Source organism: Nocardia alba NBRC 108234, assembly GCF_001612665.1.
In the GTDB taxonomy this organism is placed as follows: Bacteria; Actinomycetota; Actinomycetes; order Mycobacteriales; family Mycobacteriaceae; genus Nocardia; species Nocardia alba.
On record NZ_BDAX01000018.1, the window covers coordinates 57672 to 286734 of the forward strand.

The 229063-nt window shown below is 67.8% G+C and carries 221 protein-coding genes, 1 tRNA gene and 1 pseudogene (1 of these 223 running past the window's edge); 117 read left to right on the forward strand and 106 right to left on the reverse strand.

Features of this window, described 5'->3' with window-relative positions; all coding sequences use genetic code 11:
- Positions 1-145: the end of a YybH family protein gene (locus NA12_RS19330; RefSeq protein WP_243655012.1), read on the forward strand. The gene continues 230 nt to the left of window position 1, outside the view; only the last 145 of its 375 coding nucleotides appear in the window; its start codon lies off the left edge, out of view; the stop codon is at positions 143-145.
- Positions 146-848: 703 nt separating this feature from the next.
- Entirely contained in the window at positions 849-1436 is a 588-nt protein-coding gene (locus tag NA12_RS19335) for a CPBP family intramembrane glutamic endopeptidase (RefSeq protein WP_165914845.1), read from the forward strand.
- Between the two features lie 524 nt (positions 1437-1960).
- Here the strand turns inward: NA12_RS19335 and NA12_RS19340 are convergent.
- Positions 1961-2482 (reverse strand): annotated as a pseudogene (locus tag NA12_RS19340) (hypothetical protein); the annotation flags it as partial.
- A gap of 210 nt (positions 2483-2692) precedes the next feature.
- Here NA12_RS19340 and NA12_RS19345 point away from each other — a divergent pair.
- Together NA12_RS19345 and NA12_RS19350 are read left to right on the forward strand one after the other, a co-directional pair.
- Positions 2693-3121 carry a DUF6892 domain-containing protein gene (locus tag NA12_RS19345; protein ID WP_132370057.1) on the forward strand — a complete coding sequence of 143 codons (429 nt, stop codon included), beginning with the start codon at positions 2693-2695 and terminating at the stop codon, positions 3119-3121.
- Between the two features lie 154 nt (positions 3122-3275).
- The gene (locus tag NA12_RS19350; protein ID WP_132370055.1) at positions 3276-3686 is read left to right on the forward strand and encodes a hypothetical protein; all 411 of its coding nucleotides are present in this window, start codon (positions 3276-3278) and stop codon (positions 3684-3686) included.
- A gap of 293 nt (positions 3687-3979) precedes the next feature.
- Here the strand turns inward: NA12_RS19350 and NA12_RS19355 are convergent.
- Positions 3980-4064 (reverse strand) — tRNA-Leu (locus NA12_RS19355).
- A 273-nt stretch (positions 4065-4337) separates the two neighbouring features.
- On the opposite strand from NA12_RS19355, the gene NA12_RS19360 reads away from it, so the two are divergent.
- Positions 4338-5459 carry a DUF6670 family protein gene (locus NA12_RS19360; RefSeq protein WP_067452957.1) on the forward strand — a complete coding sequence of 374 codons (1122 nt, stop codon included), beginning with the start codon at positions 4338-4340 and terminating at the stop codon, positions 5457-5459.
- 88 nt (positions 5460-5547) lie between these two features.
- Here NA12_RS19360 and NA12_RS19365 read toward each other — a convergent pair whose 3' ends face one another.
- Positions 5548-5940 carry an Rv0313 family protein gene (locus NA12_RS19365; protein WP_067452960.1) on the reverse strand — a complete coding sequence of 131 codons (393 nt, stop codon included), beginning with the start codon at positions 5938-5940 and terminating at the stop codon, positions 5548-5550.
- 182 nt (positions 5941-6122) lie between these two features.
- Between NA12_RS19365 and NA12_RS19370 the strand changes: the two genes are divergently transcribed.
- Positions 6123-6527 carry a PPOX class F420-dependent oxidoreductase gene (locus tag NA12_RS19370; RefSeq protein ID WP_067452964.1) on the forward strand — a complete coding sequence of 135 codons (405 nt, stop codon included), beginning with the start codon at positions 6123-6125 and terminating at the stop codon, positions 6525-6527.
- A gap of 95 nt (positions 6528-6622) precedes the next feature.
- A complete protein-coding gene (locus NA12_RS19375; RefSeq protein ID WP_067452967.1) occupies positions 6623-6958 on the forward strand; it encodes a YnfA family protein in 336 nt (111 codons plus the stop codon).
- A 66-nt stretch (positions 6959-7024) separates the two neighbouring features.
- On the opposite strand, the gene NA12_RS19380 is transcribed toward NA12_RS19375, so the two are convergent.
- A complete protein-coding gene (locus tag NA12_RS19380) occupies positions 7025-7264 on the reverse strand; it encodes a hypothetical protein (protein ID WP_067452970.1) in 240 nt (79 codons plus the stop codon).
- A gap of 231 nt (positions 7265-7495) precedes the next feature.
- On the opposite strand from NA12_RS19380, the gene NA12_RS19385 reads away from it, so the two are divergent.
- Positions 7496-8041: a DUF3592 domain-containing protein gene (locus tag NA12_RS19385; protein ID WP_165914844.1), complete on the forward strand. Its 546-nt coding sequence runs from the start codon at positions 7496-7498 to the stop codon at positions 8039-8041.
- A 134-nt stretch (positions 8042-8175) separates the two neighbouring features.
- Here the strand turns inward: NA12_RS19385 and NA12_RS19390 are convergent, their stop codons facing one another.
- The gene (locus NA12_RS19390) at positions 8176-8502 is read right to left on the reverse strand and encodes a DUF732 domain-containing protein (protein WP_165914843.1); all 327 of its coding nucleotides are present in this window, start codon (positions 8500-8502) and stop codon (positions 8176-8178) included.
- A 302-nt stretch (positions 8503-8804) separates the two neighbouring features.
- Here NA12_RS19390 and NA12_RS19395 point away from each other — a divergent pair, with 302 nt between their 5' ends.
- The 3 genes from NA12_RS19395 (at position 8805) to NA12_RS19405 (ending at position 11910) form a co-directional block, all read left to right on the forward strand.
- Complete coding sequence (locus NA12_RS19395; protein ID WP_067452978.1) at positions 8805-9245, forward strand: hypothetical protein; 441 nt, start codon at positions 8805-8807, stop codon at positions 9243-9245.
- A 302-nt stretch (positions 9246-9547) separates the two neighbouring features.
- Positions 9548-10402: a haloalkane dehalogenase gene (locus NA12_RS19400; RefSeq protein ID WP_067452981.1), complete on the forward strand. Its 855-nt coding sequence runs from the start codon at positions 9548-9550 to the stop codon at positions 10400-10402.
- A 1043-nt stretch (positions 10403-11445) separates the two neighbouring features.
- Complete coding sequence (locus tag NA12_RS19405) at positions 11446-11910, forward strand: DUF3995 domain-containing protein (protein ID WP_165914842.1); 465 nt, start codon at positions 11446-11448, stop codon at positions 11908-11910.
- 36 nt (positions 11911-11946) lie between these two features.
- Here NA12_RS19405 and NA12_RS19410 read toward each other — a convergent pair whose 3' ends face one another.
- On the reverse strand, positions 11947-13164 hold the full coding sequence (locus NA12_RS19410) for a lipase family protein (protein ID WP_132370129.1): 1218 nt from the start codon (positions 13162-13164) through the stop codon (positions 11947-11949).
- A 312-nt stretch (positions 13165-13476) separates the two neighbouring features.
- Positions 13477-14847 carry a YncE family protein gene (locus NA12_RS19415; RefSeq protein ID WP_243655011.1) on the reverse strand — a complete coding sequence of 457 codons (1371 nt, stop codon included), beginning with the start codon at positions 14845-14847 and terminating at the stop codon, positions 13477-13479.
- 174 nt (positions 14848-15021) lie between these two features.
- On the opposite strand from NA12_RS19415, the gene NA12_RS19420 reads away from it, so the two are divergent.
- Entirely contained in the window at positions 15022-15813 is a 792-nt protein-coding gene (locus NA12_RS19420) for a class I SAM-dependent methyltransferase (RefSeq protein WP_067452987.1), read from the forward strand.
- Between the two features lie 30 nt (positions 15814-15843).
- Here the strand turns inward: NA12_RS19420 and NA12_RS19425 are convergent, their stop codons facing one another.
- Complete coding sequence (locus NA12_RS19425) at positions 15844-17628, reverse strand: MFS transporter (RefSeq protein WP_084472921.1); 1785 nt, start codon at positions 17626-17628, stop codon at positions 15844-15846.
- Here NA12_RS19425 and NA12_RS33725 point away from each other — a divergent pair.
- The 3 genes from NA12_RS33725 (at position 17613) to NA12_RS19440 (ending at position 20379) form a co-directional block, all read left to right on the forward strand.
- A complete protein-coding gene (locus NA12_RS33725; protein WP_165914841.1) occupies positions 17613-18674 on the forward strand; it encodes an AraC family transcriptional regulator in 1062 nt (353 codons plus the stop codon). The two genes, NA12_RS19425 and NA12_RS33725, sit on opposite strands and share 16 nt — an antisense overlap.
- A 143-nt stretch (positions 18675-18817) precedes the next feature.
- Complete coding sequence (locus NA12_RS19435) at positions 18818-19285, forward strand: SRPBCC family protein (protein WP_067453738.1); 468 nt, start codon at positions 18818-18820, stop codon at positions 19283-19285.
- A gap of 245 nt (positions 19286-19530) precedes the next feature.
- The gene (locus tag NA12_RS19440; RefSeq protein ID WP_067452996.1) at positions 19531-20379 is read left to right on the forward strand and encodes a prolyl oligopeptidase family serine peptidase; all 849 of its coding nucleotides are present in this window, start codon (positions 19531-19533) and stop codon (positions 20377-20379) included.
- Between the two features lie 47 nt (positions 20380-20426).
- Here NA12_RS19440 and NA12_RS19445 read toward each other — a convergent pair whose 3' ends face one another.
- Together NA12_RS19445 and NA12_RS19450 are read right to left on the reverse strand one after the other, a co-directional pair.
- Positions 20427-21038: a TetR/AcrR family transcriptional regulator gene (locus NA12_RS19445; RefSeq protein ID WP_067453000.1), complete on the reverse strand. Its 612-nt coding sequence runs from the start codon at positions 21036-21038 to the stop codon at positions 20427-20429.
- On the reverse strand, positions 21035-22120 hold the full coding sequence (locus tag NA12_RS19450; protein ID WP_067453003.1) for a saccharopine dehydrogenase family protein: 1086 nt from the start codon (positions 22118-22120) through the stop codon (positions 21035-21037). The genes NA12_RS19445 and NA12_RS19450 overlap by 4 nt, the downstream gene beginning before the upstream one ends.
- Before the next feature lie 154 nt (positions 22121-22274).
- Between NA12_RS19450 and NA12_RS19455 the strand changes: the two genes are divergently transcribed.
- Genes NA12_RS19455 through NA12_RS19495 form a run of 9 tightly spaced genes read left to right on the forward strand, consistent with a single transcriptional unit; the run spans position 22275 to position 31415 of the window.
- Positions 22275-23540 (forward strand): ATP-grasp domain-containing protein, encoded by a 1266-nt coding sequence (locus NA12_RS19455; protein WP_174551108.1) that lies wholly within the window; start codon positions 22275-22277, stop codon positions 23538-23540.
- Positions 23537-24361 (forward strand): hypothetical protein, encoded by an 825-nt coding sequence (locus NA12_RS19460; protein WP_067453006.1) that lies wholly within the window; start codon positions 23537-23539, stop codon positions 24359-24361. Before NA12_RS19455 ends, NA12_RS19460 begins: the two co-directional genes overlap by 4 nt.
- Positions 24358-25449 carry a PLP-dependent cysteine synthase family protein gene (locus NA12_RS19465; protein WP_067453009.1) on the forward strand — a complete coding sequence of 364 codons (1092 nt, stop codon included), beginning with the start codon at positions 24358-24360 and terminating at the stop codon, positions 25447-25449. The genes NA12_RS19460 and NA12_RS19465 overlap by 4 nt, the downstream gene beginning before the upstream one ends.
- Entirely contained in the window at positions 25446-26840 is a 1395-nt protein-coding gene (locus tag NA12_RS19470; RefSeq protein ID WP_067453013.1) for an MFS transporter, read from the forward strand. Before NA12_RS19465 ends, NA12_RS19470 begins: the two co-directional genes overlap by 4 nt.
- Positions 26830-27786: a GHMP family kinase ATP-binding protein gene (locus NA12_RS19475; protein WP_067453017.1), complete on the forward strand. Its 957-nt coding sequence runs from the start codon at positions 26830-26832 to the stop codon at positions 27784-27786. The genes NA12_RS19470 and NA12_RS19475 overlap by 11 nt, the downstream gene beginning before the upstream one ends.
- Entirely contained in the window at positions 27783-28769 is a 987-nt protein-coding gene (locus NA12_RS19480) for an ABC transporter ATP-binding protein (RefSeq protein ID WP_084472922.1), read from the forward strand. The genes NA12_RS19475 and NA12_RS19480 overlap by 4 nt, the downstream gene beginning before the upstream one ends.
- The gene (locus NA12_RS19485) at positions 28766-29854 is read left to right on the forward strand and encodes a FecCD family ABC transporter permease (protein ID WP_067453020.1); all 1089 of its coding nucleotides are present in this window, start codon (positions 28766-28768) and stop codon (positions 29852-29854) included. The genes NA12_RS19480 and NA12_RS19485 overlap by 4 nt, the downstream gene beginning before the upstream one ends.
- 32 nt (positions 29855-29886) lie before the next feature.
- Positions 29887-30864, forward strand: coding sequence for an ABC transporter substrate-binding protein (locus tag NA12_RS19490; protein WP_132370049.1), 978 nt, complete (start codon positions 29887-29889; stop codon positions 30862-30864).
- The gene (locus NA12_RS19495; protein ID WP_067453031.1) at positions 30861-31415 is read left to right on the forward strand and encodes a GNAT family N-acetyltransferase; all 555 of its coding nucleotides are present in this window, start codon (positions 30861-30863) and stop codon (positions 31413-31415) included. Before NA12_RS19490 ends, NA12_RS19495 begins: the two co-directional genes overlap by 4 nt.
- A gap of 95 nt (positions 31416-31510) precedes the next feature.
- On the opposite strand, the gene NA12_RS19500 is transcribed toward NA12_RS19495, so the two are convergent.
- Positions 31511-31978: an Rv1443c family protein gene (locus NA12_RS19500; protein WP_067453033.1), complete on the reverse strand. Its 468-nt coding sequence runs from the start codon at positions 31976-31978 to the stop codon at positions 31511-31513.
- Positions 31979-32179: 201 nt separating this feature from the next.
- On the opposite strand from NA12_RS19500, the gene NA12_RS19505 reads away from it, so the two are divergent.
- Both NA12_RS19505 and NA12_RS19510 read left to right on the forward strand, forming a co-directional pair.
- The gene (locus NA12_RS19505; RefSeq protein ID WP_084472923.1) at positions 32180-32965 is read left to right on the forward strand and encodes a helix-turn-helix domain-containing protein; all 786 of its coding nucleotides are present in this window, start codon (positions 32180-32182) and stop codon (positions 32963-32965) included.
- Positions 32966-33151: 186 nt separating this feature from the next.
- Positions 33152-33610 (forward strand): nitroreductase/quinone reductase family protein, encoded by a 459-nt coding sequence (locus NA12_RS19510; RefSeq protein ID WP_067453036.1) that lies wholly within the window; start codon positions 33152-33154, stop codon positions 33608-33610.
- 56 nt (positions 33611-33666) lie between these two features.
- Here the strand turns inward: NA12_RS19510 and NA12_RS19515 are convergent, their stop codons facing one another.
- Positions 33667-35070, reverse strand: coding sequence for an MFS transporter (locus NA12_RS19515; RefSeq protein ID WP_157106402.1), 1404 nt, complete (start codon positions 35068-35070; stop codon positions 33667-33669).
- Positions 35071-35174: 104 nt separating this feature from the next.
- On the opposite strand from NA12_RS19515, the gene NA12_RS19520 reads away from it, so the two are divergent.
- The 3 genes from NA12_RS19520 to NA12_RS19530 all read left to right on the forward strand — a co-directional run bounded on the left by NA12_RS19520 (position 35175) and on the right by NA12_RS19530 (position 38497).
- Positions 35175-35879, forward strand: a complete 705-nt coding sequence (locus NA12_RS19520; protein WP_243655010.1) for a TetR/AcrR family transcriptional regulator — start codon at positions 35175-35177, stop codon at positions 35877-35879.
- 161 nt (positions 35880-36040) lie between these two features.
- Positions 36041-36763 (forward strand): hypothetical protein, encoded by a 723-nt coding sequence (locus tag NA12_RS19525; protein ID WP_132370045.1) that lies wholly within the window; start codon positions 36041-36043, stop codon positions 36761-36763.
- Between the two features lie 201 nt (positions 36764-36964).
- Positions 36965-38497, forward strand: a complete 1533-nt coding sequence (locus tag NA12_RS19530; protein ID WP_067453048.1) for an acyl-CoA synthetase — start codon at positions 36965-36967, stop codon at positions 38495-38497.
- Positions 38498-38542: 45 nt separating this feature from the next.
- Here the strand turns inward: NA12_RS19530 and NA12_RS19535 are convergent, their stop codons facing one another.
- A complete protein-coding gene (locus NA12_RS19535; RefSeq protein ID WP_067453051.1) occupies positions 38543-39031 on the reverse strand; it encodes a cupin domain-containing protein in 489 nt (162 codons plus the stop codon).
- A gap of 191 nt (positions 39032-39222) precedes the next feature.
- Here NA12_RS19535 and NA12_RS19540 point away from each other — a divergent pair, with 191 nt between their 5' ends.
- Positions 39223-40218: a sigma-70 family RNA polymerase sigma factor gene (locus tag NA12_RS19540; protein WP_067453054.1), complete on the forward strand. Its 996-nt coding sequence runs from the start codon at positions 39223-39225 to the stop codon at positions 40216-40218.
- Positions 40219-40419: 201 nt separating this feature from the next.
- Positions 40420-41700: a lipase family protein gene (locus NA12_RS19545; protein WP_067453743.1), complete on the forward strand. Its 1281-nt coding sequence runs from the start codon at positions 40420-40422 to the stop codon at positions 41698-41700.
- Positions 41701-41868: 168 nt separating this feature from the next.
- On the opposite strand, the gene NA12_RS19550 is transcribed toward NA12_RS19545, so the two are convergent.
- Together NA12_RS19550 and NA12_RS19555 are read right to left on the reverse strand one after the other, a co-directional pair.
- Positions 41869-43044 carry an alkane 1-monooxygenase gene (locus NA12_RS19550; RefSeq protein ID WP_067453056.1) on the reverse strand — a complete coding sequence of 392 codons (1176 nt, stop codon included), beginning with the start codon at positions 43042-43044 and terminating at the stop codon, positions 41869-41871.
- A 484-nt stretch (positions 43045-43528) separates the two neighbouring features.
- Positions 43529-44068, reverse strand: a complete 540-nt coding sequence (locus NA12_RS19555; protein ID WP_067453059.1) for a hypothetical protein — start codon at positions 44066-44068, stop codon at positions 43529-43531.
- A 141-nt stretch (positions 44069-44209) separates the two neighbouring features.
- On the opposite strand from NA12_RS19555, the gene NA12_RS19560 reads away from it, so the two are divergent.
- Positions 44210-45490, forward strand: coding sequence for a cytochrome P450 (locus NA12_RS19560; protein WP_067453062.1), 1281 nt, complete (start codon positions 44210-44212; stop codon positions 45488-45490).
- 31 nt (positions 45491-45521) lie between these two features.
- On the opposite strand, the gene NA12_RS19565 is transcribed toward NA12_RS19560, so the two are convergent.
- On the reverse strand, positions 45522-46163 hold the full coding sequence (locus NA12_RS19565) for a TetR/AcrR family transcriptional regulator (RefSeq protein ID WP_174551109.1): 642 nt from the start codon (positions 46161-46163) through the stop codon (positions 45522-45524).
- 83 nt (positions 46164-46246) lie between these two features.
- Between NA12_RS19565 and NA12_RS19570 the strand changes: the two genes are divergently transcribed.
- On the forward strand, positions 46247-47218 hold the full coding sequence (locus NA12_RS19570; protein WP_067453072.1) for a zinc-binding dehydrogenase: 972 nt from the start codon (positions 46247-46249) through the stop codon (positions 47216-47218).
- 38 nt (positions 47219-47256) lie between these two features.
- On the opposite strand, the gene NA12_RS19575 is transcribed toward NA12_RS19570, so the two are convergent.
- The 5 genes from NA12_RS19575 to lanKC all read right to left on the reverse strand — a co-directional run bounded on the left by NA12_RS19575 (position 47257) and on the right by lanKC (position 53921).
- The gene (locus NA12_RS19575; RefSeq protein ID WP_067453075.1) at positions 47257-47907 is read right to left on the reverse strand and encodes a response regulator transcription factor; all 651 of its coding nucleotides are present in this window, start codon (positions 47905-47907) and stop codon (positions 47257-47259) included.
- On the reverse strand, positions 47904-49094 hold the full coding sequence (locus NA12_RS19580; protein ID WP_067453078.1) for a sensor histidine kinase: 1191 nt from the start codon (positions 49092-49094) through the stop codon (positions 47904-47906). The genes NA12_RS19575 and NA12_RS19580 overlap by 4 nt, the downstream gene beginning before the upstream one ends.
- Positions 49087-49539 carry a hypothetical protein gene (locus NA12_RS19585; RefSeq protein ID WP_132370043.1) on the reverse strand — a complete coding sequence of 151 codons (453 nt, stop codon included), beginning with the start codon at positions 49537-49539 and terminating at the stop codon, positions 49087-49089. The genes NA12_RS19580 and NA12_RS19585 overlap by 8 nt, the downstream gene beginning before the upstream one ends.
- A 33-nt stretch (positions 49540-49572) precedes the next feature.
- Entirely contained in the window at positions 49573-50829 is a 1257-nt protein-coding gene (locus tag NA12_RS19590) for an MFS transporter (RefSeq protein ID WP_067453085.1), read from the reverse strand.
- A 530-nt stretch (positions 50830-51359) separates the two neighbouring features.
- Positions 51360-53921: a class III lanthionine synthetase LanKC gene (lanKC, locus tag NA12_RS19595; protein WP_067453088.1), complete on the reverse strand. Its 2562-nt coding sequence runs from the start codon at positions 53919-53921 to the stop codon at positions 51360-51362.
- Between the two features lie 315 nt (positions 53922-54236).
- Here lanKC and NA12_RS19600 point away from each other — a divergent pair, with 315 nt between their 5' ends.
- Both NA12_RS19600 and NA12_RS19605 read left to right on the forward strand, forming a co-directional pair.
- Complete coding sequence (locus NA12_RS19600) at positions 54237-55349, forward strand: saccharopine dehydrogenase family protein (RefSeq protein ID WP_067453091.1); 1113 nt, start codon at positions 54237-54239, stop codon at positions 55347-55349.
- A 55-nt stretch (positions 55350-55404) separates the two neighbouring features.
- Positions 55405-56235, forward strand: coding sequence for a DUF1206 domain-containing protein (locus NA12_RS19605; protein ID WP_067453094.1), 831 nt, complete (start codon positions 55405-55407; stop codon positions 56233-56235).
- A gap of 18 nt (positions 56236-56253) precedes the next feature.
- Here NA12_RS19605 and NA12_RS19610 read toward each other — a convergent pair whose 3' ends face one another.
- From NA12_RS19610 to NA12_RS19640, 7 genes are all read right to left on the reverse strand, one after another.
- Entirely contained in the window at positions 56254-56901 is a 648-nt protein-coding gene (locus tag NA12_RS19610; protein ID WP_067453747.1) for a LuxR C-terminal-related transcriptional regulator, read from the reverse strand.
- Between the two features lie 75 nt (positions 56902-56976).
- Complete coding sequence (locus tag NA12_RS19615; protein ID WP_132370041.1) at positions 56977-59148, reverse strand: sensor histidine kinase; 2172 nt, start codon at positions 59146-59148, stop codon at positions 56977-56979.
- 178 nt (positions 59149-59326) lie between these two features.
- Positions 59327-59737, reverse strand: coding sequence for a hypothetical protein (locus tag NA12_RS19620; protein ID WP_132370039.1), 411 nt, complete (start codon positions 59735-59737; stop codon positions 59327-59329).
- A gap of 119 nt (positions 59738-59856) precedes the next feature.
- Positions 59857-60267 (reverse strand): DUF6924 domain-containing protein, encoded by a 411-nt coding sequence (locus tag NA12_RS19625; protein ID WP_067453101.1) that lies wholly within the window; start codon positions 60265-60267, stop codon positions 59857-59859.
- 121 nt (positions 60268-60388) lie between these two features.
- Positions 60389-61339, reverse strand: coding sequence for an SDR family NAD(P)-dependent oxidoreductase (locus NA12_RS19630; RefSeq protein WP_067453105.1), 951 nt, complete (start codon positions 61337-61339; stop codon positions 60389-60391).
- Complete coding sequence (locus NA12_RS19635) at positions 61336-61785, reverse strand: MerR family transcriptional regulator (protein ID WP_067453108.1); 450 nt, start codon at positions 61783-61785, stop codon at positions 61336-61338. The genes NA12_RS19630 and NA12_RS19635 overlap by 4 nt, the downstream gene beginning before the upstream one ends.
- 70 nt (positions 61786-61855) lie before the next feature.
- Positions 61856-62560: an SDR family NAD(P)-dependent oxidoreductase gene (locus tag NA12_RS19640; RefSeq protein ID WP_067453111.1), complete on the reverse strand. Its 705-nt coding sequence runs from the start codon at positions 62558-62560 to the stop codon at positions 61856-61858.
- A gap of 121 nt (positions 62561-62681) precedes the next feature.
- Between NA12_RS19640 and NA12_RS19645 the strand changes: the two genes are divergently transcribed.
- Complete coding sequence (locus NA12_RS19645; RefSeq protein ID WP_067453750.1) at positions 62682-63047, forward strand: winged helix-turn-helix transcriptional regulator; 366 nt, start codon at positions 62682-62684, stop codon at positions 63045-63047.
- 146 nt (positions 63048-63193) lie between these two features.
- Positions 63194-64042, forward strand: a complete 849-nt coding sequence (locus NA12_RS19650) for a sulfurtransferase (protein WP_067453752.1) — start codon at positions 63194-63196, stop codon at positions 64040-64042.
- A 64-nt stretch (positions 64043-64106) separates the two neighbouring features.
- On the opposite strand, the gene NA12_RS19655 is transcribed toward NA12_RS19650, so the two are convergent.
- From NA12_RS19655 to NA12_RS19685, 7 genes are read right to left on the reverse strand one after another with little or no spacing between them, the layout of a single operon-like run.
- Positions 64107-65120 carry an aldo/keto reductase gene (locus NA12_RS19655; protein WP_067453113.1) on the reverse strand — a complete coding sequence of 338 codons (1014 nt, stop codon included), beginning with the start codon at positions 65118-65120 and terminating at the stop codon, positions 64107-64109.
- Entirely contained in the window at positions 65120-66493 is a 1374-nt protein-coding gene (locus NA12_RS19660) for an NtaA/DmoA family FMN-dependent monooxygenase (RefSeq protein ID WP_067453116.1), read from the reverse strand. Before NA12_RS19660 ends, NA12_RS19655 begins: the two co-directional genes overlap by 1 nt.
- A gap of 18 nt (positions 66494-66511) precedes the next feature.
- Entirely contained in the window at positions 66512-67960 is a 1449-nt protein-coding gene (locus tag NA12_RS19665; protein WP_084472927.1) for an NtaA/DmoA family FMN-dependent monooxygenase, read from the reverse strand.
- Between the two features lie 20 nt (positions 67961-67980).
- On the reverse strand, positions 67981-69651 hold the full coding sequence (locus NA12_RS19670; RefSeq protein ID WP_243655009.1) for a dipeptide ABC transporter ATP-binding protein: 1671 nt from the start codon (positions 69649-69651) through the stop codon (positions 67981-67983).
- Positions 69638-70543: an ABC transporter permease gene (locus NA12_RS19675; RefSeq protein ID WP_067453119.1), complete on the reverse strand. Its 906-nt coding sequence runs from the start codon at positions 70541-70543 to the stop codon at positions 69638-69640. Before NA12_RS19675 ends, NA12_RS19670 begins: the two co-directional genes overlap by 14 nt.
- Complete coding sequence (locus tag NA12_RS19680) at positions 70543-71481, reverse strand: ABC transporter permease (protein WP_084472928.1); 939 nt, start codon at positions 71479-71481, stop codon at positions 70543-70545. Before NA12_RS19680 ends, NA12_RS19675 begins: the two co-directional genes overlap by 1 nt.
- Positions 71482-71483: 2 nt before the next feature.
- Positions 71484-73079 (reverse strand): ABC transporter substrate-binding protein, encoded by a 1596-nt coding sequence (locus NA12_RS19685; RefSeq protein WP_165914840.1) that lies wholly within the window; start codon positions 73077-73079, stop codon positions 71484-71486.
- Positions 73080-73573: 494 nt separating this feature from the next.
- Here NA12_RS19685 and NA12_RS19690 point away from each other — a divergent pair, with 494 nt between their 5' ends.
- The gene (locus tag NA12_RS19690; protein ID WP_067453126.1) at positions 73574-74329 is read left to right on the forward strand and encodes a dienelactone hydrolase family protein; all 756 of its coding nucleotides are present in this window, start codon (positions 73574-73576) and stop codon (positions 74327-74329) included.
- An 87-nt stretch (positions 74330-74416) separates the two neighbouring features.
- Here the strand turns inward: NA12_RS19690 and NA12_RS19695 are convergent, their stop codons facing one another.
- From NA12_RS19695 to NA12_RS19725, 7 genes are all read right to left on the reverse strand, one after another.
- The gene (locus NA12_RS19695; protein ID WP_084472930.1) at positions 74417-75658 is read right to left on the reverse strand and encodes a phosphoribosylaminoimidazolecarboxamide formyltransferase; all 1242 of its coding nucleotides are present in this window, start codon (positions 75656-75658) and stop codon (positions 74417-74419) included.
- 103 nt (positions 75659-75761) lie between these two features.
- Positions 75762-77150, reverse strand: coding sequence for an NtaA/DmoA family FMN-dependent monooxygenase (locus NA12_RS19700; protein WP_067453132.1), 1389 nt, complete (start codon positions 77148-77150; stop codon positions 75762-75764).
- Positions 77151-77174: 24 nt separating this feature from the next.
- Positions 77175-78413 (reverse strand): NtaA/DmoA family FMN-dependent monooxygenase, encoded by a 1239-nt coding sequence (locus tag NA12_RS19705; RefSeq protein WP_067453136.1) that lies wholly within the window; start codon positions 78411-78413, stop codon positions 77175-77177.
- A complete protein-coding gene (locus tag NA12_RS19710) occupies positions 78410-80068 on the reverse strand; it encodes a dipeptide ABC transporter ATP-binding protein (protein WP_067453138.1) in 1659 nt (552 codons plus the stop codon). The genes NA12_RS19705 and NA12_RS19710 overlap by 4 nt, the downstream gene beginning before the upstream one ends.
- A gap of 14 nt (positions 80069-80082) precedes the next feature.
- Positions 80083-80952: an ABC transporter permease gene (locus NA12_RS19715; protein WP_207905635.1), complete on the reverse strand. Its 870-nt coding sequence runs from the start codon at positions 80950-80952 to the stop codon at positions 80083-80085.
- Positions 80949-82019: an ABC transporter permease gene (locus tag NA12_RS19720; RefSeq protein WP_243655008.1), complete on the reverse strand. Its 1071-nt coding sequence runs from the start codon at positions 82017-82019 to the stop codon at positions 80949-80951. The genes NA12_RS19715 and NA12_RS19720 overlap by 4 nt, the downstream gene beginning before the upstream one ends.
- Complete coding sequence (locus NA12_RS19725) at positions 81995-83578, reverse strand: ABC transporter substrate-binding protein (RefSeq protein WP_165914839.1); 1584 nt, start codon at positions 83576-83578, stop codon at positions 81995-81997. The genes NA12_RS19720 and NA12_RS19725 overlap by 25 nt, the downstream gene beginning before the upstream one ends.
- Before the next feature lie 513 nt (positions 83579-84091).
- On the opposite strand from NA12_RS19725, the gene NA12_RS19730 reads away from it, so the two are divergent.
- Positions 84092-84913: a sulfurtransferase gene (locus NA12_RS19730; protein ID WP_067453145.1), complete on the forward strand. Its 822-nt coding sequence runs from the start codon at positions 84092-84094 to the stop codon at positions 84911-84913.
- 317 nt (positions 84914-85230) lie between these two features.
- Here NA12_RS19730 and NA12_RS19735 read toward each other — a convergent pair whose 3' ends face one another.
- The gene (locus NA12_RS19735; protein ID WP_243655007.1) at positions 85231-86190 is read right to left on the reverse strand and encodes a LysR family transcriptional regulator; all 960 of its coding nucleotides are present in this window, start codon (positions 86188-86190) and stop codon (positions 85231-85233) included.
- A 171-nt stretch (positions 86191-86361) separates the two neighbouring features.
- The gene (locus NA12_RS19740; RefSeq protein WP_084472958.1) at positions 86362-87675 is read right to left on the reverse strand and encodes an NtaA/DmoA family FMN-dependent monooxygenase; all 1314 of its coding nucleotides are present in this window, start codon (positions 87673-87675) and stop codon (positions 86362-86364) included.
- Positions 87676-87953: 278 nt separating this feature from the next.
- On the opposite strand from NA12_RS19740, the gene NA12_RS19745 reads away from it, so the two are divergent.
- Entirely contained in the window at positions 87954-88895 is a 942-nt protein-coding gene (locus NA12_RS19745; protein ID WP_067453772.1) for a TauD/TfdA dioxygenase family protein, read from the forward strand.
- Positions 88896-88956: 61 nt separating this feature from the next.
- Here NA12_RS19745 and NA12_RS19750 read toward each other — a convergent pair whose 3' ends face one another.
- On the reverse strand, positions 88957-90165 hold the full coding sequence (locus tag NA12_RS19750; protein WP_067453150.1) for an acyl-CoA dehydrogenase family protein: 1209 nt from the start codon (positions 90163-90165) through the stop codon (positions 88957-88959).
- Between the two features lie 265 nt (positions 90166-90430).
- On the opposite strand from NA12_RS19750, the gene NA12_RS19755 reads away from it, so the two are divergent.
- From NA12_RS19755 to NA12_RS19765, 3 genes are all read left to right on the forward strand, one after another.
- The gene (locus NA12_RS19755; protein ID WP_084472934.1) at positions 90431-91375 is read left to right on the forward strand and encodes an LLM class oxidoreductase; all 945 of its coding nucleotides are present in this window, start codon (positions 90431-90433) and stop codon (positions 91373-91375) included.
- 14 nt (positions 91376-91389) lie between these two features.
- Positions 91390-92688, forward strand: a complete 1299-nt coding sequence (locus NA12_RS19760; RefSeq protein ID WP_067453153.1) for an LLM class flavin-dependent oxidoreductase — start codon at positions 91390-91392, stop codon at positions 92686-92688.
- A 217-nt stretch (positions 92689-92905) separates the two neighbouring features.
- Positions 92906-93604 (forward strand): MspA family porin, encoded by a 699-nt coding sequence (locus NA12_RS19765; RefSeq protein ID WP_165914838.1) that lies wholly within the window; start codon positions 92906-92908, stop codon positions 93602-93604.
- Positions 93605-93623: 19 nt separating this feature from the next.
- On the opposite strand, the gene NA12_RS19770 is transcribed toward NA12_RS19765, so the two are convergent.
- From NA12_RS19770 to NA12_RS19785, 4 genes are all read right to left on the reverse strand, one after another.
- Positions 93624-94346, reverse strand: a complete 723-nt coding sequence (locus tag NA12_RS19770; RefSeq protein WP_067453159.1) for a DJ-1/PfpI family protein — start codon at positions 94344-94346, stop codon at positions 93624-93626.
- Between the two features lie 16 nt (positions 94347-94362).
- A complete protein-coding gene (locus NA12_RS19775; protein ID WP_067453161.1) occupies positions 94363-95346 on the reverse strand; it encodes a GlxA family transcriptional regulator in 984 nt (327 codons plus the stop codon).
- A 188-nt stretch (positions 95347-95534) separates the two neighbouring features.
- Positions 95535-95936, reverse strand: coding sequence for a hypothetical protein (locus NA12_RS19780; protein ID WP_132370035.1), 402 nt, complete (start codon positions 95934-95936; stop codon positions 95535-95537).
- Positions 95937-96077: 141 nt separating this feature from the next.
- Entirely contained in the window at positions 96078-96761 is a 684-nt protein-coding gene (locus NA12_RS19785) for a TetR/AcrR family transcriptional regulator (protein ID WP_067453167.1), read from the reverse strand.
- A 99-nt stretch (positions 96762-96860) separates the two neighbouring features.
- On the opposite strand from NA12_RS19785, the gene NA12_RS19790 reads away from it, so the two are divergent.
- Entirely contained in the window at positions 96861-97775 is a 915-nt protein-coding gene (locus NA12_RS19790) for an SDR family oxidoreductase (protein ID WP_067453171.1), read from the forward strand.
- Between the two features lie 71 nt (positions 97776-97846).
- Positions 97847-98524 carry a Rossmann-fold NAD(P)-binding domain-containing protein gene (locus NA12_RS19795; protein WP_067453174.1) on the forward strand — a complete coding sequence of 226 codons (678 nt, stop codon included), beginning with the start codon at positions 97847-97849 and terminating at the stop codon, positions 98522-98524.
- A gap of 46 nt (positions 98525-98570) precedes the next feature.
- Here NA12_RS19795 and NA12_RS19800 read toward each other — a convergent pair whose 3' ends face one another.
- Positions 98571-99254: a DUF8020 domain-containing protein gene (locus NA12_RS19800; RefSeq protein ID WP_503826294.1), complete on the reverse strand. Its 684-nt coding sequence runs from the start codon at positions 99252-99254 to the stop codon at positions 98571-98573.
- A gap of 314 nt (positions 99255-99568) precedes the next feature.
- Entirely contained in the window at positions 99569-100183 is a 615-nt protein-coding gene (locus NA12_RS19805) for a TetR/AcrR family transcriptional regulator (RefSeq protein WP_067453179.1), read from the reverse strand.
- 135 nt (positions 100184-100318) lie between these two features.
- On the opposite strand from NA12_RS19805, the gene NA12_RS19810 reads away from it, so the two are divergent.
- Positions 100319-102088 (forward strand): acyl-CoA dehydrogenase, encoded by a 1770-nt coding sequence (locus NA12_RS19810; RefSeq protein WP_067453183.1) that lies wholly within the window; start codon positions 100319-100321, stop codon positions 102086-102088.
- A gap of 52 nt (positions 102089-102140) precedes the next feature.
- A complete protein-coding gene (locus NA12_RS19815) occupies positions 102141-102902 on the forward strand; it encodes an SDR family NAD(P)-dependent oxidoreductase (protein ID WP_067453186.1) in 762 nt (253 codons plus the stop codon).
- An 87-nt stretch (positions 102903-102989) separates the two neighbouring features.
- Here NA12_RS19815 and NA12_RS19820 read toward each other — a convergent pair whose 3' ends face one another.
- Positions 102990-103601 carry a hypothetical protein gene (locus tag NA12_RS19820; RefSeq protein WP_255284092.1) on the reverse strand — a complete coding sequence of 204 codons (612 nt, stop codon included), beginning with the start codon at positions 103599-103601 and terminating at the stop codon, positions 102990-102992.
- Between the two features lie 319 nt (positions 103602-103920).
- Positions 103921-104793 (reverse strand): acyl-CoA thioesterase, encoded by an 873-nt coding sequence (locus tag NA12_RS19825; protein WP_067453189.1) that lies wholly within the window; start codon positions 104791-104793, stop codon positions 103921-103923.
- 140 nt (positions 104794-104933) lie between these two features.
- Between NA12_RS19825 and NA12_RS19830 the strand changes: the two genes are divergently transcribed.
- Together NA12_RS19830 and NA12_RS19835 are read left to right on the forward strand one after the other, a co-directional pair.
- On the forward strand, positions 104934-105758 hold the full coding sequence (locus NA12_RS19830) for a DUF1684 domain-containing protein (RefSeq protein ID WP_067453192.1): 825 nt from the start codon (positions 104934-104936) through the stop codon (positions 105756-105758).
- Positions 105755-106789 (forward strand): LLM class flavin-dependent oxidoreductase, encoded by a 1035-nt coding sequence (locus NA12_RS19835; protein WP_067453195.1) that lies wholly within the window; start codon positions 105755-105757, stop codon positions 106787-106789. The genes NA12_RS19830 and NA12_RS19835 overlap by 4 nt, the downstream gene beginning before the upstream one ends.
- 64 nt (positions 106790-106853) lie before the next feature.
- Here NA12_RS19835 and NA12_RS19840 read toward each other — a convergent pair whose 3' ends face one another.
- The 10 genes from NA12_RS19840 to NA12_RS19885 form a co-directional block, all read right to left on the reverse strand.
- Positions 106854-107891: an aldo/keto reductase gene (locus NA12_RS19840; RefSeq protein ID WP_067453198.1), complete on the reverse strand. Its 1038-nt coding sequence runs from the start codon at positions 107889-107891 to the stop codon at positions 106854-106856.
- Positions 107888-108928 (reverse strand): aldo/keto reductase, encoded by a 1041-nt coding sequence (locus NA12_RS19845; RefSeq protein ID WP_067453201.1) that lies wholly within the window; start codon positions 108926-108928, stop codon positions 107888-107890. The genes NA12_RS19840 and NA12_RS19845 overlap by 4 nt, the downstream gene beginning before the upstream one ends.
- Before the next feature lie 11 nt (positions 108929-108939).
- Positions 108940-110283, reverse strand: a complete 1344-nt coding sequence (locus NA12_RS19850) for an NtaA/DmoA family FMN-dependent monooxygenase (protein ID WP_067453204.1) — start codon at positions 110281-110283, stop codon at positions 108940-108942.
- Entirely contained in the window at positions 110283-111626 is a 1344-nt protein-coding gene (locus NA12_RS19855) for an LLM class flavin-dependent oxidoreductase (RefSeq protein ID WP_067453207.1), read from the reverse strand. The genes NA12_RS19850 and NA12_RS19855 overlap by 1 nt, the downstream gene beginning before the upstream one ends.
- Positions 111623-112813 carry an acyl-CoA dehydrogenase family protein gene (locus NA12_RS19860; RefSeq protein ID WP_067453780.1) on the reverse strand — a complete coding sequence of 397 codons (1191 nt, stop codon included), beginning with the start codon at positions 112811-112813 and terminating at the stop codon, positions 111623-111625. Before NA12_RS19860 ends, NA12_RS19855 begins: the two co-directional genes overlap by 4 nt.
- Before the next feature lie 293 nt (positions 112814-113106).
- Positions 113107-114012, reverse strand: coding sequence for a LysR family transcriptional regulator (locus NA12_RS19865; RefSeq protein ID WP_067453210.1), 906 nt, complete (start codon positions 114010-114012; stop codon positions 113107-113109).
- 111 nt (positions 114013-114123) lie between these two features.
- On the reverse strand, positions 114124-115899 hold the full coding sequence (locus NA12_RS19870) for a dipeptide ABC transporter ATP-binding protein (protein WP_067453214.1): 1776 nt from the start codon (positions 115897-115899) through the stop codon (positions 114124-114126).
- Positions 115896-116774 (reverse strand): ABC transporter permease, encoded by an 879-nt coding sequence (locus NA12_RS19875; protein WP_084472936.1) that lies wholly within the window; start codon positions 116772-116774, stop codon positions 115896-115898. Before NA12_RS19875 ends, NA12_RS19870 begins: the two co-directional genes overlap by 4 nt.
- On the reverse strand, positions 116771-117724 hold the full coding sequence (locus NA12_RS19880) for an ABC transporter permease (protein WP_067453217.1): 954 nt from the start codon (positions 117722-117724) through the stop codon (positions 116771-116773). Before NA12_RS19880 ends, NA12_RS19875 begins: the two co-directional genes overlap by 4 nt.
- 3 nt (positions 117725-117727) lie before the next feature.
- Positions 117728-119383, reverse strand: coding sequence for an ABC transporter substrate-binding protein (locus NA12_RS19885; RefSeq protein ID WP_067453220.1), 1656 nt, complete (start codon positions 119381-119383; stop codon positions 117728-117730).
- A 219-nt stretch (positions 119384-119602) separates the two neighbouring features.
- Between NA12_RS19885 and NA12_RS19890 the strand changes: the two genes are divergently transcribed.
- The 8 genes from NA12_RS19890 to NA12_RS19925 all read left to right on the forward strand — a co-directional run bounded on the left by NA12_RS19890 (position 119603) and on the right by NA12_RS19925 (position 129865).
- Positions 119603-121237 (forward strand): ABC transporter substrate-binding protein, encoded by a 1635-nt coding sequence (locus NA12_RS19890; RefSeq protein WP_067453222.1) that lies wholly within the window; start codon positions 119603-119605, stop codon positions 121235-121237.
- A gap of 10 nt (positions 121238-121247) precedes the next feature.
- The gene (locus NA12_RS19895) at positions 121248-122291 is read left to right on the forward strand and encodes an ABC transporter permease (protein ID WP_067453225.1); all 1044 of its coding nucleotides are present in this window, start codon (positions 121248-121250) and stop codon (positions 122289-122291) included.
- Positions 122288-123172, forward strand: a complete 885-nt coding sequence (locus NA12_RS19900; protein WP_084472937.1) for an ABC transporter permease — start codon at positions 122288-122290, stop codon at positions 123170-123172. The genes NA12_RS19895 and NA12_RS19900 overlap by 4 nt, the downstream gene beginning before the upstream one ends.
- On the forward strand, positions 123169-124821 hold the full coding sequence (locus NA12_RS19905; protein ID WP_067453228.1) for a dipeptide ABC transporter ATP-binding protein: 1653 nt from the start codon (positions 123169-123171) through the stop codon (positions 124819-124821). The genes NA12_RS19900 and NA12_RS19905 overlap by 4 nt, the downstream gene beginning before the upstream one ends.
- Positions 124818-126104, forward strand: a complete 1287-nt coding sequence (locus NA12_RS19910; RefSeq protein WP_084472938.1) for an acyl-CoA dehydrogenase family protein — start codon at positions 124818-124820, stop codon at positions 126102-126104. The genes NA12_RS19905 and NA12_RS19910 overlap by 4 nt, the downstream gene beginning before the upstream one ends.
- Positions 126101-127381, forward strand: coding sequence for an acyl-CoA dehydrogenase family protein (locus NA12_RS19915; RefSeq protein WP_084472939.1), 1281 nt, complete (start codon positions 126101-126103; stop codon positions 127379-127381). The genes NA12_RS19910 and NA12_RS19915 overlap by 4 nt, the downstream gene beginning before the upstream one ends.
- A gap of 25 nt (positions 127382-127406) precedes the next feature.
- Complete coding sequence (locus tag NA12_RS19920; protein WP_067453232.1) at positions 127407-128438, forward strand: aldo/keto reductase; 1032 nt, start codon at positions 127407-127409, stop codon at positions 128436-128438.
- A gap of 92 nt (positions 128439-128530) precedes the next feature.
- Entirely contained in the window at positions 128531-129865 is a 1335-nt protein-coding gene (locus tag NA12_RS19925; RefSeq protein ID WP_067453235.1) for an NtaA/DmoA family FMN-dependent monooxygenase, read from the forward strand.
- Positions 129866-129930: 65 nt separating this feature from the next.
- On the opposite strand, the gene NA12_RS19930 is transcribed toward NA12_RS19925, so the two are convergent.
- Genes NA12_RS19930 through NA12_RS19940 form a run of 3 tightly spaced genes read right to left on the reverse strand, consistent with a single transcriptional unit; the run spans position 129931 to position 133341 of the window.
- Entirely contained in the window at positions 129931-131187 is a 1257-nt protein-coding gene (locus NA12_RS19930) for an MFS transporter (RefSeq protein WP_067453239.1), read from the reverse strand.
- Positions 131184-132245, reverse strand: coding sequence for an LLM class flavin-dependent oxidoreductase (locus NA12_RS19935; protein ID WP_067453792.1), 1062 nt, complete (start codon positions 132243-132245; stop codon positions 131184-131186). The genes NA12_RS19930 and NA12_RS19935 overlap by 4 nt, the downstream gene beginning before the upstream one ends.
- Positions 132246-132270: 25 nt before the next feature.
- Positions 132271-133341: an acyl-CoA dehydrogenase family protein gene (locus tag NA12_RS19940; RefSeq protein ID WP_067453242.1), complete on the reverse strand. Its 1071-nt coding sequence runs from the start codon at positions 133339-133341 to the stop codon at positions 132271-132273.
- Between the two features lie 208 nt (positions 133342-133549).
- Here NA12_RS19940 and NA12_RS19945 point away from each other — a divergent pair, with 208 nt between their 5' ends.
- From NA12_RS19945 to NA12_RS19970, 6 genes are all read left to right on the forward strand, one after another.
- Positions 133550-134500, forward strand: coding sequence for a daunorubicin/doxorubicin resistance ABC transporter ATP-binding protein DrrA (locus NA12_RS19945; RefSeq protein ID WP_067453245.1), 951 nt, complete (start codon positions 133550-133552; stop codon positions 134498-134500).
- Positions 134497-135312 (forward strand): ABC transporter permease, encoded by an 816-nt coding sequence (locus tag NA12_RS19950; RefSeq protein ID WP_067453247.1) that lies wholly within the window; start codon positions 134497-134499, stop codon positions 135310-135312. Before NA12_RS19945 ends, NA12_RS19950 begins: the two co-directional genes overlap by 4 nt.
- The gene (locus tag NA12_RS19955; RefSeq protein WP_067453250.1) at positions 135309-136100 is read left to right on the forward strand and encodes an ABC transporter permease; all 792 of its coding nucleotides are present in this window, start codon (positions 135309-135311) and stop codon (positions 136098-136100) included. Before NA12_RS19950 ends, NA12_RS19955 begins: the two co-directional genes overlap by 4 nt.
- Positions 136101-136310: 210 nt before the next feature.
- Entirely contained in the window at positions 136311-137684 is a 1374-nt protein-coding gene (locus tag NA12_RS19960) for a cutinase family protein (RefSeq protein ID WP_067453253.1), read from the forward strand.
- 109 nt (positions 137685-137793) lie between these two features.
- Positions 137794-138300, forward strand: coding sequence for a pyridoxamine 5'-phosphate oxidase family protein (locus NA12_RS19965; protein WP_067453797.1), 507 nt, complete (start codon positions 137794-137796; stop codon positions 138298-138300).
- 187 nt (positions 138301-138487) lie between these two features.
- On the forward strand, positions 138488-138979 hold the full coding sequence (locus NA12_RS19970) for a beta-class carbonic anhydrase (protein ID WP_067453255.1): 492 nt from the start codon (positions 138488-138490) through the stop codon (positions 138977-138979).
- A 230-nt stretch (positions 138980-139209) separates the two neighbouring features.
- Here the strand turns inward: NA12_RS19970 and NA12_RS19975 are convergent, their stop codons facing one another.
- Both NA12_RS19975 and NA12_RS19980 read right to left on the reverse strand, forming a co-directional pair.
- A complete protein-coding gene (locus NA12_RS19975) occupies positions 139210-139908 on the reverse strand; it encodes an HAD family hydrolase (protein WP_067453258.1) in 699 nt (232 codons plus the stop codon).
- 184 nt (positions 139909-140092) lie between these two features.
- Positions 140093-140854 carry a 3-hydroxyacyl-CoA dehydrogenase gene (locus tag NA12_RS19980; protein WP_067453261.1) on the reverse strand — a complete coding sequence of 254 codons (762 nt, stop codon included), beginning with the start codon at positions 140852-140854 and terminating at the stop codon, positions 140093-140095.
- A 72-nt stretch (positions 140855-140926) separates the two neighbouring features.
- On the opposite strand from NA12_RS19980, the gene NA12_RS19985 reads away from it, so the two are divergent.
- Positions 140927-141520, forward strand: a complete 594-nt coding sequence (locus tag NA12_RS19985) for a TetR/AcrR family transcriptional regulator (RefSeq protein ID WP_067453264.1) — start codon at positions 140927-140929, stop codon at positions 141518-141520.
- Between the two features lie 17 nt (positions 141521-141537).
- On the opposite strand, the gene NA12_RS19990 is transcribed toward NA12_RS19985, so the two are convergent.
- Positions 141538-142500 (reverse strand): oxygenase MpaB family protein, encoded by a 963-nt coding sequence (locus NA12_RS19990; RefSeq protein WP_067453267.1) that lies wholly within the window; start codon positions 142498-142500, stop codon positions 141538-141540.
- A gap of 142 nt (positions 142501-142642) precedes the next feature.
- On the opposite strand from NA12_RS19990, the gene NA12_RS19995 reads away from it, so the two are divergent.
- Positions 142643-143302 carry a TetR/AcrR family transcriptional regulator gene (locus NA12_RS19995; protein WP_067453270.1) on the forward strand — a complete coding sequence of 220 codons (660 nt, stop codon included), beginning with the start codon at positions 142643-142645 and terminating at the stop codon, positions 143300-143302.
- Positions 143303-143376: 74 nt separating this feature from the next.
- On the opposite strand, the gene NA12_RS34340 is transcribed toward NA12_RS19995, so the two are convergent.
- Positions 143377-143976: a hotdog family protein gene (locus NA12_RS34340; RefSeq protein WP_067453275.1), complete on the reverse strand. Its 600-nt coding sequence runs from the start codon at positions 143974-143976 to the stop codon at positions 143377-143379.
- 203 nt (positions 143977-144179) lie between these two features.
- On the opposite strand from NA12_RS34340, the gene NA12_RS20005 reads away from it, so the two are divergent.
- The 5 genes from NA12_RS20005 to NA12_RS20025 all read left to right on the forward strand — a co-directional run bounded on the left by NA12_RS20005 (position 144180) and on the right by NA12_RS20025 (position 149498).
- On the forward strand, positions 144180-145355 hold the full coding sequence (locus NA12_RS20005; protein ID WP_067453802.1) for a 3-ketosteroid-9-alpha-monooxygenase, oxygenase component: 1176 nt from the start codon (positions 144180-144182) through the stop codon (positions 145353-145355).
- A gap of 37 nt (positions 145356-145392) precedes the next feature.
- Positions 145393-146571, forward strand: coding sequence for an acyl-CoA dehydrogenase family protein (locus tag NA12_RS20010; protein WP_067453278.1), 1179 nt, complete (start codon positions 145393-145395; stop codon positions 146569-146571).
- Between the two features lie 26 nt (positions 146572-146597).
- Positions 146598-147503 (forward strand): biphenyl-2,3-diol 1,2-dioxygenase, encoded by a 906-nt coding sequence (gene bphC, locus NA12_RS20015; protein ID WP_067453282.1) that lies wholly within the window; start codon positions 146598-146600, stop codon positions 147501-147503.
- A 175-nt stretch (positions 147504-147678) separates the two neighbouring features.
- Positions 147679-148527, forward strand: a complete 849-nt coding sequence (locus NA12_RS20020; RefSeq protein ID WP_067453283.1) for an IclR family transcriptional regulator — start codon at positions 147679-147681, stop codon at positions 148525-148527.
- The gene (locus NA12_RS20025; RefSeq protein WP_067453286.1) at positions 148524-149498 is read left to right on the forward strand and encodes an alpha/beta hydrolase; all 975 of its coding nucleotides are present in this window, start codon (positions 148524-148526) and stop codon (positions 149496-149498) included. Before NA12_RS20020 ends, NA12_RS20025 begins: the two co-directional genes overlap by 4 nt.
- Before the next feature lie 84 nt (positions 149499-149582).
- Here the strand turns inward: NA12_RS20025 and NA12_RS20030 are convergent, their stop codons facing one another.
- Positions 149583-149870 carry a putative quinol monooxygenase gene (locus NA12_RS20030; RefSeq protein WP_067453290.1) on the reverse strand — a complete coding sequence of 96 codons (288 nt, stop codon included), beginning with the start codon at positions 149868-149870 and terminating at the stop codon, positions 149583-149585.
- A 37-nt stretch (positions 149871-149907) separates the two neighbouring features.
- Complete coding sequence (locus tag NA12_RS20035) at positions 149908-150462, reverse strand: TetR/AcrR family transcriptional regulator (protein WP_371856009.1); 555 nt, start codon at positions 150460-150462, stop codon at positions 149908-149910.
- Positions 150463-150687: 225 nt separating this feature from the next.
- Here NA12_RS20035 and NA12_RS20040 point away from each other — a divergent pair, with 225 nt between their 5' ends.
- Positions 150688-151716, forward strand: a complete 1029-nt coding sequence (locus NA12_RS20040; RefSeq protein WP_067453296.1) for a Rieske 2Fe-2S domain-containing protein — start codon at positions 150688-150690, stop codon at positions 151714-151716.
- On the forward strand, positions 151713-152798 hold the full coding sequence (locus NA12_RS20045) for an NAD(P)H-dependent amine dehydrogenase family protein (RefSeq protein WP_067453301.1): 1086 nt from the start codon (positions 151713-151715) through the stop codon (positions 152796-152798). Before NA12_RS20040 ends, NA12_RS20045 begins: the two co-directional genes overlap by 4 nt.
- 11 nt (positions 152799-152809) lie before the next feature.
- Here the strand turns inward: NA12_RS20045 and NA12_RS20050 are convergent, their stop codons facing one another.
- The gene (locus NA12_RS20050; protein WP_067453304.1) at positions 152810-153490 is read right to left on the reverse strand and encodes a PadR family transcriptional regulator; all 681 of its coding nucleotides are present in this window, start codon (positions 153488-153490) and stop codon (positions 152810-152812) included.
- A 129-nt stretch (positions 153491-153619) separates the two neighbouring features.
- Between NA12_RS20050 and NA12_RS20055 the strand changes: the two genes are divergently transcribed.
- On the forward strand, positions 153620-154126 hold the full coding sequence (locus tag NA12_RS20055; protein WP_067453307.1) for a flavin reductase family protein: 507 nt from the start codon (positions 153620-153622) through the stop codon (positions 154124-154126).
- A 45-nt stretch (positions 154127-154171) separates the two neighbouring features.
- On the opposite strand, the gene NA12_RS20060 is transcribed toward NA12_RS20055, so the two are convergent.
- Positions 154172-155803, reverse strand: coding sequence for a flavin-containing monooxygenase (locus NA12_RS20060; RefSeq protein ID WP_067453310.1), 1632 nt, complete (start codon positions 155801-155803; stop codon positions 154172-154174).
- Between the two features lie 195 nt (positions 155804-155998).
- Between NA12_RS20060 and NA12_RS20065 the strand changes: the two genes are divergently transcribed.
- The 6 genes from NA12_RS20065 (at position 155999) to NA12_RS20090 (ending at position 161637) form a co-directional block, all read left to right on the forward strand.
- The gene (locus NA12_RS20065) at positions 155999-157534 is read left to right on the forward strand and encodes an FAD-binding protein (RefSeq protein ID WP_067453313.1); all 1536 of its coding nucleotides are present in this window, start codon (positions 155999-156001) and stop codon (positions 157532-157534) included.
- A 107-nt stretch (positions 157535-157641) separates the two neighbouring features.
- Entirely contained in the window at positions 157642-158013 is a 372-nt protein-coding gene (locus NA12_RS20070; RefSeq protein ID WP_067453316.1) for a nuclear transport factor 2 family protein, read from the forward strand.
- 11 nt (positions 158014-158024) lie between these two features.
- The gene (locus NA12_RS20075) at positions 158025-159686 is read left to right on the forward strand and encodes an FAD-dependent oxidoreductase (protein ID WP_067453319.1); all 1662 of its coding nucleotides are present in this window, start codon (positions 158025-158027) and stop codon (positions 159684-159686) included.
- Between the two features lie 11 nt (positions 159687-159697).
- Positions 159698-159955, forward strand: a complete 258-nt coding sequence (locus tag NA12_RS20080) for a hypothetical protein (protein ID WP_067453322.1) — start codon at positions 159698-159700, stop codon at positions 159953-159955.
- 24 nt (positions 159956-159979) lie between these two features.
- Positions 159980-160771, forward strand: coding sequence for an SDR family NAD(P)-dependent oxidoreductase (locus NA12_RS20085; protein ID WP_067453325.1), 792 nt, complete (start codon positions 159980-159982; stop codon positions 160769-160771).
- Positions 160768-161637, forward strand: a complete 870-nt coding sequence (locus tag NA12_RS20090; protein ID WP_067453328.1) for an alpha/beta fold hydrolase — start codon at positions 160768-160770, stop codon at positions 161635-161637. Before NA12_RS20085 ends, NA12_RS20090 begins: the two co-directional genes overlap by 4 nt.
- A gap of 58 nt (positions 161638-161695) precedes the next feature.
- Here NA12_RS20090 and NA12_RS20095 read toward each other — a convergent pair whose 3' ends face one another.
- From NA12_RS20095 to NA12_RS20105, 3 genes are read right to left on the reverse strand one after another with little or no spacing between them, the layout of a single operon-like run.
- Positions 161696-162523, reverse strand: a complete 828-nt coding sequence (locus NA12_RS20095; protein WP_067453331.1) for a mycofactocin-coupled SDR family oxidoreductase — start codon at positions 162521-162523, stop codon at positions 161696-161698.
- Position 162524: 1 nt separating this feature from the next.
- Positions 162525-163322: a mycofactocin-coupled SDR family oxidoreductase gene (locus NA12_RS20100; protein WP_067453333.1), complete on the reverse strand. Its 798-nt coding sequence runs from the start codon at positions 163320-163322 to the stop codon at positions 162525-162527.
- Positions 163319-163486, reverse strand: coding sequence for a hypothetical protein (locus NA12_RS20105; RefSeq protein WP_157106403.1), 168 nt, complete (start codon positions 163484-163486; stop codon positions 163319-163321). The genes NA12_RS20100 and NA12_RS20105 overlap by 4 nt, the downstream gene beginning before the upstream one ends.
- Before the next feature lie 29 nt (positions 163487-163515).
- On the opposite strand from NA12_RS20105, the gene NA12_RS20110 reads away from it, so the two are divergent.
- The 5 genes from NA12_RS20110 to NA12_RS20130 all read left to right on the forward strand — a co-directional run bounded on the left by NA12_RS20110 (position 163516) and on the right by NA12_RS20130 (position 168369).
- Complete coding sequence (locus NA12_RS20110; protein WP_067453339.1) at positions 163516-164571, forward strand: ferredoxin--NADP reductase; 1056 nt, start codon at positions 163516-163518, stop codon at positions 164569-164571.
- A 148-nt stretch (positions 164572-164719) separates the two neighbouring features.
- A complete protein-coding gene (locus NA12_RS20115; RefSeq protein ID WP_067453342.1) occupies positions 164720-165505 on the forward strand; it encodes a 2-keto-4-pentenoate hydratase in 786 nt (261 codons plus the stop codon).
- An 87-nt stretch (positions 165506-165592) separates the two neighbouring features.
- Positions 165593-166501: an acetaldehyde dehydrogenase (acetylating) gene (locus NA12_RS20120; protein ID WP_067453344.1), complete on the forward strand. Its 909-nt coding sequence runs from the start codon at positions 165593-165595 to the stop codon at positions 166499-166501.
- 86 nt (positions 166502-166587) lie between these two features.
- Positions 166588-167622 (forward strand): 4-hydroxy-2-oxovalerate aldolase, encoded by a 1035-nt coding sequence (gene dmpG / locus NA12_RS20125; protein ID WP_067453347.1) that lies wholly within the window; start codon positions 166588-166590, stop codon positions 167620-167622.
- A 276-nt stretch (positions 167623-167898) separates the two neighbouring features.
- The gene (locus NA12_RS20130; protein WP_165914836.1) at positions 167899-168369 is read left to right on the forward strand and encodes an SRPBCC family protein; all 471 of its coding nucleotides are present in this window, start codon (positions 167899-167901) and stop codon (positions 168367-168369) included.
- An 11-nt stretch (positions 168370-168380) separates the two neighbouring features.
- Here the strand turns inward: NA12_RS20130 and NA12_RS20135 are convergent, their stop codons facing one another.
- Together NA12_RS20135 and NA12_RS20140 are read right to left on the reverse strand one after the other, a co-directional pair.
- A complete protein-coding gene (locus tag NA12_RS20135) occupies positions 168381-169652 on the reverse strand; it encodes a glycosyltransferase family 87 protein (protein WP_165914835.1) in 1272 nt (423 codons plus the stop codon).
- Between the two features lie 9 nt (positions 169653-169661).
- The gene (locus NA12_RS20140; protein ID WP_067453356.1) at positions 169662-169919 is read right to left on the reverse strand and encodes a hypothetical protein; all 258 of its coding nucleotides are present in this window, start codon (positions 169917-169919) and stop codon (positions 169662-169664) included.
- Positions 169920-170123: 204 nt separating this feature from the next.
- On the opposite strand from NA12_RS20140, the gene NA12_RS20145 reads away from it, so the two are divergent.
- Positions 170124-171308 carry an SEL1-like repeat protein gene (locus NA12_RS20145; RefSeq protein ID WP_067453358.1) on the forward strand — a complete coding sequence of 395 codons (1185 nt, stop codon included), beginning with the start codon at positions 170124-170126 and terminating at the stop codon, positions 171306-171308.
- Between the two features lie 55 nt (positions 171309-171363).
- Here the strand turns inward: NA12_RS20145 and thpD are convergent, their stop codons facing one another.
- The 5 genes from thpD to NA12_RS20170 form a co-directional block, all read right to left on the reverse strand.
- Positions 171364-172281 (reverse strand): ectoine hydroxylase, encoded by a 918-nt coding sequence (gene thpD / locus NA12_RS20150; RefSeq protein ID WP_067453361.1) that lies wholly within the window; start codon positions 172279-172281, stop codon positions 171364-171366.
- Positions 172265-172669: an ectoine synthase gene (locus NA12_RS20155; RefSeq protein WP_067453365.1), complete on the reverse strand. Its 405-nt coding sequence runs from the start codon at positions 172667-172669 to the stop codon at positions 172265-172267. Before NA12_RS20155 ends, thpD begins: the two co-directional genes overlap by 17 nt.
- Entirely contained in the window at positions 172666-173934 is a 1269-nt protein-coding gene (gene ectB, locus NA12_RS20160; RefSeq protein ID WP_067453807.1) for a diaminobutyrate--2-oxoglutarate transaminase, read from the reverse strand. Before ectB ends, NA12_RS20155 begins: the two co-directional genes overlap by 4 nt.
- Positions 173934-174485 carry a diaminobutyrate acetyltransferase gene (gene ectA / locus NA12_RS20165; RefSeq protein WP_084472941.1) on the reverse strand — a complete coding sequence of 184 codons (552 nt, stop codon included), beginning with the start codon at positions 174483-174485 and terminating at the stop codon, positions 173934-173936. The genes ectB and ectA overlap by 1 nt, the downstream gene beginning before the upstream one ends.
- 68 nt (positions 174486-174553) lie before the next feature.
- Positions 174554-175267 (reverse strand): response regulator transcription factor, encoded by a 714-nt coding sequence (locus NA12_RS20170; RefSeq protein ID WP_067453810.1) that lies wholly within the window; start codon positions 175265-175267, stop codon positions 174554-174556.
- Positions 175268-175470: 203 nt separating this feature from the next.
- Here NA12_RS20170 and NA12_RS20175 point away from each other — a divergent pair, with 203 nt between their 5' ends.
- Positions 175471-176433 carry a threonine/serine dehydratase gene (locus NA12_RS20175; RefSeq protein WP_067453813.1) on the forward strand — a complete coding sequence of 321 codons (963 nt, stop codon included), beginning with the start codon at positions 175471-175473 and terminating at the stop codon, positions 176431-176433.
- 25 nt (positions 176434-176458) lie between these two features.
- Here the strand turns inward: NA12_RS20175 and NA12_RS20180 are convergent, their stop codons facing one another.
- From NA12_RS20180 to NA12_RS20220, 9 genes are all read right to left on the reverse strand, one after another.
- Complete coding sequence (locus NA12_RS20180) at positions 176459-177313, reverse strand: SDR family oxidoreductase (RefSeq protein WP_067453368.1); 855 nt, start codon at positions 177311-177313, stop codon at positions 176459-176461.
- Positions 177314-177346: 33 nt separating this feature from the next.
- The gene (locus NA12_RS20185; protein WP_067453371.1) at positions 177347-178090 is read right to left on the reverse strand and encodes a double zinc ribbon and FHA domain-containing protein; all 744 of its coding nucleotides are present in this window, start codon (positions 178088-178090) and stop codon (positions 177347-177349) included.
- Between the two features lies 1 nt (position 178091).
- Positions 178092-179381 carry a VWA domain-containing protein gene (locus NA12_RS20190; RefSeq protein WP_067453374.1) on the reverse strand — a complete coding sequence of 430 codons (1290 nt, stop codon included), beginning with the start codon at positions 179379-179381 and terminating at the stop codon, positions 178092-178094.
- Positions 179378-180388, reverse strand: coding sequence for a PP2C family protein-serine/threonine phosphatase (locus NA12_RS20195; protein WP_067453376.1), 1011 nt, complete (start codon positions 180386-180388; stop codon positions 179378-179380). Before NA12_RS20195 ends, NA12_RS20190 begins: the two co-directional genes overlap by 4 nt.
- Positions 180385-182832 (reverse strand): serine/threonine-protein kinase, encoded by a 2448-nt coding sequence (locus NA12_RS20200; protein WP_243655006.1) that lies wholly within the window; start codon positions 182830-182832, stop codon positions 180385-180387. The genes NA12_RS20195 and NA12_RS20200 overlap by 4 nt, the downstream gene beginning before the upstream one ends.
- Complete coding sequence (locus NA12_RS20205; protein WP_067453379.1) at positions 182829-184001, reverse strand: hypothetical protein; 1173 nt, start codon at positions 183999-184001, stop codon at positions 182829-182831. Before NA12_RS20205 ends, NA12_RS20200 begins: the two co-directional genes overlap by 4 nt.
- Positions 183998-184963: a glutamate ABC transporter substrate-binding protein gene (locus tag NA12_RS20210; protein ID WP_067453382.1), complete on the reverse strand. Its 966-nt coding sequence runs from the start codon at positions 184961-184963 to the stop codon at positions 183998-184000. The genes NA12_RS20205 and NA12_RS20210 overlap by 4 nt, the downstream gene beginning before the upstream one ends.
- Entirely contained in the window at positions 184960-186231 is a 1272-nt protein-coding gene (locus NA12_RS20215; RefSeq protein WP_243655005.1) for a GlnX family signal transduction membrane protein, read from the reverse strand. The genes NA12_RS20210 and NA12_RS20215 overlap by 4 nt, the downstream gene beginning before the upstream one ends.
- A 153-nt stretch (positions 186232-186384) precedes the next feature.
- Positions 186385-187884, reverse strand: a complete 1500-nt coding sequence (locus NA12_RS20220) for a flavin-containing monooxygenase (RefSeq protein WP_067453389.1) — start codon at positions 187882-187884, stop codon at positions 186385-186387.
- Positions 187885-188062: 178 nt separating this feature from the next.
- Between NA12_RS20220 and NA12_RS20225 the strand changes: the two genes are divergently transcribed.
- The 6 genes from NA12_RS20225 to NA12_RS20250 all read left to right on the forward strand — a co-directional run bounded on the left by NA12_RS20225 (position 188063) and on the right by NA12_RS20250 (position 193500).
- Positions 188063-189217: an LLM class flavin-dependent oxidoreductase gene (locus tag NA12_RS20225; protein ID WP_067453392.1), complete on the forward strand. Its 1155-nt coding sequence runs from the start codon at positions 188063-188065 to the stop codon at positions 189215-189217.
- A 317-nt stretch (positions 189218-189534) separates the two neighbouring features.
- Positions 189535-190143, forward strand: coding sequence for an HAD family hydrolase (locus NA12_RS20230; RefSeq protein WP_174551111.1), 609 nt, complete (start codon positions 189535-189537; stop codon positions 190141-190143).
- A 70-nt stretch (positions 190144-190213) separates the two neighbouring features.
- Positions 190214-190795: a class I SAM-dependent methyltransferase gene (locus tag NA12_RS20235; protein WP_067453395.1), complete on the forward strand. Its 582-nt coding sequence runs from the start codon at positions 190214-190216 to the stop codon at positions 190793-190795.
- A 271-nt stretch (positions 190796-191066) separates the two neighbouring features.
- Positions 191067-191504: a DUF4247 domain-containing protein gene (locus NA12_RS20240; protein WP_067453398.1), complete on the forward strand. Its 438-nt coding sequence runs from the start codon at positions 191067-191069 to the stop codon at positions 191502-191504.
- 41 nt (positions 191505-191545) lie between these two features.
- Positions 191546-191971 (forward strand): DUF350 domain-containing protein, encoded by a 426-nt coding sequence (locus tag NA12_RS20245; RefSeq protein ID WP_067453401.1) that lies wholly within the window; start codon positions 191546-191548, stop codon positions 191969-191971.
- Positions 191971-193500 (forward strand): polyamine aminopropyltransferase, encoded by a 1530-nt coding sequence (locus NA12_RS20250; RefSeq protein ID WP_067453404.1) that lies wholly within the window; start codon positions 191971-191973, stop codon positions 193498-193500. The genes NA12_RS20245 and NA12_RS20250 overlap by 1 nt, the downstream gene beginning before the upstream one ends.
- Before the next feature lie 2 nt (positions 193501-193502).
- On the opposite strand, the gene NA12_RS20255 is transcribed toward NA12_RS20250, so the two are convergent.
- Both NA12_RS20255 and NA12_RS20260 read right to left on the reverse strand, forming a co-directional pair.
- Entirely contained in the window at positions 193503-193745 is a 243-nt protein-coding gene (locus NA12_RS20255; protein WP_067453406.1) for a hypothetical protein, read from the reverse strand.
- Positions 193746-193761: 16 nt separating this feature from the next.
- Complete coding sequence (locus tag NA12_RS20260) at positions 193762-194829, reverse strand: NAD-dependent epimerase/dehydratase family protein (protein WP_067453822.1); 1068 nt, start codon at positions 194827-194829, stop codon at positions 193762-193764.
- A 123-nt stretch (positions 194830-194952) separates the two neighbouring features.
- Between NA12_RS20260 and NA12_RS20265 the strand changes: the two genes are divergently transcribed.
- The 11 genes from NA12_RS20265 (at position 194953) to NA12_RS20315 (ending at position 204897) form a co-directional block, all read left to right on the forward strand.
- Positions 194953-195576: a TetR/AcrR family transcriptional regulator gene (locus tag NA12_RS20265; protein WP_067453409.1), complete on the forward strand. Its 624-nt coding sequence runs from the start codon at positions 194953-194955 to the stop codon at positions 195574-195576.
- A gap of 95 nt (positions 195577-195671) precedes the next feature.
- Entirely contained in the window at positions 195672-195992 is a 321-nt protein-coding gene (locus NA12_RS20270) for a nuclear transport factor 2-like protein (protein WP_067453414.1), read from the forward strand.
- A complete protein-coding gene (locus tag NA12_RS20275; RefSeq protein ID WP_174551112.1) occupies positions 195989-197137 on the forward strand; it encodes an alkaline phosphatase family protein in 1149 nt (382 codons plus the stop codon). The genes NA12_RS20270 and NA12_RS20275 overlap by 4 nt, the downstream gene beginning before the upstream one ends.
- Positions 197138-197200: 63 nt before the next feature.
- Positions 197201-197521 carry a hypothetical protein gene (locus NA12_RS20280; RefSeq protein ID WP_067453417.1) on the forward strand — a complete coding sequence of 107 codons (321 nt, stop codon included), beginning with the start codon at positions 197201-197203 and terminating at the stop codon, positions 197519-197521.
- 154 nt (positions 197522-197675) lie between these two features.
- Positions 197676-198947, forward strand: a complete 1272-nt coding sequence (locus NA12_RS20285) for a transcriptional regulator (RefSeq protein WP_243655004.1) — start codon at positions 197676-197678, stop codon at positions 198945-198947.
- Between the two features lie 87 nt (positions 198948-199034).
- A complete protein-coding gene (exaC, locus tag NA12_RS20290; protein WP_067453420.1) occupies positions 199035-200552 on the forward strand; it encodes an acetaldehyde dehydrogenase ExaC in 1518 nt (505 codons plus the stop codon).
- The gene (locus NA12_RS20295; protein WP_067453422.1) at positions 200552-200959 is read left to right on the forward strand and encodes a DUF779 domain-containing protein; all 408 of its coding nucleotides are present in this window, start codon (positions 200552-200554) and stop codon (positions 200957-200959) included. The genes exaC and NA12_RS20295 overlap by 1 nt, the downstream gene beginning before the upstream one ends.
- 216 nt (positions 200960-201175) lie before the next feature.
- Positions 201176-203518: a sensor histidine kinase gene (locus NA12_RS20300; RefSeq protein WP_067453834.1), complete on the forward strand. Its 2343-nt coding sequence runs from the start codon at positions 201176-201178 to the stop codon at positions 203516-203518.
- Between the two features lies 1 nt (position 203519).
- A complete protein-coding gene (locus tag NA12_RS20305) occupies positions 203520-203924 on the forward strand; it encodes a roadblock/LC7 domain-containing protein (RefSeq protein ID WP_067453425.1) in 405 nt (134 codons plus the stop codon).
- A 12-nt stretch (positions 203925-203936) separates the two neighbouring features.
- Positions 203937-204311 carry a DUF742 domain-containing protein gene (locus tag NA12_RS20310; RefSeq protein ID WP_067453428.1) on the forward strand — a complete coding sequence of 125 codons (375 nt, stop codon included), beginning with the start codon at positions 203937-203939 and terminating at the stop codon, positions 204309-204311.
- On the forward strand, positions 204292-204897 hold the full coding sequence (locus NA12_RS20315) for a GTP-binding protein (protein WP_067453431.1): 606 nt from the start codon (positions 204292-204294) through the stop codon (positions 204895-204897). Before NA12_RS20310 ends, NA12_RS20315 begins: the two co-directional genes overlap by 20 nt.
- 73 nt (positions 204898-204970) lie before the next feature.
- Here NA12_RS20315 and NA12_RS20320 read toward each other — a convergent pair whose 3' ends face one another.
- Positions 204971-205831 (reverse strand): SDR family NAD(P)-dependent oxidoreductase, encoded by an 861-nt coding sequence (locus tag NA12_RS20320; RefSeq protein ID WP_067453434.1) that lies wholly within the window; start codon positions 205829-205831, stop codon positions 204971-204973.
- Between the two features lie 117 nt (positions 205832-205948).
- Between NA12_RS20320 and NA12_RS20325 the strand changes: the two genes are divergently transcribed.
- On the forward strand, positions 205949-206566 hold the full coding sequence (locus NA12_RS20325) for a TetR/AcrR family transcriptional regulator (RefSeq protein ID WP_067453436.1): 618 nt from the start codon (positions 205949-205951) through the stop codon (positions 206564-206566).
- 101 nt (positions 206567-206667) lie between these two features.
- Here the strand turns inward: NA12_RS20325 and NA12_RS20330 are convergent, their stop codons facing one another.
- Positions 206668-207150 carry a winged helix-turn-helix transcriptional regulator gene (locus NA12_RS20330; protein ID WP_067453439.1) on the reverse strand — a complete coding sequence of 161 codons (483 nt, stop codon included), beginning with the start codon at positions 207148-207150 and terminating at the stop codon, positions 206668-206670.
- A 53-nt stretch (positions 207151-207203) separates the two neighbouring features.
- Here NA12_RS20330 and NA12_RS20335 point away from each other — a divergent pair, with 53 nt between their 5' ends.
- The 3 genes from NA12_RS20335 (at position 207204) to NA12_RS20345 (ending at position 211850) form a co-directional block, all read left to right on the forward strand.
- Positions 207204-208007: an acyl-CoA thioesterase gene (locus NA12_RS20335; RefSeq protein ID WP_067453440.1), complete on the forward strand. Its 804-nt coding sequence runs from the start codon at positions 207204-207206 to the stop codon at positions 208005-208007.
- 14 nt (positions 208008-208021) lie between these two features.
- Complete coding sequence (locus tag NA12_RS20340) at positions 208022-209473, forward strand: MFS transporter (RefSeq protein WP_067453443.1); 1452 nt, start codon at positions 208022-208024, stop codon at positions 209471-209473.
- Positions 209474-209654: 181 nt separating this feature from the next.
- A complete protein-coding gene (locus tag NA12_RS20345; protein ID WP_067453447.1) occupies positions 209655-211850 on the forward strand; it encodes a molybdopterin oxidoreductase family protein in 2196 nt (731 codons plus the stop codon).
- Positions 211851-211884: 34 nt separating this feature from the next.
- Here NA12_RS20345 and NA12_RS20350 read toward each other — a convergent pair whose 3' ends face one another.
- A complete protein-coding gene (locus NA12_RS20350) occupies positions 211885-212931 on the reverse strand; it encodes a fused (3R)-hydroxyacyl-ACP dehydratase subunits HadA/HadB (RefSeq protein WP_067453448.1) in 1047 nt (348 codons plus the stop codon).
- A 267-nt stretch (positions 212932-213198) separates the two neighbouring features.
- Here NA12_RS20350 and NA12_RS20355 point away from each other — a divergent pair, with 267 nt between their 5' ends.
- Positions 213199-213606, forward strand: coding sequence for a Fur family transcriptional regulator (locus NA12_RS20355; protein WP_067453451.1), 408 nt, complete (start codon positions 213199-213201; stop codon positions 213604-213606).
- 11 nt (positions 213607-213617) lie between these two features.
- Positions 213618-215846, forward strand: coding sequence for a catalase/peroxidase HPI (gene katG / locus NA12_RS20360; protein ID WP_067453454.1), 2229 nt, complete (start codon positions 213618-213620; stop codon positions 215844-215846).
- A gap of 57 nt (positions 215847-215903) precedes the next feature.
- Here the strand turns inward: katG and NA12_RS20365 are convergent, their stop codons facing one another.
- Positions 215904-216359: an SRPBCC family protein gene (locus NA12_RS20365; RefSeq protein ID WP_067453837.1), complete on the reverse strand. Its 456-nt coding sequence runs from the start codon at positions 216357-216359 to the stop codon at positions 215904-215906.
- Positions 216360-216525: 166 nt separating this feature from the next.
- Here NA12_RS20365 and NA12_RS20370 point away from each other — a divergent pair, with 166 nt between their 5' ends.
- From NA12_RS20370 to NA12_RS20380, 3 genes are all read left to right on the forward strand, one after another.
- Entirely contained in the window at positions 216526-217242 is a 717-nt protein-coding gene (locus tag NA12_RS20370; protein ID WP_067453457.1) for a metal-dependent hydrolase, read from the forward strand.
- Positions 217243-217454: 212 nt separating this feature from the next.
- Positions 217455-218711 carry a lipase family alpha/beta hydrolase gene (locus NA12_RS20375; protein ID WP_067453461.1) on the forward strand — a complete coding sequence of 419 codons (1257 nt, stop codon included), beginning with the start codon at positions 217455-217457 and terminating at the stop codon, positions 218709-218711.
- A complete protein-coding gene (locus tag NA12_RS20380) occupies positions 218708-219508 on the forward strand; it encodes a HugZ family pyridoxamine 5'-phosphate oxidase (RefSeq protein ID WP_067453464.1) in 801 nt (266 codons plus the stop codon). Before NA12_RS20375 ends, NA12_RS20380 begins: the two co-directional genes overlap by 4 nt.
- Here the strand turns inward: NA12_RS20380 and gloA2 are convergent, their stop codons facing one another.
- The 3 genes from gloA2 to NA12_RS20395 all read right to left on the reverse strand — a co-directional run bounded on the left by gloA2 (position 219509) and on the right by NA12_RS20395 (position 220918).
- A complete protein-coding gene (gene gloA2 / locus NA12_RS20385) occupies positions 219509-219910 on the reverse strand; it encodes an SMU1112c/YaeR family gloxylase I-like metalloprotein (RefSeq protein WP_243655002.1) in 402 nt (133 codons plus the stop codon). It lies immediately after the preceding gene.
- On the reverse strand, positions 219901-220251 hold the full coding sequence (locus NA12_RS20390; protein ID WP_067453468.1) for a hypothetical protein: 351 nt from the start codon (positions 220249-220251) through the stop codon (positions 219901-219903). Before NA12_RS20390 ends, gloA2 begins: the two co-directional genes overlap by 10 nt.
- 82 nt (positions 220252-220333) lie before the next feature.
- On the reverse strand, positions 220334-220918 hold the full coding sequence (locus NA12_RS20395; protein WP_067453470.1) for an HdeD family acid-resistance protein: 585 nt from the start codon (positions 220916-220918) through the stop codon (positions 220334-220336).
- A 152-nt stretch (positions 220919-221070) separates the two neighbouring features.
- Between NA12_RS20395 and NA12_RS20400 the strand changes: the two genes are divergently transcribed.
- Positions 221071-222054: a glycosyltransferase family 9 protein gene (locus NA12_RS20400; protein ID WP_084472945.1), complete on the forward strand. Its 984-nt coding sequence runs from the start codon at positions 221071-221073 to the stop codon at positions 222052-222054.
- Here the strand turns inward: NA12_RS20400 and NA12_RS20405 are convergent.
- Positions 222036-222374 (reverse strand): ArsR/SmtB family transcription factor, encoded by a 339-nt coding sequence (locus NA12_RS20405; RefSeq protein WP_067453841.1) that lies wholly within the window; start codon positions 222372-222374, stop codon positions 222036-222038. The two genes, NA12_RS20400 and NA12_RS20405, sit on opposite strands and share 19 nt — an antisense overlap.
- Positions 222375-222654: 280 nt before the next feature.
- On the opposite strand from NA12_RS20405, the gene NA12_RS20410 reads away from it, so the two are divergent.
- Entirely contained in the window at positions 222655-223317 is a 663-nt protein-coding gene (locus NA12_RS20410) for a M23 family metallopeptidase (protein ID WP_307188356.1), read from the forward strand.
- Between the two features lie 6 nt (positions 223318-223323).
- Here the strand turns inward: NA12_RS20410 and NA12_RS20415 are convergent, their stop codons facing one another.
- Positions 223324-224226, reverse strand: a complete 903-nt coding sequence (locus NA12_RS20415; protein WP_067453474.1) for a LysR family transcriptional regulator — start codon at positions 224224-224226, stop codon at positions 223324-223326.
- A 90-nt stretch (positions 224227-224316) separates the two neighbouring features.
- Here NA12_RS20415 and mqo point away from each other — a divergent pair, with 90 nt between their 5' ends.
- Complete coding sequence (gene mqo / locus NA12_RS20420) at positions 224317-225759, forward strand: malate dehydrogenase (quinone) (protein WP_067453477.1); 1443 nt, start codon at positions 224317-224319, stop codon at positions 225757-225759.
- Positions 225760-225807: 48 nt separating this feature from the next.
- On the opposite strand, the gene NA12_RS20425 is transcribed toward mqo, so the two are convergent.
- On the reverse strand, positions 225808-226410 hold the full coding sequence (locus NA12_RS20425) for a TetR/AcrR family transcriptional regulator (protein ID WP_067453847.1): 603 nt from the start codon (positions 226408-226410) through the stop codon (positions 225808-225810).
- Between the two features lie 106 nt (positions 226411-226516).
- Here NA12_RS20425 and NA12_RS20430 point away from each other — a divergent pair, with 106 nt between their 5' ends.
- Together NA12_RS20430 and NA12_RS20435 are read left to right on the forward strand one after the other, a co-directional pair.
- On the forward strand, positions 226517-227368 hold the full coding sequence (locus tag NA12_RS20430) for an SDR family oxidoreductase (protein WP_084472946.1): 852 nt from the start codon (positions 226517-226519) through the stop codon (positions 227366-227368).
- A gap of 104 nt (positions 227369-227472) precedes the next feature.
- Complete coding sequence (locus tag NA12_RS20435; RefSeq protein ID WP_067453480.1) at positions 227473-228483, forward strand: hypothetical protein; 1011 nt, start codon at positions 227473-227475, stop codon at positions 228481-228483.
- A 67-nt stretch (positions 228484-228550) separates the two neighbouring features.
- On the opposite strand, the gene NA12_RS20440 is transcribed toward NA12_RS20435, so the two are convergent.
- Complete coding sequence (locus tag NA12_RS20440) at positions 228551-228877, reverse strand: hypothetical protein (RefSeq protein WP_067453483.1); 327 nt, start codon at positions 228875-228877, stop codon at positions 228551-228553.
- Positions 228878-229063: the final 186 nt, after the last annotated feature.

The window sequence follows — 229063 nt, forward strand, 5'->3', positions numbered from 1 at the left end:
GTTGCTCATCGTCGACTGGGAAATCGACGGCACAAGCCCGAACGGCGAGCCGATTCACCTATCGGGAACCGCCACTGATGTCGCCCGTCGCGACGCCGACGGTTACTGGCGCTATGTCATAGACAATCCGTTCGGCATCGCCTGACGGACCTGCCCGAGAACCACACACTCCGCTTTCAAACAGCGCAGAGGGCCGGGAACCCCTCCCGGCCCTCCCTTGTTCACCACGCTGGCCGGTCGGGCTCCACGCTGTTGTACCCCTCGCTGGCGGCGGCCCGAGAATCTTCATCGCAGATCACACGCCGAGCGGCTCTTTGTCGTGAGGTCGACGATTGTCACGCCGACGGCGTTGGTCGCTCCCGTCGATTGGGCAGTGAAATCACTGTGTCAGTTGATATTTCACCAACTCGAGTTTTTACCCTGGCGGCGTGGTCGCGGCCCGCCCGGGGTTGGTGCGCGAATGTTGAGAGGGAGTCTGCGCGCCTCGAGACGGCGTCGAGACAGGGGCATTCGATGTCGATGTCAGGGTCGACATCCGGGCGTACCTGGATGCCCAACCCATATGGATACGCGAAACTGCTCGCGACGCAGTCAGAAGGGAGAAAGTTATAATGACGGATGGGCTGTCCGACGACCGTCTTGCCGCGATCTTCATAGCAGCGGTCTTGGTAACGTCGCTCGCCACTGCGAATGTCGCCGACGGTCTCGTTTTGGCGCTGTCTCCGCTCCTGGTAACCCTGGCGATGATGCTGCTCGTCACTCGGGAGGGATGGAGTAGGAGCGGATGGGAACGGCTGGGAATACTGCGTGCGGGAAAGTCTTGGTGGGCGGTGGCGGTGGGATCGAGCATGCTCGTTTCTCTAGCTGCCACTGTCGCCGTGGTCGTGCTCGGGTATGCGAGCTTCATCGAACCCGATTCCGAATTCGTCTCCGCCGCTGTCGTGATGGCGATCACGGGTCCGATTCTCGCGTTCACCGAGGAGATCGGATGGCGAGGCTACTTGCAGCCACGAGTGCAGCGATGGGGTGTGCGCGCATCGATGCTGATCGTCGGTGTCGTGTGGGCCGCATGGCATCTGCCCTACATACTGCTCACGCCGTACTACCACTCCGAGGGCAACCGCGTAATCACGCTGCTGCTGTTCACGGCCAGCGCGGTGGCGTTCTCGTTCCTGTTCGGATATCTGCGGATCGCGTCGGCGAGTATGTGGCCCGCGGTATTGGCTCACTGGGCGCACAACTGGACCTTCGCTCTGCTGACGGGCTACCTCGTGCAGACCCAGCATCCTGTCGTCGTGACCGAGTATCTATCCGGCGATACCGGACTGTTCGTGCTGATCGGAACCATTATCGCTGCCCTGATAGTTCGCCGAAAATGCCGCGCCGCAATCGAGCCGGTACAGCATGCCGAGACATCTGTGCCGCCCACGCCATGACCTGACCTGACCTGACCCTATGAGATCGGTCCGGTGACTGCGAGAGCCTCGCGGCCCACGTAGTAGGCAGGAAGGCTCGATGACCATGACGGCACGAGAGAGGCACACACCTGAATAGGTCGTACGCAAGCTGAGCGAGGCTGACCGGCTGCTGAGCGGGGGTAAAGACGTTGCTGACGTGTGCGGGACTCGACATCCCTACCGGCGCAGCGCTGCGACAACACCTCGACCCGACCGACAACAAGTAGGCCCGAACCACGGTTGCACACGGTCGGCAGCGGTGCTCACTTGAACGTCCGATAGTCGGCGATTGCGGACGTTCCACCGACGCAGGTTTCGAGATCATCTCGCGCCGTTGATCTTTCGTCACGACCTCGGTCCGCGGGTCGAGGCATCAGAAGGCATCCGGTCGCGAGTCGATCGCGGCACACTCATCGCTTGACCGAACCGCTGGTTCAGTCAAGCGTTACCAGTACGCATTCGTCCAGGTCGGCGGCAAGTCGATACAACTCGGCATACTGGGCCAGCCGGTCGAGAAGGTAGTCGCGATCCCACGGTCCTTTGTATACACCGGATGCTTCCATCGCTTCAGCGCCGAACAGATGTGAAGCAGTCTCCAAACTGTTCTCCACATAGTCAGCTATGGTCCGCGCAGTAGACGGGCGAACAAACCGAAGCGGACTCCCTTGCCCCGCAGTCGCACCCGAAGCAAGGGACTCCGCCCCGAAGACTGCGATCTCGGCCAACCCGGCTGGATTGCGTTCTTCCTGCGTCCGACGGTTGGGCGCAAGCAACCAGTACACCGCGTCCCACGCCCGCGTGGAGAACGTCCGGTCAAGAATGCCGGGCCGCTGCCTCACGATCTGACGAGCGACCGAGGCCAACTCCACCCAGATCGGGTCATCCCAGTGCTGCGAATCGGCGCCATCGCTGATAGCCAAGCTGCTGAAGAACTGGATGGCGTTTTCGGCGGCCTCGCGATCGCGCATCGCGCGTTCGAGTAGCGGTTCGTAAGGAACTGCCTGGTATCGAGCATCGAGGGCCATCCCGAGACCATAGGACTCAGCTCGAGCGGGCCCTACCCAACATCACATAATCGGCAGATGTGGCCGTTCGTGACCGCGCGCCCAGCGGCAATATCGTGCGTTCGCTCGCCCGCGATCGAGGCAGGCACCTGCCGACAGTGATGGCCCGAGGTCGAAGGGTTCGAGGATCGTCACGACGCGGTTGTCGTAGGCGGACACTAGTTTGGGTGTGTGACTAAGTTCGTGGACTTCAATCTCAAACTGGCAGTTGTCGAAGAACTCATGTACCGCGAGTCCCCCAAGCTCGAGCCGTGGTCCCTCGAGAAAACGATGGAAGCCCAGGGCTTCGATGGTGATCTCTGGGAGTACTCCGCCGACAACTACTACGACCAGGTGATGCCGCAAGCTCAGGCCTACTTCGAAAGCCTCGAGCTTTCTGCCGAACTGCTCGCAGGGATTGAACAGCTCATCTTCGACGGAGGCTGCCAGGTTTACGCCGAATGCTGCCCGCACTGGGACGGCGAGGGCGAGCAGTTCGACGTCGTTAGTCTCGACGACCTCCGACTGCTCCCTAATCTGAAGCGCGTTCTGGGTGCGGAATTGCTCGCACCCCACCTCAGGACGGTCTTGCGGTCCCGAGACATCGAGTTGATCCACTAACCTCATCGCAGTCGGCGCGACCGAACCTGCTGAGCCACAACGCTCCTGAGAGCAAGCCATCTCCGCGTGGCTGCTCGGCTCAGCGCGATCCGCGGCATTTGCGGACGTGCTCGCCCGGTGCGGTGGTGCGGTAGTGCCGTGGTTCAATCGCTCGATGCGTGGTGACGAGATCATCGGTCAGTGGAGTGTGGAGGCCGGGTATCACAGCTCGATGGAGGATGAGCAGTTCGTCTTCTGGGGTGATGGTGTGGGGTTGGTGGAGTACGTGCGGCCGGGGGCGAGTGAGTGCGTGCTGTTCGGATGGGCGCGGACGGCGATTCGGACGGTGCGGCTCGAACCGCATCGGTGTGTCCGGCGCGACGGCGGTGCGGTTGTGGATGGTGATGTGCCCGAGGTGGTCGAGATCGGTTATCGGATCACGCGGGAGAAGCGGCCGTTGATCGGCGAAGTGCTGCCGATACTGTATCTGCCCGCTCCGTTCGCGGCGACTCCCGACGGCGGGTACGGGCTGATCACGCGGGAACCGGCGGCGTATTTCACGAACATGCGGCGCGCGAGTTCGTGAATCGAGGCATCATCTCACTGTCGCAGGTTGGACCAGACAGACACAGGCCGAGCGACAGGTCGCGGCGAACAGGCTCGCGACCTTGGAGCAAACTGTCGGTCGGCATCCGCGGCTGACCCATCGAGACATTAGGGAGCTGGTCGAGGGACTCGGCGGGATGCGCGCGACCCTGCGTCGAGCTGAGCCCGACGATAAGAATGTGGTCTACCGCCAGCTCGGGCTCAAACTTACCTACAGAGACAAAACACGGGTGGTGATCGCTGAAGCGACCCCACCCGTGGGCGTACTGGTTGTGTCCGGAGGGGGACTTGAACCCCCACGCCCTAATACGGGCACTAGCACCTCAAGCTAGCGCGTCTGCCATTCCGCCACCCGGACTTGCTGGTGTGCCAAAAGATTATCCGACGCACCGTCGGAAACCAAATCGCCTAGCTGACCTGCCGTTTGTGCAGGTTTGCACCTGGGGTGACCTGCAGTGGCGGTAGCCCCCGAGCGGGTGGTCGACGGACCGCATTCGATCGCCCTTGACGGGCCGGAACCCCCGCGCAATTTACCAATCGGTCAAATCTTTCCGTTACCATCGGTAACATGCACATACGGTTCGCACCGTAGGCGCGAGCCCAGCCGTCCAGCAGAGGAGCACTGGCGCTCATGGAACACCCCACGGCACTGTCTCCGGCTCTCGTCCCCGACCGTCGATCACGAATACTCGATCGCCTCACGCGCCCGATCCTGGACACGGTCCTGCCTCGAATCGACTCACGCGTTCTCGCCTCGACCAGGCCGTTCACGACACCGGAGGTGATGCGCCCGCACGCCGAGTCCCGGCGATGGGCATGGACGCACTACGGAGTGTTCCTCCCCGAGCTTCCCAGCCCCCACCGATACCTGAATACGATGACCTTCATCGGCGCGACAGGTGCGCTGGCTTTCGACAACGACTACCTCGCCGCCGATGACGCTCGCGACACGGCCACTGTGCTGTCGTCCACCGCCGCCGAGGGACAGCATCACTACCGCGCCTACGACGCCGGACGGGACTGCTCTTTCGCCGCCGACGGCTCTCGCCTCGACTGGGGTCGCGACCTCAGCATCACCGGGGCGTATCCCTATTTCCACGTCCGCGGTCACTACGACGAGTTCGACGTGAGCCTCGATATCCGGGCAACGGACCAGGTCTCATGGTTCGTCCGCACACCCTTGTACGACCATCTCAGTCTGTTCGCGACCGCCACCGGAACTCTGACCGACAAAACCGGCACCGTTGCCATCGAACAGACGTTGTGCACGTTCGAATACGCCCGCTGCATGTCACCGCAATCGTTGACGGCACAGGTACTCCCGACACAGCGCAAGCTCCCCGTCGACTTCTTCACCTACCAGATCATCAACCTCGACAGCTCGACACAGGTGTTGCTGACCGAGGTTCGTGCCGCCGGCGCGGTCGCGTGCCGACTCGCGCATGTGCGGAGCCTCGACGGGACAACGCGCGTGTACGACGATGTCGCCATGACGGTCGTGTCCTATCGGCCGAAACCGCTGGTCGATCCTCGCGGCCGCCCGATGCGTGTCCCACGACAACTGCGCTGGCGGGTGCGCGATGCGACGGGAGCACAGATCCTGATACTCGACGCCGAAGTCGACAGCCCGCTCCGCTACGGACACGGCCGAGGCTACGTCGGCGCCTACACCTACCGAGGTACCTGGCAGGGCCGATCCTCGGTCGCGGGCAGTGGCTACATGGAATGGATCGACTGCGAATCGGGACAATGACGCCGACGCGACACGCAAGCATCGTTGTCCCGACCCGAGAATGCTCAGCGATTCGGCGACCAAGCGGGTGGTTGAGCTGTCCGCCTGCTCAGGGCGCGTCCAACACGCTCGCCGGAACCCCGTAGGGCAGAAACCGCACCCGTCGGCGATCGTCGGTGTTGTCGCGATGGGCGCGCAAGGCCTCGAGTTCGGTCGGAAATACCTGGTCGACGCTCGCCCGCCCGGTGTCGTCGATGCTGAAGATCGCCCACACGCCGCTGCCGGTGTCACCGGTGGTCTCGCCCTCCGGCATCGGCGGACGTGGCTGCTCCGGCGGAAAGAACTGACTGAACAGCGACGTCAGTGAACCGATATCGCCACGATCGACGCGGTTCAGGTAATCCCCGGCTTTCCCGAGCAGGTCGCGAAGTTCGGTCCCCGCCTCGCGCAGTGCGCGTTCGAAATCGTGCGGATCGATGCCGAACGGTTCATCGGTAGCCATCGCATCTGCTCCTCGTGGACGAGTTGGGTGCTACGTCCCTCAGTGTCCTCGCGAAACGACTACTTCGCCACGGCGACGGCCTCGAATTCGACGCCGCCGTGGCGTCCCACGATGCGGTATGGGAATAGGAGCCGTGGCCTCGGTGTAGGAGAGATCGACTGGAGAACCCGAGAGGAGCGTTGATGACGACCACTGCCGAGGTCATTCCCGAAGAGCTTCGCGATCTGCTGGAGCGGCCCTTGTTCGCCAACCTCGCGACCGTCCGTGAAGATGGCAGCCCGCAGGTCAACCCGATGTGGTTCGGATGGGACGGTGAGTTCATTCGCTTCACGCACACGAGCTTTCGTCGTAAGTACCGCAACGTCACAGCGACTCCGGCCGTGGCGATCTCGATCATCGACCCCGAGAATCCGTACCGGTACCTCGAGGTGCGCGGGGTGGTCGAGCGCATCGACCCGGACCCCACCGGTGCCTTCTTTCGGGAGCTGAATCAGCGTTACGACGGCCCGTTCGGTCCTGAGCACCCGACGGATGCGCCTGATCGTGTCATTTTCGTGGTCCGGCCCACGGCCGTCGGCAAGCGCTGAGCCGCACGCACCTCCGGGCGGCGCGCTCGCGCGCGCGTCGGGCGGGTGCGCCGCCACGGTCGCAGCATCCTGAACCGGATATCTAGGCTCTGCCCATGACCGTGGTGCGCTCGATCCTGCTGTTCGTCCTCGCTGCGATCGCCGAGATCGGCGGGGCTTGGCTGGTCTGGCAAGGAGTGCGTGAGCATCGTGGGTGGGCATGGATCGGTGCCGGAGTCGTCGCCCTGGGGATCTACGGTTTCGTCGCGACGTTGCAGCCCGATGCCAACTTCGGACGCATACTGGCCGCCTATGGTGGTGTGTTCGTCGCCGGATCGCTGCTGTGGGGAATGGCCCTGGACGGTTTCCGCCCTGACCGGTGGGACGTAATCGGCGCGGTGATCTGCTTGGTCGGTGTCGCGATCATCATGTACGCGCCGCGCCACACCTGATCGAGAGCAACCGACTCGCACGGGCGAACCCGGAATCATCCCAACCAGTGACCGATAGCGGCTCGTTCACTTCTCTTCGATCTCGGCCAGAACGTATCGGTTCGGCGCGAAGACTGGTGCGGTTGGCGGCTCGCCGTCGGTGCTCGTAAACCAGACGAGATCGATATACGCATGGTCGGGAAGCCCGTCGAGGGCCGCGAGTGAGATCTCGATGGTTCCGCCGCTCGGAAGTGGGACCGGGCCACGGACGCCGCCGAACTGCTCTCGCCATTGCGCGAGCGTGCGCCCACCCGGCCGATCGGGCATTTCTCGCAATGTCTCCTCGTCATACTGCACGACACTCGCGACTATCCACGTTCTCGCCACGACACCCCCTCCGATTCCGCCCCATAAGACGCCGCCCGCCTTCAGTCCAGCGCCCCTTTGCCAAGAATGCTACCGACGCACAACGGACCAGGAGGATGTACTGCGATCGCGGTGGTCGACTTCTTGCCCGAGGGACCTGTCAGCTTCACCTCAGATCCATATCCTGCTGTGGTGCACGATTTCTGGGACTACACGGGCGCCGCTGCAGTGGTCCTGTTCGGGGTCGGACAGCTCTTCATCGGCATCGCGATCCTCTGGCGGACCATCGAGCGCGCGACGCTGTGGATGCGAGGGCACCACGCGCGCGCCACCATCACCTCGATCGACGAGGAGAGCGACTCCGAAGGCCATCGCATCTACAGATCCACCGTCGAATTCCTCGCCGCGACCGGAGAACCCCGACGCATCGCGCTGGCCGACACGGTGACGGGCCGTCCCCGCATCGGTGCGCGGATCACCGTGGTCTACCGGCCCAACGATCCCGAGCACGTAGACGCCCTCGGCATCGCGAAGGGCGTCGGCCATCTCATCGCGGTCCCGATCCTGGTCGTCGTGGGGGTGGCGGCCATCGTCTTACCCATCGCGTACCTGCTCGGTCTCGACGGTGTGCTGGCGTGGAGCGAACAGGCCCTCGCCGACACGATCGACCGGCTCGACAAAGCCATCAGCGGCCCGCTGGGCAGACTCCAACGACTCCTCATGGACTGGTTCGGCTGACGGTCGACCCGGCTGTCAGAATGCTGAACGCCCTTCGCCCGCAATGTATTCGGAGCGTGCGCGATCGACTGAATCGCCCTCGCGCAGGCTTGAAGCGAGCCGATGGTCGGCGTATCAGAGCGTCCACGTGGCGGTCACGAGGCGAAGTCCGGGCACAGATTCGTGGTCGCGGCACTGACGAACAGCGGTCCATGATCGAATTGGTAAGTCTGCTCCACCGCGGTTGTCTCGTCCAGAACGGACACGCCGCCACGCAGGTGCTCACAGGTCGCGTGGCCCGCGGCGACCATCTCCTTCGCAGACTTCCCCGGCAGGGTCGCGTCGTTGATCTTGATCTCCTCGAGAAACGACGCTTCGACAGCGCTGATCTCGGCTGCTTCGGCGGTGCGGGGCCCGGTTGTCGGGTCGCAACCCGCGACCGCGGCCCCGAGCACCACGACAGCCAGACTGACTACTACCACGTTGGCACGCAATTGAATTCGCCCTGCAAACATCGTGCTGCCCCTGATCTCCAGCAGAGGGATCAACAACCTCGATCGATCCTCTCCGACACCGTTTCCGGTGTGACATCAACGATCCCGCAGCAAGCGATCGGCCGAAACCCACCCAAGGGTTCGCGCAACCCAACCTCTGGGCGCATCACCGCTCTCCGCTTCTGAGCCGGTTGCGCTGTGCGTCCGTCCCCGCCTTGTCGATCGCTGAATCGTTCCTGAATCAGCGCCGGACGAAGGATAGGTCAGCGAATCGGCGATAGCCTCAGGCAATGACCGACAACGATCAGCCTGCCGAACGTCACCGCCGCCCCGACGGCGTCGACGCGGCGACCGTGACAGCGGTAGGCAAACTGTCGGAGGCCTTGGAGACCACCGAACGAGCCCGCGGGCACCTCTACAGCTTTCACCAGCTCACCGGCGGTGCCGACCTCGCGCTCGGGGACGCCGTACGGATGCTGCGAGAGGCCGGCCACCATCAGCTCGCCGAGAAACTCGCCGACGAGCTGATCGGCCGCAACGTGATAGCGGGACGGTGGACCTTCCAGGTCGTCGAGGACTACGACGAGGGCTACTACGCACAGTTCCGCCGGATCGAGCGCGAGATCCGCAACGAGCTCGTCGACGGCCGCACCCACCTCTACGAGGCGCAGATGAAAGAAGCCCGCCGCTCCCACGGCCGTCCCGGCCACGAGGCACAACCCGAGGGCTAGCCATGTCAGCGGCGTAAGGACCGGCCCTCGTCGTTCCGGTCATGAGGGATTGCGATGACTTCCGTTCACCCGGACGCCACGGTCCGGCCGGTGAAAGACTCGGGTTCGTCCGCACAGGCTCGCCGAAGCCGAACCGGTGTCGATCGAGGCGACAGCGATGCAGTGGCGAACACATTGCACTGCTGTGGAATTCATGACCCTACCGGGCTCGACAGTCGTCACGATGTCATCTACTCTCACTTTAGTTAGTTGACTAACTAATGCCGACGGTAGTCGGCTCCCGATGTGCAGAGGAACCACCCATGGGCGCAATCCCCGTACTCGACTCGACCATGCACCACCGAGAAGTCGGCGAAGGAGTGCCTATCGTGTTCCTGCACGGCAACCCGACTTCGTCCTACCTGTGGCGAAATGTGCTGCCCGCCATCGGTTCAGGCCGACTGCTCGCACCAGACCTGATCGGCATGGGCGATTCGGGCAAGCCGCCCATCGACTACACCTTCGCCGACCACGCCCGCTATCTCGATGCCTGGTTCGACGCGCTCGAACTCGGCGACGTCGTGCTCGTAGGCCACGATTGGGGTGGCGCACTGGCTTTCGACTGGGCCGCCCGACACCCGGGCAGAGTGCGTGGTGTCGCGTTCACCGAGACCATCGTCAAACCGATGAGCTGGGCGGAGTTTCCCGAAGCGGGCCGGGAACTGTGGCGGGCCATTCGGACCGACGGCGTCGGCGAATCCATGTTCCTCGACGATTCGTTCGTGGAGCAAGGTCTGTCCGCCATCTCCGACCGCCTCACCCCCGCCGATCTGCGGATCTACCAGCGCCCGTATCCCACCCGGGACAGCCGGATCCCGTTGCTGCGCTGGGCCCGTTCGATGCCGTTGGAAGGCACTCCTGTCGATGTCGTCTCCCGCGCCGAAACCTACGACCGATGGCTGGCGGCCAGCGCGGAGGTGCCCAAGCTGATGGTGAACTTCACTCCGGCTTACGGCGCGATGACCGAGCCCGCGGTGGTCGAGTGGTGTGCGAACACGATCTCCGCGCTCGAGATCCACCGATTCGACGAGATCGCCGGCCACCACACTCCCGAGGACCAGCCAGTCCTCCTCGCCGCCGCGATCTCCGAATGGCTCGACCGCCACCACCTCCGCTGAGCCGCCTCCGGTCATCCCTGAATCGCGGACAGCCCATCCGTGAGCACCCCGGTCTCGACCTCTCGGAGCTGATGTCGAGGCAGAAAGCGGTACGCCGAGGCAGCGATGAAAGCGAAACCGACTGCCGTGATGGCAATGCCGATCCGTGCACCCGGCACCGGGTCCGTTCGGACCGAGCACAGTCCTGATATCGCACCGCGGTCTCGGGCGCTGGACTCGCCTTGATCGCGGCCGCGCCCGGCGAGAATCCCTGACCGGAAACGACTTTCGAGTTTCCTGCCGGGTTGCGCCAAAAGCGACGCATCGTAAGTTTCATCACATAATCTTGGGACCCGGGACATGATAGTTGCCGGGTGGGACCGCTGCGCAGAGCGGCGGTTCTCGATGTTCGGTCGGCCTGCGCGTCGTGCCCGTATACCGAGAAGGGCTCGATTCCGATGACGGACATCTCTTGCGCGCCATACCCGGGCCTTGCCCCGGTGCTGTCGCCTCGGCCGCGACGATCAGCGTGGTCGGCGCGCCCCCACCTGCACCGGTGAGCCCCACCCGACCCCAACCGTCATTGCCCGCGACACCGCGCGCCGGGCGTCGTGCCGGTGCCCCCACCAGTGCCCGCGCCGGCCTGCGGCGCCCGCCGCCACCACCGGCGGCTGGGCCGACCTCGGTATCGGCCGAACCGATCGGGGTCGTCGTGCGAGAGATCCTGAACTATTTCGAGAAGTGCCCTCGGTGCGGCTATGCCGCCCAAGCCACGATCACCGACTACCGATTCGCGACCGGACGGGTCGAATCCCTCTTCCATGCCAGCTGTGCGTCGCCCTGCGGCTGGCAGGACACCCGCAGCGAAACCCCGGTGCACGCCTAACGGTCCAGCTGCCCTACCGGTCCGGACGGCCGGAAACACGGATCGTGGTCCTGCGTCGAGGACCCCCGCGTCGCGAAACGGCTTGTAGCCCTTGACCGGAGGACGGTTTTCGTCAAGGGGCTGGAGACTCCGGAGAGTATCCTGCTCGGGTATGCGGTGGGGTAGGAATCGGCACGCGATGGCTGCGGTTCTGTGGAGTTGCGTGTTCGCGGGACTGCACCTGTTCTGGGCCCTGGGCGGGTCTGTGGGGCTTGCGTCGTCAGCCGGCTCGGATTTGGCGGTTCGTCGGCCGCCGCTGTTCGTTGCTGCAGGCCTGTGGGGCGTGGCTGTTGCGCTCCTGGCTGGTGCGGTGTTCGTCGGTGTGGCAGCAGTCGGAAGTGTGCCGCGCCGGTATCGCCGAGTGATGGCGTGGATGATCGGACTTGCGGGACTGGTGTTGCTGGCGCGAGGTGTCTTGGTCGAGATAGCGCTGGCCGTGGACGTGGGCGGTATCCGTGGCGAGGTGGGTCCGCACCAAACCTGGTGGAGCCTGGTGCTGTGGAATCCTTGGTTCATGTTCGGTGGTGTGTTGTTCATCGGAGCAGGTCTGCGTATTGCGAGGGTCTGGCTCGGCGACGCTGTGACGCCCTCGACGCGAGGCTGAGAACCGAGGCATCCGGTTTCCGTTCACCTCGTGGGGTCAGGGCACCGGGGTGGGCGCGAGATCGTCGCCGGGCCCGACTGTCGCGCACGTGTTGCCCGGCGCGGCCCCGGCGAACCGGCTGGTGAAGAACTGGGCGGCCTGTGCCTGGAACGGGAGAAACGCCGCACTGTGCGTCGAGCCACCGAATTCGACGAAAGTCACCTCGACACCGCGTGAGCAGTATTCGTGGGCGAGTCCCTCGACGTCACCGGCGATCATGACTCCGTCCCCGATTCCGTCGGCATTGCCCACGGCGAGAAGTACGGGCACCCTCGGCGTTCCGAAGTTTCCCATGATGTTGTCGTCGATCGCCGACACGATGCTGGGTACTTCGAGCAGGGATGTGTACGGAGCGCGGACCATCGACTCGTCGGTCAGGCCCGGGTATTTGGAGGCGAAGGCGTTGATGCACTGGGTGCTCACGGTGTCGACGATCTGCTGCCCTTGATCGGAGAGAAACGCCGCGGTGTCGAGGTCGTAGGCGCGTTGATAGGCGACGATCAACGCCGGGATGACACCCGCCCAGTCACGAGAACCACTGACGTAGGGCAGATTGTGAGCGAGATCGACCGGCAGGCCGCCCGCGGCGGCGCCGATGATGTTCAGCTCCGGCGCGTAGGTGGGGGCCACCTCCGCACCCCACTGCGTCGGCACCGAACCGCCCGAGTATCCCGCCAGACCGACCGGTGTCGAGGCGGGCAGACCGAGGACGGCCTCGGCGGCGCGGATGCCGTCGAGGGCGGCGTACCCGGACTGTCGACCGATGGTCCACTGAAGGTCGGGCCCCTCGTAGTCGGGCACGACGACGGTGTACCCGGCCGCGAGGTACCCGGTGATCACGCTCTGCTCGAAGGTTGCGGCCTCACTGAATGCGCCGTTGCCGGTCAGCGTGTAGGAGGGGTCGCACTCGGAACCGAGCGCGTCGTAGGCCATGTGATACGAGAGCAGCTTCACCGGCCCGGAGTTCGGCACCAACGGGCGCAGCACCGTCGCGACCGTGATCATCGGCTCGCCCTGCTGGTCGGTGGTTCGGTACAGCACCTGAACACTGGTGATCGGTGTCGCCAGCTCGTGGAAACCGAACGACATCGGGCGAGTGCGCAGGACGGCGCCGGGCGCGATGTCGCTCGTCGGTGCATCGTAGGTATAGAAGGGATCAGCGGACGGCAGGGGAACGAAGGGAACACCCGGTGGCTGCGCCGCGGCCGAACCCATCGCGATGCCGAACAACAGGACTGCCACAGCGGCCGCGCTGCGCCACGCCGAACGAGCGACGTTGTCCGCGACCGTGCGCGAGACAACGTCACGTTCCTCGGGCGAGAGGACCTCGGGGTGAGCGATCAGAGACACCAACTGCTCCTTCCCACCGCCGAGGCAGACCTCGGTACCAGCCGCGATCATGATCGCGCGCGAGGTTTGCGGGCAGTCGGTTGTTACACGAGTTGAAAACCGCTGATCACGGATTATGCCTCTTCAGCCGGCTTCCGTTCGGCAACTCGCGCGCGGGCGGTGTCCTCGCGATCGCCGCTACCGCATGACTCCTGTGTGTCCGGTGGAATAGCGGCCGGGCTGCGGCCACACCGTGAGCCCGTGCGGTCCGCTGCCAACGGGAATGCGCGCCAACAGAGTCCAGTTGACGATGTCGACCGCGTACACCTCGTTGTTGTATCGGCCCGACACCCAGAACACCCGGCCGTCGGCACTGATGTTGCCCATGTCGGGGCTGCCGCCGCCGGGAATGAACCACTTGTGCACCACCGCGTTCGCGGCGAAGTCCCAGACCGAGATGCTGCCCTCGTGGCGGTTGGTGATCAGCATCTGCTTCGAGTCGCGGGTGACGTAAAGCCCGTGTGTGCCTTTGCCGGTGGGGATGAACCCAGTGTTCTCGAAGGTGTGCGCGTCGATCGTGTAGACGCCGTCGGCCATCATGTCGGCGACGAAGAACACGTGCCCGTCGGGAGAGAGTTTCACATCCTGCGGCATCCCACCGCGCCCGCCCGGAAGATCGATCATCTTGATCAGCGTGCGCTGTGCGACATCGAAAACCGCCATGCGGCCGATGAATTCACAACTGGCCACCGCGAAGCGACCATCGGCGGTGAAGTCCATGTGGTCGACGCCCGCGCACTCGGGCACCGCAAGCGCGTGCAGTTTCTGCCAAGTCACCGGATCGTAGAAGTCCAGCGACTTGTCCGCTTCGGCGACGACCAGGGCGAACTTCCCGTCGGGCGTGTAATACATGTTGTAGGGATCGCGGACCGGAAAGGACTGTCCCGCAGGCATTCCCGTGCGCGGGTCGATCGGCAGCAGACTGCCGCCGCCGATCGGCAGGTCGTTCGTGGCGTACAGCGTCTGCATGTCGTAGGACGGCACCACATGCTGCGGCTCGGAACCGCCGGTCGAGTAGGTATCGATGATCTGCAAGGTGTTCTGGTCGATCACCGTCACCGTGTTGGACTTACTGTTGGGCACGTAGACCAGCGGCCGGTGATCGGTGACCGAGCGACTGAGTTCCCGGTTCGCGGCATAGATGTCAGTGGGCGAGAGCGGCGGCGGCATGCCGGGCAAGAGGTCGGTCATGTGTGCCGGCATGACGGCCGTCGAGGTCGTCGAGGTCGGTGGCGGGGACACGGTGACCTCGCCGGTCACTGCCTCGCTGTTCGCACAGCCCGCGGTGATGACGATCAGCAAGAACGCAGCAACTTTTCTGATGCGCGACATTCGGTGGTTCACCCGCGGCACGGTTCCACCCCTAGGTGTCATCCGAATGACATATTTCGGAAGCCTGGAACCCCACCCGGCTAAAACGAGCAAGCACGCCTCGCCATTTCTATCGGCCAGGCGCGCGCTATCCCCTTCTACCCATGATCGCCGAGGCAACAGTCGATGCCCCCACATCGATCCAGGAGAACCCAGCCGTCCTCAGGTCTGGTCAGCGCCGGACACGCCCACGTGGTATCGGTGCAGCTTTCCTCCGCGCCGGATAGCGACAATACGGGTATGCCAGCTCAGGAAATCCCGGACGACGCCCCGCCGGTCGAGAGCGCTGTTCCGCAGCGGGGTGTGTCGTAGATGGCGAACTGGGACGGCGCGGGCTACGCCCACATCAGTGGACTGCAGCGCACGATGGCGACGGACGCGGTGGAGTCCGTCTCGCTCGCGGGTGCCGAGCACGTCCTCGACGTGGGTTGTGGCGACGGCTATGTGACGCGCCTGATCGCGGCGCGGGTGCCCGCGGGTTCCGTGCTCGGCATCGACCCGTCACCGCGGATGATCGAGGCCGCCCGCACGGCCGACGACCAGCTCACGAACATCGACTTCGGAGTCGGCGACGTCACCACCATGACCTTCCCTCGCGACTTCGACCTCATCGTCTCGTTCAACGCACTGCACTGGGTGCCCGACCAGCAGGCGGCCTACCGGCACATCGCCGCGGCACTCGAACCCGGCGGACGGGCGCTCGTGCAGTATGTCTGCGGCGGACCCCGCCCGAGCATCGAGGACGTCGCGATGGCGGTCACCGGCGATGCGCGCTGGTCGACAGCGTTCGCCGGGTTCGCGCGCCCCTTCGTGCATATCGATCCCGACGCGCTGTCCTCGATCGCGGCGAGTGCCGACCTCGAGGTCATCGCGCACTCGGTGACCGACCGGGAATGGGACTTCGGCTCACGCGAGGCCTTCGCCCGGTGGTGCACAGTCGGGTTCGGGGACTGGACGGCCCGCCTTCCCTCCGCCGACATCCCCGCCTTCATCGACGACGTCGTCGACCGCTACGAAGCCGTCGTCGGTCGGCCAGGACTGTTCCGGTTCCTGCAGTTGCGGGCCCAGCTGTCGCGGCGGACCGCCGTCCTCAAACACAGCTAGGGACTACTCGATCCCCACCCGCGGTGTGCCCTACTTCCGCTCGAGGATCTCGGGGTTCGAGGCCGACACGATCGTGAACGAGTTGTTCGGCGTCGCCGAGGCGACCGGGCTCTGAGCGGAGCCGGCACCGGACGACGCGTCGCCGGTGTGGGAGCGTGCGGGGAGAAGGAACCATCCCGCCACTGCGGCAACGGCCGCGACACCACCGGCGACGAGGGACGCCGAATGGAAACCATCCAGGAAGGCCGCCTTCACGAGGTCGGCGAGTTGGATACCGGTGGGGCCGGGAATCGACCGCGCGGTATGAACACCCGACATCATCGAATTCGTCGCCGCGGCGCGGGCTTGCTCGGGTACCAGGACGGCATCCAGGCCATCGGCCACCTTTGCCGAGTACACCGAGGCCAGGACCGAACCGAGTACCGCGACGCCCAACGTTCCACCGAGTTCGCGGCTCGTATCGTTGACAGCCGACCCCGCACCGACCTGGCCGCTCGACAACTCGTTGAGCACCGCGAACGTCGCAGGGCCGGAGACGAGCGCCACACCGAGGGCCAGCGTCACCATCACCGGAACGATGACACCCCAATACGACGTGTACATGTCGTAGCGGATGGTCAGCCAGAAGGCGGCGGCCATCACCAGCGACCCCATCGCGGCCACGCGACCGGCTCCGATCTTCGAACCCAGCCACATGCCGGGCCCGGCGAACACCACCATGGCGATCGCGAAAGGCACAGTGCGGATGCCTGTTTCGAACGGCGGATATTCTTTGACGCCCTGAAAATATTGCGTCATGAGAAATACGAATCCCATCAGCGCGAACATTCCGAAGGTCAGCAACATTGCCGCCGTGGCGAAGTTGCGGTCGCGGAACAATCGCACATCGAACAACGGCGACGAGAAACGGTTCTCCCACACCACGTATGCGGCGATCACCACCGAACCGATCACCAGCCCGGCGATGGTGCGCAGTGACAGCCAACCGTGATTCGGCGCCTCGATCACGCTGTAGACGAAGATCGATATGCCGAGTATCGAGAGCACCATTCCACCGACATCGAACGGACCGACCTCGAGATTGCGACTCTGCGGAACTAGAACCGCCACACCGACGAACGCAATGGCACCGGCGGGCACGTTGATCCAGAAGATCGAACCCCACGAGTAGTGATCGAGCAACCAGCCGCCGACCGTCGGGCCGATCGCGGCGGCGACTCCGGCGACAGCGGCCCAGGTGGCGACCGCGATCGCCCGTTCCCGCAGGTCGTCGAACAGGATCACCACGATCGCCAAGGTGGCCGGGAACACCAGCGCAGCGAAGAGTCCGAGGCCGGCCCGCGCGGCGATCAGCTGCCCGAGGTTGTTCGATATTGCCGCGACCACCGACACGGCCGCGAACCCCACTATGCCGATGAGGAGTACGGTCTTGCGCCCGAACCGGTCTCCCAGATAGCCACCGGTGAGAAGCAATCCGGCGAATACCAGCGTGTACATGTCCACCACCATCTGCAATCCGGACATGCCCGCACCCAGATCGGTGGCAATCGTCGGCAATGCGACATTCACAATGGTGTTGTCCACGAACACCAGCATTTCGGCGAAGCACAATGCCACCAGGCCGAGCCATCGAATCACCGGGGAATTCACGTGAAGTGCCCTTCTTGTCCCTGCCGGACGGCACCGAGCCGCCCACCGGCGAACCCGCGCCGACTTCCGGCCCACTGCACGCCACTGTATTGACCGTCGGGTGTGGCCGAAATGCTCAAATGGGACAGATCCGTGATACTTTCGGACCGGTGGAGCGACCGTCATGGGACTTCAGACGCGGCATCATCGGAGTCCGTCACATGGTGCGGGTCGGCACCGACCACGGTGTCACCGAGCGTCGACTGCTCGCCTCGACCGGCCTGCGACCGGACGACCTCGATGCCGACGATCTGGAAGTCGAAGCGATCCAGGAACTCTCGGTCGCACGCAATCTGGTGCAGACCGTCGGCGACAGAACGGGACTCGGCACCGAGGTGGCGAGACGCTTCACCTTGGCCAACTTCGGGCTGCTGGGTTTCGCCATGCTCAGCAGCCCCACGGCGGGTGAAGCGCTAGGGGTCGCACTGCGGACCCTGCGGATCGGTAACCGGTTCGTCGACATCACGGTCGATCTCAACCAGACGGCCGGGCGGATCGAATTCCGAGACGACGACCTCCCCACCGACGTCCGCGCGTTTCTGCTCGAACGTGACATCGTGATCATCTTCGGTGTGATCGTGCTGCGTTGCCTCAGCCCACGGCTCGCCGATCGTCTCGGTGATACCCGCCTCGAACTGGCACTGCCCAGCCGCAGCGCGGACGCCATGACCGACGGCATGGCGCAGATGCTCTCCGATGTGTCCCACGACCCGGTCCGGCGGTTCCCGATCTTCGCCGATCGGCCGAGCACCGGCCTGACGTTTCCGATCGATCTACTCGCCGAACCGATGTCGATGCCCGATCCCGCCACGGCCGCGCTCTGCGAGAAGCACTGCCTGGATCTGTTGCAGCAGCGAAGTGAGCGCGGTCGACTCGCCACCAGAATTCGCGCAATGCTCCTCCAGCAGGTCGGCACCACGTCCACGGCCGAAGAAATCGCGAAGACGCTGAACATGGACCGCCGCACGCTGCATCGAATGCTCACCGCGGAGGGGACCAGCTTCCGTGCCCTCAACGAGGAAGTCCGCTGCGCACTCGCGATCGACATGCTCGGCGTCCTCGGACTCACCGTGCAGGAGACCGCGATACGCCTCGGATACTCCGGTCCCGCGGCGTTCAGCAGATCGTTCACCCGGTGGACGGGCAACCCGCCGAGCACCTACCGCCGGTGAAAGCCTCCGATACCTCACTCCTGTTTGCACTTTCGGGCCCCGGGTAGGCAGCCACTGTAGGAGTTGCAGCGCTTCGAAGGTGTGCAGCTGTGATCGAATCCAGTCTGTCGCGGCGACGCGGACAGGCTGGGGAAGGAGTACCCGTGAGCACGGTAGCCGCAACTGTCGATGTAGACGTCCCGATCCGTACCGCTTACAACCAGTGGACCCAGTTCGAAACCTTTCCGCAGTTCATGGAAGGCGTCGAGCGGATCGACCAAATCGACGACCGCCACACTCACTGGCGCATCCACGTCGGCCCCTCGACGCGGGAATTCGACGCCACCATCACCGAACAGCACCCGGACGAGCGGGTCGCGTGGAGATCCGACGACGGCCCCAGCCACGCCGGAGTAGTCACATTCCACCGTCTCGACGACACCCACACCCGGATCACCACCCAGATGGATATCGACCCGGAGGGTTTCGTCGAAACCGCCGCCGACAAGCTGGGCGTACTCGAACACCGAGTCAACGGTGACATGAAACGCTTCAAGCAGTTCATCGAGAGCGAAGGCCACGCGACCGGAGCTTGGCGTGGCGATATCTCCCGCCCCGACGCGGGGATCTGACCCCACGACACGCCGACGCGGCGGCCAGGATTCTGCTGTCGCGCATGCCGGAACGCAACGCCCCGCGCTCATTCGAGCGCGGGGCGTTCGCGCGCGGCGAGGACGGGTCCGCGGTCAGTCGGCGTTGAGGAACTCCCACACCACTCGGGCACCGCGCCGGTTTCACCCTTGGCAGAAAGGAGATCCGAGGCGCTTCGAGCGCGTCTACCGTGGTCTGACTGGCCACGAAAACCGTAGGAGGACGCATGGAGACGATCACCGGTACCGCGGCGGGCGTACCGTTCACGGCGCTCCCGCCGACCGGCGCCGCCGACGGCCCCGCGCCGTTGATCGTGACCTGGCACATGCTGGACGCGCCCCGCACGGACGCGGCCTTCGCGGCCGCGCTGCCCATGGCCCGGGTGCCTGCCTGGCGGGTGCACCTCGGTATGCCGATGTGCGGTGCGCGGATGGTCGACGGCCGTGTCGACGCCGTCATCGAACTCATTCGCAAGGACCCGTTGATGGCATTTCTTGCCCCGTTCGTGTACCAGGCCGCTGATGAATTCCCGGCCGCGCTGGCCGCGCTGCGCGATCAACTGCCGGTCGACGACGAGCCGGTCGGCGTCCTCGGCGGTTCCCTGGGCGGAGCCGTGGCGTTGGAGGTGCTGACCACGGGGCAGGTTCCGATCAAGGCTGTCGCGCTGGTCAACCCGGCCGCGCGGATTCGGTCCGCGGTCGAGGTCATCGAAGCCGGGTTCGGGCAGGCATACCCATGGACCGCCGAGTCCCGCAGGGCCGCTGACGAATTGGACTATGTCGCCCGCGTCGCCGGCGGCGTGAGGGCGCAACCGCCGGTGCTCCTGGTCAGCGGCGAGCTGGACCACCCGACGTTTCGGACCGACGCCACCGACCTGGTCACGGCGTTGCGCGAGCAGTACACGCACCCGGACACCGTCGAGCTGGCGACTGTGCCAGGTCTGCCGCATCCGCTGGCCGAGGAACCCGGCCTGGAACCGACCCCACAACTGCCTTCGGCCGAGGCGGTCGACGAGATCTTGACGCAATGGTTCCTCCAGCGGCTGACTGCAGGTCGGGGCAGACCGGCTCGCTAGCGTTGACGCCAGCCGACCGAACTCGCGGCCGACCCGAATGATCGATGTCACTCACCGAGCAAGGCGGTGGCCGTGGCGATGATGGCGGCGTCGGTGTCATCGTCGGCGGTGGCGGCGATACCGGACCGGAACAGGGCCGCGCCTTCGACGAGGACGGTGAAGACGCGGGCTTTCACCAGGCAGGCCGCTTCGGAGAGCCCCGGATGCCTGGCGCCGATCGCGGCCGCGACATACGCCTCGTAGGTCCGGTAGAAGGCTTGCACCACGGAGGCGACGGCGGTGTCACGCCCGGCCAGCGCCCAGAGTTCGGCGTAGATACGAACCAGGTTCGAATCGTGCTGTTCGGCCAGCAGCATTCGGGGCAGTTCGGAGGCGTCGACGGTGTGGTCCGCGGCAGCCATCAGCGGCGCCAACCGTTGCATCGAACGTTGCATCGTGCGATCGAGCACGGCGGCGACCAGGTCGGCGTGGCCGGGAAAGTAGTACTGCAGATGTCCCAGTCGAACTTCGGCCGCATCGGCGACCGCACGCATCGTCAGCTGCGCGTGCCCGTGTTCGATCAGGATCTGCTCGGCGGCGTCGAGCAACTGCGCGCGCCGCCGCGCCCCCTTGTCGGTCGCCGCGACGCCACGGCCGACACTGCTCTGCTGTTCACTCATGCCGTCGACACTGCCTCGGCGTCGGCCGTGATCGCCAATTCCACCCCCATCGACGCGAGGAATGCCGGTACCGATTCCGGAAGTGGGGTCTGCTCGGGGAAATTGACACCGACCCGAGCTGCGGCACCGTCGGTGCCCAGTGCCCGATGCAAGGCCGCGAACGCCCCGACCGCGGTGAGATGCGCCTGCCCGGCGGGGTCGGTGATCAGGGCGGTGCGCGATGAACCCTCGCGTTCGACATCGACGCGCACCCGAGCCGTGCCGCCTTTGCCCGGCGAGTACAGCAGTGCTCGCCGAGCGCCGGTGAAGCGCTCACCGCGCGCCAACCGAAACAATCCAAGGCGTTTGGCCGTGAGCAACGCCGATGTCGACGCGGCGGAACTGAACCCGATGCGGGTGATGGCCGTTGTGACACCGAGGGCGAGGGGAAGGGTGAATTGCTCGGGGGTGTCGATGCGCGCCACCTTCGTGACGCTGTCACCGATGCGCACCCTGCTCACGTCGGTGAGCGGCATGATCGTCGTGCGCTGCCCACCACGGACGACTTCGTAGTCGAGTCCGAGCCGGTCGATGAACTCGACCGAGTCCGACCCGGCCCGGTCTCGCATATCCCAGCGGATCGCCACTTCGACGCGGTCGGCGCCGCCCAGTCCGGCGGCGAGATGCGCCGCGACCAACCCGACCACTCCCCCCATCCACGATGAGGACAGCACCACCGGGGCGCGTGTATCCAGCAGCGCGGTGACGGTAGCCGCGCGCTGCAATCGAGAGGTCCACCGCGTGATGTCCACGTAGGGAATCGCCGCGCCGATCGCGGCGCGCAGCACCCGATCATCGGGGTCGTTGACCAGGCTGACCACCGCGCGCGCTCGCGCTCGGAACACGGTGGGATCCGCCAGATCCCACACTCGCAGTTCCGCTCCGAGTTCCTCGGCCAGTACCCGGCCGCGCTCCGGCGAACGACCCGTCAAGGCCAGTGGGAATACGGACGCTGCCATGCGGGCCACCTCGGCGCCGACGGTGCCATACCCACCGACCAGCAAGACGGGACCTTCGGGATCGAGCGTGAGTTCATCGAGCATGACCCCATTATAGGTCACTCGACCTAAAATGAGGCGGATCGGCAGAGCGCCGACCCCCGCGGTTCCCATTCCCCTTCGGCCGACCCAGGTTCGACTATCGCAAAGTTAACGATAATGGTTATCATTAGCTTCTTGCGTGAGGCTGGGAGGCTACATGGGACATCTGCTGATGGTGGAGAGTTGGGTCGGCTCGATGAGCACCCTGCTACCGGCGGGAATCACCAACACCGGGCACAGATTCAGCTTCCTGACCAGGGACTTAGCGCACTATCTCCGGCCGGGAACGCCGTCGCCGCACCCCCTGCTCGCCGCGGACAATGTGTTCACCGCCGAGACCAACGACCTGGCCACGCTGCTGCCGTACGTGCGAAAACTGCACGGGGCCTTCGCCTTCGACGGTGTCCTCACCTCGTGCGACTACTACCTGCCCACAGTCGCCGCGATCGCCGCCGAACTCGGCCTGCCCGGCCCCGGCCGCACAGCGGTGGCCGACGCGTGCGACAAGCACCGAACCAGGCAGGTCTGCCGGGCCGCGGGCGTTGCCGGGCCGGAGTTCGCCGTGGCGGAGACATGGCACGAGATCGCCTGCGCCGCAGCACGGCTCGGCTACCCACTGGTGGTGAAGCCGGTCGATCTGTGCGGTGGGATGTTCGTCCGGCGCGTAGCGGACGAGACCGAGTTGCACACCGCGGTGGACCAGCTCGCCGGGTTCACGGTCAACGCACGCGGGCAGCGCCGTTCGTCGCGGGTGCTGCTCGAAGAGTGTGTGGACGGCCCGGAATTCAGTGTGGAGACAGTGACCGTGGCCGGGCACACCACGGTGATCGGCGTGACCGACAAGCAGGTCACCGGTGCGCCCGCGTTCATCGAATCGGGCCACATGTTCCCCGCCGAGCTGTCGAACGCGGACACCGACGCAGTAGTCGAGCTGGCGCTGGCGGCCGTCGCGGCTTTGGGGCTGGACGCGACCGTCGCGCACACCGAGATCAAACTCGGCGCACAGGGACCGCGACTGATCGAGGTGAACCCACGACCCGCGGGTAACCGGATCACCGAACTCATCCGGCGGGTCACCGGAATCGACTTGGCCGCGACGTATGCCGACCTCGCCGCGGGCGGGACACCGGACCTGACGCCTCGCCCGACCGAGGTCGCGAGCGCGGCGGTCGCCTTCGCCGTCCCCACCGAGACCGGCGTTCTCGACGGGGTCGCCGGCACGGCGCACTGGGCCGAGGACCCCATGATCGTGGAGTTCGCCCTGCCGGAGCCCGGCACACGGGTGCGAGCCGCGACCGACAACAACAGCTACCTCGGTCATGTCATGGTCGCCGACGGGGCACCCGGCGGCGCGGGTGAGCGTGCCCGGAAGCTGATCGCGGACCTGCGCTTCGATCTCGCCGCCCCCGGCGGTGCGGTATGACCGTCTGCGCACGACCCAGCTCGGTCGCCGAACTCACCGAGTGGGCGCGCTCGGGCCGACTCGGACCCGACGTCGCATCCCTGCACGCCTCGACGGCGTTCCGCACCACCTACGGCACTCGCCACCCTGGACGGACCCGCGGCTATCGCAACGAAGTGCTCAGCATCCGGCTCGGTGCGGCCGTCGGCTCGTGCGGACTCGAACCCTCCACGGCCACTGCGGAACTCGTTGACGACTGCGTCGCAGCCTCGATCGCCGAGCTGCTCGAGCATCCGCGCGCCGAGGTCAGGATCGCGGCGCTGGACGCCTATCTGATGCATGTGCGTCCGCATCCGTTCGCCGCCGGCGCGACAGGTGAGCACGTGGTGATCGACGGGCCGACCTCGCTGACAAAATCACGTCGGCGCGCGTCGGCCGTCGTAGGGCTGCTGCCGAAGGGGCTCGGCAAGGTACTCGTCGTCGGCGTGGTCGGCTCACTGTTGGCCGAGTTGCGCTCCCGCGCGATCGAGTATCTGCCTTGCGATCTCGCGGGCGGGATCACCGAGTGGGGCGAGCCTGTGTACGAATCCGTCGCGCAGGCTCCGGCGGACTACGACGCCATGCTGGTCACCGGAATGACTCTGGGCAACAACAGTTTCGACGAGTTCCGGGCCACCGCCATCGATCGTGACATCCCCCTGGCGCTGTTCGCCCAGACCGGGAGCGCGGTACTGCCGTGGTTCCTCGGCGCCGGCGTGCACGCGATCTGCGCCGAGCCCTACCCATTCTTCTCCCTCGACGGCGGTCCCAGCACGATCGTCACCTACCGAGAGCTGTCATGAACTCACCGCAGCCCGCCCTTCTGCGACTGATCGGCGGCACCCCCACTGTGCCGATTCACACCGAACGAAGCTGGTACACAGCGAAACTCGAAGCTGCCAGCCTGGCGGGAATGAAATCGCGCGCCGCGGTGTCGATGCTGCGCGCGGCCACCGCCCGCGGCGAGCTCGCACCGGGTGCGCCGATCATCGAGTCCACCAGCGGCACCCTCGGCCTGGGGCTGGCGCTGGCCGGCAAAGCACTCGGACATCCCGTGCTGCTCGTGGTCGACGACGAGCTGGAACCCGAGCTGCGCTCCTTGTTCTCGGCGTTTCAGGTGACACTCCACGTGGTCGCCACACCGCACCCCACCGGTGGCTGGCAGCGGGCCAGACTGGATCGGCTCGCCGAATTGCTCGCGACGACCCCGGGCGCGTACTGGCCTGACCAGTACGACAATCCCGACAACGCGGGCGGCTATGTCGAGATGGGCGCGGAGATCCTCGACCAGGTCGACACCGTCGATGTGCTGGTCGCCTCGATCGGGTCCGGTGGGCACTGCGCGGGACTCGCCCGTGTGCTGCGCTCGCGCTGGCCCGGGCTGCGGGTGGTCGGGGTGGATGCGGTCGGCTCGCGCATCTTCGGCCAACCCGACCGGCGCAGGCTCATGCGGGGTCTCGGTAGCAGCATCCTGCCCCGCAACGTGGCCTATACCGATTTCGAGGAGGTGCACTGGGTCGGGGCCGCCGAGACGGTCGCGTCGTGCAGGCGGCTCGCCGCCTCGACCGGTATCGCGGGCGGTTGGAGCACCGGCGCGGCGGCGTTGGTAGCCGGCTGGATGGCCGAGCGCGAACCCGAATCCCGTGTTCTCACGGTGTTTCCCGATGGACCGCACCGCTACCTGCGCACCATCTACGACGACGAATGGTGCCGCGTCAACGGACTGCTCGACGCGAAGACGACCGCACCCACCGAGCTCGACACCCCGACCGACACCGAGGTGACCGGTTGGGGGCGATGTTCGGTCGTGCGCGATCCCGTCGCGGAGGTATCGACCTGGATCGCCCCAGCGGCGACTTGTCAGGCAGACATCACCGGAGCCGCCGAATGAACGGCATCACCACCTTTCGTGCGATGCCGGGCGCGGTGCGGCTGCTGTTGGTGAATCACTGTGTGGGCCACATCGGTTTCTACCTGCTGGTGCCGTTCCTGGCCGAATATCTGCTCCAGGATCTCGCGCTGTCGGCGGCCGTGGTCGGTGTGGTGCTCGGTGTGCGCAACCTCAGCCAACAGGGGCTGTTCCTGGTCGGCGGCTCGGCGGCGGACCGGCTCGGCGCTCGCGGCGTGATCATGACCGGCCTCGCCATCAGAGCGCTCGGCTTCGCGCTGTTCGCCGTCGGCGGGTCGCTGGCCGTGGTGCTGGCCGCTTCGGTGCTCACGGGTTTCGCGGGCGCGCTGTTCAATCCGGCGGTCCGCGCGTTCATCGCCCGGGACAGCGGAGCCCGGTCGGCGCAGGCGTTCGCGCTGTTCAATGTGTTCGGCAATGCGGGCTCGGCGATCGGGCCGGTAATCGGCACGGTGTTGATCGCGGCCGGTTTCCGGATCTCCGCGCTGGTCGCGGCGGCGATCTTCGCGGTGCTCGCGGTGGTGCAGTGGCTGCTGCTGCCCGCCCGGCCGGTGCCACGGCACGACGGTGGTGTCGGCGCCGATTTCGCGACGGTGTTCTCGGATCGACGGTTCTGGGCGTTCACGCTCGCCCTGATGCCGATGTTCGCGCTGATGAGTCAGATCTATTTCCTGTTCACGCTGCAGGCGCAGGACAGCGCGGCACCGGGGTACCGGCCCGGCGCGGTAGCCGCGCTGTTCGTGGTGGAGACGATCGCGGTGGTGGCGTTGCAGGTCCGGGTCACCTCGGTGCTGGCTCGCAGGCCACAGCGCGGGCCCGCGATGGCGCTCGGGATGGCGGTCATGGGTGCCTCGTTCCTGCTGCCGCCTGCCGTGGCGGGCCTGGTCGCCGAGGCGGGAAACGGGCTCTCGGGCACCGTGATCCGAACAGCGCCCGTGCTCGCGGCCGCGGTGCTGCTCGCCATCGGGGTGACAGCGGTCCAGCCGTTCGTCAACGAGGCGATCGGCCGCTTCGCCGGGCATCGGCTGACGGGGACCTATTTCGGCGCGTTCTACCTCGCCTCGGGGATCTTCACCGTCGCGGCCACCTCGATGACCGGCGCTGTGCTCGACCGGTCGGGCGGCGCGCTCACCTGGCCACCCGCGCTGTTCTGCGCCGCGGCGGGACTGTTGTCGGCGATCGCTGTTGTGCAGTTGCACCGGCGAGGTGTACTGCCCGACCGAGACCAGACGACTACCGCGGCCGAGACCGTCGACACGGAACCAGATCCTCCGGCTTCTTCGCCCTCCGAAATCGCTGACGCAGGCCGTGTCGCACTGGCGCAGGCCAGTTCCCGGTGCGCCGCGACGAAGAGCGGTGATACCGATGACCGCTGACTTCACCACTGCCGGGATCGGCGTCGGTCGTGCCTACGGCAGCTGCGGGGAGCTGCTCCAAGGCGTCACCGCGCGCGATCGGCACTTTCTGGTCACCTTGCCCATCCGGCGCGGCTCCGTCGCCGTCTTCGAACCCGGCGGCGACGACATTACTGTTGTCCCACAACAGAAATCGAAAGCCCGCAGGCTGGCGAGCGCGATGGCCGCCCGGTCCCGGGTGCTGCGCGGCGGACGGCTGACACTGCACAGCGAACTGCCCGAGGGCAAGGGATTGGCCAGTTCCACCGCTGATCTCGTCGCCACCGCCCGTGCGGTAGCCGACGCCGAGGGCCGCTCCGTCCCGGTCGGCGAACTCGAGGCCGACCTGCGCGCCATCGAACCGTCCGACGGTGTCATGTATCCGGGAACCGTCGCGTACTTCCATCGGGAGGTTCGGCTCCTGGCTCGGCTCGGGACCCTGCCCGCGCTGACGATCGTCACCGGCGACGAGGGCGGCACGGTCGACACCATCGAATTCAACCGCGCCGGTGGATGTTTCAGCTGGGCGGACAAACGCGAGTACGACCGGCTACTCGCCGTGCTCGGTGTCGCGGTCGCGCGCGGTGACCTCGCCGGGATCGGGGCGGTGTCCACCCGCAGCGCGGTCCTGAGCGCCGCACGGCGCGAGCGCCCGCATCTGGACGCGACGATCCGCGCGGCGCGGGCGATCGGGGCGGTCGGCGTGGTCGTCGCGCACAGCGGCACGACCACCGGTGTGCTGCTGGCCGACGACGATCCGCGCATTCGTGAACAAATCGTCGCCGCGCACCAGATCTGCGAGGCCTTCGCCTGCTCGGTCACGGTGCACCACTCCTGGCGGCCCGGCGTCGACACCGAGCAACCCGTCCATCCCGGCGACCGAACCCACCTGTCGCCCAGCCGTCGAGCAGAGAGCACTCCACGATGATCACCGTCGACCAGATCCGCTTCACCTACGACGGCCGAATCACGCTCGACGACATCACTTTTCGCGCCGAGCCCGGCAGCACGGTCGGGCTGATCGGCCCCAACGGCTCGGGCAAGTCCACGCTGCTACGGCTGATCTATCGCGCCCTGCGCCCGGCGGCGGGGTCGGTGGTAATCGATCACAAGCCGGTAGACCAGCTACGCGGACGCGAGCTCGCGGGCAGGCTCGCCGTCGTCGCTCAGGAAGCTGCGCCGGATACACCGGTCACGGTGGCCGAGACGGTGTTGCTCGGCAGGTCGCCGTGGGTCGGTGCGTTCCAGGGGTATTCGCGTGCCGACCGGATCGCCGCCGCGACCGCGCTCGAGCACGTCGGGGCACGAGCACTCGCCGAGCGCCGTTTCGCGACCCTGTCCGGCGGCGAACGCCAGCGCGTCCTCATCGCCAGAGCCCTGGCCCAGCGCGCCGACCACCTTCTGCTCGACGAACCGACCAATCATCTCGACATCCGCTACCAGCACGAACTGCTCAGCCTCGTCCGCGGCCTCACCGCCACCACCACCATCGTGGTGCTGCACGAACTGAACCTGGCCGCCCGCTACTGCGACCGGCTCGTCCTGCTCGACGGCGGCCGCGTCGCCGCGGCGGGCACGGTCGCCGAAGTACTGACACCGGACATCCTCGAGCCCGTCTACGGCATCCCGGTCCGCCGGACCTCGGCGTTCGGCGCGATCCAGCTGCTCTTCGGCCCAGCCGACGAGCCCGCCGTGCCGATGTCCGGCGACACGGCGGCAACCGCACAGACCACGCTCCCGGCCCTCGATCGATCGAACGACGATCAGCAACGCCGCGGTGACGTACCGCGGTCCGACCGAGCCCCAGCCTCGCCGACATCGCGAACAGCGAATGCGCCGACGGCCGGCGAGCACGAAATCGCGAGGGCCGACTCGCCATCGCCCGACCCGCGAGAGGCGGCAACACGATGACCGCGACCGTAAGCACAGAACCGGCCGTCGACGACCTCGGCCACGCCGGGCACCGGGTCCGGGCGCTGCTGCTCGCCGGAGGTCTCGGTGCCGCGCTCGTCGTCACGGTGCTCGTCGCGGCGGGGCTCGGACCCGTGTCGGTGCCGCCGGGAACCGTCGCTCGGATCATCGGTCATCACACGATCGGGTACCCGGCGACCGCCGACTGGACCGCCGCGCAGGACTCCATCGTCTGGCTGGTGCGGGTACCCAGGGTTGTGCTCGGCGCGCTCGTCGGGGCGGCGCTGGCGATCACCGGCGCGGTATTGCAGACCGTGGTGCGCAATGTGCTCGCCGATCCGCACATCCTCGGCGTCACTTCCGGCGCCTCGACCGGCGCCGCGGTGTACCTGCTGTTCGGGCTCACCGCGGCGACCACTGCCACGGCTCTCGCGGCGAGCGCGTTCGCCGGTGCGCTGGCCGCCACCGTGCTGCTGTTCGTCCTCGCGCGAATCAACGGGCAGCTCACCTCGCTGCGACTGTTACTCGGCGGCGTCACCATCGGCTACATCTTCTCTGCGGCCACCAGCTTCCTGATCTTCGCCTCCGATCGGCCCGAAGGCGCGCGGACCGTGCTGTTCTGGCTGCTCGGCTCGCTCGCCCCCGCTGCGTGGTCATCGGTGGCAACCACGGTGGCCGTCGTCGTGACAGCAGTTGTCGCGGTGCTGTTGATGGCACCGCGGCTGGACGCGCTCGCCGCGGGCGACGACACGGCGCGCACTCTCGGTGTCGCCCCGAACCGAATCCGGTTGTGGGCGTTGCTGATCGTCGCGCTGGCGGTGGGCGCAGTGGTGGCTGTCGCGGGAGCGATCGGTTTCGTCGGCCTGATCGTGCCGCATATCGCCCGGCTGCGCACGGGCGGAACGCACCGGCAGCTGGTGGTGGTCAGCGGACTGCTCGGCGCGCTGTTCCTGGTTGTCGCCGACGTGGCGGCGCGCACCGTATTCGCACCGCGCGAACTGCCCATCGGCATCGTCACCGCGGCGGTCGGCGCGCCACTGCTGCTGGTGCTGATCCGCCGCTTCCAGGCGAGCTCGTCCACCTGAATTTTCGCTCCACGAAAGGAAACCCGATCACCGTGTTCACAGGTAGTACCCCGTCGCGGCGTGCGACGTTGCCCGTTCTAGCCCTGCTCACCAGCGCTCTCGTCGCCGGGTGCGGCACACCCTCACCGGCCACCGGCACGGCGGCCGAGGGCTTCCCGATGTCGATCTCCAGCTGCGGCCGAGAGGTCACCTTCAACGCCGCCCCGCAGCGTGTGGTCACCGTCGGCTCCATCGCCGCGCCGCTCATCGCCGCCGCGGGTGCCGCCGATCGCATCGTCACCCGCACCTTCGAAGCCGCGGCATTCCCCGGCGAGTACGGCGATGAGCTCGCGGGCATCGAAATCACCGCGCCCACCGCGGAACTGGCGCGTGAGGAGATCATCAACCGCTCACCCGACCTGGTGGTGAGCGTCGAAGGTCTGTCGGTGACCCCCGACGACCTCGCCCAGGTGAACATCCCGCTGATCGTGACTCGCGGCTACTGCCGCGACGCGGCGGGCACCTTCGACGACGTCTTCGCCGATATCGCCCTCTACGGCAGACTCTTCGGCACGTCGAGCGCCGCGGACGCGGAAGTCGCTGCCCTGCAGCGACGTGTCGACGCCGTCACTCAGCGGCATTCCCCGACCACCACCCGCACCCCCGCCGCGGCACTGATCATCTCCCGCGACGGCGCCCAACTGAAGGCCTACGGCGCCAAGAGCACCGTCGACGCGCAGATGGGAATCCTCGGTCTGGACAACATCTACGGCGGAATCGACAAGCGCAACTTCGAAGCCAACACCGAGACCCTCATCGCCCGCGATCCGGCGGTGATCATCCTGCTCACCCAGGGCGATCAGACGCCGGAATCGGTGCGCACCGCCCTGCGTCAGCGGCCCGAACTGGCGGGGCTGCGCGCGATCCGCGAGAACCGGATCATCGTGGCGCCCTTCGGTTACACCGGTCCGGGACCGGTCGCCGTCGAGGGGCTGGAAGTGCTCGACCGTGAACTGGCGAGCATCCGATGACCGCGGCGACCAGTACTGGCTACCTCGTCCGGCCCGCCGGACCCGCGGACCTGCCCGGTGCCCGCAGCGTCATGCTCGACACCTTCTACCAGGTGTTCGGCATCGGCTACCTGCCCGAATACCACCAGGATGTGATCGATCCCGAGACCGCGTACCTGCGTGACCCGCGCAACCGGCTCTGGGTCGCCGAACACGACGGCACCATCGTCGCGACCACGGCGATCCGGGCGCAGGGGCCGGCGCACCCACCGCACCCGGCCGAGCTCGCACTGGCCTATCCCGACAACACCACCGCGCAGCTGTTCCGGGTGTACGTCCGGCCCGACCATCATCGGCGCGGCCTGGCCTCGCGGCTGGTCGAGGCGGCGATCACGCATGTGCGGGAAACGCTCTCGTTCGACAAGCTGTACCTGCACACCGACGCGCGAACCGCCGGTGCGCTGGAATTCTGGCTCACCTTCGGCCGGATCGTGCACGACGCGCGCGGTCCCCACGAGGGATTCCAAACCGTGCACCTGGAAATCCCGCTGGAGCGCGATCAGGCGCACTGACAGAGGCAGCCGACGCGGCGCGGACCACCCGGCCGGCTCCGGTGGGTGTGGTCACCGCGTCGGCTCGACTGTCACGAGACGCCGGGGCAGGCGCTTCACTCGCGCGGTCGCAACTCCATCCCGCCCGCGGCGAGCACCGTTGCGAACTCGCGCCAGCGGCGATGACGGTGCCGGAACATCAGGTGGACGAACAACCGGGCACCGAGCCCCCGAATCCCGTCGTCGACCTCGATCTCATCGGTGTAGCGACAGCGGGATTCGCCGACCGGCTCGAAGCGCAGCCGATGGTTCCAGGTACGCACCGGACCGCCCCATTCGTTGGTGTAGATATGCAGCGGATCGAGCTCGACCAATCGCAGATGATGACGCCAGGTCGGGATGACGCCGAACCACCAGAGCCTGGCCTCACCCACCACCCCGGGTTCGATTCGGTCCGGCATCCGCAGTCGCGGCACCGAAATAATCGGGGCGACAACATAAGCGAAGAGTTCCGGCGTCCGGGCCAGCGCGCACGCCACGTCCGCCGCGATCGGCAGCTCAATAGTTAGGGTAACCTTACTCATCCTTGAACACTTCTCCCTTTCGTCGCGTTCAGCAATCTTATTCATACATACGCATGAGACTATGTCTATGGTGATCTCACGTCACCACCGACTACTGGACAGGTAAGCCCGCGGCGGCACATCGCCGGTGCCCGGTACCGACGGCTTCACGGGAAGCCGGAGCAGCCACATACTGAAGGGCGCTATCGATAGACTGCGGGTGTGGCCGTCGATCAGCATCTGAGCTTCGACTTCGCGGAGTATCCGAGCATTGTGGTCCCTTTCGACGCGACATCGAGGATCCCGGTACACAGTCACCCGCAGCATCAGCTGACCTGGGTCCCGCACGGCGTTCTCACCATGGATGCGGGCTCCGGTCGGTGGGTGGTCCAGCGGACCCGGGCGCTGTGGATTCCGGGAGGAACCGCTCACGCGGTTGTTCCCGGCTGCTCGTGTGAGATGATCTCGCTGTTCTTCGAGCCGACCGAGTGCCCACTGAGCTTGGACAGCCCGACCGTGATCGACGCGACCGGCTTGGTCGGACCATTGCTGACCTATCTGGTTTCACTGCCCGAGACCGCACGCAGCCAACGGCACCACGGTCACACACTGCTCTGGGACCTGGTTTCACCCATGTCGGTAGCAACGATTCCCTCGATCCTGCCGACCGATCCCCAAGCACGGCAGGTCGCGCTCGCCATCAGACGCGACCCGGCCGACACCCGCACCCTGACCGATTGGGGACGCGAGGTCGCCGCTTCCTCACGAACACTGTCGCGGCGTTTCCGCGAGGAAACTGGTGTGAGTTTCGAGAGCTGGCGCACCTTCGAACGGCTCAGCGCCGCTCTGCCGTTTCTCGGCGCCGGTATGCCGATCTCGAAAGTGGCGCACAGCGTCGGCTACCGCACCGCCAGCGCGTTCATCGCCGCGTTTCGGCGTGAGATAGGCACCACGCCCGCCGCGTATTTCGCCGAGCGCGATACCGATTCGAGTGCCCAGGCTTCCTAGCTCGCGCCACCAGCGACGAAAGCTGTCCACTGCGCACTATCAGCTGTCCTGATACGTCGTTCACGGCCGCCTCTGCTGTCGATAGCCTCGATGTCGAGCCGTTTACAGACGCCTCTGGACATTCGAAAGCTGTTCAGGCGCTGCGCGATCAGCGCCTGAACAGCTACGACGAAAAGGACAACCAGTATGGCCGCGAAAGCGCGAATCTTTCGACGTGCAGTAAACAGCGTGAACAAAGTGGTTATCGCGCTGCAAAGAATCGGTATCGCGTTCGGTCCCCAGTACCTTCTCACCACGACCGGACACAGAACCGGACAGCAGCGAACGACACCGATCACCATCATTGCTATCGCTGACCAGCGATACGTTCACCAGGCTTATCCGAAGTCGGCGTGGGTGGCCAACGTTCGCGCTTCGCACACCGCCGTACTGTCACGTGGCCGCCGCCGCGAGGCTGTGACGTTGGTCGAACTCCCGCTCGACCAACGTCGAACATTCTTGCGCGAGCACTTCGCCCATGCCCCTGGCCACGCCGCTGGACTACTCGTCACAACAGGGCTGATTCAAGAGGCGACCCCACAGGCAGTCGCCGCCGCCGCCGATCGAATCGCGGTCTTTCGCATAGAGACTCATCCCGAACCCTAGACTGCCCGATCGGACGTTGTCGCCGCCGAATCGGCGCAAGCCCTCACCTCAGTCGGCTACTCACTCGTGGAGTCGCCGGCCGGCGAAAAGCGAGACAACGCATCGTCGGAGGTGAACAGTTCCGGTCGGGATGCCCCGGCAATCAGGGCCGCCGCGACGGCAGCGACGGCGAGCAAGCCCGCGGCCACCCACAGTGCCATGGCGAAACCGTCGGAGAGCGCTTCCCGGGTCGAGCCTGCGCCGGTGACGGACCCGGCTACGGTAACCAGCACCGCCAGCCCCAACGCACCCCCGAGCTGGCGGGCACTGCTGAGGATTCCCGAGGCGAGCCCGGCCTGTTCAACGGGCACGCCCGAGGTCGCCGCCAAGCCCATCGCCACCATCGAGGCACCGACACCGATGCTGGCGACCAGCGACGGCATCAGGATCCCGGTGACGAAACCGCTTGTCGGCCCGGTGAATCCGAACCAGAACAGCCCTGCGGCGCCGAGCAGACCGCCAGCGAGCAACACCGGCCGAGGCCCGTGGTCGCGGGCCACGACCTGGGCGGCGCGCAGCCCGATCATGATGCCGACGCAAAACGGCAGGAAGGACAATCCGGTCTCGGTGGGGCTGTAGCCCAGCACACGTTGCATGATCTGGGAGACGAAAAAGAAGCTGGCGATCTGGGCGGACGTGAGCAGAAAGCCGAAGACCGAGGCGCCGATCAATGAACGCCGGCGCAGAAATCCCAGCGGCACCAGCGGATCCACGACACGAGCTTCGACTACCACGAAGACCAGCAGCGCGGCCACGCCCGCGCCGAACCAGCCGAACACCCGAGGTACGCCCCCACCGTGCTCGCCGGTCTCGATCACCCCCATCACCAACGCTGCGACACCCGCGGTGACGAGCAGACCCCCGATGATGTCGAGCCGGCGGCCACCGGCAGCGACCCGATTGTCCACACCGCGCAGCACCGCCGCCATCGCGACGACCACGAACACGACATTGACCCACATCACCCACCGCCAGTTCATGTGGTCGGTGAGCAGCCCGCTCAGCACCACTCCGAGTGCGCCACCCGCCGCACCGGCGCCGCCCCAGATGGCCATCGCCTTGGTGCGCGCGGCGCCCTCCTCGAACTCCGAGGTCACCAGCGCCAGCGACATCGGTGTCAACACCGCGGCCGCGACACCTTGCAGACCTCGACCGGCGATCAGTTGCCACCCGTCCTGGGCGGCGCCGCCCAGCAGGCTGGCCGCGGCGAAGACACCGAGCGAGCCGAGCAGCAACGTGCGGCGTCCCACCAGGTCTGCGAGCCTGCCGCCCAGCAGCAGCAATCCCGCGTACGGCAGCAGAAACGCATTGATCACCCACGCCAGGCCGGTCGGCCCGAGGTCGAGCGCGGCGTCCATGGCCGGTAGCGCGACATTGACGATCGACAGGTCGAGCGAGACCAGAAACATTGTCGAGAACACGACAGCCGACGTGGCGCCTCGGTGTGTAACGAGCGGCTCGGACACCGCACACCTCCCTATTTAGTAACGCGTATTTTTATTAAGGTAAGCACACCCTTATCCTGATGTCGAGAGTCAGCGCGCGAAGAATCATCGCCATGCCCGATACCCCGACCCCCCGACGTGGACGCCCGATCCGGCTGGCGGCCGACACGGTCGTCACCGCGGCCACCCGGCTGCTCGCCACGGGCGGCGCGGAGGCGTTCAGCATGCGCCGCCTGGCCGATGACCTCGGGACCAGCACCGCCGCGATCTACCATCACTTCCCCACCAAGGCAGCCCTTTTCACCGTGGTACTCGGCGCGCTCGCCGACGACCTGCGGCGCCCCGAACTGCCCGCCGCGCCGCGCGAACGCCTGATCGCCATCGTGTGCTATCTCATCGACACGCTGGACCAATTACCTTGGGTGGCAGACATTCTCGTCACCGGCCAGAGCACAGGCCGCTCCGCCATGTGGATGCTCAACGAGTTCGTCGATGCCGCGAACCAGCTGGGCGCCACCGACCGGAAGGCCGGGTACATGTACTTCACCATCTGGCGGTTCGTGGTCGGTGAACTGATGAGCCGCCGCGGCGCACAAGCCCATCACGACACCGCGTCCGCCCAGTCCTCTTGGTCGGATCTGATCACCGCCGATCAGCTCACCGATTTCCCCACCGTCGCCCGACTGCTCCCCCAGTGGGGAAAAATTCGCGCCGAATTCCACACCGAGACAGCGGTTGCCGATGTCATCGACGGACTGATCGCGAGCATCGATCGGGACAGCTGAGGGCACCCACCACCCCACGGCGAATCGTCGGGCTCGCCATTCGACTTCGCGGCGATCGGGATGGCTGCGGTCACCGATCCCTGCGCGGCAAACCAGGCGCAACACCAGGACTGGACCGATGCCGTGGACGAGCTGCGCGCCCAGGTGGCACGATCAGTCGCATGATGCGGGTCCGGATTTTTGGTGTCGTAGTCGCTGCCGCACTGATCACGCTGACAGTTCTGGGCTATCGACGGCGTCGACCGGTCGACGCCACAGGTGCGCGGGAGCGTCCCGCGGTGATCCCCGAGGTCCCGCCGCGGCTGGCCGTCGAGCTGGTTCCGAAGACGAGATCGCAGATCAACTTACGGTCGGAGCTGCCCGACCGAGAATGGAAGCGGCTACGCGGAATCGTCTGCGAGGCGGCGGGAAACCGGTGCGAGATCTGTGGTGACGCCGGCCGGCGAGCTCCGGACTGCAACGCGGTCTGGGAATACGACGACGAGCGGCTGATCCAGCGATTGGTCCGGCTCGAAGCGCTGTGCCCTGCCTGCCATGCCGCCAAGCACATCGGCCCCGAGATCGCCCAGGGTAGGCGAGAACAGACCGTCTGCCACCTGGCCGCGGTGAATGGGTGGACCCCCCAGCACACCGAGCTCTACCTGGAGCGACAGTTCGACCAGTGGAGCGTTCGCTCGACGAAGCAGTGGACGTTCGATCTGGCCGCGCTGGCCCGATACGGTCCCCCGCTGCCGCCCTCGACCCGCCGCAAGCGCTGCACCGAGTGCCGGGAACTCCATCCCCCGGACAAGCTGACGGCCGTCGCGGCCAAGCGCCTACTCTGCGCGGGCTGCCGCGCGCAGGCGCCGACCGACCCGGCGACGGGAGACGCACCGAACGTATGAAGCCGGGGAACCGCGTCGACCAACGGCACTCGCGCGACAGAACTCCGACTACGCACACCTTCCAGAATTGCCAGAATCACCGTTCACTTTCGACTAGTGTCCGGACACGAGCCACCCGTTCGAGCGGCTATCGCGAGGCTCGCACGGACGTCGGCGGCATCGGCCACTCGCGGTATCCGCTCCGTTCTACGAAGGAGCACTATGTATCCGGGCGCACACGTCGACCGATTTCCCGACAAGGTGGCCATCGTCATGGCCGAGAGCGGTGCCACGCTGACCTATCGGCAACTGGAGGAGAACTCGATCCGGCTGGCCCGCCACCTCCACGATGCGGGGCTACGCAGGGGCGATCATGTGGCGTTGCTGTCGGTGAACGACCCGAAGGTATACGAGGTGTATTGGGCCGCACTGCGTTCGGGGCTCTACATCACCGCGGTCAATTGGCACCTGACTCCCGCCGAGATCAGCTACATCGTCGACGACTGCGGGGCGCGCGCGCTCATCGTGTCCGCCGCGCTGGCCGCGACCGCCGAGCAGCTCACCGCGCAGACGCCGCAGGTGCAGACCCGGTTGGCCTTCGACGGTCCGGTCGAGGGATACAGCTCCTACGAACAGGCGCTCGCGGCGGCCTCCCCCGAACCGTTGGCCGATCAGCCGCGCGGAGCCGACATGCTCTATTCCTCGGGGACCACCGGCAGGCCCAAGGGCATCAAGCTGCCGTTGGCCGATCGTCAGGTCGGCGATCCGCCCGGTGACACCTACACCGCGATCTTCGGCCCGCTCTACGCCTTCGAGCCCCACAGTGTCTACCTCTCACCCGCACCGCTGTATCACGCGGCGCCGTTGCGTTTCGGTGGTGTGGTGAACGCTCTGGGCGGCACCCTCGTGGTGATGGAGAAGTTCGACGCGGAGCTGGCACTGGCCACGATCGAACGGCACCGGGTCACCCACAGTCAATGGGTGCCGACCATGTTCGTCCGGATGCTCAAACTCGACGAATCGGTGCGAGCCCGCTACGACGTGTCGAGCATGCAAGCCGCCGTACACGCCGCCGCGCCGTGTCCGGTCGAGGTGAAACAGGCCATGATCGACTGGTGGGGGCCGGTACTGCACGAGTACTACGCCTCGACCGAGGCCAACGGCGCCACCTTCATCAACAGCGAGCAGTGGCTGCGTAAACCGGGTTCGGTCGGTACCGCGGGATTGGGCGTCATCCGGGTGTGTGGCCCTGACGGGGCAGAGTTGGCGTCCGGCGAGATCGGCACCATCTATTTCGAACGCGAAGAACTGCCGTTCGATTACCACAACGATCCCGCCAAGACGGCCGAGGCGATCCACCCGACTCATCCCACCTGGACCACCACCGGCGATATCGGTTACGTCGACGAGGACGGCTACCTGTTCCTCACCGACCGTAAGGCGTTCACGATCATCTCGGGCGGAGTGAATATCTATCCACAGGAGATCGAGAACGCACTGGCCCTGCATCCGAAGGTGTTCGATGTCGCGGTGATCGGTGTGCCCGACGAGGAGATGGGTGAATCGGTGATGGCGGTGGTGCAACCGGAGGCCGGGGTCACGGCAGGGCCCGCACTCGCCGAGGAACTGCGCGAATTCCTCAGGGAGCGGATCGGCGCCTTCAAGGTGCCACGCACGGTCGACTTCTCCGACGATCTACCGCGCACGCCGACCGGAAAACTGGTCAAGGGAAAGCTCCGCGCCCGGTATCTCTGAGGTGATGGGGCCGCCGCCGATCTCGAATCGACCGCGGCCCCTTCGCTACTGCCAGACCGGGCTGTCCACGAAATGGTTGTCGAACCTGTCCATGGTGGCGCGAACCTCGTCGGGGGTTGCCCCGCCCTGCCGGATGCGTTCGACGAGACGGAAGTACTCGAACCGCTCGATTCCGGGCGTGAACACGATCAACACATCCGCTGACGCCTCGGCGGGCGCGGCCCAGGCGTGGATGGTGTTCGGCGGAATCAGGAGGAAGTCGCCTTCGCCGATGGTGACCACCTCCTCTCCGGCCAGCACCCGCAGCCGCCCGTCCAGCATGTAGAACATTTCGGCCGAGGTGGTGTGGTAGTGCGGCGGTGGGCCGTTCGTCCCCGCGGCGAGCAACGTCCGGTTGGCGCTCATCGCGCCGCCGGTCATCTCGTGGTCGGCGTACAGGCGCACGCCCAGCGCCTCGAGTAGCTCGGCTTCGTCATACCGGACGAGTAGCGCGGCATCGGGCGTGCTGCCGGTGGTCACGATCTCGGTTGCCATGAATTCCTCCTGCGTCGGATCAGGTGAGCGAGGGCATCGCCGCATCGGGATTCGCCCACACCAGAACAGAGAGCGAAACAGCGGGAGCCGTGACATCCCGGCCGATCGACATGACGTACGCCACACTTTCCTCCTGTATGTCACGTGCGCTCACCGCTGCGCCTCTGTGCTGGTAGACGAGGAGGTACGCCATGACACCGATCGGATCGACACCGCCCGCGCCGAACGCCGGCGAAGTAGTCACCGCCCAGTTTCTGGACCACCGGGACGTGCTGTTCTCCGTGGTCTACAACATGCTCGGCAGCGTCGTCGACACCGAGGACGTGCTTCAGGAGGTCTGGCTGGCCTGGTCTGCCAGGCATCGCGGTCCCGAGGTCGTGCCGATCGACAACCCGCGTGCCTATTTGATCCGGATCGCGTCGAACATGGCGTTGGCGCGCCGCGCCGATCTGAGCCGCCGCCGCGAGGTCTACGTCGGTCCGTGGCTGCCCGAGCCGCTGCTCACCGACAACGATCACGTCGCCGACTCCGCCGATCGGGCGCAGTCGCTGTCCACGGCAGTACTGGTTGTGCTGGAGACCCTGTCACCGCTGGAGCGCGCCGTTTTCGTACTGCACGAACTGTTCGGTTTCAGCCACGTGGAAGTGGCGGGGATACTCGACCGCACGCCGGAGGCGGTTCGCCAGCTCGCCACCCGGGCACGTCGACATGTGCATGCCCGCCGACCACGGTATCGAGCCGATCCGGAGATTCGCGCCGCGGTGGCCGAGCGATTCGCCGCCGCCGCGCTGGGTGGTGATCTGCCTGCGCTGCTCGAGCTACTCGCGCCGGATGTGACGCTGTCGACCGATAGCGGGGGCAAGGGACCGGCCTACAGCCTGGAACCGGTGCACGGTTGCGCCGACGTCGTGGCGGCCATGCTGACCATCACCGCGAATCGTCCGGAGAACATGAGTATTCGGTATCGATCGGTGGCCGGCGACCCGTGCGCCCTGGTCTTCTCCGGCGACGGTCCTGTGGCGGCTGTGGTACTCGACCTCACTGTCGATGGTCACCGGATCGCAGGGATCTACTCGGTGACGAATCCCGACAAGTTGTCGGGCATTCGGGACAGCGAAAGCGATTTGACTACGAAGTCGTCACCCCGAAGCGGCAGCCTGCGCACCGATGTCGGTCCCATGGCATAGGCTGGCCCCCGGCACCGCGATGTCCGTGCCTGCTTCTGTGCTCGATGGAGATACCGCAGTTTCGATCTATATCTCTCGGGTCGAACATCACGCTCTTCTGCTCACGATCCGCTGATAGGCGGTGTTGCGCTCCATCCGTGGCGATTGTGCTGTTCGGTTCGATAGCTGCCCTGGATGGACAACCTCGCACGAAGGATCGGTATGAAGAGCGGAAAACGCGCGTGGATCGCAGCACTCACGGGAACCCTCGTGGTCGTCGGCGTCGGAGTCGTGGCCACCTCGACGGTCGGGGCCCAGCCGCCGCCGATGCAGGCGGCGGGGGGTGACATCGTCTACGCCGGAGGTGCGGCGACGGCGATCACGATTCCCGGCCCGGCGGGGCCGATACCGGCACGATCCACCCGCATCGTCTACACCAGCAACGACACTCACGGCGCGCCGAACACGGTGGTCGGCACCTATCTGGAATCCACGCAGCCCTGGACCGGCCCGGGCCCGCGACCGCTGGTGGCCTACGCGGGCGGCGCACAGGGACAGAGCGCCGAATGCTCGCCGTCGGCGATGCTGGGGCAGGTGGTCCGGTACCAGCCGCCCGCCGACGTGGTCTTCGAATACGACATCATGGCGATCTATCAGCTCCTGGCGAGCGGGATGGCCGTGGTGATGACCGACTATCACGACTTCGGGGTACCGGGAGTGCACGACTTCCTGAACCGCAGGACGCAGGGATACGCGGTGCTGGATTCCGCGCGGGCCGCGCTGCGGCTGCCCGGGTCCGGGCTCGGCCCGGACGCACCGGTCATCATCTACGGCTACTCCCAGGGCGGAATGGCCTCCGCTGCCGCCGCCGAGCTGCAGGCCGAGTACGCGCCGGAACTGAGCGTACGCGGAGTGCACGTGGGCGGACCGGTGTCGGGGCCGCAGGACTTCATCGCTCGCAGCGACGGCAACCCGGGCGTCGCGCCCGCTATCGCGTGGGTGCTCAACGGAATCGCCGCCGACTATCCCGAGACACGTCCGGTGCTCGACGCCGAGCTCAACGACACCGGCAAGGCGATTCTGCACAGCTCGGTCGGCACGTGCGGGGGTGGTCTCTCCGAGACCTTCGTCCAGCCCCAGGAAACCTCGCGGTGGACCACCAGCGGACTGCCGCTCACGGCCGTGATCGACCGTTCCCCCGAGTTGAAGGCGGCATTCGACGAGCAGCGTCTCGGCGGGACCGCACCTGTCGCGCCGGTGCGCGTCTACTCGGCCAGGAACGACGAGAAGGCCACCTATTTCGCCGCGCGCGACCTGGCCGCGCGATGGTGCGGCGGCGGCGCGGCGGTACAGCTGGATGCCGACAACTCGGTGCCCGCGATGGCGGGTTTCCTGGGCACCCATGATCTGGCCTTCTTCCCATCGCTGACGAGTTCGCAGCCCTGGATGGTCGATCGCCTCGCCGGCGTGCCCGCCCCGGTGAACTGCGCGGCCCTGCCCTAGCCGCGCCGATCTCCATCGATCCTCGAGACCACGCGACCGCATCGCCCTACGAGCAACTCCGGTATATCGGTGGCTGCGATGCGGTCGGGTGGGATCGAACCGACCAGGTTGTCGATCGTGTTGGTGGATCGAGCCGCTCGTCGTGTTCCCGGCGATTTCGACACGCGATCATGTCGACTCGCGCCCCGGACGCTGAACTCGGTCGGGCATCGTGTTGGCGCGGGTGAGGTCGCCATCGTAATGGGCCAGAACCCGGTGATCCATGGTGCGCCGCCACAGCGCCGGCACCGATGCCACGACGATCATGGTGGCATAGCCCGCGGGCAGCTGCGGTGCCTCGGACGCGGTACGCAGGGTCTGATATCGGCGCGCTGGATTAGCGTGATGATCGCTGTGCCGCTGTAGGTGGAACAGGAAGATATTGGTGACGAGGCGGTCGGAGTTCCAGCTGTCGGCCGGCGAGCAACGCGCCCAGCGACCGTTCGGCAACCTGCTTCGCAGCAGACCGTAGTGCTCGACGTAGTTCACCGTCTCGAGCAGCCAGACGCCGATCACCGCCTGGACCGCGAGATAGGGCAGGATGCCGGGTCCGAACACCGCGACGAGCCCGCCGAACAGCACCAGCGTCATCGCCCACGACTGCAGAATATTGTTGCGCGGGTTCCACCACGAGCGTCCCTGGCGTTGCAGCCGTTCCTGTTCCAGTTCGAGCGCTGACCGAAAACCCCCGATCACGCTGCGGGGCAGGAACTCCCACAGGGACTCACCGAACCGCGCGCTGGCCGGGTCCTGCGGCGTAGCGACCCGAGCATGGTGGCCTCGATTGTGCTCGACGTAGAAATGCCCGTATCCGGATTGCGCCAGTGCCGCCTTCGCCAACCACCGTTCGAGCCGCTCTACCCGATGACCGAGTTCGTGTGCGGCGTTGATACCGATCCCCGCCAGAAAGCCGACGGTCACGGCCAGCCCCAGCTTGTCGACGAATCGAAGGTCCGAACCAGTCCACAGCGAGCACGCGATAACCAGGGCGGCGACCTGCACCGGGAGGAACAGGTAGGTACACCACCGGTAAAAGCGGTTGGCACTGAGTTTTTCGTAATCCTCGTCGCTGGCATTGTGGCCGTCTTCACCGACAAGTCGATCCAGCACCGGAATCGCGAACAGCACGATAATCGGTTCGATCCACCAGAATATGGTCGATCCGGTGCGCATCACCAGCTGTGAGGGCAGCAGCGCGCAAATCGGCGCCAGCAATCCGAATGCCCAGAGAAATCGTTTCGGGTCTGCCGTCGGCACCACATAGCGCCCGAGTAGGTGACGCGGCCGCGGCACCCGCTTCGACATCTTCATCGAAGAATCGGGGTCAAGGCTGCCTCGAGCAGGTCGCCGACGCGCTGAAGCAGTCGCCGACGGCCACCTCAACGATCAGCAGCGATGATGCCGACAGACCCATACTGTCCGCGACGACGGCTCCTGGCAGAACTGTCGACCACTTGCACACTCGCCTCCTCAAGATCAGACCCCCTACTGTGATGCGCAGCACTTTGCTAGCGGAACGACATAGACCGTACACAAAGCCTCGCCGGAGTAGAAATCAGGTAGCGATCGGTGTGATGATCAGGCGTTATACTACAACCTTCTCAGTTCCCGACGCGGACATCGAAGTGCTTCACATTCGAGGCAGGCGCGTAAGAACCTGAATTCATATAGCGTACAACTATCATTTCCGCTGGAAAGCGGCCTTCTTCGGTACCGCTCGAGCCTGCGACCCTGGCCCGGGTCGTAGAAAATTCGGCTCGGAGCTGTCGGGGCGGACCGGGCGGCCGAATCAGTAGACAGCGCCCCAGTATTCGTTCACCGTCCAGGTCACCGCACGGAATTCGGGGTGTTTCGGATCGTCGGTGACGGTGATCGTCGCGCGCGCCAGGTCGATCTTCATGCCGTCGGCCACGAACTGCTGACTGTTGGCGGTGAAAGTGAAGAAGGTTCCTTCGAAGGGTTCCGGCCGCAATGCCGGTGCTGTCGCCCGCACGATGCGGGTGCCGGCCCGGTCCTCGCACACGACGAATCGCTGGTCGCCGCCCACGGTGGAGCCGTGAAAGGTCGTCACCGAGCTGCCGGTGGTCTGACCGACCAGCAGTACCAGCCGTTCGGTGCCCCGGCATCGGGCGAACGAATCGCGGTAGCCGTAGATGTCGGTGCCCGCGGGCAGGGTGCCATCGGTCTGTACCGGTGCTGCCGTCGTGCTGGTACCCGGTGTCGACGGGCCGGGCGAGGTGGCGGCGGCGTTCTCGCCGGAGCATGCCACCATCGAACAGATCAACGCGGCCCCCGCCAGCGCCGTGCAGCGTTTCCGTGCTGAAATCATCGACGGAGCATATCGATTCAGGCGAAAGGCCATTCCGCCTCGCTGCCCGCGCGGCAGCGAACTCGTGGACTTCCGGATCGGCGCCCGGCCCGAGCAACCGGGGTTACCGTGGAGCGAGGTGTCTAGGAGAGGACCATCGCCATGTACCCGCCCGGCCCCCGACTACCCGCGATCGCGCAGACGATTCGGTATGTGCAAGCGCGGGAGCGGTTCATGACCGCCACCGCACGCCGTTACGGCGACACCTTCACCCTGCGTTTGGTGCCGCCGTATGCCCGACATCTGGTGGTGTTCACCCGCCCCGAACACATTCGCGAGATCTTCGCCGCCTCCCCCACCGACCTGCACGCCGGCGAGAGCAACGGCATCCTGCGTCCGTTGCTCGGCGATCATTCGGTGCTCATCACCGACGAGGCCGAGCACGCTCGCGCCCGCCGCCTGCTGATGCCCGCCTTCACCGGGCCCGCGCTGACCGGTTATCGCAAGATGATCGAGCAGATCGCCGCCGCCCACGTGGAGACCTGGCGGGCTGGGTCGACGCTCTCCAGCCTGGACGCGATGACCGCGATCACCCTCGATGTCATCGGCGAGGTGGTGCTCGGTGTCGCCGATCCGCGCCGCCGTGACCTACTCGGTCCACCTATGCGCCGCATCACCGACATCGCCCCGCTCACCCTGCTCGGTTCCCGCTACCCGGCCCTGCAAACCCGCGGTCCGTGGAAGCGGTTCCACCAGGACCGGGCCGATCTGGATACCCACCTCTACGCCGAGATCGAGCAGCGCCGCACCGGCAACGACGCCACCGGCGCAGATGTGCTGTCGCGACTGATGGCACCGGGGACCGGCGACGACGCCCCGCTCACCCCGGACGAGCTCCGCGATCAGTTGGTCACCCTGCTCGCCGCCGGGCACGAGACGACCTCGGCCGCACTGTCGTGGGCGCTGCGCGAACTGGCCGCCGACCCCGCCCAGCAGGACCTCGCGCGCCGAGCCGCGCTCGACGGCGACACCGCGTACCTCGAAGCGGTGATGAAGGAGGCACTGCGCTACCACTGGGTCATCGGTGGTGTCGTACGAAAGCTCACCCGCGATATGCGGATCGGTGGCCACGACCTGCCCGCTGACACTGTTGTCGCGACCTCGATCCTGCTCGCGCACAAGCGGCCGGAGGCCTTCCCTGACGCGGTGTTCCGGCCCGGTCGATTCCTCGACGGCAGTGTGGCGCCGAATACCTGGCTGCCGTTCGGCGGTGGGGTGCGCCGGTGCATCGGAGCGGGTTTCGCGCTGATGGAGGGCGCGGCGGTGCTCCAGGAGATCCTGCGCCGCCACACCCTGTCACTGCCCGCGAACGCGACGACGCGTGGCCGGGTCCGCAACATCACGCATGTGCCGTCCGACGGGGCACCGATTCTGATCAGCTGAACAGCGCGACATCGCCGGCCGTCCGGTTACCTCACCTGTTGGATCCGCGCCATGGCGTCGCGGGCATCAAGCGTGGCACCGGTGGCAGCGGTGCGGCCGCGGGTGACGTTCGGAACGCTTGAATCATGAGGGCGGCGAAGCGGCGAGAGGCAGCGATTCGTGCGGCCGGTGTCCCGGCGTGAATGCCGTTGTTGGCCATGATCATCAGGATGAGATCGTCGACGCCGATGTCAGAGCGCAGGTGACCGGTGTCCTTGGCGCGGCGGATCAGTTCGGCGGCGCCGGTGAGCGAGGAGTTGCGGATCGCCGTGAAGTCCAGCGCGTGCGGGTACGCGGACATGAAGGCCGCGGTGAAGCCGCGGTCGCGGGCTTGCAGCGCGCAGAGCTTCTCGACGGTGCGGCAGAAACCGTGCCAGGGATCGGGGTCGGCGAGCCCTTCGTCCACGAGAGTCCGGCAGGCGAGCATCTGATCGGTGAACGCCTCGGCGACCAGGAGCTCCTTGGAGGGGAAATGGCGATAGAGGGTGGCGGGGCCGACCTCTGCCCGCCGCGCGATCTCCCGCATCGGCATGTCGAGGCCGTCGTTGACGAACACCGCGCGGGCCGCGTCGAGGATCCGTTCACGGTTGTCCCTGGCATCGGATCGCAGGGTATGAGGCAAACGGGTGGTCACCGCTCTCACTTTAGCTAAACGGACGCCGGTGTCCGTTACGGTCCCACTGGTCAGTTCCGCTCGGACAGATCACGGAGACACCGATGAAAGCAGTAATCGTCGAAACGTTCGGCGGCCCTGAGGTCCTGGCGGTGGTCGAACTCCCCGATCCGAAGCCGGCCGCCGGACAGGTGTTGGTCACGACCGAGGCGATCGGCGTCGGCGGAGTCGACGCTCTCATCCGCAGTGGCGCGCTGGCCGCCTACGCGACCACGCCGGGTCGCATCCCCGGCCACGAGGTCGCGGGCACCGTGACCGACGTCGGCCCGGGCGTCGACCCAGGGTGGATCGGGCAGCGCGTGTGGGCGTTCACCGGTGAACACGGCGGCTACGCCGAACGTGCGGTGGCCTCGGCGGAAACGCTCGTCGCCCTCCCGCGGACCATGTCGGCTGTCGACGCGGTGACACTCGGCAGCTCGGCGGTGGTGGCGCACTTCGCGCTGCGCCATGCGCGTTTCGCGCCCGGTGAGTCGGTGCTGGTGCGTGGCGCGGCCGGTGGCATCGGGGTGATGGCCGTCCAGCTCGCGGCGCGTGGCGGTGCTCGTGCGGTCGCGGTCACGACCTCATCGGCCGAGCGCGGCGAGCGCCTGCGCGAGCTCGGCGCGACCCACGTACTCGACCGCGGCGGCCAGGGCACGAAAGACGCCCCCGCGGCCTACGACGTCATCATCGACATCGTCGCCGGCGCGGATCTGCCGTCGTTCTTCGCCGGACTCGAGCCGAACGGTCGCATGGTGGCCGTCGGCGTGATGGCGGGGATGCCACCGGCGGACTTCGGCGCGGAATTGATCGCGGCTTTCCGGAAGTCGATGTCTTTCGCGACGTTCAGTGCCGACACGGTGCCGACAGCCGACCGACGCGCCGCGACCGCCGAACTGTTCGCCGCCGCGGGCCGCGGCGAGCTGAAAGCGGTTGTGCACGAAACGCTTTCCCTGGAGCAAGCGGTGCTGGCGCACCGGAGAATGGAAAGCGGCGTGGTATTCGGCAGAATCGCGCTCACGCCGACGGCAGGATAGGCGACGCGCGAAGAGCTGATCGCTGACGCCCGAATTCCTCAGCCCATCAGACCGCTGCGGTAGGCGAGCACCACGGCCTGGGTGCGGTCGCGAGAACCGGTTTTGGCGATGACGTGGGAGACGTGGGTGCGGGTGGTGGCTTCGCTGATGAACAAGCGAGCGCTGATCTCGGCGTTCGCGTATCCCATCGCCATCAACACCAGCACCTCGCGCTCCCGGTTGGTCAGCCCGACCACGGTCGCCGGTGTCGTGGGGGTGGGCGGGGTCGCCGATCTCAGTGCGGTCAGGACCCCACCGACCACCGCGGGATCGAGCCAGCCCTCCCCCGCGGCGCAGGCGCGGATCGCCTCGGCGAGATTCGCGGGGGCCGCGTGCTTGAGCAGAAATCCGCTGGCGCCGGCCGCGAGTGCTTGTTGCACAGCCTGCTGCTCGTTGAAGGTGGTGAGCACGAGAACCGCTGGTGCGTCGACGGATTCGCAGATCTTACGAGTGGCGCTGATGCCGTCGATCCTCGGCATGCGCAGGTCCATCAGGACCACATCGGGCCGGACGGCCGCGGCGAGTTCGATCGCCGTGGTGCCGTCGCTCGCCTCACCGACCACCTCGATATCGGGGATGGCGCCGAGTACCAGGACGACACCGGCACGCACCAGGGCTTCGTCCTCGGCGATGATCACGCTGATCCTCACGTGGCGTTCTCCTGGATTCCGGTGGGGCTCAACGGTATCTCCGAGACCACCGACCAGCCGGTGCCGTCCGGTCCGTATTCGACTGTGCCACTCAGTGTTTGCAATCGCTGAGCGAGCCCGGTCAGGCCCTGGCGCGTGGAGAGCCGATCGACCTGCGGGACAGGGCCGTCCCCACCCGTACTGCGCACCGCGACGGTCACACTGGTGCGATGCCAGCCGATGCTGATATCCACGGTCGCACCGGCACCGGCGTGTTTGGCGACGTTGGTCAGCGATTCCTGCACGAGCCGGTAGGCCGCCAAGTCGATGTCGGGGTCGACCGTCGGTGGCCGAATGCCCTCGGTGTCGAGCCGAATACGCAGCCCACCCGCGCGATTGCGCTCGATCAGGCTTTCGAGCGAGGCCGGTGCCCGCACACGGGAGTGTGACCCCTCGTCGGGGTCTCGCAACAGTCCGAGCAGCTCGTGTAGTTCGCCCATCGCCTGTGTCCCCGCTTTTTCGATCACCGCCAAGGCATCGGCCACCTTCGGATGCTCGTCGGAGGTGAACGCGCGGGCAGCCGCGGCGTGCAGGATCATGGCGGCAACCGCACCGGACACGCTGTCGTGCAGATCGTGCGCGAGCCGCAGCCGTTGCGCCGCCAGTGCGGCCTGCGCCTCGGCGGCCAGGCGCGCCTGCGTCGCCAGCGCGCGGCGCTCGCGCAGAGAGAGCAGGCGGCCGACACCCCACACGACGCCGAGCGCCAAGGCCCACATGATCCCGGCGACGAGGTAGTGATGCAGCTGCGGCCCGGCGGCTCCGGCCAGCTGGTTGTGATAGGTGAACAGTCCCAGCGAGAACGCGGACCCGATGAGGATCAGCCGAGCCGCGCCTGCCGACACCCGGCAGGCGGCCGCGAAGGTGGCGACGAGCAGATAGCCGACCGGAAAATACGTCGGCACAAGGAAATTCACCGCGGTGAAGCCCCAGGCCACCACCCACACCGCGATCGGATAACCTCCGCGCGCCAGCAGCGCCGCGCACAGCAGGACAGCCGCGGTCGGCACCACCCACATCGGCAGCGAACCGCCGCCGATGAGCTGACGATCGCCACCCCATGCCGCAAGATCGATCCCACCGACGGCGACGACCAGCGCGACGTCGGCGAGGCGGCGCAGCGGTGTGGCCTCGCGGCCGAGTTCAACCACCGCCGAGGAGCTTCCATACCCAGGTCAGTGGGTTTCCGATCGACATCGCGGGCGGCGGGGTCGCGGCGGCGACCTCGGTGAGCACTGTGCGCACGGCCGCGATGACATCGTCGCGGCTCGGTTCGGCCAGCCCGCCGTCGATCTCACCGAGGGCGACCGGAACCCCGCGTGGCGGCGCCGCCGAGGTTCGCGCCAGCTGGAGCAGCACGATATCCGGTGCTTGCGGCACGACGATCGTCGCCGAGACATCGACCACTTCGCCGTATTCGTGCGCCGCGCTGAACACTCCGAGCCGCAGTGGCGTTTCGCGTTCGGCGAGCTTCGCGGCCAACGCCGGGTGCGCGAGGGCGAATTCCCGCTCGAGCAGAGTCGCCCGGCCGAGCGCCACGCCGGTAGCGCCCCCTTCGTCCACGGCGTACACGACTACGAAAGTGCGTGCTGTCATGGGCAGAAGTGTCCCACGACACGGTAATGGGGGCTATGCCTTCGCGGTCTGCCGCCGCGAACTCGCGCAGGCCGCACGCCGGGCGAGCACCGAGGCGAAGGCGACGGCGGCCGTCAGGTCGGCCAGAACGAACACCCAGATCCCGGTGCGCACGCCGAAGTGTTCGCCCAGTACGCCGCCGAGTAGCGCGCCCACCAGGTTGGCCGCGGTGGTGCCGGTGCCCAACAGGGCCCCCACGCGAGCGAAGTAGCGGTCCCCCACGTCGGTACCCATCACCGTGATCAGGGCGATGTTCATGATCGCGCCGAAGAACGTCGGCAGCGCGGTACTCGCGCACACGATCAGCAGGGCGAGGGGGAATCCACCGGCGGTCAGGGGTAGTGCGAGCGCGCATCCCGCCGCGGCGAGAACTGTCACTCGCAGTACTCGATCGGCCGAGATCCCTGCAGCGAGGATGCGGGGAGCCGCGAGCGCGCCGACAGCCGCGGACAAGGTGGCCGCGACGGCGGGAATGCCGTACGCGGATACCGGGATTCCGATGTCGTCGAGCAGGAACACCGCGCGCTGGGCAGCCACGCCGCCGGATGCCGCACCACCGATCAGCAGATACAGTGCCAACGCGGACAGCACCGCGGAGTCGCGCAACACACGTACCCCATCGGCGAACTCGCCGGCGATGCCGCCTCGTCGAGCGGTCTCGCGGTGATCGGGTGTCGACAGGCCCGCGAGGCACAGTGCGCTGAACAGATAGGTCAGCACGTCGCAACTGAACATCACCGCCGCGCCGGCCGCCGTGAACAGCGGCCCGGCCACCGAGGCCCCCGTCGAGCGCGCCAGCAGCGAATGTGATTGCAGCCGTGCGCGTGTGGTGCTCACATCGCGCACGCCGAGGGTGCTCAGATGCGAGAAGTACAGTCCCGCTCGCGCGACCCCGGTCACCCCGAGGGTGAGCGACAGACCGATCAGCGTGGTCACGGTCAGCACGCGAGCGAACGCCGCCACCGCGCACACCGCGATCGCGCAAGCCGCGATCAGATCAGCGACGATCAGCACCCTTCGTGGCCGACTCACGCGGTCGAGCAGCACGCCGGCGAAGGGTCCGAGGACCAGTGGCGGCACCGCCGACGCGGCGACCATCAGTGACACCTCACGCGGCCCCGCGCCGAGGACGGCGACGGCGGTAACGGAGACTGTGGTGCTGGTCAGCGCGCTTCCGAAGGTCGAGGCGACCTGGGCGACGGTATAGCGCCGCAGATCCGAAAGCTGTCGTGTCGAGAGTTGATCGCCCATGGTCGGTTCCTTGCCGGATTACGGGGAATCGCTGGGCGCGGGTCCTGACGGGCCCGTGCCCAGCGGATGTTTCGTGCGGCTACGCCTCGACGGCGTTGGTGCAGTTCTGCATGCTGAGGGTGCTCCAGCCGGCGTCCTCGCCGTCGTTCTTGGCGGTCTCGGCCTGCAGTTTCAGGATCTGGGTCATGATGTTCACCTCCTTTCGAATGCCTGGTGCGCACTACATTTCGTGGACATTGGTGCAGTTCTGGATGCTCCAGGTGCTCCAGCCGCCGTCCTCGCCTTCGTTCTTGGCGGTCGTGGTTTGCAGCTTCAAGATCTCGATCATGGTGATCACCTCCCTTCAGGTCGTCGTCGGATCATCGGGGGCTCACTGCATTTCGTGGCCGTGGGTGCAGTTGGCCATGCTGAGGGTGCTCCAGCCGGCGTCCTCGCCGTCGTTCTTGGCGGTCTCGGCCTGCAGCTTCAGGATCTGGATCATGATGTTCACCTCCTCTGGGGTGCGGTGGGATGGGTGGCCTGGTGGTCGGCTACCGCTCGACGGGCTGGGCTGCCTGCGCGAGCACGGCCGCGTCGAGGGTGAACAAGGGGTCGGGAATGCCGGTCAGGGCGTGGTGCAGGGCCAGCAGGACGCCCGCGGATCCGGTCGCCAGGTCGGCACTGAGTCGTTGACCATGCCCGCCGAGCCAGCGCACGCCGGTCTCGTCGGGGATCGCGTACTTGAACAGTGCGGTCAATCGCGACCCGGCACCGGCCGCGGGATCGGCCCGAAATGCCGACTCCGCCTGTACCAGAGCCATTCCCGCTTGCCCGTGAAACAGGCCCGGTGCGGCCGTGAAGCGGATACTCAGTGCTCGCAGGCAACCGCGCAGACTGTCCGCCAGCTCCGGCTCGTCGTAGTCGTTCAGGTATCGACCGAGGACCTGCGCATAGCCCGCGCTCCCGGATGCGAGGTAGGGCATCACGCGCAGGTCGCGCTCCGAGGCGCGAAAACCCAGGGCGTCCACCGGGATCGGTTCCGCGTGGACGAGTTCCTCGCGCAGCAGTCGCAGTCCGCGCTCGAAGTGGTGCCGCTCACCGGTGAACGCGGCCAGGTAGTACAGCGCCAACGCGACACCGGGTCTGCCGTGCACCAGCCCGGAGGCATTGTCGGCGCCCAGCAGGGGAACCAGATCCTCGGGCAACCCGCTGAGCAGTCGGTGGGCGTGTTCGAGGTGGGCGAGGTCGCCGGTTCGATGGTGAAATGCCAACTGCGCCATGGCGACACCGGCCGCACCTCCGCCCCAGGTGGCCGATTCGGTACTCAATCGATGCTCGCTCGCGGCGGCGAGCAAGGCCAGGGCTGCCTCGCGTTCACCGAGATCGTCGAGTACCCAGGCGATTCCGGCATTGCCGAACAGCAGGCCGGGGCAGGTGTCGCCGCTCGAGGCCAGGGATTCATCGCGCAATCGCGTGACCACCGCCGGGTCGATCGCACGCCCCGCCAGCCGCAATGCGTGCAGCACGCCTGCGGTGCCATGGGCGATACCGCGCGTATTGGTCCGATGCCCCTCCGGCCCGAGTGGATACGGCTCGGACGTCTGCGCCAACGCATCAGCGGTGCGGTCACGCAGCCAGTGCAGCGCGGCACCCGGGTCGGCCCGGACAGCGCTCGGATCCGGCAGACGCGGCCCACGTTCGCTGCCCCGATAGCGCACCACCGCGTCCCACAGCAACCGCGGTGGTGGCGCCAGTTCGGTGAGGTCGGCGAGGAGATGGTCCAAGCACTGTGGTGACCGCTCGGCCGCTTCGTGCATCGGGAAGATGAGCATCTGCGCGAGCGCGGCCAACCCATAGGAATCGACGTAGCTCGGGTCGGCGTTCGAACGCCCCTCGGTCGTACGCAACTCCGGCGGCGCGAAGCCCGGCGTGGACAGCGGGCCGAGCGGATGATCCAGCCGCTGAACGGCTTCCACGTCGATCAGCCGCACGGTGTCGTCGTCGGCGATGAGCACGTTGCCCGGGCTGATGTCGACGAAGGCGTAGCCGAGCCGATGCAAGGTGGCGATCCGCGCGGTGACCTCGTCGAGAATGTGGCGACACCGCCGGTAGTAGTCGGCGATCGTCGCCGCGCTCGCACCCGCGTGGATCAGCGGTGTCGTGGCGACCATCCAACTGGTGAGCGTGCGGCCCGGCACGAACTCGGTGACGAGGTAGGTGTGCTCCCACTCGGTGAACAACTCGACGGGTCGCGGCGCCAGTCCGGGCGCCGCCGCGTGGAGCGCGCGCAACGTCAGGTACTCCTGCTCGAGGCGGCGCCGCGCGTCCTGCGCGCCGACGTAACCGTTGTGGCCGCGGGCCTCCTTGACGAAACAGGGTGCCCCCGCCAGGTCACGGGCCCGATAGGCGCCGCCCGCATTGCTGTGGCGCAGCACCGCCTCGAAGGTGTAACCGTGAAAGCTGACCTCGGATTCGTCGTCGATCGGCTCTGTCGACGGCGCGAACGGATCCACCACCCCGGCGGGCAGGAAGAATTCGGGGCGTCGCTCGTCGGGGATCTCCGTACCGTCGACACCGCGCAACGTGGGCAGCTTGGAGCCGTCGGCCCGCAGCCGATAGCTCGGGCGGAACGCACCGAACCGATAGGAGACACACTGCGAGCTGCCGAACCGGCGGTCGGTCAGCACATACGGTCCGGCGATGCCCGCGAGTTCGCGTTCCAGCCGCACCAGCACCTTGTGCGCACACTGCGGGGTCGGCGGATAGAGCGCGCAGAATTTCCCGCTCTGCACCCGGTTGCCGTGCTTGCTGTGCAACCACCCGAAGTAGGTCCGCCCGGTCAGATGCTTGAACGGCACCGCGAGCTCGCCACACACGGCGGCGACGATGTCCAGGACGAGGCGGGTGTTGTCGAGCGAACTGGCGACATGAACCTTCCAGCCCTGATCAGGTAGTACGACCTCGGGTGGGATCCAGTGGGTCCACACCCCCGATTCCCCCCGCGTCCATCCGGCCGGTGGCGCTGTGGGGGCGTATCGCCGACCAGGATCGGCGTGTTCGACGGGGCGGAAGTAGTCGGGGTCGGCGAGCAGGAACGCGGCGTCGTGAAGCATTGCGGTCCAACCCTTCTCGGGTAGTGAAGCCGTTCGTCGGTCGATCGAACGAACTCCAGAATGACCGCCACACACCCCTCGCCGAATCGGTGCGCAGTCGCGTATTTCGCCTACCGCACAGCGATGAGCGCCCTCATCGCCGCGCGGTAGATCCCCGCCTCGCACGCGGATCGAAGCCCGACTGTTCACCGTAGACACGACCATGACCGGGTGGGGCCGAGAGACTCTCGCCGTGACGAACTCGCTCGTGGACTGAACCTCACCCTGCCCGCACCGGTAGCGTTGGCAAGTGGTCAATCATTAGGAGACGCGGCAATGCCGAAAATTGTACTGTTCGGGGCGACCGGTTACACCGGACGCCTGACGGCCGAAGTCCTCACCGCGCGCGGCGCGTCGCCCGTGCTGGCGGGACGCAACGGGGCCGCCCTCGCGACGCTCGCCGCCGAGCTCGGCGGCTGTCGGACCGCCGTCGCCGATGTCACCGACCCCGCTTCGGTGCGGGCCCTGCTCGATCGCGGCGACGTCCTGGTGACGACGGTCGGGCCCTTCCTGCGCCATGGGCAGCCCGCGCTGGCCGCGGCGATCGCCGCGGGCGCGCACTACATCGACTCCACCGGTGAAGGCCCCTTCATCCGTACTGTGTTCGAGCACGACGAGCAGGCCCGTGCCGCCGGTGTGGGGCTGCTCACCGCGTTCGGGTTCGACTACGTACCGGGCAATCTCGCGGCCGGGCTCGCATTGAGGGAGGCTCCGGGCGCGGTGCGTGCCGACGTGGGCTACTTCATGAGAAGTCCCGGAACCAGCGGTGGTACCCGCGCGTCCATGGCGGGGATGCTGTTCGAAACCGGCTTCGCCCTGCGCGCCGGACAGGTCGTCACCGAGCGCGCCGGTGCGCGTCTGCGCTCCTTCGATGTCGCCGGAAAGACGCAGACGGGAGTGTCGATTCCCGCGTCGGAGCATTTCGCGCTGTCCCGCGCCTACCCGCACCTGCGCGAAGTCGATGTGTTCCTCGGCTTGCCACCGCTCGCGGCGCAGGGGCTGCACGTCGGCTCTCGACTGACCTCGGTCGTCGCACAGGTGCCTGCGGTGAAGCGCGGACTGAACGAGGCCCTGGCCCGGACCGTCAAGGGATCGACCGGTGGCCCCGACGCGCAAGCTCGCCGCCGCACCCGCTCCTGGGTGGTCGCCGAAGCCGAGGACGCGGCGGGCAAGACCCTGGCCACCGTGACCCTGCGGGGCGGCGATCCCTACGATTTCACCGCGGCGATTCTGGCCTGGGCCGCCGACACGGCACTGGGCGGCGGTCTCCTCGGCACCGGCGCGCTCGGCCCGGTCGACGCGTTCGGCCTCGACACGCTGAGCACCATCGCCCACGACATCGGCTGGTCGTCTCTGCCGGGCCCCGCCATCGAGCCGAAGGCAACCTGACACCGGCCACCACCGCGGTCGAGCACGCTGTCGAGCACAGAGCAGGACAATCACCATGTCGAACAACACTGCGTCCCCCACCAATTCCACAACCCCCGTCGCGCGCATGGCGCAGAACGGGGTATTCGAGCGGTTCGCCCGGGCTGGTTTCGTGATGAGTGGCCTAGTCCATCTCCTCATCGGTTACATCGCCATCCGGCTGGCAGTCGGCGGTTCGAGCGGTACCGCTGATCAATCCGGGGCCATGGCCGAACTGTCCGCGAAACCGGGCGGTGGATTCGCGCTGTGGGCGGGAGGCATCGCCTTGTCGGTACTGGCCCTGTGGCGGCTCGCCGAAGCGGCGCTGGGCAGTTCGTCCGAACCCGGCGCCGACGACAAGAAATCCGAAGCCCTCAACCGCGTCAAGGCATTCTCGCTGGCCGTGATCTACTGCGCCTTCGCTGTGTCCGCATTCGGATTCGCCCGTGGGAGTGGCACATCCAGCAGTGCGCAGAGCACGGGGATCACCGCGCGGATGATGCAGAACACCGCGGGCACGATCGCCCTGGTGGTCGCCGGACTGATCATCATCGCGGTGGGCGGCTATCACGTCTACAAGGGAGCGACCCAGAGCTTCCTCACAGATCTGAAGGGCTCCCCCAGCACCCTGGTGCGGCGGCTCGGCACGATCGGCTACCTCGCCAAAGGGCTGGCGATCGCCGCGATGGGCCTGCTGGTGATCCTCGCGGTCAGCCGCTCGGATCCAGAGGAAGCCAGCGGCCTCGACGGTGCGTTCAAAACCCTCGGCGCACAACCCTACGGTGCCGCGCTCCTGATCACGGCGGGCCTCGGCATCATCACCTACGGCGTGTACAGCTTCGTCATGGCTCGCTACGCCAAGATGTAGCGGTGACATCCGCGCGTGTCAGAGTTCATCCGGATCGACCAGACCGTCCTGGATCGCCCTGGCCACGAGGGCGGCTTTCGTCGAAGCGGGTCGACCGGCTTGGGCATACTTCGTCCGAATTCGCTCCAAGTGCGTGTTGACCGTTCCGGTGGTGATGAAGAGCCGCTGTCCGACAAGCGCTTTGGACTCGGTCTGAAACCACGCCAAGAGCACTTCCCGCTCGCGTGGTGACAGCACCGGCCTGCTGGGTCGGGTGTCGTCGGTCATCGCCTGCGCCATGGTGGGACTCAGGTAGGGGCGGTCGGCACCCGCGGCGTGTAGGGCCGCGACGAGATGGTCTTCGCCTTCGAGTTTCGACAGGTAGGTGACCGCGCCGAGGTCGAGGCAGTCCAGCACGACGGTGCTGCGGATGTGCTGGGAGAAGATCACCACTCGGAATCCCCTCTCGCACAACAACGCCGGTGCTGACAGGTCGACAGTGTGTTCGCCGAACTGCAGATCCAGCACAACCGCCGAGACCGTGTCGGGGGTCACGGCGGGATCAGCGAGGAAAGCCGCCGGGGTCGGATAGTTACCCACCAGCTGGATCGGCGGATCGGCCGCGGCGCACCAGCCCGCGATCCCGGCATGCACGACGGCATGGTCGTCCACCACGGCAACCGCCATCGGCTCACTGCTGTCGGCCACCTCGATCACACCCCATCCTCCGAATCGGCAATACGTCGGCCTGGCCGGTTCGGGTCAGGACAGCGCCGCGGTCGCCCACACCAGCGAATCGGCGCAGACAACGCTGCCCGCCGGCGCGACAGCTTCGGCCGCGCGTCGCACTCGTTCATCACAATCGCAGGTGATGCTGACCGTCAGCGAAGGTCCGGCGGTGACAACGAGTTTGGCGCGGGTGCGGGCTCCTGTCAGCAAGATTATCGGTACGGTCAGCACGCGGGTGCGTTCGAGGGGGTCGAGGTGTGGAATCCGGCCGAGAACATGCAGCGATACCGCTACGCCTCGTGCTTCCGCGGCGGCGACGGCCGGAGCGAGATCATCGAGGAAGGGGTCGCTCGTCGACTCCGCGCCGAAGAGTCGTCGCAGCCGCACCGATTCCAGTAGACAACTCGCGCGAATTCGCGGATCGATCGCGGTGTCAGGGTTTTCGATGAGCTGGTTCAGCAAAGGTACGAGGCCGGTGGACAGGCGGCCGTAGCGTTGTCGCTGGTCCTCGCGGAGCGCGTCCGCGAGCTCGGTACGTATCCGCAGGTCGGTTATCTCGGCGTTGATCCGCTCCGTGCGGGCGACCGCGTGGCGAAGGAAATCACCGAACCCGATCGCGACCGCCTGGACGACAACCACGCTGACCACGGTATAGAGCAGCGAGGACACGGCAGCCCAGGTACCCGAAGCGGCCAGGGCCACCACGGTTCCGCTGACCCACAGGGCGCCGAGCAACGCGAAACCTCGGCGACTGCTCCGGGTCACCGACAGCGCCGCGATCTGCCAGCCCAGCGCGGCCACCGCCCAGTTCCGGCTCGTCGCCAGGTCACCCACATCGAGAAGCAGTTCCTGCATCGGGCCCAGCGCGACGAGCACGACCGCGGTCACCCACCAGACCGCGCCGGGCAATCCCACCCGGATCTCGACCAGCGCGAGCAGCGCTGCCACGATGGCGACGACGACGATCGCGGCCTGTGCGACGGGATGGGCAGCGGAGAACGCGTTGTGCCCTTGCAAGCCGGTCACCAGCACGGCGAGCAGTACCAGGCCGTATCCCAGTCCGCGCAGCAATCCACGCACGTGGTCGACGTCGCCGCGCGCGGCCACCACAGCATCACGTGCCCAACGGATTTCGACGGTTGTTCCGGCGTCGGGCGCGGAGTGGATCTCGACGGTGGCGCCGACCAGGGCCAGGCGGCGCCGGATCGAGTGGCGCACACCGAATCGCCCGTCCAGCAGGGTCGCATCGTCAGGGTCGAAGCCGACGCCGTCATCGCGGACGCGCACCAGGCCCTCACCGAGTTCGACCGTCGCGCGCTGCGCTCGTGCGTGCCGGTCGACGTTGGTCAACGCCTCCCCCGCGGCCGCCACCACCGCCCTGCGCACATCCGCGTCGACGGCGTCGGGCGCGCGACCGACGAACCGGACCGGTGTCGTGATCCATCTCGCCTGCTCACGCAGTTGGTCGGCGAGATCGGAAGAGCTCAGCAGGCCGGCACTGTGTTCGACGGCTCGCAGGTCGCGGCGGACCTGGGCCGACAGCTGGTCAGGTGCGATGACCGCACCCTGGCCGAGCATCGCCAGCGTCGACGCCGCCGTGTCGTGCAGTGTCGCCCACTGTTCCATCTCGGCGTGGTTGCGCGCTTCGGCGACCTCGGTATCGATTCTGGCGGTCGCCAATTCGGCGAAAGCGTCGTCGGTCAGCGACGCCGCGCGCGCTACCAGCAGGCGCAGGGCAGCGGCCGCTGCCCATTCGACGAGCAGGAAATCGAGGCTGAAAATCGTCCATGGCCGCTCGACGCCGGGGACGAAGGAGGCGCCGACCGCCCAGGCGACCATGACCGCGATCGTCGCGGGCAACGACCACCGAGCCGATCGCGACATTCCGAACGACACCACGGCGGTTCCGGCCACCGCGAGCATCGGGCTCGCCACGGCGGTGAACTCGGGTCCATCGACCAGCCACGCGGTGCACAGCAGGTAGGCGCCGACGACGGCCAGTTCCCGCGGTGGCCGCCAGTGCCCGCGCCGCCAGCCGAACACCGCCCACCCCAGCAGCGCGACGTCCACCGCGACACCGACGCCCGACCCGCCGCGCTGGGCCAGATGGACCATCGCGACGAGGATCTCGACGCACCACAGCATGGTGGACGCGATCCGGTCGACGCGTGCCTGAACCGCGGCGAGGGTCGAGGGTTCGGTCATGATCGGCATTATCCGCGCGCCCGTACGAGGTGATGTGTGTTGAGCGGCAGAGGTATTCGACCTTCGGGTTCGAGCCGAGGTCGCCGAACCGGATGTCCTGTCCGATCCAGCGCACACTGTCCTCGTCTGTCCGGGCGGGATCGGCGGTGACCGCCGATCCCCCGGGCCTGAAGTTCGTTCAGGATGACCCGGCCGATCCGGTCGCCAACCCCTGACCGGGCGAGGTGGGCGCAACGCCCTGGTGGGGAGCGGTCCCCGTCGTCGGATCCCCGCCCACGGTCACCACCCGCTTGCCCTGCGCGAATCCCCGACAGGCCCAATTGATCACGTAGTTGCCCGCCGGAACATCGACGAACACCACCGCGGTACGGCTACGCGCGGGGACTCGCGTCGAAGGTGTGCGAAACGACACCGGCCCCGCCGCGTATGCCTCGCAGGTGGTGACGTCGTCGTCGTTGTTGACAAAGGTGAACGTCAGACTGTTGAGCCCGGTCTCGGTGTGCAACGGCACTGCGGCCTGCGCGGCAGGCGCGGTGACCATCGAGAGGACAACGGCTCCGAGAAAACCCATCAAAAGTGTATTTCGCATGCTGTTGATCGTCGGTGACCCGAGCAGGTCCGCATATCCGCCAGACGACCCACAGCGGACTCACGACCACAGAGCGCCGTCCGCCGATTACCCGACAGACAGGAACCTGCGCTGCCGACTCAGAAACCTCGAAATATCTCGTCACCGTCGGCGGCATCGATGAATTCACTGAAGTACATGTTGACGATCGAGATGTTGTTCTCGATCGAATGCAACTCCGCGGCGATCACCCGGAGTGCCCGCCCGTAGGTATCGGTTTCCAGATCGACACACAGTAGGGGCAATTCGGCGGAGTTCATCGTGATCGCGTCGGCCACGATGAGCATCCGGTGCCGAAAATTCGCCGGAACGAGGTCCAGGACTCGGTCGAACGTCAGGTTCCGGTAGGCGCGATCCTCGATGAACTCGACGTAGGCGGCGCACTCGTCTTCGTTCGGTGTCGTCACCACTCGGCGCATCATGTCCCAGCGCGCGGGGTCGGAATAGTCGGTGCGGATCAGCGGGGTGTCGTCGTAGACGGTATCGAGCATCTACCAGTTCCTCGGTGCATCGGCGACCAGGGGCCGCGATGAATGAATTCACTTGCGGCACAGCATATCTATGATTCACTTCCGCACTATTCGGGCGAGTTCGAGATGGTGGGCGATGGCGTCAGTTGTTCATCTGCTCCGAAAGGTCCCACAGGCGGCGGGCGTTGTCGGGGTCCAAGGCGTATGCGGCGACGCCCGCGGCGTCGATGCCGCCGGCGGCCGGATTGCCGGGGTCGGCTTCTCGGCAGTTCTCGAAGTAGCGGCCGACCGTCCCGGCGAGTTCGGGTGAGGTCGCGACGTAGACGCTGGTGGCGGCACCTTGGGCAACGGTTTTGAAGGTGTATCGGTCGCTGTCGCGGAGCTGGTCCACGGTGGTCCGGTCGAGATGACGGACGAGGTCGGAGTCGAGAATGGCGCCCGGATGGACAGCGTTGGCTTCGATGCCGTCCTCGGCCCAGCGGCGTGCCGCTTCCACGGCGAACAGCACATTCGCGGTCTTGGATTGGGCGTAGGCCAGCGCCGGATCGTACTGCCGCTCACGGAAGTCGATGTCGGCGAAGTCCACGGTCGAGTTGAGGTGCGCCCGGGAGCTGAGCGAGACCACACGGGCTCCGTTCGCGGCGCGCAGCGCCGGTAGCAGCGCGACGGTGAGACGGAAGTGTCCGAGGTGGTTGGTGGCGAACTGCGCCTCGTGGCCTTCGGGGTCGCGCCGCAGGTCGGGGATGGCCATGACGCCGGCGTTGTTGACGAGGATGTGCAGCGGCCGGTCGATCGTGGCGGCCGCGAGCGAGTCGATCGACGCGCGGTCGAGAAGATCGAGGTGGGCGATGTGGACGTTGTCGTTGCCGGTGCTCGCGCGGATGTCGTCCGCGACCGCGGCGGCGGTGGTGAGGTTGCGAGCGGCGAGGATGGTTTCGGCGCCGGCGGACGCCAGCGCACGAGCGGTTTCGACGCCGATGCCGCTGCCCGCGCCGGTTACCAGGGCACGGCAGGTGGTGAGATCGACGCCATCGATCACTTCGGCCGCGGTGGCGTGCCAGTCGAATCGCGACGTTGCCGGGGTGGCGTTCACGTGGTCTCCTTCAGGTTGACGCGGTCGATCAGTGGTCGGATCAGGTCGGCGATCACCGCTGATCCGTCGAGATCGCCCGCTTCGCGGGCGGCCCAGTAGCGGACTTTGAGTTCGAGGTAGCGGCGACGAAGTTCCAGTACTTCGATCTCCTCGGCAAGGCGCTGCGCGTGCGCCCGGAACAGCGCTTTCTGTTCTCCCGCGGCGGCGTCGCCTCGGCGTCGAGCGGCGAGATAGCGGCGCATGTCGGCAACGGACATGCCGACCGCGCGGAGGTTGCCGAGCGTGTCGAGAGTGTCGATGTCGTCCTCGCTGTAGCGGCGATGACCGCTGGAGCGGTCACGGGTGACCGAGCTGACGAGCCTGATCCGTTCCCAGTACCGCAGGGTGCTCTCAGGAAGGCCCGTCAGCGCCGATGCCTGCGCGATGGTCCACTGTTGCTCGGTCACAGTCCGAGTATCGAGGACCTGAACCGCTTCAAGTCAACCCCGAGGACCGGCAGCCGCGGTCCCACGTAGCTCAGAAGCCGATAGTCGTTTCGAAGGTGTCGCGTGACTGGGCGAGCCGGTACCAGCGGTCGGCGATCAGATCCGGGTCACCGTCGCCGGCGCCGGGAACGATCGGCACGCCGATCGAGACATGTCCGACGTAAACACCGTCCTTTCCGAGGTCCGCGCGCACAGCGGTGGCCCAGTTACGCAGTCCGGCCAGCGCGATACCGGCATTGCCCAGCATCGCCATCGGAACGATCGCCGACATGCCGGTGGTGAACAGCAAGGCACCGTCCTGGGCGGCGCGCATCGCGGGCAGCACGGCCTGTGCGGCGGTCAGCGCACCCGCTACCCCGATCTCGAACTGGCTGCGCGCGGACTGCGCGGTGGTGTCCTGCGCGCTGGTGTAACCGAGTGCCGCGAGGTCGGGCAGCTGTCCGGAGGTGTGGTCCCAGGTGGCATTGGGGCTGTAGGACAGCACCGCGATCCGGCCGAGGCGCTCGGCCGCCGCCATCAGCGCGCTGGTCAGCGCGACATCATCGGTGACGTCGGCGGGGAACACCTCGGCGGTGATCCCCTTTTCGCGCAGTGCGGCGGCGATCGGGTCGAGCTTGGCGCTACTGCGCGAGATCAGGGCGACCGAATAGCCCGCGGTTCCGAAACGGCGGGCGATAGCGGCACCCAAACCCGGTCCGGCGCCGACGACAGCGATGGTGGACGTAGCGACAGTCATGCCTGCTCCTCATTAGTTACGATATGTTCGTAACGAACGCTAGCGAGATCATCACCGACCCACAAAAGGCACTTTCATGTCAGAATCGCCCGCACTGCCCGACCTGGTGACCGCCGCGCCGATGCATCCGTGCGCGGCCTGGCCCGACAACGGGCGTTCCATCCGGGAAACGCTGGATCGAGTGGGCGACAAATGGTCGGTCCTGGTTATCGGGATCCTCGCGGTATCGGGACCACTACGGTTCACGGATCTGGCCCAGCGGGTTCCAGGAATCTCGCAGCGAATGCTCACCCGCACCTTGCGCCATCTCGAACGCGACGGTCTGCTGAGCCGGACTGTCTACGCGGAATTTCCGCCGCGCATCGAATACCGGCTCACCACGCTCGGCGACAGCCTCCGAGTCGTCGTGACCGCGCTGGCCCAGTGGGCGACTGACCACGACAGCGAAATCGACATCGCGCGTAAGGCATTCGATGCCTCTTACTGATGCTCGCTCCGCGTCACATCGAACGCTTCTCGCAATTCGGATTCGATCCAACCGATAAGGATCGGCGCGAGCTCAACCGTTTCCGGGGCGCGCAGGTCGAATTAGCGTGCAGCGAAATGATGTCACCGCACTCGGCAAGGACCACGATGACTGTCACGCCCCCGGTAATTTCCGCTCTCGACCTCGCCGCCGCGTTGGACGCGGGGGACGATGTCGTCGTTCTCGAGGTCCGCCGAGACCGTCACACCCTGCCGGTCGGCGTGCACCTCCCGACGGCGGACGACGGGCCCGCCGGGCATGTGCCCGGCGCGCATCTCGTGGATTTCGCCCAGCTCGTCGGACCACGCACCGAAACCTCGGGCAACAGTCCACTACCCGAGGCGGCCCAGGTGCGGGAACTGGTGCGGCGGTGGGGAATACACGACTCGAGCGTCATCGTGGTGTACAGCCCGGATCACCCGTCCACCGCTTCGCGCGTGTGGTGGGTGCTGCGCTGGGCGGGTCTGCGCGATGTGCGCTATCTCGATGGTGGGCTGTCCGCGTGGCTGGCCGCGGGCCGACAGCTCGGCGACCTCCGGCCGGTCGGCGGCGGCGGGACCGCGCAGGTGCGACCGGGGTCGCTGCCGACCCTCGACGCCGCGAGCGCCGCTGCGTTGGCCCGCGACGGACACCTGCTCGACGCCAGGGGATCCGGTGCGTACGCCGGTGCCGGCGACGACGCTGCGGGCGGCCACATCCCCGGCGCGCACAGCCTGCCCGGCATCGACAATCTGCGCGACGGCTACCTCGCCGACGCCGATATTCTGCGCGAGCTGTACGCGCCCTATCTCACCGGCGCCCCGATCGGCTCGTACTGCGGCGGCGGCGTCGCCGCGACGCTGGATGTGCTGGCGCTGAGCACGATCGGGGTGAGCGCGGCCCTGTATCCCGGGTCGTGGTCGCAGTGGACCACCGATCCGTCCCGCCCGATCGCCACCGGGGCGCTGCCCGGCTGACCTGTTCACGGCCGAAACGGCAAGGGCTGGTTCGCGAATCACGCGAGCCAGCCCTTGTCGTTCGTCAGCCCTTGTCGACCACCCCCGGCCCACCGGACAGGTCACCGGTGAACAGAGCTCGCAGTTCCTTCTCCTCGTCCGGGCTCGGAACCCAACGGGTGGCGGTGAGGTTCTCGTCGAGTTGGTCGGGCACGGTGACCCCGGCGATGACACTGGTCACCGTCGGCTGGGCCAGCAGCCAGCCCAGCGCCAGCGCCGACGGTGTCACCCCGCGTTCGGCGGCGAACGCGTCGAACCGTTCGAGCGCGTCCCACGGCGCGGTTTTCAGCAGATACCGTTTGAGATTGGTGATCTTGGCGCCCTCGGGCGCTTGCCCGGCCCGGTACTTCCCGGTGAGCAGACCGTTCTGCAGGGGGAAGTACGGAATGAACCCGAGACCGTAGTTCCGCAGTGCGGGAATCAGTTCCGCTTCCGGCGCGCGCCAGGTGAGGTTGTATTCGTCGGTGGTGGAGACGAATCGGGTCACCCCGTCGCGCGCGGCGATGTGGTCGGCGTCGGCGATCTGCCACGCCTTGAAGTTCGAGGCCCCGATATAGCGGACCTTGCCCGACCGAACCAGGGTGTCCAGCGTTGCCAGGGTCTCCTCGATCGGCGTGTGCGCGTCGGGGAAATGGATCTGGTACAGGTCGATGTAGTCGGTGTCGAGCCGACGCAGCGAGTCCTCCACCGCGGCGATGATGTATTTGCGCGAACCGGTCAGCGCGTAGGTCGGCCCCCGGTCCTCCAGCAGCGAGCGCCCGAATTTCGTTCCGATTACTACACTTTCACGGCGCTTACCCACCGCCTTCGCGAACAATTCCTCGCTCAGACCCGTGCGATCACCGTAGCCTTCGGCGAGGTCGAAGTAGGTGATACCCAGATCGATCGCCCGGTCCACGATCGCCCGCACCTGATCGGAGTCGACAGCTCGCATTCCCGAGCGCCCGAAGGTGCTCGCGCCGATGCCCAGTTCGGACAGGACCAGTCCTGATCGTCCGAGCGCGCGGTAGCCGGCCGGGATCCCCGGACTCCACGCCATCAGCCGTTGTCCGTATCGAGCAGACCCTGCAGGGTGTCGGCCTCGTACTCGGTGCGGAACAGCCCGCGCCGCTGCAACTCCGGCACCACGAGGTCGACGAGCAGGTCGGCCGGACCGCGATGGTAAGGCGGGAAGAACTGGACGCCGTCGAGCACTCGCTCCACGAAGTTCTCCTCCACCCAGTCGGCGATGGTGGTGGCGTCACCGACGAGGGCGGGTTGGGCGGCCTGCCGGGTGCGCTGCACATAGTGGTAGAGCTCGCGCAAGGTCAGGTCCTCGCCGATGGAGGAGAGCAGGCGGCGGATCGTCTCGCGATCGTCGCGGCCGCTGATGTGGCGCTTCTCCCGGCCCAGCGAGCCGAGGAAGCCGTCGAATGCGTTGGGCGACACAGTATCCAGGTCTATCACGTCGACCACCTTCTCGTTGTCGCGCACGCGGGACAGGTCGATGCCCAACGCGATCGAGAACTGCTCGGGAATCTGTTCGGCGATCTGGAAGTTGTTGACCTCGCGGTAGATCGACTGCGCCTCCCGTTTGGTGCCCGCGAGGTAGAACGTCGCACCCGGGATGATCTTGAACTTCTCCGGGTCGCGTCCTGCGGCCTCGACTCTGGCCTTCTGCGCGCGGTACTCCTCTTTGCCGCGCTCGATCCCGAGGTACGGCGAAAAGCGCACCTGAGCGAAGTCGGCGCCGTACCGCAGCGATTCCTCCGAGGTGCCCACGTGCACATTCGGGATGCGCCGCTGCACCGGCGGTGGCACGTTCAGCGGTCCGCGCACCTCGAAATGCTCGCCCGCGTGCTCGATCCGATGCCAGGAATCCGGCTTGATCAGAACGTTCTTCTCTCGATCGTCGAGCAGGAAGTCCTGATCCCAGCTCTCGTAGAGCAGCCGGTTCACCACCTCGGTGAACTCGCGGGCGCGAGTGTATTTGCTCTGCTCGTCCGGGATGACGTTCTTGCCGTAGTTGAGCGCCGGATCGCCTTCGCGGTCGATGCCGAACACGACATTGAGCGCGGTCCGGCCCTTGGCGAAGTTGTCCAGGGTCGCGAGCTGGCGGGCGATGGCGTACGGGTGCTCGAACGAGGAGTTCACCGATACCAGGAACCCGAGGTTCTTGGTCACCGCGGCCGCGTAGCCGGCGTAGATGAAGTTGTCCCAGCGATAGATGCGCTGCAGGTGGTCGGGCTCGCTGCCCAGCGCGGAGCCCGCGAAGACGTAGTCGAGTTTGCCGCGTTCGGCCGCGCGGGCCACGTCCACGATGACGCTGGGGTCACGCAGGCCGGAGTTGGTGGCCTGCGGCAGGCGCCAGGCGTCGGCATCCCAGCCGGTGCCGTAGGCGGCGAGGCCGAGCCGGAGTTTTCTGTCGGTCATCGAATGTCCTTGGAGAAGCTAGGAATTGCGGGCGAACTGGTTGGGTGGCACCGGCAGGCCGAAGTGCCCGCGGAAGGTGTCGGTGGTGTATTCGGTGCGGAAGACACCCTTGTCCTGCAGGATCGGCACGACCTCGCCGGTGAACCGCTCGAGCTGGTCCCACAGGTAGGGCGAGTTGATGTTGAAACCCTCGGCCGCGCCGCGGTCGAACCACTCGATGAGCCGGTCGGCCACATCCTGGGCGGTCCCGATCACCTGGGGAAAGCCACCGCCGATGGCGTTGCGCAGTAGATCGCCCGCGCGCACCGCGCCCTTGGCGACGGTGCGGTCGGTGCGGGCGGCGACGGCATCGAGCAGTTTCGCGCCGTAATCGTTGAATCGCGCGGCGGTCTCGGTGGTGACGAGGGCGTCGAGTCCACCCGCGCGCAGGTCGACACCGACGCGCTCCGAGAGCGAGCGCAGGCTGCGCACCCCGCGCGGGAGCGGGAATCGTGACTGCTGGATGGCCGACCACGCCTCGCTGGTCCAGAACTGTTCGTCCTTGTCGCCGTCGACGGGGTCCTCGTCCAGCGGCAGACCGGCATTGAGTCGTTCGAAGATCTCGACCGCGTCGGCGCGGGTGTCGCCGATGACCGGAGAGATGCCGGGCAGGAAGAAGATCGGGACATCGTGACCGTGGATGCGGCGGGCACGTGCCCGGATATCGGTGTTGAACTCGATCGAGTCCTCGATGCTCGCGGGTCCGGTGAAGTTGAGTTCACAATGGCGCGCGGTCAATTCGCGCGAGGACTCCGAGGCGCCCGCGTACAGCAGCGGGATCTGGCCCTGCGGCGGGCGGGCCAGCGGCAAGGTGCCCGCGACCTGGAAGAACTCGCCCTTGTGCTCGAGCCGGTGCACCTTGGTCGGGTCGAGGTAGTGCCCGGTGCCCTTGTCCTGGAGGTAGGCGCCGTCCTCGATGCTGTCCCAGAGCTGCCGGATCACCCGGATGAACTCATCGGCGCGGGCGTACCGGCGCTCGCCGCCCAGGTCGGACAGGCTGAAGTTCTGCGCCGCCAGATCCGAGGCACCCAGCACCACGTTCCATGACAATCGGCCCTTGCTCAGATGATCCAGGGAGGCGGTGAGCCTGGCGAGGATGTAGGGCTCGTAGTAGGTGGGATGCGCGGTGACGACGAGACCGAGCTTGGAGGTGGTCAGCGCCAATTGCGAGGCGAGCGTGAACGGTTCGAGCCTGCCCGCGTTGTGGGTGGTGCCCCAGTGTTCCTGGTAGACGTCGCCGGGCAGGGTGTCACCGAGGAAGAAGAAGTCGAACTTGGCGTCTTCGACGATCTTGGCGGCCTTGGCGGCGTAGTCGAGCTCGAAGGCGTTGGCGGTGGGCGCCTCGGGCAGGCGCCACCCGCCCCAGTGGGTGCCGTTGAGCCAGTACATGTAGCCCAGGTGGAGTTGACGTTTCGCGGGGGTTCCCACGGGGACTTCCTTTCGGTGGATCAGACGGAAACGGTCGCCGCGACTGCGCCGGGAATGGAGGCGAGCAATTCTTTGACGTAGTCCGTCTTCGGAGCGGTGATGATGTCGATCGCGCTGCCTCGCTCGACGATGTCGCCGTGGTGCAGGACGAGGATCTCGTCGGCCATCTCGGCGATCACGCCGAGGTCGTGGGAGATGAACACGTAGGTGAGCGTGAGATCGTGTTGCAACTCGACCAGCAGGTCGAGGATCTGGCGCTGGACGGTGACGTCGAGCGCGGAGACCGGCTCGTCGAGGATCACCAGTTCCGGGTCCGGCGCCAGTGCGCGGGCGATGGCCACTCGCTGACGTTGACCGCCGGACAGCTCGGCGGTGTAGCGATCGGCGACGTCGGCGGACAGGCCGGTGCGGTCGAGCAGTTCGGCGACGCGGCGGCGACGCGTGTCCCGGTCGCCGATCTTGTGGCCGCGCAACGGTTCCTCGATGATGGCGCCGACCGTGGCGCGCGGGTTCAGCGAGGCGAAGGGGTCCTGGTAGACCATCTGGACCTTGCGGTAGAGCGCGCCCTGCCCGGCGCCGCGCCGATGGTGCACGACCGGCTCGCCCGCGACCTCGATGGTGCCGGAGTCGGGAGCGCTGAGTCCGGCCAGCAGCCGGACCACCGTGGTCTTACCGGAACCGGATTCGCCTACCACCCCGAGGGTGGTGCCGCGCCGGACCTCGAAAGAGGCGTCGGCGACCGCTGTTACCGTTTCCCTACCCCGGTGCGCGACAAAGGTTTTGCGCACGTTCTCCGCCCGCACCACGATCGGCGCCTTGCTCGTGGTGGTGCCGCGCAGCTCTTGTCGCCGCGCCGCCGCGGCGGCGCCGTCGAACCCCAGTGACGAAGACCGCAGCAGCGCGGTCGTGTACGCGTCACCGGGATCGGCGATCACTTCCGCGGCCCGCCCCGACCGCACCAGTCGGCCGTCTTTGAGCACCGCGATCTCGTCGGCCCGCTCGGCGGCGACGCCCAGGTCGTGGGTGATGAGCAGGATCGACAGGCCCTCGTCGGCGACCAGTTGGCCCAGCAGGTCCAGGATCCGCTTCTGCACGGTCACGTCGAGCGCGGTGGTCGGCTCGTCGGCGACGAGCAGACCCGGGCCGGTGGACATCGCCGCGGCGATGAGCACCCGCTGGCACATGCCGCCGGACAGCTCGTGGGGGTAGGCGTGAAAGACCTTGTCCGGGTTGCGAAGTCCCACCTTGGCGAACAGATCGAGGACCCGTTCGCGCCGCTCGGCCTTGTTCGCCAGGCGGTGCGCGCGCAACGGCTCACCGGCCTGCACGCCGACCGGCAGCAGTGGATTCAGGCCGAGCAACGCGTCCTGCGGGATGTAGCCGATCTCGCGCCCGCGAATGGCCCGATACTGCTTGTCGGGCAGGCCGTTGAGTTGTCTGCCGCCGAACAGGACACGCCCGCCCGCGACCCGGCCGTTCTCGGCCAGTGTCCCGGTGACCGTGCGCGCGAGAGTGGATTTGCCGGAACCGGATTCGCCGACCAGGGCCAGGACCCGGCCCGCGCTCAGGCTCAGGTTCACCCCGTCGACCACCCGGGCGGGCGGGCGGCCCGGCACATCGAAGTCGACGACGACGTCCTCGATGCTCAGCAGGGCACCGGCGTCGGTGACGGACGGATCAGGCGACGACACTGGTTCTCCCTCGGTTCAAGGATCGGCCGATCCGGTAGACGGCGACGACCGAAACGGTGATGACGAGTCCGGGCAGCAGACTCAGCCACCACTGGGTAGCGATGAAGGTGCGCCCCTCCGCGACCAGCAGACCCCATTCGGGGGTGGGTGGCGGTGCGCCGAGTCCGAGGAAGCTCAGCGCGGCGACGGTCAGGATCGCCGAGCCGATCTCCATGGTCGCGGCGGCCAGGACCGAGCGCGAGGAGTTCGGCACCACGTGACGGAACAGTCGATAGGCGTAGCCGTGCCCGGCGAACACCGAAGCCTCCACGTATTTGGACCCCGAGACCTTCAGGACCTCCGAGCGCATCAGCCGGGCGAATCCGGCGGTGCTGTTGATGCCGATCGCCACCGCGATATTGACCACACCGTGTCCCAGCGCGGAGATGATCGCCAGCGAGACGATCAGGCTCGGTACCGCCAGCATGATGTCCATGACGCGCATGAGTACGCTGTCGACCCAGCCGCCCACCGACCCGGCGACCAGCCCGATCAGCGCGCCGCTGACCAGGCCGATGAGCACGGCGACGACCGCGGCCTGCACCGACAGCGAGGTGCCGTGGATCAGCCGGGTGAACTGGTCGCGGCCGAGGTCGTCGGTACCGAACAGGTGGTTCGGGCTCGGTGCCAGCAGCAGCGCGTCCGCGTCCTGCGCCAGCGGATCCCGGGAGGTGAACACCCGGGGCGCGACCGCGGCGACGAGCATCACCACGACCCACACGTAGGCCAGCAGCAGACTCGGCGATCCCGCGATGTGGCGCAGCCAGCGCCCGCCCGCGGCGAACCGACCACTCACGGCGGTGCGGTCCGGGGACGCGGTGACGAGCTCGGGCAGGGCTTCGACAACACTCATCAGGCGTCCAATCGAATTCGCTTGTCGATGACCGGATAGATCAGGTCCACGACGAGATTGACCGTGACGAAGATCAGCGCGCTCGCGGTGACCGCGATCAGCACGATCGGCATGTCCCGCCCGTCCACCGCGTCCACGATGAGCCGGCCGACGCCGAGCCGGGAGAACACCGTCTCGGTGAGCACAGTGCCGCCGACCATCACTCCGACGGTGGTGCCGAGCGCGGTCACCACCGGTAGCGCCGAGGCGCGCAGTGCGTGCCGCACCACCAGGTCGAATCGGCTCAGGCCCCAGTTGCGCGCGGTCTCGATATACGGCGAGGTCAGTGCCGCACGCAGATTGACGGTGAGCAGCTGGGAGATCTGCCCGCCGCCGGCGATGGCGATCGACAGCGCCGCCACCACCAGTCCCAGCGTTGTCTTGTCACCGAAGGCTTTGATCCAGTGCAGCTGGAAGGCGAAGATCTGCACCGCGACCAGCGCCACGATGAACGGGGGCAGCGACACCGCCACCGGCGGCAGCGAGATCAGCAGCTCGCGCGCCCATTTCCAGTCGATCAGCTCGATCAGCACCGAGAACGTCACACCGAGGAGCACCGCGAGTACCAAGCCGAGCAGCGCCAGTTCCAGTGTCTTGCCGAAGGATTCGAAGAAGATCTCGGTGGCCGGACGACGCTGGTAGATGCTCTCGCCGAAGTCGCCGCGCAGCGCGCTGGTGAGCGCGTCGAAGTACTGCACGTACAGCGGCCGGTTCAGCCCGAGCAGTTCGCGCTGTTCGGCGAGCATCTTCTCGATGTCGCCGCCGCTGGCGCCCATGGTGAGGCCGCCCGCGGCGTCGCCCGGCACGATGTACAACAGGAAGAACGCTCCCGTGAACGCGCCCCAGACCACGACGACGGCGTAGAGCAGCCGCCGCAGGGCGTACCTCACCAGGGTCATCGCTACCGCTCGAGCCAGGTGTTGTACAGGTACTGATCCAGGCCGACGGCCTGCAGTCCGTGCACGCTGGGCTGGTAGGCCCACACGTCCACGTCGTTGACGACCGGGATCACATATGCCTCGGAGACCAGCAACTCGGCGGCGCGATCGACGATCTTCTGCCGGGCGGCCTTGTCCAAGACCGTGTTCTGTTCCTGCAGCAGTTTGTCGACCTCGGTGCCGTCGGGCAGGAACGACCGGTTCGAGCCGGTGGTCTTGCCGTAGTTCGCGCGCAGCACGTCGGGGTCCGGCGTCGAGTGGTACCAGTAGGCGATGTCGTACTCGCCCGAGAGCAACTTCTTGTTGGCCTCGGCCGCCAGCGGCGGATCGAGCACCAGATCGACACCGATCTTGCGCCACTGGCTCTGCAGTACCTGCCAGGCGGCGGTGTCCTGCGGTGCGCGCAGCGAGAGCCGTTCGCCCGCCGCGTTGACCCGGATACCGTCGGCGCCGACCGTCTTCCAGCCCGCCTCCTCGAGCAGCCCGATCGCCTTGGCCTGGTCGTATTTCAGGAAGCGGCTGACATCGCTGAAGTACGGATTCGCTTCACTCAGTGGACCTTTGGCTACCTGGTCGTAGCCGTTGGAGACGATCTTGACGAACTCGTCGCGGTTGAGGCCCACCTGCAGCGCCTGACGCACCCGCACGTCCTTGAGGAACTTCGAGGAGGTGTTCACCGGCAGTTCGGTGCCGGTCGCGGGATTCAGCGTCTTGGAGATGGTCAAGCCCGCGGCTTTGAGCTGGTCGACGTACTTGCCGTTGACCCAGTAGATGAACTGCAGTTCGTCGCCGCCGATGACCGCGCCGTTGCGCACCGAGTCCTCGGGGATGACCTTGTAGACCACCTCGTCCAGGTGCGCGGCGCCGGTTCGGTTGAAATAGGCGGGGGCCCAGTTGTATTCGGGACGCTTCTTCAGCACGATCTGCTGGTTGGGCACGAACTTGTCGAGGTAGAACGGTCCCGATCCGTCGACCGATTTCTGCCGGTCGGCGACCGGCAGCGCGGCGGTCTTCGCCGAGACGATGCCGGCGTGCGCCCGCGAAAGACTGGTCAGGAATGCCGCGTTGGGCTTCTCGAACTCGACCACCACCTCGTATTCGGAGGGAACCGTGATCGTGCGGATGCCCTCGACGATGGTCTTGGCGCTGGAGTGGATACCGGGGCGGTTCAGGCTCTCGAAGTTCTGTTTCACCACCTCACCGGTCAGCTTCGTGCCGTCGTGGAACGTCACGTCCTGACGCAGCTGGAAGCGATAGACGCGCGCGTCGGTGACCTCCCATTTGGTGGCCAGCCACGGCTCGAGTCCCTTGGTGTCGGGGTTGTAGAACACCAGCGAGTCCGACAGGGCGCGCGCCACCGTGCGCCAGGTCTGGTTGACCACGGCCGCGTCGACACCGTTGTTGTCGCTGGACAGCCCGATATTGAGGGTGCCGCCCGCTTGCGGTTCACCCGATCCGTCCCCGCCCGAGGATCCCCCGCTGCACGCGGTCGCCACCAGCGACACGAGTGCCACCGCGACGGCTACCCGCCATCCTCCCCTCTTCCGTCCGACAGACAACTCCGACTCCTTCCACACGCAGAACCCGGCGAGTGAACTCCTCGACAGGTGGAAGTGGCGCCTAGCCGCCACATCGACTCGGTGCCGCACTCGGCCGTACGTTCAGGCCAGAGGCGAAGCACGCAACAGTCCGGAGAGACCGGGTCGACTCGACCCCCGCCGGGTACTCGGCGCAAGCAGAGGGTTCTGCTGCGCGAGTCACCGGAAAGCGATCGCCCTCAGAACGTAGACGCACCGGTCAGCGGGCGAAATAGTTTGCGTCAGAGGTGTTCTAATGCCGATGGCTATCGTTGGGCATTCGCTGTCCGCTGAAAATGGCAAGCCCTTGCGTTCCCCCGGCCGGTTGGGTGCGCCGTGCGGTCGCCGCCACGATGTGCTTGCGCTGCGCCGAATTCGCTGCGTGCGCGGATGCCGATTCCGACCGGCTCGAGCGCCTTTCACCGCGGCTCGATCAGTAGATTGTGCCCAACTCGACGCGCTCAGGAGGATCCGCCGTGACGGTACGCACACTCGACCTCGACCTGGCTACGGCCGACGGCAAAGCCGACGCCTTCCTCGCCTACCCCGACGACAACACGCCCCACCCGGCCATCCTGGTGTTCTCCGACGCGTTCGGCCTACGTCCGGTGGTCCGTCGTGATGCCGAACGGCTCGCCGCGCAGGGCTTCACCGTGCTGGTTCCGAACCTGCTGTACCGCAACGGTTCGGCTCCGGTCGTCGAACTTCCGGACTTCATCGCCGCCGACCGACGCGACGAGATTTTCGGCGCACTGCGCCCACTGCTGACCGCGTTGACACCCGAACTGGTCGTCGCCGACGCCGAGGCGTACCTGTCCTGGCTGATCGAATCCCCGCTCACCACCGGCAACGCGGTCGGCCTGTCCGGATACTGCATGGGCGTGCGCCATGCCCTACACACCGCCGCCGCCTACCCCGACCGAGTCGCCGCGGTGGCCGGATTTCACGGCGGTCGACTTGCTACCGAAGACCCGGCCAGTCCGCACGCCGTGGTCGACCGAATCGCCGCCGAGGTGTATCTCGCGCACGCCGACGCCGACCCCGGCCTCCCGCCGGAACAGATCGAGCGACTCGACGCCGCGTTCACCGTCGCAGGCACCACCTTCCGCACCGAGGTCTATCCCGGCGCCGCCCACGGCTTCACCCAATCCGACACCGACGCCTACAACGCCGAAGCCGACACCAGGCACTGGACCGAACTGACCGACTTGTTCACCCGCGTCCTGCGCTGAACCTGTTCCCGGGGCAGCCGGGGCCACTCGACAACGGTGTCTCAGCCCAGAGCGGGAACCCCGGCCGGTTCCGGCGCCGCCTCGAACTCAGTGATGGAACAGCCGAAGACCGGTGTGCACGAGGGCGATCCCGTGTTCGCGGCAGGCGGCCTCGACATCCGTGGAACGAATGGACCCGCCCGGTTCGGCGATGAACGACACGCCATGGCGGGCGGCGTGGTCGACGTTGTCGCGGAACGGCAACGCGCCGTCGGAGACGAACGAGACCCCGGTGCGTCCGCGCAGCCATTCGGCGCGCAGGTCGGCAGTGAGTTCACCTGCGGGCGTGCGTAACCCGGCGGCGAGGCGTTCGGTCTCGTCCGGGGTCAGGTCGCCTTCGATGAAGCGGACCTGCCAGTTGATCCGGTCCTGGCGGGTGAGACCAGGGGCGAAATCGAGCGCGCGCACCACCGGATGGCGACGCAACCACCAGGTGTCCGCCTTGGCCCCCGCCAGCCGGGTGCAGTCCACCCGCGACTGCTGGCCCGCGCCGATACCGAGCGCCATCCCGTCGCGCAGGTAGGCCACCGAATTGGACTGGGTGTAGCGCAGCACCACCAGACCGAGCAGCAGATCGCGCACCGCGGCCTCCGGCAGCTCCGCGTCGGCCGAGGCGAGCAGCTCTCGCGAGATGGGCACCGCGTCGCGCTCCTGGGTCAGCCGCACCCCGAGCACTTCGCGGACTTCGCGGTCCGGCAGTGCCACGGAGTCGTCGGCTTCGATCACCACGAAGCGGCCCTTCTTCTTCCTGCTCAGTTTCTCGACCGTGCCCGGTTCGAAGCCCGGCGCGATGATCCCGTCGCAGATGACCCGGGACAGCACATCGGCGAGTTCCTCGTCGACGGGGTGAGAGACGGCGGCGAAATCCCCGTAGGACGACTTCGGATCGGCGTCGCGGGCGCGCACATAGGCGCTGGTGAGCTCGCCTGCCGCGACGTCGACTCCGTAGAGCTCGGTGATGACCTCATCGAGGGGCCCGGCCACGGCCGCACCGGCGGGTGAGACGTGCTTGAACGACGCGGCCGCCGGTGTGCCGAGCGCCGAGCCCGCCTCCCGGACGAGTTGCCAGGCATTCAGCGCGTCGAGCAGGTTGATGAAGGACGGCTCGCCGTTCACCCATCGCACGGGCCAACGATCCGGAACCACCGGCGCGGACTCGGCGAATCGCTGCTGCGGGTTGATGCCGTAGCGCAGGTCCATGGTCGCGGCTCCTCGAAAAAGCGTGGTCGAAGAAGAACTGTCGGGCCCCGGCACCCGAGTGGCCGCGTCTGCCGCCGAAGCGAGCCGCATGCGGGGGCTCGACTACTCCGGTCCCGGTCGACACCGACCCTACGCCTGGCACTGGATGGCGATTACGCCAAGGCGCGCAACAGCTCTCGAATACTCGCCATGATCACGGCGCCACGGGAGCGGGCGTGAACGCGCCGTGCCAGGCCCGGGCGGGGTGGGTATCGGGCAGGATGTTGTCGGCGCCCGTCAGTTTGCGGCGCAGGGTGCCGGGACTGTACTCGTGTTGGGCCAGACCTCGCGCACGCAGAACCGGCACCACATGGTCGGCGAATTCGGCGAAACTGCCGGGGGTCACCAGATATTGCAGGTTGATGCCGTCGACACCGGCGTCTTGCCAGCGTTCGAGTTCGTCGGCGATCTGCTCGGGGGTTCCCACGATCCGGGTGGCTTGCTGTTTGTGCCGAACGAAATCCGCGATGGTGACATCGGTTCGCCCACCCGCCGCGCGAATCAGTCCCTCGATGGCGCTGCGAGTGCCCTGCACCTGATCGGCCAGATCACCGATCGGGGTGTCGGTCGGCAACCCGCCGAAATCGATGCCGATGCTGCCGCTGCGGTGGGCCAGCAATCCGGTCTCGCTGAACGAGGAGTCCAGATCGGCGGCTTTGCGGCGCGCTTCGTATTCCGAGGAGCCCACGATCACGGTCAGTCCTTGAAAGAACTTGATGTCACCGCGTGCCCGGCCGGCCGCGGCGGCCAGACCTCGCGTGTGTTCGATGACCTCGCGTGCGGCTTCGGGTGAGCCCTGGCTGATGAACACCCCCTCGGCGTGCCGGGCGGCGAACGCTCGGCCGGCCGCCGAGGTGCCGGCTTGGAACAGAACCGGGGTGCGCTGAGGTGAGGGCGCCGACAGGTGCGGGCCCTCCACCGAATACCGGGGGCTGTGGTGGTTGATCTTGTGAACCCGGGCGGGGTCGGCATGGATTCCGCGTTCGCGATCCCGGACCAGGGCACCGTCGTCCCATGACCCCTCCCAAAGTTTGTAGACCACTTCCGCGTATTCCTCGGCCCACTCGTAGCGGCTGTCGTGCGCCAAGCGGTCCGACAGCCCGAAGTTACGCGCGGAGTTGCGCAGTGCGCTGGTGACGATGTTCCAGCCGATCCGTCCGCCGGAGAGGTGATCGAGGGTCGAGATCTTGCGGGCGAAGGAGAACGGGTGATCTTGCAGGACCGAGCTGGTGATCACGATCCCGAGATGCTCGGTCGCCGCCGCCAACGCCGAAACCAGCGCGGCGGGATCATGGTTGGGGATTTGCAGGCCCTCGGTGACGTGGGTGTCCCAGCCGCCGTCGTAGTCGTCGTAGAGGCCGACGACATCGGCGAAGAACACCGAGTCGAAGGTGCCTCGTTCGAGGATCGCGACCAATTCGAGCCAGGGGTCGAGGGTGTGGAATTCGGTTTGGCGGGTGTCGTCGCGCCGCCAGGTGCCATAGGAGACGTGGGTGGCGGTGTTCATGGTGAACGCGTTGAGCAGCAGCCGGGGGCGAGTCATCGTCGGTCGTTTCCTCTCGGGGGTTCAGCCGGTGTGTTGGGTGATGTTGGCGCGCAAGGTGGTACCGGCGTACTCACGGCGGTAGACCCCGCGTTCCTGCAGCAGGGGGACTACCCGGTCGACGAAATCGCGCAGTGAGCTGACGCTGAGGTTGAATCCGTCGGCCGAGCCGCGCCGCTGCCACCCGATCAGATCCTCGGCGATCGATTCCGGAGTGCCGAACAGTCGCCGATGCCCGCCACCGCCGACCACCAGGAATCGACGCAGCGACAATCGGGTGTCGCGGGCCAATTCGACGCCACCGCGCGCGAAGCCGATCGAGCGTGCGTCCTCGCCGTATGCGAGGTCGGGCACCGGGCCGTCGAGATCGAGATCGGTTACCTCCCACCCATATCGCTCGGCGAAACGCTCTGCCAGACCGTTGTTCTCGACTTCGGCCTCGGCCTCGCCCAGCAGCCGGGCGACCTCGGCCTCGGTGCTGCCCACAGTCAGATTCAAGCCGGGCAGCACCTGCACGTCGCGGCCGCGCCGGGCTCGGGCCGCGCTGTTGAGCCGTGCCCGAAACCGCGCCGACGCTGACTCCTCCACACCGACGGTGAACACCGCGTCGGCGAATTCGGCTGCCAGCGCCAGCCCGTCGTCGGACCCACCCGCCTGATAGACCACCGGAATCCCCTGACGCGATTTCGGTAACTGCAGGGGCCCGGCGACGGCGAAGAATTCGCCACGATGGTCGATCGGGGTGCGCTGGAGGTTCGCCGGGTCCCACCGGTCGGCGACATCGTCGGTCCAACTGCGCCACAGCGCGAGCACCACCTCGGCGAATTCTGTGGCCCGGCGGTAGCGCTCGGCACGCGGCGGCGGGGAATCGAGTCCGAAGTTACGGGCGACGGTCGGTTCCATCGTGGTGATGATGTTCCAGCCGGCCCTGCCACCGGAGAGATGATCGATGGACAGGATCGCCCGTGCCAGCTGATACGGCTGGGCGTAGGTCGTGGACGCGGTGGCGATCAGCCCGATGCGTTCGGTTTCGCGGGCGATGGCAGGCAACACGGTCAACGGATCGAGCGCCCAACCGAACCCGTTGGCTCCCGGCGGCGGGATCGCCTGGGAGTCGGCGAAGAAGACCGCGTCGAGCCGTCCCTGTTCGGCCAGTTTCGCAGCTTCTGTGAATTCCTCGATATCGATGAAGGGATGCTGGCCGGGTACTTCGGTGCCCAATGGGCCGGGCAGCAGATTCACATTGAACCGCAGGTAGGTCATGCTGACACCGCCGTCTCGGCGCCGACGGTGACCAGCGCACGGTCGCGTGCGGCCAACACCGGCCCGTAACGGCGGCCGGGGATCGAGGCGAGTAGTTCCTGGGTGTACTCGTGGCGTGGACGGTCGAATATGTCGGCGACCGAACCGGTCTCGACCAATTTCCCACGGCGTAGGACGCCGATGTCGTCGGAGATCTGACGCACGACGGCGAGGTCGTGGGAGATGAACAGGTACGTGACTCCGAGTTCGCGTTGAAGGCGCTGCAACAGCGCCAAGATCTGTGCCTGCGTGACCACATCCAGCGCCGACAGCGCCTCGTCCAGCACGATCACTTCCGCGCCGAGTGCCAGTGCCCTGGCGATGGCGACGCGCTGTTGCTGGCCCCCGGACAGGTCGCGAGACCGACGACGGACGAACTCGACGGGCAACCCGACCTGTTCGAGCAACTCCACCACCCTGGCACGCCGCTCGGCCCGGTCACCGATCCCGAATTCGACAAGGGGCTCGGCGATGACGCGCTCCACGGTGAAGCGTGGGTCCAGCGCGATCTGCGGATTCTGATACACGTATTGAATACGTCGCCAGTACTCACGGCGGGTGCGAAAGTTACGTTGATCCTGACGGACCCCGTCCAACTCGACTGTGCCCGAGGTCGCTTCGACCAGACCGAGTACCAGCCGCGCTGTCGTGGACTTTCCTGATCCCGACTCCCCCACCAGCGAGAAAGTAGTGCCGCGGCGAATCTGGAACGACACGTCGTCGACCGCTGCGACACTCGTGCTGCCCCCGCCCCGAACCCCGAACCGCTTGACCAGGTTGGTGGCGCGCACCAGTACCTCGGTGCCGGTGTCGCGGGCCCGGGTGTGGCTGTCGCGGAAGTGCACCGCCGCCGCGTCGAGCAGCACGCCGGTGTACCGGTGCTCGGGCGCGCGTACCACCTGCGCCACCGGACCCTGTTCGAGCAGTTCGCCGCCGCGCATGACCAGTACCTGGGTGGCGTGGTCGGTGGCCAACGCCAGATCGTGGGTGACGAACAGTACCGACGTGTTGTGTTCGGCGGTGAGTCGATCGAACACCGCGAGTACCTGTTTCTGCACGGTGACATCGAGGGCCGAGGTGGGTTCGTCGGCGATGAGCAGGCGAGGGTCGAGGCCGAACGCGATGGCGATGAGCACCCGCTGTTTCAACCCGCCCGACAACTCGTGCGGATATTGGCGCAGACGTTGCGCGGCGCGATCGATGCCCACCTGATCGAGGAGTTCGATCGAGCGGCGCCGGATCTCGTGGCGTCCGAGGCCGCGATGATGCAACCGGAACACCTCGCCCACCTGGCGACCGATGGTCAGCACCGGGTTCAGCGACAGCGCCGGGTCCTGCGGAACGAGGCCGACGCTGGTGCCGCGCAGTTTCGTGAACTGTCGCGGGTGCAGGCCGACGAGTTGGTGACCGTCGAGTTCGATCGAGCCGGTGATCTTCGCCTGCCGGGGCAGCAGGCCGGTGACGGCGTTGGTGACGGTGGATTTGCCCGAGCCCGATTCGCCGACCAACGCGACGAATTCGCCGGCTCCGATATCGAAATCGACCCCGCTCACCACGTCCGGGCCGCCGTAGCTCACGCGCAGGTCGCGCACCGAGAGGATCTTCTCTGCTGACATGGGATTTCCCTATTTCACAAGCGGCCGAGAGTGAGCAGCGAACGGCTCACCCGGTTGAAAGCCAGAACGACGACGATGACGATCACGCCGGGCAGGGTGGTCAGCCACCACGCGGTGGCCAGATAGGTGCGTCCCTCGGCGACCAGCGCGCCCCACTCGGGAGTGGGCGGGATGGTTCCGTAGCCGAGGAATCCCAGCGCGGCGATGGACAGGATCGCGGCACCGAACTCGACCGCGACCAAGGACAGGACCGGTCCCGCCGAGTTGGGCAGCACGTGTTTGAACAGCGAGCTCCAAAATCCCGCGCCCGAGATATGGGCCGCCTCGACGAATTCCGATGTCCGTACCCGCAATGCCTCGGATCGGGTGAGGCGGGCGAACGGCGCGATCGCGGAGATGCCGATCCCGATCGAGACCGCGGTGGGGCTCGGTCCGATCGTCGCGACGATGCACAACGCGAGCAACAGGCCGGGAATGGCCAGCAGCACGTCCACCAGCCGCAGTATCACGACCTCCACCGGCCCGGGCGCGGACGCGGCGACCACGCCGAGCAACGCGCCGACCACCAACCCGATCAGGATCGCGACGGCGGCGCCCTGCAGGGTGTGCGCGGTGCCGAATACGACGCGGGCGTAAACGTCTCGACCGAGGAAGTCGGTGCCGAACCAGTTCTCGAGGCTGGGCGGCAAGAAACGCTTGCGGCCGTCCCCGACGATCGGATCATGGGCGGTGAACAGCGAGGGGAACACTACCCAGAGACCGACCACTGCCAGTATCGCGATCGCGATACCTTGGGTGATGTTGTCGCGCAGCCACTTTCGAGCGGGCGATGCCGTGGGAGCCGAGGCCGGGGTCGACCCGCTCCGGTCGGCGAGTGTGGTCACGATGGACTCCTCGTTGGTTGACCCGGCACAGCGGCGACCGCCGGAACCGGCACGGCCGAGCCGATGGTGAGCTCATTTGCCGACCCGGCGGCGAGCTTGCGTCGCGGTACCGCGGTGACGCGCGGATCGAGCAGCGGGTAGATCAGGTCGACGACGAGATTGATCGTCACGAAGATGACCGCCGACAACAGCACGAAACCCTGCACCAACGCGACGTCCTGCCGCGACACCGCCTCCTCGAGCACCTTGCCGACACCCGAACGGGAGAACACCGTCTCGGTGACGACCGTCCCGGTCAACAAGGTCCCCGTGGCCAGTCCGATCATCGTGAGGCCGGGCGCGGCCGCCGCCTTGACTACGTGGGTGAAGAAGACCTGACGTTCGGTAGCGCCCTTGGCGCGCGCGACACTGACATAGGGCTGCTGATAGGCGGTATCCACGCTTTTGAGCAGCACCTGGGTGAACGGCGCCGACAGCGGGATACCGAGCACCACGGCGGGAACGATCTGCGAAAGCAAGCTGCCATCGGGGAAGATCGTCATCACCCCGAGCTGGAACGACAACACCTGCAACGCGACCAGGCCGAGCCAGAAGGTGGGAATCGCGCTGAACAGGGCTGGCACCGAACGGGTCAGCGAGCGGACCGTGGCGTTGGTCGCCAGCACCGCGACGGTGACGACCGACGCGGCGAGCAGCAGTGCCACCGTCAGCGCGGACACCGCGAGGGTCACCGTCGGCGCGATCACCTCCCCGATCCGTTCGGTCACCGGGCGGGCCGCGTTGAGCGAGTACCCGAAATTGCCGTGCCCGAGCAGCCACAGCTGATTCAGGTACCGCAACGGCAGTGGACGGTCGAAGCCGTAGTACTGCTTCATCGCCTCGACCAGAGTCGGATCGACCGTGCTGCCCTCGCTGATCCTGGACAGATACACCGTGATCGGATCCGAGGGCAGCAGCTCGATCGCCACGAACGTGAAGGTGTAAGCGAGCCACACCACCGCGACCGCATAGCCGGCGCGAGTGAGCAGGTAGCGCACCATGGTCAGCGCACCGCCGGGTCGATCCACGCGGACTGGAAGTCCGGGTAGGTGGCGGAGAGGAAATCGATGCGCACCTTCGGATGCGCCGCGAACACCTGTGACTCCTCCGAGGTCGGCAAGACATACGCCTTGTCGATCAGGTACCGCTGGAGGTCTTGGACGACCCGAACACGCTCGGCCGGGTCGGTCGCGCGGCGCTCGCGCTCATAGAGAGCGAGCAGGCCGGGATCGTCCTGCAACAGAGTGGTGGCACGCGGACCGACGAAAATCGAGGCGAGGCCGTTGTAGAGCCAGGTCCGCGTCGGCGTGAGCGGCACATTCTTGTCGGTGGTCGCGGCGCTGGCGAAGGCGGGATCACCGGATCGGACATTGAGTTTGACGCCCAGGTCCGTACGCCACTGCTGCTCGATGTACTCCCAGGTGGGCTGCACCGCCGGCTGCTGGACGGCGCCGGGGATGGTGAGTTCCAGCGGTTTGCCGTCCTTGTACCGCAGACCGCCCGCACCCTTGGCCCAGCCCGCCTCGTCCAACAGCCTCTTCGCCAGTTCCACATCCGGTTTCAACCGGTCGGACAGGTCGACGAAACCCGCGTCGGCGCGATTGAGCAACGAGTACGGGCGCGGAAACGACTCCGACAGCACCGTTTCCACCAGTGTGGCGCGATCGAACCCGATCAACAGCGCTTTGCGCACGCGTTCGTCGGCGACGAACTCGTTGCCGATCCGGAACGCGGCGAAGTTCGCGGTGAGGTCGACACCGGGTTCGGCGTACACGTCGTATCCCGCGGCACGGACCGGCTTCTCGTCGAAAGGCTGGATGCCGCGCGCGACATCGACCTGTTTCGCCAACAGCGCACCACTGCGCAACCCGACTTCCGGGATGACCTTGATGACCACCTTGTCCAGGTATGCCTCGCCCTGATTACCGTCCGACGCAGGCGCCCAGGCATAGCCCGAGCGTCGGGTCAGCACGATCTCCTGATCGGGAACCTGCGATTGGAACACGAACGGACCCGACCCGACCACGTTCTCGGGGCGGCCTTGGTCGATGTTGCTCAGCGCGAGGGTTTTCGGGGCGACCAGTCCGAGGAATATCGAGGACGTCGCGAACAACAGGCTCGCATTGGGTTGTTTCAGATGGACCGTCACCGACTTACCCGCGACCTCCGCGCGGTCATAGTCGGGCACGTAGCGACTCGGCAGGATCTGGCGGTCCTTGTTGCCCAGTCCCCACAGGTCGAAGTTGGCTTTCACGGCAGCGGCGTCGAGCGGCGTGCCGTCGCTGAAGGTGACACCGTCGCGGATGGTGAAGGTGAACTGGGTCGCGTCGGCGTTCTGCGTGAAGTCGGTGGCGATCCAGCTGACCAGCTTTTTCGTCTTCTTGTCGAAGTGGGTGAGTCGATCCAACACCGAATTCAGGGCATTGCCCGAGGTGTAGGAGCCGAGAGCCTGGGTCTGCCAGGACGCTACCGCCGCGACATCGGAGAACACCAGTGTGCCTCCACGAACGGGATCGCTGCTGCGCGAACCACGATCGACCGAATTGCCGCCCGAGCATGCCGACAGCAGCATGGTGCTCGCGATCACACCGATTACGGCGGGACGCCAATGTATTCGCACTAGGGATACCTTGTTCTTTCCTCTGCCCGCGGCGGGGCGCGGCACGACGAACTGACGTTTCGAGAGAATTGCTTCGACCTGCTTCATCCGACAGATTCGCACGGAATTAGGCACTCACGCGGCGGGCGTCTGGAAGTAGCGGCGATACCAGCAATTCAGTCTCACTGTATGTTCCTCGCCGCGTTCGAAAAAGCATTCCCCTCAACACGTTTCGAATACGACCTTTCAGTTCCGCTTCACAGACCCGAATGCGAGCACGGCCCGTGCGAGCGTAAACCGAAACTGCACACCACGATAAGCTGCGCTTCACCCTGGATCGCTCTCGAATATCAACTGTCACACAATGATCGGCGACATCGATTACTGCGTAAATAAACACCGGGTTCGACTACGCGAAAGGTGTAGCCGAACCCGGTGGTTTCGCGACAACGCCGCTGACAGACTCCGGCGGGAGACACCCGAAGTGGAAGGAACACCACCATGACGAGCACACCTGTCCGCGTGGATCGCGTCGCGATCACCGCCGAGAAACTGCAGAAGAAGATCGCCGCTGGGCGCGATGTCGTCGTGCTGGAGGTCCGCCGGTCCCCGCGCGCCATCGGGGAAGCGGGCCAACGCGTTCCGGGCGCCCACGCCGCCACCCTCGCCGATTTCGCCGGACCCGAGACCGAGACCTCCGGGACCTTTCCGCTGCCGTCGGCCGAGCAGATCCAGGCCGCGGTGCGGCGCTGGGGGATCACCTCGGACTCGATCGTGGTCACCTACAGCCCCGACGCCGCGGCAGTGGCCGCCCGCGCGTGGTGGACACTGCGCTGGGCCGGTGTCCCCGATGTGCGCTACCTCGACGGTGGCGCCGAAGCATGGGTCAGCGTCGGCGGCATCCTCACCGACGACATCGCCGCCGAGGGGGCGAGCGACTTCGTCGTCAGCACCGGTTCGCTGCCCACACTCGATGCCGACGAGGCCACGGCACTGGCCCGCTCCGGTGTACTGCTCGATACGCGCGGCGCAGAGCCGTACGCGCAGGGCCACATCCCCGGCGCCGGATACCTGCCCGGTGCGGCCAATCTGACCGAGGACGGGCTACTCAAGGACGACGAGGCGCTGCGTGCCCAGTATCGCGAGCTCGGCGTCGAAGCGGACACCGCGGTGGGTCTGTACTGCGTGGTCGGTAACGCGGCGGCGCTGAGCGTGCTGGCATTGGCCAAGATCGGTGTGCCCGCCGGCTATTACGCGGGGTCGCTGTCGGAATACCGCACCGACCCGACCCGACTCATCGCCACCGGCGCCGACCGGGGCTGAGCGACCGATCTCCTCGACCGGCGCGTGCCGAACACGCCGGTCGATCAGCCTCGGCCGATGCCACGGCATCGGTCGGCGACTGTGCGCGCGGTTCGGCTGCCGGACTCGTGCAGCCGCACAGCGTTGTTCGCACCCGTCGTGACCCGCAAGCTCGAGGCAGACCGTGTTCATCGCGGTCGGGCGAGGCAGTAGTCGGGCCGGGTCGCTTCCCACCAGCATCGAGGCACGACCTCCGCCTACCACCGCATCAGCGGCACCTGGCACACCCATGACCAGGCCGAGCGGCCGGCGAGTCATCCGAACCGTATCGAGGGTGGTCAAGACGCGGCGCCGAGTTCGTCCGGTCGGGCGGGCAGCGCCGAGCGGTCGGCGACCACACCGCGCAGCACGTGCAGGGTCGCTCGGATATTGGGATCTCGTTGGCGGCCTTCGCGATAGGTGGCACAGATCGAACGACCGCCGAGGTCGAGGCCGTCGACGATCAGACGCTCGGCGCCGGGGGGAACGGCGAGCAGCGGGACCATCGCGGAGGCGACCTCGCTGGCGGCGAACTGGGCGACGTTCTGGGCGCCTTCCATCCGGTGTGCCACCTTCATGGTGAACCCGGCCGCCTCGGCGGCTCTGGCCGCGGCGGTGGCCAGCGCGCCGCCGGGAGGCGCGGTGATCCATGGCTCCTCGGCCAAGGCCGCGAGTCCGAACATCCGTACCCGCCGGTGCAGTCGTTCGGGGGCGAGCAGCACGATCGGATCGACCATGATCTCCTCGCTGACCAGCCCGGCCAGCGATTCCCCGCCGCCGAAGTGGTACCAGCAGGTGATAGCCAGATCCAGCTCGCCGCGCCGCAGCGCGCGTACGGCGGGGACGGTGTCGATCTGTAGCACTCTGGTCCGCAGATCCGGGACATCGCGGCTGAGCCGCTGCACCATCGGCGCGATCAGTCCGGGGATGGAGATGGTGAAGCCGGATACGGTGATCCGCCCCGCGACGGTCTTGCCGGTGGCGGCGACAGCGCTGACCGCCTCGTCCACGGCCGCCAGCACATGGCGGACGTGTTCGACGAGAACCTCACCGCCACGGGTGAGTCCGAAAGTGCGCCCGTCACGGCGGAACAGGATCATTCCGATCTCGTCCTCGAGCACCCGAAGTTGTTGGGACACCGCGGAACTGGTGATGTTTCGCCGTTCGGCGACAGCGACGACCGTGCCGAGCTCGGCGAGATCACACAGGAACATCATGCGCCGTAAGTCGGGAATCCCGGTTTCTGCCTGTCGAGACATGTCACTCCTTGTCGCCCACCCTGGGCGTGCCTGATCGACCCTGACGAACGTCAGCGGGGACAGGAAGGATGGAGCGACCGCAAGAAAACGGCGCCGACCGGGAGTTCTGCGGCGGACACGACTGCAGAGATTACTCGCATCCGAGGTCGGCCGCTATCCGAACGGCGCGGCTCACGTCGCCCGGGCGGGTTCGGCCAGGCCCAGGTTCTCCCGCAGGGTGGTCCCGGTGTACTCGGTGCGATAGATTCCGCGCCGCTGGAGTTCGGGCACGAGGTGGTCGACGATCTGCTCCAATCCCTGAGGGAAGACGTCGAAGTTGACGTTGAACCCGTCGGCCGCGCCCTGGGTGAACCACTCCTCGATCGAGTCGGCCACCTGTTCGGGAGTGCCGACGATGGTGCGGTGGCCGACGATATCGCGGGCCAGTAGTTCACGCACGGTCAGGTTCTCCTCCTTGGCCACGGTAAGGGTGGCGTTGGCGAAACCGACGCTGCGCGGTGTGCGGTCCGGGCGGTCGATCAGCTCCCAGGGCAGGGTCTTGTCCAGTTCCAGGCTGTCGGCGGGGACATCGAGACGGGTCGCCAGCCCGTGCAGGCCCGCCAGCTGGTCTTCGGCGGTGGTCAGTCCGTCCAGCCAGGCTCGACGCTGTTTCGCTTCGGCCTCGGTGCTGCCGAGCACGATGAACAGTCCTGGGAGCACGAGGATTTCGTCGGGACCGCGACCGTAGGCAGCCGCGCGCGCCTTGAGCGTGCGATAGAACTCCTGGCCAGACGCCAGGGTGTGCGCGGCGCTGAACACCGCGTCGGCGTGCTCGGCGGCCAGTTCGATGCCCTGCGGGGAACCACCGGCCTGCAACACCACCGGTCGTCCCTGGGGCGAGCGCGGGAACTGGAAGCGGGCCTTCAACCGGATGTGCTCACCATGGAAATCGACGGTGCCGACCTTGCTCTCGTCGACGAAGGTGCCGGTCCGCGGGTCGGCGACGAGTGCGTCGGGTGCCCACGAATCCCAGAGCTGTTTGATGACGGTGAAGGTCTCCGCCGCCCGCCCGTAGCGAACATCACGCTCGGGCAGCGCGGCCCTGCCGTACTGGGCCGCGGCTCCGGGCGACATGGTGGTGACGATATTGACCGCCGCCCGGCCGTCGGAGGCGAAGTCCAGCGAGGACGCCAACCGAGCGATGTCGTAGGGCTCACGATAGGTCGACGACACCGTGGCGACCAGTCCGACCCGACTGGTCACCCTGGCGGCCGCGACGAGCGGGACGAACGGATCGAAGGCGTTCCACGGCTTGGCGAAATCGGAACTGGCCAGGACATCGGCCAGGAACACCGCGTCGAGCAGGCCGCGTTCGGCGATCCTGGCCAGCTCCTCCCAGGCCGACAGATCGAGGAATTCGCGCGGGCGCGCGCTGAGTTGCCAGCCCGCCTGATGCCTGCCCAGGCCGTTGGAATTGACGTTCAGGTGCACATGTCGATCGCTCACCCACGCCATTGAGCCAGTCGCGACGGGCCTTTCGACACGCAGCGCAGCTTTAGGTATCCCGTAGCCGAACACGCTGTAACCGCCGATTTCTCGCTGGCAGGCTATGCGGCCCTCAGTCCCTCGGGACAGGTCCTCGTGGGCCCGGCGAGGACGGATTTCAAGCCCATCTTCATCGAAACTGTAGATAATCTTGCCGATCGCAAATCGTGGCCCGGCCCGCTGTCGGAAATAGACTGAATCGCACCTAATATTCAGAACAGATTCAGGTGGTGGGTCCGATGACAGTCCTGACAACAGAAAACAGCGCGGCCGAATCGACGATTACCGTGCTTCCGCAATCCGGTTACACCGGTGCGGAGATAACCGGTGTCGACCTCGCCGACAACCTTTCCGAAGAGGTGGTCGGCGAAATCCGCCGAGCCCTGCTGAAGTGGAAGGTAGTATTCTTCCGGGATCAGACGATCGGGCACGCCGAACAGATCGCTTTCGCACGCCGATTCGGCAAGGTGACGCCCGCCCATCCCTACGAGGAGCACCCGCCGAAGGGATTTCCGGAGATCCTGCCGATCGACAGCCGCCGCTACGACGAGCTGTACGGACGCAAACGCACCTCCTACGACAGCAGCTGGCATACCGATGTGACGGCGCTGGTGAATCCGCCCGCGTTCTCCGTGCTGCGCGCCGACATTCTGCCGCCCTACGGTGGCGACACCGCGTGGACGAATCTCGTTGCGGCCTATGAGAATCTGCCCGCCGAACTGCGCGCGTTCGCTGATGTGCTCGACGCCGAACACACCTTCGAGACCAGGGCCTCGCGGGGCAGCTCCCGTGCCGACGTGCTCGCCGCCAAGCCGCTGCGCAGTTTCCATCCGGTGGTGCGGGTGCACCCGGAGACCGGCGAGCGGGCGCTGTTCGTGAGCCCCGGTTTCACCCGCAAGGCCAAGAATCTGCGCAATCTGGGTCCACGGCTGAGTTCAGCGCTGCTCGAGGCCCTGTGGGAGGAAGCGACCCGCACCGAGTACACCGTGCGTTTCCGATGGCAGCCCGGCAGTGTGGCGTTCTGGGATAACCGCGCCACCGCCCATCTGGCGATTCCCGATGCCGGACATCTCGGCCACGACCGGGTGCTCTACCGGGTCACCATCGAGGGCGACATCCCACGCGGTGTGGACGGGCGCGAGTCGGAATCGGTCGAAGGCGACCCGTTCTACGGCGCCTGAGCGCTGCCCGCGATCGAGGCCGCAATCTCTTCGGGTTGCGGCCTCGATCGCGTTGTCGCTCTCAGAAGAAGCCGACGGTGGGCAAGGGGGCGTCGTTGACGACCGCGTCGCCGATCGCACGCGCCTTGAACGCTGTCGGGTTGTGCGAGAACAGGGTTCGTAGGTTGCGCCAGTGGCGGTCGAGGTGGGTCGACCGGCGGATCGCCGACGCCCCGCCGACGCCGTAGAGCTCGCCCGCCGCCCGCAACGCGATCTCCTCGACCCCCACTTTGACCCTCGCCGCCGCCAGCGAAGCCGCCCGCTCGAGGTCGTTGTCGACTCGGCCGTGGGCGTGCGCGTGGTCGACGGCGCGGCCCAGAGTATCGGCCGCGGCCAGCACTGCGGCCTCCACCAGGAAAGCAGCCGAGGACAATTCGCCCACGATCTGCAGCAACTGCGGGTCTTCGCGCGACTCGTCCGCGTTGCCCCACGTGTAGGAACGTGGCCGGTCGCGCAACAATGCCGCCGCGTCCGCGGTGACCGCGCGCAGAATGCCGGCGGCGATCGCGTGCAACAGCAGTTGCGGCTGGGCGCCGCCGGGTCGCCGGTCGGAGCCGACGGGCCGGAACGGCAGCAACTCCGACGGTTCGACCAGCACATTGTCCAAAATGGTTGTGCCCGTTGCGGTGTGGCGCTGGCCGAGGCCGTCCCAGTCGTCGGCGTGCACCACGCCGGCCCGGTCGGCGGGGATGAGCGCGCTGATCTGACCGCCGCCCTCGTCGTTGGCGGTAATACGCAGGTAGTCCGAGTACAGGCTGCCGGTGCTGTAGAACTTGCGGCCGTTCAGCCGGAAATTCTCGCCATCGGGCAGCAGGGTGGTGTCGAAGTTGTATACGCCGACCCGATTCTCGAGCTCGGAACTGGCGCCGCCGAACAGCTTTCCGGCAACCACTTCCTCGCGCCAGGGCCGATCCCGATATTCCGCTGGATCACGGCGCAGCTCCTCGACGAAGCCGTAGTGGATGCGCAGAATATGGGGCACATCGGGGTCTGCCTCGCCGAGCCGGATCAGCAGCTCGAACAGCTCCCTGGTGCTGTATCCGCCGCCACCGTCGGCGGCGGGCACCCGCACCGCGCCGAGGCGGAGCTCGCGGATGAGCCGCAACGCCAGGTCCGGTCGCTCCGTGGGAGCGTCGAGACGGCGGCGCGCGTCCTGGGCTATCGCCTCGATCGCCTCCCGCAATCGCGGTGAATCGAGGGAGGCGGGGCCGGGTGCGGCAGTCGTGGTCATGGCGATCAGTATGTGAGCGCGGGAAAGCGCGGACAATACTTTTCTTACCTGTAATTCATACAGTGATCGTGTAGCGACGGAGGGTGCGTGTGTGAAGCGCAGCTGGATGATCGTGTTTCGAGCGTGGTGAGGAGAATACTTCTCCGCACTTCATACCGATTGTAAAGTCACACTATCTGATACACCCGCACCGATCCGGCACCATCGTGCGTAATTCCGGCGCGCTCGATCGTTGGTTCTTTCGATGAGAAATGGGAGGTCGAGCATGACGCTGGTCGTCGGTGTGGAGATTTCGGACAGTCAACTCGCGCGAACAGTCGGCACCGGCTTCGACCATGTGCCGGAGTTACTCGACGCTGCCGGGATCGGCTACGTCGCCCTCGGGGCCGATCGAGCGACCGGTACCGCCGAGTCGCTGAGCCCGGCGATCGTGGGCACCCTGTTCGCCCGTCACAGTCATCGACTCGGCATCGTCGCGGCGGCCTCCCCGCAGCGCGACCATCCCTACAACATCGCTCGGCGCCTCGCCTCCCTCGATCACATCGCCCACGGTCGCGCGGGCTGGCTCGCCCTGCGCGAAGACCGCGCCACTACCCTCGGCCAGGCCGAACGCGGCAGCTGGAACCGACAGCGATCACTCGGCGCCGTCCAGTTGGCCGACGCGGTCACCGCGACGCGGGCCCTGTGGCGAACCTGGCCGATCGAAACCCTGACCGGCACTGCGGATCTCCCTGTTCGCTATGCCGACCACACCGGCGTGTACCCGACCACGGGACCACTCAACGTACCCACCACCCCGCAGGGCGAACCGGTTGTCTGGTGGCGCTACGAGCGCGGCGACGACCCTGCCCTGCTAGCCGTCGCCGATGTCGTGACCGCCACCCTCGACGAGATAGCCGCCGCCCGCGCCGGCCTTCCCGAGTCGGTACACCTGCACGTGCGGCTCGACGCGGGCCCGGCACTGGCCGACGTCGATCGCGCAACGCTCACCGAGCTCGCGGCGCGCCCGGATATTCACGGTGTGCTGATCCGGCTCGACCTGTCCGCCGCGGCGGACTTCGTCGAACGCACCCTGCCCGCCCTGGCCGACGCCGGTCTCGTGCGTCTGCGCGAGAGCGACGCAACAGCCACGCTGCGTGCCCATCTCGGCATCGCCCGCCGCGCCGAACCCGATCTGAACCGGCATCGGCCCGTCTTCGTCGCTTCGTGAAGGGACCACTACCAATGAGCCGCGCCCACGTCATCCTCAATGTGAATGTGCTCGACCTCGGCATCAGCGGAGCCGCGCTGGAATTGTCCGGGTTGCCGAAGGATACAGTCGTCTCCGGCGACTACTATGCCGAGATCGGCCGGATCGCCGAACGCGGCACCCTCGACGCGTATTTTCTCGCCGACAACCCGGCTGTGCGCGAAGACCCGCGACTCAAGCCCGGTCGCGCGCTGGAGCCGACCACCATCCTGGCCACCGTCGCCGCCGCGACCACTCATCTGGGACTGATCGGCACGCTGTCGACCACCTTCAACGATCCGGTGGAACTGGCCGAGCGCCTGCTCAGCCTCGACCACCTCAGCGGGGGGCGCGCCGCCTGGAACGCGGTGACCACCTACAACCCCGGTGCGGGCGGAAACTTCGGCCTCACCGCAGTGCCGAGCCGAGCCGAGCGCTATTCGCGCGCCCACGAATTCGTCGACGCCGTGACCGCGCTGTGGCAGGGAGCAGTCGACGGCCGCGATATCGACCACCGCGGCGCGCATTTCACGATCTCCGGGCGACTCCCGCTCGGGCCTTCGCCGCAGGGACACCCCTTGATCGTGCAGGCAGGCGGATCGCCTCAGGGCCGGGAACTGGCGGGCCGCACCGCGAACGCGGTGTTCAGCGCCGAACTCTCGCTCGCGGCCGGCATCGAACACTACGAGCAGGTCAAGCAGATCGCGACCGGACACGGCCGCGGGCGCGACGAGGTGGCGATCCTGCCCGGCCTGATCACCATCATCGGCAGCACCCATGCCGAAGCCGTCGCACGCTACGAGCGTGCCCGCGATCAACTCGGGCCCATCCACGAACTCCGCAGGCTCGGCGCGGTCCTGGCCCACGACCTGGTCCCCTACTACCTCGACGAGCCGTTCCCTGCCGAGGTACTGGCCGATCTTCCCGATCCCGACGGATTCACCGCTTCGCTCGGCTTCCGTGAGTCGGTCGTGCGCGGTATCGGCGATCGCATCGGGGCCACGGGTGGCCGATACACACTGCGCGAGGCCATCGCCGAGTTCGGCGACGGCGGTCACCGCCGGATCATCGGCGCACCGGAGGAAGTAGCCGACACGATCGAACAGTGGTTCCGCGCGGGCGCGGCGGATGGTTTCAACCTGATGCCCGACGCCTTCAGCTCCGGCTTGGAGATCTTCGTCGACGAAGTGGTCCCGATTTTGCGTCGGCGCGGTCTGTTCCGGCACGAATACACCGAATCAACTCTTCGCGCCCGCTTCGGCTCGATCGAGGAACGGGCGCGAACAGCGGTGTGAAAGTCGGGCCCGCTGGACACCGTCTATCGCTCATTCGGTGACGTGCGCCCCGCTCAGAAGCTGCCCGAAATGCTCGCCACCACGAACTGATCGGTGTGGTGCCGAATGAACGCGTGAAGAAGAAGCCGTATCGGTCGGGACACGCGCCCGTGTGACGACAGGGAAAAGGCGGTCGGATTCACTAGTGTCCGGGGTCATGTTGCGAATCATCCGGAGAGTGAGTTACGCCGTCTCAGCGCTGGCCATTCTGTCGCAGCCGACCGCGCATGCCGATAACATCATTCTGCCGCCACACGAGAAGACTTTCGAGTCGAGTATGGGCAGTTTTACCGTCGGCACACACGACGAGGTCATCTATCGAATCGCACCGTTGAACATCACGCCCACCAGCCGTGAGGCCTTGGTTTCCACTGTCGCGTACGCCCGGCTCGACGGGCAGGCCGAGGGCGTGCTCAAGACCGGATACTCCGTGGGCTGTCCCGCCAGGCTCGGTGCCGTGCTGCCCGGCATCGATCCCACCACGGAATTCGACCTCGAGGGGCCGCAGCAGAACTACGCGACGGAGCAGGCGCAGTCGTCGACGGTCGAGCGGGCGAGTTCCGGCGAGACGGTGGAGTCCCAGACTCAGGAGTCCGGGCAGGTGCAGGAGTTCAACGGCGTCACCCCCGCCATCGCGGTCGACCCGGGCCTTTTCGTGGAATTGGAACTGCAGCCCGGTGACATCACCAACGTCGATATCGGGGAGGGCAAGCCGCTCATCCCGGGCAAGACCGTGCAGATCGTGACCCGCGATTTCCACATCAAAGTCGACAACTGCGTCGGCCCGGCCACGATCCGCCAATACACCTACGTGCTGACCAGAACACCCGAGGTCGACGACAGCGGAGCGGTGTTCGGCGAGCCCGCCGTGCTGTAGCGAGTCCCGCACGGTCGGCTCAATGCTTGCGGGCGCTCCTCGCGCGCACACGCTGGATCGATGCGGTCCACAGCAGTTGCACCGTGGGCAGGATCTGGTGCAGTTGGACGGACTCCTTGCCCAGCTGTTTGGTCGCCCGCGCCTTGGCGGCGGCCGATGCCTTGGACACATGGCCGGAATCGAAGGGCGGCTGGGGATCGTATTCGATCACCAGCTGAATGGCCTCGGCCTGTGCCCGGCCGGCGAGTTCACCGACCAACCACAGTCCCAGGTCGATACCGGCGGATACCCCGGCCGCCGTGACGATCTTGCCCTCGTGCACGATCCGCTCGTCGCCGACGGGGTCGACGCCGAAGGGCCGCAGGGCGGGCAGCATCAGCCAGTGCGAGGTGGCGCGGCGACCGTCGAGCAGGCCCGCGGCGGCCAGGATCAGCGAGCCCGAGCACACCGATGCCGTCCAGGTCGAGGTCGCGTGGACGCGGCGCACCCAGTCGAGCAGCTTCTCGTCACGCGCGTGTTCCATCGATGTCATGCCGCCGGGCACCAGGAGAAGGTCAGGCGAGGGGGTTTCGTCGAACGAGTGCGTGGCGCCGACCAGCAGCACACCCGAATCGGCCACGATCGGGCCGGGCTCGTGCCAGACGAAACGAATCTCGGCATCGGGTAGCCGCTGTAAGACCTCGTAGGGGCCGATACTGTCCAGGGCGGTGAATCCCGGGTACACCACGATCGCGATCTGCACTGGTCGCTCCTCTGTCTCAGGCGAAGGACTTGCGGTACCGGTCGGGTGAAATACCCAACCGGCGAACGAAATTCCGCCGAAGCGACTCGGCGCTGCCGAATCCGCACCGAGCGGCGATGACGGTGATGGTGTCGTCGGTCTCCTCGAGTTGGCGCCGCGCCGCCTCGGTGCGAATCCGCTCCACGTAGGCGCCCGGCGCCTCGCCCACCTCATCGGTGAACAACCGGGTGAAGTGCCGCGGGCTCATCGCGGCCCGCCGGGCGAGTGCGGAAACACTGTGCGCGCCACCGGGTTCGGACTCGATCGCCGCCTGCGCAGCGCGAATGGGCGCGCGCTTGGCGCGTGGCATCCAGACGGGCGCGGCGAACTGCGTCTGCCCGCCCGGACGGCGCAGATACAGCACGAGCCAGCGGGCGACAGTCTGGGCGGCCTCGGTTCCGTGATCGTCCTCGACCAGCGACAGGGCCAGGTCGATGCCTGCGGTGACCCCGGCCGCGGTCCACACGCCCTCGGCGCTGCGAACGAAGATCGGGTCGGGATCGACGGTGACCGAAGGGAATTCGCGGGCGAGCCGTGCAGCGAAGGCCCAGTGGGTGGTGGCGACACACCCATCGATCAGGCCGGCCTGGGCGGCCAGAAACGCTCCGGTGCACACGCTGACGACCCGGCGGGCGTGCTCGGCGGCGATCCTGATCCAGCCGACCAGGTCGGCATCGCCGCGCACCTCGTCGACCCCGATGCCGCCGGGCAGCACGAGCGTGTCGATCGGGTCGCGAGGGTCGGGCAGTGGCAAGGCGACGAGCGCGAGCCCGGTATCGGTCGTGGCAGGTTCACCGCCACGCGTGACGACGCTGACGGTATAGCCGTCCTCGGCGCGACCCCGTCTGGTCAGGTAGTGGTTGGCCGTGCTGAACACCTCGTGCGGACCGACCAGATCCAGCGCTTGGACTCCCGTGTACCCGAGAACAACGACTGACCTCACGATTCCAGTGTTGCGCATTATCCCGGCGCGTAAAGGCCATGACCCCCACAGATCAGGACATGGACGCCACTCAGTGCTGCGCTGCCACCGACACCGGCCCTGCCGACCCGACACCGAGAACAGCCGCGCCAATCGTCGCGAACGCGATACGCCGGCTCCGCGAGGAGCCGGCGTATCGACAGTCCAGCGGCGTCGCGAACGACTGGCTACATGGCATGCGCGCTTGCGTAGCCGTAGGTCGAGCGGTCCTCGTCGCGGGCGACCAGTTTGCCGTTCACGTACACCGCGGCGTAGGCGTAGCGGGCTTCGGGATGCGCGATCGCCGACCAGATGTACGACTTCTTGACGAAGAACGCGTCGACATTGCGACACCACCGGTCACCCTCCATGGGATCGGTCAGCGTCACCACCTCGTCGCGTTTGCCGAGGGCGTCGTAGTAGGTGATCTCGTTGTCCGCCTGCACGTCCGAGCAGAAGACGTAGCGGACGTTGCCGTAGGCGGGGACCTCGGCGGCAGCGGCGACACCGGCTCCCGCGACGACGGCCCCGGCTAGCGCGCCCCCGGCTCCGATCATCGCGACAGTGCGTCGGAGAGCAGACCGTGTCATGTCAGATTGTCCTTTCGCGAAACGATGCGCCGGGGGAATCGTCCCGTCGGCAGCAGCCCGCACGATGTATGTGAATCGAGCGAACCGAATATTGAATCACAGTGGACCGAAACCTCTTCCACGGTCCTCTCTCCGTCGGTGCTACGGACGAAACAGGTCCGTGTCGTGCTGTCGGGCGATCAGCCCCGAGATCGCGACCGCGGCGGTTCGGCGCACGACGTCGACGAAGTTCACCCGCATCGCCGCCAGCCCGGGATCGGCGGCGTAGGCGGCCTTCATCGCTTCGGCGGGGTGGCTGCACGGCCACGCGGCCATCGCCATCAGCAGGGTCGTCTCGATCAGTGCGCTCGCTCCGGCATCACCGAGTTCGGGCAGATCTCGGATGATCAGCGACTGCAGGGCGCTCAGCGATCGACGGGCGGCATGTTTGTGACCGATGGCGAGGTCGGTGGAGATGTTGCGTTCGAGAACCGAGCCCTGGGCGCTGAGCAGATCGCACAGCACCGGCCGGGCGGCCAGCGAGACAGCGAGCACGTCGGCGAGTTGGTCGCCACGCTCGGTCACCGACCCGCCGACGGGTGACATCGTGCGATCCAGTTCGCGGATCCATTCCTGTATTTCGGTGTCGAGGAGCTCGAGCAGGATCGCTTCGCGAGACTCGAAGTAGCGCAGCACATTGGCCTTGGCCAGGCAGGCGCGACGGCTCAACGCGTTGAGGCTGAGCTCGGCTACCGGCATCTCGCGCAGCATCGCGGCCGCGGTGTCCAGGATCTGGCGCCGGCGCTGTGTGCGCTGCTCATCGGTGCGGGCTCGCTGGAAAGTCACCGTTCAAGAATAAAGTACCGACGGTTCGTTGACAACATACCGGCAGTACTTTACCGTGGGTGGCGTACAAGATACCGGCAGTACTTAAAGGAGTTCACGATGTATCAGGTCCCTGACCAGCACGGAAAGATCGCCGTCGTCACCGGCGCGAACAGCGGCACCGGCAAGGAGGCCGCCAAACGCCTCGCCGGAGCCGGTGCCGAGGTCATCATGGCGGTGCGCACACCCGCCAAGGGACATGAGGCCGCTGCCGAGATCCGCGCCGCCCATCCCGACGCCCAGGTGCGGGTCCACCGGCTCGACCTGGCCGACCTGTCGTCGGTGCGGGAGTTCACCGCGGCGCTCAGCGCCGAAGCTCGCCCGCTGGACCTGTTGATCAACAACGCCGGGGTGATGAATGTGCCCGCGCGCACCGAAACCGTGGACGGTTTCGAGCTCCAGCTGGCCAGCAACTTCCTCGGCCCGTTCGCCCTGACCATCGGCCTGCTGCCGCTGCTGCTCGACGCGCCCGCGCCCAGGGTCGCCACGATGAGCAGCGGAACCGCCAACCGGGCGACCATCGATTTCGAGGATCTCCAGTCCGCCCGCGACTACAGCCCGTTCCGCGCCTACGCCCAGTCCAAGCTAGCGGACATGCTGATGATGACGCACCTCGCCGAACTCGCCGAACAGCGCGGCTGGAACCTGGTCTCGGCCGGTGCGCACCCCGGCTATACCCGCACCAATTTGATGACCTCCGGCCCCAACCTCAACGGCGGCCGCCCCGGCCTGCTCGAGACGATCGCCTACAAGGCCATCCCGTCCCAGGGTCCGCAACAGGGCACCGAACCACTGCTCTACGCCGCGACCAGCCCCGGTGCGGTTTCCGGTGGCTACTACGGGCCCCGATGGGGACTGATCGGCCCGTCCAAGCATGTCACGCTGCCGCGTTCCGGCCGCGACCGAGCAAGCGCCGCGAGGCTCTGGACCGAAGCCGAAACCCTCACCGGTGCAACAATTCCCGACCCGCGTTGACACCACCGCGCGGCCCACTCGATGCTCGCCGTGACAATTTCGGCGATCTCGCGACACCCAGGAGTCCGGACATGAAAGTAGCGATCTTCGGCGCGAGCGGCCTGGTGGGCGACGGCTTCCTCCAGGAGAGCCTGCGCGCCCACGACGTCACCGAGGTCGTCACGATCGGACGGACCCCACCGGGGCTCACCCATCCGAAACTGCGCCACCGCACCCATAGCGACTTCACCGACTTCACCGCCCTCGGTGACGAACTGGCCGACATCGACGCCTGTTTCTGGGCCTTGGGCGTCTCCGCGAGCCAGGTCGACGCCGCCGACTACGAACGAATCACCTACGGCTTCACCAGTGCAGCGGCCCGCCACCTCGCCACCACCCACCCCGACGCCACCTTCGTCTACGTCTCCGGCGGTGGCACCGACAGCACGGGGCAGGGCCGGAGCCGGTGGGCCCGGGTCAAAGGCCGCACCGAGAACCTGATCATCGCGACCTTCCCCAATGGATACGCCCTGCGGCCGGGCTTCGTCCTCCCCGCTCACCGCAAGCGCTCCAACACCGCGGCATACCGGTGGGCGGCAACCGCGGTCGCCCCGTTGACTCCCTTGCTACGGCGACTCCGCTTGGCCCCAGCCCTCCTCACCGATACCGGACAGCTGGGCCGAACCGCCCTCCATCTCGCCCGCCACGGCTGGCCCGACCATGTCCTGGAGAACCGCGCCATCACCGCCGCCGCATCATCGCGCCCCTGACCGCCGATCGCAGACGCTCCAGTGGGTCGTGGGCGGACCGAACGCCTCAGGCGGGCAGCGCGGCGCCGACTGCGGCGCCGATACCCCCGCCGACCGCGTCGCCCGCTGCGGACCCGACCTGCACGAAGGTGACTCCCACCGTGAGGCAACCGACGATCAAGCCGGCGACGGCCAAGATCCCCGCGGTGGGCGCGCCCACGGCGGCGCCGGTTCCGAGACCGCCGAGCGCGCAGCCTGCGGCGAAGCCGATCGCACCGCCCACCGCCGCACCGATGGCTCGCCCCAACTCGATGGCGCCGGGAATGTCGCGTCGGGGCGCCTCGACCGACGGACCGTCGATCGGCGCGACGCCCGCGGCCACCGGCTTTGCGGCGGGTACCGGTGACACGGGTGCGAGACCGAGCGCGGCTGATCGGGCCCGATCGGCCGTCAATCGCAGTGTGCTGTCGCTGATGTCGGCGGCGAACGGGATCGACCGACCGGCGAGCTCGAATGTCAACGGCACCCGCAGGACCACTCTCCCGGCTGTGTCTGTGAGCTCGACAGTGTTTCCGGCATGCCGAAAACTTCCGGAACTGACGGTGGCGACCACAGTCGACCCGTCGACGCGGGCATCCCAGTCGATCTGTGCGGCCGGAACCGCGGAGGCGGACCCGCTAGCGCTCACCAGTATTCCGAACATCGCGACGCAGGCCAGAGCCGACGCTGGTACCATTCGAATCTTACGCATTGTTCGCGTTCTCCCATTCAGGTGAAGATCCGACGAGACCCGGTCGAAAAGGCGCCACTCCACGCCGCGCACAGCGAAACCGAAACTGCCGCAGCGCGTACCGGTTGTCCGACGCTGACATCGTCGATGAGTCGAAGTGTAGCGGTGTTCAGTTGCGGCCGAACGGAAAAAGCAGCGCTCACCGCGGTCACCTGTGGCAACTCACATTCCGCATCGAATTCCATTGAATTCGCGCACCGAATTACCTATCGGCGCCTTCACCGGAAACTATTGTGATGCACCACAATAGAGATGCCGAATGAACATCCCCCGCATCAAGGTTTCCGGGCTCCGACCATTCGAAGTGCCAGCTCGACGTACCCCGCGGCGATGACATCGGCGTCGGAAAACTTCATGGAAGGAAACCATCGGCTGACATCGACCCCGAGCGAGGTGATCGCCAAGGTCGCGACCCCGACATCGACGGGATCGAATTCGCCCGCCGCGGAGCCGGTTTCGATGATCTCGGAGAACACTCTCGACGTGGAACGACGGATCTCGGCGATGACGGCGAAGTGCTCGGGCGACAGCGAGCGCAGTTCGTATTGCGCCACCCGCGCGCCGGCGTGGTGTTCGGCATGCCACCCGACGTAGGCGTGCACGGTCGACATCAGGCGCTCGGTCGCCGAAGTTCCGGCGTGATCGGCGGCGGTGACGGTGTCCAGCACATCGGCGTGCCCTTCCAGGCTGATGGCGTAGAGCAGCGCTTCTTTGGTCTTGTAGTGCGGGTAGACCGCTCCGGGACTCAGGCCGATGCTCGCCGCGATCTCCCGCGTGCCCGCCGCCCCGTACCCCTTGGCGGCGAAGACCTCGATGGCCGCGGCGCGTATCCGCGCAGCCGCCTTGGAGGTACCCAGTTCACCGAGAACCGTCGATCGTGACACGTCCACGCGACATCCGCCTCTCGGTCCATGGGGTTGACATGTCGCCACCCTCCACGCAGGATATGCGATCGTATAGAAACTATACAAACGCATAGTTGAGCATGTCACCTGTCCCGTCCCGGCACACCCCGAGGAAATGTCATGTCCACACTCATGTCCCGCCGCGATCTGGAGTTCCTGCTCTACGAGTGGCTCGAGGTCGACTCGCTGACCAGCCGTGCGCGCTTCGCGGACCACTCCCGCGAGACCTTCGACGCGGTCATGGATTTGAGCGCCGACATCGCCCAGAAGTGCTTCGCACCCGTCAACAAGAAGGGCGACGCGAACCCACCCTATGTCGACGCGACCGGACAGGTCGTGCTGCCGAGCGAGATCGGCGACGGGCTCGCGCAATTCCGCCGGGCGGGCCTGCTCGCTGGTTCGTTCGACGAGGCGCTGGGCGGTATGCAACTGCCCACGGTCGTGAACCGCGCGGCGATGACCTGGTTCCAAGCCGCCAACGCGGCGATGTCGTCCTACTACTTCCTCACCGCCGCCAACGCCAATCTGCTGGCGCGGTTCGGCACCGCCGAACAGATCGATTCCTGGGTCCGTCCGATGCTCGACGGGCGCTTCACCGGCACGATGTGTCTGTCCGAACCGCAAGCCGGGTCGTCGCTGGCCGACATCACCACCAAGGCGGTCGCGCAGGCGGACGGCACCTATCGGGTCACCGGGACCAAGATGTGGATCTCGGGCGGCGACCACGAGCTCACCGACAATATCGTCCACCTGGTCCTGGCCAAGGTCGCCGGCGGCGGGTCGGGGGTGAAGGGGATTTCGCTGTTCATCGTCCCGAAGTACCTCACCGACGGCACCCGCAACGACGTCGCGCTGGTCGGGCTCAACCACAAGATGGGCCATCGCGCCACCACGAACGCGCTGCTGAACTTCGGCGACGGAACCTACACTCCCACAGCGGATTCCGGTGCTGTCGGGTACCTCGTCGGCACCGAGCACCGTGGCCTGGCCTACATGTTCCACATGATGAACGAGGCCCGGATCGGCGTCGGGCTGATGGCCACCGCACTCGGCTACGCCGGCTATCTGGCCTCGCTCGAGTACGCTCGCACCCGCGTGCAGGGCAGGTCGATCGCGGGCGAGGACAGCGCGCCGGTCGCCATCATCGAACACGCCGACGTCAAACGGATGCTCCTGGCCCAGAAATCCTATGTCGAAGGCGCGCTGGCGCTCGGGCTCTACTGCAGCAAACTCGTCGACGAAGCCGAGACGACCACCGGCCCGGAGCGCGAACGCGCGAACCTTCTCCTCGACATCCTCACGCCCATCACGAAGAGCTGGCCGTCGCAGTGGTGTCTGGAGGCGAACAATCTCGCGATCCAGGTCCACGGCGGCTACGGCTACACCACCGAGTTCGATGTCGAACAGTACTACCGAGACAACCGGCTCAATCCCATTCACGAAGGGACACACGGCATCCAGGGCCTGGATCTGCTGGGCCGCAAGGTCACGATGCACGACGGTGCGGGCCTGACCCTGCTCCGCGACACCATCGACGACACGATCCGCCGGGCCCGCACCACGCCGGCGCTGGCCACCTACGCCGACGAGCTGGCTACGACACTGGATCAACTGGTCACCGTCACCGCGCGGATCTGGTCGGCGCAGGATCGCGCCGCCTCGCTGGCCAACGCGAGCATCTATCTCGAAGCCGCCGGGCACATCGTGATCGCCTGGATCTGGCTCGACCAGCTGCTCTGCGTCGGCGACCTCGACGGCGCCTTCTACGACGGCAAACGCAGCGCGGCACAGTACTTCTTCCGGTATGAACTGCCCAGGGTCGCACCGCAATTGACACTGCTCGCCCAGCTCGACCGCACCACCCTCGATACCGACCCGACCTGGTTGTGAACCTGCCGCACTGCCGCACTGCCGCACTTCGATCAAGCCCAAGGAGATCTCGATGTCCCTACTCGAACTGTTCGACATGACCGACAAGGTCGTCATCGTCACCGGCGCGTCGTCCGGACTCGGAGTGTCGTTCGCTCAGGGTTTCGCCGAAGCGGGCGCCGACCTCGTGCTCGCGGCCCGCCGGGCCGACCGGCTGGCCGAGACCGCCGAATCCGTCCGCGCGACGGGTCGACGAGCTCTCGTCGTCCCCGCCGATGTCTCGGTACCGGAACAGTGTCAGGCAGTGGTCGATGCGGCCGTCGCGGAGTTCGGGCGAGTCGATGTCCTGATCAACAATGCCGGCGTCGCCTCCGCGTACCCGGCGACCAGGGAAACCCCGGATCAGTTCCGCGCGGTCGTCGACGTCAACCTGCACGGCTCGTATTGGATGGCGCAGGCCTGCGGCCGCGTCATGCCTGCCGGCGGATCGATCGTCAATATCTCCAGCATTCTCGGCATCACCACCGCGGGCCTGCCACAGGCCGCCTACACCGCCAGCAAGGCCGCCATCATCGGCCTGACCCGCGACCTCGCCCAGCAGTGGGGCTCGCGCAAGGGAATTCGCGTCAACGCGCTGGCCCCCGGGTTCTTCCAGAGCGAGATGACCGACACCTACGACGAGGGCTACGCTGCGTCCCTGATGCCACGGGTCGTACTCGGACGGTACGGCCGCGGCGAGGAGATCGCGGCGACCGCGGTCTGGCTCGCCTCCGCCGCCGGCGGCTACATCACCGGGCAGACCATCGCTATCGACGGCGGCGTCACCATCACCTGAGCCCGCCGACCACGCCGCGCGGCGCTGTCCCTACGGAGATCGCCGCGCGGCGGGGTGGCGTTGGTCGGGTCGTTGACGTGAGCGTGGTCAGCCGGCGGACCCCGTCGAAGCCGACCCCGCGCTACCGCTGGACGACCCACCGCCGGACCGGCAACCGCTGACCACCAACTGCTGCGGATTGGGCAGCCGGTCGGCGGTGACAGGACCGGAACGGACCCGGAAGTAGATCGTCATCGTGCCGTCCTCGTTCGGTGCCGGCGCGCCATCGGCCGCGCGGAGATCGATGGTGGCCGCGCTGACGAAACCGTCCGGTTGCCCATTGGTGTTGTAGGCCGCGCCCGGCCAGACCGGGACACCGGCGGCGACCTCCGAATGCAGCGGCGGATCGCCCACCCATCTGGCCATCGGCCACGGAATGCCGTTCACTTCGCGCCAGGGCGGCGGCATGACCGCCGGAATCGTGGTCGCGTTCACCATCGCCGGATCGTTCTCCTGCTCGAACCACCAATCCGGTTGGTAGAAGGTCGTATTCGTGTAGTTGGTCAGAGTGATCGTCGCCGTACAGTTGTCGTTCGCTGTCCCGACGAGGCGAATGCCTCCCGTTTGGGCCGACGCGGTTCCCGCGCCGAGCACCGAGCCGAACAGCGCCGCGCTCATCGCCACCGTGCCGACCGCCGTCCCAACAGAACTTGACACCATCGCGCCTGCCTTCCGTTGCCCACAGCTGCGCACGACTCTCGCGCGCACCGCCCCGCACCGTCGATAGGCGAAACGTATAAAAGCACGTCGGGACCAGCAAGGACATTCCAGGCAGCGCCGGGCTTCGTTGCCCGACTGTGACGAGGGTCCTGGCGTGCGGCGTCGTGGGGGCGGCCATCGCGAGCAGTGCGGCCTTCGCGTTGTGGCGCGGACCAGCACGCCATCGCCGGCTGGCACATTCCGTCGCCGAACTCGATGCCTCGGCCGGAGTTGATCCCGCGGAGAGGTCAGGCTCGGTGTCGGCGACGACGCAAGGGGTTCACCGGCTCACGCCGAGCTGTCCGGGTTCGACATCCTGGGCGCGCATCAGGCCGTGTGCTTCCACGGAAGCCACCAATTCACCTGCGGCCGTATATATCCGGGTCTGGGTGTACATGCGTCCGCTGCCGGCGAAAGGGCTCTCGCAGCGCAGCAGCAGCCAGTCGTGCACGGTGAACGGCCGATGGAAGGTGATGGTCTGGGTGAGCATGGCCGATTTTCCGCGCCCACCGCGTCGCGAGATCTCGGCCTGTGGGTACGGGCGCAACGCGGCGGGGCCGAGGAAACCCTCGCTGCCGTGGGCCAGCATCGCCCGCGAGAGAACGGGCAGATCGGGCGCCTTGCCGCAGCGCATCCACACGTCCAACGACGGTGGGCCCGCGAGGTCGAGCGCCAGTGCCGCTGCCCCGCCGAGCGTCTTGACCTCCCACGGCAGCAGGGCGCACGGCAGGTCCGCGCAGTCTTGCGGTCCCGGTACATCAGGGGGCAGTACAGCGTGGTGTGCGAGGAAATCCGGTTCCTCGACGCTGAGCATGGCCAGCACCCGGGCGTGCTCACGCCCTTCCTGCCGGAACGACAACTGCACGGTGGCCAGGGCGCGCCCAGACTGGACGACCTCGACGTCCACGTCGACCTCGCGATCGGCGTAGCCACCGCGCGGGAACACTCCGTGCAGCGACTGCACCGCCATCCCCGGTACCGTGCGCTCGGCCGCGACCACCGCCTGTGCCAGCGTCTGGCTGCCCAGGGTGGTCGGCAATGTCGACGTCACGTTCCTCGCCCGGAATCGTCCGGGTGCGATCTCGGCGAGATCGAGCACGTCGAGCAGGTCGGCCAGGTCGACGACCGGCCAATATTCGGTTCCACCAGCCATGGCCGAATGCTCGCACATGCCTCGGGCGCCGGGAAAGTCAGCGTGCGCGGTGAGTGGGACGGGCGGGGTTGTTCAGGTGACTTGCGTTCGGGATGAGCGCAATTCTGTTCGCCGACGGTTGTGACGGGTTGTATCGAAACATGGCATCACAGGAGACCCAGGTCGCCGAGGTAGACAGTTTCACCGCCGACTGGCAGCAGTGGCACCGACAGCAGGAGGCGCGACTGTCCGACCGACACGGTTTCCTGGCCATCACCAACCTGCATTGGCTCACCGAAACCCCGGAGCGGTTCACCGACGCGCCCGGCGCCTGGTCCACCGGGGTCGACGGGGTGGTCGTCGTCCTCGACGAGGGCGAGGAACTGATCATCGACGGGACACCGGTGCGCGGGCGCTACGCGTTCGGCCCGATCGCCGAACGCGACGGCGTGAACGCCGTGTGGGGTGACGCGGTGATCGAGGTCGCCCGCCGTGGTGGCAACGACATCGTCCGCCCCCGGCACCCGAAAAACGAGTTGCGCACCGCTTTTCGCGGCACACCCGCCTTCGCGCCGGACCCGAACTGGGTGGTGACGGGGCGCTATGTTCGGTTCGAGCAGCCGCGGCCGACCACCGTCGGCGCCTCGGTCGAAGGGCTGGAGCACGTCTACGACGCCCCCGGACAGGTCGAGTTCGACGTTGACGGTCAGTCGCTGCGGCTGACCGCGTTCCCCGGCCGCAACCCGGGCGATCTGTCGGTGTTGTTCACCGACTCCACCTCGGGCGTCACCACCTACGCCGCGAATCGCGTTCTCCAGGTGCCGACGCCCGCGGCCGACGGCACGGTCGTGCTCGACTTCAATCGGGCGGTCAACCTGCCGTGTGCCTACACCGATCTGGCGACCTGCCCACTGCCGCCCGCGGAGAACCGGCTCCCGATCGCCGTCGAGGCGGGAGAGAAGATTCCCTACGAGCGTCAGAAATGACCACACCGCGGATCAACGCGTTGGCGTTCCTGACGCCGGGCAACTTTCTCGACGACGACCCGTATACCGGGTTGGAGGACACGCTTCGACTGTTCGAATACGGCGAGCGGCTCGGCGTCGACGGTGCGTGGATCCGGCAGCGTCATCTCGAGCACGGTGTCGGCTCCGCGGCGGTGTTCCTGGCCGCCGCGGCCCAGCGCACCAGCCGGGTGGAGTTGGGGGCCGCGGTCATTCCGATCGGCTACGAGAGCCCGTTCCGGCTGGCCGAGGACCTGTCGCTGGCCGATGTACTGTCGCGGGGTCGATTGCAGCCCGGGTTCAGCGCGGGGACTCCGCCGCACGCCGACCTCATCGGCGATCTGGTCTTCGATGGTGACTGGCGCAGCTTCGACCTGTCCTACGGTCGCGTCGCCCGCCTGCTCGAGAACCTGCGTGGCGACTATCTCGGCGACGCCGACACGGTCATCGCCTCGCCGGGCAACACCCAGCGTCCCCGCCTCCAGCCGCACAGCCCGGGCCTGGCGGATCGCGTCTGGTACGGCGGCGCGAGCATTCGATCCGTGCATTGGGCGGCGCGCAACGGGCTGAATCTGCTCACCGGCAATATCGTCTTCGGTGACAGCAGTGACGATTTCACCACCTCCCAGCTGACCCTGATCGCGGACTATCGCCGCCTGATCGACCCGGCGCGACCCGCTCGGGTGGCGGTCGGGCGGGTGATCGTCCCGTTCGACAGCGCCGACCGCGCGACCAGAGAGCGCTACCGCGACTACGCCGCGAGCCGCCACGACCGCACCCTCGGCCCGCAGGGGCAACGCCGAGCCCTGTTCGCACGCGACATCGTCGGCACCGCCGAGCAGATCCTGGAACAGCTGCGGGCCGACCCGGTACTCGCGCAGACCACGGAGCTGCGCCTGGAACTTCCCTACGAATTCCACCGCGAGGACTACGAGCAGATCCTGCACGACACCGTGCACCTGATCGCGCCCGAGTTGGGCTGGAAACCGTCGCTCACGGATGACGCGCACTGATTCTTCACAACGCGACGATCGCTGAGGGAGAACGGTTTACGCTCCCTCAGCGATCGTCGGTGGGTCAGGCGGCGCGTCGACGCAGGGCGGCGTCGGCCAGCGCGTCGGGGATCTTGCCGGTGTCGCGGTCGGCGAAAATCGTGCCGGGCGGGACGATCTCGTCGATGCGGTCGAGGATCTCCTCGGTCAGCACGACCTCCGCCGCGCCCAGGTAGGCATCGAGGTGTTCCTCGGTGCGCGGGCCGATGATGGCGGCGCTGACATCGGGGTGTGCGAGCACGAAACCGATCGCGAGCTGGATGAGGGTGAGACCGGATTCCGCCGCGAGCACGGCGAGCGCGTCGGCGGCGGCGAGTTTCGCCGCGTTGGCGGGTGCGTCGATGTCGAACCGGCCCGGGATCAGCTCGGCCCGATGCGAACTCGGCTGGGGTCCGCCGATTCGGTACTCGCCGGAGAGCCAGCCCGCGGCGAGCGGACCGTAGGTGATGACGCCGAGGCCGTACTTGCGGGCGATCGGCAATGTCTCGCGTTCGATGCCGCGGATCAGCGGTGAATACGGAACCTGTTCGGCCGCAGAACGATTGGCCTTGGTTCGATCGGCGATCCACTGGGCTTCGATCAGTTCGCCGGGCGAGAAGACCGAGGTGCCGTAGTAGCGGATCTTGCCGGCGCGGACGAGGTCGTCGAGCGCGGCGACGGTCTCCTCCAGCGCGGTCACCGATTCGGGGCGATGCACCTGGTAGAGGTCGAGGTGGTCGGTGTCGAGGCGGCGCAGCGAGTCCTCGACGGCGCGGGCGATCCAGCGCCGCGAGTTGCCCCGGTGGGTGGGGTCGTCGTCGACGGCGTTGTGGAACTTGCTGGCCAGAATCACCTCGTCACGCCGACCGCGCAGTGCCTTGCCGACGATGATCTCCGATTCGCCACGCGAATAGGTGTCGGCGGTGTCGACGATGTTGATGCCGGCGTCGAGCGCCCGGTGGATCAGGGCGATCGATTCCTCGTGTGTGGTGCCGCCACGGGAACCGAAGTTCATGGTGCCGAGGGCGTACGGGCTCACCCGAACACCGGTGCGGCCGAGCAGGCGCAGGTCGGACAGGCTCATCGGGTGGCTCCGATCGTGGTGCGGCGGGTGGCCGCGTCGGTGAGCGACGGCGGCAGGTAGCCCTCGTCGGCGGGGCTGAGTGTGGTTCCTGGCGCGACGATCTCGTCGATCCGATCCAGCACCTCGGTGCTCAATCGCACGTCGACGGCGCCGAGTTGGGTTTCGAGGTGGGCCAGGGTGCGCGGCCCGATGATGACGGTGCTCACCGCCGGGTGCTGGAGCACGAACGCCAGCGACAGGTGCACCAGCGACAGGCCCGCCTCGTCGGCGAGTTTCGCCAATTCCTCGGCGGCGGCGCGTTTGCGCTGGTTGGCGACCAGTTCGGGGTCGTGCCGATGTGGCTGACGGGTGAGCCTGCTCGACTCGGCCGCGGTCTCGCCCGCCCGGTAGCGACCGGAGAGCCAGCCGCCGGCGAGGGGACTCCAGGTGAGCACGCCGAGGCCGTGCCGTTCGGCGATCGGCAGGGTGGCGCGTTCCGCGCCGCGCGCCAGGATGGAGTACGGCGGCTGCTCGGTGACCGGACGGGCCAGGTTGCGATCGGTGGCCACCCATTGCGCCTCGACCAGCTGATGCGGTTCGAAGGTGGTGGTGCCGTAGTAGCGGATCTTGCCCGCGCGCACCAGATCGTCGAGTGCCCGCAGAGTCTCCTCCAGGGGGACATCGGGGTCGGGGCGATGCACCTGGTAGAGGTCGAGGTGGTCGGTGTCGAGGCGGCGCAGCGAATCCTCGACGGCGCGGATGATCCAGCGCCGGGAGTTGCCACGATGGTTGGGGTCGGTGCCGATCTGGCCGTGGAACTTGCTGGCGAGGACCACCTCGTCGCGGCGCCCACGCAGGGCCTTGCCGACGATCTGTTCGTTCTCACCCTGGGAGTACACGTCGGCGGTGTCGACGACGTTGATGCCCGCGTCGAGGGCACGGTGGATGATCGTCGCGGCGTCGTCGTGGTCGGGATTGGCCCAGGCGCCGAAGTTCATGGCGCCCAGCGTGAGTGGGCTCACCAGCACGCCGGTGCGGCCGAGGTGTCGCAGTGTCATGGAGTGGGTTGTCACTTTCCGGTAGCGGAGACAGGTTGGTGGGCAAAGGAATTCGCGGGCTCGGGCAGACCGAGGTGACCGCGCAGGGTGGTGTGTTCGTATTCGCGGCGAAAGAGCCTGCGCCGGCGCAGTTCGGGGACCACCTGGTCGACGAAGTCAGTCAGGTAGCCGGGCAGCACGGCCGGGATGATGGTGAAGCCGTCGATGCCCGCGTTGCGATGCCACAGTTCGATGTGGTCGGCGACCGTCTGCGGTGTGCCGATCACCACGCGATGGCCGCCGAGGAACTCGGTGAGCAGTTGCCGCACGGTGTGGCCGGTTTCGACGGCGTAGCCGGTGAGCGAGGCGAAGAACCCCTGTGGGCCGATCCGGTCGGCGGGCAGCACGGTGAGATGGTGCGGCAGCGGGGCGTCGAGGTCGAGTTCGACGTCGGGATAGCCCAGCCAGCGAGCGAACTGGCGTACCGGGGCGCTGTCGGGGTGCAGGCGGCCCTGTAATTCGTCGAACCGTGCGCGCGCCTCGGCCTCGGTGGACCCGATCACCGGGACCAGCCCGGGCAGGATCCGGATCGCGTCGCCGTCACGGCCGGATGCCACTGCCGCCGCCCGGATCTCGGCCGAGAAGCCGCGCGCGGCCGACAGGCTGAGCTGGGTCGTATAGATCGCCTCGGCGTGCGCGGCCGCGAAGGCCCGGCCCTGTGGGGACGCTCCGGCCTGCACGAGAACGGGGCGGCCCTGCGGGGAGCGCAGCACGTTCAGTGGCCCGGCGACGGAGTAGAACTCGCCATGATGGTCCACCGCGTGCACGCGATCCGGGTCGGCGAAGACACCGGCTTCCTGATCGCCGATCAGCGCGCCGGATTCCCAACTGTCCCATAGCTTCTCAGTCAACGAGACGTACTCGGCGGCACGTCGGTACCGTGCGTCGCGGTCGGGCAACTCGGCGATGCCGAAGTTGCGGGCGGCGTTGGGTTCGAAGGTGGTGACCACGTTCCAGCCGGCCCTGCCGCCACTGACGTGATCGAGCGAGAGGATCCGCCGAGCCAGGTTGTAGGGCAGGTTCAGCGACGTGGTCGCGGTAGGGATGAGCCCGATCCGCTCGGTCGTCACGGCCAGCGCCGAACTGAGCAGGATCGGGTCGAGGGTGGCGGCGGGTGCTCGGGCGATGCCGGGCTGCTGCACCGGGATATCGGGGAACAGCAGGCCGTCGAGTCCGCCGCGTTCGGCTTCGGCTGCGACCCGCTGGTAGTGCCCGAGCTGGATGAACGCGTCGGCGGGCAGGGTCGGTTCCAGCCAGGCGGCCGGGTGGTACCCGGCGCTACCGACGTTGACGAGGAAATGCAGTCTGCGGGCCATCAGGCAACCCCTTCGGCGATAGTGCCCCGGTAGGTGGGGACGGGCAGGCCGAGGTGACCGCGCAGGGTGGTCGCCTCGTACTCGGTGCGGAACACGCCGCGCCGGCGCAGGATCGGCACGACACCGTCGACGAAGTCGTCGAAGCCGCCGGGCAGGACATCGGGCATCAGGTTGAAGCCGTCGGCGATGCCCGCCTCGACCCAGTCGATGATCGCGTCGGCGACCTGTTCCGGGGTGCCGGTGACGATGCGGTGGCCCGCGCCGCCGCCGAGACGCCGCAGCAGTTGGCGCACTGTCAGATTCTCCCGACGGGCCAGGCCGAGAGCGATCTTGTAGAAGGTCTGCGACCCGCCCGCCTCGTCGGGGTCGGCCAGCAGGTGCCACGGGAGCGGTCCGTCGAGGGTGAGGTCGTCGCGGTCGACGCCGAGTTGGGTGGCCAGCCGATCGAGCGCGTATTCCGGTGGGACCAGCTCGGCCAGCAGTTCGCGGCGCTGGGCGGCCTCGGCTTCGGTGGACCCGAGCACAGTGGACAGGCCGGGCAGGATCAGAACATCCTCGGCCCTTCGCCCGTAACCGACGGCACGGGCCTTCACGTCGCGGTAATACTCCCCCGCTTCGTCGGCGGTCTGCGCGGCGGTGAAGATCACCTCGCCGACCCGGGCGGCCAGCGCCCGACCGTCTTTCGACGCACCGGCCTGCACGACCACCGGTTCGCCCTGGGGCGAGCGCGGGACATTCAGCGGACCGGCCACATCGAAGTGCGGGCCGTGGTGGTCGACGGCGTGGATGCGCGCGTAGTCGGCGAAACGGTGTGTCGCCTTGTCGCCGATCAGCGCGTCGGGTTCCCAGCTGTTCCAGAGCGCGCGCACCACCTCGACGAATTCGGCGGCGCGTTCGTAGCGGGCGCCGTGGGCCGGTTCGGCGTCGAAGCCGAAGTTGCGCGCGGCGTCGGCTCCGGCGGTGGTGACCACGTTCCAGCCGGTGCGGCCACCGCTGAGCAGGTCGAGCGAGGCGAAGCGGCGCGCGACGTCGTAGGGGTCGTTGTAGCTCGACGACAGGGTGGCGATCAGGCCGACATGCTCGGTCGCCGCGGCGAGCGCGGCCAGGATCACCGACGGTTCGAGGCTGTTGAACGGCCGGTACCGGATGTCCTCGCGGATGGCGGGCCCGTCGGCGAGGAAGATCGCGTCGAACGTGGCTTCCTCGGCGCGGCGGGCGATGCGCACATAGTGGTCGAGGCCGAAACTCGCGGCGGGGTCGGTGCCGGGGAAGCGCCACGAGCCGCCGAAGACCCCCGCGTTGAGAATATTGACATTGAGGTGCACCTGTCGGCGTCCGGTCACGGCTGTTCCTCCTTGGCGCGGCCGGCCGCCAATGCGGCGCGACCGAGATCGGCGAGAACGAAATCGCTCTGCGGGAAGTGGATTCGCCCGACCATGGCGTCGCGATGGTGGCGTTCGAGTGGATGCCGACGGTCGAGGCCGGGGTTTCCGGTCAGGTCGAGTGCGGATTCGGTGACCCGGATGGCGGTGGCGGTGGCGACGTGTTTGGCCAGTGCGGGCAGGCGCGAGTGCTCGTCGTCGGCCAGGCTCGCCACGCCCTGGCAGACCAGTGCGCGGCTGGTCTGGATCCAGGCTTCGATCTCCCCCACCCGGTCGTGGAACCGTGGCACGGTGGCCAGCGAATCACCCAGTGCGGTGGGCACTCTGGTGTGCAGGTAGCGCACGAGCCAGTCCCGCGCCGCGATCGCGACGCCGTTGTAGTTCGCGGCCAGTAGCAGCGGCAGCGCCTGACGCCCCGCTCGGCGGATCTTCGTGGTGCCGTCGTTGGGGTCGCGCAGATCGACGAGTCTGGCGTCGGCGACGACCGTGCCGTCGAAGACCACCGACTGGGTGTCGGAGGCGCGCAGGCCCAGGTGATTCCAGGTCGGTTCGACGTGCCAGTCGGTGGCGGTGCGGTCGAGCAGGAAGGTCGCCACCCGTGGGTTCGGTTCGGCGGTACTGGTGGTGACGGTGAACCAGCTCAGTCCGGAAATGCCGGTGGCGTAGGCCTTTTCGCCGTCGATGCGCCACTCGCCGGACGACAGCCTGGTGGCGGTGGTGGCCGGGATGCCGCCGCGGGAGAGGCTGCCCAGTTCGCGTTCGACGGCGAGACCGTTGATCAGCGCGCCGTCGGTAGCTGCCGAGCGCAGCACCCGCTCCTTCAGCTCGGCGGGCCACGGGCTGTCGTCACGGAGCAGGCTCAGATGGTTGGTGTAATTCCATTGCAGGATCAGGCCGACCGACGGGTCGGCGGCGCCGACGCGCTCGATCACCTCGACCGCCTCGGCCAGACCCGCGCCGAGACCGCCGTATTCCACCGGAACCACGAGCGCGGGCGCGCCGATCGCGCGCAGCGCCTCGAAGGCGGCGAACGGAAAGGCCCCCGCCCGGTCGTGTTCGGCGGCGCGATCCGCGATCAGCGCGAGGGCGTCGGCGAACGCGTCCTGCTCCAGACCGTGCACGGTGTGTGCTGGTGCCACAGCTGTCATGCGGATGTCACTCTCCTGGTCGCGTCCCGACCACTCGGCGGCGGTCGAACGCAGATCTGTGCGGCGCACCGGAATTCACCGGAAAGGGAATCGGGGCGCGATGAAGTGGATCGCCGAAATCAGCGACGACAGGGCGGAGCCGGGATGGCGGCCTCGATCCGGATATTCGACAATTCCACGAGACCTCCTTTCCACGTTCGGCATCCGCGATCCAGTATCGGAACCTCCGATGCCGACGAACAAGACAGCCGGTCTACCGGATTCGTTCAGTTTTTCTCGATCCTCGACCGCGATCAGGACGCCAACTGCTCGGGTGCGGCGATGGTGCGCAGCATCCGAATGGCGGCGGCGACAGCGGGCCTTTCCAAGGAGGCCTGCCGGTAGGTCACGCCCACCTGACGCGACCCGTTGGCGACGGTGCAGGCGATCAGGTGGCGGTACTCCGGTGGTACCGACATCTCCGGTACCACCGCCACCCCGAGCCCGTGGTCGACGATCTCGGCCATCCCGGCGAAGGTGCCGCTGCGATGCTCGATCCGCGGGGCGAACCCGGCCTCACGGCAGGCGTACATCACCGACACGATCGACGGCGCGCCGTCACGGGCGGCGATCCAGTCGGCGTCGCGGACCGCGGACAAGCCCTGCTGGCGGGCCCGTTCCCGCAGGCCGGGCGGGGCGAGTAGCACGAGCGGATCGTCGAACAGGTACTCCGAGGACAGCCCGAGCGGCAGATCGCGAGCCCGGAACGAATACGAATAGGTGATGGCGATATCGACCTCTTGCTGGCGTACTGCGGGTACCGCGTCCACCGGGATCAAGTCGACCACCTGCACCCGCAGACCCGGATTCTCGTTCATCAGTCGCGCCGCGGCGGGCAGCGCGAGCCGGGTCTGCGCGGTGCGGAAGGTGGCCAGGGTGAGCACGCCGGTGATGGCCTCGGCGGTCGCCGCCACCGCGCTCTCGGCTTCCTCGAGCGCGGTGATGATCCGCGAGGTGTAGTCCACCAGGACCCGACCGGCATGGGTCAGGCGCAGCACCCGGCCCTCGCGGCGGGTGAGCACAGCGCCCACTTCCTCTTCCAGGATGCGCAATTGTTGCGATACCGCCGACGTGGTGATCCCGTGCAATTCCGATACGGCGGTCATGGTGGTTCGCTCGGCGAGATCACGCAACAAAACAAGGCGTCGAATGTCGTACATGAATTCCTCGCTTCGACCGGGTGGCTTCCGGATTCGCCCATCATCGGGCAGTACCGACCTTCCAGGAAATCCTTACGATCAGAGCGATTCTGTGCAGCTCTACTACGCCGATCACGCCACCACGGCGGCGACAGCGGCACGGTCGGGCTCACCGGCGGGTACCGCGTCGAGCAACCGTCGGGTGTAGTCCTGGGTCGGTTGCTCGAAAACGTCGGTGACCGAACCGGATTCGACCACCGCGCCCGCGCGCATCACCGTCACCTCGTCGGCGACCAGTCGCACCACACCGAGATCGTGAGTGATGAACAGGTAGGTGAGGCCCTGCTGGTGCTGGAGATCGACGAGCAGACGCAGGATCTGCGCCTGTACCGAGACGTCGAGGGCCGAGACCGCCTCGTCGAGGACGAGCACGCGTGGTCCGGCGGCGAGCGCACGCGCCACCGCGACGCGTTGACGCTGACCGCCGGAGAGTTCGGCGGGTCTGCGCGCCAGGTGTTCTCGCGACAGCGCCACATCGTCGAGCAGTTCGCGCACCCGCTCGTGTCGTCGCGGGCCACGCGGGAGCAGCCCGAGCGCGACCAGTGGTTCGGCGATGATCTGCGCCACGGTGAACTTCGGATCCAGGGAGGAATACGGGTTCTGGTAGACGAATTGGATCTCGCGCCGGATCGGACGAAGCTTCCCGCGCGAGAGCCCGTCGATGCGGGCGCCGTCGAACCACACCTGGCCCGAGTCCGGTGCGGTGAACCCCGCGGCGATCCGCGCGACGGTCGACTTGCCCGCCCCCGATTCCCCCACCAGCGCGTGGGTGGTCCCCGCGCGGACGGCCAGGCTGACCCGGTCGACCGCGCGCACGCCACCGTGCGCGAAGGTCTTGGTCAGTTCCCTGACCTCGAGCAGCGCCCGCGTGGCTTTCGGCGCAGGCGTCGCCCGCTCCGGTGACGAACCGATGACCGTCGGTGGCGTCAGCACACGGCCGGTCGACGATCCCGTTCCCGTCGAAGAAGCCGACCCGGGTTTCGGTGTCGCACCGGGCGAGGGTCGACCCCCGGATTCGAGTCGGGTTCCGGTGCTCGTCAGACGGGTGCTGTGGCGAGTGGGTGCCGCCGCGACGAGTCGACGCGTGTAGTCGTGGCGAGGATCGGTGACGATGCGGGCGGCGGGTCCCTCCTCGACGATGCGTCCGTGCTGCATCACGATCAAGCGATCGGAGCGTTCGGCGGCCACTCCCAGGTCGTGGGTGACCAGCAGTACGCCGAGGCCGAGGGTGTCGCGCAGGTGGGCCAGGTGATCGAGGATCACCTTCTGCACGGTGACGTCCAGGGCCGAGGTCGGCTCGTCGGCCACCAGCAGGGCCGGGTCGTTGGCCAGCGCGATGGCGATGAGCACCCGCTGTTTCATGCCACCGGACAGCTCGTGCGGATACTGCCGGTACACCCGTTGCGGGTCGCGCAGTCCCGCTGTGGCCAGTTTCGCCACCGCGAGTTCACGACCGGGCCCGGATTCGACGCGGCGGTGCAGCCGCAATGCCTCGAGCACCTGGGCGCCGACGCGTTTGACCGGGTTCAGCGAGGTGCCGGGGTCCTGGGGCACGAACCCGACGAACGGTCCGCGCAACCGCGCGAGTTCGCGGTCTTTCCAGCGGGCGGTGTCGTGCCCGTTCAGTTCCAGCGCGGTGGCCTCGACCCGCGCCGACGGGGGCAGCAGGCGCAGCGCGGCGTGGATGGTGGTGCTCTTGCCCGACCCGGATTCACCCACGATCGAGACGAATTCGCCGCGGCCGACCGTCAAGGACACTCCGTCGACCGCCGCCCGCCCGTCCGCGCCGCGGGTGCGGTAGCGCACGGTCAGGTCCTCGACCCGCAGCAGGGTGTGCTTCTCGCTCATCGCTTCTCTCCCAACGCTCGCCCGATTCGATTGGTGGACAGCACGACCACGGCGATCACGATGCCGGGCAGCAACGAGATCCACGGGTAGGTGGCCAGGTAGTCCCTGCCCTCGGAGACCGCGAGGCCCCATTCCGGGTCAGGGGGCGGTGCGCCGTAGCCGAGGAAGCCCAGCGCTGCCACGGCCAGCACCGCCGTTCCGCATTCGAGCGCGGCCAGCGACAGCACCGCCGAGACCGAGTTCGGCAGCACGTGCCGGAGCACGACTCGACCGAAACCCGCACCGGAGCCGTACGCGGCCTCGACGTAGTCGGTGCCCGCGACCTTGAGCACCTCGGCGCGCATCACCCGCGCGAAGGCCGCCACTGCCGAGATACCGACGGCGACAGCGATATTCACCGTGCCGTAGCCGAGCGCGGTGACCACCGTCATCGCCAGCAGCAGGCTCGGGATAGCCAGGAGCACATCGACGAAACGCATGATCACCGCGTCGAACCGACCGCCGACGAATCCGCTGAGCAGCCCGATCGTCGACCCGATCACGAAACCCAGCGCCACCGCGAGCAGGGTCGCGGTGAGCGTGGTCGAGGTGCCGTAGATGGTGCGGGCGAGCAGGTCGCGACCGAGGCGGTCGGTGCCGAACAGGTGCTCGAGACTCGGCGCGCTGAAGCTGGCGTTCGAATCCCCCTCCAGCGGTGAGTATTTCGTGAACCACGACGGGACCAGGGCCCAGGCGAGCACGATGACGATCACCAGCCAGGCCATGGCATGCCCCGGCGCGGCGGTGAGCACCCCGATCCCGGCGCGTACCCGATCGGGAACCGTCGGCGCCGCGCCGGTGTTCTTATCGGCGATGTCGTTGTCGAGGAGGGTCATGCGGCTGTCCTTGCTCGCACACGGGACCGCAGCCGCGGATCCACCAGCGGATAGACGAGATCGACCAGGAAGTTCACCGTGACGAACACCAGCGCGGCGAACACCACCACCGCCTGTACCAGCGGCACGTCCTGGGTGCGGACGGCCGTCTCGGTCAGTCGGCCCAATCCCGCACGGGAGAACACGGTTTCGACGATCACCGCGCCGGCGAGCAGATTGCCGAAGGTGACGCCCGCGATGGTGAGCGCGGGTAGGGCGGCGTTCTTCAACACCTCCCGCACCAGCACCCACAGCCGCGTCGCGCCCTTGGCCACCGACACCGTGACATACCCGGCGTGCAGTTCGGCGTCGAAGTTCTTGATCAGCAACTGCGCGATCGGCGCCGACACCGGGATCGCCAGTGTCACCGCGGGCAGCACCAGCGATCCGAAGCCCTCGTTGCCGATCGGCGGGAACCAGCCCAGCTGGAACGAGAACACCTGCAACAGTGCGAGTCCCACCAGGAAGACGGGCACCGACACTCCCGCCGCGGGCAGGGTCGCGACCAGGTCCGCGACCCATCTGGTGCGGGTGTAGCCCGCGGTGGCGGCGACGGCGAAGGCCAGCGCCACGGCAAGGACCAGCGCGGCGCCCGCCAGCAGAGCCGTGTGTGGCAGCACCGACACGATCAGCGGCCAGACCTGCTCACCGGTGCGGGTCGAGACGCCGAAGTCACCGGTCACCGCCGCGAACAACCGATGGGTGTACTGCCCGAGCAGATCCTGGTCGAGGCCGAAGTACTGCCGGGAGTTGTGTTTGTCCTGCTCGGAGATCAGGTCACCCTGCGACGGGTCGAACAGGAAGTCGACCGAGTCGTAGGGCAGCACGAACAGCAGTACGAAGGTGAGGGTGTAGGCGCCCCACACCACGAACACCGCCTGCCCCAGTTTGGCGAGCACATAGCGCGACATCGGTTACCTCGGCTCGATCCAGGTGTCGTAGAAGACGTTGCGCGACTGCGCTTCATAGCCCACGTTGTGCACCCGGGGAGAGGCCGCGGTCACCTGCGCCGGGTTGTAGACCGGCACCGTGAGCACCTGATCCACGAGCAGGAACCGCTGCGCCGCCTCAGCGGCCTCGGCGCGCTTGCCCGGGTCGAGGGTCCGGCTCACCGCGCTGAGCTTGTCGATCGCCTGCTGGTAGAGCGGGTTCTCCGGCGCCAGCTTCGAGGAGTTGGTGTACTGCGGCGAGTACACCTGCTCGAGCACCGCCACATCGGCCCGACTCTGGTTGGCCACCTGGATGTTCCAGCGTTTCTGTTGGGTCGCAGCGGCGGTGTAATCCGGGATCGGCAGCACGTTGAGTTTCAGGTCGATGCCGATCTTGCGCAGATCCTGCTGGATCAGCTCGTAGGCGGGTTTGTTGTTCACCAGGTTGTTGATGCCGAGCAGGGCGAGCTCGAGTCGACGGCCCTGCGCGTCCACCCGGATGCCGTCGCCGCCCTTCTTCCAGCCCGCCGACTCCAGGATCTGTTCGGCCCTGGCCTGGTCCTGCTTCAATTCCGCGGAGAAGTCGACGTGGCCGGGCACACGCGAGGAGATCACCGAGCTCGACACCTTGTAGCTCGAGGTGAGAACCGTCTTGGTGAGCGCGTCGCGGTTCCAGCCCAGTTTCACGGCCTCCCGCACGGCGCGGTCGTCGGTCGGGAACAGGTCGGTCTTGAGGTCGAAGGAGATATCGCGCCCGGGAATCAGCTGCGGAACGATCCGGTAGCCCTCAGCTTTCAGCGGCGCCTCGTCGGTGTTGTTGACGTCGAGGATCGCGTCGACCTGTCCCGCGCGCAGCGCGCCGGTGCGGACCGCGGCCTCGGGAATCACCGAGATCTCCACGGCGTCGAGGTAGGCCTCACCGTTGTGTTTGCGGCTGGCGGGCGCCCAGTTGTAGCCGGGGCGCTTCTTCAGCACCGTTTTCTGCTGGTAGACGTGCTCGGCGACGACGAACGGACCGGTGGTCACCAGGTTCTGCGCCAGTGCGCGCTGTTCTTTGGTCAGCTGCAGCGTCGAATGCCCGACGATGCCGGAGAAATACAGCGAAAGTGCCTGGAGGAAACCGGCATTCGGCCGATTGAAGACGACCTTGACCGTCGTCGGGTCGAGCACCGTGGTGCTGGTGTAGCCGACCCAGTACGCGGTCACCGGCACGATGCCCAGTGCCTTGTCGCCGAATCCGAGCAGGTCGAAATTCTCTTTCACCGAATCGGCGGTGAATTTCGTTCCGTCCGTGAAAGTGACGTCGCCACGGAGCCGGAACGTGAATTCGGTCAACTCCGGGTTGATATCCCAGGACTGGGCCAGCCACGGCTCGATGGCCCCGGTTTCCGGATTCTGATATGTCAATTTGTCGGTGATATTGCTCGTGATGAGCGACTCCGGATACGAACTGCCCGAATGCGGGTCCAAGTTGGCGGGCGCGTCGAGCACAGCGAAACGCAGTGTCCCACCGGCGACCGGCGGGCCGGCGTCGTCACTGCCGGCGACCCGGTTACCCGAGGCCGCGCAGCCGGTCAGCACGGAGCCGACGAGGGCAAGGGCCAGGAGCGCCGTCGCCGCGGAGAATCTTTTCGATGACATTTCGCGAAGTCTGCACAACGGCAACTCCGCGAACAACCAAGTTGCACTTCGTGATTTGTTCAGTTTTAGTGAATCCGGCGCACGACAGGATCGTGAAGCGGAACTTCAATAATGGTGTAGGCATTCTTGTCGATCCGAAATCGCGGAATGCGGCGGTCGCGGACTTAATCTCCGAAGGGTAAGCAACACAGTCCGCTTCGACGAAAGACCCACGACCGCATGAGGAACATTCGATTCCGTCAAATTCTGGCCACCGGTACCGCGGCCATCGCCCTCGCCACCGTGCTGGCCGCGTGTGGTGGTTCGTCGTCGCCGGATGAGGCGGCAGGCGACCCGGTATTCGGTGGCACGCTGAACTTCTACGACCCCATCGAGTACACGGCGTGGACGCCGGTCAACTCGATCTGGTCCAACAGTCAGGTCGCCAACAACCTCGCCGAACGCCTGACCTGGCAGGATCCCAAGACCGGGCAGATCAAGCCCTGGCTGGCCAAGTCGTGGGAGGTCAGCCCCGACAAGCTGAAATACACCTTCCGCCTGCGTGAGGGCGTCACGTTCAGCAACGGCGACCCACTCGACGCCGCGGTCGTGAAGGCCAACTACGACCAGCACGCCCTCGGCGACAAGGCGCTGGGCATTCCGCCGGATCGGTTCTTCTCCGACTATCAGGCCTCGACCGTCATCGATCCGCTGACCGTGGAGGTGGCCTTCACCAAGCCCAATGCCGGTTTCCTGCAGGTAGCTTCGTTCTACCGGGCCGGGTCCATTCTGGCCAAGCCGTTCCTGGAACGAGATCTGAACGGGCAGAGCCAGGCCAAGAACTGGGTCGGGACCGGTCCGTTCGTGGTGGAGTCGGTCAACGGCAACACCGGCATCACGCTGAAGCGACGCGAGGACTACAACTGGGCGCCGACGGGTGCGGGCCATCAGGGCAAGGCCTACCTGGAGCGGGTGGTCTTCAAGACCGTGCCCGAGGCCGGGACGAGGGTCGGCGCGCTGCAGTCGGGTGAGGCGCACATCGCGCGCAATATCAGCCCCTACGACGAGGAGACGGTGACCGCCAACGGTGGCCGGATCGAGGCGTTCGCGGTGCAGGGCCAGACCAACAAGCTGTCGGCGCAACTGGATTCGACCACGCCGATCGTGGACAAGCAGGTGCGCCTGGCATTGCAGGCCGCCACCGATCGCAAGGAGATCAACACGACGGTGCTCTCGCCGAGCTACCCGATTCCCAGCAGCATCCTGGTGAAGGACACTCCCAATCGCGGCGACGCGAGCAAGTACCTGGGTTACGACCTGAACAAGGCCAATTCACTGCTCGAGGACGCGGGTTGGCGCAAGGGCGGCGACGGCATCCGGGCCAAGGACGGCAAGCGCCTGCAGTTCGAGGTGTGGGTGGCACCGTTCTACCAGGTGTCGCAGCCGGTGCTGGAACTGCTGCAGTCACAGTGGAAGAAGGCGGGCGTCGAGCTCGTGATCCGCACTGTGTCGCAGACCGAATACGAGTCGATTCGCAACACCCGCCCCGACAACTGGACGCTGGTGCAGGGCCAGACCTCACGCGCCGAAGCTGACGTGCTGCGCACCGCGTTCGACAGCACCGCGCAGAACGAGTTCTTCGCACCCGTGCCGGACGCGAAGCTCGACGAGTTGGTGCGCGCGCAGGCCTTCGAATTCGACCCGGCCGCCCGCACCAAGGCCATCCAGGCCATCGAGGATCGGGTGTTCGGCGAGGGCTACGCCATTCCGCTCTACGACGAGACCCAGGTGTTCGGCCTCGCGCCGACCGTGCACGGTTTCACCACCGAGTCCACGGCCCGCACCTGGCTCTACGACACCTGGATCACCGGGTAAGAGGCCGACGATGCGCATCTACATCTTGCGGCGACTGGTCCAAGCGGTACTGGTCCTCTGGGCCGCCTACACCCTGTCGTTCATCTTGCTCAGCGCGCTGCCGGGGGATTCGGTGAACAACCGGATCCAGAACCCGGAAGCGCAGATCACACCGGAGGCAGGCCGGTTGATGCTCGAGTTCTACGGGCTCGACCGGCCGGTCTGGGAGCAGTACCTGCACGCGCTGTGGGCACTGCTGCACGGTGACCTCGGCTTCTCGCTCACCTCGGGACGGCCGGTGACCCACGCTGTCGCCGAGGCACTGCCCTCCACGTTGACGCTGACCGGGCTCGGCCTGGTGTTCGGGCTGGTCTTCGCCGCTGTTGTCGCGGTGGCGGCCAACTACGCGCCGTGGGCGTGGTTGCGTAACGCCTTCGATTCCGCGCCCGCGCTGTTCGCCTCGGTGCCCACCTTCGTCGTCGGTGTGCTCGTCCTGCAATATCTTTCGTTCCGCTGGCATCTGATCCCCTCGGTCGACAACGGCACGGTGCTCGCGCTCATCGCACCCGCCGCGACCCTGGGGCTGATCGTGGCCGCGCCGATGGCCCAGGTATTCGCCACCTCGGTGCGCACCACCCGGCAGCGACCGTTCGTGCACGTGGTGGCAGCCAGGGGCGCGAGCGAGGGCTACATCTTCCGCAAGGACGTGCTGCGCAATTCGTCGCTGCCGGTGCTCACGCTGCTCGGGCTGGCCTTCGGCGAGCTCATCGCCGGTGCGGTGGTGACCGAGTCGGTGTACGCGCGTCAGGGCATCGGCCAGCTCACCGTCGGCGCGGTCGACACCCAGGACCTGCCGGTGGTGCAGGGGGTGGTGTTGCTCTCGACGGTGGCCTATGTGCTGGTGAATCTCGCGGTGGATCTGGCCTATCCGTTCATCGATCCGCGGGTGCTGGTGGACGGGCGCACGCACCGGGTCACCCGCTCGCGGTCGACCCGACGCAAGCAGGTCACCGTATCCGTTCCGGTCGTCGCGGCGGTGCCGCGTCGGCTGCCTGCCGAGGTGGCGATGCCATGACGACCCTCGAGAAACCGACAACTGTGACAGCACAGTCCTATTCGGTAGATCCGGCGCAGCGCGCGCGGTCCGTGTTGCGATGGACCCGTCGACACTGGACGGTCGCGCTGGCATTGCTGGTGGTCGCGACCATCCTGGCGTGGGCGATCGCGCCGCAGCTGTTCACGGGCTACGACCCGCTGGCGGTGAATCCGGCGCAGAAGCTGAAACCGCCCTCGGGCGAGCACTGGTTCGGTACCGATCAGCTCGGCCGTGACCTCTACGCGCGCATCGTCTACGGCGCGCGGGCGTCGCTGCTGGGTTCGGCGATCGCCGTCGGTGTCGGTGTGTTCGTCGGTTCCCTGCTCGGTGCGGTGGCCGGCTGGTTCGCCGGGTTCCCCGACAGCGCGGTGATGCGGCTCATCGACGTGGTGCTCTCGATCCCCGGTTTCCTGCTGGCCATCACCATCGTGGTGCTGCTCGGTTTCGGGGTGTGGCAGGCGGGGATCGCGGTCGGGCTCACCTCGTCGGCGACCTTCGCCCGGCTCATCCGCTCGGAGGTGGTCAAGGCCCGCACCAGCACCTACGTCGAGGCGGCCATCACCAGCGGGGCCTCGACCGGCACGATTCTGCGACGACACGTGATCCCCAATTCGATCGCGCCCACCGTCTCGCTGATCACCGTGCAGTTCGGCATCGCGATCATCTGGATCGCGTCGCTGAGTTTCCTCGGGCTCGGTGCGCAGCCGCCGGACCCGGAATGGGGTCGGCTGGTCTCGGACGGGCGCAACTACATCGCCACCCGCGGCTGGCTGACGCTGTGGCCAGGGCTCACCATCGTGGTGATGGTGCTGGCGACCAATCACCTGTCCCGCTACTTCTCCAGGAGGACCTCCGCATGAGCGTCGTCCACGAAACCATCACGCCGACAACAGAAACCCATGTCGCGCCGGTCCTACGGGTGGCGAACCTGCGCGTCGGCTACCGGGTGAACGATCAGCTCACCCCGGTGGTGCGCGACGTCACCTTCGATGTCGCGCCCGGCCAGGTACTGGCGCTCGTCGGCGAATCCGGGTCGGGCAAGACCACCACCGCCCACGCCGTGCTCGGGCTGCTGCCCGGCAACGGCGAAGTCACCGGCGGCAGCATCACCTTCCGCGACCAGGTCCTCACCGAGCTCAGCGCGAAAGGATGGCGTTCGATCCGAGGACGCGCGATCAGCTTGATCCCGCAGGATCCGACCGTCTCGCTCGACCCGGTGCGCCGGGTCGGGCACCAGGTCGAGGACGTGCTGCGGCTACACACCGAGCTCGATGCGCGGGCCCGCCGCGAACGCGTGCACGAACTGTTCGAACTGGTCGGCTTCACCGATGTCGAGCGCCGCTATCGCCAGTATCCGCACGAACTCTCGGGCGGCATGCGTCAGCGGGTGCTCATCGCCGCCGCGGTGGCGGCCGAACCGGACCTGATCATCGCCGACGAGCCGACCTCGGCGCTGGACGCCACGGTGCAGAAACAGGTGCTCGACCTGCTCGACGAGGTCCGGCTGCGCACGGGAACCAGCGTGGTGCTGGTGACCCACGACCTCGGGGTGGCCGCCGACCGCTCCGACCTGATCGGCGTACTGCACCAGGGCGAGTTGGTCGAGTTCGGGCCGACCGCGCGACTGGTCGCCGATCCACAGCACCCTTACACCCGGCGACTGCTCGACAGTGTGCCGTCGCGGCGGCCGTGGGTCCGCGACCGTACCCCGGTCGCGGTCACCACCGAGACGGTCATCGAGGTCGACGAGCTGCGCAAGGACTACGGCGGTGTACCCGCCGTCGACGGTATCTCGTTTCGGGTCCGACGCGGCGAAACCTATTCCATCGTGGGCGAATCCGGCAGCGGGAAGTCCACGACGGCGCGGGTGCTGGCCGGGCTCACCGAGGTGGACTCGGGCCGGGTCGCACTGCTCGGCACCGACATCACCCGGCTGAGCCGCCGGGAGTTCCGGCCGCTGCGCCGCGACGTGCAGATCGTGTACCAGAACCCGTATTCCTCGTTCGATCCGCGCTTCGACGTCTACGACGTCGTCGACGAGCCGCTGCGCTCGTTCGAGCCGCGCCGTGGGCTGCGCCGGGGCAGGCCGAATCGGGACCGGGTGGTGGCCGCGATGGAGGCCGCCGCCCTGCCCGCCGATTTCGTCGACCGCCATCCTCGCGAACTCTCGGGTGGGCAACGTCAGCGGGTGGCCATCGCTCGCGCGCTGGTGCTGGAGCCGAAGGTGATCGTGCTGGACGAGCCGATCTCGGCGCTGGACGTCTCGGTCGCGGCGCAGATCCTGGATCTGTTGCGCGGCCTGCAGCGAGAACGCGGACTGACCTACGTTTTCATCTCGCACGACCTGGCTGTGGTGCGCGCGATCTCCGATCGTGTGGCGGTGATGCGCGAAGGCCGCATCGTCGAGCAGGGCACCGTGGACCAGGTCTTCTCCTCTCCCGCCGACGATTACACCGTGCGTCTGCTCGACGCGATCGCCGGCCGCGACCTCATCGGAGGACTGTCATGACCACCACCATCGCGCCCGCCACACTGGCCGAGGCGCTGCCCCGCATCCGGGCCGTCCTGGCCGAATTCGTGCCGGGCACAGGCGAGCGCGACCTCGCCTTCGAGCACCCCGACGCGCTGATCCAGGCGCTGGCCGACGCGGGCTTCGGCCGGTTGCGGGTGCCGGTGGAGTACGGCGGGTTCGACGTCGACCTGCCGACGCTGTTCGGGCTGCTGGCCGAGGCGGGGCAGGCCGATTCCAACATTCCACAGATCTGGCGGGGGCATTTCACCACCACCGAGATCCTGCGCGCCGAAACCGATCCGGTGGTGCGCGAGCACTGGTTCCGGGCGATCGGCGCGGGCGCGGTGTTCGGCAACGCGCAGTCCGAGCCCTCGGCGCTGGTCGCCGAAGCGGTGGGCGAAGCCGCGGGCTGGGGCGTGACGACCACGCGAGCCCGCGTCGGCGAGAACGGCGTGCGGGTGGTCTCGGGCACCAAGTTCTACTCGACGGGCTCGCGCTTCGCCGACTACATCCGCGCGGCCGTGGTCGACGACGAAGGCACCCGCGGCTTCGTGGTGATCGGGGCCCGCCACCCGGGCGTCACCCACACCGACGACTGGGACGGCATCGGTCAGCGTCAAACCGGCAGTGGCACCACTTATTTCGAGGATGTGCCGGTCGAGGAGCACGGCGATATCGGCAAGTACAAGGAGTCCTTGCGCGGCCTGGACTCCTTCGTCCAGATCGTGCACCTAGCCAACCTGACCGGTATCGCGCGCAGTATCGTCGCCGAGACCTCGCAGATCGTGCGCGATCGCACCCGCACCAGCCTGCACGCGCTCACCCAGCGCGCCGACGAGGACCCGGACGTCCTCGCTGTCATCGGTATCCTCGAAGCGCGCAGGCTTACCGCCGAAACCCTGTCGCGCCACGCCGCCGAGCAACTGGAGGCGGCGCACGTCGCCGGCGACGAGGCCGCCTACACCCGCGCCTACCTCGACACCTCCGCCGCGCAGATCGCCGTCATCGAGGCCGTACTCGACGCCGCGACAAGAGCTTTCGACGCGGGCGGCTCGTCCACGATCCGCAACAGCGTCCACCTGGACCGGCACTGGCGCAACGCCCGCACCCTCGCCTCGCACAACCCGGTGATCTACAAGCCACGTGTGCTCGGCGATTTCGTGGTCAACGGCAACGCGCCGGTGCCCGGCTACTACCGGCAGCGCGCCTCGGTGGTCACGCCCGACGACACCGCGGCCGCCGCTGTCGACGGCGACACGGCCGCGCCGGACCAGCGATGACCGCCGTCGATCAGCCGGCGGCATCCCTCGACTCCGTTGTGGTCGGGTCGATCGAGCACACAGGGCCACCGGACAATTCGCAGACGGCACCGGCGGCACGCCCGCTCACCGTGGCAGGTATCCGGGCTGCGGCAGCACCGATCCTGGCGCGGCTGGCCGACACGGCGCGCCAGCGTGAAATCGACCGCGACTACGCTTTCGTCGAGGTCCGCGCGCTCGCCGACGCGGGGATCGCACTGACCGGAATCGCCGTCGCCGAGGGCGGGGCGGGTGGGTCGCTGCGCGAGGTCACCGACCTGGTCATCGAGATCGCGCGCGCCGATTCCAGTGTGGCGCAGGCTTTGCGGAGCAGCTTCCTGACCGCGAACCAGGTGGCGGGCAGGCCCGATCTGCCGCATCGGGAGCAGACGCTGCGACGGCTGCGCGACCGGGACCTGTTCGCGGGCACCAGCAATGAACGCACCGGCGGTGCCAGCGGACAGGTCAACGCCACCGCCCGCCGGGACGGCGCGGACTGGGTGATCGACGGCGAGAAGTACTACTCGACCGGTGGGCTGTACGCGGACTGGTTCTCCACGCAGGCGCAGACCGAGGACGGGACCGTGCTGCGGTTCACCGTGCCGGTGGATCGCGCGGGCCTGCGACGGCTCGACGACTTCGACGCGGTCGGCCAGCGCCTCACCGCCAGTGGAACCACCCGGTTCACCGGGGTGCGCGTGCGCGCCGACGAGATCACCCCGGCCCCGGATACCGCACCCGACAACCCATGGCAGGGTTCCTACGCTCAGCTGTATCTGGCCGCGGTGCAGGCGGGTATCGCCGCGCGCGCCCGCGACGACGCCGTCGCCTACGTGCGGCACAAGGCCCGCCCGATCAAGCACAGCACCGCGACCAGCAGCCTCGATGATCCCTATGTCCGCCAGACCGTCGGCGAGATCGCCGCCCGCGCCCAGGCGGCGCGAGCGGTGGTCCTGCTGGCCGCCGAGACCCTCGAGGGTGTGCGCGGACGCACCGGCGACGACGCCCGCGCCGCGGGTGCGGCGGCGGCGGTCGAGGTCGCGCAGGCGGGCGTGATCGCCATCGAATCCGCCCTCGCCGCAGCCGAACTCGTCTTCGACGTGGGTGGCGGATCGATCACCGACCGCGCCCTCGGCTTCGACCGGCACTGGCGCAATGCCCGCACCGCCGCCAATCACAACCCCCGCCAGTGGAAGCAAGCCGTCGCGGGCGCGTTTCACTTGTCGGGGGAACAACCCCCGACCACCGGCCTGTTCTGAACCACCGAGAGAAAGATCCCACCTGATGAGCTACGGCCCCTTCGACCGCACCTACACCGCCGCTGAAGACCGCTACGAGAAGGTCCCGTACCGGCGCACCGGCGCTTCGGGCCTCGATCTGCCCGCCTTCTCCTTCGGGCTGTGGCAGAAGTTCGGCACCGACTACGCGTTCGCCACGCAGCGCGAGATCATCCTGCACGCGTTCGACCTGGGCATCACCCACTTCGACAACGCCGACCGCTACGGTCCGCCGCACCGCGCCGCGCAGCACAACTTCGGCCGGGTGCTCGCCAAGGATCTCGCCCCGTACCGCGACGAGATCGTGCTGTCCACCAAGGCGGGCAACGCGATCGGGCCGAGCCCGTACCTGCGCGGCGGCTCGCGCAAGTCGATCCTGAACTCCCTCGAGCACAGCCTGCGCGATCTCGGCACCGACTACGTCGACATCTTCTACCACCACAGCCCCGATCTCGACACTCCCCTCGAGGAGACCGTGGGCGCGCTGGTCAGCGCGGTGCAGCAGGGCAAGGCGCTCTACGTCGGCATCTCCAACTACCTGCCCGACCGCACCCACGAGATCGCCGAGCAGCTGCGCGCCGCCGGTGTCCCGCTGCTGATCCACCAGGCTCGCTACTCGATCTACGATCGCCGCCCCGAGCAGAACGGATTGCTCGACACCGCGACCCAGGACGGGTTCGGGGTGATCGTGTATTCGCCGCTGGCTCAAGGGTTGCTCACCGACAAGTACCTCGAGACGATCCCCGAGGGCGCCCGCGCGCAGAACAGCACGTTCCTGTCCCCCGACGTCATCGACGAGACCTACCGGCAGCGCACCGCCGAGCTGAACAAGATCGCCGCCGCGCGCGGGCAGTCACTGGCCCAGCTGGCGTTGCAGTGGGTGCTGCGCCGCCCCGAGGTCACCTCGGCGCTGATCGGGGCGAGTTCGGTGGCCCAGCTCGACCACAACACCGCCGCACTGGACTTCCCCGACTTCACCGCCGAGGAGCTCGCCCTGATCGAGGAGCACGGTGTGCACGGCACCGGTCTGAAGCTCTGAATCCTGCCCGAACACGACGCCGATGACGTGGCGCGAACCGCGCACGTCATCGGCGTCGTCTGTCGCACCGACCGCACCAGAAGGCACCGACCATGTCCGGATTCCACTTGAACCTGTCCTTGATGACGCCGGGACACTTCCGCCAGGCGTGGCGACTCGACCACGCCGATCCGCTCGCCTATCTCGACATCGACTACTTCCAGCGCCTGGCGAAGATCGCCGAGGCCGCCAAGATCGACGCGGTCTTCCTCGGGGACGGCCCGGCGCTGCGCGGGGAGATCGAGGAGGCGCCCGGCACCGGGATCGATCCGCTCGTGCTGCTCGGCAGTGTCGCGGCGGTGACCGAGCACCTCGGTGTCGTGATCACCTCCTCGACCACCTACAACTCCCCCTATAACCTCGCGCGACGATTCCAGGCGCTCGATCACGTGACGAAGGGGCGGGCGGCGGTCAATATCGTCACCACCGGAACACCCGCTGCCGCAGCGAATTTCGGCCTGACCGAGCATCCGGAGAAGGAGACCAGGTACCGGCGGGCCTGGGAGTTCCTCGACGTGGTCACCCGGCTGTGGGACAGCTGGGAGCCGGACTGGCTGATCGCGGACAAGTCGACCGGTCGCTACGCCGACAGCGACAAGATCCATCGCATCGATCACGAGGGCGAGTTCTTCTCGGTCGCCGGGCCGCTGCCGGTGGCTCCGGGTCCGCAGGGTCGACCGGTGGTCGTGCAGGCCGGCGGGTCAGAGGGCGGTCTCAAGTTGGCGGGTGATTTCGCCGACGTCGTGTTCACCGTCGCCCAGACCAAGGCCAAGGCGGTCGCGTTCCGCAACGACATCCGGCAGCGCGCGGCCGCGGCCGGGCGCCATCGCGATGATGTGAAGATCTCGCTCGGTGTGGTGGTGCTGGTGGCGGCGACCGAGGAGCAGGCGCGTCGGCGTGAGCAGGAGCTCTACGATCTGCTGCCGATCGAGCGCCTCACCACCGCGCTGCTGGGTAACCTCGGCCTGCCCGCGGACTCTTTCGGCCCCGATGATCCGATCAGCGTCGATGATCTTCCCGACACCGTTCCGACCGGTGCGTTCTCGACCGGGTTCAGCATCTCCACCCGCGCGCTCATCGCGGAGGGACCGCGCACTCCGCGCGAGTTGATCCAGCAGGGCGCCGGTGGTTCCGGCCATCGTCTGCTGGTCGGTTCGGCCGAGCAGGTCGCCGACGATCTCGCGTCCTGGTTCGACGCCGGCACCGCCGACGGCTTCACCATCATGCCCGCCGAGACCGCCGTCGACCTGGAGAATTTCGCGACCCTGGTGGTCCCGATCCTGCAGGAGCGGGGGCTGTTCCAGAAGGATTACTCCGCACCGACATTGCGTGCCCGTTTCGGGCTGCCCTTTCCGGCGGACCGCGCCGTGGAAAGCCTGCCCGCGTAGCGTCACCCCACTCCATCGGCCGCCCCGCTCGGGTTCGAGTGGGGCGGCCGCTTCGCGTGGAGTCGTTACGGGGCCGCGCCGCAGTGGGGCCCGGTGACCGCGTCCTGGGTCGGGACCGGCGGATGGTCGACCGGCGGTGTGCGCGACAGCGGGATCAGCGCGACCGCCGCGAGCAGGGCCGCGAGCCCGATGGCGACCAGGAATCGCCAGTCACCGAGCCAGGTGGCGGCCAACGGGGCGCCCGCGCGCGACAGCGCGATCGGCACTGTCATCACGGCGAGGATGCCGGCGAACTGCGGGACGCCGAAGCTGTCGGCGACGATCGACGGGCGGGCGATGACGCTGGTGCCGTAGCCGGTACTGAAGGCGACGATGCAGGCCAACGTCAGCGGCAAGGAGGTGCCCACCAGCGGCAATGCGAGCAGTCCCACCCCCTGCAGGGCGAAGGACACCCCGGTCACGCTGGTCATCCCGAAGCGGCGAGCCAGCGGGGCAAGCGCCAGCCGGGCAGCGATCTGGGTGACACCGACCGCGATCGGAAGGGCCGCCGCGGACACCGGCGAATAGCCGATGTCGCGGAAGTAGGTGACCATCATCAACAGGAAGGCCGAGGTGGACCCGCTCTGGGCGACGAAGGACACCACCAGCAGCCAGAATTTACGGTCCCGGAGCGCGTCGCCGAGCGCGACGCCGGTGCGTTGCGCCACTCGGCTGGTGTGCGCTGCCCGCCCCGGCACCGCCCACAGATGCGCGGGCACCACGATCACCGCGAAACCGGCCGCCAACACCAGAAGTGTGGTGCGCCAGCCGAGTTGCGTTTCCAGCCAGCCCGCGAAGAAGTAGTACAGGCTGGTGGCGAGCCCCACGACCGTGGTCACCGCGACGATCGCCGAATCCCGGTGTTCGGGTTCGGTGGCCACCACGAGAACGGCGAACGCGGCCTCGTAGGTGGAGGTGGCCAGGGCCAACCCGATCACCGTGAACGCCAGGTACAGCTGAGCCAGGCTCTGCGCCTGCGACCACAGCACGACCGCGCCGACCCCGAGCGCTGATCCCACCGTCATCAGAGCCCGCCCGCCGTAACGGTCGAGCAGATTGCCCACCGGCACCGCGGCCAAGGCCCCGACAAGAGTGGAAATGGTTGCTGCGGCAGCGATTTCGGTGCGTGAGACCGCGAGGGCATGCGACATCGGCACCAGCAGCACGGTGAAGGCCTGGATCATCGCGCCGTAGCCGACGGTCTGGGTCACCGCGAAGACCGCGATGAGCCGGAACCGTCGACTGCGTACCGGGGCGACGGTCAGGACGGCGGCGGCACTCACTCCCCGAGCAGCGGCAGCAGCTGGGAGCCCTGACGCTCGATCTCGCGCAGGTACGGGGTGTCCGACAGCACGAAGTGGGTGATGCCGAGATCGCGGTACTTGCGCAGCGACTTGGCGACATCCTCGGCGGAACCGACCAGCCAGGTGGTGCCCGCGCCGCCACCGCCGTATCTACCCGGTGCGGTGTAGAGGTTGTCGTCGAGCACCTCGCCGCGCGCGGCCAGGTCGAGCAGACGCTGTTGGCCGACGGCGGTGCGCCGGTGCGGATTCGCGTTTCCCTGACTGTTCGCCGCCATCTGCGCGACTTTCGCCTCGGCGTCGGCCCACGCCTGCTCGGTGGTGTCGCGAACGAACGTCGTGACGCGCAAGCCGAATTCGAGCGGCGCGTGCTCACGACCCAGTTCGGCGCTCAGGGCGCGCAATCGTTCGATGCGCTGACGCACCCCGTCCAGCGGCTCGCCCCAGAACAATTGGACGTCGGCCTCGGTGGCGGCGACCCGCTCCGCCGCTTCGGAGGCGCCACCGAAGTACAGCGTCGGATGACGGCGCTCGCCTCGTGGTTCGATGCGGGGCACCACCGTGGAGTCGGTGACCTGGAAATGCTCGCCCCGGTACGTGACATTCTCCTCGGTCCACAATTTGCGAACGAGCTGGAGGAACTCCCTGGTGCGGGCGTAGCGGTCGGCCTGGTCGCCCTCGCTGTCGCCGTAGGCGGCCAGATCGTCCTTGCCGGAGACGATGTTCACCCGCACCCTGCCCCCGGAGAGGTGGTCGAGCGTCGCCGCGGCCGAGGCGAAATTCGCGGGGCGCCAATAGCCGGGACGGATCGCGATGAGTGGCTCGAAGGACTCGGTCCGCGCCGCCAGCGCCGCCGCGACGGTGAGGGTATCCGGGCGACCCCAGCCGGTGCCGAGCAGCGCGCCCTTCCAGCCGTGCGCCTCGAGGGCCTTCGCCTGGGTGGTCAAGGTATCCAGGCTGTTGTGGTCGGCGACCACGGGCTCGCCGCGGTGACCCGGCGTGACCTGATTCGGGATGTACCAGAGGAATTCGAGACTCATGTTCGGTGGTTCCGTTCGGTGGTGATCAGCGGGCCAGCGCAGCGAGCTGGGCGCGGCGGACATCGGCGGTCTGGCCTTGGACCAGGACGAAGAGGACGGAGCGGGCGTGCAGTTGGGCGGTGTCGTCGTCGCCGAGGCCACGACCGGATCTGGCGATGAGCAGGGCGCGGCTGATCGCCGAAAGTGCCTCGCCGCTGGCGACTTTGGTGGCAAGGCGCTGATCGAGGCGATGCGCTCCCCCGCCCGCTGCCGTGGTTTCATCGGCGAGCGCGTATGCCGTGGAGCGGATCTCGGCGACGCGTGGACGCCAGGTCGCCGCGACGTCGGCGGCCAGCGGCGCAGTGCTGTGCTCCAGCTCGGTCAGGATGGTCTCGGCGAGGCCGAAGTGGTGGGCTCGCGCATCGCTCGCGGTGCCCGCGTCCTCGACGCGCGCTCGGTCGAGACTCTGTGTGGTGAGGACGTTCTCGTCGGGGACGAAGACTTCGTCCAGGCGCACGCGGGCTGTCCGGCTGCCCGCGACGGCGCCGAGTCGCAGCGGTCCGGTGCTGCGGGTTCTTTCCCCGACCGGCACCAGCGCGGTGACCACGGTTTCGGTGTCGGGCTCCACGGCGGACACGGTCAGCGCCGAGTTGAGCCCCCACCCGCTGACCCAGGACAGAGTGCCGTCGAAGACCCAGCCGTTCGCGGCCTTGCGTGCCCGCACGTAGTGCTCCGGGAAACGCCGCACATCGCTGACCCCGGCCCCGAGCAGCAGTTCACCGCGCAGAATCCGGGCGGCCAGCGCCGATACCGGGGCGCCCGTCGCGGCGATACGTCCGGCCAGCGGCGCGTGCTGGGCCCAGACCAGCCAGGTGTTGAAGCAGGCGCCCGAGATGATCTCGTGCACGCGACGATCGGTGTCGCGGTCGATCGCGAGGCCACCGGATGCTCGCGGTGCGAGGTGGTTGAGCAGACCGAGGCCGCCCAGTTCGTCGATCCGATCCGCGTGCACCCCGGTACGGTCCGTCGACAGCGCGGCGGGTCGCAACACTCGCTCGGCGTAGTCGCGCACTCGAACGAGGAATTCGTCGTTCGAGTTGTCGTGCGCTGGGTTCACCTCGAAAGTATCGACCCGGACAGCGCGCGAAAGTCGCTATCTACCGCCGCTTTACCTCGAACAATGCGGCTTCTACCTGCCCTGATAGGCAACGATCGGAGATTAATTCTCGCCGATCGAGAAGTCGATGCGTCCTACGGTCCGGCCCGATTGTCGAATCCTGTTGCAGCCTGGCCATTTATAGTTAGGTTAGGGTAAGTTAACTTGCATGGTTGATTATGCCGTTGAGGCGGAGGGTCTCGTCAAACGGTTCGGTGGGGTGACGGCGCTGGACGGGCTCGGTTTCGCAGTGGAACGGGGCACGATCGCGGGGGTACTCGGACCGAACGGGGCGGGAAAGACGACAACGATCGATGTACTGACCACCCTGCTGGTGCCCGACGCGGGTCACGCACGGGTCGCCGGTCACGATGTGGTGGCCGACGCGGGAGCGGTCAGGTCGGTGATCGGGCTGACCGGACAGTTCGTCGCCCTGGACGAAAACCTCACCGCACGCGAGAACCTCGTCCTGTTCGGACGGCTGCTGAAACTGGGACGTCGGCGGGCCGCCGACCGAGCCGAGGAACTACTGCACCGCTTCGATCTCACCGACGCCGCCGACCGACGCAGCGGCACCTTCTCCGGCGGCATGCGCCGACGGCTCGACCTCGCCGCATCACTGATCGGCCGACCGGAAGTGCTCTTCCTCGACGAACCGACCACCGGCCTCGACCCGCGCAGCCGCGCGGTGCTGTGGGATGTGGTCCGCGACCTTCGCGACGACGGCATGACCATCCTGCTCACCACCCAATACCTGGACGAGGCAGACGAACTGGCCGACCGCATCGTCGTGGTCGATCACGGCCGCGTCATCGCCGACGGCACCGCCGACGAGCTCAAGGATCAGGCAGGCGGTTCGGTCTGCCACGTCACCGCGCCCGAGGATGAGCGCCCCCGGATCGCTGCCGCGCTGGCCGACATGACCGGGCTCGCCGAACTGAGCGACGGCGTCGCCGTCGCGGCGTCGGGCGCCGCGACCCTGGTCGATGTCGTGCGCAAGCTCGATGCCGCCGAGATCGCCGTCGACGACATCGCCCTGCGCCGCCCGACCCTCGACGACGTGTTCTTCCGCCTGACCGGGCACCCGAGCGCGCCGAACGAGCCGGAGGACACCCCGTGACGACGACGGCCCCCGCACCGGAAACCGTTGCCCCGGTAGCGCGTCCGCATCCGTCGGCGTCGGCCGACACCGCGATCCTGGTCGGTCGGCACCTGCGCCTGATGAGCCGACGCCCCGCCTCCATCATCGGCGCCGTCGTGCTGCCCCTGATCTTCGCCACGATGTTCTACGTCGTGTTCGGCACCGTCGTCGAGCGTCGGATCGGTAGCGAATACGGGCAGTATCTGCTGCCCGCGGTCATTCTGCAGGCGATGCTCTTCACCGCCATGTCGGCGGCCATCCTGTCGGTCGAGGACGTGACCGGCGGGATGATCCGCAGACTCCGATCCATGGCGGTCTCCCCACTCGCCCCGGTACTCGGACTGGTCGGCGCGGAACTCACCCGCGCGCTGTTGACGATCGCGATCCTGCTGCCCGCCGGCGCCCTCATGGGCTTCCGCCTCGGCGGCGGGGTGCTCGCGTCGATCGGATTCGTGCTCATCGCACTGCTGTTCGCCGCGGTGGTGTGCACCGGGTTCGTCGCGATCGGTTTCGCGGCGGGCAAGGTGGACACGGTGCAGGTGATCACCAATGTCATCTTCTTCCCGTTCCTGCTCGTATCGAACGCTTTCACCCCGACCGAGGCATTCCCGCAGTGGTTGCAACCCTTCGTCGCCAACCAACCGCTGAGCCGCACCGCCGACGCACTACGCGCGCTCGCCGCCTCGGACGCGGCCCTCGCCAGGCCGGTCACGATCGCCGTGCTGTGGCTCAGCGGCGGATTCGTCGTCTGTGTCGCGCTCGCGGCCCGGGCCTACCGGAGGACACTGTGAACGAAACCCGCACCGCGACGGGGCCTCGCCCGCACGTACTCATCGACAGCTGGGCGCTCACCGTCCGCGCCATCCGGGTGACGCTGCGCAACCCTGTCCTGCTGATGATGGCGACGTTCTTCCCACTGATCCTGCTGGTGCTGATCACGGTGTCGTTCGGCTCACTGGTCGCCCCCGGCGGCAGCCGAGCCGACTACGTGAACTTCAGCCTGCCGCTGTTCGCCGTGATGGGCATCATGTTCGCCGGACTCGGCACCGCCATGACGACCTATGACGACCTGCAATCGGGATTCGACCGTCGGCTGCGGGCCATGCCGATCGCCCGCGCGGCTCCGCTGATCGGGCGCATCGCCGGCGACGCGGTCCGCAATCTGATCACGCTGCTCGCGGTGGTGGCAGTGGGCTATCTGCTCGGATTCCGTTTCACGGGCGGAGTCCTCGGCACGATCGGATTCCTCGTGCTGCCGCTGCTGTTCGGTACCGGCGTCGCGTGGATGATGGTGGCGATCGCGGTGCACGCCAAGTCCGGGGAGGCGGTAGGTTCGGCGCTCAACGCGATTCTGCTGGTGGCCTCGTTCCTGTCGACCGGGTTCGTCCCTCGCCAGGATCTTCCCTCCTGGATCCAGCCTGTCGCCGCCGCCAACCCGGTGTCGTCGGTGGTCGAGGCGATGCGCGGGCTGGCCTCATCCGGGCCGATCGCCGCACCCACCTGGCGCGCGCTGGCGTGGACGGTGGCGCTGACCGTGGTTTTCGCGACACTCGCCATCCGCGGGTACCGCAAGCGCTGAACACCGGACCCGCGGGTACCCGGTCCGACGAGACCGGGTACCAGCACCCGTGCCGGAGCCCCCAGTCCCCCCGCACCAAATCTGAAACAAAACTGTGTCTGAAAGTGTCGGCGAAACCCGCGGCGGGTAGCGAGAATTGGCCCGACGGTTCGGTGCGAGCGCGCACCTGCCGTTGCCACGAACTTCCTTCGGCGACAGAGGAATCGGTTGATGAACACGTTGTCGAGGTCCGCTACGGCGCTGTTGGCCGCCGCCTTGTTCGCGGTCGGCGCTACGGCGGTCGGCGTCGCGCGCGCGGATGCGCCCGACACGCGGCACTGCACCCCCTACACCGCGATTTTCGCGCCGGGGACCTGGGAGACGACTCCGGACGCCGATCCCCGGGTGCCCGTCGGCATGCTCGGGCCCGTCGGCGACGGCCTGCAACGACAGTTCGGCCGGGATCTCACGGCACTCTACGTCCCTTATGCCGCAAGCGCTTTCGACCAGGGCCTGACCTACGCGGAGTCCCTGGACACCCTGGAATCCCGCCTGCGCCACATGTTGCGTGGCCTGTGCAGCTCGACGCGGGTCGTCCTCGCCGGGTACAGCCAGGGTGCGGACGGCATCGGCGATCTGGCCACCGCGATCGGCAATGGCGACGGTCCCATCGGTGCCGATCGAGTGGTCGCTGTCGGACTGGTGTCCGATCCGCATCGCGACCCGAATACCGCACTCTCCCTGGGAAATAGCCAGCCCGGTCGCGGCATAGCCGGCACTCGGAGCCGGGATTTCGGTGCACTGACCGAGCGGGTCCGCACCCTGTGCGCCGACGGCGACCTGTACTGCTCACTCGATGCCGCCACCTCCCCGTTCCTCGCCGTGCTCGGCAGGGTCCTGAGCGGTGATCTCGAACCGATCGCCGAACTTCTGCCCGCCACAAGCGATCCGAGCAGCCTGATCAGCCAAGCCGTCACCATGGGCGCCGGCTGGACCGCCACCGCGGCGAACCTGCCCACCATTGTCGATCACCTCACCCGCCTCTCGGAGTTCGTCGCGACGCGCGACATTCGCGGTGCGCACCAGAGCGCACGAGCCCTCAACCTCGCCCTGGCTCCGTTGGTCGAGGCCGCCGCGGGTGTGGACCGGGTTCTGGTCGCCCAGGTCATCCGCGCGGCCGCCGCCATCGACCCCTCCGGTCGGACCGCGGGTGTCAGCGTGATCGCCGACGCCATGACGCAGATCGATCTGCTCGGCATCGCCGACCAGATCGGCCGGATTCAGGAAATCCTGTGGCGTGCGGTCGACTCGCTCGATCGCAACGACCCGGTCGCCGCCGCCGCCGACCTGGCGAGCGTGGCCGCCGGCAGCGCTGACCTCACGGTTTCCGTGCTCGGCCCCGTCGCCGCCGGCGTCCGATCGGACCTGCGCGCAACCACCCGAAGCCTGCTCAGCCTCACCGACCCCGCCACCGTCGACGAACTCGTCCAACTGGCCCGCCAAGGCGTGGACATGGCCAATTTCTATACCTCGCAGGCCCACATCGACTACGGCGACGACGTCGCGATCCTGCTGGACTACCTGGGCTCCCAGGTCGGTTCGTAACTGCCGGTGACCGCCTGACAGCCACCCCGAACAGCGGAAAAGCCGGGTTCGGGGTCGCCGAACGTGGTTGCTGGATAGGGTCGACGACAAAGCCGAACCGGAGGTGAACGTGGGAGTCAAACAACGGGCCACTGTGCAGATGAGCGCGGACGAGATCACGCGATTCCTCGACCACAGCAGAGTGCTCACCTTGGCGACACTCGATGCCGAGGGGAAACCGCACCTGACGGCGATGTGGTTCGGCCACATCGACGGCAAGATCTATTTCGAGACCAAGGCGAAGTCGCAGAAGGCGACCAACCTGCGTCGCAACCCGACCCTCACCTGCATGGCCGAGGCGGGCGACACCTACGACCAGTTGCGTGGCGTCTCGATCGAAGGAACAGCGCATCTGATCGAGGACACCGCCGATGAGGAGTATTGGAACGCCGGAATCGATGTCTTCCGCCGCTACGTCGGTCCCTACACCGAGCAGGCTCGTCCGCTGGTCGAGTCCATGATGCACAAACGCATCGTCGTCCGGGTCGACCCGACCCGGATCCGCTCGTGGGACCATCGCAAACTCGGGCTGCCCGCGATGCCGCTCGGCGGCAGTACCGCTGACGGTCAACCCTGATCGGCTCGGCCGCGCGGCACCGTAGGCTCTCATATCGAATACCGCGCACTGCTTGCTTCTAGTCGTTCGCACCGCTGCGAACGACCCTTCTCCTCGAACTGCGCAAATCTCTGGCCGCACTCGTGCATGGCACCAACCATGGGTGCGGAGATTCGCTGTCGCCATCCATCGACCCGAGGACGCCACCATGACCGTTACCGACGAATACCTCGCCAACAACACCGCCTACGCCGCGCAGTTCAACGGCCCGCTCCCGCTGCCGCCCAGCAAGCACGTCGCCGTGGTGGCCTGCATGGATGCCCGTCTCGACGTCTACCGCATCCTGGGTCTGCAAGACGGTGAAGCGCACGTGATCCGCAACGCGGGCGGCGTGGTCACCGACGACGAGATCCGCTCGCTGGCCATCAGCCAGCGGCTGCTCGCCACCACCGAGATCATCCTGATCCACCACACCGACTGTGGCATGCTCACCTTCACCGACGACGATTTCAAACGCGACATCCAGAACGAGATCGGCATCAAACCCACCTGGTCCGCCGAGGCCTTCGGCGATCTCGACGAGGACGTCCGCAACTCGCTGCGCCGCATCGAAGCCAGCCCCTTCATCACGCGCACCACCTCGCTGCGCGGCTTCGTCTTCGACGTCGCGACCGGGAAACTCAACGAAGTGCTCGACTGATCATCTGAGTGACGGCCCGAGTGGCGAGATCAGACGCGCTGCTCGGGCAGTACACGGTGTTGGGCAGAGATGGAACCGCTACCACCGGTGTCCGCGTGGGTCGATGACCAGAACCCGAGCCGGGTCGATCTTGCGGAGGTGGAGCTCGTCGAGCAAGGTCTTCTGCTCGACAGGGATACACCCTATGAGGCATGGCCTGGCAGCGGCGGCGTCAACCTCTGGATCAGCGGTCATGGCAGTGCGGCGAGCAGCGCCTCCGGATCCTTCAGGTGGGGAACGACGCTGTCGGCGCCGACAGCGGATAGTTCCTCGACCGAGTACTGTCCGGTGCCGACACCGATCGAAAAGGCGCCCTGCGCGGCTGCCGCCTCCACATCGTGCGGGGTGTCTCCGATGATCACGGTCGCATGCCCTTCGTAGTGGACCCCGTAGCGCTCCCGCGCCCGCGCCCGCGCTGTCTGCACCAACGACGACCGGACGGTATGAGCGTCACCGAAGGCCGCGATGGTCAGGTCGAGGTGGCGTCCGAGGCCGAGTTCGCCTACTTTGATCCGCCCGATAGTCTCCAGGTTGCCGGTCAAGACCGACTGCACCACGTCGCCATGCGCAGCAAGGGCTTCCACCGCCGCCGCGGCCCCTGGCAGCGCCCTGCCGCCGCGTGACCGCAACTCATGCCTGCGTCGTTCCGCGATCTTCGCCGCGAGTTCCTGCACGTCATCCTGACGGTCCGCGAGCGCTGGATCCGTGGCAGCGATGAACTCGGCGATGACAGCTCGATCCGTGCGTCCAGCCACCAGCACTCCCGCCGGCGGCGAGAAACCGGTGAGTTCGGAAAACGCCGATCGGATCGCGTGCTGCCCGAATCCAGCAGGATCGAGCAGGGTGTAGTCGAGATCCCAGAGCACGAGTTGTCGTGGCGCCGCAGTCACGGTCGATTCCGCCTTTCAGTGTGTGCGGCTCCGTCGCCGCGCAAGCCGGCCGAGGCTAGTTCAGCGGCCCCGATCCGGTCATTGTTGCCGCCGGTCGCACCGTCGTGGCCACTCCCACTCCCCCGACATGAAAATATCCGGCCGGGTGGACTGCCCGGCCGGATAGGTTCTCGCACAGATCAACTCAGCGCGGGGCCATTCGGATGGCGCCGTCGAGGCGAATGGTTTCGCCGTTGAGCATCGGGTTCTCCACGATGTGGCGGGCCAGCGCGGCGAACTCGGTGGGCTGGCCGAGACGCGAGGGGTGGGGCACCTGCGCGCCGAGGGACTGCAGTGCCTCCGCGGGCAGCGTTTCGAACAGCGGCGTGTGGAACAGGCCAGGCGCGATGGTGACGACGCGGATCTTGAAGCTCGCCAGATCACGCGCGATCGGCAGGGTCAGGCCGACGATGCCGCCCTTGGACGCGGAGTAGGCGGCCTGGCCGATCTGGCCGTCGTAGGCGGCGACGGAGGCGGTGTTGATGATGACGCCCCGTTCCTCACCGACCGGGTCGGTGCCCGACATGCGTTCGGCGGCCAGCCGGATCACGTTGAACGTGCCGACCAGGTTGACGTTGATCACCTTGGTGAAATCGGCGAGCGGGAACGCACCCTTCTTGCCGACTGTCTTGATCGCGTTGCCGATGCCCGCGCAGTTCACGGCGATCCGCAGCGGCGCCAGCGATTCCGCGACGTCGAGTGCCGCGACCACCGCCGCTTCGTCGGTGACGTCGGCGGCCGCGAAAGCCGCGCCCTCACCCAGTTCCTTGGCGACGGCCGCGCCATTGGACGAGGCGAGGTCGACGATGACGACCTTGGCGCCCTTGGCGTGCAGTTCCTGCACGGTCGCCAAGCCGAGACCCGACGCACCGCCGGTGACGATCGCGGATGAGTTGACGAAATCCATACTGTTTCTCCTGTGTTCGGTGCGGTCCTACTGATTATTGACACACTTCGCCAAAACTGTTTGGCTTTCGCGGTGACCCAGCCAGTTCCCCGCCGCCCCGGCCGTCCCAGCGTGCTGGACACCCGGGCCGTGTCGGTCGGTGCGCTGCGCCTGTGGACCGACCGCGGCTTCGCCACCACCGGCTGGAACGATCTCGCCGGGGCCACCGGGATCAGTGTGCGAACCCTGTTGCGGCACTTCTCGTCCCGATCCGACATCGCCTGGATCGGGGTCGCCCCGGCGACGGAGCGGCTACGCGACGCGCTCGTGGGCGCGGCTCCCGAGGATCCGCCCTCGGTGGTCGTGCGGGCCGCGATCGTCGAGTCGGTGTCGCGCGATCCGCGAATCCACGAGCTGGCGCCGGCCTGGCTACGGTTGATCGCCTCGGAGCCCGAGCTGGCCGCGACCGCTCCCCGGATCTACCGGCCGTGGATCGACACGCTGTCGGGCTACCTCGCCGACCGATCGCACGGCGGCCCCGCTGCCATCCACCGGGCCATCGCCACCGCCTACCAGTCCGCCACCTTCGCCGCGCTGATCGAGTGGGCCGAATCCGGCGCGCGGGGCGACTGCGCGGATTCGGTCGACCGGATGCTGCGATGGATGGATCCACACCTTCCGGGCTGAGCACCACTCGAGCACGGCTACGCGCGCACGCGCCGCCGCGATCGGGCCTCGACGGTCTCCGGCGCGAACGAGGTGAGCCCCACCCCGCGGTAGCGTTCGACCAGGCGGTCGTACTTGCGCCGATTGCGAGACATCGGGGAGTCGGTCACCGCGGCGGGCAGCCGGGTGTAGGCGACACGCAGGGCGGCCGTGAGGAGCCGGAATTGCCGGTCCTGGCGCGCGGTCCAGGTGATCGGCATCTTGGCCCGCACCTCGGGATGCATGATGCCGCAGCCCAGGAGCATCACGACGAAGCCGAGCGCGGGCGAGCCCATCCGCCACAGCGGCGCCGCGACGGCCGGCACGAAGTCCGGGCGCGGTGCGCGCCGGACCGCCGCGAGGGCGGATTCCAGCGCCGGGGTCGCGCGGAGTTCGGTGATCATCTGGTCGTAGTGGACGGTCAGGTCCGAGTAGTTCGCGATCGGTTGCGAGTTGCCCGGCAGGTGCAGACCCCGCGTCTTGCTGAGGTACTGCTCCCAGATCGCCTGGTCGGCCGCAGGCGAAGGGGTGTCGCCGGTCAGCGCCAGGTAGGCGCCGCGCTGGACGAAGAAGGTCGAGTAGAGGATCCAGTTCCACGCGTGCGGATTGAGCGCCGAATAGCGTTCGCCGTCCGGACCGACGCCTTTGACGTCGCGATGCAGCAGCATGAGCCGCTGCGATTCGGCCTCCCGATCGGCGTCTTCGCCGTGGTAGATCAGCTGGTCGGCCGCCGCGGTGCGCACTGCCCGCGCCCACGGCTCATCGCGCGCGCGTCCGGTGTCCTCCAGCGCGGCCGAGACGGGGGGCAGCATCGGCTGGTCGAACAGCCCGACCCCGAACAGACCGAACAGGACCGATCCGCCGACACGTTCGAATCGTGCGACAGCGCTGTGGGTTTCGCGCGAGGACACCGAGGTGGCGTCGACCGAGCGGGTTGCCTGAGGTGACACAGGACAGGTCATCGGTGAACTCCTTTGTTCCGCCGCTATTTCTGGTGCAATCCGGCACCAGAAACTAGTCTGGTGTCAGATTGCACCAGAATTGAGAGCCGGTCAAGAGTTCGGAGTGGACTATTCTGGCGCCCGAGGAACAGGAAAGGCGGCTATGCGCGAGGACTCCGACGACGCGGCGACCACGCGCGTCTACGGTGGCGTGGCCGCGGAGGAACGCCGATCACGCCGTCGTAGCGCACTGTTCGATGCCGCGCTCGACCTGCTCGCCGAGGCCGGCGCGCCCGCGGTCACCAAACGCGCCGTCTGTGTCAGAGCCCGGCTCAACGATCGCTACTTCTACGAGCAGTTCACCGACCGCGACGCCCTGCTCACCGCGCTGGTCGAGGAGCACACCGCCCTCGGGATCGTCGCGGTGGTCACCGCTACCCACGACGCCGAGCCCGACGTCCACAGCCAGGTGCGCGCGGCAGCCGACGCCGCGCTGGGTTTCCTGCTCGCCGACCCACGCCGATCCGCCCTGCTGCTGAACGCGCAGAGCACCGAGGCGATGCAGGCCGCGCGACTGAGCACCCAGCACGCGATCGCCCGCGCGATGTCGGCGGTCGGCCGCGAGATCCTCGCCCAACCCGCCGATGCGCTCGACGCCGACATGATTGCCTACAGCGTGGTCAGCGGCGCCCTGGAGCTCGTGGCGGCCTGGATGCGCGGCGAATTCGACACCACCCGCGAACATCTCGCCGACCTCATCGCCCGACTACTGCTGACCTCCGACAACGCGCAGCACGTCACCGCGACGAAGTCGGCGACCTAGCGCGCAGCGGGCGCGAAGCGTGGTGCGGTGATGTGGCGGGAGCTCGACGCGGGCCCGGCAGCGGGTCCGCTCCCCTAGCGCGAGTCCGGTGTCGCGTCGCCGGTCACGGCGAAGGTAGCCCACGCACGCACCACGACAGCGCCCGTCGCGTCGGCGCCGCACAGGCTGACATCGACACGGGATTCGCCGTCCTGCAGATAACTCTGTGTCACCCGCCCCGAGCACGACATGACATCGCCGGGCGGCAGCGGGCGCACGGACCTGGTGCGGAAACGGCGGATCGTTTCTGCCCCGAGCCAGTCGGTGGCGTAGGTCGCCAGCAGCGCCGCCGCCTGCGGCGACACCCGCTCGCCGGCGAAGGTCTCCGCCGCCGCCCACGACTCGGCGACGAGACCGCCGGTGCGGTCGAAGTATCGGGTCAGCGAGTCGGCGACGCCAGGGCGGTCGGGGGAATCGGCGCGGATCGCGGTCAGCCGGTCGCCCGCGCGCGGCGGCGGACCGAAGAACCGGTGATCGGTCTCGGCCCACTCCCCCGCCGGTGAACCGTCGGCGGGCAGGAAGGTCGGCGGTACCACGGGCCGATCGGCGATCCGGTAGGCCGGGTTGTCCGAGCGCGCCGCCTGCGCGAACAGCCGAATGGCATCGGTGTCCAAGACCACCGCGACGTTACCCATGATTCACTCCTGCTCGCCGAGACCGATGCCATCACGGTAGGGCGGCCCGTCGGCTGTGATCGGTTCCGCTCCCGGTGACCGGGACGACGGCCGACCGGGGCGAAAACATGTCCGCTGACCGGGAAGACCACGACCCGCCCACCCGCGCTCGGCGCGACCATCGGCGCAGCTCATCCCCACTCCGTCCGAACATGGAGGTTTCGATGCCGGAGAACTCGCCGAACGGCCGATCACAGGACACCACCGCCGACTACCGGCGGATCGAGGCCGCCGCGGCGCCGACTCGGTTCGCCCGCGGCTGGCACTGCCTGGGCCTGCTCTCGTCGTTCCGCGACGGCAACCCACACGAGGTGAAGGCCTTCGGCACCATGCTCGTGGTGTTCGCGTCCGAATCCGACGGCGCGCTGCACGTGCTCGACGGTTACTGCCGCCACATGGGCGGCAATCTCGCGCACGGCACCGTCAAGGGCGACTCGATCGCCTGCCCGTTCCACGACTGGCGCTGGGGCGGCAACGGCAAGTGCACGGCCATTCCGTACGCGCGCCGGGTGCCGCCGCTGGCCAAGACTCGCACCTGGCCGACGCTGGAGCGCAACGGCCAGCTCTACGTCTGGCACGACCCGCAGGGTTCCAAGCCCACCGACGAGGTGACGATCCCCGAGATCGAGGGCTACGGCACCCCGGAGTGGACCGACCTGACCTGGAATTCGATTCTGATCGAGGGCTCGCACTGCCGCGAGATCGTCGACAATGTCGTCGACATGGCGCACTTCTTCTATGTGCACTTCTCCTTCCCGCGCTACTTCAAGAACGTCTTCGAGGGCCACGTCGCCACCCAGTACATGCGCTCGACCCCGCGCCACGACGTCACCGTCGGTACCAGCTACGACGACCCGGATTCCGCGCTGCGGTCGGACGCTTCGTATTTCGGTCCGTCGTACATGCTCGATCGGCTGTGGAGCGAATCGAACGGGATGACAATCGAGACGGTGCTCGTCAACTGTCACTACCCGGTCGACGAAAACTCGTTCGTGCTGCAGTACGGCGCGATGGTCAAGAAACCGGCGGGCATGTCCGACGAGGACGCCGACGCGATGGCGGCGCAGTTCGCGCAGGGCGTCGAGTACGGATTCGAGCAGGACGTCGAGATCTGGAAGAACAAGGCGCCCATCGACAATCCGCTGCTGTCGGAGGAGGACGGCCCGGTGTATCAGCTGCGCCGTTGGTACAAGCAGTTCTACGTCGACATCGACGACGTCACCGCGGACATGACCAAGCGGTTCGAGTTCGAGATCGACACCGATCGCGCGGTGACCAGCTGGGAGGCCGAGGTGGCCGACAATATCGCCCGCGGCGCCGTCATCGACACCATGTCCTGATCCCGCACCTCACCACGAACAGAAAGCATCACCGAAGATGACCAGAGTTCTCGACAATATCGCCGCCATCGCGGACCAGCTGCGTGCGCAGGCACCGGAGGCGGAGCGGCTCGGGCAGCTGCCCGATGCCACGGCCCAGCTGCTGAAGGCAGCGGGCCCGATCCGTCTGTTGCAGCCCACGAAGTACAGCGGCTTCGAGGCGCACCCGCGCGAGTTCGCCGAAACGGTGATGGCCACCGCCGCGCTCGACCCGGCCAGCGGCTGGATCGCCGGCATCGTCGGCGTACACCCGTGGCAGCTGGCCTTCGCCGACCCGAAGGTGCAGGACGAGGTGTGGGCCGACGACCACGACACCTGGATGGCCTCGCCCTACGCACCGACCGGCATCGCCCGCCCGGTCGAGGGCGGCTACATCTTCAACGGCCGCTGGCAGTTCAGTTCCGGCACCGATCACTGTGACTGGATCTTCCTCGGCGCCATGCTCGGTGACGCCGAGGGCAAGATGGCGCTGCCGCCGACGATGCTGCACATGATCCTGCCGCGCCGGGATTACCAGATCGTCGAGGACTCCTGGAATGTGGTGGGGCTCAAGGGCACCGGGTCCAAGGACATCATCGTCGAGGACGCGTTCGTGCCCGACTACCGGGTGATGAACGGTGACCACGTCATCGACGGCACCGCACAGAAGGAGTACGGGGTCACCGAGACGCTGTACAAGATGCCGTGGTCGACGATGTTCCCGCTGGGCATCAGCTCCGCGGTGGTCGGCATCGCCGAGGGCGCCCTGGCCGCGCACCTGGACTACCAGCGCGACCGGGTCGGCGCGCAGGGCACCGCGGTCAAGGACGATCCGTACGTGCTGTTCGCCATCGGCGAGGCCGCCGCCGACATCAACGCCGCGCGTCAGGAACTGCTCGCCAACGCCGACATGATCTTCGACGCCGTCGACGCGGGCAAGGAGATCGGCTTCGCCGAACGAGCCGCGGTCCGGCGCACTCAGGTCCGCGCGGCCTGGCGCGCGGTCACCGCCGTGGACCAGATCTTCGCCCGCTCCGGCGGCAACGCCATGCGGCTCGACAAGCCGCTGCAGCGCTACTGGCGCGACGCGCACGTCGGACTCGCGCACGCCATCCATGTGCCGAGCACGGTGTATCACGCCTCGGCCGTCAGCTCTCTCGGTCTCGAGCCCGCGGACAACCTGCGCTCGATGATCTGACCCGAATACCGAGAAGGACAACGGAAATGACAGATATCAAAGGCCTCGGCTACGTCAAGATCCAGACCGCCGACATGGACCGGTGGCGCGAGTTCGCGTTCGAGGTGCTCGGTTTCGCCCAGGGCAGCGGCCCCGACGAGAACGCCTTGTACCTGCGGATGGACGAACGCGCGGCGCGGATCACGATCGTGCCGGGTGACAGCGACGCCATCGTCACCATCGGCTGGGAAGTCCGCGACCACGCGGCCCTGCTCCGCGTCCAGGAAGCCGTGACGGCAGCCGGGATCGCGGTGAAGCCGCTGTCGGTCGAGGAGGCCGACGCGCGCCGGGTCGAGGAGGTCATCACCTTCCAGGACCCGACCGGCGCCACCCTCGAGGTGTTCCACGGCGCGGTGCTCGACCACAGCCCGGTGATCACTCCGTTCGGCGCGCGATTCGTCACCGGCGCACAGGGTCTGGGCCATGTCGTGCTGCCGACCATGGACCCCGGCGGCGCGTTCGGCTTCTACACCGATGTGCTCGGATTCCTGCCGCGCGGCGCGTTCCGGATCCCGGCGCCGCCGGAGTACGGCCCGATGCGGGTGCGGTTCCTCGGTGTCAACGAGCGCCACCACAGCCTGGCGCTGTGCCCGGCACCGCACGGCGGGGCGCCCGGACTGGTGCACATCATGGTGGAGGTCGACACTCTCGACGCGGTCGGCCAAGCCCTCGACCGGGTGACCAGGGACGGCTTCTCGGTGTCGTCCACGCTGGGCAGGCACACCAACGACAAGATGGTCTCGTTCTATGTCCGCGCGCCCGGCGGCTGGGATATCGAGTTCGGGACCGAGGGCATGCGGGTCGACGAGACCTATTACAGCGCCGAGGAGATCACCGCGGACAGCTACTGGGGCCACGACTGGTCCGGTAGCGAGCCACTCGCCGCGATGTAACTTCGCAATCAGCCCACGACGGCCCCTGGCCCCGAGCTTCCCGCTCGGACCAGGGGCCGTTTCGTATTGACCTGCTGATTCATGTGACAGCGACCACAACGGATGGTATGAATAGGTATATGCCTAATCGAAATATGCGACTGGGCATCAGCTCGTAGATCCGAATGGAGAGCTCATGGTCATCCAGGCCGAGGCCACCACCCCGAGCGCGATCCTCGATCGCGCCTCCCTGCTGCTCGACGCGTTCGACGGTCCGGGCAGGCTCACCCTCGCCCAGATCGTTCGGCGCACCGGCCTACCCCGATCCTCGGCGCATCGCATGCTCGAACGGCTGGTGCACCTGCGCTGGCTACGTCGCGAAGGGCGCGACTACGAACTCGGCATCCGGCTGATGGAACTCGGCTCGCTGGCGGTGCACCAGGATCGGCTGCACCGGGCGGCGATGCCGTTCCTGCACGAACTGCACCGGGCCACCGGGTTCGTGGTGCATCTGGCCGTGCTGGACGGTACCGACGTCGTGTACCTCGACAAGGTCGGCGGCGAGCTGTCGGCCGTGGTGCCCACCCGCGTCGGCGGCAGGCGGCCCGCCGCCTGTACCGCGGTCGGCAAGGCGATTCTGGCCTACGCCGATGAGCACCGGATCGCCGATGCCCTCGCGGGCCAGGGCGGCGCGCGCACCCGCTACTCGATCACCACCAAGGCCCAGCTCGACACCGAACTGGCCAAGGTGCGCGCGCACGGGATCGCGGTCGAACGCGAGGAGTCACTGCCCGGCTTCGGCTGTATCGCCGCCCCCATCGGTGATCTCGGCGAGGCCGCCGTGGCGGCGGTGTCGGTATGCGGACCGGTGGATCGGATGCTGTTCGATCACCGTCTCAGCGCGCCGATACGCACGACCGCGCTCAATATCTGGCGCCACGTCGACGACGGCCGGGTCCGGGTACGCCCGACATTGCAGCAGCATCCTCGTCCACTGAGCGTGGGCCGGTCCTACCCGGACCATCGCGGAACCCGTACGGCGTGACCGTGCGAACTTTTCCGATCACCGGGCCCGGTGCGGTTCCCGATCCGCAGGTCGCGGCCGTGCTCGCCACGCTCGACGCCGGATTCCCCGATGTCGCCACAATGACGGCGACCGATGCCCGCGCCGCGATCAGCGCCAGACGTGCTCCGCCGCAACGACTTCCCGAGATGGCGCAGGCGCGCGACCTCACGATCGACGGTCCCGGTGGCCCGCTGCCGCTGCGGGTGTTGCGGCCCCATCACGACGGGGATCCACTGCCGGTGATCGTATTCGCGCACGGCGGCGGCTTCGTGTTCTGTGACCTCGACAGCCACGACGAGCTCTGCCGGTCGATGGCGGCGGGCGTCGGCGCGGTGGTGGTCTCGGTCGACTATCGACTCGCGCCCGAGCACGCCGGCCCCGCGGCCCATGACGACCTGTTCGCGGCGCTACGGTGGGTCGCCGCGCACGCGGGCTCCTTCGGTGGGGACCCATCGAGGATCGCGGTGGCCGGCGACAGCGCGGGCGGCAATCTCGCCGCCACCGTGGCCATCGCGGCCAGGGACGCCGGCGGGCCGCCGCTCGCGGCGCAGATCCTGATCTACCCGGTGATCGACGACGATTTCGAGACCGAGTCCTACCGTCGTTTCGGCACGGGCCACTACAACACGACCAGCGCCATGCGGTGGTACTGGGCGAACTACGCGCCGCACGGCACCGACGACGCGCGTCTCGTGCCGACCAGAGCGGACTCGCTGTCGGGTCTACCGCCCGCGGTGGTGATCACCGCCGAACTCGACCCGCCGTGTTCGGCCGCGGACGCCTACGCCCAGCGGCTCGCGACCGACGGTGTCGTGGTCGCGCATCGCCGCTACAGCGGGCTGTTCCACGGATTCCTCAGCATCGCCTCGCTGTCCGCCACCATGACCGCGCGGACCGAGATCTGGGCGATGGCGCGGCAGTTGCTCGAACTCCCTCGGGACCCGGGGTAATCGGCACGGGTGCCCGCTCTGTGCCGCGACACGAGCAGGCACCTGCACCCGGATCGTATCGGGTGCCCGCAACCGATTCCGGTGTCAGACCGCGGTGAAGTACTCGATCTTCGGCGCCCCCGCGAGCAAGGGGGCCATCAGCTTGCCCGCCGCGCGGAAATGCTCCGACCGGCCGTGGGCTTCGACCGCGGCGTCGTCGGAATACAGCTCGAAGAACCGGTAGTGCTCGGCGTCGGTCCGCGACCGCACCAGCTGGTAGGTCAGATTGCCCGGCTCATTGGCCTTGATCTGGGTGATGAGATCAGCGACGACGGCTTCGAACTCCGCGCCCGCACCGGCCTTGACGGTGACCTCGGCGATGACTGCGATCATGATTTGGCTCCTTTTTCGTGCGACAGTACCGGCTCGCTCAGGCTCGGAGATAGGCGACGATGGCGCCGGTGAGTCCGGCGAGGGCATCCTCGAGGTTGCCGTAGGTGCCGAGCGTGCGTTCGGAGGTGATGCCGCGCATCGCCGCCGGAATCAGCGCGGCCACCTGCCGCACCCGCACTGGGTCGACCCCCAGATCCGCGAACGCGCGCTGGCAGGCCTGGTCCCAGTTCGGTTTCCACGACGACAACTCCGCGGCGGTGAGCGGGAACTCGCGCTCGAGTTCGGCCTGCTCACGCGGCAGCGCGGCGCGCAGCGTCTCGATGGCGAGTGATTCCGGGGTGCGCAGGCCGACGGCCATGCCGTCGACAAGGGCGGCGACGCGTTCGTGCAGGGTGCCGTCCGGGCGCAGGTTCGCTGGCAGGTCACCGCGCTTGTCGGCGGTGTAGCGCAGCACCGCGGCCCACAGGCCGTCGATATCGCCGAACTGGTACTTGACCACACCCCAGGTGGCGCCGATATCGCGAGCGATGCGATTGCCCGATACCGCCGCGGGATCGCCGGTGGCCAACGACGCGATCGCGGCTTTGATCATGCTGTCCCGCGAGTGGATACCTCGCTTGTTGGCGCGTCGCCCACCGATCGCCGCTTCCGTCACAAGGCTCGACTATAGCGGCCCTGAGCTGCGGGATCCAGTTTTCATCGACCCCTCTTGTATTTTTTCAAAGAGGGTTCTACGCTAAATTCGCTCTGTGGTCGGCATCACTACCGAGCAGCTCATCGCCGGGTCGGCACACGCCGGATGCCTCAGGAGGTTCCGATGGCCAAGACACCCCTGCCCATGGAACCGACGGGCTGGTTCCAAGTGGCGTGGTGCGCCGAGATCACCGTCGGCGCGGTCCACCGGATGAAGTACTTCGGACGCGAAATGGTCGCCTGGCGTTCGGCTTCCGGCGAGATCGCGGTCTTCGACGCCTATTGCGAGCATCTGGGCGCCCATCTCGGCTACGGCGGGCGGGTCGAGGGCGAGAACATCGTGTGCCCGTTCCACGGCTGGGAATGGAACCGCGAAGGCCGCAACGTCTGCATCCCCTACGAGAGCCATCCGAACAAAGGCCGGCGCATCCGTAGCTATCCGGTGGTGGAACGCAACGAGGCGGTGTGGATCTGGTTCGACACCCAGGGTCGGGCACCGCATTTCGAGGTGCCCGATATCTTCGCGGATTTCGGCGACGACAAGACCGCCCGCGACTACTACCGGCCGGTGCCCGCCGCGACGCTCTATCGGCAGGGGCTGGAACTGCATCCGCAATACGTGCTGGAGAACGGTGTCGACTTCGCGCACTTCACGGTCGTGCACAAGACACCGTTCGTCCCGAACTTCACGCGCCACGACTTCTCCGGGCCGGTGTCGTTCGTGGACTTCACCATCGCCTTCGACGCGAGCATCGCCGAGAACGACATCGACAGCGGCGTCGAATCGATCAACGCGGGCCTCGGCTGCACGGTCACCAAGAGTTGGGGCATGGTCGACAACCGCACCATGCCCGCGGTGACACCGGTCGACGAGTCCACCTCCGACGTCCGGTTCACCGTCTGGGTGGGGCGTGAACCCGGCGACGACAGCGCCGAGATCACCAGGTACGGCAAGACGATGGCCGCCTACATCATCGAGCAGTTCGAAGCCGACATCCACATCTGGGCGCATCAGCGCTACAGCGACCCACCGGCGTTGTCGCGCAAGGAATTCGACGGCTTCACCGCGCTGCGCACGTGGGCCGCCCAGTTCTATCCCGACAACGGCGCAGACCTCGACCGACGACCCGCGACGCAAGGACGTACTTCATGAGCACCACCGACAGAGTCCGTGTCTTCCAAGTGGCGACCGGCAATCTCGGCACCGAGATGATCGGCCGCATCCAGCAGCATCCCGATCTCGAACTGGTCGGACTGCATTGCTACTCGCCCGACAAGATCGGGCGCGACGCCGGGGAGATCGTCGGCATCGGCCCGATCGGCGTAACCGCTACCGGCTCGGTGGAGCAGATCATCGCCGCACGACCCGACGTCCTCACCTTTCACGGCGTCTTTCCCGACGAGGACCTCTACGAGAAAGTCCTCGAGGCGGGCATCGATGTGGTGACCACCGCGGACTGGATCACCGGCTACCACCGCGACACCAACCACCCGCATCCGTCCGGCCGCAAGGTCAGCGAGGTGATCACGGCCGCGTGCGCGCGCGGTGACTCCACCTTCTACGGCACCGGCATGAATCCGGGACTGAGCCAGATCCTCGGAATCGTGCATACCGCCGATGTCAGCGAGATCGAGAACATCACCGTCACCGAATCGGTCGATGTCTCGTGTCACCACTCGGTCGATACTTGGAAGGCCGTGGGGTACGGGCGCCCGATCGACGATCCCACGATCGGGGAATCGCTGCACAAATACACCGCGGTCTTCGCCGACGCCGTCTATCTGATGGCCGATGCTTTCGGGCTCGAACTCGACGAAGTGCGGTTCGGGTACGAACTCGGCGCGTGCACCGAGGATGTCGATCTCGGCTGGTATTTCCTGCCGAAAGGATCGTTGGGCGCCAATTACATCAAGTACCAGGGCATGGTGGACGGGGTCGCGCGGGTGGAATCACACCTGGAATGGCAGATGACCCCGCACACCGATCCGGCGTGGGATATCAAGGGCTGCTATATCACTCAGGTCACCGGCGATCCCAATATCTACAGCAAACACATGATCTTCCCGCGCAAAGGATTCGACCTGTCGGATCCGCGGAACTTCGCCTCGATCGGCATGACGGTGACCGGACTGCCCGCACTCAACGCCATCCGGTCGGTGGTCGCGGCACCCGCGGGCATCATCACGAGCGCGGACCTTCCCTTGCGCGCCTTCGCGGGCCGCTTCAAGATCTGAACCAGCACGCCTCAGTCCGTGGGATCGTGCCCTTCGGTGCGCACCCGCTGCTCGATCTCGCGCCAACGGCCCGGTGTCGGGTGCGGGTAGTCGGCGCGTTCGTCGCGTTCGGCCCCGGCCAGCACGGTGGCGGCGTTGTCGATATCGTCGATCAGCTGCTGGGCGAGGTCGCGTTCGGTCGCGTAGTGGCGCTGGGCCCATTGCAGTACCAGCTGCGAATAGGCCCAGCCCGGTTCGGATTTCGCGGCTTCGGCGTCGATCGCGGCACGCTTGGCGAGTTTGTCGACGTCGGCGATATGGTCGTGCAGGATCTGCTTGAGCCGCTCCGGGGACCCGAGATGGCCGAACATCACGCGCAGCAGCACGTGGTGTTTGAGCACCGACGGATCGACGGGGGCCTTGTTCCACCAGGTGGTCACCGCGTCCCTGCCCTCGGTGGTGATCCGGTACAGCCGCCTGGCGCGCATGGTGTTGTCGGGGTCGAGGCGCGAACTCGCGAAGCCGTGCTGCTCGAGCTTCTTCAGTTCGGCGTAGATCTGGCTGTAGGACGGGGTCCAGTAGACGTAGCGCAGACTCCAGTCCGCCCACTTCTTCAGGTCGTAGCCGGAGATCTCCTCCTCGTACGAGAGCATGGCGAGCACCGCCCAGCTGGTCGGCGGCAGGTTGGGCACGCCGGGGTCGGGGTTGGCCATGGCTGCATGCTAGCAACCGGTCTTGCCGGAATTCACCCGTCGACAACCGCTGACCGGGAGACGGTCTTGAGACGGTCCTCGATACTCCCGGATTCTGGGCACCATCGGATTCCGTTCGGAAGGACCCCCATGAATACGGACAACGTCGTCGTCGACGCGGGTATCCCAGCGCCCGCTGACCTGCGCAGGGTGCTCGGTCACTTCGCGACCGGCGTCGCGGTGATCACCGCCCACGACGGGACGCGCCCGCTCGGCTTCACCTGCCAGTCGGTGGTGTCGGTGTCGCTGGATCCGCCGTATGTGTCGTTCTGCCCGGCCAAGAGTTCCACCAGCTGGCCGCTGCTGCGCGAGGCGGGCGCCCTGTGCGTCAACATCCTGGCGCGGGAGCAGAGCGCGCTGTGCCGGCAGTTCGCGGTGCGCGGGGCCGACAAGTTCGCCGGCGTGGCATGGGACAGGGCGGGCAACGGCGCGCCCGCGCTGGCCGGGGTGCTGGCCCAGCTCGAGGTGACGGTGGAGTTCGAGCACGATGCGGGCGATCACACCGTCGTGCTCGCCCGCATCGGTGACCTGCGGGCCGTCGAAGGGGCCGAGCCGCTGCTGTTCTACAAGGGCGGGTTCGGCGGGTTCGCGGCCTGACCCGACGACGGGGCGCTCCGCCGCGGACCGCCCCGTCGTCCTCGCTCACGCCTCGATCACGTCGAAACCCTTGTATCCCGCGGCCGCGACCTCGGCGATGATCTCGCCGTAGACGCCGAAACCACCGACGAAGGGCATGAACACTCGCGGCCTGCCCTCGATGTTCGCGCCCAGATACCACGAATTCGCCTGTGTCATCAGCGTTCCCGCGGCCCGGTCGCCACATTCGAGCACCCATTGCGCCACCGCGTCCCGGCGCGCCTCCAGTGCCGCCGCTCCCCTGGCGTCGAGGAAGCCGATCGCCTCGGCCACCCAGTCGACGTGCAGTTCCGAGTGCAGCACCATGTTGGCCAGCACCGACGGACTGCCAGGGCCGGTGAGGTTGAACAGGTTCGGGAACCCCGCCACGCCCAGTCCCAGATAGGTACGCGGTCCGTCCCGCCAGGCCTGGTTGAGTGTCTCGCCGCCCCTGCCCACGATATTCATCCGCGAAACCGATCCGGTCATCGCGTCGAATCCGGTGGCCAGCACCAGGGTGTCGAGGGGGAAGTGCGCCGCGGTGGTGTGCACGCCCTCGGCGTCGATCCGGGTGATCGGCGTCGTCTTCAGGTCGACCAGCTCGACGTTGTCGCGGTTGAAGGTCTGGTAGTAGTTCGTGTCGGTGCAGATCCGCTTGGTGCCGATGGGGTGGTCGTGCGGGACGAGCAGATCGGCGACGCGGGGGTCCGCGATCACGGCACGCACCTTCTCCTCCCAGAATTCCCGCGCTGTGTCGTTGGCGGCCAGGGTGGTGAGCTGGTCGGGGAAGGTCTTGCTGAACAGCACACCGCCCAGTGCCCAGCGCTGCTCGTAGGCCTCGCGCCGTTCCCGCTCGCTCACCGCGACCGCGGAATCCGGGTGCGCCTGGTGTGGCGACCCGCCGCCGCTGACCATCGACAGCCGTCTGCGCTCGGAATAGTTCGCCTTCTGCGCCGCCCGGTCCTGTTCGGTCAACGGCGTATTCCCCGCGGGCACACTGTAATTGGCGGTGCGCTGGAACACGTGCAACCGCTGGGCCTGTTCGGCCACGCACGGGATGGTCTGGATACCGGAGGAGCCGGTGCCGATCACGCCGACCCGGCGGCCGGTGAGATCGACGCCCTCGTGCGGCCAGTGCGAGGTGCGCAGGATCTGCCCGGCGAAGGTGTCGAGTCCGGCGATGGCCGGGGTATTGGCATTGGACAGCGGGCCGGTGGCCAGCACGACGAACCGGGCCGAGACCGCGCGAGCGGTGTCGGTGTCGACCTGCCAGCGCAGGGTCTGCTCGTCGAGCACGATATCGGTGACGCGAGTGCTGAATTCGATGTCGCGGCGCAGGTCGTAGCGATCGGCGACATGCTCGAGGTAGGCCAGGATCTCGGGCTGAGTGGCGTACTTCTCGCTCCAGTTCCACTCCTGCTGTAGCGCGTCGTCGAAGGAGTACGAGTAGTCGACGCTCTCGACATCGCAGCGCGCGCCCGGATAGCGATTCCAGTACCAGACGCCGCCCACACCGTCGCCGGCTTCGAACACCCGCACGCGCAGGCCGCTGCCGCGCAAGCGGTGCAGCGCGTAGAGGCCGGCGATGCCGGCGCCGACGACGACCACGTCGACGTCGGCCGGGGCGTTCGCTGGTGCCGATGGGGTCTCGGGGTTCACAGTGCCTACCTTTCGATGGAGACCGGTTTGTCTGCGGGCGACGCTAAGGACGCGCGCCGCGTTCGAGCAGGTCCGCTTCCCGCTGACCGGCACATTCGCCCATCGACGTTCTCCCGATGATCGGGAGAACCGCCCCACGACCACCGACGGCGGGCCTACCGTCGAGCGCAATTCGAGGTGGTATCAGGAGGAACAGTGGTGGACTGGAACGACGAGGTGGATGTGCTGGTCGCGGGGTCGGGTGGTGGCCTGGCCGGCGCCTACACCGCCGCCCGCGAGGGGCTCAGCGTCGCGGTGGTCGAGGCGACCGACAAATTCGGTGGCACGACGGCCTATTCGGGCGGCGGCGGAGTGTGGTTTCCGTGCAACCCGGTGCTCGAGCGGGCGGGCACCGACGACACCCTCGACGACGCGCTCACCTACTACCGGGCCGTGGTCGGCGACCGTACCCCCGACGATATGCAGCAGACCTACGTCCGGCGGGGTCGCGACCTCATCGAATACCTGGAGGCCGACGACCATTTCGCGTTCCTGCCGCTGCCGTGGCCGGACTACTTCGGCAAGGCGCCCAAGGCCCGGCTCGACGGTCAGCGCCACATCATGCCGACACCGCTGCCCGCCGCCGAGCTGGGCCCGCTGCGCGCATCGCTGCGTGGAACGCTCGACACCGACCGGCTCGGCGCCGCACCGCAGGACCTGCTGATCGGCGGTCAGGCGCTGATCGGGCGGATGCTGCGCGCGATCTCGCGTTACCCACACGCGCGGCTGCACCTGAATTCGCCGCTGGTGGAACTGGTGGTCGAAGACGGCGTGGTGACCGGCGCGATCGTCGAACGCGACGGTGCCCGAGTCGCGATCCGCGCGCGCCGCGGCGTGATCCTGGCGGCGGGCGGTTTCGAGCAGAACGCCGAGCTGCGCGAGCAGTACGGCGTGCCCGGCGACGCACGAGACACCATGGGGCCCTGGGGAAATCAGGGACACGCGCACCAGGCGGGGATCGCGGCGGGCGCCGACACCGATCTGATGGATCAGGCGTGGTGGTCGCCCGGCCTGACCCATCCCGACGGGCGGTCGGCGTTCGCGCTGTGGTTCACCGGCGGCATTTTCGTCGATCAGGAGGGCAAGCGTTTCGTCAACGAGTCGGCCCCCTACGACCGGCTCGGCCGCGACGTGATCCGCCAGATGAACGACCGGGGGCTCACCCTGCCGTTCTGGATGATCTACGACGACACCGAGGGCGAGGTGCCCCCGATCAAGGCCACCAATGTCTCCCTGGTCGAGACCGAGAAGTACGTCGAGGCCGGGCTGTGGCACACCGCCGACACCCTCGCCGAACTGGCCGCGAAGATCGGCGTGCCCGCCGCGAACCTGGAGGCCACCGTCGAGCGGTTCAACGCGATGGTCGCCACCGGTGTCGACCCCGATTTCGGGCGCGGCGACGAAGCGTACGACCGGGCGTTCTCCCACGGCGAACCGCCGTTGGTGACCATCGACAAGGGCCCCTACCACGCGGCGGCGTTCGGCATCTCCGACCTGGGCACCAAGGGCGGGCTGCGCACCGACAGCGCGGCGCGCGTACTCGACCGCGACGGCGAACCGATCCGGGGTCTCTACGCGGCGGGCAACACCATGGCCGCGGTGAGCGGCGAGGTCTATCCCGGCGGCGGCAATCCGATCGGCGCGTCCATGCTGTTCAGCCACCTCGCCGTCCGCCACATCCTCGGCGAATGAGCACTTCCCGATCCTTCCCGCTGGTCGGGAGAGACCGGGCCTGCCGGGCCACCGCATGTGGTTCGGTGCACCTATTCACCCCCTTTCGACAATTCAGGAGTGCCCCCATGGCTTCAGCGGACGACATTCGCGCGACAGTGCGCAAATATGTGGAGGCCGTCGGCAGCGGTACGGCCGCCGACGTCGTCGCCCTCTACCGCGAGGACGCGACGGTGGAGGACCCGGTCGGTACCGAACCGCATGTCGGGCATGCGGCGATCACGAAGTTCTACGAGAACATCGAGCCGCTGCAACGTTCGACCGAACTGTTCTCGGTGCGCGTCGCGGGCGACAGTGCCGCGTTCAGCTTCCGGGTGGTCACCACGTTCGGCGAGCAGACCTTCACCCTCGACCCGATCGACGTGATGACCTTCGACGAGGACGCCCGCATCGTGAGCATGCGCGCTTTCTGGTCCCAGGACGACATGGTCGTCGGCTGAGCGAGGCGACGATGACTGCGACCGAACAACACTGGGATCACGAGGTCGGTTTCCTCGTCGTCGGCAGCGGCGCGGGTGGGCTCACCGCCGCGCTCGCCGCCGCCGATCGCGGCCTGGACACTCTGGTCATCGAGAAGGCCTCGGTCTACGGCGGCAGCACCGCGCTCTCGGGCGGCGGCATCTGGGTGCCCAACAACCCGACGCTGCTGCGCGAGGGCCTCGGCGATTCCCGTGCCGACGTGCGCGCCTACCTCGACGCCGTGGTCGGTGACCGGGTGCCCGCGGCCAACCTGGACGCGTTCATCGACGAGGGCCCGCGCATGCTGGCCTTCCTCGAGACCAGCCCGCACCTGCGTTTCCAGTGGTGCGCCGGCTATTCCGACTATCACCCCGAAGCACCGGGCGGACGGCCCGCGGGCCGGTCCATCGAGCCGCTGCCGGTCGATCTGAAACAGCTCGGCGCGGACGAGGGTCTTCTGCGTCCCGCCGCGCTCGCGACCCCGCCGGGCCTGTTCATCACCTCCAAGGACTTCGTCCAGCTCAATATGGTGACGCGCACCTGGCGGGCGCGCTGGACCGCGCTGCTGACCGGCCTGCGGGCGATCAAGGCGATCGTGCTGCGCAGGCACATGGACACGCTCGGCCGGGCCCTGATCGCCCGGCTGCGCCTGGCCGTGCGCGACGCGGGGGCGCCACTGTGGCTCGACACCCCGTTGCGCGCGCTGATCACCGACGACACCGGTGCGGTGCTGGGCGTGCTCGCCGAACGCGACGGCCGCGAGATCCGGATCCGGGCGCGTGCCGGTGTCCTGCTGGCCACGGGTGGTTTCGAGTACAACCAGGCGATGCGCAAAACCCACCTGCCCGAGGGTGGGCGCGACAACTTCAGCGCGGCGTCGGCGGACAACACCGGCGACGGCATCATCGCGGGCGAGAAGGTAGGCGCGGCAGTCGATCTCATGGACGACGCGTGGTGGATGCCGTCGTTCCAGCGCCCGGAAGGCATCAACCAGGTGCTGGTGTCGGAGCGCTCCATTCCGCGCTCGATCATCGTCGACAGCACGGGCAGGCGCTTCACCAACGAGGCGTCGCCGTATGTGACCTTCGTGCACGCCCAGCTGGCGGGCAGCCACGATCCTGCCTGGCTGGTCTTCGACGCGAAAGCCAAGAGCCGCTATCCCATCGGCGGCATCGTGCCGGGGCAGAAGTTCCCCGCCTCGTGGACGGCGACCGGCCTGGTCCGCTCGGCGCCCGACATCGCGGGGCTGGCCACCGCGATCGGCGTGCCCGTCGACGCGTTGCGCGACACCGTCGGTCGTTTCAACGGTTTCGCTCGCGAGGGGCACGACGCCGACTTCGGCCGTGGAGTCAGCGCCTACGACAACTACTACGGTGATCCGACGCTGGCCACGCCCGCACTCGATGTGCTGGACAAGGGCCCGTTCTACGCGCTGCGGGTGCGGATCGGCGACCTCGGCACCAAAGGCGGACTGGTCTACAACGCCGATGCCCAAGTACTGCGCGCGGACGGTTCAACCATTCCCGGTCTCTACGCCGTGGGCAACACCTCCGCCGCGGTGATGGGCAACGACTACGCGGGCGCGGGCGCGACGATCGGTCCGGCCATGGTGTTCGGCTACATCGGCGCGCGCCATGCCGCCGGACAGCGATGAGGCGGGCGAGCATGCGACCCGTCGAATGCGCGTCCTGCGGCAACAAGGTGCTGGCGGAGAAATTCAGTCCGAGCCACACCAGCATCCAGTGGCTCGACGACGCCGAGTCCGCGTGCCCCGAGTTCGCGCGGCGCGCGGCGCTCGGTGAGCACAGCAGCTGGATCCCCACCTGCCCCGCCCTGCGCGAATCCATCGAGGACGCGGTCCGCGCGGGCGCGTTGACGACCGATCAGTTGCGCCACGAACCGGTTCCCGGCCGACTCGGCTGACACCCACAACCAGGAGAGCACTCCATGAACAGACTCGACAATCACCGCACGCTGGTCACCGGGGCCGCCTCCGGCATCGGACAGGCCACCGCGCTCCGGCTGCTCGACGAGGGCGCCACGGTGGTCGCCGCCGACGTGTCGACCGACGGCCTCGCCGCGACCAGCGCGCGGGCCGCCGAGCGCGGCACCGCGGACCGGCTCACCACCCTGACCCTCGACATCGGCGACGAGCAGTCGGTGATCGCGGGCGTCCGGTCGTCGATCGAGACCCTGGGCGGCCTGGACTCGCTGGTGAACGCGGCGGGCATCCTGCGCGCCTCGCACACCGAGCAGACCTCCCTCGACCTGTGGGACCTGATCATCCGGGTGAACCTCACCGGCACGTTCCTGGTGGTCCGCGAGGCACTGCCCGCGCTGCTGGCCAACCCGCGCGCGACCGTGGTGAACTTCAGCTCCACCTCGGCGGCGTTCGCGCACCCGTACATGGCGGCCTACGCGGCGAGCAAGGGCGGCATCCAGTCCTTCACCCACGCCATCGCCCTCGAGTACGGCGGCAAGGGCCTGCGCGCGGTCTGTGTCGCGCCCGGCAGCATCAAGTCGGGGATCACCGACGCCACACCGGGTTACCTGCCCGCCGACTCCGACTGGGCACTGTTCTCGAAGTTGTCTCCCGCGCTGCCGACCGACCGTGAATCCGGCGGCGCGGGCATGGGTGACCCGACCGCGGTGGCGGGCGTCATCGCGATGCTGGTCTCCGAGGACGGCGCCTTCATCACCGGCACCGAGATCCGCATCGACGGCGGTACCCACGCATGACCGACCTGAGCTACGCGGGCACACTGCGCGAGATCACCACCGACGCGGGCGTGTTGCGCTACCACGAGGCCGGCGAGGGACCGCCGCTGTTGCTGCTGCACGGATCGGGTCCCGGTGTCACGGGGTGGCGTAACTTCGGTGGCAATCTCGCGGTGTTCGCGCGGCGATTCCGTTGTCTGGTCCTGGAATTCCCCGGCTTCGGGGTGAGCGACGACTTCGGCGGGCATCCGATGGTCACCGCGCTCGACGCGGTGGTCCGCTTCGTCGACGCGCTCGGCCTGGACAGCGTCGACATCATCGGCAACTCGATGGGTGGTGGCGTGGCACTCAACTACGCCATCGCCCACCCGGCGCGAGTCGGCAAGCTGGTGACCATCGGCGGCATCGGTCGTAACCTGTTCAGCCCCGGCCCCGGCGAGGGCATCAAGCTGCTGCAGGAGTTCACCGAGGAGCCCACCCGTGAGCGGTTGATCCAGTGGCTGCATTCGATGGTCTACGACCCGGCGTTGGTCACCGACGAACTGATCGAGGAGCGCTGGACCCAGGCCACCGATCCCGCGACCCTCGACAGCGCTCGCCGGATGTACAGCAAGGCCGCGTTCGCGATGATGGTGCGCGCCATGGAAGCCGCCGACACCCCGCCGCCGTGGGCGATGCTGCACAAGGTGGCCGCACCCACGCTGATCACGTGGGGACGCGACGACCGGGTGAGCCCCCTCGATATGGCGCTGATCCCGATGCGCACGATCCCGCGCGCCGAACTGCACGTGTTCCCGAATTGCGGGCACTGGGCGATGATCGAACGCAAGCGCGAATTCGAGTCGGCCGTCCTGGCTTTCCTCACCCGCGAGGACGCCACGCACTGATACGAGAGAATGCGCGGGCTGCCAGGTGGCAGCCCGCGCATTCTTCTGTTCCGCGTGACTAGCGCTGGGTGCTGCCCGCGTCGATGGGCAACGTCACCGCGGTGATGTAGCGGCCCTCGTCCGAGGCGAGGAACAGGGCGGCGTTGGCGATGTCGACCGGGTCGACCCACGGGATGGGCAGCATGTTCATCGTCACGGCGGCCTCCGCGAACTCCTCGCGGGTGGGGTTGTCCCGATCGGGCCGGAACACCTTGCGCACCATGTCGTTCTGGATCATCGGGGTGTCGACATTGGTCGGGTGCACCGAGTTCACGCGGACATGGTGCGGGGCGAGCTCTTTCGCCAGCGAGCGCATCAGTCCCACCACCCCGTGTTTGGCGGCGGTGTAGTGCGCGACGCCGACCAGACCGCGTAGTCCGGCGATCGAGCTGGTCAGGATCATCGCGCCGCCGCCGCGCGCGATCAGGTGCGGGGTGGCGGCCTTGCAGGTCTGCCACACGCCGGTCAGGTTGACGTCGATCATCGTCTGCCACTGCTGTTCGGTCAGTTCCAGCGCACCGCCACTGGAACTGATTCCGGCAGTGGCGCAGACGATGTCGAGGCCACCCCACTGCTCGACGCCGGCGTCGACCGCGGCCCGCAACGCCGCGCCGTCGCGGACGTCGACGGCGGTGGCGAGGATCCGCGCGCCGGTCGCTTCGACCGCGCGCGCGGTTTCGGCGAGGTCGTCGTGGGTCGCTCCCGGCGACACCACGGTCTCCACCGGCCCGCAGATGTCGACGGCGATGATGTCGGCGCCTTCCTCGGCCAGCCGGATCGCCTGTGCGCGGCCGATACCGCGCGCGGCGCCGGTGATCAGCGCGATCTTGCCCGAAACCCGTCCCATGTCACACCTTCTGAGTAAGTCCGGCATCCACCACGAGCTGGATTCCCGTCACGTAACGGGACTCGTCGGATGCGAGGAAGAGCACGGCATTGCTGATATCGACCGGATCCACCCACGCGACAGGCAGAATCGTGCGCCGGGCCAGCGCATCCGCCGCGTCCTGCTGCGTCGGATTCGGCAGGTCGGGGCACAGTTTGGCGTACACCGCGTCGTTGAGGATCATCGGCGTGGCGACCGAGCCGGGATGCACCGTGTTCACCCGGATCCCGCGCGGGCCGAGCTCGTTGGCCAAGGTGCGGGCGAGCCCGACCACGGCGTGCTTGCTCGCCGAGTAGTGCGCGGCGGCGGCCGCGCCGACGATGCCGTTGGTCGAGCTCACGATCACCACCGAGCCGCCGTCGGACAGGGCCGGTACGGCCGCGCGCACGGTGTGCCACATGCCGGTGAGGTTGATATCGATGGTGCGCTGCCAGGCCTGGTCCGACAGTTCCCAGGACAGGCCGAGGTCGGTGTAGATGCCGGCGTTGGCCACGATCACATCGAGGCGGCCCAGGGCGGCGACGCCGTCGGCGACCGCCACGTCCAGGGATGCCTGATCGCGCACGTCGGCGACGCCGGTGACGCAGTAGCGACCCAGCGACTCGACTTCCCTTGCCGTCTCGGCCAATTCGACCGCGGCGGCCTCGATGTCGAGTGCGATGATGTCGGCGCCCTCCTCGGCCAGCCGACGGCAATGGGCGCGGCCCATTCCCCCGGCCGCGCCGGTGATCAGCGCGACGGTGTGCTGCATGCGGTTCATCGGGTGCCCCCGGAGAATCTGGTGTCCACGAGCCCGACGCTAGGGTCGCCGTCCACCGCGTTTGCCCTGGTCTTCCCGGTGAGCGGACCGTGCACGTCGATCTCCCGGCCACCGGGAGCCATGGGCGCCACGGCATCGGCGTGCCTGCGACGGTTGCCGGGCACGACCGTTTCCGAGACCGAGGAGAACACCAGTGACGAGGGCGACTGTCGACGTTTCGCGGACTTCGCGGGTGGTGACGCTGCGCGTATCGGCGGTGATCGAGGAAACCGAGGACGCGCGGACGCTGGTGTTCGACGTGCCCGACGAGGTCGCCGATCGCTTCGCCTTCCGGCCGGGACAGTTCCTCACCCTGCGGATCCCGAGCGAGCGGTCCGAACCGGTCGCGCGCTGCTACTCGCTGGCGAATTCACCTTTCACCGGTGATCCGCCGCAGGTCACCGTCAAGCGCACGACCGGCGGCTACGGCTCGAACTGGTTGTGCGACAACATTTCCGTCGGTGACACTGTCGACGTACTGCCGCCGCAGGGCGCCTTCACCCCGGCCTCGCTCGACACCGATCTGCTGTTATGGGCGGCGGGCAGCGGCATCACACCGGTGATGTCGATCCTGCGGTCGGTCTTGGCCCGCGGTACCGGCCGGGTGGTGCTGTTCTATGCCAATCGCGACCAGGAGTCGGTGATCTTCGCCGACGCCCTGGACGATCTCGTGGCGCGGTACCAGGGCCGAATCACCGTGGCGCACTGGCTCGAATCGTCGCGGGGCCTACCCACCGCGGCTCGGCTCGCCGACTTCGCCGCACCATATCGGTCCTTCGAGTCGTTCGTGTGCGGGCCCGGCCCGTTCATGTCGGCGGTGACCGAGGCGCTCGCGGGCGCCGGGTGGCCGCGCGAACGCATCTCCACCGAGATGTTCGTCTCGCTGTCCGGCGATCCCTTCGCCGAACCCGAACCGCTCGACCCCGTCGACGACGAGGATGCCGCGTGCGTGGAGGTGGAGCTGGACGGGACGGTGCACGCGCTGCGCTGGCCGCGCTCGCGCACCCTCGTCGACGTGATGCTCGCCGACGGGCTCGATGTCCCCTACTCCTGCCGTGCGGGCGAGTGCGGTTCGTGTGCGTGCACCGTCGTCGACGGTGAGGTGACCATGGCCGACTCGGCGATTCTCGATCAGGACGACATCGACGCCGGGTACACCCTGGCCTGCCGGGCCCGCCCGCGCACCGACCGGGTCCGTATCCGCTTTTGAGCGAAGGTGACCGTTGGCCTGGTCGCGTGCGCGGCGATCCTCGCCGGGGAGTGGAATTTCCTGTCCATCCAGCGGGAGAGCCCCGCCCGGCGGACGGTCTCGGCCCCCAGCATGGGATGGCATCATCAGACGAGAAGAGGGAATCAGGATGCTGACAACCGGCATGCGCACCGAGCTCGCCGCCGAACTGGCGCGAGCGGAGCTGGACAGGGTGGCCGTGTCCCCCCTCGTCGACCGGTATCCGGACATCGATGTGGTCGATGCCTACGAGATCCAGTTGCTCAACATCCAACGCAGACTCCGCTCCGGCGCGAAGGTCATCGGGCACAAAGTAGGACTGTCGTCGAAGGCGATGCAGCAGATGATGGGCGTCGACGAACCCGACTACGGTCACCTACTCGCCGACATGGAAGTCTTCGAGGACATTCCCGTCGACACCACCGAGTTCCTGCTCCCCCGGGTAGAGGTCGAGGTCGGATTCATCCTCGGCGCCGACCTACCCGGACAGGACTGCACCGAAGCCGACGTGCTCGCCGCGACCGTCGCCTATGCCCCCTCGATCGAGCTCATCGATTCCCGGATCACCGACTGGAAGATCGGGCTGGCCGACACCATCTCCGACAACGCTTCCTCCGCCGGATGGGTTCTCGGCAAGGACCGCGTCGCCCCCACCGATGTCGACATCACCGCCATCGACGCGGTCCTCACCCGCAACGGTGAAACCATCGCCGAAGGTCGCAGCGACGCCGTCCTCGGGAACCCCGTGATCGCCGTCGCGTGGCTGGCCCGCAAAGTCGCGAGCTTCGGCGTCCGGTTGAAAGCCGGTGACATCGTGTTGCCCGGATCCTGCACCCGCGCCATCGACGCCCGACCCGGCGACGCCTTCCATGCCGAGTTCTCCGGACTCGGGTCCGTGCGCCTGAACTTCGCCTAGGCCATCACCGTGCTCCGTGACCGAGGAAGTTCACCGGAGCCGTTCATCTCGCCGGCCAACGCCGGCCGCCCCTCGAGGAGGCCACCTGTGACCAACGGCAACGTCACCGCCGCGATCGTCGGATCGGGCAACATCAGCACCGATCTGCTCTACAAACTCCTGAGCTCGGACACCATCGAGCCCCGCTGGATGATCGGCATCGACCCCGACAGCGAAGGGCTGAAACGCGCCCGCGGACTCGGCTTGGAAACCTCCGCCGAAGGGGTGGACTGGCTCCTGGCCCAGGACACCAAACCCGACATGGTCTTCGAAGCGACCTCGGCCTACGTCCACCGCGCCGCCGCACCCCGCTACGCCGAACTCGGTATCCGTGCCGTCGACCTCACTCCCGCCGCCGTCGGCCCCGCCGTCGTCCCACCGGTGAACCTCGCCTCGCTGCTCGACGCCCCCAACGTCAATATGATCACCTGCGGCGGCCAGGCCACCATCCCGATCGTCGCCGCCGTCTCGCGGGTGGTGACGGTCCCCTACGCGGAGATCGTCGCGTCGGTCTCGTCCAATTCGGCAGGCCCGGGCACTCGCGCGAACATCGACGAGTTCACCAAGACCACCAGCCGTGGCGTCGAGACCATCGGTGGCGCGCAGCGGGGCAAGGCGATCATCATCCTGAACCCGGCCGAACCGCCGATGATCATGCGCGACACCATCTTCTGCGCCATTCCCGAAGACGCCGACCACGACGCGATCACCACCTCGATCCACCAGATGGTCGCCGACATCCAGCAATACGTCCCCGGGTATCGCCTGCTCAACGAACCGCAATTCGATGAACCGTCGGTCGTTTCCGGTGGACTGGCGAAGGTGTCGGTGTTCGTCGAAGTCGAAGGCGCCGGCGATTTCCTGCCGCCGTACGCGGGAAATCTCGACATCATGACCGCCGCGGCAACCCGTGTCGGCGAGGTCATGGCCGATCAGATCCTGTCGACGCGGGTGTGATCATGACCGATTCATCAGCCCTGGACACCATCACCCCCGAGGCCCTGCGGCTGTCGCAGACGAGCCGGGCGTAAGGAGACTCGACCATGCCATTCTCCGCTGAACTCGACATCCGGATCACCGACACCTCGCTACGCGACGGCTCCCACCACAAACGCCACCAATTCACCACCACCGAAGTCCGCGACATCGTCACCGCCCTCGACAACGCCGGCGTCCCCGTCATCGAAGTCACCCACGGCGACGGACTCGGCGGCTCCTCGTTCAACTACGGATTCTCCAAAACCCCCGAACAAGAACTGATCACCATCGCCGCGCAAACCGCCAAGAACGCCGAGATCGCGTTCCTCATGCTCCCCGGCGTCGGCGTCAAAGAAGACATCAAGATCTCCCAGGACAACGGCGCCTCCATCTGCCGCATCGCCACCCACTGCACCGAAGCCGACGTCTCCGTCCAGCACTTCGGCTACGCCCGCGACCTCGGCCTCGAAACCGTCGGCTTCCTCATGATGTCGCACACCCAACCCCCCGAAACCCTCGCCCGACAAGCCCGCATCATGGCCGACGCCGGCTGCCACTGCGTCTACATCGTCGACTCCGCCGGCGCCCTGGTCCTCGAGCAAGTCTCCGACCGCGTCGCCGCCCTCGTCACCGAACTCGGCACCGACGCCCAGGTCGGATTCCACGGCCACGAAAACCTCGGCCTCGCCGTCGCCAACTCCGTCTACGCCGTCCGCGCCGGCGCCACCCAGATCGACGGCTCCACCCGACGCTTCGGCGCCGGCGCCGGCAACACCCCCGTCGAAGCCCTCGTCGGCGTCGCCGACAAACTCGCCATCAAAACCGGCATCGACTTCTTCGCCATCGCCGACGCCGCCGAAGACATCGTGCGCTCGGCCATGCCCGCCGAATGCCTCCTCGACCGCCAATCACTGATGATGGGCTACGCCGGGGTCTACTCCAGCTTCCTCAAACACGCCGAACGCCAAGCCGAACGCTACAACGTCTCCGCCGCCGACATGCTCGTCCGCGCAGGCCGACGCAAACTCGTCGGCGGCCAAGAGGACCAACTCATCGACATCGCCCTCGAACTCCAACGCGAAGCCGCCGTCACCGCCTGAGCACCCGGATCACCCACCATCGCCCCACGTGGGGCGATGGTGACTTTCCACGAAGAACACGGCACGGCTATGGTGCGCGTCGCGAAACGCACTGTCCGAATGGACATTTCGGAAAAGTCGGCTAGCGTCTGTCCCACGCCGTTCGGGACCGGTGGACGTGCGACCACCGCACGCCGGGTCCCGATGAAGTGGGGGATCATGGCCCAGCGGAGTCACCGCACGCGACAGACCGGTCAGTTGATCACGCCTGGAGCGCCGTGCGACAGCGTGGATCAGGTGCACGCGAGTGGTGCGATCGTCCTGGCCGTTTCCGCGGACGTGCTGTGGGAACTGCTGTCGGAACCGGACAGCATCGCCGTGTGGATGTCCGAGCTCCACGCCTGGACCGACCCGACCCCCGACCGAGTCGGTGCCGATCTCGAACTCGCCGCACAGGTCCAGATGTTCGACATGCGCCACGACGTGCGACTGGTCGTCACCGAATACCACCCGGACCGGAGCTGGACGATGACGTGCGGCTCGGTACCCGGTATCGCGGTCACCTTCACGATCGAGCTGGATCGGCTTCGCGAAGTCTCGCGCGTCACCCTTCGAACCGGCCTGCACGGCCAGGTCCTCCGCGACGCCGACGTGGTCGTGTTGCGCCAGGCCGTTCAGCGCGGGCTGGACTCGAACCTTCGGCAACTGACCGAGATCGCCGAGATGACGTTCCGGACTCCGGCGGCCGTCGTGCATCACCCGGGATAGGGCCGCCGCGTTCAGGCGACGCGCACGTGCTCCTCGACCGCCGTCGGCTCCGGCGCGGCCGGTGCGGGCCGCCGTCCGGTGACGAGGAACAGGACAACGAGACCCACCGACAACCACACATACGTGTCGCCGATGATGTGCTGATCCCAGGTCCACGAGGTCTCACGGTGTTCGCCGTCGGGTAGGAAACTGTGCGGCGCGAGCACGAAGACCGCGGCGACGACGACGGTCGTGGCGTACCAGCCGCGCGCACTGCTCACCGGCAGGGTGCGGGCGTGGCAGACCATCGCCAGCAACGCGGGCGCGATCCAGACCCAGTGGTGCGACCACGAGATCGGCGACAGCAGCAGCGTGAAGACCGCGTTGAGCGCCAGGGCGATCGCGGGGGCGTCGGCCGCCTTGCGCATCGCGGCGACGACGAGAACCAGCAGCAGGGCGCCCAGCACGAGCCACAGCACGTCGAACGGGAGACCGGTGATGTGCAGGCGGGCCATGACGGCCTGGATCGACTGATTGGTGTGGAAGGCAGAACCGCTCAGGCCCGAGACGTTGCCGAGGCCGCCGAACCAGTAGCGGGTGGATTCGGTGGGCAGGAACGCGAAGGAGGCGATGGTGGCGATCGCACCGGTGCCCGCGGCGGTCGCGGCGGCCTTGTAGTCCTTGCGGACCAGGAAGTAGAGCACGAACGCGGCGGGCGTGAGTTTGATGGCGGCCGCCAGGCCGATCAGCATGCCGCGGGGGTAGCGGGTCTTCGGGAGCAGGCAGTCGGTGGCGACCAGCACCATGAGCAGGAGGTTGACCTGACCGAAGTCGATGGTCGAACGCACCGGTTCCAGCAGCATCGCGAGCGGGACCGCGCAGGCGGTGACGAGCAGGGCTGCCTGCTTGCGGTCCGGGTGGTAGCGGCGGGCCACCAGATACAGCGTCCAGGCGACGGCGGCGATCGACACCACCACGTAGAGGACCTTCGCCGTGCCCCACGGCAGCAGCGCGAACGGCGCGAGCGCGATGGCCGCGAACGGCGGGTAGATGAAGGGCAGGCCGATACCGATCGTGGTCTTGGGCAGTTGACCGTACATATCGGCGCCGTCGCGCATCGCCTCGATGCCGAGGCGGTAGACCTGGAGATCGATGAACCCGTCGGAATAGCGTTCGAAGGGCCAGATCGGCGTCCTGACGCAGACGACCGACACAATGGTGAGCAGCACCGGCACCAGCCACCATGCTCGATTGATCGGGCGTGGTGAACGCGCTTGCACGGGGTGGGTGGTGTCACTACTCATCCGCGGCGACTATACCGACTCGTGCGCACCGCCGCGGCACCGCCCATCGGCGGGCGTGACGCGCGCGATAGCCAGGCGGATGCCGCTGCGCGAACCGAACGCCCCGAGTGGTCGGTCGCCGCGGTCGGAGCGAGTCAGGTGACCGGCCATGGCCGCCACCTCGTCGTCCGTCCGGTAGCCGAGCTTCTCGAGCGCGCCGACCTGTCTGCCGATGGTCGACCTGTCGAGCGGGAACTGTGCGGCCAGGTGTGGTCGGGCAACCGTCACGTTCGCGGAGCAGATCGAGAATGCTGTGGGCGACCGGGCTCACTCCGTTCCGACTCCGCGGTAGAGGAGCAGATCAGCGAATCTGTCGCTGTCCGACCGCGAATCACCACTGCGACACGTAGACCCGAGTACGTTGTAGCGCGCAACCGCGGACTAGTCTGGCGCCGCGAGGGGGTGTAACAGCGGAAAGGGCGGGTACCGCCGATGAATGATCCCGACGCGCAACATCGCGGCGACCCGATATCCCTCGATCAGCGCTACGACGGCGCCGATCCGATCGAATGGTGCGGTGCAGCGGTCTATCCGATGTACACCGAGGCGCTGCCCGCCGGAACGACATCGGTTCATCTCCGCGCGCTGTCGGTGATGGCGCCCGAGAATGTCACGGGCCTCGGACTGGGCCTGTCCGTCCACGACGGGCACGTGAATCTGAACGGGAAATCGCTGGCGGGCGTCGACATCTGGTCCGAAGCCCTCGTCGGCGGCATCGACATCTCGGTGACCGCGGACGCACCCGAGGCGCTGTTCACGCTCACACCCGTCTGGGTGGCGGAGTCGGGCGCCCACCAGTCCTGGACCGGCAATTACGGCATGGTCGTGGACCTGCTCCCCGACGGGGCCTGCACGCTGTGGTGCAGCACCGGTCCCGGTACCCCCGATTTCAACGAACTGGTCGTCGAACTCAGCACCGGCCCAGCCGAACCGGCCGACCTCGAAGCGGCCACCGAGGCGGCCGAACCGGCCGAGCCCGAATCACCCGTCGAGGCAGCCGACCCGATCGGCCCCGAATCATTTATCGGCCCAGCCGAACCGGTCGAACCCGAATCATCCGTCGATGCGGCCGAACCGGTCGAACCCGAATCACCCGTCGAGGCGGCCGATTCGGTCGGCCCCGAATCATTTGTCGGCCCAGCCGAACCGATCAACCCTGAATCGTTCACCGACGCGGCCGAGCCGGTCGATGTCGAATCACCCTTCGACGCGGCCGACCCGGTGACGATGCCGATGCCGATGCCGATGCCGATGAGCCCAGCCGCATCGCCTCCCTCTGTCGAACCGACTCCTCCGCCCGCGTCCGCGGAGTCGGCATCATCGACAACCCCACCGGAAACCCCGAGCGCACAGGTCGGCCCGCCCGAGCCCCCACGACCCCGCCAGGGCGTCGGCGGCGCCCTGCACGATCTGGGGACCGCCATGCACGAACGCGGCGAACACGATTCGGCCCGCGCCCTGTGGACCCAGGCCGCCCAGGCGGGCCACAGCGGCGCCGCCTACGATCTGGGCACGCTGCTGCTCCGAGAGGGCGAACGCGCCGCCGCCGAACACTGGTGGAAGGCCGCGGCCCCCGACGATCCACGCGCGGCCCTCGCCCTGTCCGAACTGGCCTAGCACCGCGAAAACCGCCGCCCGCGATGATCCGCGGGCGGCGGTTTCGTGAGCCGTCCTAGGGCGCCAGAACCGCACCGAAGTCGGCCGTGTCCGCGCGTAAGGGTGTGAAATCGCGGGCGGCGATGTGTTGTGGACGGTGCTGGGGAGCCGCGAAGGGGTCCGTCAGAGCGTTGTCCACGCTGTTGAACACCACGAAGATGTTCGAGCGGGGGAACGGGGTGATGTTGTTCGACGAGCCGTGCATCAGGTTGGAGTCGAACAACAGGGCAGAACCGGCCCGCCCGGTGAACTGGGTGATGCCGTATCGGGCCGCGAGGAACGTGATGTCGTCCGGCGTCGGAATCCCGATTCGCTGCTCGCGCAACGACTCCCGATAGTGCGCGCTCGGCGTCTCGCCCAGGCACGGCACGAAGGTGCGGTGTGAGCCCGGCATCATCATCAGGCTGCCGTTGAACGGGTAGTTGTCGGTCAGCGCGATCGACAGGCTCACCGCGCGCGGGGCCGGCATGCCGTCCTCCGCGTGCCAGGTCTCGAAATCCGAATGCCAGGCGAAACCGCTACCGCCGAACCCGGGCATGTAGTTCACCCTGGTCTGATGCAGGTACACCGGCGAACCGAGGATCTGCTCGGCTAGGCCCGCGATCCGCGATTCCAGGATCAGTTCCGCGATGGGCTTGCTGAGCTGATGTACCTGGAACACCGAACGGACCTGCCCCGCAACGGGTTCCACGATCACCCGCTCGTCGCCGTAGAGCACGGGGTCGGCCGCGAGGTGGCCGATCTCGGCCCCGAACGCGGCCACCTCGTCGGGTTCGAGCAGGTCGGGAATCGTCGCGAAACCGTTCGCGTCGAATCCGGCCAGCTCCGGCGAGGTGACCGTGCCCCACACCGTCGGATCGGTGCGTTCCAGATGCGGGGCCGGCTCGGCCAACCGGGTCGGGTAGCGGTCGAGCTGGTCAGACACTGGCGCCATCCTCCTCGATAATCAGCGGATACACCCCGTTCTCGTCGTGTACCTCGCGGCCGGTGACCGGCGGATTGAAAACACACAGCATCCGCAACTGGGTGCGGGCGGTGACCTGATGGCGTTCGTGGCCGTTGAGCAGATACATCGACCCGGGGCCGAGCGGATACTCGGTCTCGTTGTCGAGATCGAGCAGGCTGCCCTCGCCCTCGACCAGCCACACCGCCTCGACGTGGTTCTGATAGTGGAACGTGTGGACGGTGCCCGCCTCGATCGTCGTCTCGTGGAAGGAGAAGCCGACCTTGTCGCCGCCGAGCACGATGCGCTTGCTGCGCCAACCCGGCCCCGCCACATCGCGTTCGGTGCCGGTTATCTCATCGGTGGTGCGCACGATCATGCGGCACCACCACAGACGGTGTCGATCGAGGAGACCAGCACCGACAGGCCCTGATCGAGTTCGTCGCTGCCGAGCGTCAACGGCGGCAACAGTTTCACGACCTCGTCCATCGACCCCGAGGTCTCCACCAGCAGACCCTGTTCGAACGCGGTGCGGCACACCTTGCCCGCCTGCGACGGGTCGTCGAAGACGATGCCGTGCACCATGCCGCGACCACGCGTCGACACCCCGGAGTGGCGTTCGGCGACCGCGGCCAGCGCGCGGCCGAGGTAGGCGCCGTTCTCGGCGGTGCGCTGGGCGAGCACGTCGTCGGACCAGTACTCGCGCAGGGCGGCGGTGGCGGTGACGAAGGCCGGGTTGTTGCCGCGGAAGGTGCCGTTGTGCTCACCGGGTGCCCACTGGTCGTGCTCGGGCTTGAGCAGCACCAGCGCCATCGGCAGACCGTAGCCGCCGATCGACTTCGACAGCGTCACGATGTCGGGGGTGATGCCGGCGATCTCGAAGGAGAAGAACGGGCCGGTGCGCCCGCAACCCATCTGCACGTCGTCGACGATGAGCAGGATGTCGCGCGCCGCGCACAGCCCGGCCAGGTGGCGCAGCCATTCGGCGCGGGCCAGGTTGACACCACCCTCACCCTGCACGGTCTCCACGATCACCGCGGCGGGGCGATCGAAACCCGAGGAGCTGTCGTCGAGGACGCGCTGCATCCAGCCGAAGTCCTCGATGGTGTTGTCGAAGTAACCGTCGTAGGGCATCGGGGTGGAGTGCTCGAGCGGCACCCCGGCACCGGCCCGCTTGGCGGCGTTGCCGGTCACCGACAGCGCGCCGAGAGTCATGCCGTGGAAGGCGTTGGTGAAGCTCAGGATGGTCTTGCGCCCGGTGACCTTGCGGGCCAGCTTGAGCGCGGCTTCGACGGCGTTCGCGCCGGTCGGGCCGGGGAACTGGACCTTGTAGTCGAGGCCACGCGGCGAGAGCACCGTGTCGCGGATGGTCTCTAGTAGCTCGCGTTTGGCCACGGTCGACATATCGAGACCGTGGGTGATGCCATTGCTGCTGATGTATTCCAGCAGCGCCTTTTTCAGAATCGGGTTGTTGTGTCCGTAGTTCAACGCGCCGGCGCCGGCGAAGAAGTCGAGATATTCGCGGCCTTGCTCGTCGCGCAGCCAGGCGCCTTCGGCGGTGCTGAAGATGGCCGGCCAGTCACGGCAGTATCCGCGCACATTCGATTCCATAGCCTCGAAAATGCTGGTGTCGGTGGTCGTGATCATCGTCGTTCCTCCTGGCGCTGAGCCGGTGAAATCACATACAGCAGCTCTGCCTCGTGTGAATCGGGGAAATCGTTTTCTTCGAACAGGTCCTCGGTGCGCAAATCGGCACCGCGTTCCCGGGCCACCGCGGAGAACAACGCATGGGATGCGGTGTTTCCGGGCGAGATCGTGGTTTCCAGGGTGGTGATTCCCGCCGCCGCGACCGAATCGAGCAGTCCGTGCAGGATGGCGGCGGCCATGCCGCGGCCTCGGTATTGCGCGTCGACGGCGATCTGCCAGACGAACAGCGTGTCCGGAGCTTCCGGACGCACATATCCGATGACGAATCCGACGGGCTGACCGTCACTCTCGGCGACCAAGGAGGTCGCACTGAAATCGCGGCACCACAACAGGTACGCATAGCTGGAATTGACGTCGAGTACCTGTGAATCACGGGCGATCCGCCACAGCTGCGCACCGTCGCCCAGCCGTGGATGACGCAATCTCGGTTCCGAACCAGGGGCCGCCACCCCAGCGGCCGGCTCGATGGACTTGGTGGACGTTGTCATAACTCTAAAGTGCCCAGCCGACTTTACGGTCTTTGTGTCGAGCTCTTTGCGGTTGTATGACGAATCGTTTACTGCGGCTGCACGTCGAGGCGATACCCGAGACCGCGCACGGTAACCACGATGCGCGGGTCGGAGGGGTCGCGTTCGATCTTGGTACGCAGCCGGCGCACATGGACGTCGACAATGCGCTCGTCACCGAAAAAGCCCTGATCCCAGACTCTTTCGAGCAGCACGGCGCGGCTCAGCACCCGGCCGGGGGTCTCCGCCAGTTCACACAGCAACCGGAATTCGGTGACCGTGAGGTGGATCTCCTCGGCGCCTCGGCGCACCGCGCCCGCGTCGGCCGCCAGTACCAGCGGAGCGTGCGGATCCGCGTCGAGCACCGCATCGGGGGTGGTGTCGCGATCGGCGGTGATGCGGGCGCGGCGGCGGAGCGCGCGCATCCTGGCGGTGATCTCCTTGATTTCGAACGGCTTGCTCACGAAGTCGTCGGCCCCCGCCTCCAGGGCCGCGACCACATCGTGGGTGTCGTAACGGGTGCTGATCACGATGATCGGCACGTCGTGATCGCGCCGGATCTCTCTGATGCAGTCGAAGCCGTCGGCTTCGCCGCGCATCAGGTCGACGATCATCAGATCGGGCGGCCCGTCGTTGCGTAACCGGTCGAGGGCGTCGGATGGGACACCCGCCTCCGCTACGGCATACCCCTCGTCTTCCATCGCGCGACGCAGGTCGCCGCGCATCTGGACATCGTCGTCCACGATCATCAGGTTCGCGCTCATGTGTGTGCACATCCTTTGCTGACACGCCGGGCGTGTGCCGGTGCACTGGGGGCTTCGCGTCCCCAGACCGACACGACATCCCGCCTTCGAGCTTGTTACCAATCTGTGATTTACCCAGACTGGTCCCGGCGTAAACCCGTCGTAACAATCAGTGCGCTCAACAGACGGTTCACGCAGACCGATCCGGTGGCATAGTCGTGGGCGTGACCCCGACTTTCGATGACATCGAAGCCGCTGCGGCGCGCATCGACGGACTGGTTCGCCCAGTCACCGTCGCAGCCGCGGGACCAGCGCCGACCTCACTCTGGTTCGCGCTGGAATTCTCGCAGTTCACCGGGACATTCAAGGCCCGTGGCGCGCAGAATTTCGTGCGGGCGCACGCGGCTGCGAAAACGTTGCCGGACGCGGGTGTGACGATCGCCTCGGGCGGGAACGCGGGCCTGGCGTGTGCATGGGCGGCCCGCGAGGCGGGGGTCCCCGCGACGGTGTTTCTGCCCGAGACCGCGCCCGCGGTCAAAATCGGTCGACTTCGTGACTACGGTGCGCGCGTGCGACTGATCGGTCCGGAATACAAGCAGGCGTTGGCCGCTTGCCGGGAATTCGCCGAGACCAGTGGAGCGCTGGCCGCTCATGCCTACGACGATACCTTGGTCGCCGCGGGCGCAGGCACGCTGATGCGCGAGATCCAGGCGCAGGTGCCCGATCTGGACACGGTTCTCGTCGCGGTCGGCGGCGGCGGGCTGTTCACCGGAACGGCCGTCGCCGCGCAGCATTTCGGGATCCGCACGGTCGCCGTCGAACCCCGGGGTTGTCGATCACTGAACGCGGCCCTCGAGGCGGGCCGCCCGGTGGATGTCACCGTCGACTCGATCGCCGCGGACTCTCTCGGCGCACCGAACGTGTCGGCGATGGCCCTGGCCGCCGCCCAGCACCCGAGTGTGCGCTCGCTGCTGGTACCCGACGAGGCGATCCGCGCGGCCAGGCAGCACCTGTGGGACTCCCATCGCATCGTCGTCGAGAACGGCGCGGCCACCGCACTGGCGGCGCTGCTCGACACCGGGTCGGGGCCCGCCTACCGCCCCGAACCCGGCGAACGGGTCTGCGTGATCCTGTGCGGGGCGAATACCGACCCCGGCGACCTCGTCCGGTCGGCGCCGACCAGCTGATCCGGCAGGGCCCGCGTCGGCCGTCCTAACGGACCAGGGCGTTCTTGTCGGCGTAGTTGGTCATCGCGGAGTTCAGGCCGCGCATGGCCAGGGTGTAGCCGTAGGGGAAGTAGCGCTGGCCCCAGTGGGCGAACTGGATGTCGCGGGAGGTGTAAACCCAGTAACGGTTACGTTCGACTCCCTTGATCACCGCCGTGGCGGCCTCGTCCGAGGTGACGGCGTGGCGCATGAACAGCCGAATCGCCTTCTGCAACGCGGCGCTGTCGCGGTCGACGCCCGCGATGTCGATCGTGTCGGCCATCGGGGTGGCCATCGCGCCGGGGCAGACCAGGCTGACGCCGATCTTGTGCCGACGCAGGTCGAACCGCAGCACCTCCGAGACCCCACGCAAGCCGAACTTGGTAGCGCTGTAGGGCGCGTGCCACGGCAGGCCGAAGATGCCCGCGGCCGACGACACATTCACCAGGTGACCGCCGCGACCGGCGGTGATCATGGGGGGCACGAACTCCTCGATGACGTGGATCGGACCCATCAGGTTGATGTCGACGGTGCGACGCCACTGCTGGGGCGTGAGCCTGTCGACGGTGCCCCAGGTGGCGATACCCGCCACATTCATGACGATGTCGACGTGGCGCACGGCCTCGAAGGTGTGCGCGGCGAGACCGACGACCGCGGAGTGGTCGCTCACGTCGGCCGCGTGCGCGAGATGCACCGTCGCCCCGGCCGCGCGCAGTTCCTCGGCGGTGGTGGTGAGCGCGTCGGCGGTGATGTCGGTGAGGACGAGCGAGGCCCCTTTCGCGGCGGCCGCGAACGCCGTGGCGCGGCCGAGGCCGCTGGCGGCACCGGTGATCAGGCAGGTCTTGCCGTCGAACTTCGTCATGGTCCCGACCCTACGTTTGGTGAACAGATGCGTCTACGGTTCCGCGGTGATCGCGATGGTGGTCCAGCCGCCGACATGGATCCGGCTGCCTTCACGCAGGGCGACCGCGTGCTGTGCGGCGATCGGTGTTTCGGCGCCGTCCAGGCTGGTTCCATTGGTGGAACCGAGATCGGTGACGGTGAGCGCGCCGCGCTGATCGACCAGGATCATCGCATGCGCGCGGGAGACGCCGATATCCACCGGGGCGATGCCGAGGTCGATCTCGGGCACGATTCCCTGCGAGGCCGATCGTTTTCCGATCAGGAACTGGTTGCCGCGCAGAATGATTCGACGTTCGGGATAGAAGTCCGGAAATTCGACACGTTCGGCATCGGGTCCCTTGCGGGCCTGGACGCGCGCGTACAACTCGCGGTCGGCGAAGATCCGGGCCACCCATGCCCCGGCTCGGCCGAAGTCGGGCGGTGCTCCGGCGGCGATCATGGTGGGGTCGAACCCGCCCCGAAGCTCGGGATGCGCACGTGACGGTTCGAGCCCGGGCCCGGCCGAGGGGTCGACAGCTTCCGGTCGGTCACCGGGCCACGATGACGGGGCGGCCGGTGGTGGCAGGGCGCTGTCGTGGCCGCACCCCTCACAGAAACGTCCGCTGGTCGGCGCGTGGCAGTTCGGGCACAGGCGCAGCGCGGCCGGGTCGGGCGCGGGCGCCGCGCCGAGCGCCGATCCGCACACATCGCAGTAGTCGGTCGACCGCGACTGGTGACCGTCGGCGCACATCGGCATGTCAGCCGCCCTCCGGCCGCACCCGTGCGGTCTTGGTGGAGCGGATGTCGAGGGCTAGTTCGTCGGCCGCGGCGACCTGGCCGCGCAGCTTCACGGTGCCGTCGTGCTCGACCTCGACCACCCCGCGCAACAGCTTCGCGGTGGACTCGTGGCCGGAGGCGGCGGCCAACTCCACCGCGCGCCGCAGTTTCGCGGTCGCGGTGGTGACATCGCCGCTGCGACGCGCCGCCAGGCCTTCCTGCACGGCCTGGGCCAGTTCGACCTGGCCGGTGTAGTGGGCCACCCGGGTGCTGATGCGGGTCGACAGGGTCGAATCGGTGGTCCAGACCGCGCGCACCAGGCCCTGACCGAGGACCTCCTCCCCCGCCAGTACGCTCAACCGCCCGGCCAGCTTCTCCCGGCCGGGCGCGGCCGGTTCCAGTTCGATCTGCAGGTGGTACTCGCGTTCCTCGGCGGCCCACGACGACAGCGGATACTCCCCCACCTGCACGCCCGTGTCGATCCGGCGCCCGGTCAGATCCTCGAGCACCGGCGAGACCTGTTTGACCATGCGCACCCGCGCACCGGCGGGGGTCCACACCTTCAGCGTCAGTTCCGGGATCACCCGGGCGGCCGAGGACTTCATCATCGCGGCGAAATCTCGGGCCAGGTCCTTCGGATCGGCCACGATGTTCGCGTCGCCGGACAGTTTCGAGGCGATCTTGCGCACCTCCTCGGCGACCCAGTCGTCGCCGACGCCGCGGCAGTCACAGACGAAAAGCCCTTCGGCACGGTCGAGTTCGGTCGCGAGCTGCTGCGGGGTCTCGTGTTCGTTCTTGCCGTCGGTGAGCAGGATCGCGTGCGCCTGCGCCCCGGGGTGCGCGGCGGCGACCTCGCGGGCCAGCGCCAGCCACGAACCCATCGCCGTGCCGCCGTCGGGGCGCAACCGGTCCAGGGCACGGCGGGCCGAGCCGCGATGGGCGCTGTCGGCGGGGGCGGACATGGTGTTGTCGCTCGGGTAGATCAGCCGGGCCGCCTCGGTGCCCTCGATGATGGCGAACGCGGTGCCGTCGGGAATCTCGTCCAGTGCGGTGCGGGTGGCGTTGCGCGCGTTCTCGAACTTGCGCTTGTTGCCCATCGAACCGGAGCAGTCGATGATCAGGATCTCGAGTCGCGGTGGTGGCGTCGCGACGGCGGCGAGTTCGGGGCCGGTGGTCACCGTGAGCACCGCGTCCACCACGCTCGCGCCCTCGGCGAGGAATTCGTTCTGGTCGACGGCGATCGAGATACCGGCTGTCTCAGGGGAACTCATGACACTCCTGGTTCGTGCGATACGGCCACCGGCACCGGGGCCAACGCGACCGTGATGTTGTCGCTGCCCCCGCTGTTCAGCGCGAAGTCGGCGAGCGCGCGGGCGGCGGCCCGCGGTGACGTCTCCACGGTGAAGCCGGCGAGCGCGACCGCCTCGGGCAGGTAGTTCCACAGGCCGTCGCTGCACAGCAGCAGCGTGCCCGGTTCGGTGGCCAGCATGCGTTGCAGGCAGTTCTTCGACCACGGCGCTTCGCCGCCGTCGGCGCCGAGCCAGCGCAGCAGGGTGTGCGCGCGGGGATCGTTCATCGCCGCGGTCTCGTCGAGTGCGCCCGCCTCGACGAGAGCCTGGGCCCACGAGTCGTCGACGCTGAGCCGGCGCGAGGCGGTCGGATCGCCCGCGGCGAGCCAGAATGCCCTGCTGTCACCGACATTGGCGACGGTGATGTCGGTGCCCAGGCTCGTCTCGCGCACGATCGCGGAGACATAGGTGCACGAGGGCGCGTACTCGGGAGTGCGTGACATGCCGCGTACCGCCGCGGTCGCCGCCGCCAGGCCCGCCATCGCGGCGTCGGAATCGGGCCTGCCCTCGGCCAGCGCGGCCAGGGCGGCGTCGACGCCGGTGCGGGCGGCATTGCCGGAGGCCGCCTGGGGGTCCTGGGAGGTGGAGACGCCGTCGCTGACGACGATCACCCGGATGCCGTCGCCCTCCCGCACCGCGGCCGCGACCGCGTCTTCGTTGCGGGAATGGCTGATACCGCGGTCGGTGAGCACGTATACCGCGCCGAGGTCTTCCTCGAATCGGTCGGGAACCGGCTTCGGGCTGCCGCACTTGACGCAGTAGCCGCCCTCGTAGCGGCGCTCACCGCAGGTGGAGCACTGCGGCAGCGCGACCGGATCATGCACGGGCAGTGCCACTTTGCGCACCCCGAGTTCACGACCGCAGCCCTCGCAGAAGCGGTATCCCGCGCGCGCCGAGCCCGCGCAGTCGGCACAGCCCGCGGCCGTCACAGCGTGGTCCTCGGGCGCACCGTGTTCGCCTGATCCACCAGGACGAATCGGGTCCACATGTCGTCGGCCTCGCGTGCCAGTGTCCGCAAGCATCGTTCCAATCCTGTTCGCACGCCCTGTTCGGTGAATTCCACGTCCAACAGCTTGCCTGGTGCACTCGCTCGCTGTCCCGACCGGATCCACTTCAGTGCTGCCTCGAGGACGACCATGCGTACCTGGGCGGTGCGGGTGCGCGAGTCGAGGCGCAATCGGTCGACCCGCTCGCCGGTCCGGCGGAGCAAGTCCTCGTCGACTTCGGCCGGATCACGATGCGTCAGTAGGGTTTCGACGGCCGAGACTCTGGCCTCGGTGAACATCGAGGAGGTGCGGTCGACTTGATCGAGGACCGCCACCGCACCCGCGCGGTCACCGCCGGCGCGGCGCAGTCGCGCGGCGCCGAACGCTGCGGACAGGTAGGTGTGGTCGGTGCGCCACACCACCTCGTAGAGCGCCGCCGCGCGGCGGGATTCCACGGCTGCGGTGTCGGGCTGCGCGGCGGCCCCGAGTTCCAGCGCGGCGGCCAGCGCGAGTTTGGGAGCGGGCTCACCGGGCAGTGCCGCGTAGACGGACTCGAAATCCGCTGCCGCGGCGGCATAGTCGCCGGTGAGCAGGGCGGCCTGGGCTCGATACCAGACGGGGCGCCAGTCGAACTCGAGCTCGGCGTCCAGGGCCGCGAGGCGGGCCAACGCGGCGGTCGCCTCACCTGCCTCCAGCTCGGCGCGGACCAGTCGCAGCGGGATCTCGACCGACTCGCCCGATCCGGTCACCACCGCGCGCGAGCCGACGGTGAGTGCCTGCTCGAGTTCGGCCGGGGTCGCGGCATCGGTGGTCGCGAGCAGGGCGGCGCCGCTGTCGCCGGGGTCGACCAGCGGCGCGGGCAGACCGGTGATCAGGGCGGCGGGCTCGGGTGTGACGCTGTCGATGCCGAAAACGGCACGGGCGGGACCGAACTGGCTCGACATGCCGGGGCGCGGGATGCCGTCGCCGGTCGCCAGCACTTCCCGCAGCACACCGGTCAGCTGGTCGGCCATCTCGCTCGTCGAGGCGAACCGCGCCAGCGGGTCGGGGTCGGTGGATCGCCGCAGGAATCGGTACAGCGAATCATGTTCGGCCAGTATCGGTTCGGTATCGGGGCCGGGGATCGGGCCGAGCTTGCCGTCCACGGAGGGCACCCGCATCATCAGCACGGCCAGCGTGCGGCCCGCGGTGTAGATCTCGGTGGCCACGGTCGGTCCGGTTTCGGCGATCTCGGGTGCCTGGTAGCCGATGGTGCCGTAGATAGGGCTGGTGCGGTCGTCCATCGCGATGACCGCGCCGAGGTCGATCAGTTCGAGGCGTTCCTCGGTCTGCATCACATTGTCGGGCTTGAAATCGCAGTAGGCCCAGCCGCGAGCGTGCAGATAGCCGAGGGCGGGCAACATCTCCAGCACATAGGCGATCGCCTGCGCGGGCGGCAGATACCGCTGGTTCTCGGCGCGGTAGGCGCGCAGGATCTGCTTGAGCGAGGTGCCACCGACATAGGCCATCACGATGTAGCCGACCGGTTCGCCGTCGGCGTCGGCGTGTTCGGTGAAATTGTGGATCTTGACGATGTTGGGGTGGTCGACCTCGGCGAGGAAACGCCGCTCGGCCAGGGCGGCGGCCAGGGCGTCGGTGTCGCCGGTGTCGATGAGGCCCTTGAGGACCACCCAGCGGTTGTTGACGGCACGGTCGGTGGCCAGGTAGATCCATCCGAGACCACCGTGGGCCAGCGCCCCCGCCACCTCGTACTGACCCCCGACGAGATCGCCTGCCCGCAGCCGGGGCACGAACGAGTAGCGGGTGCCACAGTGCGGGCAGAACCCCGCGGTACGGCCCGCGACGCCGGCCTGGCCGCGACCGACGGGCTTGTCGCACTTGCCGCAGAAACGGTCGGTTTCGGGGACCTGGGGGTCGGTGAGTACCGCCGTGGCCGGGTCGACGCGCGGCACCGGCGGCACCTCGACGAGCCCGGCGCCGAGCCTGCCGCGCGCGGCCGAACGCGCCGAGCCCGAACGGGTGCGCACCGAGCGACTCGAGGTGCGCCCGCTCGCGCTGACGGTCGACGCGGACGGGCTGTGCATCGGGCCCGTCACCGTGGCCGGCGCGGTACCGCAGGTGTCGCAGTAGCCCTCGACGATCGTGCCGCCGCACTCGGGTTCGCCACACGCGCCGGGAACAGGCGCGGGTGGCGGCGGCTGGGGGTTCGGATCGCGCGGCTGCGCCGGGTTGATGCTGCGCGGCTGCGCTGTCGTGCGTCCCGACCGGCCGTTGCCCGTCGGCAGCGCCTGCGGCACCGGTGGCGCGCTCGCGACGGGCGCGGTACCGCACAGTGCGCAGTAACCGTCCTCGATCGTGCCGCCGCACCCCGGTTCACTACACGTCATGCTGTGCGCCCCGCTTTCTCCCCGATGATCGAACGATAGTCCGCGACGGCGCGGGTGACCGCGGCCAGATCGCATGGCGTGCGGGTGAGTAGCCCGGCCGCGATCCGGTCGGCGGCGAGCACATCGCGGTCCTCGCTCACCCCGATCCGCGAGGCCTTGGCACGGTAGGCCGTGAGCCTGCCGCGTAGTTCGGCCCGCCGATCGAGCAGGCCACGGGCCAATTCTTCGCGCCGCGCGGCCTTTTCGGCGGCGTCGGCGGTCCGCACCCGCAGCGCGAGCAGATGTTGCACCGTCGGCCGGTCGGGCGTATCGCCGAGAGTGTCGAGGTCGTCGCGCAGTCGCGCGGCCGGTTCGCCGCCCTCGGGTAGCTCGCCGGTCGCGACCTTGCGCTGCGCCTGGGTGGCGGTGTCGTCGGCGCGGTCCTGCCGTTCGCCGAGAGCGGCCAGTTGTGCGCGCAGGGCGGCGACGGCGCCGGGCAGATCGGCGGCCACGGCCAGATGGTCACGATGGCGGGCGGATTCGGTGTCGATCAGCGTGGTGAGCGAGGCGAGCGCGGCATCGATCTCACCCGGCCCGAAACCGAGCGGATCGGTGCCCGCGCGACGCAGCAGCGTGGACAGTGATTCGGTGGCCGCGTCCAGCGCACCGCGCGCCTGCTCGACCCGCTGCTGCAGCGGGGCGAGCGCACCGAGCACCCGCTCGTCGACCGCCGCGACCTCGTCGGCGAACGGGGCCACGACGGCGAACGCGGCGCGCATCCGATCCAGGCAATCGGCGATACCGACCGTCACAACGGTCTCGCTGGGACCGGTCAGACCACGCTGTGCCAAGGGAATCGGGATCCTCGCCACCTCGTGCGGGCGGCCGCGCAGCAGCTCGGTGAGCCGCACGCGGGCCCGGTCGTCGACCCTGCCGCGACCGGCACGCATCGTCTGCGCCTCACCGAGGATGGCGCGCACCCGCCCCAGGTCTTCCCAGAGCTCGCCCAGCGCCTTCTCCACCGGCACCCAGCGACGCGCTGTCGCCCCGGTCGGCGGGTAACGGCGGACCAGGGCCAGTCCGGGGTGGCGGTCCAGTTCCAGCAGGGTGGTGGTCACGGTTGCCAATTCCGTTGTGCGCGCGGCCAGTTCACGATCGATCTCGAACACGCCGAGTATCGGCCAGGTCATCCGATGTACCGGGGCACCGGCGGGCCCTGGGACGGGCCGAGGGTCGACAGGTGCTCGGCGTAGATCCGCTGCCAGGTGCCGTCGACGCGGGTGCGGTCGAGCACGCCGTTGACGAACCGCACCAGGTCGTCGCTGCCGCGCGGCACGCCCACCGCGTACGCACCCGTGCCGATCGGATCGCCGAGCACCTCGAGGTTGTGGTCCTGGGCGACGAGGCCCGCCAGGATCGGCTCGTCACCGCTGATCGCGTCGACGGTGCCCTGCTGCAGGGCCACCAGGCAGTCGGTCCAGTTGGTCACGCCGAGCACGGCGGGGGGCTTGGGCAGCGTGAACAACGGCGCGGCGGCAGTCGTGCCCTTCGCGACGCAGACCCGCTTGCCCGCGAGCCCGGCCCCGCCGGTGATCCCCGCGCCGCGGGGGGCCGCGATGCGTTGCGCCGCACGGTAGTACACGCTGGAAAAGTCGACCTCGCGGCGGCGTTCGCAGGTCGCCGAGAAGGTGCGCACGATCATGTCGACCTTCTTCTCCTGCAACAGCGGGATCCGGTCGGCGGCGGTGACCGAGCGCAGTTCGATCTTGTCCGGATCACCGAACAGGTCGCGCGCGATCTCTCTGGCCAGGTCGATGTCGAAGCCCTCCAATCTACCGGTCGAGGGATTGCGGAACCCGAACATGTAGGTGTTCTGATCGACGCCCACCCGCAGCCTGCCGTTGGCGACGATGGCGGCCATGGCCGATCCCGCCGGCATCGCACCCGGTCGAGGCTGGGTCTTCGGCGCCAGGGTGGCTTCGGTATCGCAGGCGCCGGTGCCCTCGGCGGCAGGCGCCGAGGTGATCGATTCGGCGCCCGGCAACGGCGGGGCGACCGCGGTGGCGGCGATGATCGACGGTTCGGGTGCGTCGGCGCAGCCCGCGACCAGCGCGACGGCCACGGCGAGTGCGAGCAGCAGTGGACGCCTCACAAGAACTCCTTGAGTCGTGGCCAGAGTCCGGAGATCACCGCGCCGGCCGCCGCCAGCAGTAGGAACAGGGCACCGAAGGGGCTCAGGGTCAACGACGTACCGGCGGCGGCGACGCCGTCGCGCAGGTCGTCGCGGGCCTGGGTGAGGTCCTCGCGCAGTTCCCGGTCGAGGCGGGCGAAGCTGGTGGCCGAGCTGTCGGGACCGGTGCCGATCGCCTGGGTGACCGCGCCGGGATAGTCGGCCTTCTCGTAGGCGGTGCGCTGGGCGTTGTGCCCCGCGTTCCAATTCGTCAGCGCGCGTTCGGCATCGGAGTCGCCGCCACCGGCGGCGACGAGGCGTCCGCGCAGGTCGCCGCTGTGGGTTTGGAAGGCCTTCTCGGTGGTGGTGATGTCGCCACGGGTGATCAGCGCCAGAGTCTCGTCGGTGCGGGCCTGCTGGGCCAGGATGCGCGCACCCGCCAGGTTCTCCACGCGCGCACCGGCGCCCGAGCTTCCGGTCTCGAGCAGTTGCGCGGCGGTCACGGTGGCGCCGACGGTCCACAGCAACGCCACCAGGGTAGCCAGCACCGCCAGCGCCATGCCGGTGTTCACCAGGCGGTTGGTCCGGCGCAGCAACACGATCGACCCGACCAGACACGCGAGCAGGACCAGCAGCATGAGCACGATGCTGGTCCCCGGCAGCGCGCCGATGCGCTGTTGGTCCTCACGCACCGCGGCGAAGCGGGCCTTGCTGAGCTGTTCGGCATTGGGCAGCAGCGAGGTCTGCATCAGGTCCGAGGCCTGGCGCAGATACGCCGAACCCACCGGGAACCCCTGGCGGTTGTTGGCGCGCGCGGTTTCCACCAGGCCCGTGTAGGTCGGCAGGTCAGCGGCGATGCGGGCGACGATCGCCCTGGTCTGCGCGTCGGTGGCACCGGCGGTCGCCTCCGCCAGCGCGGCGGCGGCCTCGGCGAGCGCCTGCTCGTAAGTGTCTCGTACCTGCGGTGATTCGATGCCGCCGGACAGGAAGGCCGTCGCGGCGCCCGCGTCGGCGGCCGAGAGCGACACATACAGACTCTGTGCGGCGAAGGCCAGTGGCTCGGTTCGATCCAGCACCTGTTCGGTGCGCGCGATCTTGGCGTCGAGCTGTTGGCCCGCGGTCGATCCGGCAACCAGACAGGCCACCGTGGTCACGACCAGAACCACCCCGATCGCACCCGGTGTTGTCGCGGCGAATCGCCGCAGCCACGTCCCCGCGTTACGGATGGTCGCCGGTAGGCGAGATCCCACACCGTCCTCCTTCATCTCCCCGGGCGGTGTCTTCGATCGCGATAGTACGGGAGCCGCCGAATGTTCGCCCGGGTGAAGGAGATCGGTCGCACGCCGACAGTGAGAAGGCCCGTCACGCGGTGTGCGTGGCGGGCCTTCGTCGGCTTCGGCGAACTAGGCGCCGACGCTGCGCTCGCCCGGCTGCACGGTGGTGACGGTCTTGCTGAACCGCAGCACGCCGTCCTCGATCGGCGCCTTGTGCATCAGTGTGCGGTCCCGGTAGTAGTTGTTGACCAGCTTCCAGGCGCCGCGCGCACCCTGACGGGGCATGGCGTCGTTGCCGCGCTGGATGTAGCCCGAGGTGAGGGCGCCACCCATGAGCGACTCGTCGGCGATGTCCTCGGGGTTGGCGTGCACCTCGAAGGTGGTGTAGCCACGATCGCGCATGATGTTGAGCACGCGGCACAGGTAGGCGGCGGCGAGGTCGGCCTTCAGCGTCCAGGACGCGTTGGTGTAGCCGATGATCATCAGGAAGTTCGGGATATCGGAGTACAGGACGCTCTTGTAGGCGACCGTCTCGTTGAACTTCACCGGTGTGCCGTCGATGGTGAGGGTGATGCCGCCGAGCATCTGCACGTTCAGGCCGGTGGCGGTGACGATGATGTCGGCCTCGAGCTCCTGACCCGACTCGGTCAGGATGCCCTTCTCGGTGAACTTCGCGATGCGGTCGGTGACGATGTCGGCCTTGCCGCTCTTGAGCACCTTGAACAGGTCACCGTTGGGCACCACGCACAGGCGCTGATCCCACGGGTTGTAGCTGGGCGTGAAGTGGCGCAGGTCCACCTTCTTGCCCAGCTGCAGGCGCACCTGCGCCAGCATCAGCTTCTTGGCCAGCGCGGGGTTGGTGCGCGAGAGCTGGAAACTGGCGCGTTGCAGCGCGATGTTGCGGGCGCGGCCGATCCTGTAGGCGACAGCGTCGGGCACTCGCGACTTCTTGAAGCCGATCGCGACCGGGTCGTCGGAGGGCAGCGCCTGGATCCAGGTGGGCGAACGCTGCAGCATGGTGACGTGCGCGGCGGTGTCGGCCATCGACGGGATCAGGGTGATCGCGGTGGCGCCGGAACCGATGACGGCGACCTTCTTGCCCGCGTAGTCGAGGTCTTCCGGCCAGTGCTGCGGGTGCACGATCTGGCCCCCGAAGTCCTCCTGACCGGGGAAATCGGGCTGGTAGCCCTTGTCGTAATCGTAGTAGCCGCTGGCGCCGACGACGAAGTTCGCGGTCCAGGTCTCGGTCTCGCCGGTCGCCTCGACCACGGCCCGCACGGTCCATCGGGCGGTGCCACGATCGAAATCGGCGGTGACGACCTTGCGGCCGAAGGTGATGTGGTCGGTGACGCCGTATTCCTTGGCGGTGTCCTCGACGTAGTCGCGGATGGCGGCGCCGTCGGCGAGCACCTTGGTGCCGATCCAGGGGCGGAAGCCGAAGCCGAAGGTGAGCATGTCGGAGTCCGAGCGGATGCCGGGGTACTTGAACAGGTCCCAGGTGCCACCGATGTTCTCGCGGCGCTCGAGGATCGCGTAGGTGCGTCCGGTCTGCTCGCGGGTCAGGTGACAGGCCGTGCCGATTCCGGACAGTCCAGCGCCGATGATCAGTACGTCGACATGCCGCGTCATGGGGGAACTCGTTTCGTAGGATCGCCGACTCGAGCACCGTCGCCCGAGCGTGCCACGAGGTTACGTGTTTCGCCTAGTTACGTCTAGTTCGGCATGGCCGCGCCTCGGCGTGTCGGGGGTTGCGCGCACGGTGATCGGAATCCGTGACGAGGGCGGGCGCACCGGCCAGCATCGAGGGATGACCGATCACCGACTGTCGTTTCACTGGTTCCTGCCCACCTACGGCGACTCGCGCGGCCTGATGGCGGGCGGACACGGCAGTTTCATGTCCGGCGATCGTCCCGCGACGCTGCGCTACCTCAACCAGCTCACCGCCGCCGCCGAGGACAACGGCTTCGAAGGTGTGCTGACGCCGACCGGCGCCTGGTGCGAGGACGCGTGGCTCACCACCGCCATGCTCGTGCAGACCAGTGAGACCCTGAAGTTCCTGGTCGCGCTGCGTCCCGGCCTGATCAGCCCCACCCTCGCCGCCCAGATGGCGGCGACCTTCCAGCGCCATTCCGCCGGGCGTCTGCTGCTCAATGTGGTGACCGGTGGCGAGCAGCGCGAGCAGGAGGCCTACGGCGACTTCCTGGACAAGACCCAGCGCTACGCGCGCACCGGCGAGTTCCTGCACATCGTGCGCGAGCTGTGGTCGGCGACCGAGCCGTTCAGCTTCACCGGCGAGCACCTGCGGGTGCAGGACGCGATCCTGGGCGCGCGTCCCGATCCGATTCCGCCGGTGTTCTTCGGCGGCTCGTCGGGTCCGGCCGGACCGATCGCGGCCCGCTACGCCGACACCTATCTCACCTGGGGCGAGCCGGTGGACGCGGTCGCGAAGAAGCTGGACTGGATCCGCGGGCTGGCCGCGATCGAGGGCCGCACCGTGGACTTCGGCCTGCGCATCCACGTGATCAGCCGCGACACCGCCGCCGAGGCGTGGACCGAGGCCGAACGGCTGCTCGACGGCATCTCACCCGGTGAGATCGAGCGGGTGCAGGCGAACCTGGCCAAGAGCGATTCCGAGGGGCAGCGCCGGATGGCGCGACTGCACAACGGGCGCACCGACGGGCTCGAGATCGCCCCGAATCTGTGGGCGGGTGTCGGCCTGGTGCGCGGCGGCGCGGGCACGGCGCTGGTCGGGTCGCACGCCGAGGTGGCCGATCGCCTCCTCGAATACGCCGCGATCGGGATCGACCATTTCATCCTGTCCGGGTATCCGCACCTGGAGGAGGCGTACTGGTTCGGCGAGGGCGTACTGCCGATCCTGGAACGCAAGGGCGTGTGGGCCCACCCTTCGCGGCCGGTGTCGGTCCCCACCATCGCACCGTTCACCGCTGCCGCCAGTAGCTGATGACACGAGCGCGGCGGGCTCGCGTCCTACCGCGAGTCCGCCGTGCCGATCGGCACCCACTGCACCGTTGCCCTTGCTGCCGCGTGCCGGACGACACGGCGGCCCACCGGCTTTCGAGTGGGTGTGACCGGCCGACTCTCCGCTCGCAGGGCGGTTTGCCCGAAATGCCATGACGCGCAGCGCGCTTGGCCGCACCACACTCCCCCAACTGTTTTCGGCATCGAGTGCAACCGGGGTTCCACGTGAATCAGCGCGGTTCGGGGCCGTCCGGGCAGCGAGCGACCGGCCGCGCGACCCTCGTCGATAGGCTCACCACCGTGACTCTCACCGTCGGCTTCGATCTGGACATGACGCTCATCGACTCACGTCCGGGCGTCACCCTGGCGATCGACGCCCTCGCGCGCGAGTTCGATCTCCCGATCGACGGCTCGCACTTCGCCGAGCAGCTCGGCCCGCCCCTGGCCACGCTGCTCGGCGACGCGGGCGCGCCCGATGATCTGATCCCGCACCTGGTCACCCGCTACCGTGAGCTGTACCCGGACGTCATCGGCCACATCGGCGCGCTCCCCGGCGCCGACGACGCCTTGGCCGCCGTACGATCGGGCGGCGGGCGAACGTTGGTCGTCACCGGTAAATTCGAGCCGCACGCGCGCCTGCACCTGGACCATCTCGGCTGGCGGGTCGATCGGCTCGCCGGTGACCTGTGGGCGACCGGGAAGGCCGACGTCTTGCGGGAGGAATCTGCCCGGGTCTTCGTCGGCGACCACGCGGGCGACATGCGCGGCGCCAAGGCAGCGGGCGTGGTCGCCGTCGGCGTCACGACCGGACCCTACGACGCCGACGGATTGCGGACGGCGGGTGCCGATGTGGTGCTCGCGGACCTCACGCTGTTCGCCGACTGGCTGGCCGATCACGCGCTCGGGTAATAGCCCTCGAAAAAGCTTGTGACGCAGCCCGGTTCCGGAACCCATCCGCGACCCGGCACGTTGACCGGTCATGCCGACCGACCCCTACTGGAACCACAACACGCAGTACCACCCCTGGGTACTCGATCAGGTGCCCGCCACCGCCCGCACGGCATTGGATATCGGCTGCGGCGACGGCCTACTCGCCCGCAAGTTAGCGACCCGGTGCGACGCGGTGCTCGGGGTCGACATCGACGACCGGGTCATCGCCAACGCACCCGCCGCACCCAACGTCCATCTCGAACACGCCGACTTCCGCGACCTGGACCAAACCTTCGACGTGGTCACCGCCGTCGCCACCCTGCACCACGTCCCGGTGCGGGACGGCATCACCGCCCTGCGTCACCTGGTCGCGCCCGGCGGCACCCTCGCGGTCGTCGGTCTCTGGAAGATGCACCCGGTCAGCGACTTCCACTACCTCCCCCTGCTTCCCGCCATCTGGGGCCTCGATCGGTGGCGGCGCCGCTCGTTCGGCGGCCCCGATGTGACACTGGCCGACCCGCGCGAGACCCTCACCGAAATCCGTTCCGCCGCCGCCGAACACCTCCCCGGCGCCGAGATCCGCCGCCGCCTGATGTGGCGCTACACCCTGCGATGGCGCCGGCCTCGCTGACCTGTCACCGCGGGGCAGCCGCCCGCCGCAGCCCGATCCGGTCACCGGGTGAGAGCGGATAACCACCTCCGCGAGGGCGTCTGACGGATCCGACTCGCCCGTATGCCTGATCACAGGTCGCGGGCACTCCGACAGTCCGCATTGTCCGAATCGATGCGGGATGTCCGCACACCCGGGTGATACAGTCCGGCAGGATTTTTCGATGGGGAGGGTCAGTCATCAACGCATCACGGACAGTCCGGCGGCGCACCGGGTTCGGGGGGTCGCCTCGATGAATCGCACCAGGTGGATTATCGCGAGCCTGGTCGCGGTGGTCGCGGTCGTCGTAACGGTGGTCGTGGTCGTGGTGGTCACTCGCGACGAGGATCCGCGTGAATTCGTCGCGGAGAAGTACCAGCGAGCGCAACAGCTCGATCAGGCGAACAACGGCCTGGCGTTCCTCGCCACCGCCGCACCGGCCGCGGTGGCCGCCACGATAGCGAAAGCCACCGACCCACGCGGCAAGCGCAACACCGGCGACAACCACTATCTGCGCTTCGACCACGATCTCGTCGCGGTGTCACCGCATGCCGGCGGCTCCCTGATACTCGTCGACAACTACGCCAACGGCACCCGCCGCCACCACACCCACATCAGCGGTTACGGCTGGACCAGCGGCTCCGCGGCGGGCGACTACCGCGGCGGCGGCAGCGACAACGGCGGCAAGTAGTTCATTCGGGCATCTCGCCCGCACGGCACAGGAGGACACTCATGCTCGCTGACCTGGCGGCGGACGCGGGCGCCGCGCTCGCCTATTCCTCGGTGGGAATCGTGTTGATGGCCGTCGGTTTCGGCGTCGTCGACCTGCTCACCCCGGGCGACCTGCGCGCCCAGATCTGGATCGAACGCAACCGCAATGCCTCGATTTTGCTCGCCTCGAACCTGTTCGGGGTCGGGATCATCGTGGCCGTGGCCATCTGGACCTCGGAAGGCCAGATCGCCGAGGCGCTACTGTCCAGCGCGATCTACGGGGTGATCGGGCTGGCCGCGATGGCGGTGGCTTTCGTGCTGCTCGACGCGCTCACCCCCGGTGATTTCCGGGCCGTCGTCGCCGACGCCGAACCGCATCCGGCGGTGTGGGTCACAGCGTCGGCGCATGTCGCGGTCGCGCTGGTGGTGGCCGCGGGCCTGACCTGATGCCCCGGCACCGCCTGGCCAGGGCGGCGTTGCTGGCGACCGTGTTCGTCTGTGCGGCATGCGGTTTGGTGTACGAGCTGTCGTTGGTCACCCTGGGCAGCTACCTGATCGGAGACACTGCCGCGCAGGCGTCGATCACGTTGAGTGTGATGGTCTGTGCGATGGGTGTCGGCGCGCTGCTGGCGAAACCGCTCCGGCCGCGTGCCGCTGCGGCCTTTGTGGCGGTGGAACTGGCATTGGCCGTCGTCGGCGGGCTCTCGGTCGCCGCGCTGTACGCCAGCTACGCGTGGCTCAATATCTATACCGGCACGCTGATCTTGGCCGCGGCCGTGATCGGGATGCTCGTCGGCGCGGAGATCCCGTTGCTGATGGAGTTGCTCCAGGACATCCGCGAGCAGGAGGCCAGTACCGCCGTCGCCGACCTGTTCGCGGCCGACTACGTGGGTGCGCTGTTGGGTGGCCTGGCGTTTCCGTTCCTGCTGCTGCCGGTGTTCGGGCAGATCCGCGGCAGCCTGGTGGTCGGGGTCGTGAACGCGGTCGCCGGACTCGCGTTGGCGTTCTTCTTCTTTCGCGACAAGATGACGCGCGGCGCCCGCCACACCCTGATCGCCGCCACCCTGACGGTGGCCTGCGGGCTGACCGGCAGTTACCTCTACGCCGACCGTTTCGAGGCGACCGCGCAGCAGGCCCTGTTCGCCCACCCGATCGTGTGGCAGACGCGTACGCCCTACCAGCAGATCGTGCTCACCGAATCGTTCTCCCCGTTCGCCACCACCGACACCCGGCTCTATCTCAACGGCGGACTCCAGTTCTCCTCGGTCGACGAATACCGATATCACGAGGCGCTGGTGCACCCGGTACTGGCGGGCACGCACCGTTCGGTGCTGGTGCTGGGCGGCGGTGACGGTCTCGCACTGCGCGAGATCCTGCGCTACCCCGACATCGCCGCGGTGACCCTGGTCGAACTCGACCCGGCGATGATCGAGCTGGCCCGCACCGACGACCGGCTCACCGAGCTCAATCGCCATGCCTTCGACGATCGGCGAGTCACCGTGGTCAACGCCGACGCGTTCACCTGGTTGCGCAGTGCTCCTGGTCTTTTCGACGCGGTGATCGTCGACTTGCCCGACCCCGACCAGACTTCGGTGGCCAAGCTGTACTCGCAGGAGTTCTACGCGATGACCGCCAACGTGCTGGCCCCCGGCGCCCGCATGGTCGTCCAATCGGGTTCGCCGTTCTTCGCCCCGCGCTCCTTCTGGACCATCGACGCCACTGTCCGCTCCGCCGGTCTGCGCACCACCCCGTATCACGTGGATGTCCCGAGCTTCGGCGACTGGGGCTTCGTGCTGGCCTCGGCCGGTCCACCGCCGACTCCGACCCTGCGCAGCCCCAGCCCCCTGCGTTCCCTGGACGAACCCACTCTCACCGCGGCCACCGTCTTTCCGCCCGACCGCCGGGCCGTCGACCCCGACGTCTCCACGCTGATGCGTCCGGTGATCCTGGATCTGCAACGCCAAGAATGGCGTTGATCTCAGACCTGACCCGAACAGGCCAGATGCGTACCGACGATGACGAGCCCGAGAACGGCGACCGCCGCCGACAACGCCGGGGCCGGTTCGCGAACCAACCGCGCCGCGCCGCGCCGCACGGCGGCACCTGCCCGCTCGCACCGGCTCCCGAGGATCGAACGCCGCGCGGTATCGGTGTCCGCGCGACCGCGCAGTTTTCGGCGGACCACGCCGAGCAGAGTGAGGACGAACGCGGTGATCAACATTGTGTTCCGTTCCCGCTCAACGTGTTCCGACAGCAGCACGCGATGACGTCGCGGGCCGTCCGGGGGCGGTGACGATGCCGAAGGCGATCAGGCTGTCGGCGGTGTCGCGAATCGTGTCCTCGATCGGGCGCATGGTCCAGCCCAGTTCGCGGCGCGCCTTGTCGGCGCTGACGTGCTCGGTGCGGCCGAGGACCGGCACGGTCAGGCGCACGCCTTTGTCGAAGACGGCGACGAGGCGGACCAGCCAGTTCGGCAGGACCCGGGTGGGGACGCGGAAGCCCTCGGCGGCGTAGTCGCGGGCCAGCACGCGGGCCAGCTCGCCCATCCAGATCGGATCGGTCGCGCAGATGTATCGATTGCCCGCGGCCTCGGGGACTTCCATCGCCAGCCGGTGCGCGACGGCGAGGTCGCGCACGTCCACGGGGGTCCAGCCGGTCTTCACCGAGCCGGGGACATCGCGGGCCAACAGGCGGCGGATCGGCTCGTGGGAGGTGCTGGTCCTGGCTTCGAGCAGCGGGCCGAGGATCATGCCGGGATTGACCGCCACCAGTTCGAGATCCGTTGTGGTGGGCAGTGATTCGATGAAATCCCAGGCCGCGCGCTCGGCGAGGGTCTTGCTCTTCTGATACGCGGGGATGCGGTCGAGAACCGACCAGTCGGCTTCGGAGCGCACCTCATCGACGTCGTGGCCGTAGGCGACGGCGGCAACCGAGGACGTCAGCACTACGCGGCGCACGCCGGCGGCCGCGGCGGCGCGCAGCACGCGCAGGGTGCCCTGCACCGCGGGCTCGATGAGATCGCGCTCGTCCTCGGGCGGGGTGGCGGGGAACGGCGACGCGACGTGCAGCACGGTGTCGCAGCCGGTGACCGCCGCGGCCCAGCCCGTGTCGTCGTCGAGGGAGGCGGCGACGAATTCCAGGTCGCCGCCGGTGCGGCGGGCTAGTTCGGTCAGGTGGGCGCGCTTGGTGTGCGCGGCGAGGTCGCGCACGGTGGCGCGGACGGCGTAGCCGTGCTCGAGGAGTTCGGCGATGCAGTGGCCGGCGACGAAGCCCGTCGCGCCGGTGACGAGTACCCGAGTGGTCATGGTGGTCATCCATTCCGTCGATTCGGTGGAGCATGCATCTAAGCGGTGCTCAATTAATCTAAACACTGCATAGATTTCCTGTCCAGTGCCAATTCTGGCCGAGGCCTGGCATACGCTCGGAGGGTGAAGCGCACCAGTTACCACCACGGCGACCTGCGCGCCACGCTGATGGACGCCTGCCTGCGCCTGATCGAGAGCGAAGGCTTGGCCGCGGTGAGTTTGCGCCGGGTGGCCAGGGAGGCCGGAGTCAGCAGCGGCGCGCCCTATCATCATTTCGCCGACCGTGCCGCGCTGCTCTCGGCACTGTCGACCGACGGATTCCAGCAGCTCGCGGCCTATATGACCGCGGCCAGGGAGACAACAACCGACCCACTGGCGACTCTCGCCGAGCTCGGCGAGGCCTACGTGCGGTTCTCCCGCGAACACCCCGCCCAGTTCCGGCTGATGTTCCGACCCGAACTGTCCCAACCGGAAAAGCACCCCGATGCCCACGCCGCCGGTGATGCCGCCTTCGAGGTCCTGGTTCAGACAGTGGCGGACTGTGTCGCGGCCGGCGCGCTGCCCGCCGATCGCGCGGAAGTCCTCGCCCTCGCCTGGTGGGGACTGGGCCATGGGCTGGCATCGCTGTGGCTCGACGGCCATCTCGAGATGCGCAGTGAACAGATGGGTACCCACACGCCCGAACTCGTCGACACGATCATGCGGACCTTCACCGCGCTGATCACGCCGGGTCCGGCCACCACCTGACGCGCCGCCGATATCCGACGATCGGGAGTCCGCGCTCGCCTAGAGTGGGTACACCGTCTTTGTCGTCGCGTATCCCGTTACGAGCAGGAGGCCCGATGTCCGACACCGCGAAACTCGATCCCGTGGTCGAGGCGTTCGTCGACGCCCTCAACGCGCAGGACACCGACCAGTTCTACGGAGTGCTCACCGAGGACGCGACAATGTCCGATGATGGTGTCGAACGCAATCTCGCCCAGTGGACCGAAGCCGAGATCTTCCGCAGCAACGGACATCTGGTCGTGGACACCGTCGACTCCGACGACGGCCTCGCGCTCACCGCCGACTACACCAACAGCCGGTGGGGTTCGATGCGTACCACCTGGCGGTTCGTCCTGCGCGACGGGCTGATCAGCCGATTCGAAACAGGACAGGCGTGAGCGACGATCTTCTGCTGACCCCGCGTTACGGCACTGCCGCACTCTCCGATCTCCTGCCCTCGGTACTCGCCTGCCTCGGCGTCGCGGGCGACACCGACCGGCTCGGCCTCGAGCTCGAGGTCGACCGGGTCTGCGTGCTGCTCGTCGACGGACTCGGCGCGCACGCTTTGGCCGCCGAAGCCACGTCCGCGCCGTTCTTGACGAGCCTGCCCGACGCGAGCCTCGATGCCGGGTTCCCGAGCACCACGGCGACGAGTCTGACCACCCTCGGCACCGGACTGCCCTCGGGCGAGCACGGCATCGTCGGCTACAGCATGCGGCTGCCCGGTGAGGAGCGCCTGTTCAATTCGTTGCGCTGGCAACTCATCGGCGAGGGCCCGAAGCTCGACGCGCGCGCCACCTTCCCACCCGATCGGATTCAGCCGAACCGCACCGTCTTCGAGCGCGCCACCGACGCGGGCATCACCGCCGTGCAGGTAGCACCGAGTTATCAGGACGGGTCCGGCCTGACCCTGGCCGGTTGGCGCGGCGGCGGATTCCGCACCGCCTATTCGGTGGGCGACCTCGTCGACGGTGTTCTCACCGCGCTGACCTGTGCGCCGAAAACCCTGGTCTACACCTATCATTCGGAACTCGACACCACCGGCCACGCCCGCGGGCCCGCCAGCCGGGCCTGGCGGTTCGAGCTCGCCAATGTCGACCGGATCGCCGCCGAGATCGCGGCCCGGCTGCCCGCTCGCTCGGCACTGGTGGTCACCGCCGATCACGGCATGGTCGAACTCCGTGAGCGCGTCGACTTCGACACCCACCCGCACCTGGCGGACAACGTCGCCGCGCTCGGCGGCGAACCACGCGCCCGCCACGTCTACACCGACGGCCCCGCCGCGGTCGCCGACACCTGGCGCGGCGTGCTCGGCAGCGAATTCCTGGTGCGCACCCGCGGCGAGGCGATCGACGCGGGCTGGTTCGGCCCCGTCGTCACCCGCGACGCCGCGGCACGCATCGGTGATCTGGTCGTGCTCGCCCGCGGCGACGGTGGTGTCGTGCGGTCGGGCGCTGAACCGATGCAATCGATGATGGTCGGTCACCACGGCTCACTCACCGCCGCCGAGCTGCGGGTTCCCCTGCGAATCCACCGCGCCTGAACACCACCGCCTAAGCTGTCGTCGACGCGCGATCGCGCGCAGCGAACCATTCCTGGAGGACACATGGCTGCCAACACCCGAACCGGCGCGCTCGCGGTGGGCGTCGCGGTGCTGGCGGCACTGGCCACCGGATGCACCGAGGTCGAGCGGATCCTCAACCAGGGCGGTGAGACGAGCTGTCGCGACTACGTCAACCAGGACGCGAACACCAAGCGGATCACCATCACCAAGGCCATCAAGGAGCAGACCGGCAACGACAACGAGCCGGCGGGCACCGTGGTCGACTCGATGATCATGCAGGTCGACCTGCTGTGCGCGACCCAGCGCAATGTCGACACCCCGATCAAGAACGCCGATATCGCCGGGATCTTCCTGAACAAGTAGTCCTCGGCGTCAAGGTGACGCGACAGCCCGGCGACCGGTGAACAGCAGTCGTCGCCGCAAAGGTTCCCATGGCGGTGGCACAGCTGATAGACAGTAAGCGCCACACCCGTTCTCGTCGATGGAACGGTGCGTCACCGACGAGCAGGGAGTGAACGTGGGCGAGGAACGGGGAAGGGCACCAGGTGCCCACAGCGACCCGATCGCCGGAGGGCACCGGCCCGAGCAACTCTCGGACTACCGGGTCGAGCTGGAGAAGCAGTGGACCCGCCTCGCCGCACCCTCACGCCCCCTGACCCTGCCCCGCGATACCGGGGCTGTGCGCAACGACGTCGCCAAATCCTGGCAGCGCTCCCTGCACACGGTCGACCCCGCCACCGCGGTCGCGCCCGGATTCAACGACATCAGCGACCGCTGGTCGGGCTCCCCGCTGCGCAGGCCCGTCACCGAACTCGCCGGTCAGCTGCGCGGAATGGCCGAGGAATCGGGCTATCTCGCCGTCGTCAGTGACGAATCGGGCACCATCCTGTGGACCGCGGGCGATCGCGCGCTGCGCCGCCAGGGCGAAGCGGTGAACTTCGCGCCAGGCGGGGTCTGGGACGAAAGTCATATGGGCACCAACGGGGTATCGCTGGCCCTGCACGACGACCGGCCCGTCACCGTGTTCTCCGCCGAGCATCTCGTCGCCGCCCTGCACGGCTGGGTCTGCTACTCCGCACCGATCCACGGACCCGACGGCCGCACGGTGGGTGTGCTCGATCTGTCCTCGACCTGGGAGCGCTCGCATCCGATGGCGATGACCTCGGTACGCGCGCTGGTCACCGCCGTGGAGACCATGTTGCGCGCCGAAGCACCCACCCCCGCACCCGGCGTTCGACTCGAATGCCTCGGCGCCGCAAGGCTTCTCCGTGACGGCAGGCCGGTGCCGCTGCCGCCCCGCCAACTCGAGATCCTCGCGCTGCTGGCGCTCGAGCCCGACGGCTACACCCCCGAGCAATTGCACGCCGCGGTCTACGGTGACCGGGCGGTCTCGCTGAACACGCTCAAAGCCGATGTGTCGCATCTGCGCCGCGCCACCCGCGGCGAGATCACCAACCGGCGCTACATGCTCACCGGCGCGGTGTCCTGTGACGCGGTGGACCTGCTGGCCGCCATCGAGGGCGGCGACCTCACCTCGGCACTGTGGCTGTATCGCGGACCGCTGCTGCCGGGTTCGGATCTGCCCGGTGTCGACCAGTGGCGCGCTCACCTCGACGTCGGCATCCGCAATGCCGTACTCGGCAGCGACCGGGCCGAGCACGCGGTCGCGTTCGGGCAGCGCTGCCCCGGCGATGTCGCCGTGCACGAGCACGCCCTGCGACTGCTGCCCCGCGATGATGTCCGCCGCGCTGTCGTAACAGCCCGACTTTTCACCGCACGCCAGGGCTGACCTGCGCAGATACCGTCACCAACCTCGTACCAACCTTCGCCGACCATAGTGTGGGGCACCACGCAGAGGTCGCGAGGAGCGAGGCGAATGATCTACGGCAAACCCGGATCGGATACCGGCATAGTCAGCTATGCCGCCCGATACGACAACTTCATCGGAGGTGACTGGTCACCTCCTGTCGAAGGCCGTTATTTCGACAACACCTCACCGGTCGACGGTGAGATCTTCTGCGCGGTAGCCCGTTCCACCTCCGCCGACATCGACATGGCGCTCGAGGCCGCACACCGTGCCACCGAACGCTGGGCCGCGACGCCGGTCGCCGAGCGGGCCGACATCCTGCTCAAGATCGCCGACCGGATCGAGAACAGTCTCGAACCGCTGGCCGTGGCCGAGACCTGGGACAACGGCAAACCGGTCCGCGAAACCCTGGCGGCCGACCTTCCGCTGGCCATCGACCACTTCCGTTATTTCGCGGGTGTGCTTCGCGCCCAGGAGGGATCGCTGTCCCAGATCGACCCCGACACGGTCGCCTATCACTTCCACGAACCGCTCGGCGTGGTCGGGCAGATCATTCCGTGGAACTTCCCGATCCTGATGGCCGCCTGGAAGCTCGCGCCCGCGCTGGCGGCGGGCAACTGCGTGGTCGTCAAACCGGCCGAACAGACCCCGGCGTCGTTGCTGCTCGTCGTCGAACTCATCGCGGATCTACTGCCCGACGGAGTTCTCAACGTGGTCAACGGTTTCGGCGTCGAAGCGGGAAAACCACTGGCGCAAAGCCCACGGGTGGCCAAGATCGCCTTCACCGGCGAGACCACCACCGGTCGGCTGATCATGCGCTACGCCAGCGAGAACATCATTCCGGTCACTCTCGAACTCGGCGGCAAGAGCCCCAACATCTTCCTGCCCGATGTGCTGGCCGCCGACGACGACTACCTCGACAAGGCCGTCGAGGGATTCGTCATGTTCGCCCTGAACCAGGGCGAGGTGTGCACGTGCCCGTCGCGAGCGCTGATCCATTCGTCGATCTATGACGAATTCCTCGCCCGAGCCATCGCCCGCACCGAGGCCATCGTGTCCGGTCATCCGCTCGATACCGAGACGATGATCGGCGCACAGGCCGGCAACGACCAGTACGAGAAGATTCTGTCCTATTTCGACATCGGCAGAGCCGAAGGCGCCCGCGTGCTCACTGGAGGGGAAGCACGCAAGGTCGACGGTCTGCCGGGTGGGTATTACATCGAACCCACGGTTTTCTCCGGTGACAATACGATGCGGATCTTCCGCGAGGAGATCTTCGGCCCGGTTGTGGCGGTCACCCGCTTCGATACCGTCGACGAAGCGATCCGCATCGCCAACGACACCCTCTACGGTCTCGGTGCGGGCGTGTGGACCCGCGACCTGAACAGCGCCCACCGACTCGGCCGCGGCATCAAGGCGGGCCGGGTCTGGACCAACTGCTACCACGCCTACCCCGCCCACGCCGCGTTCGGCGGCTACAAGAAGTCGGGGTTCGGCCGGGAGAACCACGCGATGATGCTCGGGCACTACCAGCAGACCAAGAATCTGCTGGTCAGTTATTCGACGACCAAACTCGGGATGTTCTGATGCAGAATCGAATCCACCGTGTGGAGATCACCGAGCGCGCCCAGACCCTGCTCCGCCGCCTCATCGAGGACAACGGTCCGGTGCTGTTCCGTCAGGCGGGTGAGGGCGGCGACGACGACGCCACACCGGTGTGCCTGTCGACCAAGCAGTTCCCGATCGAGAAGGCCGACATTTTGCTCGGGCGGCTCGCCTGGCACACCGAATTCTGGATCAGCGCGGCACAGTTCGAGTGCTGGAAAGATACTCACCTCACCGTCGATGTGACGCGTGGTGAGGCCGCCGAGGATTCACTCGAGGCCGGCCAGGGCATGCGATTCGTCTTGCGCGCCAGGCTGCTGACCGAGGCGGAGAACGCGGCGCTGGCGGCCGAGCCGCCACCGCGAACCGGAGCCGACCGCACGCTCTAACGGCACCCCGAAACCTGACCTGGCAGCATCTTTCCCGGCGTTGCCAGGTCGCGGCGAGCCCCCGCCGACTGGGCCATCGCGGCTCAGCCGGCGGGGTGAGCTCGCCGCTTTCCAGTCCATGCCCCTATAGCAAATGCGTTCCCGCGCAAACCAAATCGCGTCTCGCTCAGCGAGACAGGCACGACAAAAGTGCAACGATTCCGTTACGTTGTGGCGATGTTCTTAGCGAGACTCGGTGTGCGCACCCGGATTCTGGCGATTGCTCTCATCCCGAGTTTGACCCTGGTGGTGGTCGGGGTCGGAACCGCAGGCTATCTGGTCGACGAGAGCAACACAGCCAAAGCGTGGGCCACCGAACTCCAACAGGCGGGCCCCTACACCCACGAGATGGTCGAGGCGATCCAGTCCGAGCGTCACCTCACGCTGTCGCTGGTCGCCGGCGACCTGACCACCACCCTCGCGCTGCCCGCCGCGCGCACGCGCACGGACGCCGCGTTCGTGAAGCTCAATCAGATCGCGCAGCAGATGCAGGCCGTCGACGGCGCCGATATCGGCGACGATCAGAGCGAGTTCGAAGTATTCAAGCAGCACCTCAAGGCCATGCGCGGCGGCGCGGACGCGGGGATGCTGCCCGCGCCCGACGCCTACATGTTCTTCAACCTGGTGGTCGACAAGTTCATCCAGGGCACCAAGATCGCCATACTCGCCGCCCCCGACGCGACCGTGTCGTCCGGTGTGGGTGAGAGCCTGCGCCTGCTCAACATCATCGAGGCCATGTCCCGCGGCAGCGCGCTCGGGTCGGCGCTGGTCACCTCCGACGGCGACTTCGGTGTCAAGGTCGACGAATTCATCCGCCAGAGCGGCTTCTACCGCACCGAACTCACCAATCTCACGCCGGAGCTGCCCGAGGACGAGCGCAACGCGATCATCGCGCTGACCACCTCGGCGCCGTGGCAACAGCTCACACAGATGGACAACGCGATCATCACGCGCTTCTCCGCTCCAGCCGCCACCACGAGCACCGCCAGGGCGGCCACCCCGCCCGCGCTGCCGATGTCGGCCGCCGAATGGCAGAGCGCCTCGGCGAGCGTCAACCGGGCACTGCTCGATGTCTTCACCGGTCACAACGCATTCATCCAGACGCTGGCGAAGGACTCCGCACAGCGCTCGGAGGCGACCGCGGCCGCCGCGGGCGGCGGCGTCATCGCGCTCAGTGTGCTCGTCTTCCTGGTCTCGGTGGTCCTGGCCAATCGCATTATTCGTCGCCTACGCCGACTGCGTACCGCCACACTGCAACTCGCCGACGAGAAGCTGCCCGCCACCATGCGCGCGCTGCGCGACGGCAACGAGGTCGATGCGGCGGAGACCTCGCCGTCCCTCGACTTCGGTCAGGACGAGATCGGTCAGGTCGCCAAGGCCTTCGAGCACGCCGCCGCGTCCGCGATCGGCGCCGCGGTCGACGAGGCCCGCACGCGTGAGGGTGTGCGGGCGGTGTTCCTCAACATCGCCCACCGTAGCCAGATCGTGGTGCACCGCCAGCTGGAGATCCTCGACGAAGCCGAACGCCGCCAAGAGGATCCGGCGTTGCTGGAGACATTGTTCCGGCTCGACCACCTGGCCACCCGCGAGCGCCGCAACGCCGAGAACCTGATCATCCTCGGCGGCGGTCGTCCGGGTCGGCAGTGGCGTCAGCCGGTGCCGGTGATGGATGTGGTGCGCAGCGCCATCGGTGAAACGCTCGACTACGCGCGCGTGCGGGTCACCAAACTGCCCGAGGTCAGCGTCGTCGGCACCGTGGTGGCCGACCTCGTGCACCTGCTCGCCGAGCTCGTCGACAACGCCACCGCGTTCTCCCCGCCGCAGTCGCGGGTCGAGGCGAGCGGCAACGTGGTCGGCAAGGGCGTGGTCGTCGAGATCACCGACCAGGGCATGGGCATGAGCGACGACGACCTCGTCCGCTACAACGCCATGCTGGCCGATCCGCCGGACTTCGGTGTCGGCACGTTGTCCGCGGATTCGCGCCTCGGCCTGTTCGTGGTCGCCCGGCTGGCCGTCGCGCACGGTGTGTCGGTGCGGCTGAGCGAATCCGACTACGGCGGCATCCGCGCCATCGTGCTGATCCCCCAGCAGTTGCTGGCGGGCGAGGCCGACCTCGCGGGTACGCCGCCGACGATGACCGGCCCGCTGCGCCGTGGACTGCCCGCGCCGACGCAGGAATCATCGGGTGCGGTCGCCGCGCTCGAATCCGCGCCGTCGCCCGTCGCGACCCTGGTCGCCGACCCACCGACCCCGCGTCCGATGACACCGGTCGCCGAGGCACCCGCCGCGCAGACCCCGCGCTACGACACGGCCTCCGACGAGCGTCCCGCGCTGCCGCGCCGCAGCAGGCAGACCAACCTCGCGCCCGAGCTCGCCGAGCCCGCCGCCGAGCCGCCCCGCGCACCCGAGCGTCCCCGCTCCGCGGAACAGGCGCGCGACATCATGTCCGCGATCGAGAACGGCACCCGCCAGGGTCGCAAACAACAGACCACACCGAACCAGGACGAACAGGAAGGCTGAGGTGAACTCTTCCCCCGGTGATCTCAACTGGCTACTCGACGATCTCGTCGACCGGCTGGCAGGGGTCCGCTACGCGGTCGTGCTGTCCACCGACGGACTGCTGCTCGGTCGCTCCTCGCAGATGAAGCGTGAAGACGCCGAACACTTCGCCGCCATGTCCTCGACCCTCTACGGTCTCGCGCGCAGCGCGGGCAGCCGGTTCGACGGCGGCGGCGTGCGCCAGGCGGTGATCGAGCTCGATCGAGCAGTGCTCTTCGTCACCTCCGCCGGTGACAACGCCTGCCTGGCACTGCAAGCCAACGAGTCGGCCAATCTCGGCATGGTCGCCTACGAAATGAATCTCACGGTGCAGCGGGTCGGCAGCTATCTGTCCACGGAGCCGCGGCACGGGCATGCTCAGCTATAGAAAGTTTCGACTATGACTCGACTCGGTGATCCGTGGTTCGACGACGCGGCCGGACCTCTGGTTCGGCCGTACGCGGTGACCCGCGGCCGCACCATGGGTGCGGCGCACGACCTGGATATGCTCACGGTGGTGGTAGCGGTGTACCCCGCCCCCACCTTGCGTAAACCAGAACCCGAGTACAGGACGATCACACAGTTGTGCAAGCGTCCGCAGTCGGTGGCCGAGGTCTCGGCCGTGCTGAAACTGCCTCTGGCGGTGACCAAGATCCTCGTCGGTGATCTCATCGCCGAGGGCCACCTCATCTTCCGGGCTCCGGTATCGGCCGAGGCCGGTATCGGTGACCTCAACATATTGCGAGCGGTTCTGGATGGCATCCGAAAACTTTGACCCAGCGTCCGCAGGCGACCAGCACATGGCCGCCTCGGTCAAGATCCTCATCGCCGGCGGCTTCGGCGTCGGCAAGACCACCATGGTCGGCGCGATCAGCGAGATCGCGCCGCTGCGGACCGAAGAGCTGATCACCGAGGTCAGCACCGGCGTCGACGACCTGTCGGGGGTGGAGCAGAAGCACACGACCACGGTCGCGCTCGACTTCGGGCGCATCACCATCGACCGGGATCTGGTGCTGTACCTGTTCGGTACGCCCGGACAGGACCGCTTCTGGTTCCTGTGGGACGAGCTGTGCCGTGGCGCCCTCGGCGCGATCGTGCTGGCCGACACCCGGCGGCTGAGCAATTCGTTCGCGGCGGTGGACTTCTTCGAGCGGCGCGGCTTGCCGTTCCTGATCGCGGTGAACTGCTTCGACGGTGCGCCGCGCTACACGGTGGACGAGGTGCGTGACGCGCTGGACCTGGACCCGAACACACCGGTGATCCTGTGCGACGCGCGCGATCGGCCCTCGGCCAAGGCGGTGCTGACCCACCTGGTCGAGTACCTGATCGATCGCGCCGCACGGACTCCCGTCACCACCTGAGCGGTCAGGCGTACCTCCGCCTTCGCTCCGGCCGTGCGCGAGGGAGGCGAGGAACGCTTCGCGCCTGTGTCGATCAGGCCGAGCCCGGCGCGGGGACTGCCCGTTCCGCGGCTCGGCTGGTCTGCTCCCACGCCGACCAGGTGGCCATCTTGGCGCGCGCGAGGTCGAAGGCCAAGTCGTACACCATGTTTCCGAGCAGCAGGCGCAGCGGCGGTTCCTCGGCGTCGACGAGCGTGAGCAGCGCCTCGGCGGCGAGGGCCGGCTCGCTGTCGACCGACCCTTCGGCCCACTGCGCCTGCAGCTGAGCGCGCAGCGGGGCGTAGGCCTCGATCGGTGTGGTGTTCGCCATCGCCGAATACAGGTCGGTCCAGTGCCCGCCCGGCTGCAGAATGCTCACGCGCACACCGAATTCCGCGGCTTCCATCGCCAGTGCTTCGCTCATGCCCTCCAGTGCGAATTTGCTCGCGGCGTACATCCCCGACAGCGGGAACCCGGCGAGTCCGCCGATGCTGGAGACCTGCACGAGGTGTCCGCCACGCTGGGCACGCAGGTGTGGGAGCGCCGCCTGGCTCACCCAGAGCGCGCCGAAGAAGTTGACCTCCAGCTGCGTACGAGCCTCGGTTTCGGTGAATTCCTCGATCATGCCCATCGAGAGAGTGCCTGCGTTGTTCACCACGATGTCGAGGCGACCGAAGTGCGCGACGGCGGCATCGACGGCCTCGTGTACCGCACCGCGATCGGTGACGTCGAGTGGTAGCGGCAGAACCCGGCCCGGATGGGCGGCGGCGAGTTCTTCGAGTGCGGATCCGGTGCGCGCGGCGGCGGCGACCCGATCCCCCGCCGCCAGCGCGGCCTCGGCGAAGGCTCGGCCGAGACCGCGGCTTGCTCCAGTGATGAACCAGACGCGCGATGTGGTCGTACCGGCGGTGGTCATAGCGGCCCTCCTTACCTAGACAAGACGTTTCGTCTCGTCTGATGATCCGAGGATGCCATCGCCCCATCAGCTTGTCAAGACGCAACGTCTCGTCTCTTCTGTTGCTAGGCTGGCGTCATGAGTGAGCAGGTGAACCCCGCGCTCCGGCCCGCGGCCAACGCGACCCGGCGCAACGAGGGGTCTCGGCGCGCGATCCTGTCGGCCGCCTTCGAACTGGCGGGCGAGATCGGCTACGACAAGCTGACCATCGAGTCGATCGCCGCCAGGGCAGGTGTCGGCAAGCAGACGATCTACCGGTGGTGGCCGTCCAAAGGCGCCGTTCTGCTCGATGCCGTTCTGATGCTCAGCGAGACCGGCGACGACGCGGCGCCGGACCTCCCCGACACCGGCGACCTGGAAGCCGACCTGAAACTGGTCCTGCGCGCCACCGTCGCCGAACTCGCCGACCCCCGCTTCGACCTACCCCTGCGCGGCCTGACCAGCGCCATCATGCACGACGCCGCCTTGGCCGCCGCCTATACCGAACGGCTACAGCGCCCGATCGACGACCTCAAACGCCGCCGCCTCGTCGCCGCGCGAAACGCGGGGCAGATCGCCGCCGACATCGACCTCGACGTAGCCATCGCGATGATCTGGGGCCCACTGATGGACCGCTGGCTCCTGCGCAGCGGCACCCTCACCACCGACTTCGCCGATCGCGTGGTCGAGACAGCCCTGCGTGGACTACGCGGCTGACCAGACGGAAAGCACGTCATAGCAACGATATTCGGCCCAGGCCTCGCAATCGTCGTGCCGCTGCTCCCACCGACGCGCTCAGCCGTGCCGCGACGGCGACCTCACTGGCGTAGCGATTCGGGCAGTGGAGAACGGTCGCCCGCGCCGGGCCCGTCCCTCAGTTCCAGGTCGCGGCCATGGACTCGCTCGCCGCAGTGTGAGCAGGTGGGCTCGATGACGGTGAGGTGGGCGCAGGTGCGATGCACGACCTCCACCGGGGGGCCGTTCGGGGCGGCCCATTCGTCGCCCCACTGGCGCATCGCGGCGATCACCTGCCAGAGCGAGCGACCCTTGGCGGTCAGGCGATAGTCGTAGCGGACGGGGTTGTCCTGATAGGGCTCCCTTGTCATGATCCCGTTTTCGACCAGGCCCTCGAGGCGTTGGGTGAGGACGTTGCGAGCGATGCCGAGGCGGTCGCGGAAGTCGTCGAAGCGGGTGACGCCGAAGAGTGCGTCGCGCACGATCAGCAAAGTCCACCACTCCCCGACCACTTCCAGGCACTGGGCCAGGGAGCAGTTCATGTCTTCGAAGCTGGTGCGCCGCATTCCCCCAGCCTAGTCGGTTGCATGAAAGAACTCACCCATCTACGGTGAGTTGCATGATGAAACTCACTGGGCGGTTCGGTGCGCGCTTCGCCCTCACCGCCACCGACGCCGGACACTGGCATGCCGTGGTCGACGATTCATGGCGCGGCTGGACCGGCCCACACGGCGGCACGCTCGCGGGGCTCCTGATCGACGTCGCGCAGCGGGCGAGCACACGCGACTACCCCGTTCGTGCCGCCGATGTCCGGTTCCTCGGCCGACCGGCGACCGGCGCGTTCACCCTGCGCGCCACCGAACACATCGTCGGGCGCAGCACGACGATGCTGGATGTGGTCGCAGAGCAGGGCGGCGTGCCGGTCGCGGCGGCCACCGTGATCCTCGGGGCGCCCGGAGCGACCTCGATTCCCGCCCACAGCGCCCGGCCCGCGCCCGCGGTTGCGGCCGCACCGGACTGCGCGCTGTTCCAGCTGCCCCCGCAGATCGTCCCCGTCGGCGCGCATTTCGTCATCAGACCCGCCGCGGGCCCGTTGCCCCTCAGCGGTGCGGACGAGGCGATGATGTGCGCCTGGATCGCACTCGACCCCGCGCTCCCGCTCGACGCACCGAGTTCGGCCGTCCTGGCCGACGCGCTCCCGCCGGGATTGTTTCCACTGCTCACCGCCCCTGTCGCCGTACCGACCGTCGCCCTGTCGATGCAGGTGCACGCCGATCTCGGCCACCTAGGCGAGGCGCCTGTCCTGGTCCGTGCCGCCAACGTCAGTTCCGGTGACGGCTGGTCGGTCGACGACACCGATATCTGGGACAGCGACGGGGTGCTACTCGTCACCGCCCGGCAAACCCGCCGCGTCCTCGGCTGAACGAGAGCTCGATCATGAAATCGATTGTCCTGTCGCGTGATACGAACCCACGCTTGGTGCTCGCCATCGTCTCCACCGGCGTGCTGTTGTCGAGTCTCGACCTGTTCATCGTCAATGTCGCCATGCCTGCCATGGCCGCCGACTTCGGCGCCGGACTGACCGAGCTCTCCTGGGTGCTCAACCTGTATGCCATCGTCTTCGCCGCCCTGCTCGTTCCGGCCGGTCGGCTCGGCGACCGCGGCGGCAACCGCGCCACCTTCCTCACCGGCCTGGCGATCTTCGTGATCGGGTCGGCGCTGTGCTCGGCGGCCTGGAATGTGGAGTCGCTCATCGCTTTCCGGGTGGTCCAAGCCGTGGGATGCGCGCTGCTCACCCCCTCCTCGCTCGCGCTGGTACTCGCCGCGACACCACCGCAGCGGCGCGCGGGCGCGGTCCGGCTGTGGGTCGCGTTCGGCGGCCTCGGCGCGGCGCTCGGTCCGGTGCTCGGCGGCCTGCTGGTCACCATCGATTGGCGCTGGGTGTTCCTCGTGAACGTGCCGATCGGGTTGGCGGCGTTCGTAATCGGTATTCGCAAGCTCCCGTGCCCGCCCGCCGGGGGTGGTCCGCTGCCCGATCTGCTGGGTGCGGGCGCGCTGATCGGGGCGGTCGGGTCGTTGATCCTGGCCGTCGTCCAGGGACCCGAATGGGGCTGGAGCTCCACCGGGGTTCTCACCGCGTTCGGTGTCGCGGTCGGGCTCGGCGTTGTCTTCGTGATGAGTTCGGCGCGTCATCACAGCCCGATCGTCGACCCCGCCCTGCTCCGGGTCCCGAATTTCGCGCTCGCGGGGGCGAATTCGCTGGTCTTCCAGATCGCGTTCGCCGGCATGCTGCTCTCGGTCACGCTCTGGGCCCAGAACGTGTGGGGGTGGTCGGCACTGCGGACCGGGCTGGCCATCGCGCCGGGCCCCCTGGTGGTCCCGTTCGTCGCTGTCGGCGCGGGCAGGATCATCGCCCGCATCGGCGCGGGACCGGTGATCGCGGCGGGCGGGCTCGCCTTCGGCGGTGGACTCCTGTGGTGGGCGCGCGCGGCCGAACTGTCACCGGACTATGTGGGCGGCCTGCTCGGCGGCATGCTGCTGACCGGTCTCGGCGTGGGGTTGACCCTGCCCACCGCGTTCGCCGTCGGCGCGGGAACCCTACCTCCGCAACGCTTCGCGACCGGATCGGGCGTGCTGAGCATGGCCCGCCAACTCGGCCTCGCGCTCGGCGTCGCGCTCCTCGTCGCGTTGCTCGGCACACCGGATACCCCCGAGGCCACGCTCGACGCCTTCCACCGGGCTTGGTATGTGACCGCCGCGATCGCGGTCATGGCCGGACTTCTCGGCGCGGCCGTGCGGTCCCGACCACAGGCCGGGCCGCCGGTCGTCGCGCCCGGCCACGCAGCGGAGACGGCCGAGCAAGCCGGGGGCGCGGCAGTTTCCGCGTGATCACGAGCGGCCGGCGACCACCTGTCGCCGGCCGCGTCCGCCGGACCGCCGCAGCCCGGGTCGCCGGATCGGGACCGACAGGAGACGACGACGATCGGTCGGGAAATCCGACCGTAGTCGGTGTGCCGGACCGTCCGTTCGCGCTACCGTGGCAGGAGCGGTCGGCGGAGGGTAGGAAGCTGTGAACAGCACGACAACGGCGCGGCAGTGCACGCTGTGCGAGGCGCACTGCGGAATTCTGGTCACGGTCGAGGATTCGCGGGTCACCCGTGTCGAAGGCAATCCGGACGACGTGCTGTCGAAGGGCTACATCTGCCCGAAGGCGACAGCCATGGGCGGTCTGCACCACGATCCGGACCGGCTGCGGACACCGATGCGCCGGGTCGGGGACGGCTTCGAGCCGGTCGGCTGGGACGAGGCCTTCCGCGAGATCGGACAACGTCTGCGCGCGATACGCGCCGCGCACGGTCCCAGCGCCATCGGGATGTACATCGGCAACCCGGCCGCGCACAGCTCCTCGGTGATCTACGGCGGGTTGCTGCGGGCCGTCCTGCTCACTCGCAACTTCTTCTCCGCGTCCTCGATCGATCAGTTCCCGCAGGAATTCGTCGCGTGGCGGATGTTCGGCTCGAATGTGCTGATGCCGGTCACCGATATCGACCGCACCGACCGGCTGGTCGTGCTCGGCGCCAATCCCGCCGTGTCCAACGGATCGATCACCACCATGCCGGGCGCCAAATCGCGCATCAAGGCGGTGCGTGAACGGGGCGGCACCGTCGTCGTGATCGACCCGCGCCGCACCGAGACCGCCCGGCTGGCCGACGAACACGTGGCGGTCCGGCCCGGCGGCGATGTGTACCTGCTGCTCGGGATGCTGCACGTGCTCATCGCCGAGAAACTGTGCGACGAACGAGCGGTGCGCGCGCGGTGCAGCGGCTGGGACGAGCTCGCCGACCTGGTCGCCGACACCACCGCGGACCGCATGGCGCCCCTGGCCGGCGTCGACGCCGACACCATCACCCGGCTGGCCCGCGACCACGCGGCGGCGCCGTCGGCGGTGGTGTACGCGCGGATCGGGGTGTGCCAGCAGGTGACGGGCACGCTCACCCACTGGCTGGTCAACACGATCAACGCGGTGACCGGGAATCTCGATCGCGCGGGCGGTCAGATGTTCGCCTCGCCCGCCGTCGACGCCGCCCGCTTCGCGAAGTACCTGCCCGTGGGACACGGCGCGTGGACCGACCGCTCCGGGGCGCACAAGTCGTTCCGTAGCGAACTGCCGGTCGCGGTCCTCGCCGAGGAGATCCACACCGAGGGACCGGGCCAGATCAAGGCGATGATCACCTACGCGGGCAATCCGGTGCTCTCCACCCCGCAGGCGGACAAGCTCGATACCGCGCTGGAATCCCTGGATTGCTACGTGGCCGTCGACATGTACATCACCGAGACGACGCGGCACGCCGACTTCATCCTGCCGCCCGTCTCCGCGCTGGAACGCGAGGAACTGAACCTGCTGTTCCCGATCTTCAGCGTTCACAACAACGCCCGCTACGACGCCAGGGTGTTCGAGCCGCCCACCGACGGCTTGGACGACTGGCAGATCCTGGCCCGACTGGTGACCGAGATGATCCCGCTGCCGGCGCGACGGTTCACCGGACGCGCGCTCAACGCCGTGTTCGCGCAGTTCAGCCCCCTGCGACTGTCCGCCGCCGCGATCGCGACAGGTCCCTACGGAGTGCTGCGCCGTGGCCGGAACGGGTTGACGCTGAAGAAGATTCGCGACACCGCGGGCGGCGTCGATCTGGGCCCGTTGCGGCCGCGGCTGCCCGAGCTGATCGGCACCCGAGACCGCAAGACGAACGTGGCGCCCACGGATTTCCTGGCGGCGGTGCGTACCGTCCTGGACGAGACGACCGCGGCGGCCGAACCCGGCTACGACCTCCAGCTCATCGGACGACGTCACCTGCGCAGCAACAACTCCTGGCTGCACAACATCCCGTCGATGGTGAAGGGCCGTGACCGCTGCACCGTGCTGATCCATCCCGACGACGCCGCCGCCCGTGGTCTCGCCGACGGTGACCCGGCGACGATCGAATCCCCCGTCGGCTCGATCGTGGTTCCGGTGGAGATCAGTGGCGATATTCGCGCCGGAGTGGTGGCGATCCCCCACGGGTGGGGGCATCGCGAACCCGGGGTGGGCTGGTCGGTCGCGGCGGCGCTGCCCGGCGCCAATGTGAACCTGCTGCACGACCCGGCCCGCGTCGACCCGATCTCGGGCACCGCGGCGGTCAACAGCACGTGGGTGCGGGTGAACCCGGTCGCGGCGCAGACCCCGGATGCCACAACGCGATTCGAGGTCGTCGCCGCGCCTCGGTGAACCCGGCTACGAGGTCGGGTCCACCGCGCCGTGGTCAGCGAAAGCGCAGGTTCGCGGTGGCGAGGCCGAAGATCTTGCGGCCGCCGGACTTGGCCACGATGGCGATCACCGCGGTGCGGTTCGCCGGGTCGAGGGACTTCACGCGGCCGGTGTACTCGACCTGGCCGCCCTCCCGGCCGACGATCGTGTAGGTCGACAGGCGCACGCCGTAGCGGGTGACGGCGCCGGGATCGCCGGACCAGGTGGAGAGGAAGCCCGCGCCCAGACCCATGGTGAGCATGCCGTGGGCGATGATGTCGGGCAGGCCGGCCAGCTCGGCGATCTTCTCGTCCCAGTGGATGGGGTTGCCGTCGCCGGACACTCCGGCGTAGTTGACCAGGTCACCGCGCGAGACGCGGGCGTCGCGCAGCGGGAGTTCGTCGCCGACGGTGAGCTCGTCGAACGACAGTGTGGTGTTCGGGATCCGGGCCGCGCCCTCGACGGACAGCGGGACCTCGCCCTCGGGACGCAGGGTGGTCTCCACCTCGACGCTCTTGTCGGCGCTGTAGATGCTCACCCCGTGGAGCATGATGTTCTCCACCGCGGCGGTGATCGCGGGATCCACCCCGTCGTCGCCGGTGATGCCGACCACCGTGGTGTGCATGATGTGCACGGTCTCGCCGAGCTCGTCGACGAAGGTGTTGGTGACGGTGATCAGATCCTTGCCCGCGATCGTGCGCACCGAGGTCAGCTCGACGTCGACCACGAGACGATCACCGGCCACGATCGGCTTGTGCTGCTCGAAGACCTGTTCGGTCTGCACGAACATGTCGTAGCCGACGACCACCGTCTCGAACAACAGTTTGTTCGCGGCCATCGCCGGGATGGACACGAACGTCAGCGGCGCGACCAGTCCCGGGTAGCCGAGCGCGGCGGCGGCCTCGTCCTCCCAGTGAGCCGGATGGAAGTCCTGGACGGCGCGCGCGTACTCACGGATCTTCTCGCGACCGACCTCGTAGACGCCCTCGACCCGGTAGTAGTGCCCTACCTTCGACGCGGTGTCGGGGCCATCGACGGATGGGGCATCGACTACGGAAGTCACTATGAATCACCTTCGTTCGGGGAACGGACACCCGGCAGGCTAGTCGACGCGCAGGCGGACCGGGCATTCCTTGGCACAGTTCACAGCCTGTGGCCTTGCTTCGCGGTCAGAAAGAGGGTACGTCGCCGGTGCCCTCGGTGCCACCGATACCGGGCTGCGGCGTGATCTCCCGCGATGTCATCACGACGGATCCGCGCAAACCCCTCCCCCGATTATCTGGAATGAGTCATAATCTGGAACGTGTCCACTACATCGGCCTTCGAACAGATGCTGCGCGCAGCCTCACTGCGTATCACCGCGCCACGCCTGGCGGTGCTCACCGCAGTGCACCAGCATCCGCACGCCGACACGGACACCATCGTGAACCGAGTCAGAGCCACCCTCGGGGCCGTCAGCCAGCAGGCCGTCTACGACGTACTGCGGGTTCTCACCAGCGCCGGACTGCTCCGGCGGATCCAGCCGATGGGCACCGTCGCGCGCTATGAGACGCGCGTCGGTGACAACCACCATCACCTGGTGTGCCGAATTTGTGGCGTGATCGTCGATATCGAGTGCGCTGTCGGCGACGCGCCCTGTCTGACTCCCTTCGATCATCGCGGCTTCGTCGTCGACGAGGCCGAGGTCATCTACTGGGGCCACTGCCCCGACTGCACGACATCACCATCACTCTCCTGAAAGGATTCACCGTGCCCGAGGAACACCCACCGATCGCGGAAGCCAACACGGAAGCCGGTGACAGTGGCTGCCCCGTCATGCATCGCCCGTTCGCCTCCACCGACGCGCGTGGAGCGAACAGCGAATGGTGGCCGAACCAGCTCAATCTCACACTGCTGCAGAAGAATCCGCCCTCGGTGAATCCGATGGGCGAGGACTTCGACTACGCGGCCGAATTCGCGACCCTCGACCTGGCCGCGGTGAAGGCCGATATCGAGCAGGTCATGACGACCTCACAGTCGTGGTGGCCCGCCGACTTCGGCCACTACGGCCCGTTCTTCATCCGAATGGCCTGGCACTCCGCGGGCACCTACCGGGTCGGTGACGGCCGCGGCGGCGCGGGCGCGGGCCTGCAGCGCTTCGCCCCGCTCAACAGCTGGCCCGACAACGCCAGCCTCGACAAGGCGCGCCGCCTGCTGTGGCCGGTGAAGAAGAAGTACGGCCGCAAGCTGTCGTGGGCCGACCTCATCGTCTACACCGGCAATGTCGCGCTCGAGTCGATGGGTCTGCCGACCTTCGGTTTCGGTGGCGGCCGCGTCGACGCGTGGGAGCCGGAGGAGGACGTGTTCTGGGGTCCCGAGCGCACCTGGCTCGGCGATGAACGCTACACCGGCGACCGTAACCTCGACCGTCCACTCGCCGCGGTCCAGATGGGCCTGATCTACGTCAATCCCGAAGGCCCCAACGGCAATCCGGATCCCGTCCTCGCCGCTGCCGACATTCGCGAGACCTTCGCGCGGATGGCGATGAACGACGAGGAGACCGCCGCGCTCATCGCCGGCGGGCACACCTTCGGCAAGACCCACGGCGCGGGCGACGCCGACCTGGTCGGCGTCGAACCGGAAGCCGCGCCGCTGGAACTGCAGGGGTTGGGCTGGAAGAGCAGCTTCGGCACCGGTGTCGGCGAGGACGCGATCACCAGCGGCCTGGAGGGCATCTGGAACAGCACCCCCATCACCTGGGACAACAACTTCCTCGACACCCTCTACGGGTACGAGTGGGAGCTGTCGAAGAGCCCGGCGGGCGCGCACCAATGGATCCCGAAGGACGGCGCGGGCGCCGACACCGTGCCAGACCCGTTCATCGCGGGCAAGAAGCGCGCCCCGGTCATGCTCACCACCGACCTGTCGCTGCGGTTCGACCCGGTCTACGGACCGATCACGCGCCGCTGGCTGGACAACCCCGCCGAGTTCGCCGACGCGTTCGCCCGCGCCTGGTACAAGCTCACCCACCGCGATATGGGCCCGGTCGCCCGCTATCTCGGCCCGCTGGTTCCGTCCGAGGAACTGCTGTGGCAGGACCCGGTCCCCGCGCAGCAGGGCCCGGTCATCGGCGACGCCGAGATCGCCACCCTCAAGGGCCAGATCCAGGCCTCCGGCCTGTCCATCGCCCAGTTGGTGACGACGGCGTGGGCGGCGGCCTCATCGTTCCGCGGCAGCGACAAGCGTGGCGGCGCCAACGGCGGGCGCCTGCGCCTGCAGCCGCAGGCGGGCTGGGCGGTCAACCAGCCCGACGAGCTCGCCCAGGTGGTGCGGGTCTACGAGGGCATCCAGGACACCTTCAACACCGGCGGCGGCGTTCAGGTGTCGTTCGCCGATCTGGTGGTGCTCGGCGGCGCGGTCGGCGTGGAACAGGCTGCCCAGGCCGCCGGTTTCCCGGTGACGGTGCCGTTCACGCCGGGCCGGACCGACGCGACCCAGGCCCAGACCGACGTCGAGTCGTTCGACGCGCTCGAGACCGCGGCCGACGGGTTCCGCAACTACGTGTCCAAGGACGCGCAGATCCCCGCGGAGTTCCTGCTGATCGACAAGGCGAACCTGCTCACGCTGAGTGCCCCGGAGATGACCGTGCTGATCGGTGGTCTGCGCGTACTCGGCGCGAACTACCAGTCCTCGCCGCACGGCGTGTTCACCCAGACCCCGGGTGTGTTGACCAACGACTTCTTCGTCAACCTCCTCGACATGGGTACCGAGTGGGCCCCGTCGTCCGCCGACGAGAACGTCTACGAGGGTCGCGACCGCGAGACCGACGCGATCACCTGGACCGGTAGCCGCGTCGACCTGGTGTTCGGCTCCAACTCGCAGCTGCGGGCCGTGGCCGAGGCCTACGCGACCGACGACGCGAAGGAGAAGTTCGTGCACGACTTCGTCGCCGCGTGGACCAAGGTGAGCAACCTGGACCGGTTCGACGTCTCGGCCTGATCCGAACAGCGAAACGCCCTGCGGCTCAGCACGAGTCGCAGGGCGTTACCGTTGCGATCAGGACTCGGCGAGGTCGGCCAGGCGGTCCACCGACGCCTGCAACTTGTCGGCGGTCGTGGCCTTTGCCCTGACCTGACGCAGTTCGTCGTGCAGCTCGGACCAGTCGTAGGTGTGGGTCACCCGGGTGTGGGTGTCGTCGATCGGCTCGAGCTCCCAGCGCCACAGGTGTCCCGGCGGGGTCTTGTCCCGCTCGGACGGGTTCCACGCGATGCGGCGGCCCTCCTCGAACTCGACGATGTGGTTGTCGCGGTCGGCACCGTTGGTCAGCGTCGTGGTGAACACGTCACCGACCGCGCGGACCCGCTGGCCCTCGACGGCCTGAGCGAGGTTGTCGTTGCCGTCCCAGCGCGGTTGCTGCGCGGGATCGGCGATCAGGTCGAAGATCACGGCGGGGGTCGCCGCGATGTCGCGGGTGGCGTGGACGATGCGGGGCACGTCGATGGTTTCGGTCACCGGGCGATAGAACCAGCAGCTCACCCACCCCGGCAAGCGTTCCGCTCGAGCGCGCGACTAACTCCCTCCGGTCACCGCAGCCGTCCCAACCGGCCACGCGCGCCCCGCATTCCGGCGCTGTCCACGGCATATGCGTTGCGGTAGTGACTTACTCTAACGTTGCGGGGTGCTAGGACATTCTCATGCGACGAGTGGGGCGCTGGCGTGGGCCGCGACAGCCGCCGCGCTTCCGCTCACGGTCGCCGCTTTCCCTCTGTTCGACAGCGACACAACGCGATTCGGCATCGCCGAACTCATCATGGGCACGCTACTCACCGCGGGCGCGGCGCTGCTGCCCGACGCCGATCATCCCAGTGGCACGATCTCCCACGTGCTCGGGCCGGTCTCGCATCACCTGTGCCGGTTCATCTCCTGGGCGTCGGGCGGCCATCGTCACGGCACGCATTCGCTGTTGTTCGTCGTCGTCGCGGTCGCGGCCACCTGGGCCGGGGAGCACTACCTCGGCAGACCGTTCACCCTCGGTCTCGTGTTCTTCCTGCTCGCCCTCGCGGTGCGGTCGCTGCACCTGTGCCCGCCGGGCAAGAGCGTGCGGACCTACGGGACGGTGATCGTACTGGCGACGGCGGGGACCTTCGCGGTCGACCACTGGATCGTCGACCGCCCGGCGTGGCTGCCGATCTGCGTCGGCCTGGGCTGTCTGGCCCATCTGCTCGGGGACTGTCTCACCGATCGGGGCTGCCGGTTGCTGTGGCCGTTTCCCTTGCGCACCCGGGTGCCGCTGATCGAGCGGACGGGCAACCGGGTCGAGACCTGGGTCCTGTCCCCCCTGTTCGTGCTCGGCACGATGGGCGCGCTCTGGTACGCGATCATGAACCGGCCGTGATCGCTGGGACGGCGGTGTGCCCGCCGTCCCGCGCCGCCGGCGGAGCCGGTTCCCTTCGGTCGCCGTCGGCGGATCACATACTTAGATGCGCATATCTCGGTATCAGTATGTGATTTGTGAGGCGCCCCAACCCGGCAGCCCGGGCATCGTCGCAGGTCTCGAAGCCGCCCCAACTTCACCATTTTTCAGTGCACAGTTGTACTCTCAGCTCTGTGACGGAGCAGCTCCCCCAATCCCAGGCCGAAGTACAGGCGCTCACGCGGCTCGCCGGTGAGGAGTTCGTCGGCGCGGTCGACGGGATCGCCGCCATCCATCGAGCCATTTCCGACCGGGTGTTCGCGGCGGTGCGGCTGGGTGTCGGGTCCGCGGCGGCGCCGGTGAAGGTCGTGCACGACGCCATCGCCGACGGCGTGTACGCCGCCATCAGCGGGACCGGCTTCGTTGTCGGCGAGGTCGCGAGCGCGGTCCGATTGTCCGGGGTCAACGCGCCCTCGCGCACCGTGTGGGGTGCGGGCGCGCTGGCGGCGATCCAGGGGCTGATCGGCGACTCGCTGGCAGACGAGAACCCGATCCTGTCCTCCCCCATGACCTTCCGCGTCGACGGCGTCCCCGTCCCGCCCGAGACGTTCGCCGCCCATGTCCCGGTGCCGACGACCCGGCTGGTCGTGCTCCTGCACGGACTCGTGGAGACCGAACACTCCTGGCGACTCGGCAACCGCCCCACTTACGGCGAGCGCCTCGAGGACGACCTCGGCTACACCCCGGTCTTCGTCCGGTTCAACACCGGGCTCCATATCTCGGAGAACGCCGCCCAGCTCAGCGACCTGCTGACCCGGCTGGTCGACAGCTGGCCGATGCCGGTGCACGAGATCTGCCTGATCGGGCACTCGATGGGCGGGCTGGTGCTGCGCAGCGCCTGCCATCAGGCCGAGCAGTCGGGCAGCGGTTGGGTGCGCTCGGTGCGACAGGTGGTGTGCCTGGGCTCACCCCACCTCGGCGCGCCGCTCGAACAGTTCGCCCACTACGCGTCGGCCGCGCTCGATCTACTACCCGAGACCCGACCGCTGAGCACCCTGCTGCGCCGACGCAGTGCGGGCATTCGCGATCTGCGACAGGGTTCGCTGGTCGACGAGGATTGGCGCGACCTCGACGTCGATACCCTGCGCAGGCGGGCGGTGCGGGAGGTGCCGCTGCTGCCCGGCGTCGATCACTATTTCGTCACCACCACCATCACCGACAGCCCGAGACATCCGCTCGGCGTGATCATCGGCGACGGCATGGTGCTCACCGGCAGCGGGTCGGGCCGCGGGCGGACCCGGCGCCTGGATTTCGACGCGGTCAACGCCCTGCACATCCCCGCGGCGAACCATTTCAGCCTGCTCAATCACGACGCTGTCTACGATGCGCTGCGGGGCTGGTTGACGAGCGCCCCCCGTCGCGCGCGTCGGGTGGATACGCTGTGGCCATGACTCTCGACCACGGCGATCCGGGCGACGCACCGGCCATCCCGCTGCCGACCGCTCCCCTGGCCAACGAGGCCCGCCCCTCGCCGGCCGAAGAAGCCAGGACGATCGCGGCAGGCACCAACACCGGCACGCTGGCCAGCCTCACCGGCGACGGCGCACCGTGGGCGTCGTTCATCACCTACGGATTGCTCGACGGCGCACCGGTACTGAGCGTGTCGCGCCTGGCCGAACACGGCCGCAACCTGGCCGCCGATCCCCGCGCCAGCATCGCGATCGTGACCCCCGACATCCCGGCCGACCCGCTGGCGGGCACCCGGATCACTCTCGCCGGTTTCGTGGAACGTCCGACCGGCGCCGAGGCGGACGCGGCCCGCGCCGCCCACCTGACGGCGATCCCGGCGGCCAAGTACTACATCGACTACAGCGACTTCACCCTGTGGGTCCTGCGCGTCGAGCGGGTGCGCTGGGTCGGTGGCTACGGCCGGATGGATTCGGCCTCGGCCGCGGAATACGCCGCGGCGCAGCCGGACCCGATCGTCGCGCACGCCGCACCCGGTGTCGCGCACCTCAACGCCGACCACGCCGAGGCACTGCTGGCGATGGCCCAGCAGCTCGGCGGCTTCCCCGACGCCATCGCCGCCACCTGCGAGAAGGCCGATCGCTACGGGCTCGACCTGCGGGTGGAATCACCGCGCGGCGTGGCGCTCACCCGCGTCGGCTACGCCACGCCGCTGTCGGAGATCGGCGAATTGCGCGCGGCGACAGTCGAACTCGCGCGCCGGGCCCGCGCGACGCACTGATCACGCCTCGTACAGCTCGAGCGGCAGGTCGTCCGGATCGAAGAAGAAGGCCATCTGCTTACCGGTGTGCTCATCGGTGCGCAGCTCCTCGGTCCGGACACCACGCGCTCGTAGTTCCACCAGGGCGGCGGACACATTCGTGACAGCCAACGCCAGGTGCCGCAGGCCCGCCGCCTCCGGCCTGCTCGGGCGCGCGGGCGGGTCGGGGAACGAGAACAATTCGATACGCACGCCGTCGGCCAACGCGATGTCGAGCTTCCAGGAATCGCGATCGGCGCGATAGTTCTCGGCGAGGACGGTGCCGCCGAGGGTTTCGGTATAGAAGCGTTTCGAGCGGGCGTAGTCGGTGGCGATGATCGCGATGTGGTGGACGCCCAGGAACCGCACGCCGGTCAGGTCCACAGCACCGCGACGAGTACGTTGACGATCGCGAGCCCGCCCGCGGCGTCGGTCATCCAGTCGATCTGCTTGCCCCGCTTCGCGTCGCCCCGGCCCATCTCGGCGAACGCGGCCACCGCGACCGCGACAACCAGCTTCACCGCCAGCTTCGTCGTATCCGGATCCTTGCCGAGCGAGTCGATCGCCGAAGCCAGCCCCGCCAGGATCACTCCGGTGATCAGCTGGGCGCGCGCGCCCCACACCATCAGCTCCGACACCACCGGACGCGACGCGACATAACCTCCGACCACCGCGGCCATGCCGAGTAGGTGGGTGACAACCACCAGGTTGTAGACGAATTCCATGGATGCGAAGCGTAATTGACACGAAAGCGGCCGGTGCCCGAAGGCACCGGCCGGTTCAGACGAACTTTCCGTGGGGAGAGAGTCAGGCCAGCTGCTCGTCGAGCAGATGCGCGTCCTTGCGGATGCCGAAGGCCGTGATGACCTCCATGACACCGATGACGATCAGGAAGATGCCGACGACCCAGACCAGCGTGGTGAGCGAGCTCATCGGCCACACGATCAGCACGACGCCGGCCAGCGCGCTGATGATGCCGTAGAAGATCTGCCAGCCCCGGCCGGGCACGCCCGGCTCCGAGATCGCGGCGAACAGGACGGCGACGCCACGGAACAGCCAGCTGATGCCGATCCACAGACCGAGCAGCACGATCGAGGTGAGGTCGTCGCGGAAGCAGAACACACCGATGATCAGCGACAGCACGCCGCTGATGAACGACAGCACGCGAAAGCTGGTGCTCGGCAGATGGGTGAAGGCGGCGATCAGCTGGAAAATGCCGCTGACCACCATGTAGATACCGAACAGAATGCCCGCCACGAGCAGCGACGGACCGGGCCACACCAGCACGATGATGCCGAGGACCACGGCGAGCAAGCCGGTGACCAGAACTGTTTGCCAGGTTTTCTTCGCAAGAGCCGTGAACGGGCTCCCTAGCACGGTATTTGTCGTCATGACGTGATGTTATGCCCGCTCGCGTCGGTTTCCCGGAAATTAGCTGGAGCTGTGATCGTGTCGCGATCGGGCGCGGCGCCGGGGCCGATCGCCCGGGTGATCCGTCAGATCGTTGCCCTCGCGAAAGTTTGGTCGGCGATCGTCTCGGGTAGATGAAGAATGTGTCGGTTGTACTCGTGCTGCAAGCTCGGGGCCTCGGTGAGCTTCTCGCCGCGGTCCCGGCTCTGCGTGCCCTGCGCCGGGCCGAACCACAGCGCCGGATCGTCCTGGCCGCGCCGCATCGATTGGAGCAGATCGTCGACCTGATCTCCTCGGTCGACGAGCTCGTCGCCACCGCCGACCCGGCCGCCTTGATCTGGGATGGTCCCGCACCCGATTTAGCGGTGAACCTGCACGGCGCCGACGGCGCCAGCGCACGGGCACTGGCCGATACGGGAGCCGAGCGGATCATCGGGCATCGCACGCCCGCCCTGCCCAAGCTCGCCGGTCCGCGCTGGGATCCCGACGCGCATATGGTCGACCGGTGGTGCCGCCTGCTCGAGGGCGAGGGCATCGACGCGGATCGGCGCAACCTCGGCCTGGTGCCGCCGGTGGCCTCGATCAGCCGTCGTGATTGCGTCGTCGTCCACATCGGGGCGGGTGCGGCCGCCCGGCGATGGCCGCCGGAGCGGTTCGCCGCGGTGGTGCGCCACCTGCTGGTCCTCGGTCGTGATGTGGTCCTCACCGGCGACCCGTTCGAGCACGACATCGCTCGACAGGTCGCCGCGCAGGCCGGTTTGCCAGACGACCGGGTCCTCGCCGGTCGACAGAACCTCACCGACCTCGCCGCGACGGTGGCCGAGGCCGCCCTCGTGATCAGCGGCGATACCGGGGTCGGACATCTGGCGACGGCGTTCGGCACCCGAACGGTCCTGCTGTTCGGGCCGACGCCACCGCGCCGGGGCGGCCCGCCCGCGCACCTGCTCGGCAGGCACGCGGTGCTCTGGGCCGGACAGGTCGGCGATCCCGACAGCTCGACCATCGACCCCGGCCTGCTGCGGATCGGCGTGCCCGAGGTGATCGCGGCGGTCGATATGCAGCTCGACAAGCAGGCGTGGGCGGAATCCGGCCGGTCGCGTTACCGCCGAGTCGGCTGAGCCGGGTCGGCGTCGGCGGCCTCCCGCAGGGCGGCGGCATGGGCGGCCAAGGCGCTGGGCCAGTATTTGTCGAGGTAGTCGCGGGCGTCGTTGAGACCGCGTGGGTCGAGGGAGTAGAGGTGCCGATTCCCGTCGCGGCGCATGCGGACCAGGTGAGCCTCACGCAGAATACGCAGGTGTTGCGAGGCGGCTGAGCTGGTGATGCCGGTGGCGGCGGCGAGGTCGGCCACCGAGCGGGGACCCTGCGGCAGCGATTCGAAGATCGCGCGCCGGGTGTGGTCGGATAACGCCGTGATGGCACGGACTCCGTTAGTGTCCACTGAATCAGTGTCGTCGGAATGCAAGTTTTCGGCAACGATCTTGAGCAGGGGCATTTCGCCCGGTGAGTATCAGAATGTCGGTCATTCGTTAGACTATTGTTATAGATCAACTGGGGTTATAGCGCATCGTGATGGCCGCCACAGGATTCGCCGCGAAGGTTACGGTTTAGCTACGTTCTACAACATGTTCGTGACCAACCCGTTATCTGCTCGAGTCTCCGACGCCTTCGCAGGTCGTTGGGGAGGCGTGGTCGCGGGTGCGGTGGCTTTGTCCGCACTCGTGGGTACCTCCGTCGCCACTTTCAGTGAGCCCGAGAGCCCTGTCCCCACTACCACGATCGCCGCGGATGCCACCGAGGCCATCAACTCCGGCCAGTCGCCGTACCGCTTCACCGCGTACACCCCCGCCGAGGCCCAGGGCCCGCAGGGCGAGACCCCCGTGTCCGCCCCGATCCCGTGGGAGGAGCACCGCGAGGCCGTCGGCCTCGCGCTGCCGGCGCTGCCGTTCATCGCTCCCCCGCCGCCGCGCCCGCAGACCGTTCGGCCGGTCACCGGCAGGCTGACCTCCTACTTCGGCGCGCGCTGGGGCACCGCGCACAACGGCATCGACTTCGGTGACCCGATCGGCGCGCCGATCTTCGCCGTCACCGACGGTACCGTGATCGAGGCCGGTCCGGCCACGGGCTTCGGCCTGTGGGTCCGCGTCCAGCAGGATGACGGCACCATCGGTGTGTTCGGCCACGTGAACGACATCCTGGTTCAGGTCGGTCAGCACGTCAACGCCGGTGACACCATCGCCACCGTCGGTAACCGTGGCAATTCCACCGGTCCGCACCTGCACTACGAGGTGCACGTGCCGGACGGCTCGCTCTACGGCGCCCCGATCGACCCGCACCCGTGGCTCGCCGCGCGTGGCGTCGATGCCGGCATCGCCCAGGACTGATCCCACTCACCCACTGATCGCCGCCCGGCGCGCGATCAGGAACTCCCGAAGCCGCGCGACCGCGAGCGTCGAGTCATGGTCTCCCGAGACCAGGCCGACCTCGCGGTCGCGTTCGCCATCGATGGGTATCACCGCCAGGTCGGGGTTCGCGACCTCGGCCGCGGGCAACAGCGCCACGCCCTGTCCGAGCGCCACCAGCGCGCGCAGCGTTTCGAACTCGGTGATCTCGAATACCACTCGTGGCGTGAAACCCGCCGCGGCACACCAACTGTCGAGCAGCGTGCGTAACTGATAGCTGGGCGGGTTGGCGATGAACGCCTCCTCGGCCAGTTCGGCGAGATCGATGCGGGCGCGCCGAGCCAGCGGGTGGGTGCGCGACACGTGCAGGTCGATGCGCTGTCGTCCGAGATCGACGGTCGGCAGATCGGGCGGCGGCGGGATCATCACCGCGAGGTCGAGTCCGCCCTCGCGCACCTGCTCGGCCAGCGCCTCGCCGTGCGCCTGCACCAGGTGCAGCCGGATCCGCGGCGCGCGGGTGTGGAACTGCGCGAGCAACGACGGAATGCTCACCGGGCCGAGGGTGAGCGGGAAACCGAACCGCACCAGCCCGCTGTCGGGGTCGGCGTCGGCGCGCACCTGCCGCACCGCGTCGTCGAGCGCGCGCACCAGTCCCCTGGTCCGCGCGTGGAGATCACGGCCCTGCGGGGTGAGCGCGACCCCACGCCCCACCGGCTGGAACAGGGCGACGCCGAGGAGCTGTTCCATCGTTGTGACGCGCCGGCTCAGTGAGGACTGCGGCACACCGAGTCGCTGCGCCGCCCGCGTGAAGTGGCCCTCTTCGGCCGCCGCGTCGAAGGCGGCGAGCAGCGGAGCCAGCGCCTGTGCTCCCGACCGCGCTGAATCATCCATATCCGGATCATATCTTCGGCGATTCCGTGTTGGACGGATTACTGCTGTCGGCGTGACGATGGCGGTACACAGCTCACGGGAGGTTCGACCATGAACGACACCACACCCACACGACCCCGCTCCGGCAGCGGTGACGACATCCTCGATGCGGTCCTGATCGGCGGTGGCATCATGTCGGCCACGCTCGGCGCCCTGCTGAGCACCCTCGCGCCCGACTGGTCGATCGCGCTGTTCGAGCGGCTGGGCGAACCGGCGGCGGAGAGCAGTCATCCGTGGAACAACGCCGGCACCGGCCACTCCGGGATGTGCGAGCTCAATTACATGCCCGACGCGAGCGATGGCGCCAAGGCGGCGGGGATCGCCGATCAGTTCGCACTCTCGCGCCGGTTCTGGTCGGCGCTGGCCCACCGGGGCGAACTGGAGCCCGACACGTTCCTGACCCCCACACCGCATGTCACGGTGGTTTTCGGCGACCGCGACATCGCCTACCTGCGGCAGCGGTACGCGACGCTGCGCGCGCTGCCCGCGTTCGCGCAGCTCGAGTACACCGAGGACCGTGCGGTGATCGCCGGCTGGGCGCCGCTGCTCGTACGCGGTCGAGCCGACGGCGAGGCGCTGGCGGCCACCCGGCATACCGCGGGCACCGACGTCGACTTCGGGGCGCTGACCAGGTCGCTGTTGCCGACGATGAGCGCGGCGGGCAACGCGGTCCGGATGCGTCGTGAGATCACCGGACTCACCCGCGGCCCCGACGGGCTGTGGACCGTGCGCGGTCGCGATCTCGACAGTGGGCGGCGGTTCCGGGTCAGGGCCCGGTTCGTGTTCGTCGGCGCGGGCGGTTACGCGTTGCGGCTGTTGCAGCGGGCCGGTCTGCCCGAGGTGCGTGGATACGGGGTGTTCCCGCTCGGGGCGCAGTTCCTGCGCACCGACAATCCCGAGGTCGTCGCCGAGCATCATGCCAAGGTGTACAGCCAGGCCGCGCTGGGCGCACCGCCGATGTCGGTGCCGCATCTGGATCGGCGCGAGGTCGACGGCGCCGGTGCGCTGCTGTTCGGCCCCTACGCCACCTTCAGTACCCGCCTGCTACGCCACGGCAAGCTCACCGACCTGTTCACCACCTTGCGCCCGCACAATATCGTCCCGCTGCTCGCGGTCGGCCTGCGCAACGTCGATCTGGTCCGCTACCTCGTCACCGAACTGCTGGCCTCACCGCGCCGCAAGTTCGCCCAGCTACGGCGCTTCTACCCGACCGCCGACCCCGCCGATTGGACCCTTGTCCAGGCCGGGCAACGCGCCCAACTGGTGAAACCCGATCGCGAGCACGGCGGCGTACTCGAATTCGGCACCGAGTTGGTCACCGGCGCCGACGGCACCATCGCGGGGCTTCTCGGCGCCTCCCCCGGCGCTTCCATCGCGCCCTCGATCATGGCCGACCTGCTCGAGCGCTGCTTCCCTGGACGCCGCCACGAATGGGCTCCGGTGCTCGCCGAATTGCTGCCGTCGGCCGGGTCGACCACTGAGGCCGCCTCGTAAACACCTGTCGGACAATCACATCCGCATCCAGCTGGGGTGCGGATGTCTCTATCGAGGGGCCGCGAGAAGGGCAGCGATCAGGCGGTGGCTGCGGGCGGTCATCTGGGTGGCTGTCTCGTCGGGGTGGCGCAACCACCACAGGACCAGCGAGGTCACCGCGCCCATCCAGACGTCGGTCAGCGCCGAGAGGTCGGTCGGGTCGGTGAGTTCGACAGCGCCGATGGCGTCGGCGACACCGCGCGCGGCTTGGGCGGCGATCCGGCGGCGGGCGGCGCGCACGGCGTCGGCGGCGGGGCCGTCGTCGGGGTGGGAGCGGTCGAACAGGACGGTCCAGTCGTGCGGGCGCGGTGCCAGCGCGACGAAGATCGCGTCGAGGGTTCGTTCGGCCTTGCTCAGGCCGCCCGCCCCGGCGATGGCGGATTCGATCGCGTCGAACAGGACCGTGGCCGCCCGGTCCACGCAGGTGATGTAGAGCCCGTCCTTGGACTGGAAGTAGGTGTAGACCAGCGGCTTGGACACGCCCGCACGCTGCGCGACGTCGGCCAGGGACAGACCCGCGTACCCCACGCGACCGAGCTCGGCGACGGCGGCGTCGAGGATCTGCTGTTCACGCTCGGGGCGCGGGACACCTTTGGTACCGGCTGTGCTCACCGTGCCATCCAACCATCGCACCCGATGCCGGTTGACACCGAATTGGCGGTTTTGTAATTTACTATTTAGTCAATTACTGACGCTTTCCGACTCGACAGGAGTCCCCGTGTTCGCCGAGTTCGCACAATCGGTATTGCTCAACCCACCCGCGCTCCCCCGCGTACTCGCCCGATTGGTCCACAGGGAGCAACAGGCGATCGCGGGCAAGACTGTGGTGCTGACCGGCGCCTCGTCGGGCGTCGGGAAAGCCGCGGCGATGGCGCTCGGCAGGCAGGGAGCCCGGGTGGTGCTCGTCGCCAGGAACGCCGAACCACTGGCCGAGGTGCGCGACGCGGTCCGCGCCGAAGGCGGCGACGCCGAGATGATCCCCTGCGACCTCGCCGACGCCGAGCAGACCGACACGCTGGTCAAGACACTGCTCGCACAGTTCGGCACCGTCGACGTACTGGTGAACAACGCGGGCCGTTCGATCCGTCGCGGCGCCGTCGACGCCACCGACCGGTTCCACGACTACGAACGCACCATGGCACTGAACTACTTCGGGGCGACCCGGCTCACGATGGGCCTGCTGCCGTCGATGCTCGACGCGGGCACCGGGCACGTCGTCAACGTCGCGACCTGGGGTGTGGCGGCCGGGTCGATGCCGCTGTTCACCGCCTACCACGCCTCGAAGGCGGCGCTCGGCGCGTTCGGCCGCAGTCTCGGCGCGGAGACCCGGCGCCACGGCGTCCATGTCACCACGATCGGCTATCCCCTGGTGCGCACCGAGATGATCGCGCCCACCGGCAAGTACGCCGACGCGGCGGCACTGTCGGCCGAGGAAGCCGCCGACTGGATCACCACCGCGATCCGGACCCGCCCGGTCGAGCTGTACCCGACCTACACCCGTGTCCTGCAGGCACTCGCGCTCGTCTCACCGCGCGCGGTCGACACCGCGATCTGGCGGATGGGCATCTGAGACGACCCCTAGAACCGGAGTAGGCCGACCCGTACCCCGGTATCGGAGTCGAACCGTTCCGCAGCGGGACGTGATGTGGCGCACCGGATTTCTACCTTCGGTACATGGCGACGATCGACCTCACCCGCACTCTGTCCCGCATCACGTCCCCTACCGCGCGCGACGGCACCGACCGCGCACCCTGGCACGGCCCACTGCTGGTGAACTCCACGCTCATGGCCGCACTGGTGCTGGTGTCGATCGTCGGCATGGTGGTCGACGATCGACTGCTCCTCGGCGAATCGGTCTGGCTCAAACCGGCCAAGTTCGGCCTCGCCTTCGCCCTCTACGGCGTGACGCTGGCCTGGATGCTGCGGCTGCCGCATCGCGGACGGCGAGCCACCTGGTGGCTGGGCACCGTCTTCGCGATCACCGGGGTCGCCGATGTGGGATTCATCGCGGTGCAGGCGGCCCGCGGGACGTTCAGCCATTTCAACGGCTCGGCCGATCCGGTCAACGTGATCGGGCAGCAGGTGTTCGCCTCCGGTGTGCCGGGCCTGTTCCTCGCCAATCTCGTACTGGCGGTGATCATCTCGTGGCAGAAACTGGCCGACCGGCCGACCAGGGTCGCATTGAAGGCCGGGCTGTGGCTGGCGGTGACCGGGATGGCGCTCGGGTATCTGATGGCGTTCACCGGACCGCAGCTCGTCCGCAATGCCGACGGCACCGTCGTGGGATTGCTGGCGGGTCATACGGTGCGGCCCGGCGATACAGCACGTGACGCTGCGGCGGGCATGCCGATCACCCACTGGAGCACCATCGGCGGCGACCTGCGCGTCCCGCATTTCGTCGGGTTGCACGGCATCCAGGTGCTGCTGCTGCTCACCGTCGCACTGGTGGCCCTCGCGCCTCGTTACCGCTGGTTGCGCACCGAAACGACCCGTGCGGCGTTGCTCGTGGTCGCCACCCTCGGATACTTCGGCCTGCTCACGCTCGTGACCTGGCAGGCCCTGTCCGGACAACCCCTCACCAGCCCCGACCTCGCGACCACCGGTGCCGGCGCGGCCCTCGCGCTCTTGGTGGCCGGGGGCGTCACGACGGTGTACCTGCGTGCCAGGGAGGCAGTGTCGACCTAGCGTCGACCGCTATCGAAATCCCCTGCATCACACCGAATCACGGTGGGATACAGGGGATTTCGCGCGTTCAGCGAAGTCGTTCCGCTTCCCGCGCCAGCTGTAGCAATGTCGCGCTGAGCTCCGTCAATTCCGCCGGGGAGGCTCCCTCCCCCACCGCGGTGGCCACATCCTCGGCCGCACACCGCGCCGCGAACCACCGATCGGCGAGATCGGCGGCCTCCTGCGCGGTCAGCACCACCGCGTCCTCGGGAATCCCGGTTCCCTTGAGACTGCTGCGGTGCTCGTAGGCACGTTGGCGACACGACTGGCGGCAATAGCGGCGACGCCGACCCGACTCCGAATCCACGATCTCCCGCCCGCACCACAGGCAGGACAGCAGGCGACTGCGCGACATGATTCGAGACCCTATCGGCCCGTGAAACAATTCGCCGGTTCAGGTCTCGCTCAGCGGGCACCCCACCGATTGCGACCTCCGTCCGCGCCGGTTCGGGGGTCGCTCGGTTGCCGCGGCAGGGCGACTACAATGGAACAGTTCATACTTCCCGTGCGTTGAGGTAGTACGAGTTGCGGCACCAGCCGC

What these genes read in the sequence shown, in the direction of transcription:
- NA12_RS19335 (WP_165914845.1), top strand. Translation starts at nt 849, where the DNA reads ATGCTCGTTTCTCTAGCTGCCACTGTCGCCGTGGTCGTGCTCGGGTAT.
- NA12_RS19350 (WP_132370055.1), top strand. Translation starts at nt 3,276, where the DNA reads ATGCGTGGTGACGAGATCATCGGTCAGTGGAGTGTGGAGGCCGGGTAT.
- NA12_RS19360 (WP_067452957.1), top strand. Translation starts at nt 4,338, where the DNA reads ATGGAACACCCCACGGCACTGTCTCCGGCTCTCGTCCCCGACCGTCGA.
- NA12_RS19365 (WP_067452960.1), bottom strand. Translation starts at nt 5,940, where the DNA reads ATGGCTACCGATGAACCGTTCGGCATCGATCCGCACGATTTCGAACGC.
- NA12_RS19370 (WP_067452964.1), top strand. Translation starts at nt 6,123, where the DNA reads ATGACGACCACTGCCGAGGTCATTCCCGAAGAGCTTCGCGATCTGCTG.
- NA12_RS19375 (WP_067452967.1), top strand. Translation starts at nt 6,623, where the DNA reads ATGACCGTGGTGCGCTCGATCCTGCTGTTCGTCCTCGCTGCGATCGCC.
- NA12_RS19380 (WP_067452970.1), bottom strand. Translation starts at nt 7,264, where the DNA reads ATGCCCGATCGGCCGGGTGGGCGCACGCTCGCGCAATGGCGAGAGCAG.
- NA12_RS19395 (WP_067452978.1), top strand. Translation starts at nt 8,805, where the DNA reads ATGACCGACAACGATCAGCCTGCCGAACGTCACCGCCGCCCCGACGGC.
- NA12_RS19400 (WP_067452981.1), top strand. Translation starts at nt 9,548, where the DNA reads ATGGGCGCAATCCCCGTACTCGACTCGACCATGCACCACCGAGAAGTC.
- NA12_RS19405 (WP_165914842.1), top strand. Translation starts at nt 11,446, where the DNA reads ATGGCTGCGGTTCTGTGGAGTTGCGTGTTCGCGGGACTGCACCTGTTC.
- NA12_RS19410 (WP_132370129.1), bottom strand. Translation starts at nt 13,164, where the DNA reads ATGGGTTCGGCCGCGGCGCAGCCACCGGGTGTTCCCTTCGTTCCCCTG.
- NA12_RS19415 (WP_243655011.1), bottom strand. Translation starts at nt 14,847, where the DNA reads ATGTGGGGGCATCGACTGTTGCCTCGGCGATCATGGGTAGAAGGGGAT.
- NA12_RS19420 (WP_067452987.1), top strand. Translation starts at nt 15,022, where the DNA reads ATGGCGAACTGGGACGGCGCGGGCTACGCCCACATCAGTGGACTGCAG.
- NA12_RS19425 (WP_084472921.1), bottom strand. Translation starts at nt 17,628, where the DNA reads ATGACGGTCGCTCCACCGGTCCGAAAGTATCACGGATCTGTCCCATTT.
- NA12_RS19440 (WP_067452996.1), top strand. Translation starts at nt 19,531, where the DNA reads ATGGAGACGATCACCGGTACCGCGGCGGGCGTACCGTTCACGGCGCTC.
- NA12_RS19445 (WP_067453000.1), bottom strand. Translation starts at nt 21,038, where the DNA reads ATGAGTGAACAGCAGAGCAGTGTCGGCCGTGGCGTCGCGGCGACCGAC.
- NA12_RS19450 (WP_067453003.1), bottom strand. Translation starts at nt 22,120, where the DNA reads ATGCTCGATGAACTCACGCTCGATCCCGAAGGTCCCGTCTTGCTGGTC.
- NA12_RS19455 (WP_174551108.1), top strand. Translation starts at nt 22,275, where the DNA reads ATGGGACATCTGCTGATGGTGGAGAGTTGGGTCGGCTCGATGAGCACC.
- NA12_RS19460 (WP_067453006.1), top strand. Translation starts at nt 23,537, where the DNA reads ATGACCGTCTGCGCACGACCCAGCTCGGTCGCCGAACTCACCGAGTGG.
- NA12_RS19465 (WP_067453009.1), top strand. Translation starts at nt 24,358, where the DNA reads ATGAACTCACCGCAGCCCGCCCTTCTGCGACTGATCGGCGGCACCCCC.
- NA12_RS19470 (WP_067453013.1), top strand. Translation starts at nt 25,446, where the DNA reads ATGAACGGCATCACCACCTTTCGTGCGATGCCGGGCGCGGTGCGGCTG.
- NA12_RS19475 (WP_067453017.1), top strand. Translation starts at nt 26,830, where the DNA reads ATGACCGCTGACTTCACCACTGCCGGGATCGGCGTCGGTCGTGCCTAC.
- NA12_RS19480 (WP_084472922.1), top strand. Translation starts at nt 27,783, where the DNA reads ATGATCACCGTCGACCAGATCCGCTTCACCTACGACGGCCGAATCACG.
- NA12_RS19485 (WP_067453020.1), top strand. Translation starts at nt 28,766, where the DNA reads ATGACCGCGACCGTAAGCACAGAACCGGCCGTCGACGACCTCGGCCAC.
- NA12_RS19495 (WP_067453031.1), top strand. Translation starts at nt 30,861, where the DNA reads ATGACCGCGGCGACCAGTACTGGCTACCTCGTCCGGCCCGCCGGACCC.
- NA12_RS19500 (WP_067453033.1), bottom strand. Translation starts at nt 31,978, where the DNA reads ATGAGTAAGGTTACCCTAACTATTGAGCTGCCGATCGCGGCGGACGTG.
- NA12_RS19510 (WP_067453036.1), top strand. Translation starts at nt 33,152, where the DNA reads ATGGCCGCGAAAGCGCGAATCTTTCGACGTGCAGTAAACAGCGTGAAC.
- NA12_RS19520 (WP_243655010.1), top strand. Translation starts at nt 35,175, where the DNA reads ATGTCGAGAGTCAGCGCGCGAAGAATCATCGCCATGCCCGATACCCCG.
- NA12_RS19525 (WP_132370045.1), top strand. Translation starts at nt 36,041, where the DNA reads ATGATGCGGGTCCGGATTTTTGGTGTCGTAGTCGCTGCCGCACTGATC.
- NA12_RS19530 (WP_067453048.1), top strand. Translation starts at nt 36,965, where the DNA reads ATGTATCCGGGCGCACACGTCGACCGATTTCCCGACAAGGTGGCCATC.
- NA12_RS19535 (WP_067453051.1), bottom strand. Translation starts at nt 39,031, where the DNA reads ATGGCAACCGAGATCGTGACCACCGGCAGCACGCCCGATGCCGCGCTA.
- NA12_RS19540 (WP_067453054.1), top strand. Translation starts at nt 39,223, where the DNA reads ATGACACCGATCGGATCGACACCGCCCGCGCCGAACGCCGGCGAAGTA.
- NA12_RS19545 (WP_067453743.1), top strand. Translation starts at nt 40,420, where the DNA reads ATGAAGAGCGGAAAACGCGCGTGGATCGCAGCACTCACGGGAACCCTC.
- NA12_RS19550 (WP_067453056.1), bottom strand. Translation starts at nt 43,044, where the DNA reads ATGTCGAAGCGGGTGCCGCGGCCGCGTCACCTACTCGGGCGCTATGTG.
- NA12_RS19555 (WP_067453059.1), bottom strand. Translation starts at nt 44,068, where the DNA reads ATGATTTCAGCACGGAAACGCTGCACGGCGCTGGCGGGGGCCGCGTTG.
- NA12_RS19560 (WP_067453062.1), top strand. Translation starts at nt 44,210, where the DNA reads ATGTACCCGCCCGGCCCCCGACTACCCGCGATCGCGCAGACGATTCGG.
- NA12_RS19570 (WP_067453072.1), top strand. Translation starts at nt 46,247, where the DNA reads ATGAAAGCAGTAATCGTCGAAACGTTCGGCGGCCCTGAGGTCCTGGCG.
- NA12_RS19585 (WP_132370043.1), bottom strand. Translation starts at nt 49,539, where the DNA reads ATGACAGCACGCACTTTCGTAGTCGTGTACGCCGTGGACGAAGGGGGC.
- NA12_RS19590 (WP_067453085.1), bottom strand. Translation starts at nt 50,829, where the DNA reads ATGGGCGATCAACTCTCGACACGACAGCTTTCGGATCTGCGGCGCTAT.
- lanKC (WP_067453088.1), bottom strand. Translation starts at nt 53,921, where the DNA reads ATGCTTCACGACGCCGCGTTCCTGCTCGCCGACCCCGACTACTTCCGC.
- NA12_RS19600 (WP_067453091.1), top strand. Translation starts at nt 54,237, where the DNA reads ATGCCGAAAATTGTACTGTTCGGGGCGACCGGTTACACCGGACGCCTG.
- NA12_RS19605 (WP_067453094.1), top strand. Translation starts at nt 55,405, where the DNA reads ATGTCGAACAACACTGCGTCCCCCACCAATTCCACAACCCCCGTCGCG.
- NA12_RS19610 (WP_067453747.1), bottom strand. Translation starts at nt 56,901, where the DNA reads ATGGCGGTTGCCGTGGTGGACGACCATGCCGTCGTGCATGCCGGGATC.
- NA12_RS19615 (WP_132370041.1), bottom strand. Translation starts at nt 59,148, where the DNA reads ATGACCGAACCCTCGACCCTCGCCGCGGTTCAGGCACGCGTCGACCGG.
- NA12_RS19620 (WP_132370039.1), bottom strand. Translation starts at nt 59,737, where the DNA reads ATGCGAAATACACTTTTGATGGGTTTTCTCGGAGCCGTTGTCCTCTCG.
- NA12_RS19625 (WP_067453101.1), bottom strand. Translation starts at nt 60,267, where the DNA reads ATGCTCGATACCGTCTACGACGACACCCCGCTGATCCGCACCGACTAT.
- NA12_RS19640 (WP_067453111.1), bottom strand. Translation starts at nt 62,560, where the DNA reads ATGACTGTCGCTACGTCCACCATCGCTGTCGTCGGCGCCGGACCGGGT.
- NA12_RS19645 (WP_067453750.1), top strand. Translation starts at nt 62,682, where the DNA reads ATGCATCCGTGCGCGGCCTGGCCCGACAACGGGCGTTCCATCCGGGAA.
- NA12_RS19650 (WP_067453752.1), top strand. Translation starts at nt 63,194, where the DNA reads ATGACTGTCACGCCCCCGGTAATTTCCGCTCTCGACCTCGCCGCCGCG.
- NA12_RS19655 (WP_067453113.1), bottom strand. Translation starts at nt 65,120, where the DNA reads ATGGCGTGGAGTCCGGGGATCCCGGCCGGCTACCGCGCGCTCGGACGA.
- NA12_RS19660 (WP_067453116.1), bottom strand. Translation starts at nt 66,493, where the DNA reads ATGACCGACAGAAAACTCCGGCTCGGCCTCGCCGCCTACGGCACCGGC.
- NA12_RS19675 (WP_067453119.1), bottom strand. Translation starts at nt 70,543, where the DNA reads ATGAGTGTTGTCGAAGCCCTGCCCGAGCTCGTCACCGCGTCCCCGGAC.
- NA12_RS19680 (WP_084472928.1), bottom strand. Translation starts at nt 71,481, where the DNA reads ATGACCCTGGTGAGGTACGCCCTGCGGCGGCTGCTCTACGCCGTCGTC.
- NA12_RS19695 (WP_084472930.1), bottom strand. Translation starts at nt 75,658, where the DNA reads ATGCGGCTCGCTTCGGCGGCAGACGCGGCCACTCGGGTGCCGGGGCCC.
- NA12_RS19700 (WP_067453132.1), bottom strand. Translation starts at nt 77,150, where the DNA reads ATGACTCGCCCCCGGCTGCTGCTCAACGCGTTCACCATGAACACCGCC.
- NA12_RS19705 (WP_067453136.1), bottom strand. Translation starts at nt 78,413, where the DNA reads ATGACCTACCTGCGGTTCAATGTGAATCTGCTGCCCGGCCCATTGGGC.
- NA12_RS19710 (WP_067453138.1), bottom strand. Translation starts at nt 80,068, where the DNA reads ATGTCAGCAGAGAAGATCCTCTCGGTGCGCGACCTGCGCGTGAGCTAC.
- NA12_RS19730 (WP_067453145.1), top strand. Translation starts at nt 84,092, where the DNA reads ATGACGAGCACACCTGTCCGCGTGGATCGCGTCGCGATCACCGCCGAG.
- NA12_RS19735 (WP_243655007.1), bottom strand. Translation starts at nt 86,190, where the DNA reads ATGTCTCGACAGGCAGAAACCGGGATTCCCGACTTACGGCGCATGATG.
- NA12_RS19745 (WP_067453772.1), top strand. Translation starts at nt 87,954, where the DNA reads ATGACAGTCCTGACAACAGAAAACAGCGCGGCCGAATCGACGATTACC.
- NA12_RS19750 (WP_067453150.1), bottom strand. Translation starts at nt 90,165, where the DNA reads ATGACCACGACTGCCGCACCCGGCCCCGCCTCCCTCGATTCACCGCGA.
- NA12_RS19755 (WP_084472934.1), top strand. Translation starts at nt 90,431, where the DNA reads ATGACGCTGGTCGTCGGTGTGGAGATTTCGGACAGTCAACTCGCGCGA.
- NA12_RS19760 (WP_067453153.1), top strand. Translation starts at nt 91,390, where the DNA reads ATGAGCCGCGCCCACGTCATCCTCAATGTGAATGTGCTCGACCTCGGC.
- NA12_RS19775 (WP_067453161.1), bottom strand. Translation starts at nt 95,346, where the DNA reads ATGCGCAACACTGGAATCGTGAGGTCAGTCGTTGTTCTCGGGTACACG.
- NA12_RS19780 (WP_132370035.1), bottom strand. Translation starts at nt 95,936, where the DNA reads ATGACACGGTCTGCTCTCCGACGCACTGTCGCGATGATCGGAGCCGGG.
- NA12_RS19790 (WP_067453171.1), top strand. Translation starts at nt 96,861, where the DNA reads ATGTATCAGGTCCCTGACCAGCACGGAAAGATCGCCGTCGTCACCGGC.
- NA12_RS19795 (WP_067453174.1), top strand. Translation starts at nt 97,847, where the DNA reads ATGAAAGTAGCGATCTTCGGCGCGAGCGGCCTGGTGGGCGACGGCTTC.
- NA12_RS19800 (WP_503826294.1), bottom strand. Translation starts at nt 99,254, where the DNA reads ATGCGTAAGATTCGAATGGTACCAGCGTCGGCTCTGGCCTGCGTCGCG.
- NA12_RS19810 (WP_067453183.1), top strand. Translation starts at nt 100,319, where the DNA reads ATGTCCACACTCATGTCCCGCCGCGATCTGGAGTTCCTGCTCTACGAG.
- NA12_RS19815 (WP_067453186.1), top strand. Translation starts at nt 102,141, where the DNA reads ATGTCCCTACTCGAACTGTTCGACATGACCGACAAGGTCGTCATCGTC.
- NA12_RS19820 (WP_255284092.1), bottom strand. Translation starts at nt 103,601, where the DNA reads ATGGTGTCAAGTTCTGTTGGGACGGCGGTCGGCACGGTGGCGATGAGC.
- NA12_RS19825 (WP_067453189.1), bottom strand. Translation starts at nt 104,793, where the DNA reads ATGGCTGGTGGAACCGAATATTGGCCGGTCGTCGACCTGGCCGACCTG.
- NA12_RS19830 (WP_067453192.1), top strand. Translation starts at nt 104,934, where the DNA reads ATGGCATCACAGGAGACCCAGGTCGCCGAGGTAGACAGTTTCACCGCC.
- NA12_RS19835 (WP_067453195.1), top strand. Translation starts at nt 105,755, where the DNA reads ATGACCACACCGCGGATCAACGCGTTGGCGTTCCTGACGCCGGGCAAC.
- NA12_RS19840 (WP_067453198.1), bottom strand. Translation starts at nt 107,891, where the DNA reads ATGAGCCTGTCCGACCTGCGCCTGCTCGGCCGCACCGGTGTTCGGGTG.
- NA12_RS19845 (WP_067453201.1), bottom strand. Translation starts at nt 108,928, where the DNA reads ATGACACTGCGACACCTCGGCCGCACCGGCGTGCTGGTGAGCCCACTC.
- NA12_RS19850 (WP_067453204.1), bottom strand. Translation starts at nt 110,283, where the DNA reads ATGGCCCGCAGACTGCATTTCCTCGTCAACGTCGGTAGCGCCGGGTAC.
- NA12_RS19860 (WP_067453780.1), bottom strand. Translation starts at nt 112,813, where the DNA reads ATGACAGCTGTGGCACCAGCACACACCGTGCACGGTCTGGAGCAGGAC.
- NA12_RS19865 (WP_067453210.1), bottom strand. Translation starts at nt 114,012, where the DNA reads ATGTACGACATTCGACGCCTTGTTTTGTTGCGTGATCTCGCCGAGCGA.
- NA12_RS19870 (WP_067453214.1), bottom strand. Translation starts at nt 115,899, where the DNA reads ATGAGCGAGAAGCACACCCTGCTGCGGGTCGAGGACCTGACCGTGCGC.
- NA12_RS19875 (WP_084472936.1), bottom strand. Translation starts at nt 116,774, where the DNA reads ATGACCCTCCTCGACAACGACATCGCCGATAAGAACACCGGCGCGGCG.
- NA12_RS19880 (WP_067453217.1), bottom strand. Translation starts at nt 117,724, where the DNA reads ATGTCGCGCTATGTGCTCGCCAAACTGGGGCAGGCGGTGTTCGTGGTG.
- NA12_RS19885 (WP_067453220.1), bottom strand. Translation starts at nt 119,383, where the DNA reads ATGTCATCGAAAAGATTCTCCGCGGCGACGGCGCTCCTGGCCCTTGCC.
- NA12_RS19890 (WP_067453222.1), top strand. Translation starts at nt 119,603, where the DNA reads ATGAGGAACATTCGATTCCGTCAAATTCTGGCCACCGGTACCGCGGCC.
- NA12_RS19895 (WP_067453225.1), top strand. Translation starts at nt 121,248, where the DNA reads ATGCGCATCTACATCTTGCGGCGACTGGTCCAAGCGGTACTGGTCCTC.
- NA12_RS19900 (WP_084472937.1), top strand. Translation starts at nt 122,288, where the DNA reads ATGACGACCCTCGAGAAACCGACAACTGTGACAGCACAGTCCTATTCG.
- NA12_RS19905 (WP_067453228.1), top strand. Translation starts at nt 123,169, where the DNA reads ATGAGCGTCGTCCACGAAACCATCACGCCGACAACAGAAACCCATGTC.
- NA12_RS19910 (WP_084472938.1), top strand. Translation starts at nt 124,818, where the DNA reads ATGACCACCACCATCGCGCCCGCCACACTGGCCGAGGCGCTGCCCCGC.
- NA12_RS19915 (WP_084472939.1), top strand. Translation starts at nt 126,101, where the DNA reads ATGACCGCCGTCGATCAGCCGGCGGCATCCCTCGACTCCGTTGTGGTC.
- NA12_RS19920 (WP_067453232.1), top strand. Translation starts at nt 127,407, where the DNA reads ATGAGCTACGGCCCCTTCGACCGCACCTACACCGCCGCTGAAGACCGC.
- NA12_RS19925 (WP_067453235.1), top strand. Translation starts at nt 128,531, where the DNA reads ATGTCCGGATTCCACTTGAACCTGTCCTTGATGACGCCGGGACACTTC.
- NA12_RS19935 (WP_067453792.1), bottom strand. Translation starts at nt 132,245, where the DNA reads ATGAGTCTCGAATTCCTCTGGTACATCCCGAATCAGGTCACGCCGGGT.
- NA12_RS19945 (WP_067453245.1), top strand. Translation starts at nt 133,550, where the DNA reads ATGGTTGATTATGCCGTTGAGGCGGAGGGTCTCGTCAAACGGTTCGGT.
- NA12_RS19960 (WP_067453253.1), top strand. Translation starts at nt 136,311, where the DNA reads ATGAACACGTTGTCGAGGTCCGCTACGGCGCTGTTGGCCGCCGCCTTG.
- NA12_RS19970 (WP_067453255.1), top strand. Translation starts at nt 138,488, where the DNA reads ATGACCGTTACCGACGAATACCTCGCCAACAACACCGCCTACGCCGCG.
- NA12_RS19980 (WP_067453261.1), bottom strand. Translation starts at nt 140,854, where the DNA reads ATGGATTTCGTCAACTCATCCGCGATCGTCACCGGCGGTGCGTCGGGT.
- NA12_RS19990 (WP_067453267.1), bottom strand. Translation starts at nt 142,500, where the DNA reads ATGACCTGTCCTGTGTCACCTCAGGCAACCCGCTCGGTCGACGCCACC.
- NA12_RS19995 (WP_067453270.1), top strand. Translation starts at nt 142,643, where the DNA reads ATGCGCGAGGACTCCGACGACGCGGCGACCACGCGCGTCTACGGTGGC.
- NA12_RS34340 (WP_067453275.1), bottom strand. Translation starts at nt 143,976, where the DNA reads ATGGGTAACGTCGCGGTGGTCTTGGACACCGATGCCATTCGGCTGTTC.
- NA12_RS20005 (WP_067453802.1), top strand. Translation starts at nt 144,180, where the DNA reads ATGCCGGAGAACTCGCCGAACGGCCGATCACAGGACACCACCGCCGAC.
- NA12_RS20010 (WP_067453278.1), top strand. Translation starts at nt 145,393, where the DNA reads ATGACCAGAGTTCTCGACAATATCGCCGCCATCGCGGACCAGCTGCGT.
- bphC (WP_067453282.1), top strand. Translation starts at nt 146,598, where the DNA reads ATGACAGATATCAAAGGCCTCGGCTACGTCAAGATCCAGACCGCCGAC.
- NA12_RS20020 (WP_067453283.1), top strand. Translation starts at nt 147,679, where the DNA reads ATGGTCATCCAGGCCGAGGCCACCACCCCGAGCGCGATCCTCGATCGC.
- NA12_RS20030 (WP_067453290.1), bottom strand. Translation starts at nt 149,870, where the DNA reads ATGATCGCAGTCATCGCCGAGGTCACCGTCAAGGCCGGTGCGGGCGCG.
- NA12_RS20035 (WP_371856009.1), bottom strand. Translation starts at nt 150,462, where the DNA reads ATGATCAAAGCCGCGATCGCGTCGTTGGCCACCGGCGATCCCGCGGCG.
- NA12_RS20040 (WP_067453296.1), top strand. Translation starts at nt 150,688, where the DNA reads ATGGCCAAGACACCCCTGCCCATGGAACCGACGGGCTGGTTCCAAGTG.
- NA12_RS20045 (WP_067453301.1), top strand. Translation starts at nt 151,713, where the DNA reads ATGAGCACCACCGACAGAGTCCGTGTCTTCCAAGTGGCGACCGGCAAT.
- NA12_RS20050 (WP_067453304.1), bottom strand. Translation starts at nt 153,490, where the DNA reads ATGGCCAACCCCGACCCCGGCGTGCCCAACCTGCCGCCGACCAGCTGG.
- NA12_RS20055 (WP_067453307.1), top strand. Translation starts at nt 153,620, where the DNA reads ATGAATACGGACAACGTCGTCGTCGACGCGGGTATCCCAGCGCCCGCT.
- NA12_RS20070 (WP_067453316.1), top strand. Translation starts at nt 157,642, where the DNA reads ATGGCTTCAGCGGACGACATTCGCGCGACAGTGCGCAAATATGTGGAG.
- NA12_RS20075 (WP_067453319.1), top strand. Translation starts at nt 158,025, where the DNA reads ATGACTGCGACCGAACAACACTGGGATCACGAGGTCGGTTTCCTCGTC.
- NA12_RS20080 (WP_067453322.1), top strand. Translation starts at nt 159,698, where the DNA reads ATGCGACCCGTCGAATGCGCGTCCTGCGGCAACAAGGTGCTGGCGGAG.
- NA12_RS20085 (WP_067453325.1), top strand. Translation starts at nt 159,980, where the DNA reads ATGAACAGACTCGACAATCACCGCACGCTGGTCACCGGGGCCGCCTCC.
- NA12_RS20090 (WP_067453328.1), top strand. Translation starts at nt 160,768, where the DNA reads ATGACCGACCTGAGCTACGCGGGCACACTGCGCGAGATCACCACCGAC.
- NA12_RS20095 (WP_067453331.1), bottom strand. Translation starts at nt 162,523, where the DNA reads ATGGGACGGGTTTCGGGCAAGATCGCGCTGATCACCGGCGCCGCGCGC.
- NA12_RS20100 (WP_067453333.1), bottom strand. Translation starts at nt 163,322, where the DNA reads ATGAACCGCATGCAGCACACCGTCGCGCTGATCACCGGCGCGGCCGGG.
- NA12_RS20115 (WP_067453342.1), top strand. Translation starts at nt 164,720, where the DNA reads ATGCTGACAACCGGCATGCGCACCGAGCTCGCCGCCGAACTGGCGCGA.
- dmpG (WP_067453347.1), top strand. Translation starts at nt 166,588, where the DNA reads ATGCCATTCTCCGCTGAACTCGACATCCGGATCACCGACACCTCGCTA.
- NA12_RS20135 (WP_165914835.1), bottom strand. Translation starts at nt 169,652, where the DNA reads ATGAGTAGTGACACCACCCACCCCGTGCAAGCGCGTTCACCACGCCCG.
- NA12_RS20145 (WP_067453358.1), top strand. Translation starts at nt 170,124, where the DNA reads ATGAATGATCCCGACGCGCAACATCGCGGCGACCCGATATCCCTCGAT.
- thpD (WP_067453361.1), bottom strand. Translation starts at nt 172,281, where the DNA reads ATGGCGCCAGTGTCTGACCAGCTCGACCGCTACCCGACCCGGTTGGCC.
- NA12_RS20155 (WP_067453365.1), bottom strand. Translation starts at nt 172,669, where the DNA reads ATGATCGTGCGCACCACCGATGAGATAACCGGCACCGAACGCGATGTG.
- ectA (WP_084472941.1), bottom strand. Translation starts at nt 174,485, where the DNA reads ATGACAACGTCCACCAAGTCCATCGAGCCGGCCGCTGGGGTGGCGGCC.
- NA12_RS20170 (WP_067453810.1), bottom strand. Translation starts at nt 175,267, where the DNA reads ATGAGCGCGAACCTGATGATCGTGGACGACGATGTCCAGATGCGCGGC.
- NA12_RS20180 (WP_067453368.1), bottom strand. Translation starts at nt 177,313, where the DNA reads ATGACGAAGTTCGACGGCAAGACCTGCCTGATCACCGGTGCCGCCAGC.
- NA12_RS20185 (WP_067453371.1), bottom strand. Translation starts at nt 178,090, where the DNA reads ATGCCGATGTGCGCCGACGGTCACCAGTCGCGGTCGACCGACTACTGC.
- NA12_RS20190 (WP_067453374.1), bottom strand. Translation starts at nt 179,381, where the DNA reads ATGAGTTCCCCTGAGACAGCCGGTATCTCGATCGCCGTCGACCAGAAC.
- NA12_RS20200 (WP_243655006.1), bottom strand. Translation starts at nt 182,832, where the DNA reads ATGACGTGTAGTGAACCGGGGTGCGGCGGCACGATCGAGGACGGTTAC.
- NA12_RS20205 (WP_067453379.1), bottom strand. Translation starts at nt 184,001, where the DNA reads ATGACCTGGCCGATACTCGGCGTGTTCGAGATCGATCGTGAACTGGCC.
- NA12_RS20220 (WP_067453389.1), bottom strand. Translation starts at nt 187,884, where the DNA reads ATGACGCGGCATGTCGACGTACTGATCATCGGCGCTGGACTGTCCGGA.
- NA12_RS20225 (WP_067453392.1), top strand. Translation starts at nt 188,063, where the DNA reads ATGACCGATCACCGACTGTCGTTTCACTGGTTCCTGCCCACCTACGGC.
- NA12_RS20235 (WP_067453395.1), top strand. Translation starts at nt 190,214, where the DNA reads ATGCCGACCGACCCCTACTGGAACCACAACACGCAGTACCACCCCTGG.
- NA12_RS20240 (WP_067453398.1), top strand. Translation starts at nt 191,067, where the DNA reads ATGAATCGCACCAGGTGGATTATCGCGAGCCTGGTCGCGGTGGTCGCG.
- NA12_RS20245 (WP_067453401.1), top strand. Translation starts at nt 191,546, where the DNA reads ATGCTCGCTGACCTGGCGGCGGACGCGGGCGCCGCGCTCGCCTATTCC.
- NA12_RS20250 (WP_067453404.1), top strand. Translation starts at nt 191,971, where the DNA reads ATGCCCCGGCACCGCCTGGCCAGGGCGGCGTTGCTGGCGACCGTGTTC.
- NA12_RS20255 (WP_067453406.1), bottom strand. Translation starts at nt 193,745, where the DNA reads ATGTTGATCACCGCGTTCGTCCTCACTCTGCTCGGCGTGGTCCGCCGA.
- NA12_RS20260 (WP_067453822.1), bottom strand. Translation starts at nt 194,829, where the DNA reads ATGACCACTCGGGTACTCGTCACCGGCGCGACGGGCTTCGTCGCCGGC.
- NA12_RS20270 (WP_067453414.1), top strand. Translation starts at nt 195,672, where the DNA reads ATGTCCGACACCGCGAAACTCGATCCCGTGGTCGAGGCGTTCGTCGAC.
- NA12_RS20280 (WP_067453417.1), top strand. Translation starts at nt 197,201, where the DNA reads ATGGCTGCCAACACCCGAACCGGCGCGCTCGCGGTGGGCGTCGCGGTG.
- exaC (WP_067453420.1), top strand. Translation starts at nt 199,035, where the DNA reads ATGATCTACGGCAAACCCGGATCGGATACCGGCATAGTCAGCTATGCC.
- NA12_RS20295 (WP_067453422.1), top strand. Translation starts at nt 200,552, where the DNA reads ATGCAGAATCGAATCCACCGTGTGGAGATCACCGAGCGCGCCCAGACC.
- NA12_RS20300 (WP_067453834.1), top strand. Translation starts at nt 201,176, where the DNA reads ATGTTCTTAGCGAGACTCGGTGTGCGCACCCGGATTCTGGCGATTGCT.
- NA12_RS20310 (WP_067453428.1), top strand. Translation starts at nt 203,937, where the DNA reads ATGACTCGACTCGGTGATCCGTGGTTCGACGACGCGGCCGGACCTCTG.
- NA12_RS20315 (WP_067453431.1), top strand. Translation starts at nt 204,292, where the DNA reads ATGGCATCCGAAAACTTTGACCCAGCGTCCGCAGGCGACCAGCACATG.
- NA12_RS20320 (WP_067453434.1), bottom strand. Translation starts at nt 205,831, where the DNA reads ATGACCACCGCCGGTACGACCACATCGCGCGTCTGGTTCATCACTGGA.
- NA12_RS20325 (WP_067453436.1), top strand. Translation starts at nt 205,949, where the DNA reads ATGAGTGAGCAGGTGAACCCCGCGCTCCGGCCCGCGGCCAACGCGACC.
- NA12_RS20330 (WP_067453439.1), bottom strand. Translation starts at nt 207,150, where the DNA reads ATGCGGCGCACCAGCTTCGAAGACATGAACTGCTCCCTGGCCCAGTGC.
- NA12_RS20335 (WP_067453440.1), top strand. Translation starts at nt 207,204, where the DNA reads ATGATGAAACTCACTGGGCGGTTCGGTGCGCGCTTCGCCCTCACCGCC.
- NA12_RS20340 (WP_067453443.1), top strand. Translation starts at nt 208,022, where the DNA reads ATGAAATCGATTGTCCTGTCGCGTGATACGAACCCACGCTTGGTGCTC.
- NA12_RS20355 (WP_067453451.1), top strand. Translation starts at nt 213,199, where the DNA reads ATGCTGCGCGCAGCCTCACTGCGTATCACCGCGCCACGCCTGGCGGTG.
- NA12_RS20380 (WP_067453464.1), top strand. Translation starts at nt 218,708, where the DNA reads ATGACTCTCGACCACGGCGATCCGGGCGACGCACCGGCCATCCCGCTG.
- NA12_RS20390 (WP_067453468.1), bottom strand. Translation starts at nt 220,251, where the DNA reads ATGGAATTCGTCTACAACCTGGTGGTTGTCACCCACCTACTCGGCATG.
- NA12_RS20395 (WP_067453470.1), bottom strand. Translation starts at nt 220,918, where the DNA reads ATGACGACAAATACCGTGCTAGGGAGCCCGTTCACGGCTCTTGCGAAG.
- NA12_RS20400 (WP_084472945.1), top strand. Translation starts at nt 221,071, where the DNA reads ATGAAGAATGTGTCGGTTGTACTCGTGCTGCAAGCTCGGGGCCTCGGT.
- NA12_RS20415 (WP_067453474.1), bottom strand. Translation starts at nt 224,226, where the DNA reads ATGGATGATTCAGCGCGGTCGGGAGCACAGGCGCTGGCTCCGCTGCTC.
- mqo (WP_067453477.1), top strand. Translation starts at nt 224,317, where the DNA reads ATGAACGACACCACACCCACACGACCCCGCTCCGGCAGCGGTGACGAC.
- NA12_RS20435 (WP_067453480.1), top strand. Translation starts at nt 227,473, where the DNA reads ATGGCGACGATCGACCTCACCCGCACTCTGTCCCGCATCACGTCCCCT.
- NA12_RS20440 (WP_067453483.1), bottom strand. Translation starts at nt 228,877, where the DNA reads ATGTCGCGCAGTCGCCTGCTGTCCTGCCTGTGGTGCGGGCGGGAGATC.